Here is a 230,686-nt window from a genome sequence, read left to right as displayed (position 1 = left end):
GGTGGGTGCCGCCGGACGGCCCGAGGCGTGGATACGACCTGCCGATCAGCGGCCTGGACCGCACGGCTCCGATGGTGTTGGAAAGCATCGAATACCGCGCTGTCGTCAGCGAATCCGGCCGACCGGTCGGTCTGTACGACCGGCTGTCCCTGGTCCCGGAGAACACCGGCTACGGGCCGCTGGTGCTCGGCGCGGTCCGTCCGCCGGTCGATCCGGTCACCCGGTCGGCGGCCTGGCAGCCGCCGGCCCCGATCATGATCGAGGAGCTGCGGACCGACGTCACGGACCTGCGCGGTCTCGACCTGGACCCGACGGCCGAAATCCCTCTCACTGCTGGGCGTTCGGGCCTGTCGACGCTGTCGGTCGACGACTTCGTCGGGCAACCCGTGGCACCCGACGACGGACCGGTAGCGGTCGCGCTGAAACGACGTGGGTTGCGGGCGTTGGAGGACGTGGCCGAGGTCGCCCTCGTTGCTGCGCCCGATGCGCTGGTGCGGCCCGAGCCACCGCGGCCGGCCCCGCCGCCACCGTGCGTCCCGGACCCGTGTCTGGACCGGGCCGACCTGCTCACCACCTACCCGGCGCCCGACGTCGACGCACCGCCGCTGTTCACCGACGAGCAGGTGTATGCCGTCCAGGCCGCGACCGTGGAGCAGTGCGAGCGGTTGCGGTACCGCTTCGCGTTGCTCGACCCGCCGTACCCAGCGGCCACCGACCGGGCCGACGGCCTGCGCGGCGTGCTGGACTGGCGGGCCCGCTTCGACACCGGGTTCGCCGCACTCGCCCACCCGTGGTTGAGCGTGTTGGACCCGCTCGATCCCACCGGCGCGACGACCCGGCTGATCCCGCCGAGCGGCCACCTCGCCGGGGTCTACGCGGCCGGTGATCTGGAGACCGGTGTGCATCGTGCACCCGCGAACCGGCTACTGCAGTGGGCGCTCTCGGCCAGCCTGGAGATCGACGACACCCGGCACGGCGTCCTGAACGACGCCGGTGTCGACGTGATCCGCACGGTCCCCGGTCGGGGGCTGCGCGCGATGGGCGCACGGACGGTCAGCAGCGACCCGGACTGGCAGTACGTCAACGTCCGCCGGATGATGTCGATGGTCGAGAAGGCACTCGACATCGCTTTGCAATGGGTCGTTTTCGAGCCCAACGACGTGCTCACCCGCGCGCGCGTGACGCTGTCGGTGACCAACTTCCTGCTCAGCCTGCACGAGCGCGGCATGTTCGCCGGGTCGACCCCCGACGAGTCGTTCTACGTGTCGTGCGACGACACCAACAACCCGGCTCGCGAGCGCGACCTGGGCCACCTGCTCGTCGAGATCGGCATCGCCCCCGCGGTGCCGTTCGAGTTCGTGGTGGTCCGGGTCGGACGTGTCCAGGACTCGTTGCGGGTGAAGGAGGGTGCGGCGCCATGACTCTGCTCAATCCCCTCGCCTCCGCCACCGGGATCCGGCTGGATCCGCCGCTGAACCACAACTTCGTGGTCACCATGGCCAACACCAGCAGTGTGGGTTCGGCGATCTCGTCGGCTGCGCTCAGCGTCCTCGGCGATGTGCTCTTCGGCGGGTTCAGCGAGGTCAGCGGACTGGACGTGACCCAGGTGGACGAGAAGCGTCACGAGGGCGGCCGCAACGGCACCGAGCTGCGTTTCCCCACCCGGATCACCTGGACCAACCTCACCCTCACCCGCGGGGTGTCCCGGATCAGCCAGAGCGGCTGGGACTGGCTCACCGGCTTCGCCGACGGGAAGGTCAAGCGGATGGACGGGCTGATCATGCTGCTGGACGCCCACCACCTGCCCCACAACGTGTGGACGTTCAAGCGGGCCTTCCCGGTCAAGTTCACCGGTCCGACGATGAACGCGCTCGGCAAGGAGGTCGCGGTCGAGAAGCTCGAGCTGGCGCACGAGGGGTTGTGGCAGCTGTCGGTCCTCAAAGAGGGCGCCTCGTTACTGGGGGTGAATGTGTGATGCCCGGTGAGATCCACATCGACGAACTGCACACCACGTACGACTCGGTGTCGGCAGAGGCGCTGCTGACCCCCGACGTGCTGGCCAGGATCGTCGCGGCGATCCGCGAATGCGAGCGTGCCGACCACGTCGGTCGCGAGGCTCTGCAGGCCGACCTGGACACGCGCTCGGTCGTCGAACAGCAACGCGCAGGACGGCGGTGACTCGGCGTGACCAATCTGACCAAGGCACTGTTCATCGTCGAAAAGCTCGGTGGCGCAACGGAGTCGGCATACGTGCAGTTCAACCCGAACAGCCTGAGCTTCGAGAAGTCGCCGAAGATCGCGGAGATCGCCATACCCGGGCTGGACGCGCCGTTGCGGCAGTTCGTGCGCGGCCAGAGCGAGACGTTGACGGTCGAGCTCTTCTTCGACTCCACCGACTTCGGCACCGGCTCGACCGCTGTCAGCGTCACCACCATCTCCGACAAGTTCTACAGCCTGATCAAGATCGACCCGAAGACCCACGCGACGCCGGTCTGCACGTTCCAGTGGGGCAAACGGTTCCCCGGCGACAGCCTGACGATGGGCACCGAGAAGCAGCGACGGTCCGGCTTCCGCGGGGTGGTGACCAAGGTCAAGCAGGACTATGCGCTGTTCAGCCCGGACGGCATACCGCTGCGCAACGTCATGACGGTCACCATGGAGGAGTACGTCTCCCTGGACGAGCAGCTGAAGCATCTCGGTCTGGAGTCCGCCGACCACACCAAGAGTCACGTCGTCGCCGAGGGCGAGACGATGGCCTCGATCGCCGGACAGTGCCTCGACCAGCCGAGCCAGTGGCGCGCCATCGCCGATGCCAACGGCATCGCCGACCCGCGCCGGCTCACGGTCGGGACCCCACTGGTGGTGCCTCCACTGGAGGTGACCGGCTGATGTCCGTCGTACCCAAGCTGACCACGCTGAGCACCGAGTCCAAGGCCCAGGGCGGGTTCTACGTGCCGCGCTTCGAGGTACGCATCGACGGCGCGAACCTGCCGCAGAACGTGCTCCGCGAGGTCCGCAAGATCACCTACCAGGACTCCGTCGACACGATCGACTCCTTCCAGTTGGAGGTCGACAACTGGGACGAGGTGAACCACGAATTCCGTTACATCGGAGCGGAGACCGCCGATCAGCTGAAACCGGGCAACAAGGCCTACCCGCGGCGCACCTTGTTCGAGCCGTGCGGCAAGGAGGTCGAGGTACGCATGGGGTATGGCGCCAGCGCCCACCTGGTCACCATGCTCAAGGGGCACTTCACCACGATGCAACCGGAGTTCACCGACGGCCCGGCGATCCTGAAGGTGACCGGGCTCAACGTCTTGCACCAGTTGCGCCGCAAGCAGTACACGACGCACTGGGAGAACAAGAAGGACAGCGAGATCGCCCGGAACCTCGCCCAGCTCACCGACGGCGGCAAGAAGCGCTTCCCGCTGCCGATCGTGATCGACGACAACGCGATGGGCAACGAGAAGCCGATGCCGCTGGTCACCCAGAACAACCAGTACGACATCGACTTCCTCTTCCAGCGGGCGCGGGTCCGCGGGTACGTCATCTTCATCCAGGAGGCCGACAGCACGACCGGACGGCCCCGGCAGCTGTACTTCGGACCGTCCCGGGAAGGCATGATCCCCGGGCTGCGGGACGTGGAGTTCCGGCTCACCTGGGGTGCGTCGCTGTCGGAGTTCCGGCCCAAGCTGACCACGGCGAACCAGGTGCGCAAGGTGACAGTGCGCGGCTGGCACCGCACCCGCAAGGAGCCGATCACCCGCACGGTGACCCTGGACGACCCGCGGATCCGGGTCAACGAAGACCTGTATCGCGTTCTCAACGCGTGCGATCCGCACGAGGAGATCGTGGTCGACGAGCCGGTGTTCACCAACTGCCAGGCCCGCGAGCGGGCGATCGCCATCCTGCGCGACCAGACCAAACAGATCGTGACGGCCACCGACGTCAAGGTCGTCGGACTACCCGACCTGCGCTCCGGACAGGTCGTCACGATCGACGGCGTCGGTGCCCGGCTGTCCGGCGAGTACTTCATCACCAAGACGACCCACACCATCGACGACAACGGCTACCTGACGACCTTCGACTGCCGCCGCGAGCAGTACACCGGGAAACGGGGTGCGTCGTGACCGACACGATCGCCGGTCCCGTCATCGGGATCATCACGGATGTCGAGGACCCGCTCGGGCAGGGCCGCGTGCAGATCAAACTGCCCTGGTTGTCGGACATTCCACACGGCTGGGCACCGATCGCGCTACCGATGGCCGGCGAGAAGCGGGGCTACTGGTACATGCCCGAGGTCGGTGACGAGGCATTGGTGACCTTCCTGCAGGGCGACGCCGACCACCCGTTCATCATCGGCTTCCTGCACAACGGCGTCGACACACCGCCGTTCGACAGCATCGACAAGCACGTCCGCCGGGTCCGTTCGGTGACCGGGCACGTCATCGACCTGGACGATCGGTCCGGCCAGGAGAAGGTGCACGTGCACACGAACGGCGGCAACGTGGTCGAACTGCGCGACCCGGACGCGACCATCCAGCTCACCACCAACGGCGGCCAGCAGGTCACGATGCAGGACCAACCGGCACAGATCAAGCTGACGACCGCCACCGGCACGACCGTCACGATGACGGACACGCCCAGCGAGGTGCGGATCAGCACCGCCGGCGGGGTGTCACTGTCCATCTCCGACACCGGCGTCGTGCTGACCGCCGGGACCGCGCCGGTCACCGTCACCGCACCGTCCGCCACGGTGACCACGACCGGTCAACTGACCTGCAAAGCAACGACGCTCACGCTCAGCGGCGCGTCGGTCTCGGTGAACTCCGCGATGACGACGTTCTCCGGTGTGGTCGCGTGTCAGGCGCTGATGGCCACGTCGGTGGTCAGCTCGTCATACAGCCCGGGAGCGGGGAACGTGCTATGACCACGCCCGTCCTGACCGTCCCGGCTCCTGCACTGCAGTTCGCCGGCCAGCCGGTGGCCGGACCGGTCGAAACCACGGCCGTGCTGGAGAAACCCGTCACCGTGACGTTCCCTCCGGTCGCCGGTGCAAGCGGGCCGGTCGCACCGCCCGCACTCGCCGGTTTCGGGTTCGCCGTGGTGCGTCGGCGCACCGCCGGCGCTGCGCCGGAGGTCTGGGACGACAAGGCCAAGCAGTGGCTGCCGGACGCGCCGGCAACGGTCGCCGCTCCGATCGGGCTGTCCTATCGCGACGGCGACCCGGCACCCTGGCAGGGAACGCTGGTCGCCGGTGGCACGACCGACGCAGCCGGCGCACCCGCGTTCGCGAAGGCGGTCGGCGGTTACCCGCAGTACACCGTGCGCGGGGCGTTCACCCCGCTGGGCGGCCAGGCCGTCGCGGGGCCGTCGAGCGCACCGTTCACCATGGTCGGCGCCGCGGACAAGAACCTGATGGTCATCGGTGCCGGTGAGGACGAATCCCCCACGGACGCCACGCAGACCCGGCTGCTGCTGAAGAACACCGCACTGCAGGAGATCGGCGCACTGGTCATCGACCGCGACTCCCCGGGCGCGGTCGTCACGATCCGCAACGCGGCAGGGGCGAGCGTGGTGCTGCGGTCCGACGGCGGCATCGAGGTCCACCCGGCCGCGGGCAAGGAACTGCTGGTCGCGGGCGACCTGGAGGCCGAGCACGTCGTCTACCGGCCGGCCGGCGGCGGACCGAAGCGGGTCCTGACATGAACACCCCACGAAGTTTCTCCCCCGCTTCGCTCCTCCGAATACTTCGCGGGGACCCCGCATGAGCACCCCCATGCCCGCCGTCGGCGGCCGCCCGTTCCTCGGCATCGGCTGGCGATTCCCCCTCCAGGTGTCACCCACCGGGGCCATCGCGACCTCCGATCAGGAACAGAAGATCGAGGAGTCGCTCTACCTGATCCTCGGCACCGCCAAGGGCGAACGGCCGATGCTGCCCGAGTTCGGTTGCGGCATACACGATCTGGTGTTCGCGCCGGGTGACGCGAGCACCATCGCGCAGGTCGTCTCCACCGTGCGTGACGCGCTGCTGACCTACGAACCGCGCATCGACGTGATCACCGTCGACGCCTCCCCCGCTCCGGGCGAGCCCAACGTGCTGCTCATCCGGGTCGACTACCGCATCCGCACCAGCAACGCCCGCGCCAACCTCGTCTATCCGTTCTTCATCACCGAGGGGAGGTGACATCCCGTGCCACTCGACGACGACATACCCGTGCTGGACGATCACACCTACGACTCGATCATCACCGAGATGACCTCCCGGATCGCCCGCTACACCCCGGAGTGGAAGCCGGTGTGGACCGATTACAACGACAGCGACCCGGGCATCACGATGCTGCAGGTCTTCGCCTGGCTCGGCGAGATGCTCGCCTACCGGATGAACCAGGTCCCCGACCTTCTCTACCTGAAGTTCCTGCAGCTGCTCGGTGTCGAACTGCAGCCGGCGCAGCCGGCCCAGGTGCAGATCACCTTCCCGCTGCTCGCCTCCGCCGACACCCTGGCCACCGTGCCGAAGGGGACCCAGGTGATCGCCGAAACCGCAGGCGGCGGAGCGCCGTTGGTGTTCGAGGCCGACCGCGCCCTGGTCTGCCTGAAGGCCACCCCACGAGCAGTCCTGGCGTACGACGGGCACTCCTACGCCGACGTCACGGCCGCGGACAGCGCCGCCCGCAGCTACCAGCCGTTCGGCCCGACCGCGACGGCCGGCTCCGCACTGCTCATCGGGTTCGACGCCACCGACCCCTTCCCCGGCACCGAGATCACCCTCTACGCGTGGGCGGCCGCCGCGTCGGCGAGCGGCTCACCGGTCAGTTGCGGGCTGGCGCCGACCGCGGCGTTCGCGCCGGCCACACTGCGCTGGCAGTACTGGGACGGCTTCGACTGGTCTCCGCTGACCCTGCTGAAGGACGACACGCTCGCCTTCACCCGCAGCGGCGAGATCATCGTCCGCACACCGGACAACGCGCTGGTACCGACGGCGATCGCGCCGGTGACCACCCCGCTGTACTGGCTGCGGGCGCTGGTCGACACCAGCGCCTACGAGCGCCCACCGGCGGTGCTGGCGATTCGGCCCAACACGATGACCCTCACCCAGATGGAGACGGTGTATGCCGAGGTGCTCGGCGGCAGCACCGGCCGGCGCGACCAGACGTTCACCCTGTCCCAGACGCCGGTGCTGGCGGGCAGCCTGACCCTCACCGTCGACCAGGGTGCGGGCGACCAGGTGTGGACGCAGGTCGACGACTTCTACGGCTCGGGACCGGACAGCCTGCACTACGTGCTCAACCGCACGACCGGTGAGGTGCGCTTCGGGGACGGCATCCACGGCGCGATCCCGGTGGCCAACGTCAACAATCCCAGCGCGAACGTCGTCGCCACCGAATACCGTTACGGCGGAGGCACGTCGGGCAATGTGCCGGCCGGCGCGCTGCACGCGTTGCGCAGCGCCGTGCCCGGCATCGACGACGCGCACGTGATCAACGTCCAGCCCAGCTACGGCGGCCAGGACGAGGAGACCCTGGACGCGGCCAAGCAGCGTGCGCCGGCGTCGATCCGCTCGCGGAGCAGGGCGGTCACCACCGACGATTTCGAGTTGTTCGCGATGCAGGCCGCCGACATCGCACGGGCGCGCGCACTCCCGCTCGTGCACCCGGACTTCCCGGGTGCCCAGATCCCCGGTGTGGTCACCGTCGTGGTCGTGCCACGCTCGGACAGCCGCAAGCCGGTGCCCAGCCAGGCGACGCTGCGCACCGTGTGCGCCTACCTGAACGAGCGCCGGCTACTGACCACCGAGGTGTACGTCGCGCCGCCCACCTACCAGCAGGTGAGCATCACGGTGGCGGTCGTCGCGACCGACACCGCCGACCTGGCCCAGGTACAGCGGGATGTCGACGCGGACCTGCTGACCTACTTCGACCCGCAGACCGGCGGTGACGCCGGGACCGGCTGGCCGTTCGGTGGCACGATCGCCTTCTCCCGGGTGTTCCACCGCGTGCTGTCGGTGGCCGGCGTCTCGGCGGTCGAGCAGCTGACGATCACCGTGGACGGCGTGGATGCGCCGCCGTGCCGCGACGTGCCGCTCACCGACGGCGCCCTCGCCTATTCGACGCAGCACCAGGTGTCGGTGGCTTATCAGGACCCGTCATGAGCACCCCGACCATCGCCCCGGTGCGGCGCCCGCCGCACGACCCGACGTCCCTGCTGCTGGACGGCAGGTCGGGCTGGCAGGTCGCCGACACGGCCGGGGTGACCGCGGCACACGGTGTGCTGCGGTTGGCCCGGGACCCGGCCAGTGTGCGGCGACTGACCGAGACCGGCGGCAGTTTCGGCGGTCTGCGACTGCCTGCCGGGATGGCGTGCTGCGACGAAGGCACGATCTGGGCGGTGGACCGCGACCACCGCCGGCTGGTCCGGTTCGACCCGTGCCGGTGTGCGTTCGTGCCCGTCCGGCTGCTGGGGTATGCCGGGGCGATCGCGGCGTGCCGCGACAGGTTGTTCGTGACCGATCCGGCCGGCTGGCTGCACGTGCTCGCCCTGCCGAGCACGGTGACCGGTGGACGGTGGCGGCCGCCGGTGCCGTGGTCGCCGGTCGCTGTGGTGGTCGACGGACACCACCAGGTCCGGGTGCTGGACACCGTCGGCCGGTTGCACACCTTCGCCTGGTCGGGTCGCTATCTCGGCCATCTCACCGGGCTCGGCGGCACCTGCTACCTCGGTGTCGACACCTCCGGGATCGTTTATGCCGCAGGCGATTCCGGCTCCGGCCCGGCGCCGGTGTTTCGCATCGACGGTGACTCGGTCGTCCCGGTCGCCGACGACGCCGCCGACCTGCCGGTGCCGTGGCCGCCGATGCCACCGGTCGATCGTGGCGGTGTCGTGGACATCGGCGGGTGCTGCGTTCCACCGAGGACGGCATACATCGACGCCGACGGCGAGCCTGTCGACCCGCCGGCGAGTGCGGCGCCACCGCCGGCCTGGCTGACCACAGGCACAATTGTGCTCGGGCCGCTGGACAGCCTGATCGGTGGCTGCACCTGGCACCGCGTCCTGATCCACGCGCAACTTCCCGAACTCACCGGCTTCCAGGTGTGGACGCACACCGCCGACACACCGTTGCCGACGCCGCAACTCACCGCGCTGCCCGACACCGCCTGGTCCGGTGGCGCGGTCGCCGACGAGTCTGGTCCGCAGGGCTGGGACACCCTGGTGAACGACGGCTCCGGCCGCTACCTGTGGCTGCGGGTGCGGCTGACCGGCACCGGTGCCGCGACCCCGCGGCTGCGACGGATCGAGGTGGAGTTCCCGCGGATCAGCCTGCGGCGGCACCTGCCCGCGGTGTACGGCGCCGAGCCGGACAGCGCGTCGTTCACCGACCGCTTCCTCGGCCTGTTCGACCGACAGTTGCGTGACATCGAGGACCGGGTGGACGCGTTGCCCGCGCTGCTGACTCCGGAGGCGACGCCGGCACTGGACTGGCTGTCGGACTGGGTGGGTCTGACGCTCGATCCCCGTCTGCCTGAACGCACCCGGCGTCGGCTACTGGCCTCGTCGGCACGGTTGTACGACCTGCGCGGCACCTACACCGGGCTGCGGGAACTGTTGTCGATCGCGCTCGGGATCGACCAGCGCCGCCCCGCAGCACAGCGCCCGCACGAGCCCGGCCGGTGCCGCTGCGCCAGGGAGACCTGTCCCCCGACACCTCTCGTGCCGTCCCCGTGGGCACCGCCGCGGCTCATCCTGGAGCACTTCCGGCTGCGCCGCTGGCTGCGGACCGACGCGAGCCGGGTCGGTGACGAGGCACGGCTGTGGGGGCAGAGCATCGTGAACCGCAGCCAGCTCGGCAACGGGGCACAGGTCGGTGTCACGCAGCTGAAGACCAGCCAGGACCCGTTGCGTGACCCGTTCCACGTATACGCCCACCGCTACACAGTTTTCGTGCCGGCCTCGGCCGGTGCCACACCCACGGCACGGCGGGTGATCCAGCGACTCGTCGACCTCGGCACCCCGGCGCACACGGCCGGCACCGTGCAGTTCGTGCAGCCCCGGATGCGGTTGGGTGTGCAGTCCTGCCTCGGCCTGGACAGCGTCGTCGCCCGCGTCCCGTCCGGCTTCGTGCTCGGCGACGACGGCGACCACGGCCGGCTCGGCGCTGCGACGGTGCTCACCGGCGAACCCGGCGCACCACCACGCCCACCCCAACTCGGCACGACCACGGTCCTCTAGCGCAGCGATCGGAGAGGGATGCGATGTCCACTTTCACCCACGTGACCAACCCGGGCCCGGACGGCGGGACACCCGCCGCCGGGGCACCCGGCCACGGCTGCTGCGACGGCGGCTGTGACCTGCCACCGTTCCAGCGCAACGCCTACTGGTACGGGAAGCTACTGGTGCCACAGGATTTCATCGACGAGCAGTCCTACTTCCGGGAGAAGATCCGCCACCACAACCAGCGACTGCACGGCACGGGCGTGGTGTGCGGCCTGCAGGTGCACCAGGACGACTCCGCAGCCTGCCGGGACCGGTTCGTGGTGGTCGACCCGGGCAGCGCGATCGACTGCTGCGGCAACGAGATCCTGGTGACCGAACGGACCCGGGTCGAGCTGGCCGAGCTGATCAGCATCCCGCCCGGCGACGACGAGCCGCACGAGGTGCGGTTGTGCCTGTGCTACCGCGAGTGCCCGACGGAGCCGGTGCCCGTCCTGTATGACGAGTGCGGCTGCGACGACGACCGGTGCCTGCCCAACCGCATCCTCGAATCCTTCGACATCTGCGCGACACTCGACCCACCGGCCCCGACCACCGGCTGGACCGGCCCGGCGCTGGTGCGTGGCACCGACCTGGCGATCGCCGACGCGTCGCACGTGCGCACCGGTGCCGGCGCGGTGCTCGTGGCCGCCGGTAACAGCGTCTACCGGGTCGACGCAACCACCGCCGCGACCACCGGGTCGCACGACCTCGGCGGCGAGGTGCACGCCCTGGAGTTGTCCGGTGACTCCGCGCACCTGTTCGTGGTCCACGACGATGCGTCGGCGGTGCTGACCCTCACGGTGCTGGCCACCGCCGACCTGTCCGTCACGAGCACGACGGCGGTACCCGACGGCGCGGTCGCACCGGTCAGCACGGCGATCGGCCCAGACGGGCGGCTGTGCCTGCTCAGCCCGACACCCGGTGTGCTGTTGCGCTACGAGGCGGACCTGGACACGGCCACTCCCACGGCACCGACGACCATCACTGTGCCCACCGACCGGGGACTGCTCGCAATCAGCCCCGACGCCGGAACCGCCTACCTGGCAGCAGTATCCGGCTCCGGTGCGACCGAGCCGACCCGGGTCGACGTGGTCGATCTGGCCGCCGGCACGGTCGGCACCGCGATCGACGTGCTGCCCGCGAGCGCCGAACCGACGCTGCTGGACGCCGCCGATGACGCAACGCTGGTCGTCGCCACGTCCGACGGTTCCTGTCACGCGATCGCGGTGCCTGCCGGCACTCTCGGCGGCTCGGTGCCACTGCCCGGGCCGGTCCTGGGCGCCGCCGGCGCGCCCTGGGCGTATCCGATCAGCTCCGACGGCACGACCTCGCAGGTACGTCAGCTGCGGCTGTCCGGCGTCGCCGCCGCGAGCCCCACGGCCGTCGGACCCGGCATCGGCTGGGAGGGCGCAGCCCGGGACGTCGCGGTCGGCGGTGGTCGGGTGTATGTCGCCTACGGCGGCGACCCCGGCGGAGTGGCCGTCTTCGACATCAGCGGGACCGGCGGGTGCCGGGACGGCTGGGACGCACCGCCGGTGTGCCCGTCCTGCGAGGGACACGAATGTGTCCCGATCGCCACCCTGCACGGGTACCGACCCGGATTCACGGTGCTGGATCCCGTTGACCCACCGCCGGATCCGGACACCGACCGGCAGCAGAGCATCGCCCGGATCGACAACAGCGACGGCCGGTCGGTCCTGCGCAGCACCGCACTGCTGAGCCGGACGATCGAGTGTCTGCTCGACTGCTGCGAGGAGATGCACGGCGACGACCCCGGTGGCGGCGGACAGGGACCCGTTGGCCCGCAAGGCCCCGCGGGTCCGCAGGGTCCGGCAGGACCCGCCGGGCCGGCCGGTTCACCGGGAGAGCCCGGCTCACCGGGAGAACCCGGCGCGACCGGTGCACCGGGCCCCGCCGGTCCGGCAGGGCCGGCAGGGCCGGAGGGCCCCGGGCTGGAGAAGGATCTGACCCGCATCGCGGCCCTGAGCTGGAAACACGCTGGTGCCATGCAGATCGGCGACCTGCGGACGGTGATCGTCAACGCCGGTACCCCGGACGAACGTGCCGAGTTCGGCCTCACCATCGCATTCACCGACGAGGTCGACGTGAAGCCGATCGACGCCGTACACGTCTTCACCGTCGACGCGCCCAACACGTTCGCCGACGGCGACGCCCAGAAGCTCTATGCGTGCCGCTGCCCGGTCATCGGGACGATCGAGGCGGTCGACGTGACCATCGACGCCAGTGGCCTGATCGTCAAGGCGGTCGTCACCGGGGCGCCGACGTCGAAGGCGATCTCCTTCGTGCTCGACGACCGGTTCGTCGAGCTGGCGTTGCTCGAGCGAGGAGTGGACGACCTGTTCGTGCACCTGCGTGGCGACTTCGTCATCGATTCGCAGGGCCGGGCCGTCGACGCGGAGTTCACCCGTGCGGAGCTGCCCACCGGTGACCGGCCCGCCGGCAGCGACTTCGGCATCCAGGGCGGGATGTTCGACAGCTGGCTACAACCCGTCCGAGACAACTGAGCGAGGCGATGACGGTGCCCTACAACACGTACACCCAACCGGCGGCCTCGTCGCCGCCCACGACGACGGGGTGCGGCTGCGGTTGCGGCGGCTGCCCCACCTGCCACAGCCTGCAGTGCCTGTGCCGGCCCCGGTTCTTCGCCGGCCAGCTGGTCACCGACGCCGACTTCCGCCGGCTGGACGACTACCTGGTGGGCAAGACCCGGCTGCACAACCGCTACCTGCACGGCACCGGAGTGGTGTGCGGCCTGGAAGTGGTGTGCAACCCGTGCGACGACACCGTGACGGTGCACCCGGGTTACGCGCTCGGCCCGTGCGGTGAGGACATCGTGGTCTGCGCCGACACCCGGGTGCCCGTCGCGGACCTGATCAAGACGTTGCGTCAGTCGCGCAGCCGGGACTGCGCACCGTTCCAGAACCAGCCGGCCGACTGCGAGGCCGCCTCGCAGCGGTGGATCCTCAACATCTGTTACGAGGAGCAACCGGCCCGGGCGGTGACCACCCTGACCCCGGCACGCACCGGCGCCTGCTCGGGCGGGTGTTCCGGAGGCTGCTCCGGCGGCTCTGCTGGCTCCGGCTCGACGTCGACCGGCAGCGGATGCGGTTGCGGCGGCTCGACGTCCAGCTCCGGGTGCGGCTGCGGCTCCTCCACGACCGCGTCCGGCGGCGGCTCGTGCGGGTGCAACTCCGCCTCGCCGTCCACCCCGACGCGCACGCCGGTCGCCTGCGAACCCACGGTGATCTGTGAGGGATTCCGCTTCACCCTCACCAAGGAGCCGGTCGACAAGCCCCGGCTCGGCACCCGCGACGACACGACCGTCACGGGTCCGCTGGCGACCCGGGTCAAGGCGTGCCTGACCTCGCTGACCGACGCGATCTCCAAGGTGCCGCAGGATCCGACGCCCGCGCAGCTGGTCCAGTACTGCTGCCAGCTCAAGGCGGACCTGCGCGCGATCGTCGCGTCGGCGAACGTGCACGACTGCACCCTCGGCAGGAGGCTGGCCGACATCACCTGCCCGGACCCGACCGACCAGGACGCTCCGGCGAAGGCTGCGGCTGCCAGCACCGAGCTGCTGCGGATCGCGGTCGATCTCTACCGCGAGTGCATCTGCTCGGCGCTGCTGCCGCCCTGCCCGGACGACTGCTGCGACGCCTGCGTGCCCCTGGCCACGCTGACCGTCCGCAGCTCCGACCTGCAGGTGCTCGACGTGTGCAACTGGAGTTCCCGCAAGTTCGCGGTCACCCTGCCGATGCTCGGCTACTGGCTCGGCTGGCTGCCGTTCACCCAGACCATCCGGAATGCGATCAGCCGGTTGTGCTGCCCGCCCGAGACCGATGCGACGTTCCGGATGACCCAGAAGCTGACGGTGTCGACGGCGGCGCACGCAGCGAGCGCCGCGAAGACCGCGACAGCGGGGGCCACGGCGACCGCCGGCACGACCACGAAAACCACTGCGAACCAGACCGATCCGGCCGCTTGGCAGGTGGCCGCCCAGTACCTCAGCGGCACCAACCCGTTGTCCGGCCTGCAGGCGTCCGTGCTCGCAGCGCTGGGCGCCACCGGCCCGGGAGGCGACGAGTTGGCCAGCCCGGTCGAGCTGGCGGACCCGTTCGCGGCGCTCGCCTTCGCCCGGGTGGCGGCACCCGCGGCAGGTTCCCTCGCAACCCCGTTCGCGGACCCGGCCTCGGCACTCGTCGACCGGGTGGTCGCCCGTGCGGCACCGGACGAGGACCGGATCGAGGCACTGGAGAAGGCGGTCGCCGCGCTGCAGAAGAAGGTCACCTCGCAGGCCCGCACGATCACCACGCTGCGCAAAGGGCAGCAGAAATGACCGACCAGGTGGCCCGCCCGCGGTTCTACGAGGGCCAGTACCTGTCGGCGGACGACCTCACCGCGGCGGTCGACTACGGACGCACCCAACTGGCCCGCGCGATGCTCGCCACCCATCGGTGGGGCATCGCACTCGGGCTGGACCTCACCGAGACCGCCGGGCCGAACAACACCGTCACCGTGTCGATCGAACCCGGTTGGGCGCTCGACGGATTCGGCCGTCCACTGCTGGTGAGCGAACCGGTACAACTCACCGGCTCGATGTTCGCCGCGTTCGATGCCGGCTTCGTGCCGGCCAACCCGCCACCACCGCCGATCGTCGTCGACGTCTGGCTGGCGTATGACGAGGCGCTGGCCGACCCGCCGCTGCCGGGCTTCCAGACCTGCGACACGTCCGACTCGTTCGGGCGGGTGCAGGAGTCGTTCCGGATCGAGGTGGGGCCGCGCACGACCCTGGCGTCACAGCGCGACCCGGTCGCGATCGCGGGCGTCAGCACGGACGCGGCCCAGGCGCTGAGAGCGTTCGACTCCGCTGCGCCGCCGGTGATCGACGCCGACATACCGCAGCAGAGCCTGCCCGTGGCGACGACGGCGCGCTGGCTGGTGCCGCTGGGCGTCGTGGCCTGGCAGCCGGGCGCGCCGGGTTCGTTCACGAAACGCGATGCGGCGGCGCTCACCCGGCACGCGCGGTCGCGCACGTATGTCGGGACGATCGCACGCAGCATCGAGGCCGAGTCGGGCCACGTCACCGTGCACGACCGGAGCAAGGACTACTCCGCCGACCACACCGACGAGTTGCTGTGGGTGGAGGGCCAGCTGCGCACCGACGACGACATACACGTCTACCGCGGCAGCGTCGGGCTGATCTCCGATCATGCCGAGGACCCGGTGCTGCCGATCGAGTTCGCCCGCACCGACGACCCGGGCACCGGCCACACCGACCTCAACCTGGTCATCGGCGACAAGTCGGCCGGTGCGAACCGGCTCGTGGTCGGCCCGCGCACGGCACCGAACACCTACACCGAGAACCTCGTGGTCACCGACGACGGCAAGGTCGGGGTCGACGTCGGTTCGCCGAAGGCGCCGCTGCACGTGACCGCTGACGGCATACAGCTCGGGGACAGCACCACGCCGACCGACAACTTCTACCTGCAGTCCAACAACGACGGTGGGCGTGGGTTGCGGATCTACAACAAGGACATCGGCGCCGGCGCACACGTCGCGACCTTCACACCGGCCGGCCAGGTCGGCATCGGCACCACCGCGCCGACCGCTCCCCTGCACGTCGACCCGGTGCTCGGCATCCGGCAGGGCAACCTCTACCTGTCCGGTGACAAGAGGTGGAGCAGCCTGACCTTCAACGCGCACCACGACGCGGCCAACGGGACCTGGGTGTTCCCCGACTCGGGGGCCCCGGCGGTCACCGCCGAGATGGATGCGGCCGACGGCGGGCACCCGCGCTTCGAGGTGTTCGCCACCGCACCCGGCAACAACACCAGCTGGATCTCCCGGCTGAAGGTGGCCGGGCACTCCGGCGACGTGCTGATGGGTCTGGCCGGTGGCAACCTGGGTGTCGGCACCGGCTCGCCGGCCGCCCGGTTGGACGTGTCCGGCGACGTCGCGGTCAGCGGAAACGTCCGCCTCGGCACCCTCCTCGCGGCGGGCGCCGAGCAGGCGGTGCGGGTGCTGTGGGGCGTGGTCGAGTCCGGCGGCGGCATCCGCGCCGGCACCGGGTACGCCGTGACCCGCTCCGCGGCCGGGCGCTACCGGATCACCTACACGAATGCCTTCACCGGGACACCGCTGCTGCTCGTCAGCCGGGTGTATGGCGACTCGACGGTCGACGCCGGCGGCGGCGTGAATGCGGCACAGACCGCCGTCGTCGACCAGACACTCGCGGACCACGGCGTCGTCGCGACCGCCAACGAGAACGGCGTCATCACCGACGGCGGCTTCACGTTCGTGGCGATCGGGCCGCGATGACCCTGCTGCACGTGCGTACCCACCACCTGCACCAGCGGGCGATCGGCACCGCCTCCGCGCACGGCGGGCTCGACCTGGCCGCTGCGCTCACGCGCGCCGACCTCCCCGAGCCGGAAGGGCTGTGGTTCATCGACCGGGTCGACACACGCGTCTGTGCCCGGGCCGGCCTCGGCGAGCGAACGAGCGCCGACCTTCTCGCCGGCGGGATCTCCCGCGCGGTGCGCGCGGTGCTCGACGGCGGCGTGGGACAGGACGGCGTGCGGTGGTTCCCGGACCGAACGGCCTACCTGGCGCAGTGGGTGACCGACCTCAGCACCGGGCACGCCCACGGGCGCTGGGAATACGCGCAGCTCGGCACGGGCGACTTCTCGCCGACGCTGCGCGAGCGGGTGGAGGCCGAACCGCGAGCTGTCCTCGCGGCACTGCGCAGCTTGCCCGACACCGAAATCGAACGGTTGGTAACACTTTTGACGCCACCGGATGCAGCGCGGATCGCGCACGCGGTGGCCATCGGGACCGGGCCCGCGGACCGGGTCGACCTGGCCCGCACGGTGGCCGAGCTGTGGCGGAGCGGGCGGCTGCCGCGCGACCCGCGACGGGCGACGGTGGCCGTGCTGCTGCACGCGTCCGCGGTCGGCGAACTGCCCGACCCGGGCTCAGCGGCCGCGGCTCGCGATCTGGTGGGGCTGTGTTCCGCACTGCGACAATGCGATCCGCGCCGACGCACTGCGTTGCTGGCCGCGGCGGGCGCCGCCGACGCCCGCACGCTGGCAGCCTTCGGTCACGGTGACCTCGCCGCGTCGTTGACGTCCTGGCCGGACGATGATCGGAGGGCGGCCGTCGCGGTCCTGGCGGCGGGGGCCGCCCCAGGCACTGCCAGTGGCACCGGGCCGGGTCCGGAGCGGACGCCGTTCGGCGGGCTGTTCCTGCTGCTGCCGCTGCTCGCCGAGCTGCCGCTCGCGGACGCCACAGCCGGCTGGCCGGATGCGTTGCCACCCGATCGGCGGGACGACGCGGGGCGCGGCACACCGGCGGAGCTGACCGGCGCGCTCGCGCTCGGCGCAGTGCTCGGCATCGGTCTCGACGTGCTCAGCGACCCCTGGACCCGGCTCGCGCTGGGCCTACCACCCGACATCTCCCGGCACGTCGTCGGCTGGAGCAACCGGGTGACCACGTCCGGAACCGACCAATTCACAGACCGGTTCGCCGATCTCATCGAACGCCGGAACATCGCCGACACCGGTGACCTGGCCGAGCCGTCCCTGCTGCTCGACCCGCCGCTGGCTCCGCACGTCGCCCGTTCCATGCGGCTGGCGGCCGCCGTGCTCACCCGCGAGCTGTCCCACCGACTGCCGGGACAGGCACGCGCGAGCCTGGACCACCTGCGCCGCAACGTCCTGGCGTGCGGGGCAACCGTGCACGCCGACGACGCGGCGATCGTGGTCGAACTCGACCCACCGCCGCTGGCCGTGCTGCTGTCGTTGACCGGCATGAACCGGCGCCGGTTCACCCTGCCCGCGACCGGGGAACGACCATGGGTGCTGACGCAGGGATCCTGAGTCCGGCGGTGCCGGACACGACGTCGACCACGTGGACCGGTCCGTGGCGGGACTGGCTGGACGCAGCGCTGCACCGCGAGTGTCTGTGGATGCGGGCCCGCCTCCGCAGCCTGCCGGCTTCGCTGTCGACCGATGCGTTCGCCGGCGCGTCCCCGAGCGACATCCAGCTGGAGGCGATGCTGACCGGTGACGCACCGTCACCTGCCCCACTGCCGCGGCCCCCCGTGGGCGGCACACTGGCCGCGGTCCGGTCCGAGTTCGGGCTGGACGAACCGCAGACGACCGCGCTCTTCGTCGCATTGGCACCCGAGCTCGACACCATGTACCGCCCGGTGTTCGCCCACCTCAGCGGCGACGCCCGCCGGCCGCTGCCGAGCCTGGAGCTGTGTGCCCGCCTCACCGGGTGCGGCGCGCTGTTGCGCGGCAACGCACCGCTGTTCGCCGGTGGACTCGCCGAGACGGTGCCCGTCGCTGGCGCCCCGCACTGGAGCGCAACAGGTCTGGTGGTGACCGCGCCCGCGCGCGAGTTCCTGCTCGGGATCGCCGACGCACCGGTCCCGCTGCCGGGCGCGGTGTTCGACCCGGACGAGCACCAGGACCTGCTGCGAGCGGTGCGCACCGGAACGCTGCACGTGGTCGTGATCGAGGCGGCGATTCGCGCCGACGCCGTGGCCGCCGCGCACGGGCTCGCGGCCGCGCTCGGACGTGCCGTGATCGCGCACGAGAGCGGTGGCGAATCGCTCAGCCTGTCGACGGCCCGCGCCCGGCTGCACCGGGCGCTACTGCTGCTGCCGCAACCCGAGCCGACCGAACTCGCACGCGTCACCCGGACGCCTGTCTGCACGGTGGTCATCGCCCACCCCGACCGGCCGTGGCGCAGCGCGTTGGAGGGCATCGACCACGCCGTGATCAGACTGGTCGCGCCGGACGCCACACGCCGTGCCCAGTTGTGGCGCACTCAGCTGCGCGACCGTGGCGTCGACCCGAACTCTCGCGAGCTGGCTTCCGTGGCAGACCTTTTCGCCCTCGGGCCGACGCAGATCGCCAACGCAGCAACCGCCGCCGGACGCGATCGGAGCCGCCCACTGGCCACCCACGCCCGCGAGCAGTCGCAGGCACAGCTACCCGCCCTCGCGCAGGCTCTGGACCCCGGCTACGGGTGGTCCGATCTCGTCCTGCCCGACCCGACTTTGCGGCGACTGCACGAGCTGGCCTCGGCCGTCCGGCATCGGCGCCAGGTCTTCGACGCGTGGGGTTTCCGGCAACGCTCGGGAGGGGTCGCGTCGATCCGCGCACTGTTCTCCGGGGCATCCGGCACCGGTAAGACCATGTCGGCCGCCGTCGTCGCCGCCGACCTCGGCCTGCCGCTGTGCCGCGTGGACCTGTCCGCCGTCGTGAGCAAGTACATCGGTGAGACGGAGAAGAACCTCGAGGAGCTGTTCCGCGCCGCTGAGGCATCCAGTGCAGTGCTGATGTTCGACGAGGCGGACGCGCTGTTCGGCAAACGGTCCGAGGTCACCGACGCCCGCGACCGCTACGCGAACATCGAGGTCGCGTACCTGCTGCAACGGCTGGAGACGTTCGAGGGCGTGCTCATCCTCGCCACCAACCTGGCAGCGAACCTGGACGAGGCGTTCGCCCGCAGACTGCAGGTCGCGATCGAGTTCCCGCTGCCGGATCTCGCCGCCCGCGAGCGCCTCTGGCGGCATGCTCTGCCGTCCGCCACCCCGATCGGGGAGCAGATCGACATACCGATGCTCGCTCGGATGTTCACCCTGTCCGGCGGTGACATCGCGAACATCGCGCTCTCGGCCGCATTCCTCGCGTCATACGAGCACACCCCGATCGGTATGCCGCACGTCGTGCGGGCGATCGCCCGGCACCGGCTGCGGCAGGGCAAGTTGCCCGGCACCGCCGAGTTCGGTCCGTGGCTGCACCTGGCCCGTGCCGAGGGGGCGAGCTGACATGAGCGAACCGACCCGCCTACCCGTGCCGGATGTCGTGCCCGACTCCGGACCGTATGACGCGGGCCCGACGGATGCGGGTGTGGTGCCGGATACCGGTCCGCGCGACGCCGGCGCCGTCGACGCCGGCCCTCAGGTTGCCCGCGTCGCACCGGATCCCGTCGCCGGAGTGGTCGACCGGCCCGATCTCTCCCCGCCCGGTGTTTCCAGCCGGCCGCCCGCACCGGTGGAGGTCAACGGGCAGCAGTTGCCCGACGACGACGCGAGCCTGCTCGTCCTCGTCGAGGGCCTGGTGCAGGGCTCCGGGGTGAGCGGCGTCTACCAGCTCTCCGACGCGCTGCACACGCAGCTCGCCGCGGTCGACCAGGAGATCACCGGGGCGCACCAGTTCGCCGATGCGGTGGCGAACGGTTACCAGCCGGCGGCCGGCGTGCCGTGGAGCGAGCAGATGTTCATCGACCGCGGCGCGGACCGCTCCCGTCTCGCGCGTGTCGCCGACGCGCTGGACCGTCAGCTGCAGGTCGTGCTCGACCGGTACAGCGCCTTCCAGCAGTTGGTGCTCGACGCCGCGGTGCTGCGCCTCGACGGCAACCGCGCCGCGCTGGGGCAGTGGAAGGACTACCTGCGCACCGAGCTCACCCCCGGCCAGCTGCAGCGCCAGGTCCAGGCCGAGCAGCAGCGCTCGACGATCGCGACGGTTGCCGCGGGACCCTCCTCCGGCCTCCAGATGGAGGCCCTCGATCGCCAGGCGACACTCAGCAGTCCGCGGCGACGTGCCGTGGAGGGCCGGGTGGCTCGCGGGCTGATCCACGGCGGCTGCGAGTACTGCCACGAGATGCAGCACGCCATCAACACCGACTACGAACACCCGGAACTCTTCGGCCCCTCGGTCAGCCCGGATCAGCTGTTCCGGCAGTACGCCTCGGCCGAAGGAGGGAACCCCGCGCCACTACCGGGCTTCCTGAGCACCACCCCGGACACGGGTATCGATCCGCAGACCGTCGCACCCTTCCCGCACCTCGCCTCGGAGGTGCAGGCGATCGAACGGATCCGTCCGATCCTGCGCCAGCTCGGGCCCGAAGGGTTCAAGGTCATCGACCTCGACACCGGTTACGCCGGGATGGACTACACGCAGCTGCTCACGACGCTGGACAGCGCGATCGATACGCGGCGCGCCAACTTCGCGCTGCTGCAGGGTGAGATCCGCGCCGGGTCGGTCGACTTCCTCGTGCTGCGGCCGATCGTGCGCGAGCTACTGCCGCTGGCGGACCCGACCGTGCACGCGATGATCGAGCAACGGATCGCGGCCGAACAGAGCGACAGCGAGGCGGAGTCGATCCTGATCGGCATCGCCACGGTGGCCGCGCTGCTGCTGACCATCTTTCCGCCCACCGCGATGTGGGGGCTGGCGCTGGATCTCACCCTCGGCGGGTACGGGATCGCCTCCGGTGTCGAGCAGCTCCAACAGGGCGAACTGCTCTCTCTCGGCATCGGATCCAGCGTGCTCGACGCCGAGCAGCAGGAGGCTGCGCACTCGCTGATGACGATGGGCGCTCTCAGCATCGTGCTCAGCGCGGCGGGCATCGCCATGTCGGGGCTGAGTGCGGTGCGGATGATCCGCAGCGGCACCGGAGCAGCGGCCGTGCTCGAAGGTGCCGAGGCGCAAGCGGGTGGCATGCGGATCACGCTCAGTGAGCTGAACACCAGCAGCCCGCGCGCGCTCGTGGTTGCGGAGGACGGCACCGTGATCGCCGATCAGACGCTCGCGGAGCTGAGCCTCACGCGGCAGGTCTCCGCCGCAGGTCCGTCGTCGAACCTGCCCGCCCTTCCCGCCGACGTGCTCGACGCTGCGATCGACGCCCTGGACGCCGACAACCCGTTCACCTTGGCGATCGGGGAACGGCGTGCGGCGCAGATCCGTTCGGGGGCAAAGGATTTCGCTCTGGATCGACCGGCCGGCTTCGACGTCGACGAACCACTGGCGGTGGGCGGCGACATCTCACGGTCACGGGCGGTCCAGCGGGCGATGGACCCGCACAACCGGCAACTGCTCGACCCCGCCACCAACCAGCTCACCAAATACCTCGGAGTCAGCCCCGAGACGGTCATGCGGTCGCGGATGACGTTGGCCCCGGTCTCGGTGGTGGACAACCCGAATGTCTTGTTCACCAGGCGATTCGACGAGATCACCGAGATGGCCGAGATCTTCGAGGACGCCATGAGCCGCGTGGAGAACATCCGCTCGCTGAGCCCCGGCGCGATCAAGACACGGATCAACGCGAACATCCGGAAGATCATCGGCGAGGGTCTCTCGCCGGCAGGGGTGCGCGTGCGGGACGCGCTGCGCTCCGTCGGCTACGAGTACGTGCCCGGCCGCGGGATCGTCGCCGTCCGGGGACTCACGCCACCCACCCCGCTCACCCCACTGCCATAGCTCGCTTCGGACACCTACGTCAGACCCCGATTCGTGCGGACGATCGAGCGATCGTGCGAGCCACGGATCATCATTAGTACGATATTTGTTGGCTTTCAACCAACTAATTACGTAATATTTGACGATGGCGACTACGTCCACGTCCGCCGTGCCACGCGCACTCGCGGCGCTTCCGATGCGCACCCTCCGCCCGCGCGATGCCCAGGGCGTTTACGCGCAACCACGTGGCGAGGTACGTCGACTCGAACACCGCGGTGCACTACACAAGCTCGCGCACGGTTACTACGTGGTCGTGCCACAGGAGCAGACCGGCACAGGGTGGATGCCAACGCTCGAGGCGGCCGCCGCGGGCATCGCAACGGCGGACTTCGGGCCTGCGAACACCGTATTGATGGGCCTGTCCGCGGCTCGCCTCCACGGCGCCATCCCTCGCGCACTCGGCGCGGCGGTGGTCGCTGTGCCGGCCCAACGAAACACGATCACCCTGGTGGATCGCGCTGCCGCTGTCCGATTCGTCAAACGGGACACGTCGCGCCTCGATGCGGAACGTATGAACACCGAACTCGGTGCGACCCTGGTCACGACGCCGGAGCAGACCGTTCTAGACCTGGCACGTCGCCCCAGCCTTGGCGGAGCGCCCGACGAAGTACCAGGGGCAGTTCGCATCTTGATCGCTCGCGCCGACATGAAGCTGCTCGAGGAACTCGCAGCCTCGCAGCGCGCATGGACATCGCTGCGCCGCGCCTTGGACTGGGCAGGCCGAACATGTCGCGCCGGACACCACGCGCCGTAGCCGGCTTTCGGTAAAACCAGGCCGTCCCGGGCGGCGGTGATGCAGTACCGTGTCGGTCACCGATCGACGGTCGCAGTTGGCGATTTTCGCGATCACAGTCCGCGCGGCCCACGCCTCCGCGACTCCGTGGCGAATGGCGTGAAGCTCTGCCGTACAGGAGGGGCGAGGATGTGAGCGGGTATCCGATCCACACGGCTCGGCTGACGGTGCGCCTGATGCGCAGCAGCGACGTGGACACCCTGTGCGCCCACCGCAACGAGACGGAGGTCGCTGCCACCCAGGATTGGCCGATGCCCTACGTCGCGGGCATGGCCGGGTGGCTGTCCGGTCAGGATCGGCTCGACGACATCACCAGCGGCGGACGTACCCATCTGGCGATCGACGTCGGTGGGGAGCATGTGGGCGAGCTCGCGTTGCTGCTGGACGACAAGGGGCAGCAAGCGAGCATCGACTGCACCCTCAGCAGCCGGTACTGGTCTCGCGGTTACGCCCGGGAGGCGGCGCTGGCGGTGGTGGCCGACCTTGTCGATCGCCTGGGCGTCGTCCGGATCACCGCCACCACGGACCCGGGCAACATCGCAGCGTTACGCCTGCTGGAGGCGATCGGCCTGGTCCATGAGCACGAGGCGCGGCTGGGCGTGGTGCGGCGCGGCGAACGGACCGACGCGACGTGCTACGCCGTCACCGCCGACGAGTGGCGCGCCTGGCGGGACCGTCCGCAAGGCTCGCCGGGCGAGGTTTCGCTGGTGCCGATCGATTCCGACAGCGCGTGGGCCTGGCGCGCGGTCGAGGGGCATTGGTCGCAGCGCCGGTTCGTCGCGAGCGTCAGCGACTCCTACACGGACGCGTTGTTCCCCGACGTATGGCGCGGCGGCCGGCTCGTCCCCGTCCTGCTGGGAGTCATGGCCGACGACGAGCGCGTGGGCTTCCTGATGTATGCCGACCGGTCGCCGTCGATGCTGAGCCCTTACCTGTGGCGGATGCTGGTCGACCGTCGGCACCAGCGGCGCGGTATCGGCCGTCAGGCCTTGCGCCTTCTGGCGCGACGTCTGCTCGCCGAGGGCAACACCCACATGACGACGACGTTCGCGGAGGGCCGAGGCGGCCCGCGGGAGTTCTACCTCGGCCTGGGCGGCCGAGTGACCGGAGAGATCGTCGATGACGAGACCGAGGCCGTCATCGACCTGACCACCCTGGCCGCCGAGCCGGTCGAACCCTGAACCGGCGCACAGGACATGACCGGGTTCGACCACCTCCGGTTCGCGACCTCGACAAGCTCGGCCATCGACTGCTCGACCTCGACAAGCTCGGCCATCGACTGCTCGACCTCGACAAGCTCGGCCATCGACTGCTCGACCTCGACAAGCTCGGCCACCGACTGCTCGGCCATCGACTGCTCGGAGGTCAATTGTCACGTGCCCGGCGCGGTCTGGCCCGCACGTGCGCCTTCTCCCCCTGCTTGCCGAAGAGGCTGAGGTATTCGACCGGGTGCTCGTCGGCCGCGCCGAACCAGTGCGGCGTGCGGGTGTCGAACTCCGCCGCCTCCCCCGCCTTGAGGACCAGGTCGTGTTCGGCCAGCACGAGCCGCAGGTTGCCGGTCAGCACGTAGATCCAGTCGTAGCCCTCGTGGGTCTTCAGCGTCGGCTGCTGCGGCCGCTTGCGCCCCGGTATGACGAACTTGTACGCCTGGATCCCGCCCGGCCGGCTGCTCAGCGGCACCATCGTCTGGCCGTGAATCCTTATCGGACGCAGGTTGATTCGCGGATCCCCGGTCGGCGGGGCATCGACCAGCTCATCCAGACTCACACGGTAGGTCTTCGCCAGCGGCAGCAGCAGCTCGAGGGTCGGGCGGCGTCCGCCGGACTCCAGTCGGGACAACGTGCTCACCGCGATGCCGGTCGTCCTACCCACCTCGGCCAGGGTCAATCCGCGTTGCTCGCGCAGTTGCCGTAACCGTGGTCCGACCGCGGTCAGTGCGCTCTCGAGGTCATCCGTCGCCATACCTGGCAGTTTGCCATATCAGCAACGTCGCTTGCCATTCGCTATCCGCTCGTCGCACGCTCATCGGTATGATGACAGATGAACTCCGGGACGACTACGACGTCGTGGTGATCGGTGGCGGCGCCGCCGGGTTGAGCGGCGCGCTGATGCTGGCACGGTCGCGGCGCTTCGTGGCGGTGATCGACTCCGGCACACCCCGCAACGCGCCGGCCGACGGCATCCACGGACTGCCGGGGTATGACGGCATGCCGCCCGCCGAGTACCTGGCGCGCGGCACAGCGGACGTGCGCCGCTACGGCGGCGTCGTCGCGAGTGGCGAGGTAACCGGAATCGACCGCGACGGCGCGGGATTCGCCATTGTCCTGGGTGATGGCCGACGCACGCATGCGCGCCGCATCCTGCTCGCGACCGGGCTCACCGACGAGCTGCCGGACGTCGACGGCCTCGCCGGGCGCTGGGGCCGCGACGACCTGGTGCATTGCCCCTACTGCCACGGCTGGGAGGTTCGCGACCGGTCGATCGCGGTGTTGGCGCCGGCGCCGTCGGCATTCCACCTCTCGGTGCTGTGGCGGCAGCTGTCCGACCGGATCACCCTGCTGCTCAACGGTGTCGAGCTTCCGGACGAGCAGCTGCAACAGCTGAACGCGCGCGGTGTCGAGATCGTCGACGGACCGGTGCGGTCCGTGGTCGCGGCCGATGACGCGGTCACCGGTGTCGCCCTCGCGGACGGCCGCGTGGTCCCGTGTGAGGTGATCGCGGTCGGCACCCGCATGGTGGCGCGCGGGGGCCACCTACTGACCTCTCTGGGGCTGTCTGCTGTCGAACACCCCTCAGGAATGGGCGTGTACGTGCCCGCCGACGCTACCGGCCGCACCGAGGCGCCCGGCGTCTGGGTGGCCGGGAACGTGACCGACCTGTCCGCTCAGGTCGGCGCCGCGGCGGCCGCCGGGGCAATGGCCGGCGCGCAACTCAACGCCGATCTGGCCATGGCGGAGACCGCCTCGGCCGCGACCGCCGCAGTGGCCGAGCCGGTCAGCTGATCTCGACCTCCGCGTCGATCGCCTCCGGCACGATCATCGGCCGACCGGTGACCGGGTCGGGGACGACGACGCTCGGCAGGTCGAACACGTCGGCCATCAGCTCCGGCGTGAGCACCTCGGCCGGTGCGCCTTCGCTCACGATGGCACCCGCCCGCATCACGACGAGGTGATCGGCGAACCGGGCCGCCTGGTTCAGGTCGTGCAGGATCGCCACCACGGTGCGCCCATCAGCGACGAGTCGCCGCAGCAGCCGCAGCAACTCGTACTGGTGCGCGACGTCGAGGAACGTCGTCGGTTCGTCCAGCAGCAGGTGCGGGGTGTCCTGGGCGAGTGCCATGGCGATCCACACCCGTTGCCGCTGACCGCCGGACAGCGACGCCACGGGTTCGTCCGCGATGTCGGTCACCCGAGCGTCCCCCATGGCCCGGTCGACGGCGGCCGCGTCCTGGATGCTCCACGACGACAACAACCCCTGGTGCGGGAAACGCCCCCGTGCGACCAGGCGCCGCACGATGATGCCCTCGGGAGCGATCGACTCCTGCGGCAGGAAGCCGATCCGCCGCGCCCGCTCCTTCTGCCGCAGCCGTCCGACGTCGCTCCCGTCCAGCTGGACCGCGCCGCCCTCGATCGGCAGCAGGCTCGAGATCGCCCGCAGCAGTGTCGATTTGCCGCACCCATTGGGTCCGACGACGGCGGTCAGCGCACCGGTGGGGAACGCCACCGAGACGTCGTGCAGGACCGTGCGCGCGCCATACCCCACACGCAGGTGCCGCGTCAGTAGTCCCCGCGCAGCTTCAGCGTCGCCCACTTCGCACCTCTCGGATCAGGAACCACAACAAGTAACACCCACCGAACGACGTCGTCATCACCCCGACCGGCAACGACTGCGGCGCGAGCAGCCACTGCGCGCCGATGTCGGCGAAGAGCAGCAGCGCTGCGCCGGTGAGCGCGGCCGGCCACAACGCCACGCCCGACGCGCCGACCAGCCGGCGCCCGATCTGCGGCGCGCAGAGCGCCACGAACGCGATCGGGCCCGCGACCGCGGTCACCGTCGCCGTCAGCGCGACCGTGACGACGAGCAGAACCAGACGCAAGCGGCCGAGGTGGACGCCTGTCGCGGCCGCGACGTCGTCACCCATGGTCGACTGCTGGATGGCGCCCGCCAGCGGCACGAGCACCCCGACGCAGCCGGCGACGATGACGGCCGGCAGCGCGAGATCCGACATACTCACACCGTTGAGCGAGCCGGCGTTCCAGCCGCTCGCCGCACTCGCGACGTCGTGATCCGTGCGCTGCACGATCCACGAATCCAGCGCGGTCAGAATGGCGTTCACCGCGATGCCGACCACGATGAGCCGCCCGCCACGGAATCCCCCACGCGCGGTCACCCCTGCCGCTTCGAGCTGCCGGTAGTCGTCCGCGGATCCGATCGTCATGTTCGTCAGCACGAGGTCCGGTTTGAGGCTCAGCACCGCTTCGGTGTTGAGGTCGACGCCGTCCTTGCTGACAACCGGGAGGTGCCGCAAGGTCTGCTGCGTGTCGGACACTCCGCGACCGACCAACCGGTCCTGCAGCCCGAGACCGATGATGGTGTCGGTCAGCGTGCCGTAGAGGTCCAGCGCGATCACCCGCTCGGCGTGCTGCACCGTGATGGTCCTACCGGTCGAGTCCTTGACGGTTGCGGGCAGCACCGGTGACGCGTTCGTGATGATCGGCTTCATGTCCGGAACGGTCCGTGCCTCGGCCGGTCCGGTCGCGGTCAGCGCGTTGATGGTGTCGGCCGCGGCGGTGGTCGTCGTCCCGGCGGTTGTGGTTCCAGCGGTTGCCGTTCCATCCGAGGAGGCGGCACCGGTCGACGTCGACACCCCCGAGGGCGACGTCGCCGGGCCGCCACCGCCGGACGAGGTCCCGCAGCCGGTGAGCAGCAGGGCCGCCGCGACGAGCGTCGCGGCGGCCGGCCTCAACTGCTTCTTCATTACCGCCGTGCCAGCTGACGCCGGCGCAGCGCCACCATCAGCAGTGCGAGCACCGCGCTACCGGCACCGGCCAGACCGAAGTCCGCGGCGTGACCGGAGCCACCGGCGCCGCTCGGGGTGTAGCCACCGGTGTTCACGCTGGCACCGCCGGCCGCACCACCGGAGCCGCCACCCGGGACGGTCTCGCCGTCGGCGTTCTGGCACACCTGTTTCGTCGATGCGCTGCGCGCACCGGTGAATGACAGCGTCAGCGAATCCATTGCCTCGCCCGCGGTGTAGAAGCCGGCGAACGCGTTGGCACCGGCGGAGGTGAGCGCCACCGACGCGGTGCCACCGCTGGCGGCCGACCCCGAGAACTGCAGGTTCGCGAAGGCAAGGCCCTGCCCGCCGACCCGGTTGCCGTCGAGCCCGAGCGACGACACGTTGGCGAGCAGCACCCCCGTGCGCGAGGGCCGCCAGACACGGCAGGATCTTTCTCCACCACGGAGAGGTATGGACTTCCACGGCTGCGTTTCCTCGTTTCCGGCCATCCGGCCATCCAGTTAGCTAAGGCTTGCCTAATGAAGTGTAGGCTTACCTTAGGCATACACCACACCGGGGTGCCGGGCCGTCGAGTGCATCGCGCCGGGTGGCATTTGAGGAGAGCGGAAGTCGATGAAGTCGCGCGGGGGTTTCGGCATCGCCGCCGGTGTGCTGGCGGCGGTCGCGGCGATCTGTCTGGTGCTCGCCGGTCTGCTGACGGCGCGGGGCGGCAGTTCGGCGCAACCGGCGTCGGTCGCGACGGGGATGAACGGTCGCCCGGCCGCGTTCGATCCGGGCGTCACCCCGATCCCGATCTCCAAGTCACACGCGGTCGACCAGCATGCCGGTCAGCGCTTCGTGGTGCCGTCGGTCGGTCTGAACGTGCCGCTGGGTGCCCTCGACGAGGTCGGCGGTGAGGTCACGCCACCCGGTTCACGTCGGCATACCGGATCCGCAACCTGGCCGTCTCCCCCAAGAATGCCGACCGCGGGACCGCTTACGTGGTGATGCATTCGACCACCGGCGGCGCAACCGCCCCGGGGAACTACCTGACGAACATCTCCCGCGGCACCGCCACCGTCGGCACCGGCGCGGTCGTCAAGGTTGCGGGTGTCTCGTACCGGGTGACGGGATGGCAGGCGGTCCGCAAGAACGAGCTCGCGTCCACCGCGAACGTGTGGAGTTCAGTGAAGGATCGCCTGGTGATCATCACCTGCCTCGAGCGCCCCGAAGGCGGCCCCTCGATCAGCAACATCGTCATCACCGCCCAGCGCCCAGCGGCGACCGAGTAGCCGCGCTAGCCGAGTAAGCAGCGGTGGCCGAGTAGGCAGCGGTGGCCGAGTAAGCAGCGGTGGCCGAGTAGGTCGAGCCGCTAGGCGAGACCGTGATCGAGGCCCCGCACACACCAGCGGCGGCCGAATCATCACCCCGCGCAACCCCTTTCAGCACCGGCCATTTCAGCGCCCGGCCATTCCCGCGGTGGCCGAGTAAGGGCGAGGAACGAGCCCGCATCGAGGTCCCGCGCCCGCGCTGGCCGAGTCATTGCCCCGCGCAACCCATTTCAGCACCGGCCATTTCAGCGGCGTTGATTTCAGCGGTGGCCGAGTAGGTCGAGCCGTTAGGCGAGACCGTGATCGAGGTCCCGCACCGTCCCGGTGGTCAGGCGACTTTGTCGGCGGCCCAGCCGGGCATGGCGCCTTCGGTCAGGTCCCAGGTGACGCCGTCGGCGGTGATGGTGGCGGTGTAGCCGTGGCGGTGCACGATCTGGTGATGTCGCCGACACAGCATGGCAGAGTTGCTCAGAGCAGTGTCGCCGCCGGCCCACCAGGGCAGCACATGGTGCACTTCACAGAAACCCGGAGGTCGGTCGCAGGTGGGGAAGGTGCATCCCATGTCTCGGTGGACGACGGCGGCCCGTATCCCTGTGGTGGCCAACCGTTTTTCACGCCCCACGTCCAGGGGTTGACTCTTGGTGCCGAGGACGACGGGGATCAGGTCCGCATCACACGCCAACCTCCGGGCGGTACCCGCGTCGAGGATCTCCCCGCCGATGGTGATCGCACCGTCCAAGTCTGTGAGGAGCCGGTGCAGGTCCATCGTGACCAACACGGTGGCGCCGGCACCGATGCCCATCCCGTCCCCGCACACGGTCTTGGCGCCCGCGGCGACCAGGTCCATCAGCGCGTCCACCCGCCGTTTACCCGGCGTCCGTTCATCCCGCACCCGCTCGGGCACGGTGCCGGTGCTGGTGCCGCGTGTGCTGGTGGCACCGTTGCTGGTGGCGCCGGAGGCCGCGCCGTCGACGTCACCGTCGCAGTCGTCGTGCTGGACGTCGGGGTGCAGGCCGAACGCGGCACCGGCGTGACCAGTCGTGCCACCAGCGTCACCAGCGTCACCGGTGGTGTCCTGGAGGTCATCGGCAGTGGTGTCCGCGTCGTGGGTGGGCCCGGACTCACTGTCGCCCGCGGCACCACCGGTGGCGCCGGTGGCGCCGGTGGGGTCGCTTTGCTGGCTGGTGGCGGTCTCGCCCGTGGTCTCGGTGGTGCTGGTGTCTTTGTGCTGGGCGGGGTGGGGTGCGGACAATGCGTTGATGGCTTGTTTGAGGATGGCGGCGTTGGCGGGGCACAGGTCGGCGATCAACCGGATCATCCCGGTCGGCAACGTCCGCCAGGTCAATGATTCCACCTTCTCCAGGTGTGCGTCCTCCCCGGAGAGTTTGTCCGCGGCATAGTTGGCGATGATCCGCCGGGTCAGTTCCGTCACGCCTCGGGACCCCAGCGCCGGGTCCAGTTGCAGGAACCAGGATTGGATGTCTTCGCGGGCCGCGGTCGGTAACACTTCGGCGACTTTCGCGGTTTGCCGCAACGCGGTCCGGGCGGTGGCCAGGGTGCAGGACCCGTCGCGGACCGCCGCGGCGATCACGTGGTTGCGCCGGTCCCGGCACGCCTCGGCCACCACCGACACCGTACTGGCGGCCGAGGGTTCGATACTGGTCCCGGCGGCCCGCGCCCGGGCGCGCACCCACCCGGTGGTGTTGGCCGCGTCCGAGGCATCCACCACACCCCGTTCGCACGCGTTCGCCGTCGCCAGCGTGGCGACCTGCCCGGCCCGCTCCTGCACACCCAGCAACACACTGACCAGGTCGGTGAGTTGGTCTTCGCCGAGCTGGTCGAACACGCGAGGGAGCTGGTCCAGCGCGTCGGCCACGGCCCTCACCTGCTCGGCCAGCCGTGGCCCCAGGCCCGGCTCCGGCCGCCGGGCGGGATCGGGCCCGTCCCAGCAAGTCGTATCCGCTTCCACCGGTGCCGGTTGACCGGGGATGCGCAAGGGTGAGTCGATGGCCACGGTGATCGAGTCCCCCTCTCCCCTAGGTGGTTTCGTTGTCATGATTCTATCGGGTGACGTTCAGGAAGTACAGAGGGTGTGCGAACATTTCTTCGATACGTTTGCCCCGAAACGTATCGGCTCGCGGGGTCGGTGACGCACGCGCGGACCTCGATACGGCTCGCCCTTGCGGGCTCGCCTACTCGGCCACCGCAATATCGCGGGCTCGCCTACTCGGCCAGCGCGGGGGGAGCGGGGTCGCCGACTCGACCACCCGGGGGACGCGACCTCGATACGCCGTTCCTCCGCTGCGCTCCCCCACGGCTACTCGGCCGGCGCGGCATGACGGCTACTCGGCCAGCGCGGCATGGCGGCAACTCGGCCAGCGCGGGGGCTACTCGGCCGGCGAGGCGTGACAGCTAACTCGGCCGGCGCGGCGTGACAGCAACTCGGCCAGCGCGGCGGCTACTCGGCCGGCGCGGCGTGACAGCAACTCGGCCAGCGCGGGGGCTACTCGGCCGGCGCGGCATGGCGGGCGCGGCCGGCGCACCTCACTCGCTACTGGACCAGCAGGCAGAACGGATGCCCGGCGGGATCGGCGAGCACGTAGAGCGGCTCGCCCTCGTCGGCCGAACGATCGAACAACTCCCGCGCGCCGAGCTCGATGGCGCGCGCCCGGTGCCGTTTCAACTCGTCCACCGACGGCACTGTGAAGTCCATGTGCAGTTGCATCGGGACGTCCTCGGATGGCCAGGTCGGGGCGGTGGTGTCCGTCTTCTGCTGGATCGTCACGACGCGCTGGCCTGCGTCGTTCAGCAGCACCAGCCAGTCGGCGTCATCCTCCCCGCTACCCGGCGGCTCCTCCCCCGCGCGGTAATGCAGCCCCAGCAACCGCCGGTAGAACTCCGCGAGCGCACGACAGTCCGGGGCGTCGATGACGGTGTGCAGCAGGACAGGGTATGCCGACATCACGTGGTCCCTCGATCGATGGCCCGAGACGGGCTTGCACCGTTCACGCTAACCCGCCCAGGCAAACACCGGGAGACTCAGCGCGGCAACCAGGACTCCGCGTTCTCGCTCAACCGACGCACGTGCGCCGGCAGTTTGCCGGTGAGCACCTGTTGCAGGCTCGTCTCGTCCAGGATGCGTCGCACGTTGGCACGCAACGCGATCCACACCTCGGGAAGGTGCTCCGCGGTGCCTTCGTAGGTCGTCTCGTGCGGACGCAGGCCACGGACCTCCGCGAGCGGGCCGTCGACCGCTCGCATCACCGCCCCGACGGTGATCTGGCTCGCCGGCCGGGTCAGCCCGTAGCCGCCGTCGGCGCCGCGGACACTGCGGACCAGACCGGCACGACGAAGCTCGGACAGGATCGACTCCACGAACTTGCGCGGCAAGTCCTGACTCGCCACGATCGTGTCCGCCTTCACCAGCTCCGGTTCCCGGACCGCCAGCTCCAGCAGCGCCCGCACCGCATATTCACTCTTCGCCGAGATCTGCACGGCAGCATCTTCGCATTGCCGGAGCAATACACCCGCCAGGGCTCAGCGCGGCGGCCGCACCCAGACCAGTCCACCGGGCTCCAGCTCGAGCGCATCAGCCTGCCCCCGGGACAGCTGCGCCCACGACGACCCGTTCGGGATCTGCAGCTCGACGCGGGTCTGGAAGCCGACCCGGTTCAGGCGCTCCACCTTCGCCTGCACCGACCCGTCCAGCTGATGGTCGGACAACTCGAGGTCGTGTGGACGCACCAGCCGACCGTCGAACTCCGTGACCGGGCCGAGGAATCCCATGACGAAGTCGTTCGCCGGGTGATCGTAGAGCTCGTCGGGCGTGCCGACCTGCTCCACCCGCCCGTGGTTGATCACGACGATCTCGTCGGACACCTCGAGCGCCTCGTCCTGATCGTGAGTCACGAAAACCGTTGTCACGTGGACCTGGTCGTGCAGCCTGCGCAGCCAGTCACGTAGCTCCTTGCGCACCTTCGCGTCCAGGGCGCCGAACGGTTCGTCCAGCAGGAGCACCTTCGGCTCGACCGCGAGCGCGCGCGCCAGCGCCATACGCTGCCGTTGACCACCGGACAGTTGCGAGGGCAGCCGATCGGCGAACTGGTCGAGGTGCACCAACTCGAGCAGTTCGTGGACACGTTCGCGGATCTCGGCCTTGGGCCGCTTACGCACTTCGAGCCCGAAGGCGACGTTGCGGTAGACCGACAGATGCTTGAACGCGGCATAGTGCTGGAAGACGAATCCCACGTTGCGCCGCTGCGCCGGCAGATCGGTCGCCTCCACACCGCCGATCCGCACGACCCCGGAGTCGGCGTCCTCGAGTCCGCCGATGATCCGCAGCAGCGTGGACTTTCCGCCACCGCTCGGCCCGAGCAGTGCGGTGAGCTGTCCCGAGGGGACGGTCAGACTGACGTCGTCGAGCGCGACGAAGTCCCCGAACCGTTTGTTGATGCCCAGCGCCTCGATACTCATGTCGTTCCTCTCTTGTCCTTGCGCAGCGAGGCAGTGACGATCGCCGCAACCGTGATCACGACGAGCAACAGCGCGATCTGGTAGGTGCCGCCTTCGAGCTGCTGGTACTTGTCCTGGATCAGCAGGGTCAGCGTCTGGGTCTGCCCGTCACCGCTGATCCCGCCGGACACCACTCGTACCGCACCGAATTCGCCCAGGGAGCGGGCCAGGCTCAGCACGAGACCGTAGACGAGCGCCGGCCGGATCGTGGGCAGCGTGATCCTGACGAACTGCTGCCACGCGCTCGCCCCGAGCACCTTCGCCGCCTGCTCCATCTCGGTCCCCGCCTCCTGCAGCACGGGCACCACCTCGCGCAGCACCAACGGGAACGAGACGAACGTCGTGGCCAGGATCATGCCCGGCAACGCATAGATGACTTGTATGCCGGAGTCGGCCAGCCCGGCACCGAACCAACCGTCGACGGGCCCGTACACGAGCACGAGTGCCAGGCCGGCGATGATCGGCGAGACGGCGACCGGCAGGTCTGCGAGCGCGCTCAACAAGCGACTGCCGGGCACGCGGTAGCGGGTCAACAGGATCCCGAACACGACACCGAAGACCGCGTTGAGCACCACGGCGACGACCGATACCTCGAGCGTCAGCCGGTATGCCGTCACCGCTGTCGGCGACGTGAGCGCATCCACGAGCTCGGTCCAGCCGTCACCGATCACCCGCGCAACGATGACCACCAGGGGTACGGCGACCAGGATGCCGACATACCCGAGCGCGAGCGCCCGCAGCCCGATCCGGCCGCGGCGACCTCGGGTCGCGACCGCGCTAGCCACGGCGCCGCGCCCTTCGTTGCAGCACATCCAGGCTGAGCAGCACGACCAGGCTGACGACCAGCAGAACCGTGGAAACGGCTGCGGCGCCGACGAAGTCGTAGTTCTGGATGCGCCCGTACGCATAGAGCGACGTGACCTGCGTGTGGTTGAGGCCGCCGCTGATCAGCAGCACCGAGCCGTACTCCCCCATCGCGCGGGCGAATCCGAGGCCAGCGCCGGAGGCGATCGCGGGTGTCAGCTGCGGCAGCACGATGCGGCGGAAGGTCGTCAGCCGGCTCGCCCCGAGGCAGGCAGCAGCCTGCTCCACCTCGGGGTCGAGCTCCTCGAGCACCGGTTGCACCGCTCGGGCGACGAACGGCAGCGTCACGAACACGAGCGCGAAGGCCACCGCCAACCGGGTGCCGTAGATGTCCAGGTGGATCGGGCTGGATGGGCCGTAGACGCTGATCAGCACCAGGCCGGCGACGATGGTGGGCAGTGCGAAGGGTATGTCGATGACGATCTCGAGCAGTCGCTTGCCCTTGAACTCGTCGCGCACCAGCACCCATGCGACGACCGTGCCCATCACCGCGTTGATCACGGTGATGATCAACGACGTGGCGACGGTCAATCGCAGTGAGGCCATTGCCTGTTCAGCGGTGACCGCGTCCCAGAAGCCGGACCAGCCACCACCGAAGGCCTTCACGACGACGGCCGCCAGCGGGATGAGCACCAACAGGCTCAGCCAGAGGGTCGAGACACCCAGGGCTGCGCCGGAGGGCAGCCGCAGTCGGGCCCGCTCCTCGCCGTCGTCACCGCGCGACGTGGTCGTCGCGGGTTCTGGTCGTATGTCGAGCGCTGTCACCCATTCCCCTCCTCGATCTTGGTCACGATGCCGGTCTTCTCGTCGAAGAACTTCGTGTCGACCGTCGACCAGCCGCCGAGGTCACTGATGGTCTCCAGCTGCGACACCTTCGGGAAGGGGTTCGTCGGGTTGTTCGCTCCCTCGATCTTCGCCGGCACATCAGCTGCGTTCAGCGGTCGGAAACCCACGCCTGCCAACACCTTTTGGCCCGCGTCGCTCTGCACGAAGGACAGGAACTTCTTTGCTGCCGGGGACGCCGACTTCGTGACGGCGACCGGGTTCTCGATCTTGAAGGTATCCGACGGCACGACGTAGTCGAGCTTCTTGCCGGCCTGACGGGCTGCGATCGCTTCGTTCTCGTAGGAGATCAGCACATCGCCAGTCCCGGCGAGGAACGCGGTGGTGGCGTCCGCGCCGCTGTCCGGCTTGCTCACCACGTGCGCGAAGAACTTCGCGAGGTAGGACTTGGCGGCGGCGGTGCCACCCTTGTGCAGCCCGTGCGAGTAGGCACCCAGGATGTTCCACTTGGCGGAGCCGGAGGTCGCCGGGTTCGGCGTCACGATCTTGACGCCCGGCTTGATCAGGTCGTCCCAGCCCTTGATGTGCAACGGGTTTCCCGGTCGGACGGCGATCACCACGACAGAGGTGGAGCCGATGCCCTTGGTCGCTCCCTTGTTCCAGGAGGCATCCACGAACTTCGGGACGAGCCGGGTCATGTCCGGCTCCAGGGAGAAGCCGACGTAGTCGGCCGGCTGGCCGCTGGCGACCGCCTTGCTCTGCGAGCCGCTCGCGCCGAACGACTCCGAGACGCCGACCCCCTTGCCCGCGGGGGTCTCCTTGAAGGCGGCAGCGAGCGCGTCATACCCGGGCTTCAGCACGGAGAAGCCGACGATCGCGACCTTCTGCGACCCTCCACCGCCGCCACCGCTGCTGCTGCTCGCGGAACATGCCGTGGCACCGAGCGCGAATGCACCGGCCGCCATGATCGCCGCGGCGCGACGTGCTCGTGTTCGGTGTCCGTTCATGTCCAATCTCTTTTCCCTAGTTTATCGGCTTTACCGACGGAATTACTAGAGAATAGGGCAGACCAGATCATGAGGCACTCTGTCTCGGAATTCGGATACCCAAAGCCGGGTCCGTGCAATAAATCCCCCGCCGCGCTGGTCGAGCGGGGCGAGTCATATCGAGACCCCGGCGTCCCTACCGCTGAGTGGCGTCCTCGACCTCACCAACGAGCTCCTCGAGCACGTCTTCCAGGAAGACGACACCGAGCACCGTGTCATTGCCGTCGACGACGCGGGCCAGGTGAGCGCCGCTGCGCTGCATGGTCACGAGCATGTCGTCGACGTCATCGGTCGGTGCCACGGTCGCCAGGAGGCGGATCCGCCGAGGCGGCACCGGCTCGCCGTACGCTTCGTCCGTTGCGTACAGGACGTCCTTCAGGTGCACATACCCCGCGATGACCCCGGAGCGGTCGATGACCGGGAACCGCGAGAACCCGTGCTTGGCGACCAGCCGTTCGATGTCCTCCGGAGTCGCACCCACTCGCACGGTGACCAGCTCGTCGACCGGCACCGCGACGTCGGACGCGACCCGGTCGGTGAACTCCAACGCGCCCTGCACACGTGCCGACTGCTCCTCCTGCAGCAACCCCTCACGCTGCGACTCAGCGACGATGAGCTCAACCTCTTCCGCCGAGAACGCCGACGTGGCCTCGTCTTTCGGCTCGACGCCGAACCTGCGCACGGCCCATTTCGCGATGGCTTCGACTGCGCGGATGATCGGCCCCAGGACCTTGGTGATCCACAGCAGCGCCGGCGCGAGCAGCAGTGCCGCGCGGTCCGGTCCGGCGATCGCGAGGTTCTTCGGCACCATCTCGCCCAGCACGACGTGGCAGTAGGCGACGATCAACAGCGCGAGAAGCAGGGCGACGACGGTCGACACCCCGTCGGGAGCTCCGATGCCGGTGAAGATCGGCTCGATCAGGTGGTGCAGGGCGTCCTCGGCGACGGCACCGAGCAGGACCGAGCACACCGTGATGCCGAGCTGCGCGCAGGCCAGCAACGACGAAACCTTCTCCAACGCTTCGAGACTCAGCTTGGCGCGTTTGGATCCGGCGGCGGCGAGCGGTTCGAGCTGGGAGCGCCGGGCGGCCATCACGGCGAACTCCGCACCGACGAAGAACGCGTTCCCGAGCAGGAATACCAATGACAGGAGGAGATTCATTCGGCAACCTCCTCCGCCGGCTGTATGACGGGCGCTATCCGCACCCGGTCGACGCGTCGTCCGTCCATGGCGACCACCCGCAGTGTCCAGCCGTCGAGTGCGACCTCGTCACCGACCTGCGGTACGCGACCGACCGCCGACATGACGAACCCACCCACGGTCTCGTAGTAGGCACCTTCGGGGATGACCGCCCCGATGCGGTCGTGCACCTCGTCGGGTCGCCACAGGCCGGGCACGGTCCAGGACCCGTCCGGCAGCAGTCGGCTGGCGTCGACGCGCGGGTCGTGCTCGTCGCTCACCTCGCCGACGATCTCCTCGATCACGTCCTCGAGCGTGACAACGCCTGAGGTGCCGCCGTATTCGTCGATGACGATCGCCAGCTGGAAGCCGCCCTCGCGCAGCAACAGCAGCAGCGGGTCCAGCCGCATCGTCTCGGGCACCAGCACCGGCCTGATCATCAGCGCGGTCACCGGGACGTCCTCCCGGCGGTCCTGCGGCACCGCGATGGCCTTCTTGACGTGGACCACGCCGACGACGTCGTCCCAGTCGTTGCCGAGCACCGGGAAGCGCGAATGCCCGGTGTTCCGCGCGAGGTCCACGACGTCGGTGGCAGTCGCGTCGCGTTCGACATACGCACACCGCACGCGGGGGCTCATCACGTCGGCGGCGGTGCGCTCGCCGAAGTCCAGTGACCGGGTGAGCAGCCGGGCGGTGCCCTCCTCCAAGGTCCCGGCCTCGGCGGACCGGCGCACCATCGACGCCAGCTCCTGCGGCGTCCGCGCTGCGCTCAGCTCCTCCTGCGGTTCGATGCCGAGCATCCGCAGCACGGCGTTGGCCGACCCGTTGAGGATGACGATGAGCGGCCTGGTGACCGTGGCGAAGATCCGCACCGGCCGGGCGATGACCTTGGCCACCGGCAGCGGTGCGGAGATGCCGAGGAACTGCGGGATCAGCTCGCCGAAGATCATCGAGAACAGCGACGCGATGACCAACGCCACCAGTGTCGCGACGGCCGCCGACGCCCCCTCGGAGACGCCCATCGATTCCAGCGGACCTTCGAGCAGTGAACCGAGGGACGGTTCGACCAGATAACCGAGCACCAGCGTGGTGATCGTGATGCCGACCTGCGCCGCCGACAACTGGGTCGACAAGCGGCGCAGCGCGGCCAGCACCGGCCCGGCCCGGCCGTCCCCCTCGTCGACCGCACGCTGCACCGTCGGCCGGTCGAGCGCGACCAGACTGAATTCGGCAGCGACGAACAGCGCTGTGCCGACGGTCAGCACAACCCCGGCGAGGACGAGAAGCCATTCCACCAACATGTCGCGGTCATCGTGTCATGAGTGGTCGCGAGTCGAGTAACCCGAGCCGCGGTGGCCCAGCCGCGGTGGCCGAGCCGCGGTGGCCGAGCCGCCCGAGCCGATAGGCGAGGGCGTGTCGAGGTCCCGCGGCTACCGCCCCCGCCCCGACCACAGCCGAGCCGCGGTGGCCGAATACGCAACCCGCGGTGGCCGAGCCGCCCGAGCCACGGTGGCCGAATACGCAACCCGCGGTGGCCGAGCCGCCCGAGCCACGGTGGCCGAATACGCAACCCGCGGTGGCCGAGCCGCCCGAGCCACGGTGGCCGAATACGCAACCCGCGGTGGCCGAGCCGCCCGAGCCGATAGGCGAGGGCGTGTCGAGGTCCCGCGCCCCGCACATACCTCCCCCAGCCTTTGTGCCACGGAGCGCTGACCCCTCAATTTGTCACAGCAAACACATCAGGACGATACGAGTTGGTGGGCGCGCTGGTATGACACGTCGAGTGCCCTGCCGATGTCTCGGACGGTGAGCCCGTCTGCTTTCAGCTCGCGGGCGGCGTCGCGCGATGCTTGGGCTGCTGCGTGGTTGGCTTCAGCGGCCTGTTTGCGGAGTCGTTCCGCGTCGGCCAGGCGTTGGCGGACATGCTCGGGCAGCTCGATCACAATGTCTTCGATTTCGACTTGGTTTTCATTGACTCCGAGCATGAGCGCCGCCAGCTCTGCTGCCATGGGACCGACGTCGGCGAGGGTGCGAGCCTGCGTCCAGCGGTCGACTTCGGGGACGTAGACGAGCCACCATTTGCCGTCACGCTTGGCGTTCGCATGGATCTTCACTTGCGCCACCATCCTTGTCCTAGCTTGCTCTCGCATTCTTTCCAGATGATCTCGGCCATCTGCTCGGTGATTTCGTTGTGTCGCGGGATCGGGATCATCACGCCATCAAGGTCGTACAGGTCGTGACGCTTGCCGTTCTCGCGAAGTTCCCAGGAGACGCCACCGTCCTTGGCCGCCTTCTTGATCTTCTTGATGACGTCTCTGCGATTCACGCATCGTAGTCTATTCCAACCTAGACATACAAGTCAATCTCGGACTAGACATTCTAGACAGAATAGCAATCCTGACCGTACCCGGCCCGAAACTGGTCATACCCCGACCCAGTGGGGACTCCGGTACGCCTTAACCCGGAAATCCCGCACGTACCTCTCCCCTGTGGAGACCTTCGCCCGCGCGGAACCCCGCAACCCGGAACCCCGCCGCAATCCCCGCAACGCGCGTCACCGCAGCCGGTCCACCTGCCGCTGCGCCTCCTGCACGATCCGCAACACCTCGTCACGGACCGCCTCGGTCGTCTTCTTCGCACGGACGATCTTGCGCGTCGTCTCCCGCAACTGGTTGATGGCGCGTTCGAAGTCGTCGTGCCCGCCGCGCGGCGGCGCACTCGACACCGGCCGCGCCGCCCGACGCGCCTCCTGCGCAGCCGCCTTCAACTCCGCACGCAGGTCCGCAGCCTCCCCCTTCACCCGCGAGCGCACCTCATCGGCGAGCTGACTGACCGACCGGTCCAGGTCGACGATGACACTCCCGTCGGAGCGCGAGCTGAGTCCGGTGGACATCTGGGCCAACGTCATCCTCTTCGCGCCGCTCCCTCCTCGCCGCCTGGCGTTCCCAGAAGGTCCAACTCGACATCCACACCGTTGACGTGGACGACGATGCTAGCCGAGTCCGCGCCCGTCGCCGCCAGGTAGCTGCCAAACGTCGACAGGAGCATGTCGTCGCTGCGCTCGGTCCGCGAGACGACGCTCTGACCGACGCCCAGGCGCTCGGCAACGTCGACCTGGGTGCGACCGGCTGCTTTGCGGATATCGGCCAGGCTCTTGGCATAGATGCGGTTCATATCGCGCATCTGACTTCGGATTTCACCCACTCGCTGCGCTGCGCCGGGTCGCTCCCGAAGCCTGGCGAGGCGCTCGTTTCCGCGTAGGAAACCACGGCTGGGGCCGGCTGCGGCAGCCTGCTTGTCACTCATGCCGGTTGCTCCTTCTTACTTCGCGTTTCCATTGATCAATCAGCGGATCGGATCGATCCCCGACGCCGTTGTAGAAGACGTCGCCGATGCGCGCCTTGTCACCGGCGAAGAGCGCGACCACCACAGTGTTTGCATCGGTTGGTGGGAACCAACAAATCAATCTGATGGCCACTCCCACCCGATACGGATGCGAGACTCGCCAGACGAGATACCTCTTCGACTGCCGCACCCACTTCAGGGTCGCCGTCTCGTTGCCCTTTGACGGCGCTTCTTCCAACTCCTCCAGTTCTTCCAGGAGCGCCTGGACAAGGTCGAGCTTCTCAACCGCCTTGTCGTTACCGCCGGATGCTTCGCGCTCCAGCCGCTCAACCCAGTCCCAGAACTCGGCTGGAGCGTCAATGATCATGCACAATTATGTCACGAGAGCCATATTCACTGCAAGTCATAATTGTCCGCCGCCAGCACGCCGAAACCCGGCAAAACCGCACCGGCATCCCACCGGGGAGACGTGCGCTCGCCAACGAGCGCTACTGCACTACCGCAGCCGGTCCACCTGCCGCTGCGCCTCCTGCACGATCCGCAACACCTCGTCACGGACCGCCTCGGTCGTTTTCTTCGCACGCACGACCTTGCGCGTCGTCTCCCGCAACTGGTTGATGGCGCGTTCGAAGTCGTCGTGCCCGCCGCGCGGCGGCGCACTCGACACCGGCCGCGCCGCCCGACGCGCCTCCTGCGCAGCCGCCTTCAGCTCCGCACGCAGGTCCGCAGCCTCCCCCTTCACCCGCGAGCGCACCTCATCGGCGAGCTGGCTGACCGACCGGTCGAGGTCGACCTTGAGGTCGCCCAGGTCGTCCTGCCGCGCCTCCACCTCGGCCCGCCCCGCGTCAGTGAGGGTGTATGTCGCCTTCCGCCCGTCGTCGCTGCGGCGGACCAGCCCCTCCTCCTCCAGCTTCGCCAGTCGCGGATACACCGTGCCGGCGCTGGGCGTGTAGAGCCCGTTGAACCGCTGCTCGAGATCGCGCATGATCTCGTAGCCGTGATGCGGCCCCTCGGCGAGCAGCGCGAGCAGGTAGAGCCGCAGCTGACCGTGCGCAAAAACGGGACTCATGACGGATCCTTGGACAGGTCCGGTCCGGCCGCGGGCGCCGCCCGCAACACCACGACGTCGCCGGACATGGAGTTCGCCGAGATCCGCAACGACTCGTCGCCGTCACGCGCCTCTCCCCCGCGGTGCCACTTACCGCCCAGCTTCATGCCGTCGACGATGGCCGCGCCGGACATCGTCGACACCTTCACCCGGTAGCCGCCGCCCTGCGGCACCCGCACCGTCACGTCACCGGACACCGTGTTGGACTCCACCCGCGTCCGGAAGTCGGTCAGGTCGAGCGTGATGTCACCGGAGACGCCGTTCAGCTCGATCGGGTCGAGGGCGCTGTGATGCACGGTCATCGCCCCGGAGACGGTGTTGGCCTCGAGCCGCCCACGCAGGTTGCGCCCCTCGAACGTGCCTGACACGCCGTTGATCTCGATGCGGCCGTCGAGGTCGTCGGCCGCCACATCACCGCTGACGGTGTTGAGCGAGGAGTTGGCATGTATGCCGCTCACGACCGCTCCGGCATTCACCGTGTTGATGCTGGTCTTGGCGTCGTTCGGGATGGAGACCGACACCCGGGCGCGCACGTGTCCGGAGCCGCTGCCGAGGCCCTTGATCGTCTCCCACATGCTCGATCCCTCGGACTTGACGTGGCTGATCTCGAGCTTGTGCCCGTCCCAGGTGACCTTCAGCGGCGGCCCGACGACCTCTTGAACCTCCACGCTGGCAGCACCTGAGTCGGTGTGGGTGACCACGTCGACGTGCCCCCCGATCAGCGCGACGGTCAGCGCGGCGACACGCTCGCCCTCGCCACCCACGTCGAGCAACTTCGGGTCGCTGATCTCCCACTGCTGCGCCATGTCGTTCTCTCCTCGTCGTCGTTCTGGAGACCGCAGGACTTCGATGCGGGCTCGTGCATTTCGATACGCCGGCTCGTTCCTCGCCGGCTACTCAATGCAACGCCTCACCCTTACTCAGCCACCGCGGTGCACACTTCGCGACATATCGCGTGTTCGTCAAACACGATATGTCGCGATTCGATGCTGGTCAAGCATCGCCTGCGGGCACGGACCGACGGTCACCCACGACATCCACCGGTCTACGGACGACACGCCGGAAAAACCGCGAAAATTCTCCATAGCACACACCGTGGACCAGGTGTGGCGGACCTGCCCCTTCACGTTACGCTGGATCTGTATGCCGACTCCTGTCGTCATACGCCTGAAACCCGCATAGCCGGACATCCTCAGCATGGCCGTGCCGACCTTGACGAAAGAGGCGCATTCGCGTGTCATCCCAGTCGCCTGACCCCCTCGCGACATTCGGACCCAATGAATGGCTCGTTGACGAGCTCTACGAGCAGTACAAACAGGACAAGAACTCCGTCGACAAGGCGTGGTGGAGCTTCTTCGAGGATTACCGGCCCAGCACCACGCCCGTCGGCAACGGCCAGACGACGAGCACCCCCGCCACGGCGGACGCGGCCCCCGCCGCGACACCGGCGGCCCCCGCAGCACAGAGCGCCCCGGCCACCAAGCCTGCGGCCCCCGCCACGCCCGCCGCCCCCGAGCCGCCCAAGGGCGCCGCCCGGCAGGCGCCCAAGGAGGCACCGCGCCCCGACCCCAAGGACTGGGAGCTGTCCGAGGGCAAGGTCATCGCGCGCGACGCGTCCGCACCGAAGGTGCCGGAGGTCGGCCCCGCCGAGGACCAGAGCGTGCCGCTCAAGGGCGTCGCCGCCCGCATCGTCTCCAACATGGAGACCAGCCTCACGGTCCCGACCGCGACCAGCGTGCGCGCGGTCCCGGCCAAGCTGCTGATCGACAACCGCATCGTCATCAACAACCACCTGTCCCGCAGCCGTGGTGGCAAGGTCAGCTTCACCCACATCATCGGTTACGCCATCATCCGGGCGCTCAAGCTGGTGCCGGAGATGAACTACGCGCTCGGCGAGGACGAGAAGGGCAAGCCGACCCTCATCAAGCCCGGCCACGTCGGCTTCGGCCTGGCGATCGACCTGCAGAAGGAAGACGGGTCGCGCACCCTCGTCGTGCCCAGCGTCAAGGGCGCCGAGGAGATGGACTTCGCGCAGTTCTGGGCGGCATACGAGGAGATGGTCCGCAAGGCGCGCAGCAACAAGCTGACCCTCGACGACTACGCCGGCACCACGATCAGCCTCACCAACCCGGGCGGCATCGGCACGGTGCACTCGATCCCGCGCCTGATGAAGGGCGCCGGGGCAATCATCGGCGTCGGCGCGCTCGAATACCCGGCCGAGTGGCAGGGCGCGAGCGTCGACACGCTCAACAAGAACGCCGTCAGCAAGATCATCACGCTGACCTCGACCTACGACCACCGCGTCATCCAGGGCGCCGTCTCGGGCGAGTTCCTGCGCGTGGTGCACCAGTTGCTGCTCGGCGAGGACGGCTTCTACGACGACATCTTCCAGTCGCTGAAGATCCCCTACGAGCCGATCCGCTGGGTGCAGGACATCGAGGCGGGCCACGACGACGACATCAACAAGGTGGCGCGCGTCCAGGAGCTGATCCACGCCTACCGGGTGCGCGGTCACCTGATGGCCGACATCGACCCGCTCGAATACAAGCAGCGGGCGCACACCGACCTCGAGGTCACCACCCACGGCCTGACGCTGTGGGACCTGGACCGCACCTTCCCGACCGGCGGTTTCGGCGGCAAGCCGTTCCTGAAGCTGCGCGAGATCCTCGGGATCCTGCGCGACGCCTACTGCCGCTCGATCGGCATCGAATACATGCACATCCAGGACCCGGAGCAGCGGGCGTGGATCCAGAGCAAGGTCGAGAAGGGCTACGAGAAGCAGTCCAGCGCCGAGCAGCTGCGCATCCTGCGCCGGCTCAACGCCGCTGAGGCGTTCGAGACCTTCCTGCAGACGAAGTATGTCGGGCAGAAGCGTTTCTCGCTGGAGGGCGGCGAGTCGGTCATCGCGATGCTCGACCGCATCATCTCCGAGGCCGCCGACAACGACATGGACGAGGTCTGCATCGGTATGCCGCACCGCGGCCGCCTCAACGTGCTGGCCAACATCGCCGGCAAGTCCTACGGGCAGATCTTCCGGGAGTTCGAGGACAACCCGCGGCCGAAGTCGGTGCAGGGTTCGGGCGACGTGAAGTACCACCTGGGCACGGAGGGCACCTTCACCTCCGACGCGGGCAACAGCACGAGCGTCTACCTCGCCGCCAACCCCTCGCACCTGGAGGCGGTCGACGCGGTGCTCGAGGGCATCGCCCGCGCCAAGCAGGACCGCATCAACCTGGCCGGTGCGGCGTTCACCGTGCTGCCGATCCTGATGCACGGTGACGCGGCGTTCGCCGGCCAGGGCATTGTCGCCGAGACGCTCAACCTGTCCCAGCTGCGCGGTTACCGCACCGGCGGCACGATCCACATCGTGGTCAACAACCAGGTGGGCTTCACCACGGCGCCGTCGCAGAGCCGCAGCTCGACATACAGCACCGACGTCGCGCGGATGGTGCAGGCGCCGATCTTCCACGTCAACGGGGACGACCCGGAGGCGTGCGTCGGTGTCGCGGAGCTGGCATTCGAATACCGCCAGAAGTTCAACCGCGACGTCGTCATCGACATGGTGTGCTACCGCCGCCGTGGCCACAACGAGGGCGACGACCCGTCGATGACGCAGCCGATGATGTACAAGCTAATCGAGTCCAAGCGCAGCGTCCGCAAGCTCTACACCGAGGCCCTTATCGGCCGCGGCGACATCACCCCGGACGAGGCCGAGGCCGCGCTGAAGGACTATCAGGCGCAACTGGAGCGGGTCTTCACCGAGACCAAGGCGGCCAAGCAGGAGGCCTCCGCACCGGCGGCGGACAGCTCAGTCGGCACCGACGCCGAGGGTCACGGCGGCCTGGAGCGCCCGTCGGCGCAGGAGGCGGACGACTCCCGGGCGGACGGCAGCTACCTGGACACCGCGATCAGCAGCGACGAGTTGCTGCGGATCGGCAAGACGTGGGTGAGCCCGCCCGACGGCTTCACCGTCCACCCGAAGCTCGCCAAGCTGATGGAGCGGCGCGCGGACATGACTACCAGCGGCGGCATCGACTGGGCGATGGGCGAGCTGCTCGCGTTCGGTTCGCTGCTGATGGAGGGCACCCCGGTGCGCCTCGCCGGGCAGGACAGCCGCCGCGGCACGTTCGTGCAGCGCCACTCGGTGCTGATCGACCACACCAACGGCAACGAGTGGACGCCGCTGCGTTACCTGTCGCCGGACCAGGCGTGGTTCTGGGTCTACGACTCGTTGCTGAGCGAGTATGCCGCGATGGGCTTCGAGTACGGCTACTCGGTGGAGCGGCCGGACGCGCTGGTGCTGTGGGAGGCGCAGTTCGGCGACTTCGCCGACGGCGCGCAGACGATCATCGACGAGTTCATCAGCTCCGGTGAGCAGAAGTGGGCGCAGCGCTCCTCCGTGGTGCTGCTGCTCCCCCACGGCTACGAGGGCCAGGGCGCCGACCACTCGTCGGCGCGCATCGAGCGCTACCTGCAGTTGTTCGCCGAGGACAACATGACGGTCGCCTACCCGTCGACGCCGGCGTCGTACTTCCACCTGCTGCGTCGCCAGGCAGCGGCTCGCCCGCGCAAGCCGCTGATCGTCTTCACACCGAAGCAACTGCTGCGGGTGAAGGCCGCAACTTCCAGCACGGAGGACTTCACCAGCGGACGCTTCCAGCCGGTGCTCGCCGACCAGGCGCAGCTGAACAACACCGAGGTCACCCGGGTGCTGCTGGCGTCCTCGCGTGTCGTCTACGACCTGGAGGCCGAGCGCACCAAGCGCGGCGACCAGCAGACGGCCATCGTGCGCGTCGAGCAGCTCGCCCCGATCCCGGCGCAGGAGATCGCGACCGAGCTGGCGAAGTACCCGAACGCCGAGGTCGTCTGGGTGCAGGACGAGCCGCGCAACCAGGGTGCCTGGCCGTTCATGGCGCTGAACCTGCCCGAGTTGCTCGCACCGCTGGGCGAGACCCGCCCGCTGCGGCTGGTGTCGCGTGCGGCGTCCGCGGCCCCGGCCACCGGCTCGCACAAGCGCCACGACGAGCAGCGCGAACAACTGCTGAGCGAGTCCTTCAACCGCTGAGACCAGCAACCGTCAGGGCCGCACACCAACTTGGTGTGCGGCCCGTCTCGTCGCCAACGCGAGGAAACCTCAGTAATACCATCGGTGCTACCGTAGGGTCATGGTGAGCAAGCGATCTGTATCACTTGATGACGACGTGGCCCGACGGATCGAAACGGTAGCTGCGGAGGACGGCGTGTCGTTTTCGGCCTGGTTGTCGGCGGCCGCCCAGCGCCAGTTGCGCCTCCGCGAGGGGCTGCAAGGAGTGGCGGAGTGGGAGTCCGAGGCGGGCGCCCTCACCGCTGCAGAGCGCGCCGCCGGCGAAGCCCTTCTGGACGGGCTCCTCGCGAAGCAGACCGGCGGGGCCGCAGCGTCGTGAGCGGACTGACCTACGACACCGGCGCGCTCATCGCCGCCGAAGCGAACGATCGGCTGCTCTGGTCGCTCCACTCCGCGGCGCTGACCCACGGCATCGTGCCGACAGTTCCTGCAGGGGTGCTCGGTGAGGTGTGGCGCGGCGGCCCGCAGCATAATCTGTCACGAGCGCTGAAGGGTTGTCGGATCGAACCACTGGTCGAGTCACGGGCCCGCGCGATCGGCGTATTGGCCGCGAGTTCCGGCCTCGACGACACCGTTGACCTCGCGGTCACCGAGGGCGCCTTGCGACGAGGGGACGCAGTCGTCACCTCCAACCGGAGCGACATCGAGCTGGCGGCAGGTGGGCAGCGAATCGTCATACATGACGTGTGACGCCACGCCCGCGGCCGGCGAGTGGCCCAGCACGATCCGTCCGGCGACTGAAGTGTCGACATAGAAGTCCGTCACCACCCCCCTTCATGTCCTCCAGCAAGTCGTCGACTGAGTCAGCGGTGCGCAGTTCGTGGTGAGCGAAGACTGACGGGTCGACCGGGCCGGTCCTCTTCGGTGGGGTGGCACCCGAGGCGGCTTGGACGGGCTGGATCGTCCCCACTCGGCGACCGTGCAGTGTCAGCGCATACGTCTCTCCCGGCTGACCCATGCCTCCGATCCCGCCGCACCACAGGCCGACCGCGGGACTACATTGCAATCGTGTATTTCACCGACCGAGGCATCGAAGAGCTCGCCGAGCGCCGTGGCGACGAGGAAGTCACCCTTGGCTGGTTGTCCGATCAGTTACGCACCTTCGTCGACCTGAACCCCGACTTCGAGACCCCTGTGGAGCGACTCGCGACCTGGCTTGCCCGTCTCGACGACGAGGATGAGTGAGAATGTCCCACGTGACCAACCACCACGAAGGCAGCGAACCCGAGTTCAGCCCCACCGCTCGCTTTCACGTCGCCGAGGGTGACCGTCGCATCGGCCTGTGCTTCGTGGGCGACTCCTTCGTCGCCGGGTTCGGGGACCCCAAGGCGCTCGGCTGGGTCTCCCGCGTGGTCGCGCGCACCCCGCACTCCGGGATCGACCTGTCCACCTACAACCTCGGCATCCGCGGCCAGAGCTCCACGGACGTGCTGGCTCGCTGGCAGAAGGAGTGCGAGCCCCGTTGGGAGCAGGCGAACGAGCGCCGCCTCGTCGTCGGCGTCGGTCTCAACGACATCGCGCAGGGCCTCACCACGGCGCGCTCCCGGCTCAACCTGGCCAACATCCTCGACGACGCCTCGTCGTCGGCCATCTCGACGTATGTCGTGGGCCCCGCCCCGACCGTCGACACCGAGACCAACGAGCGCCTGGAGATCCTCGTCGACGCGCAGGCCGACGTGTGCTCCCGTCGTGGCATCACGTATGTCGACTGCTTCCGCCCGCTGCTCGGCCACGATCAGTGGCACACGGACCTGGCCGCCGGCGACGGGATGCACCCCGGACAGGCCGGTTACGGCCTGATCGCCTGGCTGGTCCTCAACGGCGGCTGGCAGAGCTGGCTGCAGCTCGACGGCTGACCCGGGTCACCTCTTCGACCAGTCCCCGCTGGTCGTGCCGGTCCAGGTGTTGTTGGCGGCGACGAGCCAGCCGTGATCGCCGGCGAAGGTGAGGTCGACGGCCTTGCTCGCATCCTTGACGCACGTCATCGAGTCAGCCTTGCTGTTCACGATCTTGTCCAGCTCCACGCCGTCGCAGCCGGAGACCGTTCGGGCCACGACCAGTGTGTTGTCCTGCGTGGTGCCGATGCTGATCAGGCCGGCCGCCGTGTACACGGTGCTCGCCTTCCCGGCCGGGGTGACCGTGCGCACGTCTCCGGTGGAGCAGAGCACATCGACGTTGGCGTCGGCGGTGGCCAGGTCGATGACGGTGCCGGATGCACAGGCCTGGTGCTGTTTCCCCTGATAGGTCACGTCAGCGCTCTTGGCACCCTTCGGCGCCCACGAGGTCGGCGTGGAGGTAGCCCATGAGCCATCGGTCGACAGTGACCACGCACCCTGGGTGCAGCCACTCGACGCCTCCCCCCGCAGTTGTATCAGGCCAGATGCATCGAAGCCGAGACCATCGGCAGCGCCGGCCGACACGGTGCCCAGCGTGGTCCAGGTGACCCCGCCGTCCTGGGTGGCCTGCACCTGGACAGAGCCGCCATCGCAACCACCGGAGTTGACCGCACGCCAGGCGCGACTGCCGTCGGCCGCGACGGTGAAGACACCCGGTGACATGACCTTGCCGCCCGCGGCAGCTGAGCTGGACGGACTCGAAGCTGCGGCGACCGAAGGACTGCTGCTTTCGGCGGATGGGGCGGTTGTCCCTGACAGCAACGGATTGGTGGAGCCGCTGGCAGCAGGCGACGCCTCGGCGGTCACCTTGAAATGCTGCTCGACGGCAACGAGCGCCACCGCATTGACGAGCACGAGCCCGCCGATGACAGCGCCTGTCAGCGATGCCTTCATCTGTTCCTACCGCCTCGTAATGTGCGCACATGATGCACGCCACACCTTAAGCCCGTGGCCTTTTTCCGCGGGACTGTCTCATGCGCAATTTCACCTGATCGTGTCAGAACCGGTAGTCTCGCTCTGGCTGTGACACTAGGGAACCTATGTTACGGAATGGACAGTATGTCAAGGGTGGAAGGATCTCATGGACCTGCGTAACTACCTTCGGATCTTTCGCAAACGCTGGAAGACCATCGCGATCACTGCGTTGGTCGTCATCTTGCTTACTCAGGCCTACAGCCTGGCCACGCCGAAGAAGTACTCGTCCAGCCTGCAGTTCTTCGTGTCGACGTCCGACTCTACGGATGCGGCCCAACTTGCTCAGGGCAGCACCTTCAGTCAGGCAAGGGTGACTTCCTACACCAAGCTCGTGAACGCCCCGGTCGTGCTCGACCCGGTTCGCGAGAAACTGGACATCTTGAGCAGCACGCCACTAGCGAGCGAGATCGTCGCGACGGTACCAGTCAATACGGTCCTGATCGACGTCACAGTCACCGACAAGAGTCCGGAACGCGCACAACAGATCGCGGCGGCGGTCGGTCAGCAGTTCCCCAAGACCGTGCAGAGCATCGAGCGCGTCTCGGACAAGACTCCGAGCCCGGTCAAGGTGACCATGACCAAGGACGCCACGATCAACCGTTCGCCGGTCAGCCCGAAGCCGACACGCAACCTCGCGTTGGGTTTGCTCCTGGGACTCCTGCTCGGATTTGGACTCGCGATACTCCGCCACACGCTCGACAGCAAGGTGCGCACCAAAGATGACGTCGAGGAGCTCTCCGACGACCTAACCATCATCGGCGCGATTCCTTTCGACGGTGATGCCCCGAAGCACCCCCTATTGGTCCAGACCGACCCGCATTCGTCGCGCGCTGAAGCCTTCCGCTCCTTGCGTACAAATCTGCGCTTCGTTGACGCGGCAAACCATCCCCGGACCATTGTGATGACCTCGTCCCTAGCTGGGGAGGGCAAGACGACCACGACCGCGAACCTGGCCTTGGTCATCGCCGACACGGGCGCGAGTGTGTGCCTGGTTGAGGGTGACCTGCGGCGCCCCCGATTGCTGGAATACCTCGGCATGGAAGGCGGAGTAGGCCTCACCGACGTACTCATCGACCAGGCGGACCTGACCGACGTGCTACAACCTTTCGGCAAGCGCAAACTTGCAATCCTCGGAGCAGGTGCGCTGCCGCCGAACCCTAGTGAGTTGCTTCAGTCGGATGCCATGCGCTCGACTCTGGAAGAGCTGCATGAGCGTTTCGACTACGTACTCATCGATGCCCCACCGCTGCTACCCGTGACCGACGCTGCCGTGCTGAGCACGGTCGCGGACGGTGCGGTGCTCGTCGTCGGCAGTGGCCTCGTAACACGCGATCAGGTCTTCACCGCACTCGAGTCTCTCGACGCGGTCGGCGCAAAACTGCTAGGCGTGACGCTCAATCGTGTTCCTCGCAGCAACCGCGTGGCCGGCTATTACGACTATGCATACGGCTATCGCACCCGCGACGACGTGCCGCGTCGTACAGGCTCCTCAACCAAAGAGGCGACTACCGCCAAATCTACGGATACAGAAGCCGACCTCCGAGAGCGAGACGCTGTAGACGCGCTGGGCGAAAGGGGCCGCAATGCCCGGCTTAGAACACGCTGAACCGGCGACCGGAGTCCGGAGGGCGTTCGGTGCCTCGGTGCGCGAGCGCACAGTCCAAACCCTTTGGGCCAGTGCGGACGCGCTCCTCGTGGTTGCCGCAACAGCTTGCGCTACCTGGATGAGATACGACTTTGGTCTCTATGTCATCACTAATCTGTCAGTCGTGAAGTTCGCGGTCCTCGCCGCTCTTATCTTCGTCGCCTTCGGGTTCTTGGTCGGCCCGTACCGCATCGACCATGTGCGCGGCTCCTTCGAGGAGACCGTCGCCATCGGCCACGCGGTCCTGCTCACGACAGCCGCGCTGATCGTTTTTGCGCTATCACCCTGGTTTCCGCACCTGCCACGCAGCCTTGCGCTGATGGTGCCAGCCCTCGCTCTGATCGGTATGTTCACCCTGCGCTTCGTGGTGCGTTCCTACCGCTGGGGCCGCACCGCAACCGCCGACGACGTCGAGAAGGTCATCGTCTTCGGTGCCGGGGAGAGTGGCCGTCGGCTGGTTCGCGCACTTCAGCGCGACAATGACTCGCGCTACGCACCAGTCGCGATCCTGGACGACGACCCACGCAAGCGACGGCTGAAGATCGACGGCGTGTCGGTCAAGGGTGGCCGCGAAGGGCTACCCGCAGTGGTGACCCAGAGTGGCGCCACATCCCTGGTCATCGCAACACCCTCGGCAAGCGCGGACTTAATCCGGTCGCTCCGAGAGGATGCGCGCAAGGCCGGCCTCGGCGTGCTGATCATGCCGTCGATCAACGAACTCTTCGGTGAACAGCCCAAGCACCAAGAACTGCGGCGTCTCAACCTCGAGGACCTCCTCGGCCGACGCGCCGTCAACCTGGACGAGACCGCCATCGCGGAGTCGATCTGCGGCAGGACGGTGCTGGTCACCGGCGCGGGCGGATCGATCGGTTCCGAACTCGCGCGCCAGATCTCCCGGTTCGGACCAGAGCGGTTGATATTGCTCGATCGCGACGAGTCAGCTCTCCACGCAGTCCAGATGAGCCTGACCGGGCGCGCGCTCCTCGACGACGGCACCCTGGCTCTCGTAGACATCCGCGATCTGGACGCCCTCCGGCGGGTCTTCACCCGCGAGCAGCCCGACATGGTGTTCCACGCTGCTGCGCTTAAGCATCTGACCCTACTCGAGCAGTTTCCGCTTGAGGCATGGAAGACCAACGTTCTCGGCACGCTCAACGTCCTGCAGGCAGCAACCGAAGTAGGCGTCGGGACACTGGTCAACGTCTCCACCGACAAGGCCGCGCATCCCACCTGCGTGCTGGGCTACAGCAAGCGGCTCGCCGAGCGGCTAACGGCGAGCTTCGCCGAGCGCGCCTCTGGCACCTACGTCAGCGTTCGGTTCGGCAACGTGCTTGGCTCCCGTGGCTCGGTAATCACAGCGTTCACTGCACAGATCGAGCGGGGCGGCCCAATCACGGTTACTCATCCGGAGGTCGAGCGCTATTTCATGCTCATCCCGGAGGCAAGTCAGCTGGTGCTGCAGGCAGCAGCCATCGGCCAGGACGGCCAAGTGATGGTGCTGGAGATGGGGAGCCCGGTAAAGATCGTCGACGTAGCACACACTCTGATCGACCTGTCAGGGAAGAAGAACGTAGACATCGTTTTCACCGGACTTCGGCCTGGCGAGAAGCTCTCCGAGGAACTATTCACGCCCGGAGAAGATATTCATACGTCGAGGCACCCGCTGATCAACTATGTGAGTGTCCCGCCTATCGACTCAGCGGAGATCCTGACAGCGGACCCTCTCGACCACACGGTTGCGCTCCGCAGAATGCGGCAAGAGGCGACGACAGTGTTTCATTCGAGCGAGCGAACATGATATCGGTCGACAGTTCTTGCCGCTCCGGTACCGGCAAAAGAACCGGCCCGAACCATCGAGTTCGCGCTGCCGAGGTCAAAGACTAAGGCTGAGCTGTACTCTGCCACCCCTACTACGAACCGAACTGCATCAGATCTTAACCATTCGCGATTTCGAAACACGCGCCCTACCCGCCTTCCAAAGGCGCGCACAGCGCAGGCAGGACGCTCTTCATCGGATTGTTGAGGATCGTTCGCTCGCCGCGGATTATCTCGTACTGCCGCTCAAGGGATATCGGCGACAATGCGTGATCCACAGTCTTTTAGAGGCGAAGGAAACAACATGAGCACACGCCGAATAATTCTAATTGGAGCCGCGCGATCCGGAACCAAGATCATTCGCGATTCCCTAGCCAACGCCACTGACATCGGGAGCGTACCTTACGATATCAACTTTGTCTGGCGCTATGGGAATGAGAGCATGCCAGACGACACGCTTTCAGATGTGACTGCGTCGGTTGCAACTCGGCGCTTCATCACGAAATATGTCGATCGTTATGCTAACAATGGCGTGGTCCTGGAAAAGACCGTTAGCAATTCACTGAGAATACCGTTCGTACAGCAGATCTTTCCCGATGCCACTTTCATCCATCTCATTCGCGATGGCATCGATGCGATCGGCTCCACACGTAGTCAGTGGCTAGCGCCCACCGACAAGGCATACATGCTGAGGAAATTGCGTCACTTCCCTCCGCGGCTACTACCTAGTTATGGACGCAAATTCGCAATGGGACTACTGGCGCGGCAAAATCGGGAGGCTCCCCGCGCGACATGGGGAGTGCGCTACGCTGGAATCGATGAAGATTTGAAGCGCGACGGCCTCCTTGTCGCCTGTGCGCAACAATGGCGTTATTCGGTGGAAAGCGCGTTAACGGCGCTCGATAATCTGGACCTTAAAGTCATCAATGTTCGATACGAGGAATTGGTTGCACACCCTGGCACAGTACTGGGTAACCTTGCAAAGGACCTTGATTTGAGCGCACACCCATCGGTGCTTGGTGGAGTGGAGTCACGCGTTACCGACGAAAACGTGGGGAAGGGTTCACGCCAACTGAGTCGCGAAGAACTCATAGCAATTGGACCTATTGTGGACCCTACACTTGAGCGTCTTGGCTATAAAAAGGTAGTCGAGCGCATACGAGATGATCACGCGTCCAACGCAATGGATATCCCCTGAACACAGTTCTCAGGTGAATATCGATAAATATCGCCGCCTCGATCTCGGCTGCCGTCGCCGCGGGTCCAGTGGTCCAGAGTGGCGATAGCGCCTGGGCCGACCCAGGGGCGTCCCGACGCAATATACAACCGGGTGCACACCGTGGCGCCCGAACAAGATCGAGTCAGAATGGAAGTCGTAGCCCACATGCGGTTCACGCCATAGACCTGATCACTATGGACTCCCTCAGAGCAGCATTTCGCACCAGACGGTACACCAGATCCGATGGACCTCTCGCCTTCGCCACAGCTCTCGGGGCCGCTACTCCACGTCACCGTCAGGCATGGCGGTCATCGCGATAGAACTGCTCTGGCAATGCCGGAGTACCAAATTCGGGGCCTCTTGATGCTCGTAAGGCATTCCTAGCCCGCAACGCAACCCAAGAAGAAATCAAGAGGCTGCAAAGGCAGGCCAGCAGCGTCGCTAGCGCAAGGCCGTTCGCGCTTCGAGGTATGCCGCCGGGCATGAGCAAAAGTCCACCGATGGAAATGACGAACACGACCTCGGCGAGTGACCCACCGATCGGTTTGTTTGCACCCTTAGCGAACTCGACTAGGACGCGCCGCAGCGCCGTCGCCGCAGAAGCCGCGACCAGGAGAATCGCGGCCACGAAACTGGAACGGAACTCGACCGGGAGCACCCACCGGAAGATAGGCCACATCGCCGCCCCGGCAAGGACTGAGAAGGCTGCAATCAGCAGGCAGTATCGCCAAAGGCGGCGTTCGATCAGAACCACATTCTGAGAACGGGCAGCTACCGAGAGGATCGACACGCCGAAGGCCTGACCCAGGGCTTTGAGCAACCCAGTGAAAGACGAAGCCATTACATAGTTGCCCAGGCCAGCCGTGGAGAGTATAACCATGCCCAGAAGGACATCAACACGCAGAAGCTCAAAAAGAGCAATTGATCCCAAGAATGCGGCGCGCGAATACGAGCGCATGGATAGCAGCAGATTCTTCTCCTCGGGTGTCACGCGCGATCGCGTTCCCGGGCGGACGAACTTCAATGCGTAGCCGATCGGAATCGCCCAGCTCGCGGCCCAAGCCCAAGCCACGGCGCCGGTCGAGACATGACCCCCGATCACAAACTTGACCAGCGCAAGGATGACGATCGGGATCGCGTACGACAGCGAGATTCCGGCCTTCACGATGTTGGCCCAGGTTGCACGGCCCTCCCCTTGGGCGATGCCGACCAGGAATTGCAGAGCAACGACACCCATCGCGCTCGCCGCGGTGCCGACGAGAATCGGCACTGTCGCGTGCCCTAGTTTTCCGAGGAACGGGACCATCCCAATCCCAGCAAGGAGCACCGACACGATCGCGCGCCGTACGACGATTGGTCTGAGCAGGCCAAGCACACGGTCTGACTGTCCCCACTGGCCGGCGACGCCTAATGTAGCCGCAGGCGCCCACCCACCGATGGCGAAGATGCCAGCGACCGAACTGATGGTCGTACCGTACGCCAACTCGCCCCGACCCATGTTGCCGATCAGCCAGGCGCTTCCAATCCCGCTAATGAAGAGGGCACCCTGTTGAAGAAGACTCGACAGCACCGCGCCGTCGCCCCGGAGTGCGAGCCGACGTACGGCAGCGTACGAGAGATGGCGTTCGCGCGGACGGGTCGCGCGGGGCATGCTGATCACAGCGGTAGGACTGCTATGAACCGTCGTCGCGAAGCTCAGAACGGTACGGGACCCCGGAATACCTGGCCTCTTTGCACTGAGCATGCTGGCTGGTTCTCGCCGCAAACGCGTTGCGGCGGTGCGGCGCGAAGACAACCTGTCCGCGCGCCCGCGGGCTGGCGACGTGGTTTGAGATGCCGCTTCCGCGTCCACTGCCCGCTGATGCAGGATGCCGAACGCGAACCACAACATGACGCCGGTGTAGGCTTCAGCAAGAACCAACTGGGTGAGGGCAGCACCGATGAGAGTGGCAATCGCTGCGATCCACAGACCCTCAAGTTCCGGAGCCGAATCGTCTGCGCGCGCAAGAGCGCGCCGAGCCCGCAGAAGGATATTGCCGAAGGCAAGGGCGAGGGCGAGCACGGCGATCGGGCCGGCCTTAAGGCCGAAGTCACCTATTTGGTTCTCCGAGTTTGTCACTCGTGCATAAGCGCTGGTCGTGCCGCCGAGACTCTGATCGGTCGTAGGCTGATACATACGACCGAGCGGGCTGGTAAAGGTCTCGGTGATCGACTCGACCAAGGCTCCTTCTCGCAACGTGCTCGAAGTATTCGCGCTTGCATTCTGGCCCGAGATTCGTGAGAGTGCCGTCGGCCCGTTCTGCAAGTCAGCCGACCCGAGAGCGAACCACAGCATTCCTGCTGCAAGGCAAACGCCCAGCAGAACAGTCAAGCGCTTCAGCCCCCGACCACGCGGATCGAATAGAATGAAGGCGAAAATACCGACTCCGACTATGACCAGACCTGTACGCGAGTGCGATGCCGCCAGGAAGACAGTGCTGGCCACCACGACCGCCGCACGCCCAATCGTAAATCGAACCATGAGCCGAGACCGCGCATACATCACCAACGCGAACGCCATGACAGTCGGAAGGTACCGCTGAGATTGTGGGATCGGAAGCGGTCCGATGTGGTCGCCGACGTCGAGCCATGGGCGCCCACCATGAGACAGCGTCGTCATCGCGACCAAGCCGAAGCAGAGCAACGGCACCCAGGCAAACCTGAACAGGGTGTTCTTCAACCATGCAGTGGGAAACTGGGCGACGCGCCTGGCTGCCACGTAGGCAAGCATCGGGATCAGTGTCTGGACCAAATATGCCCCCGCGAGGGAGGAAACGCCATAGACCAGGCCGCCCACCACAAAAGCGACGAAGTTGACGAACACGAATACGCCGATGCAGAACGATGGAAGGTCGGTGTAGCCAGCACGACGTCGGCGTGATTTGGTCTCAATCAGAAGGATCACAGACAGGGCCAACGACATCGGTGCCGCAATAAGCCCAGCCTGCTGGTTTTCGGCGACGCTCGCGTCAGATGGCAACGAGATGCTTCCCGAGGAAGATGCCTCTAAGAAAAAAGGAACACCAAGAAGCGCAATGTAGAAGCCTACACGGCGTAGAGCCGAGCGGTCAAGCAAGACTCCGTCAGCACGCGCGGTAGTCGACAGTCGCGTCATCATGGAGTTTGTCAACGCGCCACTCCTGGAACGCCTACGATCGTCGAACCCGCGGGTGCGTCCTTGACAACAACCGCGTTTGCGCCGACCTTGCAGTTGTCGCCTATTGTGACGCGGCCGACTATCTTGGCGCCAGACCCAATGTAGACGCCGGACCCGATCTGGGGACTCCAACGGTCGACCGCACCGATCACTACGCCGCCTTCGAGAACGCAATTCGCACCCATCACGGCACGGCCGTTTATCACGACACCCACGGAATGCTGGATGACGAACCCTTGGCCGATCGAGGCGCCTGAGCCAATGGTCACGCCGTTGAAGAGCTTATTAAGCTTCATGAGTAGGAAGGCAAACGGCGCCAACCTCGCACGGCTGAAGATCTGACCGATGCGGAAGAGGATCACTGCCGAGGCCCCATCCGCTGCGACTGCCCTCAGTATTGCCGACGCGCTCGTGGAGCCATACATCAACTCGGCCTTGGCGCGAAAGTCACTCCTGAGGACGGAGAATGACACAGTTGACAGACGAGTCAGAGCCACGGCACCAACGCCTTCAGGCTGCACTGCGCACCATGCGCCTTACAGGATTTCTCAATCTCGATCCCGTCGGTTCGCTTCCGAATGCCCACCTGACTAGCATGGCCCGCTGCTCGCCAGCGGATGACGCCGACGTTCCTCGAATCATGGGGCTGCACCCAAGCCCTTACCCCGCCCTCCGTCGCGCACCGGAGGGGTTCCCGTCGCCATGTAACCTGACGCGCGATTCGGCAATCGGCGACCAGCACGGCGCTGGCATCGGGCCGAGCGCCCGGAACCGAGGTCACGGTCATGATGCCCTGTGCGAAGGCGTGGACCAGACGCGCGCCGACTTCGCGATGCGGGGACCGGCTGACCATTAAGTCGACATCATGGTCACTGGTGGTCAGCACTGGCCGACGGTCCACGTAGAGTGCTGCCAAGGGCGCGCACAGATCGAAGAAGTGACCAATGCTCATGATTTTCCTTTCTCTGCACCGCAAAGCGTGATGTGCGAGGTCGTGACGGCGTCTATAACTTGCTGCACGTCGCCATCGGACATGCTGCTGTAAATCGGGAGCGATAAGCAGTGCTCAAACACGTTCAAAGCGGCTGGAAAATCGTGTGGTTTGTAGCCAAAACTTTCCCTGTAGAATGAATGCAAGTGCAACGGAATGAAGTGCACGCTCGTACCGATCCCGTGCCGAATGCGGAGCATCTCGATGAGCGCGTCACGGTTCTCCTCTCCGAACGATTCGGCGATCCGTAGCTGATACAAGTGCCAAGCGTGCACTCGGTCGACCGGAACCTGTGGGGTCACGTACCCGGGTAACGCGCTGAACGCCTGGTTATACGCAGCCGCTATTTCATTGCGACGTTTTGCCATCTCACGACTGCGCTTAAGTTGGGTGAGCCCCAGCGCCGAGGCGATATCGGTCAAATTGTACTTGTAACCCGGCGCGACGATGTCGTAGCGCCACGTACCGCCAGCGTAGCGATTCCAAGCCTGCTTGCTGAGACCGTGGAGGCTCATCCTACGTATCCGGTCAGCAACTTCAGAGCTTCGGGTCGTAACCATGCCACCCTCCCCTGTGGTGATGGTTTTGGTGGCGTAGAACGAGAAGCAGACGGTGCTGGGGATGTCCTCGGGCGTCCATCCGATACGGTTCTTGCCGTACGTCGACGGAAAGGCGTGGGCTGCGTCCTCAATGACGGCTAGATCGAACTCACGAGCAAGATCCCAGACGTCGTCCATCTCTGCCGCAGCACCAGCGTAATGGACGGGCATGATGGCCTTCGGCCGCGAGACGCCTTCGCGCACGACTCTCTCAACAGCGCCACGCAACGCTACAGGGTCAATGTTGCAGGTAAGAGGGTCCACGTCGACCAGAACAGGGATAGCACCCAAATATCGCACCACTTCGCCAGTCGCTGCGAACGTAAATGTCGGCACGAACACAGAATCACCTGGCCGCACACCCAGCGCCTCAAGACTTAAGTGCAGTGCCGCGGTACAGGAGTTGAGCGCGATCGCATGGTGGGCACTGACCGCTTCGGCAAACTTCGCCTCGAACTGACGAGTCACTGCGCCTGTAGTCAACCACCTGGACCGAAGCACGGCAACGACGCTATCGATGTCGTCTGCGGTGATATCCGGAAGAGCGAATGGGATCTCTTGTCGTACCTCAGAGGCTGTCATGACCTAACTCCTTCACCAGCGCAACAATCTTTCGGACAGCCCCGGCCGCAACCACCGCGAGCAGTTCGGTGCGTGGGCCCGGGACCACAAATATCGCCATGTACTGGAATCGCGTTACCGCTCTATCTAGGGACGGAGTGATTGCGGCGGGCGTTTTGCCGAGTTCGGCCCTCAAGTCAACAGGGCTCTCGGTCGTTGTGGTGACGCAGGCACACCATTGGCGGGCTGAAACCGGGTGAGGATTCCTCTCACGACGCATGTCATCAGCTCTCCCGTTCTCTTTGTATCTGAGTGGCCAGTTCACGTTCATGGTGTGCCCGTCGGGCGAAAATGCGCTCGGCGCCGACAATTCCCAGAGCGGTGCGCAACAACAACTCCGCCTTGTACCGCCTGCTGCGATTGCGCACATACACCAGGTCCAACGCAATTTTCTTCACCAACAGAGAATCGAGGTATACACGTTGTGCCTCCACAGGATCACCGGGAAGGTCTTCCTCCTCTGCGAAGTAGTGCAGGCTTCCTGGGCCAGTGACCCCCGGGCGAACCAACAGAGATTCACGCATGAAATCGTCGTAATGGTGTCGGACGATGTTGAGATCCTCTGGACGCGGACCGACCAGCGCCATGTCACCCTTTACGACGTTGGCGAGTTGCGGAAGCTCATCGATCTTCATCCTGCGCAAGGCCCGCCCCACCAGAAAGACCCGCGGGTCATGAGCTGCTGTGATTGCACCGTTTTGATCTGACCCGACATGCATTGTCCGGAACTTGTACATCACGAATGGCCGACCATCACGCCCCGCTCTCTCCGCGCGATAGAGGACTGGCCCGCGGGACGTGCATCTCACCAGGAAGCCGGCGACCAGCAGGACCGGCGATAGAACCGCGAGCACGAGGACAGAGAATACGCGATCGAAGAGCACCCCCGAGCGGCCGTTCACGATGTTCGAGCGATGTGCGAGGCTACCTTGGCGCCTGCAACCGGCCACCACTCTGCTCCGCCTCCGCGCTCAAGGGCCGGCAAGGTGTACGCGACGCGCAAAAATGACGGCGCCGACGATCCGTGAGGTTGGCGCGGAGGCCGGGAGCGCGTTTGCGTCGTCGGGCGGCGGAACAGTTGCACGTCGGCGTTCCTGTCAGAAGTCAGCATCTCGTCGACGCCCAACGTCGGGGCGCAAGGCGGGGTCGGCGACCCTGAGGCTGCCGGCAGCGCTCGCCGGCGTCTGGACCACACCGTACGCCGCCAAATCATCATCGGGACATCCGCATTCTGAGCGGCTGTGGCCGCTGCGAGACGACAGGGCGACAGCGCCGTGAGGGCTTCAGCGGTATGGACCACCCATGCAGACAGTGAGTTTCTATCAAACCGAAAGAATAACGGGGATGTCTGCGACGACCACGGCCCTAGCCGGGATCGACGCCCAAAGTGAGCGCAACTGTTAGCACTCCTGTGCACGTGGACAATACTGAGCATACAGTTCGCCCATGGACAGGCTTCCCGCACGTGAACAGAGAAGCGAGAGTTCACCGCACACCGACATGTCGTCAAGCCATTTCTCGATCGTCGTCCTGTGGTGACGTACATCGTGTGCAAAATTCTAAGTGCTCCTGCTAGATAGAAACCGGCCCTGACAATGGCAGTACTGCAAGCACCCCGGCGAGGCGGTGGTGTGTCCTCGATCCTCTCATACCTCGCGTCCCACACGGCCGAGGACTGATTGGCATCCGCGACCGGTTCGCCAGTTTCGTCGACAGCGGCTTAGTATCTCGCAGCCGTGCCCGCGATCGCCCAGGAGCGCCTCCTTCGCATGCGGGCGACCTCTGCCGTACAACTCAGGTGCTCGCGGGTAGGCTGCAGGCTCACGCTGTCAGTGCTCAGGATCTATTTGCTCAGCGGCCCGCGCCACCGATGCCGGGACCTCCCAAGCGACCGATCGTGTCCCTCGCCCGCACCCCGCTCCCGGCCGCGAATCACCGGGTGCCACCTCCTCGGTGACCGGATCCAATAACCGATGATCACGCTGCGGTTCGTGCCGACCACGCGGCATGGCATCGAACTGCACCAATGTAGTGTGGCTGGACAAGTCTTGGGATCGGCGCGGATGGCCGTCACACCGAAGTCTTGTTGACGTACCCTGGACCGCCGCCCTGCGGCATGGTGACGATCTGCTCATGTCGAACGGATGATTTGTGAAGCCATTTAGCGGCCTGAAGAACGGGGTGTCTGCACGATGCAGATGTTGGCACGTCGCGAAAGTACCGATTGCGGTTCTGTGCAGTGCCGCGCTGATCGCAGCATGTTCCACTTCCGGTCATGACTCCTCATCGACCATCACCTCGCTTCCCCGAGTTCCTTGGGATGGCGGTCCAGCCTACTGGCGCCACTTCCCGCACGCCGCACGAGCGGGGTGGACAACCTCCGCCTTCTTTCCGATCGCAGTTTGGTATAACCCGATAAGGTCTGACCGCGAGGTTCAGTACGATAAGTCTCTCGGCATCAATACATATATTGGCGCGACAGCGAGTACGCCGTTCAGCCTGCTCGCGAGGAACCGAATGTTTTATGTCGGCACCGCACCAAATCGCTCGTTCACAGACTTGTCTAGCACCTGGGTGGGATATATGCTGGGAGACGAGATCGACCGAAAAGCTCGTACGCCGCTCCAGGGGTTCGCCCTCCTGCGCCGAGCCAGCAAGTCGTCGCCAGCAGGCTTGTTCAAGTTTGCAAACTTCAGTCGTGAAGTGACCGGAAATGATATTCCCGCCTCGTATCGCGGAATTTATGTGAACGGCTTTACCGACGTAACCTCCGCGGACGTCTACTGGTATACGAGTCACGCATGCACTCAAACGAACTTATCGACCAATACAGTGGATCCTCGGCTGCGTAATAGTTGTCGATCCGCATCCAGCTATGGCAAAACCGTTTCGTCAATGCGACAATTAGTTGCGATTGGCAAACGGCCACAACCGGTCTGGAATTTTGTAGAATTGCTGAACGGAGCATCACGCGGAAGCCCATTTGTCGCGGATATCACGCCCGCTCAACTTAAGGGCGCCGTGATGAACTCTCTAATCAATGGCGCCCAAGGAATTGTGTATTTCAATCAGAGTTCATCCGGACCCTGTCGGGGATCGGCGCTTATACGGCAATCACAGTATAATCCCCGATTCTGCGCGACGCCGAACGTAGCGGCCATGGGGCAAATCAATAGACTGATTCGTCAACTCGCACCAGTTCTGAATACTCAATCATATCAGTTCGATTTCGGGACGGGTCTTAACACGATGCTCAAATCCTACAAGGGATCCACATATTTATTTGCGATGATCTCCGGTGGTTCACGACCCGGGAAACGCACCTTCAGCGTTCCGCATGTACTAGACGGCAAGGACGCCACAGTAGTTGACGAGCATCGCACTATTCACATTTCAGCTGACGGAAGTTTTACGGATACTTTCTCGACGGAAGACACATATCACATTTACCGAGTTTCGAGAGGGTGACCTTTCGTGCCGATTTGGCAGCCCTGAGCTAATTAGCGCATTCAAACTCAACTCGCGACCAAACCTCAGTCGTCGACACTAGAGCTCACGCCACCGTTACGGAACATGAAGTCGTCCGGGTCTTCCATTAGTCTGGCCGTCATTGCGTGATGACCAGCGGCGAGGCGCCCTTGCTCCCTTTCACGTCGACTGAGGTACCGCGTGATGGGCAGTCGATAGAGGACACCATCGCCTACTCGATGAACGACGTTCCGGTAGACGCGCGTGGCGTCCACATCGGTCCAGACTGGCCGACTCGCAGCGCCGTGATGATACACGACGTCACCATAAACACCGTAGAGGACGGGATGATCCCCTAGGTCCGCGGACCGCCGCAGCCGAACCCATTCTTGGTCCGCCTTGTTCAGCTGCTGGAGGAATTGGCCACCTACGTCCCTGCGGATATGTCCGTCTTCGACGACCCGAACCGGCCCCTCCGCCCACGTCCCCGCGAGCCTAAGCCATAGCGCAAAGGGTAGAAGGCAGAACAGCGGATGGGGCTGTTCATCGCCGTTATTCTCGGTACGCACAGCCGCGATAGGCTGGTCCTCGGCGCAGGCATATGTAACTAAGTCACGAAGTGGGCGTATGGGAAACGCGTCTTGATCCAGGACCAGCAACAAGTCTTCTGATGCTATCCCGGTCGCAGCGCGTGCTATGACGCCATCGAGATTCTGAGCGTGGCGTCCTTCCACCGTTATCACGTTGAATTCGTCGAACTGATGCCAATTGCGGAGAGCCGGGTCAGTTAACTGGACCCCGCCTCCTATCCCAAGGTGAAGGGAAACCCGGGTTGTATCGAGGTGACGCGCCAACTGTGTTTGCTGCAAACGGACCCAATCGGCTGAGCCCCAGTGGATAGTGACGACATGGACGCGTGGCTGCACATGCACCACGCTACCAAGAACCTATGGCTAGTTCGAACTCTCCGCTGGCCGCACGGGACTGCTGCACGTTTCGGTGACAGTTTGTAGTCACGCAGCCTTGTCGGCTGGCACCGCCTACATCCAACCCCCATCCACCAAGGAGTTCATCCCCTCGTGCGAGTCCTGGTCAGCGGCGGAGCCGGTTTCATCGGATCCAACTTCGTCCACCTGACCCGCGCGACGCACCCGGACATGGCGATCACCGTGCTCGACGCACTCACCTACGCCGGCAGCCTCGCCTCCCTCGATGGCATCCGCGATGACATCACCTTCGTTCGAGGCCCTGTGACGGATGCCGATCTGGTCGACTCACTGGTGGCCGACACCTTGTCGTCCACTTTGCGGCCAAGTCACACAACGACAACTCGCTCGCCGACCCCCGACCATTCCTCGACACCAACATCATCGGCACGTACACACTGCTCGAGGCTGTCCGCCGGCGCAGGGTGCGTTACCACCACGTCTCCACCGACGAGGTCTACGGCGACCTCGAGCTGGACGACCCTACGCGGTTCACCGAACACACGCCCTACAATCCCTTTTCGCCCTACTCATCCACGAAGGGGGCCTCGGACCTGCTGGTGCGCGCGTGGGTGCGCTCCTTCGACGTGCAGGCGACCATCTCCAACTGCTCGAACAACTACGGTCTACGACAACACGTCGAGAAGTTGATTCCCCGGCAGATCACCAACGTCATCGACGGGGTCCGACCCAAGCTCTACGGCGACGGTCGCAACGTGCGGGACTGGATCCACGTCGATGACCACAACAGCGCGGTCTGGGCGATCCTCGACCACGGCTGCATCGGATGCACCTACCTGATCGGTGCTGACGGCGAAAGATCCAACAGGCGGGTCCTCGAGCAGACCCTGCTCGCGATGGGTCAGGAGGCGAACGCCTACGACCGCGCCGGACACGACCGGCGGTACGCGATCGACCCTCTCTGTTGCGTGCCGACACCGGGTGGTCGCCGCGCTACACCAACTTCGCCGACGGGCTGGCGGCGACCATCGACTGGTATCGAACGAACGAAAACTGGTGGCGGCCGATGAAGGACGCCACCGAAGCCCGTTACGCCCACCAGCACGTCACCGGCACCGGTGACGACGACGCAGTGACCGCATGACGACCTGGGCGATCCTCGGCGGCCACGGGATGCTCGGCACCGAGGTGACCGACCTGCTGACCGAGCGCGGTACGACGGTGCGAGCTTTCGGCTCCACGGACGCCGACCTGCGAGACCAGGAGGCCCCGCGTCAGCCCTCGCCGGGGCCGACGTCGTGGTCAACTGCGCCGCATACACTCGGGTCGACGACGCCGAGACCCACGAAGCCGACGCCTTCACGATCAACGCCATCGGGGCACGCAACGCGGCACTGGCTGCACGGGCGACAGGTGCGCGGTTGGTCCAGATCTCGACCGACTACGTCATGGACGGAACCGGCTCCGGGCCCTACCCCGAGGGCGCCGCGCTCGCTCCCCAATCGGCATACGGCCGGACGAAGGCTGCGGGCGAATGGGCCATGCGCGCGACCCATCCCGACACGCTCATCGTCCGCACTGCCTGGCTGTACGGTGCCCAGGGCGGTAACTTCATCGCCACCATGCTGCGCCTTGCGCAGACGCACGACACCCTCGACTGAATCGTCCTTGGTTTGATTGAGGGGAAGCCAGATTTCCTGGAAGGAATCCCATCGATCATGGCGAATGTGAAGTATCCGCTGGAGCTTCGTGAGCGTGCGACCCGGTTAGCGGTGGAGGCCCGTCGTGACCCCGATACGCGTACTGGCGCGATCGCTCGGGTCGCCGAGCAGCTCGGGGTGCACAAGGAGGCGTTGCGGATGTGGGTCCGTAAGGCCGAAGCGGCGGATCTACCGGTCGAGCCGGAAGACTCCGAGGCGCGGATCCGGTTGCTGGAGAAGGAGAACCGGGAACTACGTCGTAGTAACGAGATCCTGAAGTCGGCCGCGGCTTTCTTCGCGGCGGAGTTGTGCGCCACGAGGCGCCGTGTTATCGAGAGGCGGTGGGAGACCGTCTCCGCCGGGTTGTCGTAGCAGCTTGGTGAAGCCTGGGGGCAGCCTGGTGCGGGTGGTGACTCGCGCCGGGTGGCAAGCGGCCCCGACAAGCGCAGGGCGTGCCGGTACTGCCAGACGGTGCGGGCCTGTGAGGCGAGGTCAGAGGGTACAGCGAGAGCGAACCAGTGGTTGACGCCCCGTAATCGCGAAGCCGGCTCGAACCTGGTAGATCTGGGCCGGTGCGCAGCGCACGCTCATCGGGCACCGTGTGGTGACCGGTGGGTGACTTCGAAGCCGTGTAGCTCTGACGGTGGGAAGGCTGCGGTGAAGGGCTACGGCGTAGCCGCAGCGATGCTGCCGGGGTAGAGCTGGGTGCCGGACTGGCTGATCGAGACATGGTGAACGTGGGAACCACCCCGTGGTGCGAGAGCCCGTTGTCCGGGCTCGGGTCGGTCACCACCGGTGCGCCGCGGGGTGGGGCGGAGGCCTGGTAGTAGTCGCGGGCGTGACGACCCGCCGTAGGAGTCCGGGAAAGCCGGGCACAGGGCGAAGCGGGCCAGCAGGTCGAGCAGGTTGTGTCACTGGAAGATCAGGAGGTTCCCGTCCCACATGGGCGGGTGTCGATGGTGAATACCGACGAACTGGAAGCTGCGCTGTTCACGGCGCAGCAGCGGGTACTGAAGATTCAGACCAAACTGCATGGTTGGGCGCTGCGGGATCGTGATCAGCGGTTTCGTGACGTGTTCAACCTCGTTGCCGATCCGGCGTTCCTTTTGGTGGCGTGGGATCGGGTCGCGGGAAATACCGGCGCACGTACTGCCGGGGTCGACGGACGAACTGCCGTCAGTGTTGCGGACGGGATCGGTGTGGACGTGTTCCTGGCCGATCTTCGGGCGGCGTTGCGTGACGGGACGTTTCGGGCCTTACCGGTGCGGCAGCGGATGATTCCGAAGCCGTCCGGTGGGAAGCGACGGTTGGGGATCCCGACCATCGCGGACCGGGTGGTGCAGGCGTCGGTCAAGCTGGTGTTGGAGCCGATCTTCGAGGCGGACTTCCTGCCGTGCTCGTACGGTTTCCGCCCGAACCGCCGCGCGCATGACGCGGTCGCCGAGGTGCGTTACCTGGCCAGCCGCCCACGCTGTTACCAGTGGGTGCTGGAAGGAGACATCAAGGCGTGCTTTGACGAGATCGACCACACGGCCTTGTTGGGGCTGGTGCGTCGTCGCGTCAAGGACAAGCGCGTGATCGCGCTGGTGCGGGCGTTCTTGAAGGCCGGGCTGATGGATGAGGCCAGGGCCTTTGAAGAGACCACCGCGGGTACCCCGCAGGGTGGAGTGCTGTCACCGTTGTTGGCGAACATCGCGTTGTCCGTGCTGGATGAGCACATCGCGGCTCACCCGGGCGGGCCGCGCGCCAGTAAGGACCAGCGACACCGGCGTCGCCGTCACGGGCTGCCGTCGGTGCGGTTGGTCCGGTACGCCGATGACTGGTGTCTGATGGCCAAAGGCACCCAACACGACGCTGCGATGCTCCGTGAGGAGATCGCCGTCGTGCTGGCAACGATCGGGTTACGGCTCTCGCCGGACAAGACGTTGATCACCCACATCGATGAGGGACTGGACTTCCTGGGGTGGTGTTGTCCGTCGCTCATCTTGCGGATGTTGTCGTCATTGATGTTGCCGATGATTGGGTATGAGATTGGCCCCGCCCGGAGGTTTCGGGCGGGGCCTTGCTCGTCATGATGACGGCGTTGTCGGCGCGGTGACGCGGTTAGTCAGTGCCGGTTTCGGTGATCGCGGCCCGGGCTGCTTTCTCGTCGACGAGGGTGTCGTTACGGGCGAACGCGGCGGTCAAGGCGTTGAGGGCGAGGTTGTTGACCGCTCGGGGGTAGCCGCGGGAGGCGTTGTGGATCAGGGTGATCGCGTCGGCGGTGAACAGGGCGTCGGCGCGGCCGGCGATCTTGAGGTGATGGCCGATGTAGTCGACGGTGTCCTCGGGGTTCATCCCGGCCAGGGCGTACCGGACGGCGATGCGTTGATCCAGGGCGGCGAGCACGCCCAGGCGTAGGCGTTGCCGCAGGGTGGGTTGGCCGACCAGGATCGCGGCGAACGGTGCGCCGGAGTCCATGTCGTGGTTGGTCAGCATCCGGATCGCTTCGAGCTGCGGGTTATCCAGTAGGTGGGCTTCGTCGAAGATGATCACGGGGGTGCGGCCGCGTTCGGCGTGTTCGGCGGCCAGGGCGTCGGCGGCTTGCGGGGCCAGCGTCGCGGTGTAGAACGAGGGGACGTGTCCCAGGGTCGCGACGATGTGGTGCAGCATCCCGCGGACCCCGATGGAGGGGTTGGGCAGGTAGATGATGATGTGCCGGGAGCCGTCCAGGGCGGTGGTCGCTGCGCGTACTGCGACGGTTTTCCCGGCGCCGACTTCGCCGGTGACCACCCCGAGGGCGTGCTGGCTGATGCACCAGTCGATCCGGGCCACGGCCTCGGCGTGTCCGGCGTGCCGGTGCAGCATGGACGGGGCCAGGTTCCGCCCGAACGGCATGGTCGTGAATCCCCAATGTGATTGCAATCGTTGAATACTCACTGCTGCTCCTGTGTCGGGTCGTTGCCGTGGTGGCGCCGGTGTTCGGTGTGTGCGTCGTCGTGGTCGGGCGCGTCGATGAAGTCCTCGATGCTGGTTTGCCCCGGGACCTGCTCACGGCCACCGCCGTCACCAGCCAGCCGGGAGTACAACGCGTTGAACCCGATGCCGGGGTCGTCGGCGAGCCCAGCGTGGTGGGCCTGGGTGACCAGGTTCAGGTACGCGATCCCGGTCGATGGTGCTGGTTCGGGCTCGGGCGTTTCGGGTTTCGCCTTGGGGTGAGCGTGCCGGGTGATGACCTGCGGGAGGGCGGGACCGTAGCAGCGGCCGTCGTATCGGACTTGAATGTGTTCCAGGTCGAACGGGGAGAAGACGAGTTCGACCTTGCGGCCGACCAGGGCGGCTTCGACCTGGTAGCTGTTGCCGTGCAACGAGACGGTCGCGGTTTTGGTCACGGTGCGCACCTGTGACCATAGGAACGCCTCGGTCAGGGCGTCGCCGCTGGGTATCGCGGGGGCGGCTCCGATCCGGTCCCACCCGGTGTTCCACCGCTCCAGCGGGGTTTGCCCGGTTTCGGAGTGGACCTGGTGGTGGTAGACCGATTCGACCCATGCGGTGAACTGGGCATTCAACCCCAGTAGCGCCGCCGCAGCTGTGATGCCCTGGCCGGTCAGGTCGGCGGCGCTGGTGTCGGTGACTTCGACGAGGAACTGGTCTCGTACGGTCCTGAAGAATCGTTCGATCTTCCCTTTTCCTTGGGGCCGGTTCGGGGTCGCGTGGGTCAGCCGGATCCCGAGCGTGGCGCACGGAGCTTGTCAAGTTTTCTGTGTAAGGAATCGGTTCGTGTTGTTGGGTTTTCGGTTCTTACAGGTGGGGGTTGATGCGGTCGGGGTAGGCGATCGCGAGTTGTGCGAGGGCTTGTTTCCAGTTGGTGACGACTTGTCCTTCGACCAGGCGTCCGGGTGCTTTACGTTGGGTGGCGGGTTTGCCCTTCTCCTGGGCGCGTTCGCGGGCTCGCTTGTCCTCAATGTTGCAGATCGCCAGCCACAGCAGCTTGATCACGGCCTCGTCGGAGGGGAAGTGACCGCGGTTCTTGGTGACCTTGCGCAGCTGGTAGTTCAGCGACTCGATCGAGTTGGTGGTGTAGATGACCCGGCGCAACTTGTCAAGTCCCGGGTTTGGTTGAGGCTCAGCGGGTTTGATTTTCTTATGCTGCGGTGGTCGCGTGTTGCGTCCAGTACGCTGCTTCGACCTCGACCGGAGGTTGATAGTTGAGCATGGAGTGGATCCGGTGGTGGTTGAACCAAGCAACCCAGTCCGCGGTCGCGGTCTCGACGTCGTCGATGCCGTCCCAGGGGCCGTCGAGGTGGATCAGTTCGGCCTTGTACAAGGAGTTCAGCGCTTCGGCCATCGCGTTGTCGTAGGAGTCCCCACGGGACCCGACGGACGCGACCGCGTCGGCCTCCTCCAGCCGGTGGGCGTACCGCAATGCCCGGTACTGCACGCCCCGATCACTGTGGTGCACAAGGCCGTTGACGTCATGCCCGTCACGGCGACGGGCGAACAGGCCCATGTTCAGGGCGTCCAACGCCAGGTCGGTGTACATCCGGGTGGAGGCCTGCCAGCCCACGATCATCCGGGAGAACACGTCCAGCACGAACGCGACGTACACCCAGCCGGCGTCGGTGCGCACGTAGGTGATGTCCGCGACCCACAGCTTGTTCGGGGCGGCCGCGACGAACTGCCGGTCGACCAGGTCCTTGGGCCGGCCGGTCTCTGGTGCCGGGCGCGTGGTGCGGGGGAACTTTCCCCGTACCGTGCCGCGGATACCCAGCTGCTTGCACAGTCGCTCCACGGTGCACCGGGCCACGTCGATCCCGTCGCGGTTCAGCTGCGCGTGGATCTTGCGGATCCCGTAGACCCGCATCCGCCGGTCGGCGTGGATGCGCATGATCTCCTCCTTCAACTCGGCATCGCGGCGGGCGCGTGCCGAGGGCGGTCGCTTCTTGTGGGCGTAGTACGTGCCGGGGGCGATCTTGACGTCCAGTTCGGTGGAAAGGACGCGGCAGATCGGTTCGACACCCCAGCGGTGCCGGTGCTCGTCGATGAACGCGACGACTACCTGGATGGGCGGTCGAACTCCGCCGCGAAGAAAGCCGCGGCCGACTTCAGGATCTCGTTACTACGACGTAGTTCCCGGTTCTCCTTCTCCAGCAACCGGATCCGCGCCTCGGAGTCCTCCGGCTCGACCGGTAGATCCGCCGCTTCGGCCTTACGGACCCACATCCGCAACGCCTCCTTGTGCACCCCCAGTTGCTCGGCGACCCGAGCGATCGCGCCGGTACGCGTATCGGGGTCACGACGGGCCTCCACGGCCAACCGGGTCGCACGCTCACGCAACTCCAGCGGATACTTCACATTCGCCATGATCGATGGGATTCCTTCCAGGAAATCTGGCTTCCCCTCAATCAAACCAAGGACGATTCAACTCGGGCGGGAACGCCAGGAACGGGATGAACCGGTCCCAGGCGGAGAACCACGTCTTGTACGTGTGGGGGTACTTCTGTCCCCACGGGCCGTCCGCGAAGTCGTCCAGGGCGTCCTTGGCCGCCCGTTCGTCGACGGCGGTGTAGACCGGTTTCAACGCCGCGGCGACCTTCTTACGGTCCTGGTAGCCCACGAACCGCATCGAGGCCCGGATCAGGTGCACCACGCAGGTTTGCACGGTGGCCTGCGGCCAGGTCGCCTCGATCGCGTCGGGCAGCCCGGTCAGCCCGTCACAGCACACGATCAGCACGTCCCGGATCCCGCGATTCGACAAGTCCGCGCACACCCCGGCCCAGAACTTGGCGCCCTCGGCGTGCTGCAGCCAGATGCCCAGCACGTGCTTGATGCCATCCATGTCGACGCCCACGGCGATGTGCGCGGCCTTGTTCCGCACGTGCGCACCGTCGCGGACCTTGACCACGATCGCGTCCAGGTAGATCACCGGGTACAACGCATCCAGCGGGCGGGCCTGCCAGGCCAGGATCTCCTCGGTGACGGCGTCGGTGATGTTGCTGACCGTCTCGTGCGACAGGTCCGTGCCCAACGTGGCTTGCAAGTGGTCGGCGATGTCACGCACCGTCATCCCGCCCGCGTACAGGCTGATGATCATGTCGTCCAGGCCGCCCAACCGGCGGGTGCCCTTGGGCACCAGCCGCGGGGTGAACGTGCCGTCCCGGTCTCGGGGTACGGCCAGGTCCACGTCGCCGGCAGTGGTCGCGATCGTTTTCGGGGTCGTCCCGTTGCGCGAGTTGGGGAAGTCGGCGGCGTCCGGGTCGCCCTTGGCGTATCCGAGGTGATCGGTCAGTTCGACGTGCAGGCCGCGTTCCAGGGACGCCTTGAGCAGCTCGCCGACGAACCCGCCGTCGCCGGTCAGGTCCAGCTCACCGGCTTCGATCTTGGCGAACAGCCCATCCAATGCGCCCGATTCGGCCAACTCGCCCACGGCGGCCCGCGCCGGCGACCCGGCCCGGATCGCACGCCGCTCGGCCAGCCGGCTCGGCCGCTTCGCGGCAGGCTTATCGCTCACGTCAGTCCCAGAAGTCTCGTCAGTCACACCAGACATCGTGTCGGTCATCATGGTCCTTTCCGGACCGACCCCTTACACAGACCATCTGACACCCTCGGCGCACGCCCGCAGCAACCACGAATCCACATAGGCGGCGCCGTTGTCGACGTAGCAGCAGCCGGGGATCCCGCGGGAAGACAACGCGGGTTTGAGGGCGGCTGCTAACCGGACGGTGTCTTCGGCGAACCCGAACCGGTAGCCGACCAGCAGCCGGGTGTGGTCGTCCAAGAACGCGAACAAGTACACCTTCCGCCCGCCGATCTTCGGGCCGTGTAACGCGTCGCCGACCCACCGCTGGTTGGGCGCGTCGGCCTCGTACCGGCTGAACACTTCACCGGTCCCGGGTGCGTCGAGCATCAACTGCCGTCGGTGGAACAGGCGCAGCAGTGTCGATTCCGAGGGGGACCAGCCCGAGGAGGCGGCCAGGATCCGGGCGACCTGCGCGGCGGTCCGGTCCGGGTTCTCCTTCTTCAACGCGACCGCGAGTTCGAGCACGTTCACATCGATGCGTGAACCTGCCTGCCGCAGTGAGGGTTTCAGCCCTTCGAACCCGTCGGCCCGGTAGCGGCGGATCCACCGGTCCAGGGTGTCGCGGGAATACCGGTGCGTCCCGCCGAACGGTCCCTGATGGTCACGCGCGGCGATCGCGCGCACGATCCGCCCCCGCGCCCTGGTCGACAACGCCGGGTCCAACGCGGGACAAATCACCTGGTACCGGAACAGCGCGACCTGCTGTGCCCGTTCCTGTCGTTTCACGCTCTCGTGGGCAGCCTCGGCCATGAATACCTCTATTCGACAACGAATCCCAGCCCACACGTACAGGCCGAGAAGGGATGCCCGCGAGGATTCCAGGCCGACCCGCCACCGGTCAGGGGCAACTGGTGTTGCCCGCCCTCACACCGCCACCGCCGGCCATCCCGGCGCGAGAAGCCGACCAGCCGAGCACGCGGCAGCAACCTGCCACGCCGTCACCGGACCGAGAACACCCCGCGGGCCGAAACGAGCCGTGATCGCAGCCATCGCCGCGCCGAGCGCGGCCAGCACGTCCCGCCACTGACAGCCCAACCCGTCCGGGACCGGCACGTCGACCCCCGCCCGCCGGGCAACGCCCAGCAGCGCGACACGCGCGGCAGCCAGCCGACCAGTCATGACTCGTAGCCAGCCCCGGACAGTGGACTCGGGCACCCCAAGACGCACGCTGATCGGCCGGAACCCCCGCCCCTTCGCGCGCGCCGCCAACGCGGACCCGATGACCTCCACCCCATACGCTCGACGCAGCAACACCGTCACCGGCAACAGCACATGAGTGACCAGGCATCCCGGGCACCGAGCACGCCGCGGCCGCAAGACGCCCGCGATCCCGTGGATTCGTCGAGGCCGCGCCCACCCCCACGGGCGTAACGCTTCCCGGCACGCCGGGCAGTCGATCCCGCCCGCGGCCAACCGTGACTCGACCCGACCATGATCAGCCTCTACTGTCACCACAGGGTGCCTCCGTGCATCCGGCACGGTCCTCCCGCGACAGGTCCTCCACGACGAGAAGCGGGAGGGCCGTGGTCATCGATTGATCAGGAAATCCTGCCCGAGACCGGCACACTGACGATGCCGATCACCACGAACACGCCCCGGCACCCCCACCACGACACTCATCGGCAAACCCGATGACGACACCCACCTGCCACACCGTCATCCAGAGTGACGCTCAACAGGGTGGCATCTTCAACGCCACCGTAAGAGGGGAACCAGCCGGTACTACGTCTACACCTACCCCTCACGCGCTGCGGTGCGGCGCGTGACCAGGAAGGTCAAGTCGCTGTCCCGGCAGGTCGGCACGAGCCAACCACTGGCCGAGCTGCTGCGACGCGTGAACAACGCGGTCCGTGGCTGGTGCGGCTACTTCCGGCACGGGGTGTCGTCGCGCGTGTTTTCCTACCTCAACCACGTCGTGTGGTCGCGGGTGTGGAACTGGATGCGGCGCAAGCACCGTCACGCCACGTGGAAGGACCTACGCCGCCGGTACTGCGGCGGCAGGTGGTGGCCCGCGGACGACCGGGTCGTCTTGTACGACCCGGCCAAGGTCCGCACGAACTGGTACCGATACCGCGGAACACTCATCCCCAGCCCCTGGCCACAACCGGCCCAGGGGCAGGCTGCCTGAGCAGACCTGTGGAGAGCCCGGGAAGCGGCCCGGGGAAACGGAATCCGCCCCTGCGGCGGACACCGCGCCCCGGGCCGACTTTCACCGACCGCCCATCCAGGTAGTCGTCGCGTTCATCGACGAGCACCGGCACCGCTGGGGTGTCGAACCGATCTGCCGCGTCCTTTCCACCGAACTGGACGTCAAGATCGCCCCCGGCACGTACTACGCCCACAAGAAGCGACCGCCCTCGGCGCGCGCCCGCCGCGATGCCGAGTTGAAGGAGGAGATCATGCGCATCCACGCCGACCGGCGGATGCGGGTCTACGGGATCCGTAAGATCCACGCGCAGCTGAACCGCGACGGGATCGACGTGGCCCGGTGCACCGTGGAGCGGCTCTGCAAGCAGCTGGGTATCCGCGGCACGGTACGGGGAAAGTTCCCTCGCACCACCCGCCCGGCACCAGAGACCGGCCGGCCCAAGGACCTGGTCGATCGGCAGTTCGTCGCGGCCGCCCCGAACAAATTGTGGGTCGCGGACATCACCTACGTGCGCACCGAGACCGGCTGGGTGTACGTGGCGTTCGTGCTGGACGTGTTCTCCCGGATGATCGTGGGCTGGCAGGCCTCCACCCGGATGTACACCGACCTGGCGTTGGACGCGTTGAATATGGGCCTGTTCGCCCGCCGCCGTGACGGCCATGACGTCAACGGCCTTGTGCACCACAGTGATCGGGGCGTGCAGTACCGGGCGTTGCGGTACGCCCACCGGCTGGAGGACGCCGACGCGGTCGCGTCCGTCGGGTCCCGTGGGGACTCCTACGACAACGCGATGGCCGAAGCGCTGAACTCCTTGTACAAGGCCGAACTCATCCACCTCGACGGCCCCTGGGACGGCATCGACGACGTCGAGACCGCGACCGCGGACTGGGTTGCTTGGTTCAACCACCACCGGATCCACTCCATGCTCAACTATCAACCTCCGGTCGAGGTCGAAGCAGCATACTGGGCGCAACACGCGACCAGCGCAGCATAAGAAAATCAAACCCGCTGAGCCTCAACCAAACCCGGGACTTGACAACCGCCAGCAACACCGCACCGACCAGGGCCGAGCCGGTGAGCAGCTGCAACACCGGCGTGATCAGGTAGTACGCCATGTCCACCCGCGCTGCAGATGACACTTTCGCTCTGCCGCTCCCGCCGATCAGCCCGACCGCTTCCCACGCGCCCTGTGCCCACCGGGTTCGCTGCCGGTAGAGGCGACGCAGTGACGAGACACCCTGCTGCTCCACAGTGGCATTCATCTCCTGTGCCCCGCGCCAGCCGGCCTGCAGCAGCCGCACGCCGATGTCCTGGTCCTCGGTCAGCCGGTGCCGCCATGGGCCTTCGTCGACCGCCACGTCGTCAAGGGCGGCCAGCCGGTTCGCCTGGCCGTTGCCGCCCATGTTCGCGGTCCCCCATGCGGTGCGCCCGAGCTGGTAAACCCCACCGAACACGGCGAATTCGACATCCTGCGCCCACGTTAGCCAACCCCTGCGGTTGTAGATGCGCACCCGGGACTGCACGCCCGCCATCCGCTCGTCGACGAAGTGACGTGCGAAATGCTGGGGTGCGTCGACCGAGAGCCGTCCGTCCGCGTCCACGACGACAATCACCACCCGATCGGTCGTCCACGTGCGCGCGCCCTGTGCCAACACCACGTCATGGGTATGCCGCCAGGCGGCATTCAGCGCCGCTGCCTTACCGCGACGAGCTTCCGGGAGGTCCCGGCGCAGCACGCTCAGGTCCGGACCGGCAAGACCCTGCAACACCTCCGGGGTCCTGTCGTCGGAGCCGTCGTCGATCACCAGGATCACCTTGTGCGTCGCCTGCACCGCACGCAGTCGCGCGACACTGTCGGCGATCGTGACCTCTTCGTTGAGCGCGGGCACCATGAAAACCCAGAGGAATTCGGACTCGTCCGCCTCAGGCATCGAGCGCCGGCGGACCCGCCCTGCGTTGATCCGCAACACCGCCACCGACAGCAGGGAGCTGGCCGTGATCGCCAGGATGCACCAGAACAGGACTTCCACCACCGCGGGCAGTCCGGCATACGGCTCGTACCACGCAGGGCTCTTCACCGAAGAGCCACTTCTTCGATCGGGTCCTGCCCGGAAGGCTCGGCGATGCCTCGACCAGGTGCCGGGCGAGTGATCGCCGATGGGTCGTGGTCCCAACCGGCTGCGCGCAGCACCTCGATACGGTTGAAACCACTCTGGTAGGAATCCGGCGACTGCTTGCCGAACGCGATGTGTCGCATCGCGCTTACGATCCGTGCCGCAGTGTGGCCGTCGCCGTACGGGTTCTCCACCGACTGCATGCTTTCGCGCGCGCCGGGGTCGTCCAGCAATTCGCTGGCCGCCGCAACAATGCGTTCGGTGTTGGTGCCCACTAGTTTCAACGTTCCGGCGTCCACCCCCTCCTGGCGCTCGGTCGTCTCCCGCACGACCAGCACCGGTGTCCCCAATGACGGCGCCTCCTCCTGCACCCCGCCGGAGTCGCTGATCGCGAAGCACGCGCGACCGAGGAGGCGCGCGAACCCGAGGTAGTTCATCGGCTCCACCAGCGACACATTCGGTTTCGCCTCCAGCATCGGCCGCAGGGTTTGCGCGACCCGCGGGTTCGGGTGCAGCGGCAGCACGAAACGCACCTGCGGATAGCTGGTGCTCAAGGTGACGATGGCAGCAGCTATCCGTCGCAAACCCTCGCCCCAGTTCTCCCGGCGATGCGTGGTGACAACCACAACACGTGTCGTCTCGTCATCCTCCAGGTCGGCCAGCTCGGGAGCGCCATACGGAACCTTCATCGCCGCTGCCCACTGCAACGCATCGATGGCGGTGTTGCCGCACACGAAGATCCGCCCGGTCGGAATCCCCTCGCGGATCAGTCGCTCCTTGTTGACGTGCGTCGGAGCCGCATGGAACGTTGCGATGCGGGAGATCATCTGCCGGTTCAGCTCTTCGGGGAAGGGCGACAGCGTGTTCGACGTGCGCAGCCCGGCCTCGACGTGGATCACCGGGATCTGCAGATGGAAGGCCGACAAGGCCGCAGCCGCGGCGGTGCTCGTGTCGCCGTGTACCACGCAGGCCGCGGGATATGCGTTGTAGTCGCGCTCCCCCACCTTCTTGTCGGCCGGCCCGAACTGGTCGATGCAGAAGCCCTGCAGCCCGACCAGCACCCGCGCAAAGAGCTCGTTGAGGGTGATGCCCGGTCGACCGACACCCAGGTTGGCGTGCGGGGCGAGACCATCCAGGGCCAGGACCGACTCAACGATCCCCGAATGCTGCCCGGTCGCAATCACGAACGGCTCGATCAGCCGGTCGCTGGTCATCGCCCGGATCAGTGGCAGCAGCTTGGTCGCCTCCGGTCGGGTGCCCACCACAACCAGCACCTTGCGCTTGGCAAACCTCGCCGATGGTCCTGCCCCTGCCGCCAGTTCAGCGTCCATCAACTCACCATAGGACCGTCCGGACGGCATCGTGGTCAACGACTTCGGGCAACCTCATGTGCGGCCTGCACGATCTTCGGCAGCACCGCGCCGACCTGCTGCGCCATCGTGTCGAATACCTCGTCCGACTGCCGGAAAGGATCCACGATGCCGGAGGCGTCTGCCAGTCGCGCGGCCACCTCGCCACGCGCGGACTGTGCCCTGATCGCCAGCTTGGCGACCAGAGAAGCGGCGGCCGGCTCGAGGAACGACTCGTGCTGCAGCTCTGCGGCCGCCACCAGATCACTGAAGTCATCGACTGCGTGCACGTAGCGCAATGCCTTGGGTTCCAGTTGCGCCACCTCTCTCCGGTGCTCGCGGGTCGCCGTCAGCACGAGATCGACTTCACGCAGCATCGCAGCCGTGAGCTGCCGGGCGACGAAGCCGTCGGCACTGATGCCTGCCTCCTGCAACAAACGCGCCGACCCCGGCTCCATCGGTCGACCGGTAAGCGCGTGCGTACCCGCGCTGGACACCTCGACATCCAGGTCGCGCAACCCATCCGCCAGCAGCCGCTCGATATACGGTGAACGGCACACGTTGCCCGTGCAGACCACCAAGATTCGTCCTGCTGAGCCCAACGCCCTACCTGTCCACGAGATCGGTTCAGTCCATCGGATCGTGCACCGTCACTGTAGCCGCGCCCCACGAAACCGCTGACCCCCACCCGGCCGGAATTCATGACCCTTCGGTAACCAGGACAAGAACTCCGACGCAAAGCAATCTCCTTGCCAACTGCAGACGGAAACCTTACGATTCCTTTACCCTTCGCGTACACGATGGCGCCGAGGTGCACATGCGTTTCTTTGCAGCCAGGTTGAAGGGCACAGTATTCAATGACCGGGACAGACAGCCCGCCGCGGCCGACGGCCGCCGATTCGGAATGCCTCGTGCCTGCCTTCGGCCTGCGCGTCGGAACGGATGTCCAAGTCATTGCCGACATCGAGGCGTCGGTCCGTCGACACGGGCGCCGCTACCTCGACCGGGTCTTCACCACGCAGGAGGTCGTGGCATGTGGCGGGTATGACGCGGAGCCCAATCTGATCGCTCCCGGCCTGGCAGCCCGCTTCAGCGCGAAAGAGGCGCTGCTCAAGGCGCTCCGGCCGACGGCGATCATCCCGGAGTGGCGCGACATCGAGATCGTCAGCATGCCCGGGGGGTGGCTGAGCGTGCAGTTGACCGGCGCCGCCAAGGAGATCGCCGATGAGAGCGCCTTGATCGACCTTCAAGTGTCCGTCTCCCACGACGGACCCGTGGCGGTCGCTACGGTCGTCGGCATCGAGCGCCGACGAACTGCATCCTGAACAAATGGTGTGAATATTGCTCACGCTCGGCAGTTTCCGAAAATTCGACCCGACGGCGACACCGATCGCCATACGATTGACGCGGATTCACTCGACCAGAGGTGCGCCGTGCGAATATCCAACACCCAGCACATTTAGACCAGGGAGGACATAGTTATGGAAGAGCGGATCAAGGAGGTACTGGCCGCCTACGGACGACTACCCAATCCGGTAGAAAGCCTCGGCCCCAACGACGACCTCTACCGCGCAGGTCTCACGTCGCACGCCAGCGTCAACGTCATGCTCGGCCTCGAAGACGAGTTCGACATCGAGTTCCCCGATTCGATGCTGCGCAAGAGCACCTTCGAATCAATCGCAGCGATCGAGGCTGCACTGCAAACCCTCAGCGACCCGTCACAACTGCCTGCATGAGTTCAGGAGACGCCATGTCCAGCACCCTCGACGCAGTGACCCACGAGTCACCGGCGCAGTCGCCGGCCGACATCGCGGCGACCATTGCCTCAACTGTCGCCGCACCGACGGCGGAGTCAGTTGATCAGGAATCCCGCTTCCCGAGTGAAGTGATCGATGCGTTGCGGGAGGCCGGCATGCTCGCCGCGCTCATCCCGACCGAGGATGGTGGGCTGGGTTGGTCACTCGAGGACGTCGCGCGGTCGGTGACCGAACTCGCCAAAGGCTGCTCCTCCGCCGCCATGGTCTACGCGATGCATCAGATCCAGGTGGCCTGCCTGGTCCGTCACGGTGACAACGACACGCTGCGAGAGTTCACCCGCCGGATCGCGTCCGAAGGCTTGCTCCTCGCCTCTGCGACAACTGAAGTCGGCATCGGCGGAAACGTCCGAAACAGCAGTTGCGCCGTCGAGACAGACGGCGACCGGTTCTCGCTGACCAAGCAGGCGCCGGTGATCTCCTATGGACAGTACGCCGACGCCATCCTCGCGACCGCTCGCCGCACGCCGAGCAGCCCCCCGAACGACCAGGCGCTCGTCCTGTGCCGTAAGGAAAACTTCACTCTCGAGCCGAAGTCCGGATGGGACGCACTCGGGTTCCGAGGCACCTGCAGCCTCGGGTTCGTGCTGACCGTGAGCGGTGACGCCGCCGACGTGCTCCCGGTCGCCTACGGCGACATTTCCTCCCAGACAATGCTCCCGGTGTCACACATCCTGTGGTCGTCGCTGTGGTTCGGGATCGCGAGCGCAGCCAGCGACAAGGCGCGGCGGTTCGTGCAGGCCGCGGCGCGCAAGAACCCCGACGTGACACCGCCGAACGCGCTACGGCTGGCCGAGCTGACGAACGTGCTCCAGCAGTTCCAGGACCTGGTGATCGCGGCGCGCGACCGGTACATGGCAATATCCAACGATCCGTCGCGGACCACCTCCATCGGGTTTGCGATCAACATGAATTCCCTGAAGGTCTCGGCGTCCACCCTCGTGGTCGACGTGGTCCAGCGGGCCCTGTTGATCTGCGGTATGGCGGGCTACGCGAACCACAGCCCATTCACCCTGGGGCGGCTGCTGCGAGACGCCTACGGCGCCCAGCTGATGGTCAACAACGACCGGATCAACGCCAACAACGCCCAACTGCTGCTCGTTTCACGGGGGTGAGCCATGACCGATCCAAGTGTTGTCACGGATGATCGCGTCGTCGCGCAGGAGGCATTCCGCTCCGACTTGGTCGAGGCAGGGATCCTGGTCCGCACCTCGGTGGACGGTCTCTATCAGCGTTCCGCCGTGTTCGAGTCGATCGTGCGTGGTATCGAGCGACTGGTCGGTGCCGCCGGGGCCGGCCGCTACGAGCCACTACTGTTCTTCCCGCCGGTGTTGCCGCGAGACGTCTTCGTGCGCAGCGACTATCTGCGCTCATTCCCCGACCTGACCGGTTCCGTCGACACCTTCGTGGGCAACGACCGCGATCACGCTGACCTGCTCCGCGCACTGGACGAGGGCGAGGACTGGACCCAGTACCTCACACCCGCCGAAGTGATGCTGTGCTCGGCGGCGTGCCACCCGCTCTATCCGAGTCTCACCGGGACCCTGCCCGAGGGTGGGAGGCGGATGGAGGTACAAGGCTTCTGTTTCCGCCACGAGCCGAGCGTCGACCCTGCCAGGATGCAGATCTTCCGCCAGCACGAGTTCGTCGCCGTCGGTGCACCGGACGACTGCATCGCGCACCGCGAGGAGTGGTTGGCGACCGCCTTGTCGATCCTCAGCACACTCGGTCTGCCGGTCACGAAGGTCGTTGCGAACGATCCCTTCTTCGGACGGGCCGGCCGGATCCTGGCGGTGAACCAGCGCGAGACCGCGCTGAAGTTCGAGATCGTCTGCCCGGTCACGTCCGAGGAGTTCCCCACCGCGATCGCCTCCGGCAACTACCACATGGACCACTTCGGTGTGCCGTTCGAGATCCGGACGGCTGACGGCGAGACAGCCCACTCGGCCTGTATCGGCTTCGGATTGGAACGGATCACCCTGGCGTTGCTGAAGACCCACGGCCTCGATGTGCAGACCTGGTCCGCAGACGTTCGATCTCAGTTGGGTATATGACCACCAGACTGCTGCCGCTGACGGGCGATGGTTATCAGACACACCCGTTGCACTCGACCGAGCGGATCTGGACCGAAACCAACTGCTACGTCGACGTGTGGCTGGAACTGCTGCACAGTCTCGGACTCGACCCGATGGTTGCGGGGGCGTTCGCGATCAGCACGGACTTCGAAGGCGACCAGTGGACGTTCTTCAAGTATCCGGAGGCGGACCTGAGACGGGCCTACGGCATCGACGTCCACGAGATGAACCCGTGGCGCGGTGTGCTGGAGCACGTGGTCGAGCAACTCGAGCTCGGCCGCCTGATGACGGTCGAGGCGGACTCCTTCTACCTACCGGACACCCATGGGGTCTCCTACCAAATAGAGCACGTGAAATCCACGATCGTGCCCAATGCCGTTGACGTGCAGGGCCGCTTCCTCGGCTACTTCCACAACGCCGGCTACTTCGAGTTGACCGGTGATGACTTCGACGGGATCTTCCGCCGCGGAGCCCACGCCGAACCGGCGCTACCGCCATACACCGAAATCATCCGGCTCGACTCGGTGCATCACCTCACCGACGACGACGCAGTGGACATGGCGCACACACTCCTGGCCGAGCACGTGGCAAAACGGCCCGGCGACAACCCGATCACCCGAATGGCTGAGCGCACAGTGCGTGACCTGCGATGGTTGCGCGATCAGCCCCCGGAGAAGTTCCACCTCTGGGCGTTCGGCACCGTCAGGCAATGCGGTGCGTGCGCGGAAACCGCAGCTTCCTTCCTGTCCTGGCTCACCGATCATGGGGGCGCAGCCGAGGCCAAAGAAGCATCGCGACACTGGACAAATCTGGCCGAACAGGCCAAGGCGCTGCAATTCGCTCTTGCTCGCGCCGCGAGGGGGCGGCAGATCGACCTCTCGCCGATCATGCAACAGATGGCAGAGGAGTGGGACAGCGCGCAGTCGCTCACCAGCGCATTGGCCGGGCCGTGAACGCCGCGCCCGACCTGCTCGCCGAGGTCTCCTGGGAGTGTGCCCGAGCCGGCGCAGGCTCCACCCAAGCCCCTGAACTCGGCTGGGTGATCGCACCGGTCCCCGGCACCGCAGCACAGGCGCTGAGAGATATCGGTGACCCCGGTGCTCTCAATCGGACCTACGATGCTGACGACTGGTGGTGGCATTGCGAATTCACCGTCGAGTCGGCTGGCCAACACGCCCTGTCCATCGGCGGTGTCGCCACCTTCTACGAGGTCCTGGTCGACGACGACGTCGTCCTCGACGAGTGCAACATGTTCATCGCACACAACCTCGACCTGCACCTGACGAAGGGTCGGCACACGCTGCTGGTGCACTGCCGGTCGCTGCAACCACTGCTCGCGCGGCGCCGCCCGAGGCCACGCTGGAAGAGCCCCGATCTGGTGCATCAGAACCTCCGCTGGGTCCGCACCTCACTCCTCGGCCGCCAGATCGGGGGCGTGCAGTCCCCCGCACCCGTCGGTCCGTGGCGACCGATCACCTTGCGGCACTGCGGTCACCCGCAACTACGGTCCAGCCGACTACGTACCGAATGCGCCGACGACGGGTCCGGGACGGTGCAGGTCGTCGTCGAGCTGCTCGGCATCGACCGGTCCGCCGACGTGACCGTCCAGGTCGGCGACGCGGAGGCACCGCTGGACGTCGCCGGACACCAGGGCACGGTGACGGCGACCGGAAGCATCACCCTCCCCCGCGTCGAGCGCTGGTGGCCGCACACCCACGGCACTCAGCCGTTGTATGACGTGATCGTCACGGCTGGAAGCGCCGAATTCCACATCGGCCGCGTGGGCTTCCGCACCGTCGCAGTGGACCGCTCCGACGGCGCATTCACGTTGCGTGTCAACGATATTCCGATCTTCGCGCGCGGCGCCTGCTGGTCACCGACCGACCCGGTGTCGTTGTGTGACGGTGATCTGCGTAGGCACCTGGAGACGGTGCGCGACGGCAACCACAACGTGATCCGAGTCAGCGGCACCGGCGTTTACCCGAGCGCCGGATTCCTCGATCTGTGCGACGAACTGGGTCTGTTGATCTGGCAGGACTGCATGTTCGCCTTCTTCGACGCTCCCGATGAGGACGACTTCAATGCCACGCTGGCTGAAGAGGTGCGTCAGCTGCTCGAGTCGTTCGGGGGTCGACCCAGCCTTGCCGTGGTGTGCGGCAGCAGCGACGCCGAGGAGCAGGCTGCCTATCTGGGGTTGCCGCCGGAGAAGTGGGTTGCGCCGGTCGCCGCCACTCTCATCCCGAGACTCGTCGCTGAACACGCACCAGGGACGCCCTACGTGAGCAGTTCACCCAGTGGAAGCCCGTTGCCGAGCATGGTCAACGCAGGTCCGTCCCACTACTACGGCGTCGGCGCCTATCTGCAGCCGACGACCGACGCTCGCCGTGCCGGAGTGCGCTTCGCGTCTGAATGCCTCTGCATGGCCTGCCCCGCAGAGCCGATGGACAGCATCGAAGGTGTCGTCGCACAGCGCCGTCTCGGCCACCATCCGGCATGGAAAGCCTTGATTCACAGGGATGCCCAATCATCATGGGATCTGGAGGACATCCGGGAGTGGTATACCAGGCACCTGTTCGGCCTTGACCCGATCGAGTTGCGACGCGCCGACGGTAGCCATGCAGCAGCTGTGGCGCGTGCGACAGTGGCGACTGTCTTCGAGGACGTCTTGTCCGAGTGGCGACGTCCCGATTCCTCGTGCGCCGGCTCAATCGTGTTCGAGGGCCACGACGTGGGATTCGGTGGTGGCATCGGCATCGTCGACGGACATGGACGCCCGAAGGCGCCGTGGTACGTCATGCGACGGCTGATGGAGCCGGTTGCGGTCATGCTCACCAACGAGGGCGTCAACGGCCTCGCCATACACATCGCGAACGACGGGCCGCGTTCATGGGAGGGTCAGCTGCGGGTCGACCTGGTGAGCGACGGCGGACACATCGGCGAATCGCTCACGCTGCCTGTGCAGGCGCCCGTTCCAGGCACGACGGTCGACCTGATGACCGCGCTCGGCGAGTTTCGTGACATCAGCTACATCCACCGTTTCGGGCCCCCGGCGTACGACGTCGTCGCGGTCACCCTGGTTGCGCCGGACGGATCTGAGGTGTCGCAGGCCAGCTTCCTGGCCGGACCGCGGCTGCGGCCGGTGGACGCGCATCTGGGGCTGGACGCCACCGCGCGACAGGAGGAGGGAGACTGCTGGCTGCTCGATGTCTCCACCGATCGCTTCGCGCAGTGGGTGCACGTGAACGTCGACGGGTGGCAACCCGATGACAGCTGGTTCCACTTGCTGCCCGGCGCTACTCGGACGGTGCGCCTCCAGCCCAGACCCGACGTCCTGCCCGGCCCGCCGCGTGGCGAGGTCATGGCGCTGAACGCTGCCCGCTCAACGCGGATCGCGGTGGCACCATGATCGACACGCCCACCTGGTTCGGCCCGGCCGAGCGATCGCTGTTCGGCTGGTTCTGCACACCGGACAGCGGAGCCGCGAGCTACGCGGTGCTGCTGTGCCCACCGATCGGAGAGGAGGAGCACAATGCGCACGAGACCATCCGACGCACCGCGTGGGGCCTGGCCGAGCAGGGCATCGCCTCGCTGCGTTTCGACTTTCACGGCACCGGGGACTCGATGGGCCACTGGTCCGATCCGGGTCGTGTGCCCGCCTGGCTGACCAGCGTCCAGGATGCGTATGACGCACTTGTCGCCACCGGAGTCCCCACCATAGGTGGCATCGGAATGCGGCTGGGCGCAACACTTCTCGGGACCGCTGCGGCCAGAGGGGTCATCGACTTGGACATGCTTGTCCTCTGGGACCCGTGCAGCGGAAAGAGCATGCTGCGCGAGGGTTACGCCCGGAGACCCGGCACAGCCGAATACGAAGACGGCTCGATCGAGACCCCCGGGTACCTGTACGGGCCTGAAACAGTAGCGGACCTGCAGTCCGTCGATCCTGCAACGATTGTCGGAAACATCAGTAGTCGCGTAGTGCTCGTGCTGGCCCGCGACGACCGTCCCCCGGCACGCGGGCTCAAGAAACGACTCCCGCCGGCGGACATGGTCGAATGGCAGACCTGCGCCGGCATGTCCGACATGCTCGACGTGCCGATGGATCTGAACAACGTGCCGATTGACGCGGTCGAGCAATTGGTGAAATGGGTTGCGCAACACGAGGTTTCGAGCGGCGCGGTGCAGCTGGACATCCCACACCGGTCCCTGACATTGCGGCCGACGCGCAGAGAGCCGATCCGGGAGTCGACCGTCCGGCTCGGCGACCAAGGACTGTTCGGGATCGTGACCGAGCCCGCCCGTCGCACCCGGTCCGCCATCGTGACCTTCGTCAACGTGGCCAACGACCGGCAGACCGGACCCGGCCGACACTGGGTCGACATGGCTCGAGACCTGGCTTCGGAAGGTTTCCGGTGTGTCCGGTTGAGCCAGTCCGGCACCGGTGACAGCCCCACGCTTCCGGGTCAGACATTCGGTGAGCTCTACTGCACGCAGTGGCTCACCGATCTGCCAAATGCTTTGTCGGACAGCACCTTCGACGACGGCGACATCGCACTCGTATCCCTGTGCTCTGGCGCCTACAGCTCCCTGGAGGCGGCAATGCGGGTCCGGGTGGCCGCGGTCTATCCGATCAACGTCATCCTGACGATTCGAGACACGAGTCGTGGGCAACGCCTGCACAGCACCGATCGTCGGGTTGCCCGACCCGCGAATCCCGCGTTCCTTCCCCGTTCGCCGGCGTCAGCCCAGCGACGGTATGTCGCGTGGCGCGTCTACCGACAGCTCGCGGTCTGGCACGCACCGCTGTCCGCGGTGCACGCCCTGGTGCGCCGCGGGACTGCGGTCGTGCTCGTCATGAGCCCGGACGACGGCCGGCACTTCTGGGAGTCCGCGTTCTGGTCCGGGCTGTTCTCCTGGCGATGGAGACGGGCCGGGGCATTTCGACTTCACATCGATGAGCGGATCGACCATCCGCTCATGACGCAGGACGGCCAACAGGCCGCAATCAACCTCATCCACCGGGACCTCGTCGACCGCTTCCCCAGCGGCTGAGTCGGTCCCCGGGCTCAAGGAGCCACCATGATTGATCGCCCGGACCACGAACAACAACAAACGGCACACATGCCGGCGGACACGAACGGTTCCACCTGGACACACACCGCCCCTGTCTACAGTGAGCACTTCAACTGGAACGATGCCGGTGAGCGGATCGCGATCCAGCAAGTGGCCGACGAGGTCCGAGACACTCGCATCCTGGACGTGGGAGTGGGGGCCGGCCGCACGAGCTGGCTGGTCGGCCTCCTCACCCATGACTACGTCGGCATCGACTACGCGCCCGCGATGGTCGAAGCCGCTCGGAAGAACTGCCCCTGGGCCGACATACAACTCGGTGATGCACGCGCGCTCACGTTCGCGGACGATTCATTCGACATGATCTTCTTCAGCAACGCGGGGATCGACTCGCTCAACCACGACGACCGGTCACGAGCGCTGGACGAGTTCGCGCGCGTGCTACGACCGGGCGGACGGCTCATCTACTCGACCCTCAACCGATGCGGGCCGTTCTACGGCGCACACGCAGGACCGACCCATGCCCCAGGAAAACTGCCGACCCCGTACCGAGCGGTGCGTTTCGCGGCCCGGGCCGCGCTGCGGCCGGGTGAGCACTTGGCGGGATTCCGGAACGTGCACCACAATTCGGCGGTGTTCGAGGACCACGGTGACTGGGCGATCGACACTATGCCGACGCACAGCTGGTCCCTGATCGTCCACTACATCACCCCCGATGCGGCGCGCACCGAGGTGGCCGACCACGGATTCGATTCGGCGACGGTGTTGGACTTCGACGGGCAACTGCTCGACGACGCGAGCTTGGTCGCGCGCTCACCTTGGTTCTACGTCCTCGCCAGACGCCACAGCGACTCGGGCGTCCAACCGGCCTGACCGGATGGAGTCAGGTGGCACCGTGTGGCGTTGCCACACGGTGCCATCGCGTGCTGACCCTCAAGTACCTACTCAGGTCTCCGGAGCGATCAGTTCGGAGGCTGCCCGGCGGACGGACATGGTCGTGTGGGACTTGGCCGAGATCATCATCGCGATGTCGTCCGGCCGGCGCTTGCTCACAAACTCGTCCACCTCGGCATGCTCCATCGCAACGGAGCCCCAGTACTCGTGGCACAGTGAGCTGTCGCGGTGCCGTTCTGGATTGTCGCGCCAGCCGAGCACCTCATCGGCGAAAACGCCGTACAAGGTCCATTCCGAGAAGTTCAGCTGGCGCGCGATGACCTGCTGCCACGACGTGCCGTGCTGCCGCTCCAAATGGGCACGAAGCTGACGCACCACCGCCGTGTCGAGGGCGATGAACGCACTGATGTAGTCGTGGTACGGCGGCTCTGCCACCGGAAGGCCCAAGAGTGCGCGCGCCGACTTGTGCCACCGGACGTGGTCCGGCAACGCGTCAGTTACGGCATTGTCACGGCGATAGAGGACAGTGTGGCCGTCGTTCTGGAACACCAGGGAGTCCAGTGGGCGGATGAGCTCGACGTCCGAGTCCGCAACAAGAACAGTGGCCACCGGAAGCCGGTCGGCAGCCGCGAGCTTCAGCACCTGCTGCAGGATCCACCCTCTGATCGGAGGGAATGGGTGCCGGGGTTCAATGGCCACGACACGTGCTGATGCCGGAATGCGCGGCAGGCGGTCGCTCAACCGGGAGAGCCGTGGCGTCAGTCGGATCGCGGGGACCAGCAGTTCCCGAGCCGGCCAGACAACGCAGTCCGGTCCGCTGAACGGCGAGAAGAGTGGGACATCCTCTTGTGGGACGATCAAATAATGCATCGACCCAGCCGGGGCGAACCGCTGCACGGACCGCCGGAGCTCGGCGAAGACGCCGTAGTCCACCGAGTACGTCGGCGTGACGATCGCAAGAGCCTGTGACTCCGCCGCTCGACCGTCAGGCATTCCATCTCCCTGGGCCCCGCTATCCATCGGCATCCTCTCGCTCTGACCTGCTGTTTTCGGTACTCAACTCGGCCGAAGCGGGCTGGCCGTCGATCGGTGTCTCTGGAACTCCGGGTGGCTGCACATCGGGCTCGAGTTCGGTGGACTTCTCGGCCTTTATCCGCGCAAGCACGCCGATCAGTCCGATCACCAGGAACAGCAGGCTCGGCACCATGGGAAACCCCAGGGCATCGAAGGTGGCAAAGCTCGAGAATGCCGCAAGGACGGCCGCCACCAACGCCCGGGCCAATGAATCCGACCAACTACCTCGGGCCGAGGTACGAATGATGCGTATGCCCGTGACAACCGCGCCGCGTGCGAACCAGCCAGTGAGCACGAAACCGACGACGCCGCCTCCGATCAGAATCCCGAGAAGCATGTCGTCCAGGATGCGATATTGCGGAAGGAACGTTCCATAGCCTCGGCCGAAGATCGGCCATCGTTCGATGAACATGAATGCGTAGGAGTAGCTGTCCGTCCGTGACTTGGCGCTCCCGTCGGTGCTGATCCCCGTAAACATGTTCGTCAGCGTCCCGACCATCCCGGGGACGAGTTCGTAAAAGACGGCCAGAACGCAGATCGTGGCCAGGTACATCACGCGTCTCTTGTGCCGCGGCCACGCAGCGACCACGATGGGAAGGCCGACGACGAGGCAAACGATCGTCGTGCGAGAGATGCTGACAGGGCAGGCCATCGCAATCGCCGCCACCGGCCACCATCGCCGAAGGAGCGACCGCCCCGGTCGACCATGCATCGCATCGTGGATCGCGATCGGCAGGCACATGGCAATGATGACGCCGAACTCGATGGGATGGGTCGCAGTACTGGCCGGACGATCGAACCCGCTGCGACTCACCGCTTCGAGATCGGAGTTGAAGCTCAACCCCGGGATCTGGATGAGGTCGACCCACTGGCGTTTCGTCGCGAACTGCACTAGACCGAGTGCGGCAACCACCCCACCTGCCACGGCAATTCGGTGCACGAGAAGCTCGAGCCGGTCTCGGCTGGCGATACCGTCGATGCTGATCAACAAGACACCACACCATGCCGTGAGGCTGATCAACGAGCGGTCGGAACCGTTGATCTCCAATGCCGCGATCGGGCGGGTCGCCGCCGCAACGTAGCTCGCAGTCATTCCCCACGCATACAGAGTCAGCGCGAACCGAATCGTGGCTCCGTGACGATGTGCCTGCTCACCGCGCCGCAGCCTCTCGGAGTACCACCAGAGGAACGTGAGGATACCCAGCATCTGTGCGGGCGTACCTGCAGCACCGAGCGGAGCAAAGACAAGGACCGACGGGATGAACGCAAACATCCACACGTACAGCGACAGCACCGCGGTGACATCGAACCGCCAAATACCCCAATCCGCCGGCCCCCTTCCAGGGCGGGCACTCACGACCTGGTCGTCCGGATTCCGATCAACGTCGAGAGTCGTCATGCTTGCCCTTGATCCGCCTCGGCGGCGTCACGAGCGTCGGCTGAGGTGGGATGAAGCGTGCACGTCGAGCTCGGACTCATCGCTATCAGTATTGGGCTCTACCGACTCGGGGAGCGAGTCATCGGGGGCCGATTGTTGCGCGTCGCGCTGGCTTTGCTCCTCGGCTTCGGTGGAGGCATCGGAGGACCTGCGTCGCCCGGTGCGGTGATTGGCGGCGCGTCTGCTTCGACGACGTGCCACGAGACCATCGACGAAGGACGCGCCCAGCACGGTGGCTGCAAGGCCGAGTGCCAGCGCGAGCAATCCCGCCCGCTGTTGACTCTTATGGCTGACGATGGGTTTCGTGTCTTCTGCCACGAGATCCGTGGTGATCCGACCCGAAGCTGGAGTGTTCGCTGCTACCTGCAGTTGATCCAGACGCTGAGGCGCCAGCGTCGTCAACGTCTTCAGGACCTTGGACGCTCCGGCGGAGGTGCTGTCCGTCACGTCGACAACCAGCACCGCGCCACTGGTCGCGGGATCCGGTGCAACCGTGTAAGTGGCGGTCGGGCTGACGTCTTTGACCGTCAGCGCTGTCTGCTGACTCAGCATCGAATCAGACAGCACACCGACCACTGGCTGCATGCTGCCCAGGTTGAGGTAGGGGTTTCCCGCCTTGGGCACCGTCGCCCCCGGCGGCAGGAGCAACAGCATGGCCTTCGCCTCATAAGTGACCCCCGAGGCGCGCAATGCCCCGAAGCACAACAACGGGGTCAAAAGCAGGCCGACCAGCACGACGTACCACCTGCGTCGTAACGCACCGGCGAGATCTACCTTCACCGGGGTTCCCCCTCAACTCGAATTCCGGCGACTCTTCTCGGTTCACCGATCGCCTAGTGTTACTTTAGTATGCAATATCGGGCGGGAAAGCAGGTCCTCGATGATGCCGCAAGGCTCTCACGACACAGTTGGACGCCGCCGCAATATCATTGGCTTATTGCAGACACGCGGTCTAGTCCTCATTATGCTGCTCGGCCTGTGTGGAGGCTGGGTGTGGGCGTTGCAGACGCATGGGGCCTACCAGGGCACGGTCCGCGTCACCTTCGCCGCACCGAACTCCGCGGAGGCCAGCGATCCATTCACCCGGGCACTCAACCCGCTGTCTTCCGAGTCACGATACAGCTTGATCAAACTCGCGGGCGTCACCGTCCGTTCGGTTGCAGGTCTGCACACACCACCGCAACCGGTGGATGCCAGCGTGACACTGCTCGACAGCGGCGTCTATGACGGCTGGTCGGTGGTCCAGCCCAACGACGGCAGCCAATGGTCGTACTCGTTCAGTGTTGCCGGTATGCAAGTCCAAGCAACAGGACCGAGTGCAGAGTCTGTCACCGCGAAAATCGACAACCTCGTCGGAAAAATCCGCGCAAGTGTCACCGCGAGGGAAGACGCCCACCATGTCGAGTCGAGCCAGCGGGTGAAGATCCTGGTGAGTTCCAGTCCCCCACCGGTCTACTTCGAGTCGGGAAGCAGGATGCGAGCCGTTGCCGGAATGGCGTTACTCTCGGTGCTCACCCTTGTCGCGTTGACGCAATACCTGCACGGCCGTCAGCGACTGGCCTGACCGGAATACCCACCCGGCGAACGACCAGTCCGCGGTGACTCCATGCGAGTTCTGAGTATTCGCCGGATCTGGAGAACGCACGCGAGCATACTGACCGCATGATCGACGTCGACCGTTACGCCGGGGGCATCCTCGTTGTCTCATATGGTGACTGCAAGGATCGGGATCCAGCGTCTGCGCTTCGTGCCGCGGGCATTACGACGCCAACCATCGTGCGGCGTGAGAACACGACAGTCGCCACGTGGGGGGCGCTCGTCGCCGAGCAGGCCAGCGGATCGCCGGTGGTCATCAGCGGGCTTGCTCGCGGGCCGCGTGCAGCGATTCCACCCGCTGCAATTGACCTTGCTACCGCTACGGCCGGCGACGAGACGATCTGGGATCTGATGCCCCCGTTCGCCGCTCTGCAGATCGACGATCGGAGCACCGTGCGCGCCGCGACCGACATGCTCGGATTCCGGCACGTCTATCATCGCCGAGGAGATGGGTGGAGCGCCGTCTCCACATCCAGTCTGGTTCTTGCCCACCTTGACGACGCGCGGATCGACCGGCAGGGCGTTGCCGTCCAAGCCATGCTTGGCTGGCAACTGGGCGACCGAACCCTCATCCACGGTGTGCGCAAGCTACGCGAGCGCCAGCGGATAACCCTCCACGACGGCGAGCTGACGATCGACGAATACGCGCCCGCTTCGCCCCACAGCCGGATACCCATCGACACGGCAGTCTCCGAGGCATCCACGATGTTGAGCGACTACATGGTCGACTATCTGGACGAGAACCCCGACGCCATCCTCCAGCTGACTGGTGGGCTGGACTCCCGCATCCTGCTGGCCGCCATTCCGCGTTCTCGTCGTAAGGGCCTCCGCGTCCTGACCTTGTCAAGTGGTCCGGACTCCGAGGACGTCCGGATCGCAGCCCAACTCGCCGAGCGCTATGGGATGGTGCATCTGGTGCAGGGCCTGTCCGAGCTCAGCGACCTCGACCCTAGCGAGGCGCACGCGCTCGTCATGTTCAGCGCGCGCCAACTCAACGGCATGGCGGACCCGGTCGCACATGCGGCATTGCTCGTGGTCGAGTCAGCCTTCCCCCAAGGCGCCCGCATCTCTGGTCTCGGTGGTGAGGTTGCGCGCGGCTTCTATTACGTGGGCCCGGTCATCGGTTACCCGGTAGCACGTCCACTCACGCGACTCCTCGTGGACTGGCGCATGTTCGCCAACGATTCGGTGGCGACGGGAGCTCTGAATGCTGAATTCGGCGAGTGGGCGCGTCCATTCGCCACCGATGAGGTCCACCAGGTCTTACTGAACACCGGGTTGCCATGGCCTGACGCGACCGATCGGATGTATTTGTACGAGCGCATGCAGCGTTGGTCAGGCGTCGTTGACAGCGCGGTCTGCCTGGGACGCGCAACCGTCAATCCAATGCTGGATCCGCGGTTCATCGATATCGCGAATTCGCTTGCGCCCGTGGACAAGGCGCACGCCCGCTTCCTCGCACAGCTGGTGTGCCGCCTGGATCCAGAGCTCGCAGAGATCCCACTCGAGGGTCGACGGGCGCCGTTGGCCTATGCGGCACCTGGCCTGGGCCAACGGCTCACCAACGGAGTACCGGTCGCACAGAAGGCAGGCCGCAAGATTGCCCAGCGCCTTCGCAACACCCGGCGGCCGCCGGCCGGCGGTGACACGCTCACCACGCTCCTGACCGAGCACTGGCGACGCAACCCGAGCCTACTCGACCCCGTTCGGAAGACGAGGGTGTTCGACGACCAATGGCTCGATGGGATGCTCGCAGGCGCGGCTGCGGACCCATCGACGACGGCTCTCCTGGCCAGCATGGTTGCACTTTCGCCGTCCTGAGCTGATCGACGTCGACAGCGGCAGCTGTCAGTCGCGAGAGACCGCTCCTGCCGGTCGCCGTAGTCGGCTGTAGAGCGGGTAGCGAGCCCACTCATCAAGTCGCACTCGACCAAGCAGCCGCATGACCTTGCCCGGTAGGTACTGCCCCATGACCGGCAGACCGAGGGTCAGGTAGACCGCCCCGCCAACCACGAGTCCGATTGCGAGCCGTCCACCTGCGACATCTGACACTTGCTTGGCCGCCCAGGCGGCGAGGGCGCTGACGACCGTCAGGGCAAGGGCCGGACAGGTGGAGGCGAGCAGAGTCCTGGAGAGATCATCGACGAACCGCCTGGTCAGCACGAAGTAGGCCGGTAGAACGACCACAACGATGACCACGACATGGGCAAACGCGGCACCGCGCATACCGTCCGCTTCAACACCCAGGAACATTGCGGGTACGAGAACGACAAGCCAGATGATCTGCACGATCAGGTTGGGCGTCGGATATCCCATACCCACCAGTAGATTGCTGAGTAGCAACGACCCAACGTAGAGGCTGCCATAGACGCCAAGCACCACAATCACCGGAGCTGCGGCGATCCACCGATGACCGTAGAGCGTGTCGACAATCTCACCTGACAACACCACGGTGAACCCCGATATCGGAAAGGCGACCAGGCAGATCAGGCTGAGTGAACTGCGCAGCGCTCGACCCAATCGCTGCGGATCACTCTTGGCGTGACTGAACATCGGCATCGCGACGTTGAGCACCATCGAGCTGAGCGTTGCCGTTGCCCAGGAGCTGACGTTGAAGGCAAGTGTGTAGATGCCGAGACGTACGGGGCCAAGCACCTTGCTGACGAACAGGTAGTCCGCATTCAGGAGCATGAATCCGACCAGGTTTGCGGCAGCGATCGGCACTCCGAAGCGCAGCACGCGTCGCACCTGGCTTCGGTCGAGGTGGGGCCGGTAGAACTTCTTCGCGAACCAGATGAGCACACACCCGGTCACCAACTGACCGAACACCCTGGACCATGCGAATGCGATGTCGCCAGGCCCGTTCAGCGCAAGAAGAATCATCAGGACATTGCCTGGCAGGAAGGCCGCTGCCACTCCGAAGAACATTGCATCCTGGCGGAACTCCCGCGCGAGGATGCCGCACGGAATCGTGAACAGACCGACCATTGCGATACAGAGCGCGAGGATCCGCAACGCGCCCGCACTGTCGGGGGCCCCGAGCAGCACCGCCAGGAACGGAGCCAGAATGAGCATCGCGACCGCGAGCCCCACGCCGATCACAATCGACAGGAAGGAGACAGTCGGACCGATCTCCTCCGGATCCATGTCAGCCTGGGCCATGCATGCCGTCAGCCCGAGTTCCGAGAATGAACTGACGACAGTGAAGACCGCTAGTGCGACGGCGTAGTTACCGAACTCTGCCGGCGTCACGATCCGCAGCATGATCATCGTGACGACCATCCCGACCAGCCGCATCGCAACGGTGTTGATGCCGCTCCACATCGCTGCCCGGGTCACACGACCCGCAAGCGACTCAGCCACGACGATCCCCACGAATCTTCAGCAGGCGGCCGACCGCCCGTGCTGCGGCACGGGAGATGACGGCGACAATCGTTTCCAGCGGGCCTTTGAGCCGAAGAAGGGCGAACACCGCTCCGGCAATCACCACGACGGCAACTTCCGGCAACAGGCGTCGAGGACCGTGGTCCGGCCAGGTCTGCGGGAGAACCATGACGATGTGCAAGCTGTAGAGGGTGAGTGTCATCGCGCCGGCGCCGAAGACAATCTGCCAGAGTCTCGGCACGACGCGCGTGGCGAGTAGCGCTGCACCGATGACGGCGAGAGCGGTGGCTGTCGTCTGGAGCAGGTCCGGCCCCGAGCCGGAATGTGGCGCATCGATCGCGAGCCACCACCAGCTGTGAGTGGGCGTGATGCCCTGCAGTCCGACTTCCAGCTCAGGTTGCAGCGCAGCCCACGAGTGCACGGTCGTGCCGTCCCATGTGGCGACAAGTCGCTCGTGGACGCCTGGCAGGGAGGTGACCAGGTGGGACACGACGGCCGCGAGGCCCGCTGCGAGAGCACCGCCACAGAGCAGCGCGAGAGCACGATCTGCTCGCCGCAGATCTAGTCGGCCGACCGCCATCCCGCAGAAGAGATACGCAATCCAGGTGAAGGCCGGATACTGGCCCGTGAGGAACAGCCGCAAGAAAATCCCGCCGACACCTAGCCCGCTGAAGCCGCCGGCGGTCGACGTGGGGTGAGCCAGTCGCACCACTTGCGATACCACCGGCGCAACAACCATCCAGGCGACGCCGAGTGCGAACAACTGTGCCGGACGTAACCACAAGAATGGAATGGCCAATGCGAACAGCACGCCGTAGTAGGGCAGGATCACGGCGATGCCCGCTGGATGCAGTTGCTCCAGGGCGAGTCCAAAGATAACGATCACGACGGCGCGCACCAGCACGGCGCTGGAGTCCTCGACGCGCCGGCGTCCCGTGTGGGGCACCCGCCCTCCGGTGATCAACGCCAGCGAAGCTCCCGCGAGCACCGCGAACAGGGCAGCTGAGTTGCCGGTGACCATGCGTTGTGACAGCGGAACGTGACCGCGTACGGTCTTCGGGAGGATGTGGGCGATCATCATGCCCACCAGCGCAACGGCGCGTGCCACGTCCAACCCGACGAACCGCTGCGACGGGCCGACGCTCCATGGCCCGGCGCGCCACCGCGTACCCCGCACCGGCCTCGGCGTGATGGTCATCATGCGAGCCGCTCGCGACCCGATGTCATGATCACGACCAACTCTTGCGAAACTGCTTGAGCGTGGAGTAGACCCTTCGGTGTGTCTCCAGCGCTGTCGCGACAGCAGTCGTCAGAGATTCCGGCGTCGTCCCCTTCTGCACACTGAATCGCGCCTGGCGCCAAGAGTTCGCGCCCGTGGTCTGCCTGTCACTGGTGAACAGCGTCGAGTATCCAGCGTGTCGTGCTGCCTTCAGCACGGCTCGGTTGTATTGGCCCAGCGGCAGGGCCGCAGTCGTGACCGGTGCACCGGTGATCTCGGCGATTAGGTCACGAGCGTCAATGACCTCGCGATCGAGTTCGACTCCGTCGAGCCGGGTCCAGGGAGTGTGCGTCCAGCCGTGACTTCCGACCGTCATCCCGGCTTCGACCAGTTCTTGCACGTCCCCCGTCGTCAGGCTGCCAGGTTGATCCAGTCGACCGGCCAGCACGAAGAACGTTGCGGTCATACCGCGCTCTACCAAGGCGGGCAACACGATCTCGACGTCGGAAACGTTGCCATCGTCAAAACTCAGCGAAAGCGCGTCCCACGTCGCGAATGCGTCTGCCAGACGCAAGAACTCGTCATGGCTGACCCAGTATTTGTTTTCGCCGTGTTCCAGTGCTCGCCGCGGACGATCGACGCCATGGAAGCACACATTCACCCGGCGCCCAGCAGGGAGCGCAAGAGCGGAACTCATCGGATGACCGCCGCCTCTGCATCGCTCGTCGACCGGTCTGCGCCCCAACCGTCACCGCCCCACCGAGATTGCACCTCAGCCGCGATGGTGATCGCGGCATAGACGAGAGCCCCCGGAATGATCCGCGGATCGGTGCGCGCAGCCGCAACCAACCAGCCGGGGCCCATCGCCCGCCGCACTTGACCCGTTGCGTCGGCCGCGCGCAATTGCGCATTCCCGCGACGTACCCTTGCGAGCCGGCGAACGAGGTCGCGGGTGGAGCGCACCGCGCGCACAACGCTCACCACATTGTCGACCTCGGCCGTTTCTCCCGGGCCGAACAGCGAGTCGAGGAACAGGTCGTCTGCGATGATCTCAGGAAATTCGGTGAACCGCCGTCGACCGTCTTCGGAGAGAGCGATCGCGCCTCGCCCGAAGAGGCCCGTCTGGTATGCCGGATGTCGTGCGTTCACGGCGTAATACATCCGAACCAACACAGTGCTCCCCGACGCATCGACGCGGCGCGCCGGCACCGTCGCGAGAACAGCCGGCTGCGAGCTGTCGTCGTCGACCGAACGCAGCGCCCTCGTAAGCTGCTCGACAGCACTTCGGGTGAGGTTCACGTCAGCGTCGAGGTAGACACGTGGATATCCGATCAGCCCGTGCTCGGCAGCGTTCAGCGCAGCGGCCTTACCGGGCTCGGCCACTTCCACGACCTCCACATGCCGTCGCCGCGCGACGGCCGCGGTGTCGTCGGTGCAGCCATTCGCGGCCACGACAACCCGGATGGAAGAATCCCCGCCCTCGTTGAGCAGACCATCGAGGGTACGTCCGATGATGCCCGCCTCGTTGTGTGCGGCGATCAACACGGTCGTCATCAGCGTTCCCGACGGCCCGTCAGTTCGTCGAAGACATTGACGTACCCGGTGCGCTGATGCTGCCACGCGAGTTCACGTTCGATCCGCTCGCGACCTTTCTTGCCCATGATCGCCCGAGTCTCAGCATCATCCAGCAGGCCAACGATTTCCTTGGCGAAGAGCTCGACATCGTTTGCGGGGACGTAGCGTGCAGCGTCAGCGGCCGAGACGCGGGTCTCACGCAGATCGAACGCAACAACCGGCATCGCGAATGCCATGTACTCCATCGTCTTGTTCATCGTGGAGACGTCGTTCAACGGATTCTTTGGGTCTGGAGACAGCCCGAGGTCCGCAGATGACAGCACCGAGATGACGTATTCGTCCGGGACCCGACCCGGCATCTCGACATAGTCCTGGAGACCCAGCCTGTCCCGCTGTGCGACCAAATCGTCCCAGGAGTCACCCCCGCCGATGAGGGTGAACGACACATCCGTTCGACCAAGCTGATTGACAACGATGTTCGCCGCCTCCAGCGCGAGGTCGACGCCGTCTTGTGGTCCCATGACTCCTATGTACGCAACGAGGTAACGCCTGCCGCGACGACGGTCCGGGTCCGCCTCGGCGGGCTTCAGCCGGTCCGGATCTGGGCCAGTGCGCACAACGGTGACCCGGCTGGCGTCCTTGCCGCCGCGGCTGCGAGCGATGGCGGCATACGACTCGTTGGTCGAGGTGACACGATCGGCTGTACGGAAGGTGGCCCGCTCCAGCGCATACAGCCCCCGCAAGGGGAGCCTCGCACCTTCCGGGAATCGCGAACGATACAGCTCTGGTGACAGATCGTGGTGATCAAACACGAACCGGGTGCCGTCCACTCGCCGCAGCAGTTTGGCGAGCGGCCAGAAGATGTCCGGCGGGTTGCAGGCCTGCATAACCTGGAATCGGCCAGCCCTGCGAACTCGCGCCAGCTGATAGGCGGTCGCTGTGAATGAGTATGCGTACTCGGCGACGTAACTCAGCGCGCTCCCACCGGGTGCATATGGCGGATAAGCGCGGATCGTGATGCCATCGATCACCTGAAATGCGCCAGTCCCGCGGCCCTGCGGGCAGATGACCGTGACGTCGTAGCCCACATCGCGCAATGCCAGGCACTCCAACCAAACCCGCCGGTCAAACGGCACTGGCAGGTTTTGCACGATGATGAGAACGCGGGGCGCGTCAGCAGCAGTCACCAGCCCACTCCCTGATAGCCGGGCACATCCTCCACATCGCTGCCGAGGCGACCGCTGAGATCGATCAGGAGTCCTGGTGAGTTGTGCTGTAACGCCTCGACCACCTCGGTGCCAGTCGAGGTGACGAGCGCCACATCAGCCTCGTCAAGAGCCTCCTCGGGAGAGTTCGTCAACAGCCGGTCCAAGTGCGGGAGACGGGCCATGATGTGCGCGCGGTTCGTGCCGATCAACCGCTCGGGGTTGATGATCGGATCGTAGATCCGAACATCGAAGCCCTTACCCACGAGCCGCTCCGCCAGCTCGACGTTCGGACTCTCACGCAGGTCATCGGTGTCCGACTTGAAGCTCAGACCCAACAATGCGACCCGGCGGCCATCCGCGGCGACGACACGATCGACCACCTCGCGGACGGAGATCTCATTGCTCGTGGTCGTGCCGACAAGCAGTGGAGCCTCCACACCGCTCGTCCTGGCCAAGTGCTGCAGTGACCGGAGGTCCTTCGGCAGACAGGAACCCCCGAAGGCAAAACCTGGGCGGAGGTACGTCGGTGAAATGTTCAGCTTTGTGTCCTCGCAGAAGATCCTCATGACCTCGCGGGAGTCGACGCCATATGGGCGGAACACCCGTGCAATCTCGTTGGCGAACGCGACCTTGGTTGCGTGGAAAGCATTGCAGGCGTACTTCAGCGCTTCCGCCGTCTCCACGGTGACGTGGTGAAGGGGGATTTCCAGGAACGCGAACAATTCGTCAAGCGAGCGATGCGTCTCGGCGTCGGTCGTGCCGACGACGACGAACGGCGGGTCGAAGAAGTCCGCGACTCCAGCGCCCTCCCTCAGGAATTCCGGACACATCGCAGTTCCGACGCTCCAGCCGGCGGGGAGTTTGTCGGAGAAGACGGGCGCGACGACGTCACGGCCGGTGCCGGGAGGAACGGTGCTGCGGACCACCACGCTGTGGTGGCCGGTCCGCGGCGGCGAGACGACCGTCATCGCGTCTCGAATGTCCCGGACAGCCCGGCTGATGAAGGTGAGATCCGTGGCGCCCCGCGATGTGGATGGTGTGCCGACACAAAGCAGCGAAACGTCGGCACCGTCGAGGGCAACGCGCGCGTCCTGTGACGCGGAGAGCCGGCCCGAAGCAACGCCCTCGCGCATCAGATCATCAATCCCCGGCTCGACCACTGGACTCTGGCCGTGCGCTATCAGATCGACCTTGTGCGTGTCGACATCGACACCGACGACGCGATGCCCTCGAGCTGCAAGGCCGGCAGCCGTCACTGCCCCGACATAGCCAAGACCGAATACCGCGACCTTCATGTGGGCCCCCAAGGAATGGACTCTGGCACGCACAAGCGTTGTGCATGCACGAATGGATGAGCCTCGGTCTGCCCGAGACGAGTTGCGACCGTTTCACCGTCGAACGGGAGACATCATATCCACGCGTTTCGTCATTCGACCCTCGTTTCGTGGTAATGACACCCAAGAAGCCCGCACCTGCAAAAATTACGATGCATTGGCTCCTTGGACACCGGTGCATACGTCGATAGCCGATCTCGGCAGCGACCGACCGTGGAACCGGCCGCCAGCGCCCCTACCGCGGATGCCCTTGACTTTCAAGCCGATTGGATATCTCATAACGTCTCGCGGAACGCCGTTGTCACACGTCCGCGTGCCTGGCAGCATACTGATCGTCGTCAACAGCATCGACGGCTGGCGCGTGTGCGCAGCATCACCGCGGCGGTGCTTGGAGTCGAGGGTCGATCGAACGAGGAAGCGAGAGTCGCCGTGACGAAAGCTGAGCACATCGCGCTCATCGTTGTCACCTACAACAGCGCCGATCTGCTCGTTGGGCTGGGCCAATCGCTCTCCAGTGGGCTGGATCCGATTCCCTACTCCGTCGTCGTCGTCGACAACAACTCAACTGATGACAGCGCTGATTTGGCGCGTCAGCTTCCAAACGTGCGCGTTGTTCAAACCGGACGAAATGGCGGGTACTCGGCCGGAATCAACGCTGGGATCGCGGCGGCCGACCCGGCAGCGACGGCCTACCTGATCCTCAACCCAGACGTGCGACTGGAGAGCGGGTGCGGGCAACATCTCCTGCAGGCCCTCCGGACACCCGGTGTCGGGATCGCGGTTCCGCGTCTGTCGGATGGAAACGGCAACCTCATCTATTCGATGCGCCGCGAGCCGTCCTTGCGGTCAGCGTTTCTCGAGACGGCGATCGGCTCACGTCGCCTCGCACGCGTCCGGGATATCGGCGAGACCGTCTACGACCCGAGCAAGTACGAGACATCGACACGCACCGATTGGGCGGAAGGTTCCACACAACTGATCAGCCGCGAGTGCATCGAAGCAACTGGACCTTGGGACGAGAGCTTTTTTCTGTTCTCAGAGGAGACGGAGTTCGCGCTCCGCGCCAGCGACATCGGCTTTGCCACAGTGTTCGTCCCTGCTGCGAGCGCTACCCATCTCGAAGGCTCACGCGGTGACCCGGTCCGGTCGGCCCTCGCCTGCCGAAACCGGGTTGTGCTGTACAGCCGTAGGCACGCGGTCCCAGCCGCGGCAACCTTCTACCTCTGCTCTGTTGTCGGTGAATTACTCAGAGCGACCTCTGGGCGGGCGGAAAGCAAGGCCGCGGTGCGCGTCCTGCTCAGCAGACGACGTATGCGGGCCATGCCCGGCCCTGACTGGCTCCGATCCTTGTGAGCCGCTTCATCGACGCGTTCTGAGGGCCCGTCGAACTCGTGGCGCAAGGCCCGACCTCCGCACCGCACCCCGAGCGACGTCATTCGCCGCTCGAGCCAAGCGGACAGTCCGCGAGGTGGAGATAGTAGCTTTACCGACAAAGACTTCCCCCGTCTTGGCGCGACGCTTGTACTCGTCATCGCCACGTCCAAGATCGATGCGGTCGACGCCGAGACTCGGTGCTGCGGAGATGAGTTCGCGTAGCAGGATCCATCCCGGGCTGAATCGAGCGACTTCCGGCTCATACACGGGGAACCACCAGTGCAGAACACCGTTCGCACGCAAACCGAAGTGGGCCGCCAGCAACGTGTCGCCGCAGTGGACCGCGGACAGCACACCGGCGAAATTTTCGCTGCTCGACAGGAACAGGTGCTCCAGTAACTCGCGATGGCCACTCTCAGCGAAAAAATCTCCCGACCCGGTGGCGGCGTACTGACGTCGCTTGAGCCGGATGAGTTCGCCCAGTAGCGCGAATGACGTTGACTCAGGGGTAAATCGAAGCTCACCCAACTCTGCCGATGCCTTGCGAGCCCGCCGTCGTGCCTGTGACAGGTTGTCTCGGCCACTGCGGCTCGCCCTGCCGAGGTAGCCATCCAATCCCCCCGTGACATCCAAGTAGGGAGAAGGTCGCCAGGTATGAACCACCTGCTCGGGCACACCCAGACCGCGCAGGAGGTGGTCAAAGAACAGGGTGCGGGCGCCGATCGCCGTGAGCATCTCGGTCGGGTCCACCGTGGAGCGGCACAGCGGACCTTGGAAGTCAGCACCCGGCCAGCCGACTGGGATGACGCGCGCCCCCCGTCGGTGAACTGGCCAGATCGTGGAAATTTCCCCGTTCTTCTCCTGGCCGATCAGCAGCGTCACCGGCCCAACCGTTTCATGGACCGCACGAACGAAAGCCGGGTCGAAGAACGGTCCGTGCAAAGCAGGAACCAGCTGGCGAATCTCGGTCCACGCATCGAGCATCGTGTTGTCCATCGATCCGAACGGGACTTCCCGCCAAGTCGTCATCGCTTCTTGTCCCCACTCTCTCTTGCAATGCCGTTGAAGACGTGTTCATCGCATCAATTCACTCGACTCGCCAGGTGGGCGACGATACCGCTGTGGTCAGAGCCGCGAACATGCACGGTCGTGAACCGTGACGCAGCAAGTTGAGCAGACGTGAGGATATGGTCGATCGTGACGAGCCTCGGTACGGGAACGCCGAAATAGCGCCGCGCCGACGAGTCCGGCCAGGTGGGTTGAAACCCCCCGCGCGTGTCGGTCAGGGCGTCCGTGAAGCCCAAGTCCAGAAGATGGCGGAACGGCACGTTGTCGGTCGTCGCATTGAAGTCGCCCGCGATGACAGTCGGTTGTGATGCGGGCTGCGGTACCGCGACGCGCAGATACGCGGTCAGCGCGCGGTAGTCGATACGCCATCGTGCCGTATATGGCGGCTGCGGGTGGACAGCGACAAGAGTGACCTCGCCAAGCGAGGGAGTGTGCAGCCGCACGGTGTCCGCATGCGTCGAATGCGACCCACTTCCCAAGTGGTCCATCGGGAAACGGCTGAAGATGACCGATGAGATCGTCTGATCGGGTCTGGTTCCGATGGAGTAGGGCAGGAGGCTTGGTATGTCGGTCTTCAGGACCTCCGCGATCCGCTCGCTACCGATGTCGGTGAGGACAAGCACATCGACGTGTTGTGCGCGCACCAATTGCGCCAAGTCGGTTACGTCACCATATTCGAAGTTCTGGCTGAAGACTGTGAGCCCGTCGCCGGTTGTCACCGGCCGGTGTCCAACGTAAAGCGGTGCCAGCCACCACACATGAAGGGCGAGGATCGCCGCAACTGCCGTTGTGAGCCCAGACGCCGCCACCCGCCGGGATCGGTCTGCGACAAGAAGAAGGACCGCGAGGAGCAGTGAGACCAACGCGAAGGGAGTCCCGAGCGGAGTGAAGGACGCTAGTTCGATCAGTCGCGGCGCCGGTACATCGATCCAATGCATCGGCGTCAAGATGACCGCAAGCACGGCACACCAGATCGCTGCCAACCACAGCAACGCACGCAGCGCGGGTGCACGCGAGATTGCTGACATCACAGGTCCGTGCCAGTCCCACTACCACCAAGTGAATCGGGCCCGACAGGGGCTTCCATTCCCGTCACAGGAACACTCGTGATCGGGACACGTCTCCGGCGACGAAGTTTCTTTCGGAGTTTCATCCCGGGCCGCTCGACCAACCGCCACGAGAGCCAGGCAAACGGAAGGGTAAGGACGAACGCCACGACGATGAAGACCAGCTCACCGGCACGTTGAAGATTCTGAGTGGCGAGCAGTTGTTGAATAGGGAACGCGTATATGTATACCCCGTAGCTCACATCATTCCGCGCACCGATCCGCGTAGGCAAAGTGCCACCGAGGTAGAGCAGCGCATAGGCGAAAGGCAGCGCAACTAGCAAGTTGGGCAGACCCGCGAGTCCGATGCCGAGAAGGAGGGCGAGGGAGAGAATGAACAACCGTGGCGAGGCCGGCAACCGATCCTTCAGGGAGTAAAGCAGAACGCCTGCAACAAACGACGCACCGAGACGGGATCCATTCAGCACATACCCGGAAGTGATGTGCATGGCCTCCGCGAGATAGTACGCGGAGGTCGTAAGAATCAGAAGCGCTGCAAAACACGTCGCCATCCGGCGTCGGAAAATCGCAAGTCCCAACAGTCCGCCAACCACGAGATATGCACTGAATTCCCAGAACAGCGTCCACAAACTATCATCCCACGTCAGCGGGTATGGGTTGCCGTGGATCGTACTGCCGACGTTGTACTCGTGGATATTGAGATAGATATTGACGACGACAAAACGAACGCCGTCCACGGGTGACCAGGAACCCGGAGCACCCAAGACACGAGAAAGTGGTGCGAATCCGAACGCAATCACGATGAGACACACCCAGAAACCAGGGAAAATCCGCAAGGCACGGCGAGATAGGTAGTCCCAGAACCGCGACCTCAGGCGCGACCCCGCGATCAGGTAGCCGCTGATGCTGAAAAAGCCCGCCACGGCCCAGGTTCCGCTGCTCATACCAGCGAATGCGGGTGCGGTGCCGAACCCACCCACCGGCCACGTGTGCGCGACGATCACTGCGCTCGCCAGCACGAGACGAAGAAAGTTGAGTGCGTTGTCCGCCCCGGACAGTCTGCTGCCGATCGGTACCGTCGCATATCTCGTGGTCGTCAACCCGGCATGTGGTCGCATGGCCCCCCTCTTTCGCGGCGGCTGCCTCGTGGTTCGGAGTATTCACCTTACGGGCCCGTCCGTCGCGTTGCGGAGAAATTGCAATCAGACGGGTTGAATGCCACAAACACAACCAGGGATCGCGAGTTTCCGGCCCCTGAACCACGATCAGTCGACGTTCGCCGACACTCTATTCCGCGCTCAGGGTAGGCTGAGTTTCATGGTGCGGCCGCCGGTCACGGAGGGATGGCTTTCCGAGCCACCCCCCTCAGACGACTATCCGGAGGATGCCGTGGCCACCTACGTCGACGCGGCGACGGTGGCCCTGCGGTTCGCGTCGACCGCCGTCGACGCGAGTGGCGCCCCGGAGTCGCGCCAAGCCGAGCCGGTGACACCTCGCTCCCTCCGTGACGCGATGGGATGTCTAGCAACCGGTGTCTGCGTGATCACCACCCTTGCGGATGGCAACGACGTCGCGATGACTGCGAACTCGGTGACCTCGGTATCCCTGGAGCCGCCACTCATCCTTGTCTGCATCGCCAAAACGGCACGCTTTCGCGAGGCCATCATCGAGTCGGGTCGATGGGGTGTCAGCATTCTCGACGCTTCCTCACACGAGCTGTCAACCGAACTGGCACGGGCCGGACGGGACCGCGCCGGACAGCTCGAGCGAGTGTTGTTCGAGCGCGGCCGCGAAACAGGCGTTGCGCTCATTTCGAGCTCCGTGGCCCACTTGGAGTGTGTGACTACCGCTGTGCACACTGCAGGCGACCACGACATCGTGATCGGTGCGGTGAAGTCACTCGCCCAGGCTGGCGCCGGCAAACACCCCCTCTTGTTCCACCGTGGCCGCTACCGCTGGCTGCTCTGAACCGCCAGGTAACCGCCGAGGGCGGTGCGCCAGTCCCGCATGGCCGAGTTTCCAGCGAGCACACTGTATGCCGGACGGGGCGCCGGCCGCGGGAACTCGCTCGTGCTGCACGGAAGCACGCGGTCAGGATCAAGTCCAGCAAGCCGGAAGATCTCCTGTGCGAAACCACACCACGTCGTCTGCCCTGAGGCGGTGCCGTGATGGTAGCCACCCCGTGCGCCGTCCGCGAGCAGGCGCAAGACCAGATCCGCAAGATCGCGGGTCCAAGTGGGCTGACCCATTTGGTCGTCCACTACCGTCAAAGTCTCTCGCTCACCCGCGAGGCGCAGCATCGTCTTGACGAAGTTGGGGCCGTGCTCGCCATACAGCCATGCCGTGCGGATGATCAGGGCATCCGGGTTGGCGGCTCGCACTGCCCACTCCCCCGCTGCCTTCGTGCGGCCGTAGGCGGACCGTGGATCTTGAGGGTGCTCCGGGCCATACGGGGTGGTAGCCGCGCCGTCGAAGACATAGTCGGTCGAAATGTGCACCATACGGGTACCGCTCTCGACCGCAGCCGCCGCGACATTCCGGGCCCCGGTGGCATTGATCGAGAAAGCCTCGGCCTCATGAGCTTCCGCGTCATCGACCGCGGTCCAGGCAGCAGCGTTCACGACGACATCAATGTCGCGCATCGCTGCACGAACGGCATCCAGTGACCGGACGTCGCAACTCGACGAACCAACGGCGACGACTCCTTCACCGCGTGCCTGCAACAGCAGCGCCAGATCGGTGCCGAACATCCCTCGTCCACCTGTGATCAGCCAGCGCATCAGAAATCCCCGACGACGACGTCCTGGTGCTTATAACGCTGTTCCGCGGCGGCCTTCTGCGGACGCCACCAGGACTCGTTCGCGCGGTACCAGTCGATCGTGTCCATCAATCCCTTGTCGAAGTCGCCGAACCACGGGCGCCATCCGAGCTCGTGACGAAGTTTGGCGGAGTCGATCGCGTACCGCCTGTCGTGACCAGCTCTATCCGTCACGTGATCGTAGTCGGCCGCATCCTTGCCCATCGCGACAAGGATCCGCTCCACGACATCCTTGTTGTTGCGCTCGCCGTCCGCCCCGATCAGGTACGTCTCGCCGATCCGGCCGTGCTCGAGGATCGACCACACTGCCCTGTTGTGGTCGTCCACGTGGATCCAGTCACGCACGTTGAGCCCATCGCCGTAGAGCTTGGGCCGGACGCCGTCGATGATATTGGTGATCTGCCGTGGAATGAACTTCTCGACATGCTGGCGAGGACCGTAGTTGTTGGAGCAGTTGCTGATCGTCGCGCGCACACCGAACGAGCGGACCCATGCACGCACCAGCAGATCACTGCCGGCCTTGGTCGACGAGTAGGGGCTACTCGGGTTGTACGGCGTGGTCTCACTGAACCGCGCCGGGTCGTCGAGCGCCAGATCGCCGTACACCTCGTCGGTGGAGACATGGTGGTAACGCACGTCGTGACGGCGGACTGCTTCGAGCAGTGTAAATGTGCCCACCAGGTTGGTGTGTACGAAGGGCCACGGCTCCGCCAAGGAGTTGTCGTTGTGGGACTCGGCTGCGAAATGGACCACGGCGTCGCTCCGCCCGACCAGTCGATCGACCGTCGCAGGGTCGGTAACGTCGCCGTCGACGATATGGACCGAGCTTTGCAGCCCGGCAAGCGACGCACGTTCGCCCGCGTATGTGAACGCATCCAGCACCGTCACCTCGACACCCGGATTCGTCGCCATGATCAGGTGAACGAAGTTGCTTCCGATGAATCCGGCTCCCCCGGTGACAAGAATGCGCACCCGCACAGGCTATCGAGTGACTTCGAGGCGCGTCATCAACCCACAAGGTGCAGGACGTTGGTGTGAGCCTGCTCCCCCTGGGCGTCGTCCCTTTGCGCAGCGCCGATGGGGAGCCGCGCGTCCCTGTCAGTGATGGCGGAGCCGACCCGCCGCCACCACTGCGCGCACTGCTGCGCATCGCCACCGGCGCTGTCCGGACTGTTCGCGAACAGTCGCAGGTTGGAGTGCCCACTCAAGCCGGCGGCGTAGACCACGTCGTGCACCTGCTCCGGGTCGTCGGCGTACGTCGTCAGGTCGACGCCGTCCGGCACCCCTCCCGAGCGAGCGAGGGCGAGGAGCGAGGAGCCGCGACGGCGCGGCTCGGTCACCAGTAGCTCAATCAACTTCCTGCGCTGGCCGGCACCGGCCAGATAGACCAGGCAGCTGCTCGCGGAGTCACCGACAAAGGGCTCGTTCGCGCTGCTCACCAGGTCGACCGCGACGTTCGCCAACACCTCCCGGTAGGGACTGGCGGCCAAAACCAACGACGAATGGTGCCGCCGCTCCACAAAATCGGGTGAGAGCGCCTCCCGGAGCAGACGCTCCACCATCGGGTCGTCCAATCGCGACTCCTGCAGGGCGGCAGAGCTGTAGGCGCTCAAGCCCGCAGGACTCTGAACACGCGCACCGGATCCGGTCGGAGCCGGGTAGCAGCCGAGGCGCGAGACGGCTTGCCGCATCAAACTCGCGGACAATCGCTGCGCAATCATGAACGCCGGCCGGCCTCGATCCAAGCCCTCGGACGCCGCGTCGAGCACGGCGCGAGAGATGGCCGGGACCAGATCTCCCGGTAGCGTGCCCCGGCAGATCGGGCTGAGCAGAGCATATGCCGCGCCCCACTGATGTTCGCCGGTGGACTGCTCGAAGTGATCGACCAGCCACTGCAGCACGAACCGGTCCTGGCTGCTGCCGAGCACAGCAAGCACGTTGCTGACGGCTTGTGCTCCCGGAGCACCGGTGACTTCGTCGATGGACTCAAGCACTATGCGGCTGATGCCAGGCTCAGTGAGCAACAGCCCGAGAGCGTGGATCCGGGTCGTGAAGGCTTCGTGCACCGACCGCATGGTCTCGGTCACCAGTCGAGACACCCAGTTATGAACCACGGACGGCGGCAGGACCGGGCCGCTCGGCTTGCTGAGCAGCTCGGCGAGATTGACCCAGTCGACGCCACGCATCGAACAGTTCTCGATCTGCGTCTCCCACTGCCCGAGCACGCGGAGGAGATCAACACGCGGAAGCGGCGACGCGGTCGCCTCCACGGCGAGGGCTCCCCCGAACATGCGATCTAGTCCGGCACAGACACCGACGAGCTGGCCAGCGGGGAGTTTCAGGGCAAGTTCGTACGCCCTCACCACCGACATCGGGACCGGCTCGGTCCCTGTCTCGTAGCGACACAATGTGCTCGTGCCGACGATGCAATCGTGCGCGCGAAGCTTTTCCACGAACGCGGAGGCCGGCCCTGGCGAGCCCGCCAGCCGGTTGACGCGTAGCAACCACGCGACACGAGCCCGCGCATCGATGCGGCTGCCACGTAACGGGGTGTAGTCGTTGGGCATGGCGACCGGTCGACCACGCCCGGGAGCCCAGCTCATCGCTGCCCCCTCGCGTGCCGGAGACTACTTCCTCCCGTGCCACCACCACCGTCGGTCAAACGCTCAGTCAGGTTTCCGTGCTGCGCGTGGCTCTCCAGCACCACGTCGACCAGCTCCGGCACCAAGGGACTGTGCGGGCCGAATCCGGCCGTCACATCCAGCACGATCGGCGTGCCGTCGGAACTGCTGCGGAGCATGACCTCCGCCGGTCCGGTGAGGCCGAGAGCTCGGACCGTCGCCTGAGCCACTCGTTCCACTTCCTCAACACGCCTGTCCCCCGCGACACGGGAGGTGACGACTTCGCCGTCAGCTCGGATCGTCTTCTCCAGCACCACCGTCAACCGACGGCCGCCATTCGGTGGTCGGTGCACGATGACTGCATACGCCGCCCCTGCAACGAACTGCTGGACCAACGAGTTGTCATCGAGCGTCGACCAGTCGAGGTCGCCGGAGGTCCGCACCAGCGTTGCCGTGCGGCGATCGGTCACGAAGCGCGCGCGCAGGACGAACTCTCCGGCCATCAGTCGCAGGGCGGCATCCACATCAGGCAGGTCGCTGGGCACCGCAAAATTGGGGATGGTCACGCCATGTGACCACAGCTTTGCAGAGACCAGCAGACGGTCGTGCATGATCGCTGCCGGGCCGGCGCCCGGGACAACCACGTCGACATCTGTGCCCAGCAAGGATCGACCTGCCGAAACTTGCTGGAGCGCAACGGTGTTCAGCGGGATAACGATGTCTATGAGGTGTCGGCGCACGAGCCGCGCGATCGCCGGCAGGAAGCCGGGGTCGGTTGCGTCCGGAACGACATGATTGGCGACCGACCGAACCCGTAGAGCGCGAGCGTCAGCGCTGTGCACACGGATCCCTCGGGCGATCAGTTGCTCAGCAAGCTCGCGGCCGACCGGTGAACCTCCCCCGCCCAGCAACGCGACGCGCTGACCGGCGCCGGCATCACGCAAGCGACTCGGATACGACCGATCACTGGCTGTAGGCATCGAGCCCCCCGTATCTAGCACAGAAAAACGACGAGGCCGCAGGCCCATAGCGCTGGGGGCGGACGACATGGTGATGCTACTTGCGAGTAGCATCCTGGTGAGAGCACCGACCGGACAGGTGTCTGGGTTCGACGCAGACCCCCGAAGGGGCCTTGCGAGACAACGTACGCCTATACCGTTTCTATATCAAGGCTTTACGCAATCTTTAGAGTCGAACTTCAATATTTGTGTCCGCAGACGCGTCAACTCCGGTGCCATACCTGGTCCTATCAGCAACCCCGCGCACTCGCCCGTTAATTGCGGAGCCAGACGGCATCTGCAAAAAGACCTGACAGCTGTCAGTACGCGCCGGCTCCTCCAAGGACGGCCCGCGTGGTCCTCCAGAGGATCTGGAGATCGAGCAGCATCGACCAGTTGTCGACGTATCGCAGATCCAGACGGAGGGACTCGTCCCAGGAGAGGTCGCTGCGGCCGCTCACCTGCCAGAGACCGGTGAGCCCGGGCTTGACTCGGAGCCGCCGGACCGCGTCAGACCCGTACTCGTCAACCTCCGAGCGGAGCGGCGGTCGGGGACCGACGATCGACATATCGCCACGGATCACATTGATCAGTTGCGGCAGCTCATCCAGCGAGTAACGACGCAGTACCTTGCCGATCGCAGTGACCCGTGGGTCGTCTCGGAGCTTGAAGAGCACCCCGTTCCCGTCGTCGGCGTCCGCCCGGAGCTCAGCCAAACGAGCCTCAGCGTTCGGCACCATCGACCGGAACTTCAGCATGGTGAAGTCCTGGCCGTCAATCCCGACGCGCGTCTGCCGGAAGAAGACCGCGCCGCCGTCACGGCACTTGATCAACAGTGCGACGACGAGGAGTACGGGCGTCAGCCCCAGAATCAGCAGACCAGCCACGAGCCGATCGAACACTGTCTTCGTCAGCGCGTGCAGACCCCGCAGCGCGGGTCGCTCGATGTGCAGCAACGACAGGTTTGCCGCTGGCCGAACGGACATTCGCGGGCCTGTTACCTCGACAACCCCCGGTGACACGATGAGCTCGATGCCCAAGTCGTCCAACTCCCAGGAGAGCCGGCGCAACGCAATCCCATCAAGGTCAGACGGGCTCGCGACGACCACCACATCCGCGGCACAGCGCCGTGCCACCTCGACGGCATCGCGCACGGAACCCTCGCGCCGGACCCCGCCGACATGATCCAGCGCCTCGGTGCACACGGCCACCGCGCTCAACCCGTGTGCACTGTCCCTGTGCAGGTCGTTGATCAAATCCTCGACAGCATGATCTCGGCCGACGACCACTGCCCGATGGCACGCGACACCACGTGCCCTGGCGCGGTGCAGGCGCTTGCGCAGGACATACCTCGCCAGCAGCGCAGCCCCCAGCAAGGCTGGGAAGTAGACGAGCACGAAGAAGCGGGACAAGTAGGGGCGCCCCGTGTAGAGCGCGTACGAGACGAACGCCGACAATGCCAGCAGCCGGACCGCCGCCGAGACCAGGGCGCGATACTCCTCCGCGCCAACACCGAGGAAGCGACGCTCATACCCATGGCATGCGGCAACCATCGCGACCCATGCGAACGGACTGAGTAAAAGAATCACCAAGTACGGCACCGGGAACTGATGATGCAGCGGTGCAGCACCAGACACCACGACCGCGACCGCACCGCACATCAGAGCGCACATCGCATCGCTGATGACGGCGGCGAAAACGTAGGACCGGGTCCAGTCGCTCGTCCGGCCCGCGAGGGGCCATGCCGAGTCGACGGACCGCGCGAGGCCCACTTCGGGCTGCCACACGCCCACGTCACCCTGCCGTGTGGCGACCTGCACGAGACTCGCGTCCACGTTGCTCGTCATGTTCCCTCCCGACGCCGACTGCGCTGGCCGAACTTGCGCCCCAAACCTTCAAGATTTGGTCAAGTTCGCGAGAACTATCCCACGAAGCGACACGGAAGGGCCGATCTCTGCTACCATGCCGCACCCTCTGCAATAAATCCGCCTTTTCATAGCCTCAATAGGACCCGTGTGGTTTAATGCCGCGCGCATTAGACAGGTGTCTGCATGGGTTATTTCTCGGGTCCGTATCAGCCGTGCGTGACGTCACCGTTCGTTGCACCGCTAGGGTCTGATGTGTGAAGGGGATCATCTTGGCCGGCGGGTCCGGCACGCGGCTGCATCCGATCACCCGGGGCATCAGCAAGCAGTTGATGCCGGTCTACGACAAGCCGATGATCTACTACCCGCTGTCCACGCTGCTCATGTCGGGCATCTGCGAGGTGCTGGTCATCACGACACCCCACGACGCGGAGCAGTTCCGCCGACTGCTCGGCGACGGCAGCCAGTGGGGGATCTCGATCAGCTACGCCGTACAGCCCTCACCGGACGGCCTGGCCCAGGCCTTTGTCATCGGGGCTGACTTCATCGGCGACGACACCGTCGCCCTGGTCCTCGGCGACAACATCTTCTACGGCACCGGCCTCGGCACTGATCTGCGCCGACTGACGAGTTCACTGCTCGGTGGACACATCTTCGCCTACCACGTGACCGACCCCTCTGCATACGGCGTCGTGGAGTTCGATGGCGACGGCACCGTCATCTCGGTCGAGGAGAAGCCTGCGCAGCCGAAGTCACGGTATGCCGTGCCCGGCCTCTACTTCTACGACAACGATGTCATCGAGATCGCCCGCAACCTCACCCCGAGCGCACGCGGCGAGCTGGAGATCACCGGCGTGAACGACGCCTACCTCGCCCGCGGCGACCTCACCGTCACCGTGCTGCCGCGCGGCACCGCGTGGTTCGACACGGGCACCTTCGAGGGGCTGATGGGCGCCGCCCACTTCGTGCAGGTCATCGAGGAGCGCCAGGGACTCAAGATCGGCTGCGTCGAGGAGATCGCCTGGCGGGCCGGCTGGCTGGACGACGAAGGCCTCGCACGGCACGCCGATGCGCTGGCCAAGAGCGGGTATGGCGCCTACCTCACCCGACTACTCGAAGAAGAAGACCTATGAAGATCGAATCCCTCGATATCCCAGGTGCTTTCGTGGTCACTCCGCGACAGTTCCCCGACGACCGCGGCGTCTTCATGGAAGGTTTCCGCGGTGACAAGCTGGCCGAACACATCGGGCACCGGCTGGACGTCATCCAGACCAACATCTCCGTCTCGTGCAAGGGTGCCGTGCGTGGCATCCACTACGCGGACGTCCCGCCCAGCCAGGCGAAGTACGTCACCGCGGTCAGCGGCTCGTTCGTCGACTACGTGATCGACATCCGGGTCGGGTCGCCGACGTTCGGGCAATGGCGCAGCGTCGAGCTGGACACTGAGACCCGCCGAGCCGTCTACCTGTCCGAGGGGCTCGGACACTGCCTCGCCTCCCGCGAGGACGACTCCACCGCGGTCTACCTGTGCTCGGCGGCGTACAACCCCGAGCGCGAGCACGGCATCAACCCCCTCGACCTGGACGTCGCACTCACCTTCCCGGACGGCATCGAGCCGGTGCTGTCCCCCAAGGACACCGCCGCGCCGACGCTTGCCGAGGCGCAGCGCGACGGGCTGCTGCCGTCATACGACGCCTGCCGGGAGTTCTTCGTGATGTAGTCTTACATCATGTTGCGGACCCAGATTTCGCTGACCGTCGAGGAGCGCCGGCTGCTGGATGAGGAGGCTGCGCGCACCGGACGGTCGATCTCCGCGCTGATCCGGGATGCCGTGACGGCGGCATACGGCCGGAGCAGTGACGCCGCCGAAGATCAGAAGGCGATCGCAAGTGCGGTAGGAGCGTGGACAGAGCGCGGGGCCGACGGTGCGGAGTATGTCGAGCACATCCGTTCCGGCCGTCGACTGCATGACTCCGCCGGATGACGATCGTGGTCGACACGTCGATCATCATCGACGTGCTCCGGGGAGACTCGGCTGCAGCGACAACGCTCTCCGATGCGCGGGAAGACGGCCCGTTACATGCCAGCGAGGTGGTCCGGCTGGAGGTACTCGCTGGCATGCGTCCGGCCGAAGAGGCCGCGACCCGGGCACTCCTGGATGTGTTCACCTGGCATCCGCTGGACGCTGAGATCGCGGAGATCGCAGGTGAACTCGGCCGACAGTGGCTACCGCGCAATCGCGGTATCGACAGCGCAGATCTCGCGATCGCCGCAACTGCAATCAGCCTTGCGGCACAGCTACTCACCAGGAACGTCAAGCACTTCCCGATGTTCGAGGGGCTGACCGCGCCCTACTGAGCCAGACTGAGGCCGTCTCGCATGCGAGACGCTTTCCCTGCCGCGTGACCCACGACACAGCCGTCGCCGCTGGGAGGATGAGGCGCATCACGTCCACATCTCGAAAGGACACTTCATGTCGAGACGGTTAGGTAACAGGTCGGGGGCTTCGATACGCGCTCGCTCCTCGCGCTACTCAGCCACCCGGCGCGGCTGGCCGATGGTGCTCGCCGGTGGACTGGTCGCCTCACTCCTCGCGGGGTGTGGCGCGACGTCGCTCGGGCTCGGCACGAGCGAGCAGCAGTCCGCCACGACCGGTTGTTCCTCCGGCGGAGTGCAGAGCGCACTCCCGTCCACCGTCCAGCCCGGTTCGACGATCACCGTCGCGTCCGACGCGTCATACGAACCCAACGAGTTCCTCGCCCCCGACGGCCAGACGATCATCGGCATGGACATCGACCTGTTGCGCGGTGCCCTGCAGTGCCTCGGGCTGAAGGTGAAGTTCCAGAACGCCAAGTTCGACAACATCCTGCCGGGCATCGTCGGCGGGAAGTACGACATGGGCGCCTCGTCGTTCACCATCACCGCTGCCCGGCTACGGCAGGTGACGATGGTCAGCTACTTCTCCGCGGGCACCCAGTGGATCACACAGAAGGGCAACCCCAAGAAGTTCAACCCCACCAAACCGTGCGGCCACTCGGTCGGCGTCCAGACCGGCACCACCCAGGCCGACGAGATCGCCGCGATCAACAAGGGCGTCTGCAAGAGCGACCACGTCAAGCCCGTCGTCGAGGACCTGCAGTCCAAGGTCACCACCGACCTGCTCGCCGGCAAGGTCGACGCCATGGCCGCCGACTCCCCCGTCGCGCTGTATGCCGTGAAGAAGACCGGCGACAAGTTGCAGGCCGTCGGCGACATCACCGGTTCGGCGCCGTACGGCATCGTCCTGCCGAAGAGTCAGGACAAGTTCGGTGTGGCGATCGCCAAGGCGTTCGCGGCGATGGCGACCAACGGCAGCTATCAGAAGATCCTGGCCAAGTGGGGACAGCAGAGCGGAGCGGTGGAGATGTTCGCAGCGAACCCGGCGGTGCCGAATGACTGACACGACAACGCTTCCCGAGAAGCCGGCCGCCACCGAGCGACCCGGCAAGATCGACGCCCGTCCGGTGCCGCACCCGTGGCAATGGGTCGGCGTGGTCGTCATCGCGGTCCTGACCGCGATGCTGATCAACTCCTTCGTCACCAACTCCAAGTGGGACTGGCACTTCGTCTGGCGGGTCATGGAATACCGCCCGGTGCTCGAAGGCCTGGTGAAGGGCACCATCATCTGCACCGTCGGAGCGATGGTCCTGGGCATCGTGCTCGGCGTGATCCTCGCCGTCATGCGGCTGTCCACCAACCCGGTGCTGCGCTTCGTGTCGTTCGTCTTCACCTGGTTCTTCCGGGCGGTGCCGCGCTACGTGCTGCTCGTCGTGCTCGGCGTCGGGGTGCTGTACCTCTACCCGAAGCTCGACTTCGGAATCCCTTTCACCAGCGTGCATTTCTACACGCTGGACGTGAAGTCGGTCAGCAACGGCATCCTCGTCGGTATCCTCGGCCTCGGGTTGTCGGAGGCGGCATACATGGCCGAAATCGCCCGCGCCGGACTGCTTTCCGTCGACAACGGGCAGCACGAGGCGGCCTGCGCCATCGGGATGAGCCGCGGCAAGGCGATGCGGCGGATCATCCTGCCGCAGGCCATGCGGGTGATCGTGCCGCCCACCGGCAACGAGACCATCGCGATGGTCAAGGACACCTCGCTGCTGTCGGCCGTGCCGGTGACGACCGAGCTCTTCTTCCAGGCGAATGCCGTTGCGAACTCGACCTATCGGGTGATGCCGGCGCTCGTCGCCGCCGTCATCTGGTACCTCATCGTCTGCTCCATCCTGATGGTCGGCCAGACGATGATGGAGCGGCACTTCGGACGCGGTTTCGGGGTGCGCACCGGCGGCTCCAAGCAGACCTTCCGGTCACGAATGCTGTCCCTGCGCGGCGGCGGAGGTGGAATGTGAACGCGTCAACGGCTTTGGTCGAATCGGTCAACCTGCACAAGGACTTCCACGGTGTCGAGGTGCTCAAGGGCATCGACATGTTGGTCGCCGAGGGTGAGGTCGTGTGTCTGCTCGGTCCCTCCGGCTCCGGCAAGACGACCTTCCTGCGCTGCATCAACCAGCTCGAGGTCTTCAACGGCGGACGACTGTATGTCGACGGCGAACTGCTCGGCCTGCGGGACGCCGGTGGGACGCTGCATCGCTTGCCGGACAAGCAGATTGCGCGGCAGCGCCGGCAGATCGGCATGGTCTTCCAGCGGTTCAACCTCTTCCCGCACAAGACCGCCCTGGAGAACGTCATCGAGGGCCCGGTGCAGGTCGGCGGCGTCCGCAAGAAGGAAGCCGTCGCCGAGGCGAAGGTGCTGCTGGAGCGTGTCGGCCTGGCCGAGCGCGCCGACCACTACCCGTCTCAGCTGTCCGGTGGGCAGCAGCAGCGGGTCGCCATCGCGCGGGCGCTGGCGATGAAGCCGAAGCTGATGCTCTTCGACGAGCCGACCTCCGCGCTCGACCCCGAACTGGTCGGCGAGGTGCTCGCGGTCATGCGCGAACTCGCCGACGACGGGATGACGATGATCGTCGTGACGCACGAGATCGCGTTCGCCCGCGATGTCGCGGACCGGGTCGTGTTCATGGACGGCGGTGTCGTGGTCGAGGAGGGGCCGCCGTCGGAGGTCATCCGCGCCCCGAAGCACGAGCGGACCAAGACCTTCCTCTCCCGGATCCTGGCCGAACAACACGAGCACCTCACTCCTGCCGGCGAAGTCGTCCCGGACTCCTCGGGCGACGCCACCACGTGAAGCTCGGTTTCGCGATCGTCCGCGGGCGGTCGATGGAGCCGACCTATGTGGACGGCGATCGCCTCCTGGTGCTGTATGGCGTGCGCCCGCGTGTCGGGCGGGCGCACGTCGTCCGGCTCCCCGACGGCCCGGACGGCCCCCGGCCGGTCGCGGTCAAGCGGGTCACGCGGGCCGAGGAGGACGGTTGGTGGGTAGAGCGCGACAACCCGGCCGAGGGCGTGGACTCGTGGCTGGTCGGCGCCATACCTACACGGGATGTGCTGGGGGTCGTGCTGTTGCGCCTGCCCCGCTGACGGCATACCTCACCGTTGACGGCCGAAACGCCCGTTGACCCCGCAATTTCGGGGTCAGCGGGTGTTTCGAGCGTCAATGGGCGATGCACCGGCCATCGTGAAGCTGACGTGAGTGACGGGTGACATGAACTCGTACTTGTGTCACAATTAAGTCATGCGGCTGAAGTTCACGCAGTCGTCTCGGAGACATCGCATCGCGAAAGGTCGAGCACTGTACGTCATCCGGAATACCACGCCGGTACAAACGGTCGAGGACGACGGCACGATCAACCAAAGAGAATCGTCCTCGTCAAGCACGTGTTTCCAACGGCGCTCAACTCCAAGGAAGGTGGCTGAAATGGACCCCAAGGATCTGGAGGACCTGGAATTCATCGACGACGGAGACATCGACCTCGACCACGACGAGCATGGCTTCACCAACCCCGACGGGTCGCGAATGACCGAAGCAGATTTGGCCGCCACCGATGAGGAGCTAGCCGAACGAACACGGCGGATCAAGGCCGTGATGGGTAGGCCCTCGCTGTCCGCACCTGGCACCGTATCGCCGACGGTGAATGCCCGAGTTCCCGCAAAGGTGAAAGCCGCCCTCATAGAGCGGGCGAAATCGGAGGGCGTCGGCGAAGCCGCAGTGGTGCGTCGCGCACTCGAGGAGTACCTGCACACCACCTGACTCCGGGCCAGTCGTGCATGCGGCGGGCGTCGTGCTCTGCCGCTCCCCGCTGACGGCATACCTCACCATTGACGGCCGACACTCCCCTGCTGTCGCCGGTCGCTGGTTGACTGTCCGCATGGAACCACGGGTCACGTTCATCACGCTCGCCGTCGCCGACATCGGTCGCACGCGCGGCTTTTACGTCGACGGGCTCGGCTGGCAGCCGGCGTTCGAGGACGGCCACGAGGTCATCATGATCCAGGTGGGCGAGCGCCTCGTGCTGTCGCTGTGGCAGGCCGACGCGTTCGCCGAGGAGGTCGGCGGGCGGCCGGCGGCCGGCATACCCCCGGTGACGCTGGCGCACAACGTGGTCGACCGGGCCGCCGTCGACGCCGTGCTGGCCGAGGCCGAGACGGCGGGCGCCGAGGTTACGCCCGCCGAGGATCGGGTATGGGGAGGCTACTCGGGCTATTTCGCCGATCCCGACGGCTTCCGGTGGGAGGTCTGCTGGAACCCCGGCGAGATCGGCAGGATCGTCGTGCCGGATGTTTCCGAGGCCGGCTGAGAGGACCCGGCAGCACACCTGCGACGGTCTCGCAATGTGGTGGGCGGGTTCGATCGCCGCGCCGCACCCGAGTAGGTTCAGATGCAAGGAGTGAAAGCCCGGTCGCCCGGCCTGGCACCCGTTGACCTCAAGCCCGCTTGAGGTGACAAGCTCCCGTCATACGTCCGATGCAACCGACGGAAGGACAACACATGCTTCGCCGAATCTTCGCCCCCACGATCGAGGTCAGCGCACACTGCGACCTGCCGTGCGGCGTCTACGACCCCGCCCAGGCTCGCATCGAGGCCGAGTCGGTCAAGGCCATCCTGCAGAAGGTCGCCGACAAGCCCGACGACATCGACTTCAAGATCCGCGCGGCGATCATCAAGGAGCAGCGCTCCGAGCTGGTCAAGCACCACCTGTGGGTGCTGTGGACCGACTACTTCAAGCCACCGCACTTCGAGAAGTACCCGCAGCTGCACACCCTGGTCAACGAGGCCACCAAGCTCGCCGGCGCCGGCGGCACCAAGGCCTCGTGGGACGTCGCGACCGCGGACGAGCTGCTGGCCAAGATCGACGAGATCGCCAAGATCTTCTGGGAGACCAAGAAGGCCTGAGCCTCGTCTTCACGCCTGACGAAGGCGCCGGACCCCGGGTGGGGTTCGGCGCCTTTCGCCTTTCGAATGTCGAGGCGGTGGTGGCCGAGCCTGTCGAGGTGACATCGCGTTTCGACGAGCTCAACGATCGACTGGGCTCAACGATCGTCCGGTAGCCCAACGAGCGACCGGTCGGCCCAACACCCTTCCACAGCCCACCCAACTCGGCCACTCAGTCCACAGCCCGCCAACGCAGCCAGCAGCAACATAGGTCGGTCGTTGCAGCATCTCCCGAATGGACGGGAGAGCGCCGCGATGACTTGGATCCACCTTGGAATTGTCTTCTCCGGAGCACTTGTCGGATCTGGTATCCCAGCGCTCGTGGCATTGCGGGCGCTACGCCAGAACGGACGAAGCGAGTGGAGAGAGCGGTTGACAGTCGCAGTCGGACTGCTCCAGAGCGTGGATCCCACTCAATGGCGAATCGGCGAAGACTTACTGGCAAGTCTCGTCGAATCCGACCTCGGCAGCCAAGAAGACCGGATACTTGCGCGTCGCATCCTTACGCACCGCGTTCAGGGTGTTGCGGGGAGCCTGCCGGCCGAGAACGAAACGCTCGCTGTGGACGTCGAGAATGATCCCGACGATACTGGAAGCACCCAACAATCGGAGGGCGATCAATGACCATACCTGCAGAACGGAAACCGTTCGTGGTGCATGCCAGCGAAATTCGGATGGCACGGGCTCTGGTGAAAGATCTCGAACGCACCCACGAGCCGGTCGATCCTGCTGTGCGCCGCCTGGCCGAGTTGCACATACCGGGTGAGGTCGACAAGCAAGAACCACGTCGAGCAAGCTAGGCCGTCGGTGGCCGAGCCCTAGGCGCTGGCTGCCGCCGTCAGCAACGTCGAAGGTGGCATCGTCCCAACAACGTGATGCCGATCGCGTGATATACGCCGCGATCGGCATACCGGAGACTCAGTAGAACCGACCCTGGTTGCCGTAACCACCGGCCGCACCGGCCGCGGATGGCGACGCGGTCACCTTCACTCCTTTCGCGGTCAGCGCCCACCAAATACCTTGGCTTCCCTGACCGTTCACGTCTCCGGCAGCACCGTCACCGGCGTAGTAGTAGAGCGGCCAGCCGCCGAGGGTGACCTGCTTCTTGCCATCGGCAGTGGTGATCGTGCCGACCGTGCCGCTGATGCCGGACGTCTTCGGTGTGCCGGTCGCGGTGACCGGTGGCCAGGCGGTCAGGCACGGACCGGTGCAGGAGCTCTTGCCGGATCCTTTGGTGTCCTTGTCGTACATGTAGACGGTGCGCCCGTCCGGTCCGGCCACCACGGACCCCAGCGACGTCTTGACCAGGCTGAGGGTCGCAGCGCCGGCCCCTGGCGTCGCAGCGCCGGACGACGCGGCGGGGGTCTCGCCACCCGACGACCCACTCGAACCACAGGCCGTCAGCGCAGCCACCAGGACCGCCGCACCGACCCCAGCGAGGCTTCGTGTCGAACGCATCATTGTTGCCTCTCTCCGATTCCGTGTCTGTAGTGACGACACGAAAATCGTTGGCGGATGGTTCAATCCGGGTTGGCGGTCAGCAGGATCTTGCCTGCGGCGGTGCGGACCTGCAGGTGCGCGATCTGCGCCCTGGGTACGGCGGTCGCCGCGGTCAGCTCGGACGTCGAGCCCGGAGCCGCCGCCCAGGTCGAGACGGACGTCGCCCGGCCGGCGTCGTCGACGACATACAACGCATAGACCTCGCGGCCGCCCCACCCTGCCGACGACGTGTAGGTGCACTTCATCTCGATCTCGGTCCCCCATGCCCGGTCCTGCAGGTGAATGCTGGCACGCAGTGGGTTCGCCTCGACCTGGTGCATCACGACGGCGACGCCGGGTGCGGTGTCGCGCTGGGACCACAGGACCGCGCCGACGCCGAGCCCGCCGATCAGCAGGACGACCGACGCCGCCACGGCCACCAGCGACACGAGCCGCCGGTGCCGGCGACGCAGCTGCGTGACCTCGCCCTGCGCCGCCTGCCGGGTGCGCGCCAGCAGGTCGGCGGGCAGCGGATCGACCGCCTCGCCGGGCACGTCCTCCGGCGGCACCTTCCCGAGCAGGCCCGGTATGACGGCCAACCCGCGCACCGCCTGCGCACATTCGGGGCAACCGTTCAGGTGCTGCTCGTAGGCAGCCCGGTCGGCGGTCGACAGCGCACCGAGTACGTATGCCGCATCCCAGTCGGCGAACTCGTCGTGTGTGTCGTTCATCGCGTCACCCCTCTCTCCTGCAGCGCCAACCGCAGCGCGCGCATCCCGTAGTGCATGCGCGATTTCACGGTTCCCGGCGGCACGCCGAGGTCCTCGGCGATCTCGGTGACCGTCGCGCGGCCGTAATAGGCACGGACGACGACCTCGCGGTGCGACGGGCTCAAGGACGCGAGTGCGTCGACGATCATCGCGGCGTCGAAGACGGCGTCCACCTGGTCACCGGTCCGCTGCTCGGGCAACTCGTCCGCGATCACCTCCCGGCGATGCCGCGCGGACCGCGACTCGTCGATCACCAATCGTCGCGCGACGGTGAACAGCCACGCCCGGGCCGACGTCGCGTGGGTGTCCGTCTCGTCGGTGATCCCCTCACGCCACGCGCGCAGCATCGTCTCCTGCACGACGTCCTGCGCGAACGTGCGATCGCCGGTCAGCCGGACGACATACGCCCACAACGCATTCGCGTGATCGCGGTGCAGCTGGTCGAGCACGCCCGGGTCCGTGACCATCACCACCTCCGTCCGCTGACACGCAACAGCGGCGCAAACGGTTCAATCGAACCGTCGAAGCCCGCACACCGTGTCACCGGCATGCACACTGCCTACGAGATCGGCGGCCTGCCCGCGCACCCACTGCTGGTGCACGCGGCTGTCGTCCTGCTGCCGCTCGCTGCCATCTGCACCATCCTCCACTCGGTCTGGCCCGCTGCGCGAGCCCGGCTCGGGATCGTGCCGACGTTGCTGGCCGCATTGTGCACCGCACTCGTGCCCGTCACCGTGGCCGCCGGGCACGCCCTCGCGGACCAACTCGGTGGGACTGCAGGGAATCCGCTGCTGCAACGCCACGAACAGCTCGCCGACCAGATCCTCCCGTGGAGCATCGCGCTGACCGTCGTGGCACTGGGTAACTGGGTATGGCGCAGGTACGGCGCCACCCTCAGCGCCCGCTGGGCGCGCCTCGGCATACCGGCGGTCACGATCGTCGCCGTGGTGCGTGCCGGTGACGCCGGCGCACACGCGACGTGGGGCTGACCTGCCGGCGGCGGGGGTTTCGACACGCCTCCTCCGCTTCGCTCCCCCGGCGGCTCAACCACCGCACCTGCGGCGGCCGAATCACGACGCACACTGCGGTGTCCTAGTCCCGACCCATACTGCGGCGGGGGTTTCGACTCGCCTCCTCCGCTTCGCTCCCCCGGCGGCTCAACCACCGCACCTGCGGTGGCCGAGTAGCGGATGGAGGAGCGAAGCGGGGGAATCCGCGTATCGAGGTCGCGCGCGAACCACGGGCTTGCTCCCCATCCCACCGAACTGCTGCGCGTCGTCCACATCCACGGCATCCGCTCATCGCCAACCACTCGGACGCGGACACATGCTCGCCCGATGGCTTGGACATACATCCTGCGCTGCAATGACGGCACCTACTACGTCGGCAGCACGCGCGACCTCGATCTCCGTATGACGCAGCACTACTCGGGTCTCGGATCGGCATACACCAAGCGTCGAATGCCGGTCGAACTCGTGTGGTGCCTCGAATCATCCGACATCCAAACGGCATACGCACTCGAGCGCAAGCTCCACGGGTGGAGCCATGCCAAACGTGAAGCGTTGATCGACGGGAGATTCGAGCTGTCGCCGGGGTTGGCGAAGAAGCGACGGAAGTAGCGGGTGCGGGGACCTCGATACGGTCCTCCTCCGCTTCGCTCCCCCGGACCTACTCGGCCACCGCCCAGTCGGACCTACCCTTCGATTCGCGCGCTCGTACCTCGCACGCTACTCAGGGCGGCGCTCGGCCACCGCCCAGTCCCCCGAACCTACCCTTCGATAGGCGCGCTCGTACCTCGCACGCTACTCAGGGCGGCGCTCGGCCACCGCCCAGTCCCCCGGGACCTACCCTTCGACACGCGCTCGTACCTCGCACGCTACTCAGGGCAGCGCTCGGCCACCGTGCGCGGACGCGCCGCCTCTCGGCGTTTCGTGCGTGAAAATCTCACATGTGCGGACACCGCGGCGATAGCGTTTCCCGGTTAGCATCCGTCACCCCCTGAGAACGAGGTCGCACTCGATGGCTCAACACAAATACCCTGACAAGGCCCCACCGGCGGATCGCCGCCTGCAGGTCCTCGCCGGCATCTGTCTTCTCCTGCCGATGATCGCGCTTGTTCCCGTCGGTTGGTACGCCAAGACCAGCCCGCGACTCGGCGCCTTCCCGTTCTTCATCTGGTACCAGATGGCGCTGGTCTTCTTCTGCGTCATCTGCACGTCGATCGCCTACGTGCTGGTGCAGAAGGCTCGCCCGCACGTGCCGTTCCAGGCAGCCGACGACACCACCGGAGGCGATGACGCATGACGAACTTCCTTCCCGCGTCGGCGAACCCGTCGCACCCAGGTGGCGGCCTGAACGTCGCGGCAACCATCGTGCTGATCGTCATCTTCCTGCTCGTCACCGTCATGGGCTTCATGGCGTCCCGCTGGCGCCGGGGCAAGGACCTGGAGTCGCTGGACGAGTGGGGGCTCGGCGGCCGCAGCTTCGGCACCTGGATCACCTGGTTCCTCCTGGGCGGCGACCTCTACACGGCATACACGTTCGTCGCGGTCCCGGCAGCGATGTTCAGCGCCGGTGCGGTCAGCGGCTTCTTCGCAGTGCCCTACACGATCGTGCTCTACCCGATCATCTTCTTCTTCATGTCGCGCATGTGGTCGGTCAGCCACCGGCACGGCTACGTCACCGCCGGTGACTTCGTCCGCGGTCGCTACGGGTCCCGCGAACTGTCGCTGGCGATCTCCGTCACCGGATTCGTCGCGACACTCCCCTACATCGCGTTGCAACTGGTGGGCATTCAGGCGGTGCTCGAGGTCGCCGGCATCGGCGGCAAGGGCAACTGGTTCGCCAACGACGCGCCGCTGTTCGTCGCGTTCGTCGTGCTCGCCGCCTACACCTACACCAGCGGACTGCGCGCACCGGCGATCATCGCCTTCGTCAAGGACATCCTGATCTACCTGGTGATCATCATCGCGGTGATCTACCTGCCCACCAAGATCGGCGGCTGGCACCACATCTTCGACACGGTGCACGCCAAGTCCGCGTCGACGGCACCGGCCGACGCGACCTTCTCCGACACGGTGGCACCGAAGGCCCAATGGGCGTACGTGACACTGGCATTCGGCTCCGCGATGGCGCTGTTCATGTACCCGCACTCGATCACGGCGGTGCTGTCCTCCAAGAGCCGCAACACGATCCGCAAGAACGCGTCGATGCTGCCGGCATACTCCTTCGTGCTGGCACTGCTGGCCCTGCTCGGCTGGGTCGCCATCGCGGCCGGAACGAAGCCGATCGGCCTGAACGGCAAGGCCAACCCGCAGTTGGTCGTCCCGCAGCTGTTCGAGGACCAGTTCCCGAGCTGGTTCGCGGGAGTCGCGTTCGCAGCCATCGCGATCGGCGCCCTGGTGCCGGCCGCGATCATGTCGATCGCCGCGGCCAACACGTTCACCCGCAACATCTACAAGGAATGGATCCGGCCGAACGCGACCGTCAAGGAAGAGGCCAAGGTCTCGAAGCTGACGTCGCTGGTGGTCAAGGTGTTCGCGCTCGTCTTCGTCCTGGCGATGGACAAGCAGAACGCCATCAACCTGCAGTTGCTCGGCGGCATCTGGATCCTGCAGACCTTCCCGGCGATCGTGATCGGCCTCTACACCCGGTGGATGCACCGCTGGGCGCTGCTCGCCGGCTGGGCAGTCGCGATGGTCTACGGCACCTGGCGGGCGTACGAGGTCGCCAGCCCGGCCACCAAGCACTTCGGTGGCTCGCTGTCGAACATCCCCGTCATCGGCGAGCTCGGCTACATCGCGTTCACCGCCGTCATCATCAACGTCCTGGTCGGCGTCGTGCTGACGATCGTGTTCAACGCGATGAAACTGCCCGCCGGGACGGACGAGACGGTCGTCGCCGACTACTTCGTCGAGGCCGGTGACCCTCGCGTCGACGCGGACTACGACCCGACGGACCTCGACACCGGCGAGCCCTCGGGCCCGGCGATCGCGAAGCCCGACCCCGCCTGAACCGCACCACCCCGTGACGGCTTCCCCGTCGACCGACCCCGGGTTCTCGGGGTCCGGTCGGTGAGGGAGCCGTCACTGGCGTTCAGGGGGTATGCCGTCCGCGGCGCGTGCCGGATCCGGCATACCGGGAACGGGAGCGTGGTCTCAGACCAGGGCCAGCAGCACGTACGCGTTGAGCGCGATGATCAGCACCGTCGCGGCGCCCGCGACCCACGTCGTGAGCGGCCGGTTGACCAGGTCGCCCATCACGGCGCGCCGCCGGGTGAACAACACCAGCGGGATGAGGCTGGTGGGCGCCGCGAAGGACAGCACCACCTGGCTGAGCACCAGGGCCTGGGTCGCGTTCAGTCCGAGCGCCAGCAACACCAGCGGCGGCGCGAGCGAGACGACCCGGCGCACCCACACCGTGTAGGACCGGCGCAGGAACCCCTGCATCACGACCTGGCCGGTGTAGGCACCGACGACCGTGGACGCGAGACCGGACGCGAGCAGTGCCAGCGCGAACAGCACGGCCGCACCGTGCCCTGCGACGTCACCGAACGCGGCGTACGCCGCCGCGAGATCGCCGGACGCCGACTCCGGCAGCACTGCCGCCGCCAGCACGATCGCCACGTTGGCGAGCCCCACGACGGACATCGCGATCACCACGCTGCGCCGCAGGTCCCGGGCGATCGAGGCAGACCCGCCGTCGCGACCGACCCCCTTGCCGTGCGCACCGGCCGCCGTGACCACCGGCACCGGACGGCACACCGCCGACTGGAAGTGCAGGGCGTGCGGCATCACCGTCGCGCCGACGATCCCGGCAGCGAGCAGCGCCGCCGACGGCTCCATCGGCCCGGGAGCGATCTCGGTGGCGAGCCGGTCCAGGTCCACCCCAGCGATGACCGTCTGCCACAGGACCGCGATGACCACCATCGCCAGCAGTGCCAGGACGAGCACCTCGAACCCTTCATGACCGCGCACCCGGATCGCGAGGACCACGAAGCTGACGGCACCCACGATCACGGCACCGACGAGCAACGGCACGCCGAAGAGGATGTTGAGCGCGAACGCGCCGCCGACCAGTTCGGCGAGATCGGTCATGATCACGACGAGTTCGGTGACCAGCCACAACTGCACCCGCACGGGCCCGGAGCACCGCTCCCGGCAGTTCTCGGCCAGGCTGAGACCGGTGGCTGCCCCCAGTTTGGCCGCGAGGTACTGCACCACCATGCCGACGATGCTTGCTGCGATGACGACCCACGCGAGCGCGTAACCGTAGCTGGCGCCCGACTCGACATTGACCCCGAAGTTGCCCGGGTCGATGTAGGCGACCGCTGCCATGCAGGCGGGCACCAGGGTGCGAACCCCGGTGGGATTCCTCACCTTCTGGTGCATGGGCGCCTACCTTCGCGGTGTCGCTGCCAGGACGATCAGGAGATCGCTGGCGGTGAACGGGTTCAGTGCGGACAGTCGATGCTATTGCTCAGACCGCCCCGTCCTCCGTCTCAATCTGAGATGCGGACGACCTCCCGGCAGGGCAGCCGTGCACATGATCCGGGGTCGACCGAAAGGTCCACTCCGCCAGGCAGATCCGGCACAACCGCACGCCGGCACCGCGCGCCGGTGCCGCGATCACCGGGTCTCCGAGCGCGAGCGCGTTCTGCGCGAACGTGAAGATGGTGAACTCGTCCTCGGTCATGTCCGCGCGCGGCTTGTCGACGAGGCGGTGGATCCGCAGCAACGCATAACGCATCCACTCCGCCTCGCCGACCTCTTCCGCATCACGCACCGAAGCGCTCTTCTCAGGACTCGCGGCTGATGATGACCTTGATCGCGTGCTCGTCCGCGGCGCGCGCGAACGTGTCGTACGCCTCGAGCATCTGGTCGAAGGTGAACCGGTGCGTGACGAACTTGCCCGGGTCGATCCGCCCGGCCGTGATCTCACCCAGCAGCTCGGGTGCCGTGGTCGCGTTGACCAGACCCGTGGTGATCGTCAGGTTGTTGATCCAGTCCCGCTCGATCGGCAGGGTCACCGGCTCGCCGTGCACGCCGACATTGGCGACGTGCCCGCCGGGTCGCACCGAGTCCAGCGCGGTCGCGAACGTGGCTGGTATGCCGACCGCCTCGATCGCGACATCGACGCCGAGTCCGTCGCGGCTGAGCTTCTTCAGCTCCTCGACCACGTCGCCGCCCGCACCGACGTCCACCGTGTCCGTCGCCCCGAAGTCACGCGACTCCTCCAACCGGAACTTGTTGCCGTCGACGGCGATGACCTTGGCGGCACCACGCGATGCTGCCGTCATGATCGCCGCCAGCCCGACCGGGCCGGCACCGATCACCGCGACGACATCGCCCTCGGTAACAGCGCCGTTGAGAACGCCGATCTCGAAGCCGGTTGGCAGTATGTCGCTGAGCATCGCGCCCTGCTCCGCGCTGACACCGTCCGGCAACGGGATCAGGCCGTTGTCGGCATACGGGACCCGGACCAGCTCGGCCTGGGTGCCGTCGATCAGGTGCCCGAAGATCCAGCCGATGCCGCCGAGGGTCTGGCAGTGCGAGGTCAGACCGCGCTTGCAGTAGTCACAGCTCATGCACTTGCTGATGCAGGAGATGATCACCCGGTCGCCGACCGCGACGTTCCGGCACTCGGGGCCGACCTCGGTGACCACGCCGACGCCCTCGTGCCCGAGGATCCGGCCGTCGGTGACCGCCGGCACGTCGCCCTTGAGGATGTGCAGGTCGGTGCCGCAGATCGTGGTCGTCTCGACCCGCACGATCGCGTCGGTCGGGTCCTGCAACACCGGCTCGGGCACGTCCTCCCACGCCTTGTTCCCCGGACCGTGATAGACGAGCGCTTTCATGAGTTGCCTTTCCTTGATATCGAATGAGCCGTCGACGTCCGAGCCGACGAGCCACAGGGGTGTCAGATCCAGGCACGCACCCGCACCAGGGTCAGTCGACGGCGAGTTCGCCCAACCGTGACCAGTCGGTGCCCTCGACCTCGAAGTTGACGATCCGAGGGGTTTCGACCAGGTATGGCGGCAGGTCGCGCTGCGCCGCCTTGAAGTGGTCGGAGTTCACATGTGCGCCACCGGCGTCCCCGTCACGGAACGCCTCGACCAGCACGTACTCGGTCGAGTCGTCGAGGCTGCGCGACCAGTCGAACCACAGGCAGCCGGGCTCGGCCCTCGTAGCGCTGGTGAATTCGCGTGCGATGTCCGGCCAGTCGTCGGCGTCCTCGGGCTTCACCTTGAACTTCGCGGTGATGAAGATCATCGTTCGTCCTCCTTGGGTTGTCGTGAATTACGCGATGAGGATCAGCATCACACCGAGGAGGGTGGCCGCGAGCGCCGGCGTCGTGGCCAGCCGGCACAGGTGCTCACGGCGCTGTTCACGGACGCGCACCCAGCGCGGCAGGTAGCACTGCGGCACATGCTGCAGTGCGTACCGCCGGGCCAGCAGCATCACGGTCAACAACGCACCCGCTTCAACCAGGAACGCCCCGAACGCCGGCGCTGTCATCACGACCACCCACTCGGATCAGTAGATGTTCGAGGGCCGGACCATGCCCTCGGCGAGGTCCCCGAATCCGGGTGCGATGATCGCCCCGGGGTTCACCATGACCTCTTCCACGATCGCGGTCTCGGTGGTGATCAGCAGCGCCGCGATGGACGCAGCACTCTCCAGGGCGGTCCGGGTCACCTTCAGCGCGTCGAGCACGCCGGAGTCGGCCAGGCGGGTGTAACTGCCGTTGAGCGCGTTGAAGCCCTCACCGACCGCGGAGGTCGCAACGCGTTGCAGCACCTCGTCCCCGTCATACCCCGCATTGATCGCGATCCACCGCAGCGGTTCACCGAGCGCGCGTCGCACCACCTCGCGGCCCACGGCGGCGTCGCCGGTCAGTTCGACCTGGTCCACCGAACCGGCGGCCTGGGCCAGCGCGGTCCCGCCGCCTGCAACGACACCCTCCTCGAGGGCGGCCTTCGCCGCCGCGAGCGAGTCCTCGGTGCGCAGCATGCGCTCCTTCTGCTCGACGCTGGTCGCACCGCCCACCCGCACGACGGCGATCCGTCCGGCGAGCCGAGCGATCCGCAACCGCAGGCTGTCCTGGTCGTGCTCGATGCGGGCCCGCTCGAGTTGCTTCTCCAGCTGGCCGATCCGGGCGGTCACGGACTGTCCCTCACCCTTGCCGCCCAGGATGGTCGTGCTCTCCTCGGTGACCGTGATGTGCGCGCACTGGCCGAGGTCGCGCTCGGTGACCTCCGGGAGGGAGACGCCCGAGTCGTCGCTGACGACACGGCCACCGAGCACGACGGCGAGGTCCTCCAACTCGGCGACCCGACGGTGCCCGAACCCGGGCGCGCGCACCACGACGGACTGGAAGGTCTTGTGCACGTTGCCGCTGACGATCATCTGCAGCGCCGGGCCCTCGACGTTCTCGGCCAGGATCAGCAGTGGCCGGTCGACCCTGCGGGCCGCCTCCACGGTGGGCATGAGGTCCTGCACCTGCGAGATCGTCTTGTTGGTGAGCAACACGACCGGGTTGTCGAGACTCGCCTCCATCCGGTCCTGGTCGGTCACCATGTACGGCGAGATGAACCCGTGGTCCAGTTCCACCCCGTCGACGATGTCCACGTGCAGTCCGGCGTCGTCCGAGTCCTCGATCTCGACCACGCCGTCGCTTCCGACGGTGGTCAGCGCCTCGGCGATGACGCGGCCGATGCGCTCGTCGTCGTTCGCGGCCAGGGTGGCGATCCGTTCCAGATCCTCCGGGCCGGACACCGGGGTCGCGCGCTGGCGCAGGGTCTCCACCACGGCCGCGACGGTGTCCTCAATCCCGCGTCGCACGCGCATCGGGTTCGCGCCCTGGTCAACGGATTTCAGACCTTCGCGGACCATGGCCTGGGCCAGGACGGTCGCGGTCGTGGTGCCGTCACCGACCGCACCGTTGGTCTTCATCGCGACTTCCTTGACGAGTTGCGCGCCCATGTTGGCGAACGGCTCGCTGACCTGGATCTCGCGGGCGATCGTCACGCCGTCGTTGGTGATCGTCGGGGGCCCGGTGAGCTTCTCCAGCACCGCGTTGCGGCCCTTCGGTCCGAGCGTCACCTTCACGGCGTCCGCCAGGACGTTGACCCCGAGCTCGAGCTGCTTCCGGGCGTCCACGTTGAATCTGAGTTGTTTGGCCATCGCGACCTACTCCCTTGGTATTGCTATTGATTCGTGATGATGGTGATTGGCAGGGTCACGGGATGAGGATCGCGCGACCACGGACCTTTCCGGCGTCGAGGTCGTCGATCGCCTGTTGGAAGTCGTCGAGCTTGTACTGCGCGGTGTGGAGCTTGACCTTGCCCTGCGCGGCAAGGGTCATCAGGTCCTGCAGGTCGGTGTACGAACCGACCAGGTTGCCGATGAAGTTGATCTCGGTGGAGATGACGTCGATCGTCGGGACGTCGATGTTCTCGCCGTACCCGATGACGTAGTAGTTGCCCGCGTTGCGCAACATCGCGACACCCTCGGCGGTCGCACCGCCTTCACCGACGAAGTCGAGCACCGCCGCGACGCCGGCGCCGCCGCTGAACTCACGCACCGCCTCGACGTGGTTGCCGTCGGCGAGCACCGTGTGGTCGGCGCCGATCTCCTTGGCGAGCGCGAGCGCCTCCGGGTTGCGGTCGACGACGACGAGCGTCGCCGACGACATCGCCTTCATGCACTGGATCCCGATGTGGCCCAGGCCGCCGGCGCCGATGACGGCGCACACGTCGCCCGGCCGCAGCAGCCGGGCCGCCTTGGCACAGGCGTGCTGCGCGGTCAGTCCCGCGTCGGCGAGCGCCGCGACGTCGGCCGGCTCCAGCGAGTCGTCCAGTTTCACGCAGCTGCGCGCGCTGGTCCGCAGGTATTCGGCATACCCGCCGTCGGTGTTGATGCCCGGGAACTGGTTGTTCTCGCAGTGCACGTCGTCGCCGAGGCGACAGGCGCGACACAGTCCGCAGGTGACCAGCGGGTGCAGGATCACCTTGTCGCCGACGGCCACGTTGGTGACCGCGTCGCCGACCGCGTGCACCCAGCCGGCGTTCTCGTGACCGATCGTGTAGGGCAGCTGCACGCCGCTCTTGGCCTCCCACTGGCCCTCGAGGATGTGCAGATCGGTGCGGCACACGCCGGCCGCGCCGATCTTCACGATCACGTCGAGCGGACCCTGGACCGTCGGTTCGTCGATCTCGACCATCTGCAGGTCCTGGTGATAGCCGACAACCCGTACTGCTCTCATGCTCCGCTCCTCAGGTCGGTGATGACCGGTCCGGTGATCGCGTCGATCTCCTGGGATCCGGCGTACCGCGTGGCCAGCAGCCCGCGGCAGAAGTGCGCGTTGCCCTCGATCGAGCGCCGCGTGGTTGCCGCCATCCGCAGCCGGAGCGGCACGTCCCGCTCGGGTATGGCGACGCCGTCGCCGTCCACCAGCACCCGTGAGTCGGGCGCGGTGGGCAACCCGATCGCGGCGCGGCGACGTACCAGCGACTTCGTCTTCGCGCAGTCGGGCAGGTCCCGCAGCTCCAGCAGCGGCAACTCCTCGAGGGTCCACGTCCCCCGCTGCAGCATCTGCATGCAGGAGCGCTCCATCGAGGCGATGTGTGCCTTGCGCTTGAAGGTCGCGCGCAGCTCCTCCAGGTCCTCGTGCGCCTCGTTGCCGAAGGTGCCGCGGTAGCCGGCGTCGGTGGCGAGACCGAGGTTGATCTTGTCGGAGTCGTGGTGGTCGTCCAGCATCACCCGGACCACGCCACCGCCGGGCATCAGCCGCAGCGCGTCCATCGCGTCCGATGCCATCAGGTAGGCGAAGTTGGGCGAGCAGAACGACGTCGGGAGCCGCAGGTGCACCTCGACACCGAGGTCGTCGAGGATGATCGACCGCACGAAACCGAGGTCGGTGATCGGCTCGTCCAGCTCCGGGTCGACGACCGTGGACAGGGCGGACATCACCTCGGCGTCGAGGGATGTCATTTGCGCGGTCATGGCTGCAGCACGGGCTCGGCGGCGGACAGCTGGAACTGCTCCGGGACGGTGATCGTCTTCGGGTAGAGCTTGGCGACGTTGAGCCCGAGGATCTTCTTCTTCACGTCGGTGGTCAGCTCCGGATACTCGGTCTGGTCCGGGAAGTAGTTGAAGTCGACGAACTTCTCGATCAGCCACTTGGGCTGCCACAGCGCGTAGTCGGAGGAGAAGATGAGGCGGTCCTCGTCCAGCCAGTAGAGCAGCTCGCCGATGACGTCACCGAAGTAGTGCGGCCGGGTGTGGATGAACGGCATCACCACCGAGAGGCCGGCGTAGACGTTGGCCTCCTGGGTGGCGATCCAGCAGAAGTCCTCCAGCCGCGGCAGACCGCAGTGCTCGACAATGAAGTTGAGGTCCTGGAAGTCGGTGGCGCAGTGGTCGATGTCGGAGACGTCGAACGCGTCCTTGTCCAGCGGCGTCAGGGTGGGGCCCTTGTGCACGTGGATGTTCTTGATGCCCAGCTCCTGACACTTCTCCAGGTAGCGGTAGGCCTCCGGGTCGCTCATCTTGAAGCCGCGCGAGTCGCCCTTCCACGCGGCGGTGTAGATCTTCACGCCCTGCAGGTCGAACCGCTTGGCGTCGGCCTCCAGTTGTTTGATCCCCTCGTCACCGTCCCGCGCGTCCCAGGTGCCGTTCATGGTGATCTTGCCGCCGGCGTTCTGGGTGAGCGCCCACGCGTCGGCCTCCCGGTCGAAGCCGTGGTGGAAGAAGTCCCACAGGTGGACGCTGTTCAGAATCGCGTGATCGGCATACCCGATCTCGAAGACGTCGTGCATGACGTCTGCCTCGGTGTACTTCTGGTATTTCTTGTAGTCCCAGAGGTATTCGGGCGGTGTCAGGGCACTGCTGTAACCGTAGAAACACTCGATGAACTGGTGGCCATACTTGTTCTTGCAGTTCTCGTCCGAGCCGTCCCAGAAGTGGATGTGACCGTCCACCACGAAGTACTTCTCGCCATCCTTCTCGTACATGATGTTCCTCGATTCAGCAGAGTTTCATTTGGTGCGACAGGGCAGGGTGGTGCTCCCCGGGGGCGGCCCTGCCGTCCACCCCCGGGGAGAGTTGAGTCAGCCGGCTGCGGTCAGGTCGAAGCCGATGTACTCGGCCGCGTCCTCCGGGCTGGCGAACAGCAGCGTCCGGTCGTCGAGGTGCACCATCCGCCCGTAGTGGGTGGAGCTGATCTCCTCGAAGATCGATCCGTCGAACTCCTCACCGAGGGCGTCGGTCAGCTCCTCGTAGTCGAAGTCGAGCACCTTGGTGCCGTCGACCCGGATCATCGACGGGTACTCGACGAGTTCGACCCCGTCCTTGCCGCCCATGACCTGCGCGACGACGCGGCCGATCGGGGTGTTCATCAGGGTGACGCCACACATGTTGGAGAACGAGGCCTCCGAACCGAACTGCATACTCACTTGTTCAACTCCTTGGGTATGTCGAGGCCGATCTCCTCGAGCAGCTGACTGAACTTCTCCTTGGCCGCGTCCAGCGACTCGGCGAACGTGCGCACCTTGTCGGCCGGCTGTGACCAGATGGGTTGCAGGGCGGTGGCGGCGTCCAGGCACTTGGGGACCCAGACGGCGAGCCAGCCGTTGAACAGCTCCTTGTTGGCCGCGCCGTTCTCCTCGTCCCGCACCAGCATCTGGAACAGCGCGCGGGTGTAGGCGGAGTCGCGGTTGTAGTCGTTCTCGCCCGTCCCGACGATGGTGGGCGTGATGTAGTCACCGTTCTTCGCCGCGATCTGCATGACCAGTTCGCTGCGGAACAGCTGCCCGACGAGTTGCTCGAACACGACGTTGGTGGCGAACAGCAACTCGGCCCAGTCACCGGTCGCGGTGAGTTCCTCGACCACCTTGCGCGTCGGCTGCCACTCGGCGGCGTTCTGCCAGACCTCGCGGTGCGCGTCACCGTCGAAGTCCAGCTCCGACTCGGACAGGTCGAGGTTGAACAACGCCAGGTCCTGGGCGAAGCGCATCTTGTGGGCCGCGTTCACCGCGACGGCGTTGTTGATCATGTTGGTCGGGCAGGACCGCTGGATCGAGGTGAAGACGTGCAGCGCCATACCGTTCTCGGCGTGCATCCAGGCCCCGAGGTTGCGCGCGATGAAGTTGCTCCACGGGTGGTTCCAGTGGTTGTACGCGCCCGCACGCTTGGCGTTCTCCAGACAGAGGGACACTTGACGGACGACCGCCGAGTTGTTGCGGTAGATCGTCTGCTCCCACTCCTCGTTGGGGTCGAGGAACTGGTGCCAGTTGGACGATTTCGCGGCCGTCCAGTCGTGCGGGTAGCCGCCGGGGCCGTTGCCGAATCCGTAGATCCAGCCCTGCGTCAGGTAGCGGGCGGGGTCCGGCTGGACGTCGACGGTCACGTCTTCGTACATCGTGGCCCGCAGCTTGGCCGGCTTGAAGTAGTTGTAGGTCCGGCTCTTCGAGCTGGGGAAGGTCAGGGCTCCGGCCTCCGAGTCGGTGAACTCGATCTTCGGAAAGCTCCGTTCCTTCTGGTCGGTGATGTCCGCCATAATCTGTCAACTCCATCTGTTGTGGGTTTTCGGGCTCACGCCCAGCGCAATCCGTTGCGGCGCCTGATCATTCGGCGCTGATCGGGCTCTCGAACTTGTCGAAGAAGATCTGGTCGCCCGGGACGGCCTGCTGCGCCGCGAGTTCGAGTGCCGCGTCGACCATCGGCGGCGGACCGCACAGGTAGACCTCGGTCTTGCGCAACTCGGGCTCCCGCGCCTCGACCACCGTGGTGACCATGCCGCTCTCGGCGATGACTCCGAGCTCGTCGGCGCCATCGGTCGATTCGGAGAGTGCGACGACGAATTCGAAGTCCGCCAGCCGCTCCCCGAGTGCCTTGATCTCCTCCAGGTAGAACAGGTCCTGGACCGTGCGCGCCCCGTAGTAGAAGCGCACTCGCCGGGTGTCCTCGGTCTCGCTCATGTGCCGCAACAGCGCCAGGACCGGCGCCATACCCGCGCCACCACCGATCAGCACGATCGGCAGGACATGCCCGTTCTTGAGGGTGAAGTTCCCGTAGGGGCCCTTCAGCTGAATCTTGTCGCCGACCGTGATCCCGTCGTCCAGCAACGTCGAGAACTTGCCGCCCGGGTACTTCTTGATGAGGAACTCGACGTGGTCGGCGTTGGTCGGCGTCGTCGCCATCGAGAACGACCGGTGCTCGTCCGTGCCCGGGATCATCAGGTCGGAGTACTGGCCCGACTTGAAGTCGTACGTGGCCGGCGACACCGCGCGCAGTTTGAGCCCGACGATGTCATGGGTGTGTTCGGTCAACTCCACGACCTCGGTCTCCACGTCCTGCAGCGGCGCCGAGTTGAGCAGCTCGTCCTCGTCGAAGTTGAGCAGCTCGATGGTGCAGTCGCTGAACGCGTGCGCCCGGCACAGCAGTACGTAGCCCTCCTCGACCTCGGCGTCGTTGCACGCGAAGGTCGAATAGCGCTCCATCTGGATGTCGCCGTCGAGGATGTAGGACTTGCACGCGGAGCACTGCCCCTCGCGACAGCCGTGCATCAGGTGAATGCCCTGACGGAATGCTGCATCCAGGATCTTCTCGTCCTCGCCGACCTCCATCTCGATGTCGACGGGCTCGAAGTTGATGCGGTGAGTGTCGGCCACGGCCGTTCTCCTGCCTCGGGATGTGATGGGTGCCGGGGTGGTGCGTCCCGCTGCGCACGGGACGCACCACCACCTGCAGGTGGATCAGAAGCTGACGTTGTCGTTGGCGCGGTATGCCGCGGCCCACTCCTCGCGCTCCTGGTCGGACATCTGGTTGAGCGTCACGTTGGGGCTCATGAACCGGATGCCCTTGAAGTCGTCCAGCGTCCACAACTTCTTCGGGTCGTCCAGGTCCAGGTGCGGCTGGCCGATGATCGTCTTGCCGTCGTCCCGCACGTAGCCCAGGTCCTGGACGATCTCCGCCAGGTCCTTGTCGTGGTGCAGCGTCTCCCACTCCCGGTGGCCGGTCAGCCGGCCCATGTTCGGGGTGTCGCGGCCCTCGTACTCCGACCGGAACGCGACCTTGTCGGTCCACGCGCAGGTCTCGGAGCAGTAGGTGCGCCACTGGTCGTCGACCTTGTCGACCACCATGTCCTCACGGATGAGGCACGGCACCATGCAGGTCCAGCAACGGTGCGGGTACTCGTAACCCACGTTCTCGAACGCGATCGGCTTGTTCTTGCCCGGGTACTTCAGCCGGTTGTAGTTCTCCCACCACTTGCCGAACCGCGAGTACCAGCCGGGGTACTTCTCCTCGAACCACTCGAAGTCCTTGTCGGTCATCGGGTCGATCCGCCAGTAGTTCACCGGCCAGCCGGTCGCGAAGAAGCGGGCCACCTCGTGGACGTAGAACTTGTTGGTGATCCGGTTCCACGCCTCCTCCACCAGGTCGTGCGGTATGACGAGGCCGTACTTCTCCAGCGGCAGCAGGTAGCTGCGGTAGTAGTCGTCGTAGATCCAGCGGCGCCACATCTCGGCATACGACTCGCGGTCCTTGCGCCGGTCCTTGGTGCCGTACTCGATGAACGTGCCGATGGCGGCGTCGACCACGCAGTGGTTGTTCCACCACGCGTAGCGCAGGTCGCGCTCGAGCAGCGGACGGTTGCGCTCGTCGGCCAACGCCATCAGCAGGATCGAGTAACCGTTGCTGATGTGCCGCGACTCGTCCGACTGGACCGAGTGGAAGACCGTCGGCAGCAGGTAGTCGCCGTTGGCCGCCGCCTCGTCGGGCATGGCCACGAAAAGCGTGTTGGTGAAAGCGGTTTCGGCGACAACCGTCAGGTAGATGTTTGCCGCGGTGATCGCGTCACCGGTGATGAAGCCCTCACCGAACTGCCGGCCGATGGTGCCCGCGTAGTTGTTCGCGAACGCCTTCTCGGTCATGTCGAAACCGGCCGGGTCGATGTAGTTGTTCATGTACAGCTTCTTGAGGTTCATCTGGATCGTCGAGTGACGCACCTCGTCGATCATCTGGACCGCAAGACCGTTGTGGATCTCCGGGTTCGGGACCGCGTCGATGGCCATCGGCATCGCGCGGGCCGCGGAGATCTCCGGGAACGGAATGATGGACAGGAACAGCTTCTGCCACTCCAGCCAGCGCTGCTGGACCTGGCGGAACATGTTGCCGCGGATGGCGCCGTCCATGGCGCCGAAGACGCGGTTGTCCTTCTCCTCCTCCATGGGGAAGTAGGACCGCATGATCTGCTTCAGCGGGTCCTTCTTGGGTGCCTTCTCGAAGGTGTAGTCGGTGCCGAACCGGGTGGCGGGAGTCGCGAATGTCGGCTCCCAGGTCAGCTCCGAAATCTTTGCGTGGGCCTTGGTCAGGCTCTGTCTGCTCATTGGCTCTGGTGCCTCCTTGGAATGCGGCCGACCGGTCGGCGGCCGGCCCTGCGGGAGTTGGGCTCTGCCCGTGGCGTAGATACAACTGCCGATCCGGGGCGGTGGGCGTCTCAATGTGAGATTGGCCACGTTTCCGCCGGAATCGCGTCTACCCTTGACGAAGGCGTAGAGCACCGCCGCCGCGGCCGTCCGGACCGCGGTGTCTCAGCAATGGAGAGAAGGTATGACCTCTCGATCCTCGTCGGGCCGGACATTGATGAAGGCCCGCGAACGCTTCCTCGAGGGAGGCTCCGCCGACGGGATCGGCGTGCGGGACGAGATCCGAGCGTCCTGGGTTCGGTCGCGGCAACTCGCTGTCGCCGCCGACCGGGTGGAGCCCGCGCAGGTGGAGCGCCCCCACGCGCAGAGCCTGCTGCTGGACTGTGCCCGGCCCGTGCTCCAGGACGTCGCGGCCGAGCTCGCCGACGAGCCGGTCGCGCTGCTGCTGACCGGCCCGCAGGGCGTGGTGCTGGATCGCATCTGCGGCGACAACTCGCTGGTCCGCCGCCTCGACACCCGCCGGCTCGCCCCGGGGTTCACCTACGCCGAGTCGTCCGTGGGCACCAACGGCATCGGCACCGCACTGGAGACCCGCAGGCCCACCCTGGTGCTCGGCGGTGAGCACTTCGCGGGCGACCTGTGCGTGTTCGGCTGCGCCGGCGCGCCGATCATCCACCCGCTGACGTCGGCGCTGATGGGGGTCGTCGACCTGACGTCGTGGGCGGGTGACGCCAACACGTTGCTGCTGAGCTTCGCCCGCTCGGTCGCGGGCCGGATCCAGGACCGCCTGCTGGAGCGGGTCAGCAAGCGCGAGGTCGCGCTGATGCACGACTACCTGCTCGCCTGTCAGCACAACACCGGACCGGTGCTGGCGCTCAGCAATGAGCTGACGATCATGAACGCACACACCCAGCAGTCGTTCGACGCGGTGGACCAGTCCGCGCTGCTGGCCCGGGTCGGCGATGCGGCAGGCTCGGCCGAGCCGCTGACCCTGCTCGCCGACCTGCCGAGCGGCCAGGTCGTCCGGTTGGCCTACGAGCCGGCGTTCACCGACACCTCGGTGCACGCCGGCGGCGTCGTACGAGTGCAGACCCAGGTGCCCGTCGCCGGGCGGCGCGAGGCGAAAGTGGCACCGCCGGTGCGCCTTCCCGGAGTCGTCGGCTCCAGCGCTCCCTGGCAGCGCGTCTGCCGCGGCGCCCTGGACAGCCGCCGCCGTGGGGAATGGCTCGTCCTGGAGGGCGAGCCCGGAGTCGGCAAACTCGCCGTGTTGACCGGCGTGCATCTCGCGGTCAGCCCGACCGAGCACATCCGGGTGATGGACCCGGCGTCGTCATCCGAGGTGGACGCCTGGTTGGAGTCCGTCGCCGACGAACTGGACAACCCCGGCCCCGGCACGCTCATCCTGCGGCGGGCCCACGAACTACCCGACGAAGCGGTCAGCGGCCTGTCCGAGTTGCTGATGTCCCATCTGAGCCGAGCCGGCGCACCGGCGCCCGTCTGGGTCGCCGTCACCATGGACTCCGGCGCTCGCAGCGCCGCCCTCGAGGCCGAGCTGCTCCCGCACTTCCCGCACACGCTCGAAGTGCCACCGCTGCGGCGTCGCCTGGACGACCTGGCGCCGCTGGCCGATCACTTCGCGAGGCGCTTCTCCCGCGACCAGGAGCTGACCATCTCGGACGCCGCCATGAACATGCTGCGGCGAATGCCGTGGCAGGGCAACGTCGAGCAGCTGCGGCGGGTGCTCTCGCGGGCGGTGCGGCAGCGGCGCACCGGCGTCATCGACGTCGACCAACTGCCGCCCGAGTGCCGGTCGGTGCGCCGGCGCCGCTTCACCGTGATGGAGTCGCTCGAACGGGATGCGATCGTCGAGGCGCTCGACACGCACGACGGCAACAAGGAGCTCGCCGCGATCGCGTTGGGTATGTCGCGCGCGACGATCTACCGGAAGATCAAGGGGTACGGAATCCACCTGGACGCGTCGTAGCCCGCGACCGGCGAGCCAACGGTCCCGCTCAGCCCAGGTGTTTTGCGCCGGGCGCGGTGACCTTGATCAGCAGGTCGAGCACCGTCGGGTCGTATTCGTAACCGATGCCGAGGGTCAGCCGCTCGATCGCAGCCTCCCGCAGGGCGGAGTCGCCGCGGGTCAGGTCCTCGAAAGCGTTGCAAACCTTGATGATCCGGCCGCTGAGCGGGACAAGTTCGCCGTGCTCCTGCACCTGTTTGAACTGCACCACCTGCGACTCGATGATGTCCGCGACACCGTCGAGCACCTCGGTTCGCCGCACGATGCGGGCGCCCTCGTCGGCGATCCCGCGCTGGTCGGCCGGCGCCACGTCGATCGTCGCCCCACCCGGGATCGGCGCAGCAAGCGACACCTGCCCGATGTCGTGCAGGCGTGCCGCATCCTCCAACTCGTCGAGCTCCCGGTCGGTCAGGTGCAGCTCCCGGCCGATCCGCCGCGACAGTCGCGCAACCCGGACCGAGTGCCCGGGCGGTGTGTAACCGGCGATGTCGGTCAGCTGCGCCAGCGCGGCGATCGTCTGCCGCCTGGTGGCGATCACCGCGGCCTGCTGCTGCAGCGCGAATCGCAGCAACACCAAGGGTGCTGACATCAGCGGTATGGCGAGCACGCCCAGGGCCGACATGCCGAGAGCGATCGCGATCGAGGTCGACACGACCGCGGCATTGAGGGCTGCCTGGATCCGCGCGACCTCGGCGAACTCGGCCCGGAACGAGCGACCACCGCGATGGACATACACCGAGATGACCAGCATCACGACCCCGGCAACGAGCCCCGCCACCGCCATCGCTGCTGCAGAGCGCCAGCGGTGCGAGCCCCACGCGCCGTACATGTCCAGGGCGGAGACCCCGGAGAAGAACGGCACGTCGCGGTAGAGCAGGGCCGCCACCACCACGGCGATCAACGGACCGAGGCGTGACAGTGGCGTGGGTCGATCGGAGAGGAGCCACCAACTGAGCAACGCACCCAACGCGCGTCCGATAACTGCTGTCGCCAGCACCTCCCAGGTGGAGTCGGGTGCCCGTCCGCCGGTGCTGAAGGGTTGGGGGCCCGACAACGCCAGGCTGAGACCGATCGCGGCGGCCACCGGGGTGCCGACGCGGCCACCCAGCAGGGTGAGCCGCAACAGCGAGGTACAGCCGATCGCGATCGCGAAACAGCTCAGTACCAGGAACTTCGAGTGCTCCGGGTATCGCGCCTGCAACACCGCGACCCCGACACAAACCACGACGAGCACAGCCGCCCAGAGAACGATCGGCACGCGGACAATGCCGGATGACCACTTCACCGCGGGGCGCTCTCGGCGGCCAGCAGGTCGGAGACATCGGGCAGGTCGTGGTCCAGCCACCGGGACTCCATCAATCCGGGCTCGCCCGCCTGATCCGCGAGTTCGTGATCGACCTGGGCCAACGGAGCAACTGATTCGGCGAGCTCGCACACAGCGGCGACGCAGGCCGGGTCGAACTGCTCCCCGCTACGGCGGCGCAGCGTCTCGACAGCCGCCTCCGCACCAATACGGGGTACGAGAGCGCAGAACGCATCGGCGACCGCCAGCACCCGTGCCAACAACGGAATGGCCGATCCGGCCAGGCGGTCCGGGTAACCACGCCCGTCCCAGCGCTCATGGTGGTGCCGGATGGCGGTGATCGAGTCACCGAGGAACTCGATGGAGCGCAGCATCTCGACACCTCGGGTCGGATGCCGTCGGATCCGCTCCAGGTCGGCCTGCCGCATGTCTGCACCGGCGTGCCGGCCCTTGACTGGTGCGACCATACCCACGTCGTGCAGCAGCGCCGCGAAATGCAGCGCATCCGCCTGGGCCGGCGACAGCCGCAGTTCATTGCCGATCGCCTCGCTGACGTTGGCCACCCGCACATTACGGCCGCGCATGATCGGGTCCCGTGCGTCGACCGCGGCGACCAGGCTGGAGACCGTGCGCTCGTGGGCGACCGACTCGGCATGCTGCTGGGCGTAGGACCACTGCGCCAACACCAGGGGTGTGACCATGACCAGGACCGTTGCCGGCCCGAGTCCAACTGGACCCCACAGCACAGCGAACAAGAAGCCAACGACACCGAAGCCGAGATACGTTCGGCCGACCTGCCGCACCACACGCCGCCAGGTGATCAAGGCCGGAGGACCACCGTTGACCTGGATCATGAGACTCACACAACCGGTATTGAGCAGAAGCATCACGACCGTCGCGCACGCCAACGGAAGAAGTTGTGAAGTGACGATGCCGAGCGGTTCCAGGGTCGGCATCGCGCCGAAGACGCCGCCAAACGCGATGTAGCAGAGGCCCCCAAGTACCCCAACCAGGCTATTCATGGAGGCGTTGAACGTCCTCACGAGGAGGGGCCGGCGTCGAGCGGGATCGAGAGCTGAGACAAACCCTACGAGGGCGGCCCCGAGCGGGCCAGCCAGCGGAATCGCCGCTCCGAGCAGAATCGACGTCAACGAGACGCTTGCTCCGCCTCCCGAGAGCCTCGTCAACGTAGCGGAGGCTACTAGTGTCAGAGCTGCCAGAACGAGGACCGCGGAGAGCGGGATGTTACGCGCCTCGGGCCACCATAGGAGCCCTCCGCAAAGCAAGGCGAGAAGCGAGGATGTGGCTACCGTGACACGCCAAGCGCCAGACATACCCAGGGGTCAACGGTTCTGAAGTGCGAGCACTTCAAAGCCGTCGAGGTCGAGTTGGTGGATCAGCGGGAGACTGGATCCCAGATCACGGTGAGGGGATTCACACTGCTCGAGCCCGCGAGGGACGCGAGCAGCGCCTGCAAAGCTGCTTGATCCATGACCAGATCCTTTCCGCGTTCGTTGTCCAGGGTAAGACGGCACGCAGATTATTGATGAAACTCCCGTGGGCCCATAGTCGCCCACAGCCATCATTCCATGAATTGACCCAAATCTGCCAACCCATGACTAGTCGGACGCCCGTTCTTGACGAAATCTTTAACGACCTCGGTGTGAGAGGATGGCCCGGGCCGCGCACGCGGCAACCGACCATCTGCCAAGGAGTTTCACCATGAGCAAGCGCGCTCGTAAGCGTCGCAGCCGCAAGGGCAAGGCCGCCAACCACGGCAAGAAGCCGAACGCCTGAGTCGGCCGACAGGACAACGAAGCGGCCCGGCCGCACGCGAGAGATTGCGTGCTGCCGGGCCGCTCTCGTCATACCCGCAGCAGGGTGGTCGGATGACGCGAGGGTCAGCCTTCCTGGATGCGCACCTGGGTCACCCGGACCGTGGTGATGCGCTGCAGGATCTGCGTGCGCAAGGCGTCCGGCGCGTGCTCACAGGCGCACGAGCGCTGGACCAGCGCCTTCAGCAGCCGGTCGAGCTGGTATTCGTCCAGGCACGGCGGGCATTCGTCGAGGTGTGCCTGCAACTGCGCGCGGCCGGCCTCGTCGAGCTCCCCGTCCAGGAGTTGGTAGATCCGCGACAAGTAGTCGCCACATTCGGCGCCCATCAGGAAGACGCCCCTTCCTTGATAAACCCGCGCTCGACCGCATAGTCGGTCAGCAGCTCGCGCAGCTGCCGGCGTCCCCGGTGCAACCGGGACATGACGGTGCCGATCGGCGTATCCATGATCTCGGCAATCTCCTTGTAGGAGAAGCCTTCGACGTCCGCCAGGTAGACGGCCATCCGGAAATCTTCGGGTACCTCCTGCAGCGCACGCTTGACGTCGCTGTCGGGCAGGTGATCCAGCGCCTCGCTCTCGGCCGAACGCAGCCCGCGTGAGGTGTGCGCCTCGGCGCGAGCCAGCTGGTAGTCCTCGATGTCGGACGCGTCCGACTGCTGCGGCTGGCGCTGCTTCTTGCGGTAGGTGTTGATGTAGCTGTTGGTGAGGATCCGGTAGAGCCACGCCTTCAGATTGGTGCCCGGCTTGTACTGGTGGAACGCCGCGAACGCCTTCGCGAACGTCTCCTGCACCAGGTCCTCGGCGTCGGCGGGGTTGCGCGTCGTGCGCAGCGCCGCGCTGTAGAGCTGGTCCAGATAGGGCATCGCGTCACGCTCGAACCGCGCGAGACGGTCGGCTTCCGACTCGTTCGCGACGTCGAGATCGGGATCTTCAGCGGACTTCGGCTCCAAGTCACTGCCGTTCTGAGTCGTCATCGACGACAAGCCTAGACCTCCTCCTCGGGGGGACGCGGTGCCGACGATCGTCGACCCGCCGGCGGAGCCACCCGGCTCCGATAGCGTCAACGGCGCGTGCAACAAGTGGGCACTCCTCACTCACAGGGATAGCTGGTGAACCGCCTGGTGCAACGGCGGGGACATCGCGGACATTCCCGCCGGTCGGCGGCCTAATCAACGGCCGGCGAGCATCGACGGATGGCAACTTTTATCAAAGTTACGTTCCGTTAGGTATATCGCCGCTCGCGCATTTTCCGTAGCGCTATTCGCCCTGGCTATCTGCAGTCCGCTCTTGTTGTTGCGCCTCAGAATTCCGCGCGCAATGCGGGTACGACGTCCTGGCTGAACTGTTCCAGGAAACGTCGCTGATCGTGACCGGGCGCATGCACGACCAGGTGGGTGAAGCCGAGCTCGACATACGGGCGGACACCGTCGATCACCGCCTGCGGGTCCGACGCGACGATCCAGCGTGAGGCGATCTGCTCGATCGGCAACGCGTCGGCGGCCCTCTCCATCTCGATCGGGTCGTCGATGCTGTGCTTCTGCTCCGGCGTCAGCGCCAACGGCGCCCAGAAGCGGGTGTTCTCCAACGCCAGGTCCGGGTCGCGGTCGTAGGAGATCTTCACCTCCAGCAGTTGCTCGACCGCCCCGGCCTCCCGCTTGCCCAGCTCCTCGCCCTCGCGCATCGCCGGGACCAGCTTGTCGGCATACAACCCCATACCCTTGCCGGACGTGACGATCATCCCATCACCCATCCGCCCCGCGTACTTGGCGACCGTCGGGCCACCGGCAGCGACATACACCGGGATCGGCTGCTCCGGCCGGTCATAGATCGTCGCCTCCACCGTCCGGTAGTAATCCCCCTCGAACGTCACCCGCTCCTGGGTCCACAACCGCCGCATCAACCGCACCGACTCACGCAACCGCGCGAACCGCTCCTTGAAATCCGGCCACCCCTGCTGACCCACCGCGATCTCGTTCAGCGCCTCCCCCGAACCGACACCCAGGATCACCCGCCCCGGATAGAGGCAACCCAACGTCGCGAACGTCTGCGCCAGCACCGCCGGGTTGTACCGGAACGTCGGCGTCAGCACCGACGTGCCCAGCACGATCCGCTCGGTGCGCGCACCCGCCGCCGCCAACCAGGTCAACGCATGCGGGGCATGCCCACCCTCGTGCCGCCACGGCTGGAAATGATCCGAGGCGAACGCACTGTCCAACCCGACCCGCTCCGCCTCCACCGCCAGGTCCACCAACTCCCGCGGCGCGAACTGCTCTGCAGACGCTTTATATCCGATCCGAAGGCTCATGTGCCCAACCTATGCGAGCACCGCATCCCAGATCACCGAGAGGCCCAGAAACGCACCCAAACGCGCAGCAAACCGGCCCTCGCAGGGCTACGTAACTGAGCCCGTCGGTCATTTTGTGAGCCTCTCGATCGGGTTGTCCGTCAGCTGAGGGTGGCGAGCCAGGCACGGGCCGCGGCGAGCACCTGGTCGGTGCCACGAGCAAGACTGTGGGTGCCCGGCACACCGGTGATCGTCGGTGCGGCGCCGAGCTCCGCGCGCACGTCCTCGGGGCGCCCGAACGGATCCTTCTCCCCCTGTATGACGGCGAGCGGCAGGCCCGCATCGAGCACGAGCTGCGCCTCGAACGCGCGCGACCGGTCCGGGTTGTTCGGCGGGTGCAGCGGGAAGGAGAGGGCGAGTACGGCGTCCGCGCCCACCTCGACCGCGGTGCGGCAGGCCACCCGCGCGCCGGCTGAGCGGCCACCCACCACCAGGGGCCGGGGCAGTGCCCACCGACCGCCCATCAGGCTCGCGATGATCGGAACCCACGCGGCATCAAGGGTTTTCGGTGGTGTCGCAACCTTCTTGCCGGCCACCCGCCACGGCTGCTCGACGCGCACGTAGGTCCAGCCGTCGTCGACCAGCGCACGCAGCGCCTCCAGGTCGGCGGCGTCGATGCCGCCGCCCGCGCCGTGGCTGACCACGACGGAGCCGCGCGGACCTCGATACGGGCTCGTTCCTCGCCCTACTCGGCCACCGCTTGAGGACTGTGGTGCACGCGCAGCGTTCGTGCCACGCGCTGTTCGGCCACCGCGGCCACCGCTTGTCGGCCGCTCGACGTGCGCGCGCGCCGGGCCGGGCGGGGTGTCGATGGTGCGCGTACGGATCGTCATACTCGGTCCCCTCAGTCGAAGATCTCACCGGTCATGGGGTCGACGACGCCCTGCAGGTCACCGCGCGGAGCGGGCTCGAGCAGGGCCGGCCCGTTGTTGCGGCTGGACCCCACGGCCTTGCCGACCGGCCAGGCCTCGAACCGCCCGTCACCCGGCGACTCCAGCAGCGACCGGACCCGGTCCGGGTCCTGCACCGTCGGGTCGAGCCACTCGGTCCAGCGCTCGCGGTCGAGCACGACCGGCTGACGGTCGTGGATGCGGTCCAGCCCAGGCTCGGCGGCGGTGGTCACGATGGCGTAGCTCACCACCCACGCGGCCGGGTCGTCCTCGGCGGCCGAACGGTCCCGCCAGAACTCGTAGACGCCGGCGAACGCGATGGGTTCGGCATCGGCGCGGTGGATGAAGAACGGTTGCTTGCGCGGCTTGCCCTTCGCGTCCGTCTCCGTCGGGGAGGCCTGCCACTCGTACCAGCCGTCGGCCGGCACCAGGCACCGCCGCGACACCGCGGCCTTGGCGTAGGCGCCCTTCTCCAGCAGCGTCTCGGCACGGGCGTTGATCATCTTCAGCCCGATCTTGGTGTCCTTGGCCCAACTCGGCACCAGCCCCCAGGTCAGCAACCGCAACTGGCGGACCGGATCGGCCCCCTCCTCGCCGCGCGGGCGGCGGGTCAGCACGACCGGCGCCTGCTTGGACGGCGCGACGTTCCAGTCCGGCGCACCGGCCGGCGGGTCCTGCGGTTTCGCCAGCAGCGAGCGACTGCGCTCGTCGCTGTTGTCCTGGTCGATCTCGAAGTCCTGGACGATGTCGTCGGGCGAGAAGCTCGCGGCATACCGGCCACACATGGGGAACAGGGTATGACGTGCCGGTCCCGGCGCCTCGCCCGTTGACGGTCGAGACACCGGTTGACGGCGCAATAGGGGGTCAACGGGCGTTTCGAGCGTCAACGGCGGGCAACGCCGTCAACGGGCGGACGCCCGTCAAGTCCACTCGAAGTCATGGGTTAGGTTTGGCTTACCTAATTTTCCTCCCTGCCCGAACGAAAGGGTTCCCCCGTCATGAAGGTCACCGCTACCCGGCGCGCTCTGTTGCTCGTCTCCGTCCTCGCGCTGCCGCTGTCCGCCTGCGGGTCGGACGCCGGCTCGGGCGAGAGCACCGGCTCCCCGGCCGCGGGATCGGGGGTCGCCGCGAGCCCGGCTGCCGCCGCCAAGTCCGCGTACCCCCGCACCGTCAAGACCTCGCACGGTGCAGTGCGGATCGCGTCGGAGCCGAAGCGGATCGTCGTCCTGGGCGGTGCCCAGATGGCCGAGGCCGTGCTCGCGCTCGGCGGCAAGCCGATCGTCATCGGCGACGGCGGCGCTCCCCTGCCCCCGTGGCTGAAGGGCCGTACCGGCGACGCCGAGGTCGAGACCATCGCCAAGCAGCAGTCGGTGCAGATCGAGAAGATCGCGGCCGCCAAACCGGACCTGATCGTGTCGAGCAACTACATCACCGCCTTCCCCGGCGTCGCACCGAAGCTGAAGGCGCTCGCACCGACCATCGACGTCGACACGACGTCGATCAACCCCGACTGGAACCAGATCCTCACCACCGTCGCCGACGCCCTCGGCAAGCCGGCGCAGGGCACCAGACTCGTGGCGAAGCTGAAGGCGCAGATGGCGGCGGCGGGCAAGGGCGTGCCGGCCGGCACGACATACGACTGGGTCCGGCTGGACAACAGCGGCTGGGGCTTCGGCAACGGCGTGCTGCTGGACTCCTTCGGCCTGAAGCCCGACAAGCACCAGAACAACGACAACCAGTCGTCGTTGTCCCTGGAGCGCAGCAACGAACTCACCGGGGACGCCGTCTTCGTCTGGCCGTACGGCAAGACCAAGGCCGATGTGCTGGCCACACCGGGCGTTTCGAACCTCCCGTCCAGCAAGAACGGCACCCTGCAGGTCGTCGGTCTCAACTTCGCGCTCGCCCTGAACAGCCCGGGCGCCTACTCGATCCCGTGGATCATCAAGGAGATCAAGCCGACGCTGACGAAGCTGGCGAGCGCGAAGTAGTGCCGGCGGGCGCCGGGCCGGCGACCTCGATACGCTCCTTCGTCGCTACTCGGCCAGCGCGATACGCTCCTTCGTCGCTACTCGGCCACCTCGAGGTCACCGGGCTCGGTAACCTTGTCCGCAATGAGTGCAGAACCTCCGCATCCGACCCAGACCGCGACCATCTCGGCGGGCGACTGGCCCGCGCCGCTCGCCGAGCAACCGTTGGACGCGGTCATTCCCGTGCCCGGCAGCAAGTCCCTCACCAACCGCTTCCTGGTGCTGGCCGCGCTCGCGCAGGACACCTCCCGGCTGACCAATCCGCTGCGTTCGCGCGACAGCACGCTGATGTGCGAGGCGCTGCAGGCGCTCGGCACCGGCATCCAGAGCGGGGCCGACGACAGCGAGTGGATCATCGAGCCGAACCCGCTGCGCGGCCCCGCATCGATCGACTGCGGGCTCGCCGGCACCGTCATGCGCTTCCTGCCACCGGTGGCCGCGCTCGCCGAGGGCACCGTCGACTTCGACGGCGACGAAGCCGCGCGGCGCCGCCCCCTCGGGCCGGTGCTGGAGGCGCTGCGCTCGCTCGGTGTGAGCGTGCGGGGCGACGGGCTGCCGTTCGAGCTCACCGGCACCGGACGGGTCTCCGGTGGCACGGTCTACGTGGACGCCTCCGGCTCGTCACAGTTCGTCAGCGCGCTGCTGCTCGCCGGCGCGCGGTATGACGACGGCATCACCGTCATCCACGAGGGCAAACCGGTGCCGTCGCTCCCCCACATCGCGATGACCGTCGAGGTGCTGCGCGACGCCGGGGTGCTGGTGGACGACAGCGAGGCCAACCGCTGGCGGGTCGAACCGTCCCAGATCCACGCCCTCGACGTCGCGGTGGAGCCGGACCTGTCCAACGCGTTCCCGTTCCTCGCCGCCGCCCTGATCGCCGGCGGGCAGGTCACCGTGCCCGACTGGCCGCACTTCACCACCCAGGCGGGCGACCACACCCGCGACATCCTGCAGCAGTTCGGTGCCGAGGTGGAGCTGAGCCGTGCGGGCCTGACCGTCCGCGGCACCGGCCACATCGGTCGCGTCGACCTCGACCTGCACGAGGCCAGCGAGCTGTCCCCCGTCGTCGCGGCCATCGCGACCTTCGCCGACGGACCCAGCCACCTGCGCGGCATCGGGCACATCCGCTTCCACGAGACCGACCGCCTCGCGGCGCTCGCCAGCGAGCTCAATGCGCTCGGCTCGGACGTCACCGAGACCGAGGACGGCCTCGTAATACGGCCGAAACCCATGCAGGGCAACGTCTTCCGGACCTACGGCGACCACCGCATGGTGATGGCCGCCGCGGTCCTCGGCCTGCGCGTGCCCGGCATCGTCGTGCACGACGCCGGCACCGTCGCCAAGACGATGCCGGACTTCACCGCACGCTGGACCCGCATGATCGGGGACTGAAAATAACCCCACGAAGTTTCTCCTCCGCTGCGCACCTGCACCCACCGAAGTTCTCCTCCGCTGCGCTCCCCCGATACTTCGTCGGGGCCCGCAGCCGAATACTTCGCGGGGGCCCCGAATGAGCGGGTCACCCCGCGGACGCCGTTACGACGAGTCCGACGTCCGCGTGCGCCCGAGCCGGCGCGGCAGCCGCCCGCGCACCAAGGAACGCCCCAAGCACGAGGACGCCCGCATCGGGCAGGTCACCACCGTCGACCGGGGCCGCTGGACCTGCCTGGTCGACGGGCACGAAGTCGTCGCCATGCGCGCCCGTGAGCTCGGCCGCACCAGCACCGTCGTCGGCGACCGGGTCGCCCTCGTCGGCGACACCTCCGGTGACCCCGGCACCCTCGCCCGGATCGTCCGCGTCGAGCCGCGCAGCAGCGTGCTGCGCCGCACCGCCGACGACACCGACCCCTACGAGCGCGTCATCGTCGCCAACGCCGAACAGCTCGCGATCGTCACCGCCCTGGCCGACCCCGAACCGCGGTCCCGCATGGTCGACCGGTGCCTCGTCGCGGCATACGACGCCGGTATGACGCCACTGCTCGTGCTGACCAAGGCCGACCTGGCGGACCCCGCCGACTTCCTGGCGAACTACGCCGGGCTCGACATACCCCACGTGGTGACCAGCCGCGTGACCTCGACGGGCTCGGCCAGCGCAGGCGGCTCGGCCACCGCAGGCGGCTCGGCCAGCGCAGGCGGCTCGGCCACCGCAGGCGGCTCGGCCAGCGCAGGCGGCTCGGCCAGCGCAGGCGGCTCGGCCAATGCGGGCGGCATCGACGCCACCGCGGGCGGCATCAGCGGACTGCAGCAGGTCCACGAGGCGCTGCACGGCCGGATGACGGTGCTCGTCGGCCATTCCGGCGTCGGCAAGTCCACCCTGGTCAACGCGCTCGTGCCGGGCGTCGACCGCGCCATCGGCCACGTCAATGCGGTGACCGGCCGCGGGCGACATACCTCGACCTCGGCGATCGCCCTGCCCCTGCCCGACGGCGGCTGGGTGATCGACACCCCCGGCGTACGCTCCTTCGGCCTGGCCCACATCGACCCCGACCACATCATCGAGGCCTTCCCCGACCTGGCCGAGGGCACCGCCGACTGCCCGCGCGGCTGCACCCACGACGAGCCCGACTGCGCCCTGGACCAATGGGTCGCCGACGGGCACGCCGGGGCGTCCGGTGCGTCCCGGCTGGCGTCGCTGCGGCGCCTGCTGCGCAGCCGGTCCGGCGGCGACGAATCCGATCCGCACCAGACCGACCCGGAGTAGCCGATGCGCCTGCAGACCGAGGCCATCAACCGGCAGCTGCTCGCCTTCGCCGAGATCAAGCCGGCACCCGGCCGGTGGAAGTTCGCGCTGCACGTGCTGACGATCGTCATCGTCGCCATCACGCTGATCAGCGTGCTGCTCGGGCCCAGCATGGGCCTGGTCGGCATCACCGGCGCGTTCCTGGGCTTCATCGCACAGTCACGGCCGCTGCGCTCCCGGATCGTGATCCTGGCCTGCCTCAACGTCACCTACATCGTCTGTGTCGCCATCGGCGCCCTGGTCGGCGGCCAGCCGGTGCTGCTGACCATCGTGCTGACCCTGATCGCCCTGGTGACGGTGCTCGGCTACAACAGCCTGGTCGCCGAGCCTCCCGGTGCGATGTTCCTGATCATGGGGCCGGCGATCGCGTCCTACCTGCCGACCGTCGGGATCCCGGCCGGCAAGGTGATCCTCGTCTGCGCGATCGGCTGCGTGAGCGCGTCGCTGACCTCGATCCTGCTGCAACTGGTCACCCGGCACGGGCAGCCGGAGCAGGATGCCGTCGACACCGCCGAGACCGCGGTGCACGCCTACCTGGACGCCGACCGCGCCACCATCCCGCGCCACCAGCTGGCGCGACTGCGCGACCAGGCGTTCATCTCCGTCTTCGGTGCCTCGATGATCCTGGAGGACGCCGTCGGCCGACAGCCGCGGCTGCACGAGTGGCGCCGGATGAACGCCACGCTGCGCCGCCTGCACCTGGCGATCATCCAGCAGGTCGTCAAGGTGCACCTGCCGGGGCGCGAGGTCGTCGTCACCGGCGTGGAACAGCGGCGCTACCTGGGGCGGCCGGACGCGTCATACCTCCTGCGCTGGGGGCTGTCCCGCGCCTCCCTGCCGTGGCTGGCGGCCCGGCGGATGGCGGCCGCGGTGCTGCTGACCTGCGTGGTCTCCTACGGCTGCCACATCGGCCACCCCTACTGGGCCGCCATGACGACCGCTCTGGTGATGTCGGTGACGGCCGACCGGCTCGCGCTCACCCGCCGGGCGCTGCACCGCATCATCGGGACCGTCGTCGGCATCGCGGTGTTCTTCGCGATCCACGCCACTCACCCCAGCGGTTTCGTGCTGCTGGTCGTCGCACTGGTGCTGATCTTCTTCATCCAGATGCTGGCGGTCCGCAACTACGCGCTCGCCGTGATCTTCGTAACACCCATGGCACTGCTGATCAGCTCGGCCGGCAACCCCTACAAACCGGTCGGTGAGATCGCGGGCGAACGGGTGCTGGAGACCCTGGTCGGCGGGGTGTGCTCGGTGCTGGTGATCTGGGCCGCCGGGCGGCGCGCACCCATCGCGCTGGTACGCCGCCAGTTCCGCCGGTCGCTGCGCTCCCTGGAACGGCTGCTGCTGCTCATCGCCGACGGCGAGCAGAGCAGCGAGCGCGGGTATGCCGCCCGGCGCGATCTGTCCTTCGAACAGCTGCAATGCGGCAGCATCCTGCAGATCGCGCAGACCGACCTGCCACGGGACCTGGCCGACTGGAACCTGCTGGAGACCTCGCTCAACGAGGCGTCCTACGTCGTGCTCGCGGCCTGCTGGACCGTCGATCCGCAACACTCCATCGACGCCGAGAAGATGGCCGGTGTGCTGGCCCGGATGATCGCCGCGCTGCCGCCCGTCGGCACCCAGATGGTCGACGCCCGGGTCATCGCCGGTGGCCTGCAACGGATGCTGGACATCGGCAAGCAGCTGAACAGTGCGTGAACAAAGTCGCCGACTTCCGGTCCCGACTTGCATCCGCAGTGCCTCACGGCGTCATACTCAGGCATTGTGAGTGCTGAACTCTTCATCTTGATCCTGCTGGTGATCACCGCAGTGGGATTCGACTTCACCAACGGCTTCCACGACACCGGCAACGCGATGGCCACGTCCATCGCCACCGGTGCCCTGAAGCCCAAGACCGCCGTCGCACTCTCGGCGATCCTGAACCTCGTCGGCGGGTTCCTGTCGGTCGAGGTGGCCGTCACCGTCACCACCTCGGTGCTGAAGATCCAGGACAAGGCCTCCGGCGGGCTGCTGGACGGCATCGACGCCGAGAAGGCGATGTTCATCATCTTCGCCGGGCTGATCGGCGGGATCCTGTGGAACCTGCTCACCTGGCTGTTCGGTCTGCCCAGCAGCTCCTCGCACGCGCTCTTCGGCGGCCTGATCGGCGCCGGCCTGGCCGCGATCGGCACGAGCGGCATCAACTGGGACGGCCTCGTGGTCAAGGTCATCATCCCGGCCGTGCTGTCGCCCTTCATCGCCGGCGCGATCGCCTCCCTCTCCACCTGGGGCATCTACCGGCTGACCCGCAAGGTCGGCGACTCGAAACAGGAGTCCGGCTTCCGGTGGGGCCAGGTGGCCACCGCGTCGCTGGTCTCGCTGGCACACGGCACCGGTGACGCCCAGAAGACGATGGGGGTCATCGCGCTCGCGCTGATCGCCCACGGCAGCCTGTCGGACCAGCAGATCGAGGCGCACGGCCTGCCGATCTGGATCATCGTGCTGTGTGCCGGGGCGATCGCGCTCGGCACCTACATCGGCGGCTGGCGGATCATCCGCACCCTCGGCAAGGGTCTGGTCGAGATCGAGGCCCCGCAGGGTATGGCGGCCCAGGCGTCCGCCGCGGCGATCATCCTCACCTCCAGCAACCTCGGTATGGCGCTGTCCACCACCCACGTCACCACCGGTTCGATCGTCGGCACCGGGGTCGGCAAACCCGGCTCGGTCGTGCGCTGGTCCGTCGCCGGCCGGATGGCCGCAGGGTGGGTCATCACGCTCCCCTGCGCGGCCGTCGGCGGCGCGGTGAGCTACTTCATCGGGCATCTCATCGGCGGTGTGGCCGGTGCGATCGTGATCTTCCTGATCCTGGCCGCGCTCGCGGCATACATCTACTACCGCGCGCAGCAGCAGAAGGTCGGCGCGGACAACGTCAATGCGGACTGGGACGAGGAGACGAACGGCGTCGTGCCGAACGATCCGACGGAGTCCCAGGGAGCGAAGAAGACCAAGGAGCCGGTCGCCTGACGGCGGCCTGGAGGGTATCGAGCAGATGAACATCGACTGGGCCGAGATGGCAACCGGCACCGCGAAAGTCATCGTCGCCGGACTGATCTTCGGCGCCGGGCTCCCGTTGCTCTACACCATGGGCATCCGACTCTGGGACACCGGCGATGAGGACCCGCAGGCGGACGGAACCGCCGTCGTCGGCAGGCAGTTCTCCCGATGGACGGCATACGCGATCTTCGCGGTGGTGCTTGCGGCGGTTATCATCGGCGTTCTGTACATCACCCAGAAGAGCATCGACCATTACCTCGGGATCGAGTTGTTCTGATGACCATGGCGACGAATTTATTGACTTCAGTAGTGGATTGGCTGCGGAAGGGATATCCGGAGGGCATACCGCCCAAGGACTTCCCTCCGCTGCTCGCGCTGCTGCAACGCTCCCTCAGCCCTGAGGAGGCGCAGTCGGTGTGCGCGCAGTTGATCTCCGACAACCCCGACGGCGACATCGCCCGGGAGGCGGTCGCCAACGCGGTCAAGCAGATCAAGGAGGCGCCGCCGAGCGAGGAGGAGATCAGCGAGATCGCCGAGCGGCTCGCCGCGGTGGGCTGGCCGATGTCGTTGTCCGAGGACGACGAGAGCCCCGAGCGCGTCGGCTTCTTCCAGCGGATCCTGGACTGGCTGCGGGCGGGTTACCCGGACGGCGTGCCGCCGACCGACTTCGTCCCGCTCTTCGCCCTGCTGCAGCGCCGGCTGACGAAGAAGGAGATCAAGCAGGTCGCCAAGGAGCTGATCGCCTCCAACAAGGTCCCCGGTGAGCCGAAGACGCCGATCTCCGAGGACGAGGCGCAGGAGCTGATGCAGGAGGTCGCCGGCGTGGTGCCGATCGAGGCGGACGTGGATCGGGTGCGCAAGCGGCTGGCGAAGAAGGGCTGGCCGCTGATCTGAGCGCCGGTGTCGCGGTCACAGGTCACCCCTGGGGCGACCCGCGCACGGTCCCGGGCCGATTCCCGCTCACAGGTCCCCCCAGCGGCGACTCCCGCACGGAGCAATCGGCCGCTGCCGATAGATTCGGTGCCATGCCGACGTATGACGACGACCTGCGCCTTGCGCACGTGCTGGCGGACGCAGTGGAGCCGACCAGCACGTCGCGCTTCCGCGCCGATGACCTGCACGTGACGGCGAAGCCCGACCTCACTCCGGTCACCGACGCCGACCTGGCGGTCGAGGAGATCATCCGCGGCCAGCTGAAGCGCGCGCGGCCACGCGACTCGGTGCAGGGCGAGGAGCACGGCACCGAGGGCAGCGGTCCGCGTCGCTGGATCATCGACCCGATCGACGGGACCAAGAACTTCGTGCGCGGCGTACCCGTCTGGGCGACGTTGATCGCGCTGGTCGACGACGGGCTCCCGGTCGTCGGGCTGGTCGCCGCGCCCGCGCTGGGTCGTCGCTGGTGGGCCGGGCTCGGCACCGGCGCCTGGAGCGGACGGTCCCTGTCGGGCGCGAAACGCATTGGTGTTTCGGGTGTTTCACAGCTCTCCGACGCGTCGGCATCTTTCGCAGGCTGGCACACCTGGGCCGATCTGGACCGTCGGGACGCGCTCGTGGAGCTGATGGACGATGTATGGCGGGTGCGCAGCTACGGCGACTTCTGGTCCCACATGCTGGTGGCCGAAGGCGCGATCGACTTCGCACCCGAGCCGGAGCTAGCGGTCCACGACATGGCGGCGCTCGCGCCGATCGTCACCGAGGCCGGCGGCCGCTTCACCGGGCTGGACGGCACGGACGGCCCGTGGAGCGGCAACGCCCTGTCGAGCAACGGGCTGCTGCACGACGAGGTACTGGCCCGGATCGGCGACGCCGCCTTCACTGAGTGACGCGCCCGCTGAGTTCGTGTGACAGTTCCTGTAGTTCGTCGCCACCGGCCATCTCGCCCGCGAGTTCGTCGACCGTGATCTCTTGCCGTGCCTTGTCCAGCGACACCCGACCCAGTTTCAGGACCACGAAGTGATTGCCGACGAGGTAGGCGTGGTGCGGGTTGTGGGTGATGAACACGACGCCCAGGCCGGCGTCACGCGCCTTCACGATGTACTTCAGGACGACGCCTGCTTGTTTGACCCCGAGCGCCGCCGTCGGCTCGTCCAGAATGATCACCTTCGCGCCGAAGTAGATCGCCCGCGCGATCGCGACGCATTGGCGTTGCCCACCCGACAGGGATCCCACCGGCCGGTCGATGTCCGGGATGTGAATGCCCATCTTGGCGAGCTCGGCGCTCGCGATCTGCCGCATCTGGCCGATGTCCAGACGCCCGAACGGACCGCGCGCGATCTCGTTGCCCAGGAAGAAGTTTCGCCATACGGCCATCAACGGGGCGAGGGCCAGATCCTGGTAGACCGTGGCGATCCCGGCATCCTGCGCCTCGCGTGGCGATGCGAAGTGCCGATGCTCGCCGCCGATGAGCATCTGGCCGGAGTTGTAGTCGTGCAGACCCGCCAGGATCTTGATCAGCGTGGACTTGCCCGCCCCGTTGTCCCCGAGCACACAGGTGACTTCTCCCTGCCGCACCGAAAGGCTCACACCTCGGAGGGCGTGGACGTTGCCGTAGCTCTTGCCGACGTCGGCCAGCTCCACCATGGTCGGCGTCGGCGCGTCGGGTGTCGGCTGCTCATCCGTCGCGGTCATCGCGCGCTCGCCTTCCGTTGGACTGTGGTGTTGACCAGGGTCGCGGCGACCAGCATCACCCCGAGGAAGGTCTTCAGCCAGTCGGGATTCCAGCCGGCATAGGTGATGCCGAGATAGGTCATGCCGTAGATCAGTGACCCGATGGACGCTCCGATCACCGACCCGTACCCGCCGGTGAGCAGGCAGCCACCGACGACCGCGGCGATGATGTAGATGAACTCGTTGCCGACTCCGAGGCTCGCCGTCAGGGTGTTGAAGCTGAAGAGCAGGTGCATCCCGAGCAACCAGCCGCAGAAGCTCACTGTCATGAACAGCCCGATCTTGGTGCCGACGACCGGGACGCCGACGGCACGTGCCGCGGGTGCGTCACCACCCGCCGCCAGGATCCAGTTGCCGATCTTCGTGCGGGTCAGCAGGTAGGCCCCGCACGCCGTCAGCACCAGCCAGAAGAGCACGGTGATGTTCAGCGTGACCGAACCGATCTTCCAGGTCTGCGCGAACATGTGTTTCGCACTGTTGTAACCGGCGATCCGTGAGATGTCCGGTGAAACGACCTGGCCCGAAATGCTCCGGGTCACAGCCAGATTGACGCCCTGGAGGATGAAGAAGGTGCCGAGCGTCACCAGGAAGCTCGGCAACTTCGTCCGGTGCAGCAACCAGCCGTTGAGGAAACCCACGCCCAAGGACAGCGCCAACGACACCACGACGCCGACCCACAGGTTGATCCCGAGGTCCCAGCAGAAGAGCGAGGCGATCAGGCTGGACGTGAGCACGGCGACGCCCGCGGACAGGTCGAACTCTCCGCCGATCATCAACAACGCGACGGGAACTGCCATGATCCCGATCGTCGACGCCTGGTAGAGGATGTTGCCCGTCGTCTCCAGGCTGCGGAAGCTGGATGCCGCGCAGAAGAACAGGATGAAGACGGCGATCGCACCGATGAGCGCCCCGACTTCCGGCTTGCTGAGCACCTGTGCCAGCACGGAACGCTGGTGGACCCGGTCTTCGGACGTTCCGGGCGGACCCGGTGCGTGGTCGACAGCGGTCATGACAACTCCTCGGTCAGCGGGTGCCGTTCGCAGCGTACTTGGCCACCGCGTTGACGTTGGACTTGTCGACGAAGGACGGGCCGGTCAGCGTGGGGCTGCCACCGCCGATGGTGTCGCCGTTGGTGAGGTAGAGCCAGAGCGAGTCGACCGCCAGGTAACCCTGCAGCCACGGCTGCTGGTCGACCGCGAAGTCGACGGTGCCGTCCTGGATGGCCTTGACCACGTCGGCGCTGGTGTCGAAGCTGACGAGTTTGGCCTTGGACCCGGCCTCCTTGATCGACTTCACCGCTGTCGTGGTGACGCCGGCGTTGAGGCTCACGACGTAGTCGATCGACTTGTCCTGCTGCAGTTTGGCGGTGATGCCGGACTGTACCGAGGTCGGGTCCTGCCCGTTGACGTAGATGTTGACCGTGCCCGGCACGTACTTCTTGATGCCGGCGCAGCGTGCCTGGAGACCGATGTTGCCCTGTTCGTGCATCACACACAGTGGGTGCTGCGCGCCGGACGCCTTGAGCTTCTTGCCGACCTCCTCCCCGGCCACCCCGTCGTCCTGCCCGAAGAAGCCGAGCAGGTTGTCCTGAGCCATGTACTGCTGACCCGAGTTGAGTCCGACGACCGGTATGCCGGCCTTCTCCGCGCTGGCGACCGCGGACGCCATCGCCTTGGGGTTGGCCAGGGTCACGGCGATGCCGTTGACCTTCTTGTCGGTGGCGGCCTGCACCAGCGCCGCCTGCTTCGTCGCGTCCGGGTCGGCCGAGTACTGCAGCTTGACGTTGTCCTTCTTCGCTGCGGCCTCCGCGCCCTTGCGGACCATGTCCCAGAAGACGTCACCCGGTGCCGAGTGCGTGACCATGGCGACGGTCACCCGGGGCGTCGATGCGACTCCGGCGTTTCCGGCAGTGTCCGAGGAGGTTCCCTTCGCCTTACCTCCCGAGGAGCACGCGGCCAGTGAGACCGCCGTGAGTATCGCGGCCGAGGTGGCAAGGACCTTGCGGGTGCTGCGGTTCTTCTTCATGGTTGTGCCTTTCACAGGGTCACCGCGTCATTGGGCGGTTCGGGCGGATCTGTCGGTCGAACATAGGGGTGCTGCGCGGTCTTGTGCTGCTCGTAGCGGTTCCTCGCTTCCCGGGTGCTGTCCACCCCGGAGACCTCGCTGACGGGCACGTCCCACCAGGCGGCCGAGTCCGGCGTCGCGACGAACGGGTCGGTGGACACGTGGATCACGACGGGACCGGAACGGTCCGGTGCGGCCTTCGCCGTGCGGATCGCCTCGTGGAGCTCGTCGATCGATGCGGCGACCAGGACGGTCGCCCCGAGGCTACGCGCGTTGGCGGCCAGATCGACCGGGAGGAAGTCACCGGCCAGGTGGCCCGCGCCGTCCCGATAGCGGTAGCTCGTGCCGAAGCGCTGCGATCCCAACGTCTGCGACAGTGAGCCGATGGAACCGAAACCGTGGTTCTGCACCAGGACCACGATGATCTTGATGCGTTCCTGCACGGCGGTCACCAACTCGGTCGGCATCATCAGATAGCCGCCGTCGCCCACCATCGCGAAGACGTCACGTGACGGGTCGGCCAGCCGAACCCCGATCGCGGCCGGGATCTCGTAGCCCATGCAGGAGTAGCCGTACTCCACGTGGTAGCCGTAGGCGTCCCGCACCCGCCACAGCTTGTGCAGATCTCCCGGCATCGAGCCGGCCGCACAGACGACCACGTCCCGCGGGTCGCTCAGACGATTGACGGCCCCGAGGACCGAACCCTGGGTCAGCAGGCCGTCCGGCAGGCCTTCGCGAGTCGCGGCGTCCTCGGCGTAGGCGAGTTCGACCTGGGCATCCCAGTCCCGCCAAAGGCGTTGCTGCTCCTCGCGGTAAGAGCCGGGAACGCTCCATCCGGACAACCTTTTCGTGAGGCCGTCGACGGCATCCCGCGCGTCCGCGACGACCTCGAGTGCGGCGTGTTTGACTGCATCGCTGCGGACGACGTTGAGGTTGATGAAGCGCACATCCGGTGACCGGAAGACGGTGCGTGACGCCGTGCTGAAGTCGGTCCACCGCGTCCCGATCCCGATTACCAGGTCTGCCTTCACGGCAAGGGAATTCGCAGCCGTGGTGCCCGTCGAGCCGACCGCCCCGACCAGGTTCGGGTGACCGTGGAGCAATGCGCCCTTGCCTGCCTGGGTCTCGGCGACAGGGATGCCGGTCCGGGCACTCAGCTCGTCGAGCGCGTCCTCGGCGCCCGAGTAGTGCACCCCACCGCCGGCGACGATCAATGGACGATGTGCGCCGCGGATCAGGTCGGCCGCGGCATCGAGAGCCCCCTGCTCGGCGGGTGCGCGACCGATCCGCCACACCCGCGGGGCGAACAGGCCGGCGGGCCAATCGAACGCCTCGGCCTGCACGTCCTGGGGCAGGTCGAGGGCGACGGCACCGGTCCGCACGGGATCGGTCAGCACAGCCATCGCGGAGAGGAGCACCGATGGCAACTGCTCCGGGCGGCTGACCCGGTCGAAGAAGCGCGTCACCGGGCGGAAGACGTCGTTGACGGAGACGTCACCGGCCATCGGGTGCTCGAGCTCCTGCAGCACCGGACCGCTCGCCCGCGTCGCAAACGTGCCGGACGGCAACAACAGCACAGGGATCCGGTTGATCGTGGCGAGCGCCGCGCCCGTCGCCATGTTGGTCGAGCCGGGCCCGACGGAGGCGGTGCACACCCACGTCTGCAGGCGCCGGCGTTGTTTGGCGAAGCCAACCGCGGTGTGGACCATGGCCTGCTCGTTGCGGGCGAGCACATACGGCAGCCCCGGCTCGTCGTGCTCCTCGCGTTCCATCAGCGCCTGGCCGATGCCCGCGACGTTGCCGTGCCCGAAAATGCCGAGCACACCTGCGAAGAAAGGGTTTTGCTGTCCGTCGCGTTCGCTGAGCTGCGCCGCGAGGAACCGGACAGTGGCCTGCGCGACCGTCAATCTCACCGAGCCGACGGACTGCTCGCTGCGCTCACTCATCGTTCCCCTCCCATGGGCAGCCGCGGGTCCACCGGCAGACCGGCCCAGCCGTCCCTGATCGCGGCGTGCGCGGGGTCGTCACTGATCAGCCAGTTGCGCTCCGGGCCCGGCCCGGCCATCACGTTCAGGTAGTAGAGGTCGGCATCCGGTGCGGCCATCGACGGGCCGTGCCAGCCGTGCGGCACCATGACCGCGTCGCCCGTGCGCACTTCGGCGAGTACATCGATGGGGCGATCCGCGGTGCCGTAGACCCGGTGATAGCCGATCGCGTCGTGGTCACGACCGCCTGTCGCGTGCCGCGCCTCGAAGTAGTAGATCTCCTCCAGTTCGGTCTCGACGCCGTCACGTGCTTCGTCGTGCTTGTGCGGCGGGTAGGACGACCAGTTGCCCGCCGGAGTGATGACCTCGCACACGAGGATCCCCTCTGCGTCGAGGGTTCCCGGCATACCGAGGCCCCGCACCTCTCTCGAGCAGACGCCGGCTCCGCGCAACTCGATCGGCACGTCACTCGCGTCGATCCCGCGTGCCGGAAACGCGTCGTCCGACGATCGGGAGGCCAGGCACAGCGCCACTCGTGCCGGCCCCTCCCCTGCGCTGACCTCGATCGACGTCGCGTCCGGGAGGTAGGCGACGTCGGTGGGTCCGTCGAAGACGGAGTCGCGCCCGGACAGCGCGATGTCCGCGTCGTCACACGTTGCGCGGACTGCTCCATGCAACGGTACGACGACGCATTCTGTTGCAGGAGAGCAAAACTCGTATTGCTCTCCCGGGTCCAACCGCACCACCACCAGGCCCGTGTGCGACCACTGACCGTCGTCCCCGGGCTGTATGACGACCACCTCTCGACCGGTTGCCCGGCCCGGGCGGACCCAACGGTCGTTGTCCGTCCCACCGCTCATCGTGCCTCCTCCGGGTGGACCATCCGCGCCGCCGTCTCGACTGCGGCGCGCACGTCACCGCCGGGTGGATAGAGCAGGGCGCGCCCGACGACGAGCCCGCGAGCCGCAGGCATGCTCAGTGCTGCCCGCCACGAGTCGTAGGTCTCCTCCGGGTCACCCTGGGGGTCGCCACCGAGCAGCACCGTGGGCAAGGTGGTCGCCGACAGGACCCGGTCCATCTGGTCGACGACAGGCACCTTCAACCAGGTGTGCGAGCTGTCGGCGCCGAGACCGGCGCAGATGTTGATCGACAGGATGGTGTTGTCGGGGTCCAGCAGATTCCTGACCCTGCCGCCGTCCTGCACCGAGATGAACGGCTCGAGCATGGTGATCAGCCGGCGCTGGGCGAGTTCGGTGACAACCCGCCCCGTCGCCTCCAAGGTCGCCACGGTGCCGGGGTCGTCGTAGCAGATCCGGGTGAGGGTCTTCCCGCCTTCGAGTCCACGCGCTGCGATCAGCTCCGGCGTGTATCCGGTGAACCGGTCGTCGAACTCGAAACTCGCGCCCTGCAACCCGCCCCGGTTCATCGAGCCGATCGCGATCTTGCCCTCCAGCGCCCCCAGCAGCAGCAGGTCGTCGAGCACGTCGGCGGTCCCGAGCACGCCGTCGACACCTGGGCAGCCCAACGCGGTCACGAGTCGGCGCAGCAGATCGACCCGGTCGGCCATCGCCGAGGCGTCGCCGCGCACACCGAAGGCACCTCGAGCGGGATGGTCCGCCGCCACGAGCAGCATCCGACCGTCCTCGCGCAACAGTGGCCGTCTGCGGCGCGCCGCCCAACGATCGGCGATCATCGTCGGCCGTTCGGCGCGCACCCGGGTCAGGCCGGAGATGTCGACGGCCCACGGCTCACCGGCGGTGTCGCCGGTCGAGACATCGGCTCGCAGCTGCGTCTGGTCCATGCTGTCCGTCATCCCTCCGATCCAAGTGCCTGCTCGACCTCCGCGGCGGTGGGCATCGCTGTCGAGCATTCCAGCCTGCCGGCCACGAGTGCACCTGCGACATTCGCGAATGCAATGACCCGTCGTAGCGACCACCCGCTCAGCAGACCGTGCACGAGTGCGCCGCCGAACGCGTCACCGGCGCCGAGCCCGTTGACCACGTCGACCCGGTGGACCGGCACCTCCACCTGCTCCTCGCGCGTGGCGGCCAGCACGCCTCGCGGGCCCTGCTTGACCACGGCGAGTTGCAAACCACGGTCGAGCAGCGCCGCGGCGGCGCGCTGCGGGTCGCGCTCCCCCACCGCCACGGCGCACTCGTCCTGGTTCCCCACCGCCACCGTCACCAGCTCCAGTGCCGCCGACGCCTGGGCCGCCGCCTCGTCAGCTCCGGCCCAGAACATCGGCCGGTAGTCGAGGTCGAGGACGGTGTGCGGCACTCGGCCGCGTGCCTGCCAGGCAGCGAAGTGTGCCTGCCGGCTCGGCTCCTGTGACAGCCCCGTCAGCGTGGACCAGTAGGCGTTGCTCTCGCGAATGTCCGCCAGCGGCAGTGCTTCCGGTTCGAGCTGCAGGTCCGGCGCCGTCGGGTAACGGTAGAAGTACAGCGGGAAGTCGTCGGGCGGGTGGACGGCGCAGAAGGTGACGGGCGTCGGCGGTCCGTCCTCCTTGCGGGTCAGGATGTATGCCGGATCGACGCCCAGCCGGTTCGCCTCGGACCGGACGTACCGGCCGAACGGGTCATCGGCCACCTGGGTCACCAGCGCGACGTCGTGGCCGAGACGTGCTGCTGCGACGGCGACGTTGGTGGCACTTCCGCCGAGGAACTTCTGGAACGTCCGCACCTCCTCGAGCGGCACCCCGTGGTCGAGCGGGTAGATGTCGACGCCGGTCCGACCGATCGCGACCAGCTCCCGCCCGCTCATGAGGACCTCGCCAGCACGAACTCGAGCGAGGCACGAACGTCCTGCTCCGGTCCGGCTCCGGTCCGGGCGGGGTCCGCCGCCAGGATCGTGTCCTGTTCGAGGACGTACCAACCGTCGTAGTCGTGCGACTCCAGTGCGTCGATGATCGCACCCAGGTCCACGTCGCCCCGACCGAGCGGCACATACATGCCCCTCGACACCGCCTCGGTGTAGCTGATCGTTCCGGTTCGGACAGCTTCGGCCAGCTCGGCCCGCACGTCCTTGAGATGGGTATGACGAATGCGGCTCGTCCAGCTGCGGGCGATCGCGACGGGATCACCGCCACCGACCAGGATGTGACCGGTGTCGAGGCACAGACCGATGCGGGAACCGGCAAGAACCCTCTCGGTCTCCTCCCCCGACTCGACCATCGTGCCTACGTGCGGGTGCAGCGCCGCGCGCAGACCCCGCGCACCGGCACGTTCCTCGATGAGGTCGAGGTGCGAGAGCAAGGTCGACCAGCCGAGGTCGTCGAGCTGCGGCCGTGAGTCGTACCCCTGCGTGCCGGTCGCTGCCGCGATCACAACCGTGTCGGCGCGTGCAGCGAGCAACGCGGTCATCGCCCGCTCGACGGTCGGCAGCGGATCCACGGCGGGATCGTGCAGGACGACGGGCACGAACTGCCCGACAGCCGACAAGCCGTAGCCACGCAGCGTCTCAGCCTTCGCACGCGGGTCGTCCGGGAGGAAGCCCTCCGGGCCGAACTCCGTTGCCACGAGGCCGAGTTCGCGCATCTGGGTGAGGACTGTCGCTGGATCGAGCTGGAAACCCCAGTCGGGGACCTCGCACACGCCCCACGAAATAGGCGCGGCCGCGACTCTCTGCCGGAGCGGACGACTCATCGCAGACCTTCCGGGACCTCGTGGAGTGACACCGATCGTCCCGTCGCGCGCGACAGCTCGCAGGCATCCGCGATCCGGAACGCCTGCAGCGCGTCATACACGGTGCAGGGGCTCGGTCGGCGACCGGCGACGACCTCGCAGAACGCGGACAGTTCCGCCTGGTAGGCGGGCAGGAAGCGCTCCTGGAAGCTGTGCACCCGCGGACCCGCGGGGAACGTCACGCCCGTTTCCGCCGAGGTGAGTGCGAGGCTGTCGTCGAGGCCGACCGCGATCGCGCCCTTCTCACCGAAGACCTCCATGCGTACGTCGTGTCCTGCACCGTTGTACCGCGTGGAATTGACCAGGGCGACCGAATCATCGTCCAGCTTCAGCAGCGCGGCGCCGGTGTCGACATCCCCGGCCGCGGTGAAGAAGTCAGCTCCGCGATTGCCCCCGGTCGCCGCCACCGAGACGACCTCTCGACCGGTGATGAACCGCAGGATGTCGAAATCGTGGACGTTGCAGTCCCGGAAGATGCCACCGCTCGTCGGGATGTATGCCGCCGGCGGCGGTGTCTCGTCCATCGTGTTGGCCCGGATGGTGTGCACGAATCCCAGGCTCCCGGACGCGACCGCCTCGCGAGCCGTCACGTAGCCGGAGTCGAACCGGCGCTGGAAACCGATGTGGATCGGCACACCCGAGGCGCGCTCCAGCTCGGCGAGCTCGATCGTCTCATCCAGGGCGGCCGCGACCGGCTTCTCGCAGAACGTGGGCAGACCTTGTGCGATCGCTCTGCGCAACAGCGGAGCGTGACTCATGGTGTCGGTCGCGATGAGCAGCCCGTCGATCCCTCCCTCGAGCAACGCATCGACGCTGCCGACCGCACGAAGGCCGAGCTCGCGCGCCACCCGGTCGGCCGTCCCGGCCCGGGCGTCGGCGAGGACGACCTCGTCCACCCCGTCGAGGTGCCGCAGGGTCGCCGCATGGAAGGCGCCGATCCGACCAACGCCGGCCAATCCGATGCGCATGGGTGCCAGTCCGATCTGTCGAGGTGTGTCAGGAGTGGATGTCAGGCGCCGTACGCCGGATCACATGGAGACAGTAGCAACCACGAGTTCATTTGTCCTGACATATTGACAACATTACGTCCTGATCTTTGGCGTAACATCGTCATATGTCCGCGCCACCGGTTGCCATCACCATCGACAGGGCATCGCCCGTGCCGCTGTATCACCAACTGGCAGAACAGCTTCGACAGGCGATTGATGACGGTGCGCTGACACCGGGGCAGAGTCTGGAGAACGAGATGGCTCTGGTCGAGCGCCTCCAGTTGTCGAGGCCGACCGTGCGCAGAGCCCTCCAGGACCTGGTCGCCGACGGGCTCATCGTCCGGCGGCGCGGTCTCGGGACCCGGGTCGCGAACCAGCGCATCCACCGCCGCCTGGGCCTGACGAGCCTCTACGACGATCTCGCACGTGCGGGGCGCAGGCCGAGCACTCAGATCATCGACTTCCGGCTGGAGCAGAACGCGCCAGCAGCATCGGCGCTGGCCCTCCCGCATTCCACCTCCCTGCTGTCGATCGTTCGTCTGCGGCTGGCCGATGGATCACCCATCGCACTGCTGCACAACTGGCTGCCGCCGGCGTTCGCCGACATACCCCGCCCGCAACTGGAGGAGGATGGGCTGTATGCCGTCCTGCGCCGGCGCGGAGCCGGGCCGACCGTCGCCCAGCAGAGCATCGGCGCGAGAGCCCCGACCGCCGCCGAACGACGACGCCTCAAGATGGGCGGCGGGGTCCCGTTGCTCACCATGCAACGAGCCGCCTTCAGCATGGCCGGCGATCCGGTGGAGTTCGGCGACCACTGCTATCGCGCCGACAGCTACCAGTTCGACGTCACGGTTGATTGAGCCGCAGAGTCGTCTATAGTTCGAAATCGAAACCCTTTGATCGCCGCGAGTGCGGTGGTCGCCCAGTTCGGAGCAGGAGCACGCCATGACAATCACCACACCGGACGTCGCGCAGCGCCGTGAACTGAAAACCCCCGTCCCCGGTCCTCGGTCGCAGGAGCTCGCCGCACGTCGCGCTGCTGTCGTCGCCGGCGGGGTGTCGTCGACGCTGCCGGTGTATGCCGCCCGCGCGGCCGGCGGCATCATCGAGGATGTCGACGGCAACACGCTGATCGACCTCGGCTCCGGCATCGCGGTCACGACGGTCGGCAACGCCAACCCGCGCGTGGTGGCGAACGTGCAGCAGCAGGTCGCCGACATCACCCACACCTGCTTCATGGTCACCCCCTACGAGGGGTATGTCGCCGTCGCCGAGAAGCTCGCCGAGCTGACGCCCGGGGATCACGCGAAGAAGTCCGCGCTGTTCAACTCCGGCGCCGAGGCGGTCGAGAACGCCGTGAAGATCGCACGGTACGCGACGGGACGGCAGGCGATCGTCGCGGTCGACCACGCCTACCACGGCCGGACCAACCTCACGATGGCGCTCACCGCGAAGGCGATGCCCTACAAGAAGGGGTTTGGCCCCTTCGCCTCGGACATCTACCGGGTGCCCACGTCATACCCCTTCCGCGACCCCGACGGGATGACCGGCGAGGAAGCCGCCCAGCGTGCGATCACCATGGCGGAGAAGGCAGTCGGCGCCGACCAGATCGCGGCGTTCCTCATCGAGCCGATCCAGGGCGAGGGCGGTTTCATCGCGCCGGCACCGGGTTTTCTCGGCGCGATCGCGGAATGGTGCAGCGCCAACGGGATCGTTTTCATCGCCGATGAGGTGCAGAGCGGTTTCGCGCGGACCGGCAACTGGTTCGCCGTCGACCACGAGGGCGTCGTGCCCGATCTGGTCACCACCGCCAAGGGCATCGCCGGCGGCCTGCCGCTCGCAGCGGTCACCGGCCGCGCCGAGATCATGGACTCGGTGCACCCGGGTGGCCTCGGCGGGACGTATGGCGGCAACCCCGTCGCGTGCGCCGCAGCGCTCGGTTCGATCGCGTCGATGGAGCAGGATGGCCTGCTCGACCGCGCGCGGCACATCGAGGACGTCGCGACAGCGAAGTTGCGTGAGATCGCCGCGAAAACCCCTGCTATCGGTGACATTCGCGGCCGCGGCGCGATGCTGGCGGTCGAGATCGTGAAGCCGGGCACGAAGGAGCCGGACGCCGCGCTCACCGCTGCCGTCGCGAAGCGCTGTCACGAGCAGGGTGTCGTCATCCTCACCTGCGGCACCTTCGGCAACGTCATCCGCCTCCTGCCGCCACTGGTCATCAGCGACGACCTGCTGCTCGAGGGCCTCGGCGTCCTCGGTGACGCTTTCGCCGAGCTCGCCTGAGGCACCGCTCGACCCCGACGATCGGTCTCACGGGGAGACCCGTCGCGGGACTCGGACCTCAGAACCCCCTTACCGACAGGCCCACAAAAGCACCGAAAGGCTCAACAAACCCGGCCCACAGCGCCCGGATTTGTGAGCCTTTCGAGCGTTGCTGGGCCTGTCGCGTCAGGCGGTGCCGGCTGCTTCTTGAAATCGCGGAAACTCTTGCGCAGCAACGGCATCAGCGCGACAGCGCCATACCCGATGCCGGCGGCCATGGTGGCCGCGCGCCAGCCGAGCAGGGCCGCGAGCCCGCCACCGAGCAGCCCGCCGAACGGGATCAGCGACCAGCACAACGAGGTCTTCAGCGCGCTCACCCTGCCGACGAGGTGCCGCGGGATGCGCTCGAACGACACCGCGCCGAGGATCGGGTTGCAGAAGCCGGAGACGAAGCCGACAGTCGCGAGGACCACGACCATCAGCCACACGGGAGTGTCGAAGGCGAAGATGGAGAAGCGCGGCAGACCCGCGAGCACGAACCCGATGACGTACACCGGCAGCCGGGGCAGCCTCTCCCCCACCGCCGCCGCGGTCAGCGCACCCACGATCGATGGTCCCGCCATCGCCGCCAGCACCAGCCCGACCGCGCCGGCGCCGTGTCCCGTGGCGTGCGCCCATACCGGCAACAGCACGGCCGTCCACGCCTGGTCGAGCACGTTGGTGAGCGAGACCATCACGGTGATGCCGACGAGCACCGAGTCGCCACGCAGGAAACGCCAGCCCTCGACGAGTTGCTGTGTGTATGACGCCTCAGCGTCATCCGAAACCGTCGAATCATCTTGTGATCCGACGTGTTTCGGGTTCGACAAGCCTCTGGAGATGCAGGCTGCCGCGACACCGAACGTCACGGCGTTGACGAGGAGCGCCTGCGGGGCTCCGATGACAGCGACAACGGCACCCGCAGCGGCGGCACCGACCGTGCCACCGAGGCGCTCGATCGCCCCCATGACGCCGGTGACCCGCTCCAAGGGGATCGCGCCGTGCTCCGCGACGGCGGGCACGAGCGATGACTTCGCACCGTCGGACGGCCCGCGCACCACACCCATCAGTGCCGCGATCGGGATCAGCCACGCGAGGTGCAGCATGCCGAGCGAGTGCAGCAGCGGGATGAGCCCGACGATCAGCACGCTGCACGAGTCAGCAGTGACCGCAACGGATTTCGCACCAACCCGATCAACGACCGGTCCACCGAGTGCCTTGGCGACGACATACGGAAGCATCTCTGCGAAGCCGACCACGCCGGTCCAGACGGCCGAGCCGGTAGTGGTCAGCACCAGCCAGGGCACGGCGATCTGCGACAACCGCGTGCCGGAGATGGAGAACGCCTCGGCGACAGCCAGGGCCGCGAACGGCCTGCGGTCACTCATCATTCGCCATCGCGGTGGGTCAGCGTTCCCGGGCGCGGGAACGTGTGGAACTGGAAGACGAACGGCACGGCATCCGCCGGCGCATCCTGCCGGTCCGGCGAGCTCTCAAGGGTTTCGGTCATGATCGCGTGGACCGCGTCCTTGACGCGGCGCACCTGGTCCTGGGTCAGGTAGAGGTTCCAGTCACTCGCACCGGCCAGGTCAGCCCACTCCTTCGGCAGCTCCGGGGCCTCGGCGGCGGCCTGCACGATCTGTTGCGCGGCCTGTTGTGCGACGACCGCGTGGTAGCCGCCCATCAACACGGCGCGCTCCGCGACGTCATCGATGTCCGAGGGTGCGGTCTCGGTCGACTCGTGCGCTGCCTTCCACCAGCGGTCCCGCTTGTTGCCGCGGCCGTGGTCCTCCACCACGAGGCCGGCCTCGGCGAGTTGGCGCAGGTGATAGCTGGTCGCGCCGGAGTTGAGGCCGAGTTGCGCGGCCAGCGACGACGCGGTCGCCGGACCGTCCAGCCGCAACCGGGTCAGCATCGTGAGGCGGACCGGATGCGCCATCGCCTTCAGCTGGGCCAGGTCCGGTCGGACCCGGTTGATCTCGCGCCGCTTGCTCGTCATACGAACAAGGTACACCGCAAATATCTCTTTGCAAAGATTCCTTTGCGAATTCGCCGACAGGACACCATCAACACCCACAGGACACAAAACTCCGGCCCAACGCGGGCTGGAACAGGCGGGTTTTGTGTCCGCTCGGTGCGTATGGTGTCCGCTCGGCGAGGAGGTGTGTGGGGCGTCGGGTCGATCCGCCACACTGGGCACCGATGACGACCGACGACTCCGATCCCAAGGACGCCTACCCCACGCTCGACCTCGCGCTCCGGGTCGGCGAGCTCCTGCTCTCCTCGGGCGCCGGCGCGGCCGACGTCACCGCGCAGATGCAGAACGTGTGCATCGCCTGCGGGCTGCGCGGCGTCACGACCGGGGTGACGTTCACCGAGTTGCAGCTCACCTATCAGGAGTCGCCGGACCGACCGGCGCTGATCCAGTTCCGCGACGTGCGGCAACGCGAGATCGACTACGAGGACCTCACCCGCGTCGACCTGCTCGTGCGGGCGCTGATCGCCGGCTCCGTCGACCGCGACGAGGCGCGCAGCAGACTCGCCCAGATCGTGTCCTCCGGACACGACCGCCGTCGTTCGATCGTCACACTCGGTTGGGGCGCCATGGGTTTCGGCGTCGGTCTGCTCCTGAACGGCACGCCGGTCGTCGTCGCAGCAGCCGTCGTGGGTGCGATCGGCATCGACGTGCTGCAGCGCTGGCTGACCCGCATGCGTCTGCCGTTCTTCTACCAGCAGGTCACCGGCGGTCTCTTCGCCACCCTGCTCGCGACGTTGGTCGTCGGAGCCGACCTCAGCTCCAGGCCCAGTCAGATCGTCGCCGCCGGCATCATCATGCTGCTGGCGGGGGTGAGTTTCATGGGTGCCGTCCAGGACGCTCTCACCGGTTTCCCGCTTACCGCAGCGGCACGGTGCATGGAGGCGACCCTCGCCACCGCGGGAGCCATCGCCGGAGTCAGCGGCGGGCTGACGATCGCCACGGCGTTCGGCGTCGAAGTCGTCAATCTGACACCCGGGGCCGCGCCGTACGGCTCCCCCGGAGAGATGGCGCTCGGCGGTGCGATCACCGCGAGCGCCTTCGCGTTCGCGTCCTACGCCCCTGTGCGTGCGCTGCTACCGAGCGCGGTGATCGGCGCGGTGTCGACCACCGCGTTCATGGTGAGCCATCGGGCCGGGCTCGGAGTCTCCTGGCCCTCGGCGATCGCCGCGGTCATCGTCGGTCTGATCAGCTTCACGATCGCCTCCCGCGTTCGGGTACCCACCCTCGTCTTCGTCGTCGCCGGCGTCGTACCGCTGCTGCCGGGTCTGTCGATCTACCGTGGCCTGGCGCACCTCTCCGCGGAGGCGCCGGGCGGGCTCATCGAGTTGGTCAACGCGGGCGTCATCCTGCTGGCGCTCGCCGCCGGCGTGATCTTCGGTGAGTATGTCGCCCAGCCGGTCCGCCGCGAAGGGCGCCGGCTGGAGCGCAAGCTGTCCGGGCCGCGCCTGGTCGGGCCGCTCACCGTGCGATCGGTGCGGCGGCGCAGGAAGAAGGCCGTCTGACGGGCGCGGGGACCTCGATCGGCCCTCCGCAGGCTCCGGGCCACTCGGCCACCGCGGCCTCACGACCCGGGTTTGGCTCCGGCCACCGCGGCCTCACCAGCCGACCACCGCGGCTACAGGCCCCGGCCACCGCGGCTCTGGGCCACCGTGGCTACACCACCTCGACGTCGCCGATGCCCAGCGCACGAATCCCGTCCGCGTGCGCCTCGGCATCCCCGACCAGCACGACCGTGCGTGGCTCGTCGGCCCACTTCGCCCACGCCGCATCGAGGTCGCCGGCCGTCAGCGCCGCCAGCTGCGAGAGGTATGACGACACGAATTCGGTGCCCAGTCCGACCGATTCGAGCACGAGTGCCTCATCCGCGACGGCATCCGCGGTCGCGTACCGCGCCGGGGCCGTCTTGCCGATGTAGTCGGTGGCAGCGCGCGTCTCCTCGTCGGTGAACCCCTTCGACGCATCCTGCAGGATCTCCAGCGTCAGCCGGGTCGCCTCCACGGTCACGTCGCTGCGCACCGAGCCCGACACGATGAACGTCCCGCCCACGTCACGCGGCCGGAACCCCGCACGGAAGCCGTAGGTGTAGCCCTTCTCCTCCCGCAGCACCGCGTCCAGCCGGGCGTTCGGCGAGCCACCGACCGCGAAACCCAGGACGGGGTATGGCGCCCACCCGCCGTCCACGGTGCGATCGGGGCCGAACGACCCGAGGTAGAGCTCGGTCTGGACAGCGCCGGGACGGTGCACGAAGCGGACCCGAGCCGGTCCACCAGCGACGATCGCGACCGGCGAATCATCCTGCGGTGCAACGCCGTCCACCCGCCAGGTGCCGAGGGTGGCGTCGAGGTCGCGCAGTGCTTGTGCTTCGTCGAGTTCACCGGCGATCACGACGGTCGCGTCGTCCGGCCGGACCCATTGCGCATGGAACCGCGCACAGTCCTCGGGGGTGATCCGGGCGACCGTCTCGGTCGTGCCGCCGGCCGGACGGGCGGCCCGCGACCGCTGGTCGTAGAACGTCGCAGCCCATTCCTTGGTCGCTCGCGCCTCGGGTGATGCGGCCTCGTGCTCGATCTCGGAGAGCCGCTGGCGGACGTGCCGGGTCACCTCCTGCTCGGGGAACGCGGGTTCACTGAGGCATTCGGTCACCAGCGCCCACCCTTGCGCGGCTCTGCTTGCGGTGGCGTCGGTTTCGAGGGTGAGGCCGCGCGCGCCATACCCTGCGCCGTAGGCGATCCCGCTGAGTTCGAACAGCTCGGCCATCTCGTCGGCGGTGTGGCTGCCGGTGCCCTCGTCCATCGTGCGGGCGACCATCGTGGCGACGCCCTCCAGCTCACGAGGTTCGACGGCCAGCGGCGTCGGCACCAGCAGCCGGGTCGAGGTGATGTGTTGGCCCGGGCGGTTGTAGAGCAGCACCCGGATGCCGTTGCCGAGGCGGTGTTCGGTGGCGGCCGGGAACTGCCACGGGGAAGCGAGCGGCACGGTCGGACGTGGCTGCACCATCACTTCGTCTCCTTCCGGTAGACGACCGTCGCGGCCGACGCAGGGTCCAGGTGGGTCGCAGCGGACTTCGCGATGTCCTCGGCCGTCACTTTCGCCACGTCATCCAGGTAGGTGTTCAGGTGCTCCGGATCGTCGTACAGCAATGTGCTCCCGCTGATCACGTCGGCGCGCTCGCCGGGCTGGGCCAGGCTCTGCAGCCACCAGCGTTCGACGTCGGCGACGACCGCAGCGACTTCGCTCTCGGTCGGAGGCTCGGCGGCCAGCCGTAGCAGTTCTTCGCCGACCGTGTCCTCGACCCGGGAGGTCTCGACCCCGTCGCTCAGGTCCAGGATCAGCGCCCCCATCGAGGTGCCGTCCACCCGGGCGCCGGCGTTGCGCGACACATGGGTCACCAACTGGTCGCGGCGCACCAGCCGCCGGTAGAGCCGCGACGTCGCCAGCCCGGCCAGCACGTCGAAGCCCAGATCGGCGTGCACGAAGTCCTGGGTGCCGCCGACCGGGAGCCGGAAGCCGAGGTAGAGACGATCGGAGGGCACGTCGTCGGTGCGCTCGAAGCGGCCCGGGTCGGTCATCGGCGGCAGCGGGTCCGCGAGCGCCTGGCCCGGGGGCTGCCCCGGGTTGGTGAGCTCGTCGAAATACTTTGCCACCAGGGCGAATCCGTCGTCCGGCTCGATATCGCCCACCAGCGTGACGACGGTGTTGTCGGGCCGGTAGTGCGCGCTGTAGAAGTCCCGCGCGTCGGTGAGCGACGCGGCGTCGAGGTCCTCCATCGACCCGATCGTCGTGTGGTGGTATGGGTGGCCGTCCGGGAACACCAGGGCCGTCAGCTCCGCGAACGCCGTACCGTACGGCACGTTGTCGTAGCGCTGGCGCTTCTCCTCCTTGACCACGTCGCGCTGGTTGTCGAGGTTCTCCTGGGTGAGCGCGGGCAGCAGCCGCCCCTGCCGGTCCGCTTCCAGCCAGAGGGCCAGCTCCAGCGCGCCGGTCGGCACGACCTCGAAGTAGTTCGTCCGATCCACCCAGGTCGTCGCGTTGAGCTGGGCGCCCTGCGCCAGCAACGCGGCGAAGTGCTCGCCCTCCACGACGTTCTCCGAGCCCTGGAACATCAGATGCTCGAAGAGGTGCGCGAGGCCGGTGCGTCCCGGCCGCTCGTGACGCGAGCCGACGCCGACCCAGATATTGACCGCCACGGTGGGCACGGAGTGGTCGGTGGAGACAACCACCCGCAGACCGTTGTCGAGACGGTGCGTCGCTATCGGGTAATGAGGCCGCATGTCGGCTCACGATACGGAACCCGGTCGGCTGTGCACCTGCTGGGATTCACCGGCGGGGTCTTGCCAGCACCCCCGGCACGCGCGACGATCACGAATGGCCCGACCCGCACCCGGGTGGCCAGCAACCGATCCCAACCCTTCGGAGGTAAGCCCATGGCAGTTTCGGTCAATCTCGCCAAGAAGCTCGACAAGGAGTACGAGGACAAGACGCTCAAGGAGATCCTCGACGCGCCGGTCGACGCGCTCGCCGGTCTCACCCCGCGTCACACCGAGGCGCTGAAGGACCTGCTCGGCATCAAGACGGTGCGCGATCTGGGGAGGAACAAGTACTTCGCGACCGCCGGTGTGCTCGTCGCCCTGGAGGGCCACGAGGGCTGATCCCCTGCAGAGACGTCGACGCAGGGCCGCACCGGTGCGGCCCTGCGTCAGTCGGTCACCCTTCGGCGACCTCTGCCTTCGCCTCCGTATGGCGCGCGGGCACCGGCCGCCCGGCACCCATCTCCACCCGGGGTTGGTACTCGGCACCCAGCTTGTCCAACGCACCGCGCGCGAAGAGCTGCTGTTGCGTGGCGGTCCGCTCCCCTCGTGAGCGGCCGAGGAATGACACCGCCCAGTGGAAGAACGTGGTGATCTGGCTCTTGAAGCCGATGATGTACCACAGGTGCACGGCCAGCCACATGACCCAGGCGAGGAAGCCCGACATACGCAGCTTGCCGACGCTGGCCACCGCGCTGAACCGCGAGATCGTGGCCATCGAACCCTTGTCGAAGTAGTGGAACCGCTGATCGGTGGGCTCGCCCTTGAGCCGGTGCAGGATCTGCTTCGCCGCGAACTTCCCACCCTGGATGGCGACCTGCGCCACCCCCGGAAGGTTGTCGAGGCTGATCATGTCGCCCACGACGAACACGTTCGGGTGTCCGGGCAACGTCAGGTCGGGGTTGACCTTGAGCCGACCCGACCGGTCCAGCTCCGTGCCGGTCTGCTCGCTGAGCGTCTTGCCGAGACTGCTCGCCTGGACTCCGGCGGCCCACACCTTGGTCAGCGCGGGCACCCGCTCGGTGCTGCCGTCCTTGGTGCGGTATTCGATGCCGTTGGCGTCGACGTCGGTGACCATCGCTCCGAGGCGGACGTCGATGCCCATCGACTCCAGCCGCCGCTGGGCCTTCTTGCCCAGCCGCGTTCCGAAGCCGCCCAGCACCTGGTCGGCGCCGTCGAGCAGGATGATGTGGGCGTTCTCCGAGGCGATGTGCCGGAAGTCGCGCGGCAGGGTGCGCGCGGACAGTTCGGCGATCTGACCGGCCATCTCGACACCGGTCGGACCGGCTCCGACGACGACGAAGGTCATCAGCCGCGGCAGGTCCTCGGTCCGCCCCGACGCCGCTGCGAGCTCAGCGAGTTCGAAGGCCCCGAAGATGCGGGCGCGCAGCTCGAGTGCGTCGTCGATGCTCTTCATACCGGGCGCGAACTCGGCGAACTCGTCGTGCCCGAAGTAGGACTGACCGGCTCCGGCCGCGACGATCAGCGAGTCGTAGTCGTACGTCGTCTCGATGGTGAGGGTGTTGGCGGTGACGGTCTGCTCGGCCAGGTTGATGTCGTGCACCGTGCCGAACGCCACCTCGACGTTCTTCTGCTTGGCCAGCACTTCACGGGCCGCCGGCGCGATCAGTCCTTCGGACAGGATGCCGGTCGCGACCTGGTAGAGCAGCGGCTGGAAGAGGTGGTAGCCGGTCGACGAGATCAGCGTGACGTCGACGTCCTCACCGTCGAACTTGCGGGCCGCGAAGAGCCCGCCGAAGCCTGAGCCGATGATCACCACTCTCGGGCGCCCGGTGTTCACGTGGCCGTGCGCGGGGTCTTGTGTGGTGGTCGGGGTCGTGGCGGAGTCGGTCATCGGCACCTTCCTGTTGTCGACGGGGTACGACAGTGCCCTCGTGAATGGCTCCTCACTCATCGAGGTTAGTCGATGGTTTCGGGCCGACTTCGCGCGCGGGTTACCCTATTGACGGCGTGCTCTTTTCTCATATCGGAGGCCTTGATGAGCAATCCCTACGACCCCCCGCAGAACCAGCAGCAGTGGGGCCAGCCGGCATACCCCCAGCAGGGGCAGGGGTATGACGCGGGCGCGTCGCAGCAGGGAGGACCCTCCCAGGGTCAGCAGCAGAACCAGCAGCAGTGGGGGCGTCCGGCCCCGCAGGGTGGCGGCCAGTGGGGCAACGACCAGGGTGCGCAGTCCTGGCAGCAGCCGCCGGCGCCCGCAGGGCCGGCGCAGATCGACTGGAACGCCAACCCGCCCCAGCCCGGGCAGGCCGCCTGGCAGGGCCCGGACCCGTACCGCCAGCCCCCGGCCCCGCAGCCCGACGCCCCCTCCGAGCCCGCGCCGGCACAGGACGAGCCCTGGGTCGCCACGGGTTCGGCACAGACCGCGCAGGAGGTCGCCGACCAGTGGCAGTCCGCGCAGCCTCCGGCACCCGCCGCCGAACGCCAGCAACAGCCGACCGCCGACCCCTACCAGCCGCCGCAGCCGCAGCAGCGCCAGGAGCCCGCGCCCGAGCCGCAGCAGTACCAACCACCGACACCCGAGCCGCAGCAGCAACAACCGCCGACACCCGAGCCACAGTCCTACCAGCCGCCGGCACCCGAGCCACAGCAGCAACAACCACAGCAACAGCAGTGGCCGTCGTATGACGCGCCCGGCCAGAGCCCGTCGATCAACGAGGCCGCGACCGTGACGACTCCCGCTGTCGCAGACCCCGCGGCGCAGCAGGAGGAGCCGGAGGCGCTGACGATCGGCCGCGGGCGCGACAACTCCATCGTGCTCGACGACATGCTGGTCTCGCGCCAGCACGTGCGGATCACCGCCGACGCCGACGGTCTCGTCCTGGAAGATCTGGGCAGCCGCAACGGAACCTACGTCAACGGACGGCGCGTCGAACGCACGCACCTCTCGGAGGGAGATCGCATCGGCATCGGCGCGGCAACCTTCGAGGTACGCGACGGGTGGCTGCTCAACGTCTGAGTGACCGGCCCTTTCGCTATGGTGCTGGCAGTCACGGAAGCAGGGAAGGGCCGCAGCGTCGCTGCGCCGCATCGAATTAGCAGGGGGCAGCAGCTATCGCTACCAACTTCGCCGTCAGGGTCACGTGCGAGGGTCGGACCGTCTCACTGGAGACGGGCCAGACCATCGTCGTCGGCCGGGGACTCGACTGTGACCTGGTGATCACCGACGCGCTCGCGTCGCGCCGGCACGCAGAACTGCACCTGGAGGGCACCCAACTCACCGTCACCGACCTGGGCAGCTCCAACGGCACCTACCTCGACGGGGCGCGGATGAGCGCGCCGATGGCGGTGGGTCCGGGCAGCACCCTGCGCATCGGTGGGGCCGCGGGCCCGGAGGTGCGCTTCGAGGCCGCCCCGCGCGGCGCCGCGGTGCGCACCCCGCAGGCCGGGGCAGAGCGCCGGTTGCCGTCCTCGTCACCGGCGTCCGCGTCACAAGCGTCCGCGGCGCCCGCGTCACAGGCGGACAGCAGCGCCGGCCAGCCGGTGTCGGCACACGCCGGCAGCACCAGCCAGCCGCTGCCCACCCGCGCAGCCGGCGTAGGTCAGCCCGCGACGGCGCACGCCGGCACCAGCCAGCCGCTGCCGACCCGCGCCAAGAAGCAGCGGGTGGCGCTGCCCAGTGCGCCCAGCCACACCGGTGTGGTGTTCGACCGCTACTCCCTGCCGAGCGGACCGATCGAACAACGGGCACCTGTTTCCTCCTCCGGACACGCCACCGTGACCGGCTCCGTACCGCAGGTGATGCCGGTCGACACCGGAACCTCCGGGGGCCGGGGTGGCGGGGCGATCACCATCGGCCGCGGCCTGGAGAACCAGATCGTCCTGGACGACCTGCTCGTCTCCCGCCAGCACGCGCGACTGGTCCCGTCGCAGGGCGGCTTCGACGTGCAGGACCTCGGCAGCCGCAACGGCACCTACGTCAACGGCCAACGCGTCACCGGCGCGCACCTCGGCGAGGGCGACCTGCTGGCCGTGGGTCACTCCCGCTTCACCGTCCGCCAGGGCCAACTGGTCGCCAGCGTCGACGAAGGTGACGTCAACTTCGTCGCCAACCACCTCAGCTTCACCCTGCCGGACGGCAAGAAGCTGCTGGACGACGTGTCGTTCGCCCTGGAAGGCTCCAGCCTGCTGGCGATCATCGGCCCGTCCGGCGCCGGCAAGTCGACGATGCTCAAGGCGCTCATCGGTTCGCAGCCGGCCACCGAGGGCGAGGTCTACTACGACGGTCGAGACCTCTACCAGAACTTCCAGGATCTGCGGCACCGCATCGGTGTCGTCCCCCAGGACGACGTCGTGCACCGGCAGCTGACCGTGCAGCAGGCGTTGCGGTTCGCCGCCGAGCTGCGTTTCCCCGACGACCTGCCCGCCGAGCTGCGCAACCGGCGGGTCGACGAGGTCATGGCCGAGCTCGGCCTCACCGAGCACGCACACACCCGGGTCGACAAGCTGTCCGGTGGCCAGCGCAAGCGCACCTCGGTGGCGCTGGAGCTGCTCACCCAGCCGTCCCTGCTGTTCCTGGACGAGCCGACGTCGGGTCTGGACCCGGGCCTGGACAAGCAGGTCATGCAGACGCTGCGGCAGCTGGCCGACGGCGGCCGCACCGTCGGTGTCATCACGCACAGCGTCGCCAACCTGAACGTCTGCGACAAGGTGCTGTTGCTGGCACCGGGCGGCAAGGTCGCCTACTTCGGCCCGCCGAACGAGTTGTTGTCCTTCTTCGGCGCCGGTGACTTCGCCGACGTCTTCACCTCGGTCAGCAACGACCCGGAGGGCGCGCAGCGGCGCTTCAAGGAGTCGCCGCTGGAGGACGAGCAGGTCGAGGGCCCGCTCAGCGCGCCGCGCCGCGAGCCGCCGCCGCTGGAGAAGCCGCCGCGGCAGCAGAGCATCCCGTCGCAGCTGTCGACGCTGGCCCGGCGACACGTGCGCGTCATACTCGCCGACCGCGGCTATTCGATCTTCATGCTGCTGTTGCCGATCGCTCTCGCCCTCGTGGCGATGCTGGTGCCGGGCAGTTACGGCCTCAAGCAACAGCCGCCCATCGGCACCGCCCCCGGCGACGTGCACTTCCACACCACCGAGCCGCTGCAACTGCTGGTGTTCCTGATCATCGGTGCCGTGTTCATGGGCACCGCGGCCACCATCCGGGAGTTGGTCGGCGAACGGGCGATCTACCACAGGGAGAAGGCCGTCGGCCTATCACCGCAGGCTTATCTCGCGGGCAAGCTGACCATCTTCGGCGTGCTCAACCTGCTGCAGTCGATCCTGATGGTGGGCCTGGTCAGCATCCGTAAGCCGATGCCCGACAGCGCCATACTCCTCGGCTCGCCGATGCTCGAGATCATCCTGTGCTGCTGGCTGACCGCGTTCGCCGCGGCGTCCCTCGGCCTGCTGCTGTCCAGCGTCGTGAAGACCTCCGAGCAGGCGATGCCGGCCCTGGTCATCTCGATCATGGCCCAGCTCGCCCTGTGTGGTGGCCTGTTCCCGGTCAACGGCCGGGTCGGGCTGGAGCAGCTGTCCTGGTTGACCCCGGCCCGGTGGGGGTTCGCCGGCACCGCGGCCACCACCGATGTGACGAAAATCCTTGCGTCGCAGACCGATCCGCTGTGGAAGCACTCCGCAGGCGTGTTCATCCTGGAGCTCGTCATGATGCTCGTGCTCGCGGCCCTGTATGCCGCGTTCACGCAGTGGCGACTCACCCGCAAGACGACCGAGGGGTAGACCACCATGTCTTCGCAGCCACCCACGACACCACCCGGTTGGTATGCCGACCCGTCCGACAACCGCATGGTGCGGTGGTGGGACGGTGCCCAGTGGACCGAGCACCAGCAGCCGAATCCGCAGGCGCAGCAAGGACAACAGCCCCAGCAGAGCCAGGGCTACCCGTCCGGGCAGCAGGGCCAGGCGTACCCGTCCGGGCAGCAGGCCCAGCAACAGCAGCCGAATCCGCAGCCGCAACAAGGCAACCGGCACGGTTTCAGCCAGGGGTACGGCGACCAGAGCTTCGGCGGCGCGGTCAACGGTCCCGTGGGCGGGACGGTGAGCGATGCTGGCCGGAACGTCTTCACCGAGAGCGTGCTGGTGGTCAGCCAGAAGCGGAAGCTGATCGAGCTGACCAACGAATACATGGTCTACGGCCAGGACGGGGCCGAGATCGGTGCCGTCGTGGAGGTCGGGCAGAGCACGGCCCGCAAGGCGTTGCGGTTCGTCAGCAACCTCGACCAGTTCCTCACCCACCGGCTGGAGGTCCGCGACACGACGGGCCGTCCGCTGCTGGTGCTGACCCGACCGGGCAAGGTGTTCAAGTCGACCATCGTGGTCTCGGCGCCGAACGGCGCGGAGATCGGCCGGCTGGTGCAGCAGAACGTCTTCGGCAAGATCCGCTTCGGCCTGCAGGCCGGCGGGCAGGACGTCGGCACCCTCAACGCCGAGAACTGGCGGGCCTGGAACTTCGCGCTGCTGGACGGCCAGGGCACCGAGGTCGGCCGGATCACCAAGACCTGGGAAGGGCTGCTGACCACGATGTTCACCACCGCGGACAACTACGTGGTGCACATCCGGCACGACCTGCCCGACCCGCTGCGGTCACTGGCGGTCGCGGCAGCCCTCACGGTCGACACCGCGCTCAAACAGGACGACCGCTGACCCGACCGCGCTCTGACCTCCCGGTTCAACCGTGAGTGAGCCATCGCCTGCCGTGGAAGGCGTCTCATGAGACTTCGCCCGATCCGGAATTACCAATAGTTGGTATGTTTGCCGCATGGCGCAGAACACCTCTATCAGCCTCGACGACCACTTCGCGCGATTTCTGTCCGCGCAGGTCGCATCCGGTCGGTACCGCTCCTCCAGCGAGGTCGTCCGCGCCGGCCTGCGGCTGCTGGAGGAGCACGAGGCGCAACTGGCCGGGTTGCGCGCCGCCCTGGTCGCCGGCGAGAACAGCGGCGAGGCCGTGCCGTTCGACTTCGACACGTTCGTCGCCTCGAAGAAGCAGTGAAGGCCTATCGGCTCACACCGGCGGCCCAGCGCGATCTGTCGGAGATCTGGACTTCACCGAGGGGCGCTGGGACATCGGGCAGGCCGAGAAATACAGCACCGAGATCCGGGCTGCCATCGAACGGATCGCCACCGACCCGGAGCGTGGCCGAACCTGCGACGAGATCCGCGAGGGATACCGGCGCTACGGCATCGGTAGCCACCCGGTGTTCTACGTCGAGACAGCCACCAGCGTCGACATCATCCGCATCCTGCACCAGCGCATGGACCCGACCCGACACCTCTGATGCCGAGGCGCTGGTGGTGGCTGGGCCGAAGGCTTACCGAACAGGCCACAAGCCATCGATGTCGTTTGCGCAGCCACCGGTCGAAGCAGTCGGGTCACAGCCGCTGCAGGAGCGTCCGGCACGGTTCGACGCCACGAAGTCGGATGTTGTCGCGGCGTTGTGCTGCCCACGTGTCCCGGGTCAGTCGCCACCGGTTCATCAGGGCAGGTTCACCGCCTCGTGTTGCCCACTCCACCCCGTTGGACTCGTAACCGAGATCGCGGGAAATAGCGTTGGAGCCGTGGTTGTCGACAAATGCCTCACTGCTCGCCTCGGTGGCGGCGAGCCCGTCGAAGGCCAGTTGTAAGGCGCCAGAACGCATTTCGCGACCGATCCCTCGCCGGCGGTGGTCGGCCGACACCCATGAGAAGGTCGCGACGGTGCCGAAGGTCGTGAAGTTCACGCCGATGATGTCTTGCATGCCGATCGGTTCGTCGTCGACCACGACGACGAAGAAGAGCCGCCACGACTGCGCGTTGAGCATTCCTCGCCCTCGCCAGATCGCTTGCAACCACTTGGCCACTCGCAGGTCCGGGTCCGGCTCGTAGAACGACATCGGGTCGTCATACGGTGCGGGGTCGGCCGATGCCTTGCCGGCACGCACGACGTGAGCAAGTTCTTCCAACAGTTCGTCGGTCGCAGCACGCAACCGCAACATCGGCGTCTCGACACTCACATCGAGGAAGGGATATGTCGTCATCGCGAACGCTCAGGAGAAGATCCCACCGAGGACGAGAAGCGGACCCACCCGGCATCCGGTGCTGAATCCGCCCTCATGACCCGGGGTTCCGATGACCGCACCGAAGCCCACGATCATCGCCTCGTCGAGCGGGTCCAGCGGGCCGGCGACCTCCATCGTGAAGCCGAGGTCGGCGAAGCTGGGGCGGCGACCGTTCCACACGTGCTGCCAGTTCTTGTGCAGGGTCGCGATCTGCTGACCGTCGCGTTCGACGACCGACCGGCGGTCCGAGGTCGGCAGGTAACGGTAGTGCCGGCCGCCGAGCGTGACCTCCCGTCGGGCCGAGACCCGGCGGAACGGTGCGTCCTTCGCCGTCTTGCTCGTGACACTCTCCCCCCATGGTGTCTCGATCAGGCACGGACCGTCGCGCGTGATCCTGCCTTTGCGGTCCGGGTTCCACACGGCCTTGCCACTCGTCGTCGTGTCGGTGATCCGCAGGTGACTCTGCCCCTGCGGGTCGAACACCTCGACCGCACCGTTCACGACAGCGGTGTGCCAGTTACTCCTCGTCCCCATGGCAGGACAGGGTAGCCGCATCCCTCAACTGGTGATGTCCTTGCCGTCGAAGCGCGCCCAGGCCAGCAGCAGGCAGACCACGATGTAGCCGATCGTGACGAGCACGCCGTCGCGCACGGTGCCGAAGTCCGCCGGGTTGCGCATCAGATCGGCGAACCCGTCCCACCGGTCCACCAGCAGCCACGGGTGCAGCCAGGAGATCTGCGGGATCGCGTCCAGCACCCACATCGTCGCGGTGACGATCATCAGCGCGACGGTCGCCGCGATCGGTTGCTCGGTGAGCGTGGAGATGAACAGGCCGAGTGCGCCCAGCGCGCACAGGCCGAAGGCGACATACGCGGCGGAGATCAGCAGCCGCCACAGGCCCGCGCCGAGCGGGATCTGGTCCCCCGACAACGTCGTCAGTGGTCCGGTGCCGAACAGGAGTATGCCGGCCACCGCGCCCGCGACCGCCACTGTGAGGGTTGCGATGAACGAGCCCGCAACGATGCCAAGGTATTTCACGATGAGCACGCGTGTCCGGCCCGCAGGGACGGTCAGCAGGTAACGCAGCGTCCCGGAGTGTGCTTCGCCGGCGATCGCGTCACCGGAAACCATCGCGATGGCGAGCGGGAAGAACAGTGTCAGCTCGAAGGTCAGCGCCGCGAACGCGAGGAAGACGCCGTTGCCGACGATGTCGTCGATGAAGCCCGGCGGGCCGTCTCCGCGCGGGTTGCTCTCGGTGAGGCGGACCGCGACACCCAGGATCACCGGCATCGCGGCGAGCACCACCAGGCCGGCCTGGTTGCGCCGCCGGCCCATGATCAGCCGCAGCTCGGAGCGGAAGAAGCGCATCTAGCCCCGCACCTCGAATCCTTCACCGGTGAGCGAGACGTACAGGTCCTCCAGGCTCGGCCGGTCGATCGCGAAGCGGCGCAGCCGGACCCCCGCGCGAGCCAAGGCGGCCGAGATGTCCTCGGGCAAAACGTCTCCCGGTGCGGCGGTGACGATCTCACCGTCGACGCGCACCTGGTCCAGACCGTGGCGCGTCAGCACATCGGCGGCCGGCCCTGGGTCAGGGGTGTGCACGGTCAGCTGGGCGGTCTGGGTCGATCGGAGCTCCTCGATGCTCCCCTGCGCGACGAGCCGCCCGGCCCGCATCACACCGATGTGCGAGCAGATCTGCTGTATCTCGGCCAGCAGGTGGCTGGAGATGAGGACGGTGATGCCGTCGGCCGCGAGGCTGCCGACCAGGTGGCGCACTTCCCTGGTGCCCTGCGGGTCGAGCCCGTTGGTCGGTTCGTCGAGCACCAGGAGGTCACGGGGTGCGAGTAACGCGGCGGCGATCGCGAGGCGCTGCTTCATCCCGAGCGAATACGCCCGGAAGCGTTTGTTCGCAGCAGGTTTCAACCCAACCCGGTCCAGTGCACTGTCGATCCGCTGCTCGCTGGTGGCGGCGTCGGACCGGGCGTCGGCGGCGTCGAGCCGGCGGAGGTTGGCCAGCCCGGACAGGTGCGCGTGGAAGGCGGGTCCTTCAATCAGGGAGCCGACCCGATGCAGCGCAGTGGTGAGTCCGTCCGGCATGTGGTGGCCCAGCACGTCGTGGTCACCGGCCGTCGGGGTGACCAGCCCCAGCAGCATCCGGATGGTGGTCGTCTTACCAGACCCGTTCGGCCCGAGGAAGCCGTAGACGCTGCCGGTCGGCACCCGCATGTCGAGCCCGTCGACAGCGGACTGGGAGCCGAATACCTTTGTCAAACCGCGCGTTTCGATCGCGTACCGCTCTCTCGGAGCCAGCGCGGGACCTCGATGCGCGGCTCGTCCCTCGCCGCTTACTCGGCCACCGCCACTCGCGGACTCAGCCGAGGCTCGTCCCTCGCCGCTTACTCGGCCACCGCCACTCGCGGACTCAGCCGAGGCTCGTCCCTCGCCGCTTACTCGGCCACCGCCACTCGCGGAATCAGCCGAGGGCGGCATACAGGGTGGTCGGCTGGACGGCACCGACGGCGAAGTGGCCGTCGTCGGTCAGGACCGCGCTGAACAGAGCGGTGTCGAGCAGGTGCCCGCTACCCCATCTCCCGGAGACCTTCGGCAACAGCCGCAACATGCCCTGCAGCGAGTCGTCCTTCGTGTTCGCAGTCGATTTCATCGGCACCTGACCGACGAGCACCGACGACCAGGCGGAGCCGACCACTCGCGGCGCGGCCACCTTCGGGTGCATGGCGCGCGCAGGTGCCTTGTGGTCGTTCATGTTCGGGGTGGTGATCTTCGCGCCCGGCGGCGGCGTGAAGTCGAACCTGCTGGCCGGCGGGGTGCCGAAACTCAGCGACGTGAAGCCGACGTTGATCGCGGCCTTGCTGGCACCGCGGGCGAAAACCTCTGCGCGCAACGGGAGGTGGTGCTCGGCGTCGATGGCGATGCGGACCGAGCCGATCTTGGTGGCGGAGGTCTTCGGGGTCAGCACCAGCTCGTATGCCGCCCGTCCGGCGACGCGGTCGTTGCTGGTGGTGCTGACCTTCGTCGTCGGGTCGAGCATCTGCAGGATCCACTTCGACACACCGTCGGGGCTGCTCAACTGCGCGGGCAGCGAGGCACCGGTCGCCGGCGCCTTCTGGTGGGTCATCGCCTTCCCGGAGGGCGCGGCGAGGTGCAGCACCGACTTGTCCGCGCTCTTCCAGAGCCAGACCCCGTGCGGGCCGGTGATCAGGTCGGTCTCGGCGGAGTCCCCGAGCACCGCGATGCGGGACGAGACCTTGCCGTCATACCAGACCTTGGCGGTGTGGGTGCCGGAGAGCAGGCCGACCGGACTGGTCGGGTCGCCGCCCGCCATACCTTCCGGCAGCTGTGGCAGGCCGAGCGACATCGTCGCGGTGACCGTGCCGGACAGCGCGACGGGTTGCGCCCGCTGCAGATCGGTCAGCAGCTGCGCGGCCGTGCGCGGCGGCAGGTTGGTCGAGGCCTCGGCCGGCCAGTGCGCGGCGACCTGGGAGCCGGCGAGCACCAGCGCGAGCGCGGCTCCGGGTGCGGCCCAGCGGAGCACCGGATGACGACGCAGTGACGCGTTCATCCATCGATCGTAAGTCGGCGGACTGAAAATTGCCGAAGAATAGTCACCGCGACTGGACATGCGCGCGGCGCACCGCACGCGACATCGCCCGCTCGGCCTCGCGGTTGTCCTGCCGCTCCCGCAGTGCCTGTCGCTTGTCGTACTGCCGCTTACCCTTGGCCAGTGCGATCTCGACCTTGACGCGCCCGTCGACGAAGTAGAGCGACAACGGGATGAGCGTGTGGCCCGCCTCCTGCGACTTGCCGAGCAGTTTGTCGATCTCGTGCCGGTGCATGAGCAGCTTGCGGCGACGCCTGGTGGCGTGGTTGGTCCAGTTGCCGTTGATGTATTCGGGGATGTGGACGTTCTCCAGCCAGAGTTCGCCGTGCCGTTCGTCGGCGTAGCCGTCGACCAGGGACGCGCGGCCCATCCGCAGGCTCTTGACCTCTGTGCCGGTCAGCACCAGTCCCGCCTCGATCGTGTCCTCGATCAGGTAGTCGTGGCGCGCCTTGCGGTTGGTGGCCACGACCTTCTTGGTCGGCTCGTCCTTGGTGGACTTCTTCGCTTTCTTGGCCATTCGGACAGTCTACGAAGCGGTCGCAACCGGGTTTTTCGCGCCACCGCGTCGTTCAGTATGCCGATCGCGTCGTATGGCGCGCGCCCGGCATACCCATTAGACACCGCCGCCTCCCCGGTATGCCGATCGCGTCGTATGGCGCGCGCCCGGCATACCCGAAACGTGCGGTGGTCAGGAGATCCAGGGGATGGGGTTGACCCAGCGACCGTTGGCCAGCACACCGAAGTGCATGTGGCAGCCGGTCGAGCGGCCGGTGGTGCCCGAGTAGCCGATCAGCTGGCCGGTGCTGACGTGTTGCCCGGCGTGCACGACCGCCGATCGCTCGAAGTGCGCGTAGTAGCTGGCCAGGTTGACGCCGTCCCGGTAGCCGTGGTCGATCAGCACGAAGTTGCCGCCGGCGCTGTCCCAGCCGGTCTGCACGACGGTGCCCGAACCGGCCGCGTGCACCGGTGTGCCGCACGGGTAGGGGAAGTCGTCGCCGGCGTGCAGCATCCACACGTGCAGGACCGGGTTGAGGCGTTCGCCGAAGCCGGACACGATCGACCCGATCGCACCGGGCGCCACCAACACGCCGCGACTGGTGGCGGTGCTGGAGCCGCCGGAACTGCCACCGCTGCTACTGCCGCTACCGGTGCTGGGTGGTGCGGGTGGTGGTGTGGCCTTGCGGGTGGCGGTCTCCCGGGCGCGCTTGGCCGCCTTCGCCGCGGCGATGTTGCGCTTGCGGATGATCGCCGCCAGCCGCGCGGACTCCTTCTTCTGCGTCTTCAGGCTGGCCAGCTCGATCGTCTTCTGATGGGCGAGCGCCTTCTTGGCCTTGCGTTGCTTCTGCTGCAGCTTCACCACGTTGTCGCGGGCGGTGGTTGCCTTCGTCTTCGCCTTTTTGGCGGCGGTCTGGGCGTTCTGCGCCTTGATGGTCAGCGTCGCGATGCGGCGGCGGGCGGCGCCGAGCCGGTCGTTGGCCGCCGTACCCGCCGCACGCTCACTCGACAACTTGGTGAGCACGCCGCTCTGCTGGCGCATGACCATGTCGGCGACCGACAGCTCGGAGGTGACGTCGCCGTTGCTGGTGAGGATGTTGAGGGTGAGTTGCAGGTTGCCGAGCCCGCCGGACATGTAGCTCTGCCGGGCGATGCCACCGACCATCTTCTTGGACTTGGCCTCGGCGACCTTGTTGGTCCTCAGCGCCGTCTTGTTCTTGGTCTCGTCGGCCTTGGCGATGGCCAGCTGGGAGTTCATGTCACTGAGGTGGTTGTTGGCCGCGGTCAGTGTGGCGTCGGCGCTCTTGAGCTTCTTCTGTGCTGCGGCGACCTTCTTGTTGGTCGACACCAGCTGCTTGTTGACCCTGACCAGCGCCGCCGACGTGTCGTCCAGGTTGCGTTGCGTGCTGGCGATGCTGCCGTCGACCTTCTTCTTCTTGTTGTCGACGCTGTCCGCTGTGGCGGGTCCGGCGATGGCGGTGCACATCACCGCCAGCGCGCAGCCGGCTGCCAGCAGTCGGCCACGACGACGTCCGGTGCGATCGCGAAACGACATACCTGACTCCTCAGACTCGCAGGTAGCGGCGCAGGGTGATCCACGCCGTGGCAAGGGCGATCACGACAGCACCGGCGAACAGCCAGGGCGCGAAGTCCCAGACGTCGGCGGTGCTGATCATGCTGACAAGGGTCCCGGTGGACCCCGAGTCGTTGAACAGGCCCTCGACCCCGTAGTGGACGAGTGCCCAGAGCAGTCCCACCGCGAGCGCGGCACCGATCAACGTGGCGAGCAGGATCTCGATGACGAACGGCAGGTAGATGACGGTCGACGACGCACCGACCAGCCGCATGATGCTGACCTGTCGGCGCCGGGTGTAGGCGACCTGGCGGATCGTGGTGGTGATCAGCAGGATCGCGCAGATGACCATGACGACGGCGAGCGCGACCGCACCGACACTGATGACGTGCAGCAGTTTGAAGAAGGTGGACAGGACGTTGCTCTGGTCGCTCACCGCCTCCACGCCCTGCTGTCCCTCGAAGGACGCGACGATCTCGTTGTACTTGTTCGGGTCGGAGAGTTTCACCCGGTATGACGAGGGCATCGCGTCGGCGGTCACGTCCGAGAGGTAGGGGCTGCCCCGGAACTGCTTCTTGAAGCGGTCGTAGGCCTGCTGCGAGCTCTCGTAGTAGACGTGCTCGACGAGCGGTTCCATGCCGTCCAGCTGGCTCTTGACCTGGTCCTTCTGCGCCTGGGTCGCGGCACCGTCGGTGCACGACTGGACACCGGTGGACTGGTCGGTGCAGAAGAAGATCGAGACCTGGACCTTGTCGTACCAGAACCCCTTGGCGACGCTCACCTCGCGCTGGGCGAGCAGCCCGGCCCCGAGGAAGAAGAGCGAGACCATCGAGACCAGCACGACGGAGATGATCATCGAGGCGTTGCGGCGGAACCCGTTGCCGACCTCGCCGAGCAGGAATGTCAGGCGCACGGGATCAGTCCTCGCCCTGCTCGAGCGCCCGGGCCGCGCGTTCGGCGGCCCGCTCGCGTTCGCGGGTCTCGTCCCGGTTGTAGCCGCCCTCGGCCTCGTCGCGGACGAGTTCGCCGTCCTTCAACTCCAGCACCCGCTTCTTGAAGACGTCGACGATCCCCTGGTCGTGGGTGGCCATCACCACGGTGGTGCCGGTCTTGTTGATCCGGTCGAGGACTTTCACGATCTCCGCACTGGTCTCCGGGTCGAGGTTGCCGGTCGGCTCGTCGGCCAGCAGGATCGGCGGCTTCTTCACCACAGCACGTGCGATCGCCACCCGCTGCTGCTCGCCGCCGGACAGTTCGTGCGGCAACCGGCTCGCCATACCGTCCAGACCCACGAGATCGAGGGTCTCGGGGACCAGTTGCTTGATCTGGTGGCGCTTGCTGCCGAGCACGCGCAACACGAACGCGACGTTCTGGTAGACGGTCTTGCCCTCCAGCAACCGGAAGTCCTGGAAGACGACCCCGATCTCGCGACGCAGCGTCGGGACCTTGCGCTGCGGCATCGGCACCAGCTCGCGGCCGGCGACCAGGACGGAGCCCGCGCTGGGCGTGATCTCGCGGGTGATCAGCCGCATCATGGTCGATTTCCCCGACCCGGACGCGCCGACGACGAAGACGAATTCACCCCGGTCGATGTCACAGCTGACGTCGTCGAGTGCAGCGGCGCCGCCGGAGGCATACCGCTTGGTGACGTGTTCGAGTCGAATCATCTGGGGCAGAAGGCCTTTTCGGGGTCACAGGTCACTGGCCGCACAACGGTATGCCGAGCGTCGTTCACGATCGCTCAGGCGCGCCCACAAGTCTCAAATTCCCCAGGATCCTCAGCGGCCACACGGATGGTCGGGCGGGGGCGGGGGTCATACCTCACCCCAGTGGGGACTCCGGCACGCGTCAGGCCCGGATCCCGGTCATACCTCTCCCCTGGGGCGACCTACGCACGCGTCAGGCCCGAATCCCGGTCATACCTCACCCCAGTGTGGACTCCGGCACGCGCCAGGCCCGGACCCCGGTCATACCTCTCCCCTGGGGCGACCTACGCACGCGCCAGGCCCGGATCCCGGTCATACCTCTCCCCAGTGGGGACTCCGGCACGCGCAAAGCCCCGATCCCGGTCATACCTCACCCCAGTGGGGACTCCGGCACGCGCCAGGCCCGGATCCCGGTCACAGCTCCCCCCTGGGGCGACCTACGCACGCGCCAAGCCCGGATCCCCGGCGAGACGCCACGCTCACTCCGCGTGCGCCTTCTCCTGGCTTCGCTTCCACCGGACGCCTGCCTCGATGAAGTCGTCGATGTCTCCGTCGAACACCGCATCGGTCTTGCCGACCTCGAACTCGGTACGCAGGTCCTTGACCATCTGGTAGGGGTGCAGCACGTAGGAGCGCATCTGGTCACCCCAGCTGGCCTTGATGTCGCCGGCCAATTCCTTCTTCTCCGCTGCTTCCTGCTCCCGGCGAAGCAGCAACAGCCGCGACTGCATGACGCGCAGGGCGGCGGCGCGGTTCTGGATCTGCGACTTCTCGTTCTGCATCGAGACGACGATGCCGGTCGGCAGGTGCGTCATCCGCACGGCCGAGTCGGTCGTGTTGACGCTCTGACCACCCGGACCGGAGGAGCGGAAGACGTCGATCTTCAACTCGTTGTCGGGGATCTCGATGGAGTCGGTCTGCTCGATCAGCGGCACCACCTCGACCGCGGCGAACGACGTCTGCCGCCGCCCCTGGTTGTCGAACGGGCTGATCCGCACCAGCCGGTGCGTACCGGCCTCGACCTGCAGGTTTCCGTAGGCATAGGGCACATTGACCTCGAAGGTCGCGGATTTGAGGCCGGCCTCCTCGGCATACGAGGTATCCATGACCTTGGTCGGGTAGCCGTGCCGCTCCGCCCAGCGCAGGTACATCCGCAGCAGCATCTCGGCGAAGTCGGCCGCGTCGACACCACCGGCGCCCGAGCGGATCGTCACCACGGCCTCGCGCTGGTCGTACTCGCCGCTGAGCAGCGTGCGGACCTCGAGTTCGCCGACCGCCTTCTGAACGCTGGCCAGCTCCTTCTCGGCCTCGGCCAGCGTCTCGGCGTCGTTCTCCTCCTGGCCCATCTCGACCAGGACCTCGAGGTCATCAATCCGGCTGTCCATGGTTTCCACGCGCTCGAGTTCGCTGTTCGCGCGCGAGAGGCTGCTGGTCACCTGCTGGGCGTGCTCGGGGTCGTCCCAGAGGTCTGGTGCGGCGGACTGCTTCTCCAAGTCGGCGATCTTGGTGCGCAGCGAGTCGAGGTCGGTCACCTCACGGACGGAGTCCATGGTGGTGCGCAGTGCCTTGATGTCGGCGGGGAAGTCAGTAGCCACAACCTGACAGCCTACGGCGTCGGAAAATGTATGCCGCAGGCAGCGCGTCGCGGCCCCGGCCGCGCCTGCTGCGCAGACCTCCCTCCTTCGTCGGGAGACCTGCTTCGCCCTGAGCCTGTGGTCGCTCGCTGCGCTCGCTCAGCGGTCGTTCCACTCCTCGTCCTCCGCGTCCCACTTGGCCGTGCGCTCCGCGGCGGTCTTCAGCGCGTTCCGGGCGGCTTCCTCGGTGTCGTAGGGACCCATCAGGTTGCCGTGGAACAGGTGGCTCTTGTCGGACTCGACGACTTCGTCCTTCTCGACGTCGTACCAATAGGCCATGGTGGCTCCTTCGCTCCGTGTGGTCGTGCCGCCCAGCCTATGGGCGATCAGTGCACGTGTGCCTCGGCGCGCGACTGCACGGTGACATGGACGTCGCCGAACAGGCCGGACATCACCCCGCCGAGCAGCGGCGGGTGGACCACCGCCGAGACCCGGACGACCGCGACGCGGGAATCCTGTGCACCGGTGCCGTCGACGACCTGCCAGCCCAGCACATGGGCGGGCAGGTCCTCCCGCGCAAGAGTCGCGCCGGCGACCTGCCGGACGGACGCGTCGGACAGCGTGAGCTGCGACCCCACACCACCGGTGTAGAGACTGCTCTCGTCGGCCGCGTCAGCGGCATTGGCGGCCGCCGCGTCGGCGGCATCGATGACCTGCAGCCGGGCGAGTTGTATGGCGGTGACGTTGATCCCGCCGACGATCAGCATGCCGAGGATCCCGAAGAGCCCGGCGATCAGCAGCACGACGCGACCGCGGTCGTCCGCCCGCCGAGGCAGCCGCGCCAGCAGTGTCGCGAACGGTCTCATGGCGCGCGGTAGTGGTCGACGACTTCGGCGTGCCGCGAGTGGAGGTGGATCGTGGACGGCACGACCCCGCGGAGGAAATCGGGGATCAACGGCAGGTCGACATCCAGGTCGGTGACGCTGTCGATGACCGAGTCCGGACTGAGGCACGGCTGCCTGCTGCAGCCGATGTGCATGCTCCCCCGTCCGGCGAAACCCTGGTCCTCGAAGGACATCGCAGCGGCCGCCTGCGCCCGCGCCTGCCCGGACGCCGTGTCCGGCGCGGTCACGAACATCCTGGACGACTCGCGGGCCGCCGAAGCCACGGCGTAGGCACCGGCCTGCAACCGCGCCAGCGAGATCACCAGGTAGAAGACTGGCAACGTCAACAACAACCCGATGACGATGAATTCGATGAGCGCGCTGCCGGTTTCGGCATCGCGTTCGTGCACGAGACGGCTCAGGCGGCGGACAACGGGCGACCGGCGCAGCCAGGAAACGCTCATGGCTGTGCCTCCTGATAGGCCCGCCCGGACACCGTCAGCGACTGCGCGGGACCGAACGGACCCACGATCGGCAGCGGAGCCCTCACGGTGACCTTCACGACTCGCGCACCGCCTTCGGTCTCGACCGAGGCCGAAACGTGCCCGGCATACCGGCCGGACAGTCCGGTCGTGATGAGGTCGACGGTCCGCTGCGCGCCCATCGCCGGCGTGGCATCGGCGCGAGCGCCGTACCGGGCCCCCTCCGCGGCGTTCTCGATGAGCGTGTTGCGGACGTAGAGCGAGAAGCCGACCTGGAACGCGGCCAGGAAGAACACCACCACCATGGCCCCGACGAGGGCGAATTCAGCTACCGCCGAGCCGGACTCGTCGTCCCGCAGGCGTTGCAGCACCGTCTGCGGGCAACTGGCCCGCACCCGCCTACTTCTTCCCGGTGACGCCGTTGACGGCGCTGCTGAACAAGCTGGTCAGGGCATCCTGCGCGGTCGCCCAGAGCACGGTCACCAGACCCGCGGTCATGATCGTGATCAGCACCCAACCCGGCACATCGCCACGCTCACGGTCGGCGGCTGCGTCCGCGACGCGTTGCTGTGCGGCATACACCGCTCGCCTGGTGCGGGACTGCAACTTTGCGATGACAGTCATGGTTCCTCCTGTGTTTCGATGGGTTGCGACGGGTCAGATGGACATGTTGAGGACGTCCAGTCCGGGGAAGATGGCGAAGAGGACGGTGACCGGGAGCACGAGGAACACGACGGGCACCATCATCATCAGTTCCCGACGGCCGCCCAGCTCGATCAGCTGCTGTTTGCTGGAGTCTCGCGCGTCCTGGGCCTGTGCTCGCATGACGTCGGCCAGGGGTGTCCCTCGCTCGACGGCGATCACGATCCCGTCGACGAACCGCGACAGGCTGGGTATGCCGGTGCGGTCGGCCAGGCCCTGCAGCGCCTCGGGCAACGACGACCCGGACCGGGCGTCGACCAGGCAGCGGGCGAGTTCCCCGGACAGCTCACCCGATGACAGGTTCGCGACGCGCTCGAGCGCAGCGGCTGCTCCTTCCCCGGCTGTGACCGCGAGCGCCAACATCTCTGCGACCGCTGGGAATTCGGCGAGGATCTGTTGTTCTCGTCGCTCCGCAGCGCGGGTCAGCAGCTGGTCGCGCAGCACCACCCCGACGCCGAATGCGATCACCAGGATCAGCACCGCTCGTACCGGCGAGCCGTCGCCGCCGACATAACTCAGCGAGACGTAACAACCACCGACCAGCATGGCGCCGAGTCCCCAGAGCGCCTGCTGGGCGCGGAAGCCCTCGAGGTCCGGCGGCTGCCCCGCGCGCTCCAGTCGCGTCCGCACCGATGTCGCACCGCCGAGCAGCTGGTCGACCACGTGCCCGAGCCGGCGTAGCACCGGGGCCAGCACCTGGTTGACGTCCAGGCGGTCGGTCGGGGTCGACAGCAGCCGTGACGGCAACGGTGCGTCCCGCACATAGGGTTCGATGCGTGCGTTCAGGTCGGGCTTGCGGTGCATCGGCAGACCCACGTAGATCAACACCGCGCCAACCCCGGCGACTGCCCCGAGCAGCGCGCCGAGCCAGGTGTAGGTCGCGATCACCGCAGCACCCTGGCCTCGACCGGCAGGCGTCCGATACGGCGCATGATCCGGTAGGCGACGAACGTGACGGCGGTGCCCACCACAAGGACCACGACACCGCTCGGATCACGGTAGGCCGCTAGCGAGTCCCCACGAGTTGCGAGCATTGCCAACACGATCCACGGCGCAGCAACGGCCAGCCGTGCCGCATTGACCGTCCACGACTGCCGCGCTTCCAGCTCTGCCCTGGTGCGAGCGTCGTCACGCAGAAAGGTCGAGAGCGTGCGCAGCAGCTTGCCGAGATCCGTGCCGCCGACTTCGCGCGCGATGCGAAGCGACTCGATGAGCCGGTCGGCGACCGGATCGCTGAGGCGCGCCTTGAGCGCGTCGAGACATTCGTGGAACCGTCCCGCTGCGCGGTAGTCGTGGGCGAACTCGGCGAACGCCGGCCGCAACTCCTCCGGGCCACGGACCGCCAACTGCGACAGCGACTCGGGCAGCGCCAGCCCCGCACGCACAGCCGAGGCGATGTGGTCGACCACGTCTGGCCACAGGTCCCGCAGTTGGGATCGGCGTCGGCGGGCTTTGCTGCGCACGAAGGCGATCGGCCCGTATGCCGCGAGCCCCGCGAACGCCACCGAGATCGCCGGGACTGCGGTGACCGCCATGACGAACAGCAGCACGACCGCACCGACAGCTCCGGCGATCCACAGCAACCGAGCGGTCGTCAGACCGCCCAGGCCCGATTGGACGACCTCGTCGGACAGGCGCTCACGCAGCGAGGCTCCGGAGCGTTGCCGCGTGGCCTCCTCCCGCGGCCAGAACGACCACCAGATGCACAGCAGCCCCGCACCGAACATCAGCGGGAAGATGACGTTCACCGGTCCCCCAGCAGCTCGGCGACGTCGTAACCGGCACGGTGGAACTGCTCCTCGTGCGTCGGGAAGCCGCTGCCGCGCACCAGGCGCCCCTCGCGGTGGACGTAGATGTCGGCGAGCTCCACCACATCCCCCTCGACCCGGCCGGGGACGGCGACGATCTCGCGGACACGACGGGCACCGTCGCGATCGAGTGCGATGTGCACGACCAGATCGATCGACGCGGCGACCGTCGGCACGACGAACGTGGAGCTGACGTTCGGACCGGCGAGGAGCGGGAGCGTGCACATCTTGACGATCGCTTCGCGCGCGGAGTTCGCGTGCAGTGTCGCCATACCCGGGAGTCCTGAATTCAAGGCGATGAGTAGGTCCAGACTCTCGGCCTGGCGCACCTCGCCGACGATGATGCGCGAGGGCCGCATCCGCAGGGCCTCCTTGACCAGGCGGCGCAGCGGGATCTCACCGGTGCCTTCCAGGCTCGGCTGGCGGCACTGCATGGCGGCCCAGTCACGCAGGCTGAGTTGCAGCTCGAAGACCTCCTCGCACGAGACCACGCGCTCCATCGAGGGGATCGCGCTCGCCAGACAGTTGAGCGTGGTCGTCTTGCCGGACTGAGTTCCCCCACTGACGATCACGTTCAACCCGGAGGCGACGGCGGCGGCCAGGAAGCGCGCCGCGGGGGCCGTGATCGTGCCGAGCCGGACGAGGTCGTCCAGCCGTCGTGCCCGGGCGACGAACTTGCGGATGTTGATCAGCCAGTGGCTGCGGGTGATGTCCGGGATGGCGACGTGCAGTCGGCTACCGTCCGGCAGCGTGGCGTCGACGAAGGGCGAGCTGAGATCTATCCGGCGCCCGCTGGGCTTCAGCATCCGCTCGACCAGCGTCCGGACCTGCTCGGACGTCAGGATCGTGGGTGTCAGCTCGGGCACGCCCTGGCGTGCGACGAACACCCGCTCGGGTTCATTCACCCAGATTTCCTCGATCGACGGATCATCCAGATAGGGCTGCAAGGGGCCGAAACCGAGGACCGCGTCGAGCACGCGCTGGGTGGCCTGCTCCCTGTCGCCCAGCGGCGCCAGACCGCCGTGCAGGCTGCGCTCCTCGTAGTCCTGCACCGCCTCACGCACCAACCCGTGCAGGATGTGCTGATCGTGGGCAGGGTCGAGTCGCTGCCGACGGATCAGCTCGCGGATCTCGTCCTCGATGACCTCTGCGCCGTCCATCGAGCACCTCCCCAGAAACTCGCCCCATATACAGGGCGAACGTGGACATACAACACAGGAAACCCCCAGCATTGGCCAAATAAGACCAAACCTTTACAAAGCCCTTACCTTGCGCGACGGGGCCCGGGCCTCGAGCCGGGGGCGGCCCGGAGCACCCGTCGCGCTCTCAGCATGGCGCAGTCGACACCAGCGAAAACAGTTATCCACAGGGAGATGCCTTCATCCCAGCGCCGCGGACCCGGGCCATCCCAGAATCCGGTTATGCCGACAGACACCACGAACCACCAGGAGCCCACTTCACGCGCCATTCGCCTGCGACTCGTCGCCCTCGACGGAACGGCGGTCACCGCCTGCGTTCGCGCAGGAGAGCGGGCGACCTGGGCCGAGATCCGCCAGGTGATGCGCACCTGCGGACTCACGGTGCCCGATCGGTTGTATGCCGGCAGCGACCTCCTGGACGACTCGACGAACCTGGGTCATCACCCGTTGTACAACGGCGTGCAGCTCTCACCGGCGCCCACCGCCGCGCAGGCGCCGCACCTCCTCGATCTGGTCGTGACCGAAGGACCGGATGTCGGGGCCCGGACCGCACTCAGCGCACAGGTGCAACGGATCGGCCGGGGCCCTTCCAGCTCTCTGGTGTTGAGCGACCCGGGTCTGTCCCGAACGCACCTCGTCGTCGGTGTCGACCAGGGCCGGGCGATGGTGTCCGACGCCGGATCCACCAACGGCAGTCGCATCGACGATCACCGACTGGATCCGGAACGACCCGTTGAGGTGCGTGCCGGACAGCGGCTACGCGTCGGAAACACAACCATCGCGCTGGAGCGCGCATTGCACGTCGCGGAAGCCGTGGCAACGGACGAGTCCTGCCGGATCCGCTTCCAACGAGCCCCACGCGTCCCACTTCGCCTGACCGCCACAACACTCGAACGCCCCACTCCCCCGGTCAAGCCCGAGCGACATCGGGTGCCGTGGCCGCTCATCGTGCTGCCGATGCTTGTGGCGGTCGGCATGGTCCTGCTGCTGCACAACGCGATGTTCCTGATGTTCGCCCTGCTCGGGCCGGTCATGATGATCGGACAACACCTGTCCGACCGGCAGGGCGGAGCGAGCCGCGTCAGGCAGCAGCGCGCCGAATACGCCACGGCACTGACACTGCTCGCCGACACCCGTCGCGGTGTCAGCACCGACGAACTCACGATCCGCCGCAGGATCGCACCGCCGATCAGCGACGCGTTACGCGCCGCGGCGACGCGTGACAGCCGATTGTGGGCGCGGTCCCCGACGCATGACGACTACCTGTCGTGTCGCATCGGTATCGGGACGATCCCGAGCCTGATCCAGGTCTCGGGTGGCGGCGCACCCCCCGAGACGGTGACGCTGCTGGAAGCTCCGATCACCCTCTGCCTGAACGACTCTCGGATCATCGGCCTGACAGGCCAACCCATCGAACGACTGCGTCTGGCGCACGGCCTGCTGCTGCAGCTCGCGGCCTGGCAGTCACCCCGCTTCCTCAGGCTCATCGTCGTGTGCGACTCCGCAGCCTCGAGAGCTCGCTGGGACTGGGCCGCGGACCTCCCGCACGTCACTCCCGGGCCACACGCGCCCAGCACGATCCTGGATCTCGAAACGGACGAAACTTCCTGCCAGAAGCTGCTTTCCGACCTCTCCCCCGAGTGCGACGACAATGCCTCGATCACGGACCGCGACCGGCCCGCAGTCTCGACCGTGCTGGTCCTCGACGGCTGGGACACCCTGGGCAAGCGCGCCGAGGTCACCGAACTCTTGGCGGCAACGAAGCGAGGTGGCATCGCGATCATCGCACTCGGCGACGCCGCCGACCTACCCGCGGAGTGCGCGGCATCGATCGAGGTCCGCAGCAGCATGTCCGTCGTCGTCAGCGGCGCCGTCAATGCCTCTGGCTGTCCCGACCTGCCCCTGCCCGACCTGTCGCATACGTTTGCCCGCCTGCTCGCACAGGTCTGTGATGCGACCCCGGACGTCGATGCCGGCGCTGCGCCCGATCGGGCTGCACTGCTGGATGTATGGCGGGCCGACGGCTGCGACCCCACCGATGCGTCGAACGTCGTCGACCACTGGGTCGCTCAGCGCAGGTCCACCGTGGCTCCCCTGGGCGTCTCCGCAGAGGGCTCACTACTACTGGACCTTGCGGCCGACGGGCCACACGCACTCGTCGCCGGCACCACCGGTGCCGGCAAGTCCGAACTGCTGCAGAGCCTGGTGACGTCACTCGCAGTGGCCAACCGGCCCGACGAGATGTGCTTCGTGCTCGTGGACTACAAGGGCGGCGCCGCCTTCCAGGACTGCGCGAACCTCCCGCACACGCTCGGACTCGTCACGGACCTCGATGCACATCTGACCGCCCGCGCCCTCACGTCCCTGGGCGCGGAGGTACGGCGCCGCGAGCAGCTGCTGGGTCACGCCGGCGCGAAGGACATCGAGGATTACCTCCGGCTTCCCGACCTGCCACCCTTGCCGCGTCTCGTGCTGGTGATCGACGAGTTCCGCGTGTTGGCGGAGGAGATGCCGGACTTCATCTCCGGCCTCGTCCGCCTTGCCGCCGTGGGTCGTTCCCTCGGCATACATCTGGTGCTCGCAACACAACGGCCGGCAGGTGTCATCTCCGCCGACATTCGCGCCAACGTCAACCTGCGCATCGCACTGCGGGTCCGCGACGACGCGGACTCGCAGGACGTGATCGAGACCGGACTCGCAGCCGGGATCTCGTCGGCGTCGCCCGGGCGGGCGATCCTGCGTACCGGGGGCAGTCGACCGCTGACGTTCCAGACCGCACGCATCGGCGGCCGCAGCGTGGGTGAGCGCGCGGACATCGAGGTCTCGAAGGTCGTGTCGGCGGTCAGTGCACCGACGCTGCTGAGCGCTGCCCGGACCGCGGACGGTCCGACAGATCTGCAACGCGTCGTCGCGGCAATTCGTTGCGCCAGTGAGCAACTCGGGGTTACGCCACCGAAGTCGCCGTGGCTGCCGCCCCTGTCGGAAGCTGTCACCACGGCGGACCTCACCGGTCCGGCGCACGGCATCCAGGGTGCGCCGTGCGGAACGGATGCCATCCCCTTCGGATTGCTGGATCTCCCGCACGAGCAGACGACCCGGACGGTCTCCTGGGATCTGGAGGCCGACGGGCATCTCGCCGTCATCGGTGGCCCACGCAGCGGGCGTACCTCGCTGCTGCGCACTCTCGCCGTGCAGGCCGCGCTGACCTGGCCGACCGAGGGGTTTGCGATCTATGTCGTCGACACGGAGTCGGCGCTCGGGGTGCTGACCGGCCTTCCGCAGTGCGGTGCCGTCATCGAACGCGACGACGTGGGGCGGATCACCGCGCTCGTCCAGTGGCTCAGCAACGAAATCCGCTCTCGCCGGCAACAATTCGCCCGGGAGAGCGTTACCGAGTTTTCGGAGCACCTGCGCGGCGGCGGGACGCTGCCCCGGATCCTGCTGCTCGTCGACGGCTGGGAGGCACTGAACGACGTCAGCGAGGAGGCGACGCTCGGCCGGATGACCGACGAGTTGTTGCAGGTCATCCGGGACGGGCCCGCCGTCGGGCTGTATGCCGCCGCCAGCGGTGGCCGTGCCCTCGGCACCGGCCGGGTGGCGAGCGACTTCTCCAGCCGGCTGGTGCTGGACCTCGCGGACCGCAGCGACGTGGTGCTGCTCGGCATGAGGGAAGCCGACCTGCCTGCGGCGATGCCACCGGGCAGGGCGGTGATCTGCCCGGCGGCCTTGGAGCTGCAGGTCGCACTTCCCACCGATGATCCGTCCGGGACCGTTGTCGCCCAGTACATCTCACGGATCAGCGGGAAGATGCGCGGCACACACGTGCGTCGGTTCACGCCCGTGCCGAGCAGCTGCAGACGTGGTGACCTACCGGTCGACACGGACCAGGTCTTGGTCGGCATCGGCGGTGCCCAGGTCACGCCGATGGGCCTACCGCTGGGTGGTTTCGGCGAACTGGCAGCACTCATCGCCGGGCCCGTGCGAAGCGGGCGCACCACCACGTTGGCCACGATCGCCCACCAGCTGCGCGACCGGCCGATCTGCTGGATCGACGGACACGGACAGCCCCCCGACGTCCCCGACGTCCCCGACGGCACCGACGTCCTCGACGCAGCGTCACCGGAGACGTTCGCAGCCTGGCTCAACGCACACCCCGGTGGTGCGGTGCTGGTCGACGACCTCGACGACCTGCTGGGCTCCCCCATCGACGACCTGCTCGCCGACTACCTGCAGCACGGCCGTCGTCACGGCGGGATCGTCTGTGCCACCGGACAAACCGACTCCCTGATGAATGCCTTCCGGGGCGCGGTCGCCGAGCTCCGCCGCCGTCAGACCGGCATCATCCTGCAACCGGGCCGCCGCGACGGCGACCTGCTCGGCGCAACCCTCGCGCCGGCAGGACGGCCGCAGCCGGGCCGCGGCGCTCTCGTCATACGCAGTCGAGCGGTGCCGATCCAGGTGGCCGCGTGAGCACGGACAGTACGCACCGCATGCGCAGTCGTCCGACCGGTCACACTGGGTATCACAGTGATACGGCGTATCATGATGAACATGACGTCCATGATCCACGACCTGGACCGTGTGCTGGCCGACCACCGCGCGTCGATGAGTCCGCAGGAGTTCATGGAGATCCTCATCGAGGCCACCGAGTCGACGGACACCATGACGGCCGCCGAGCGGTCCTTCCTCGTCGAGCACGGCGGTGTTCCGGCCGACGCCGTCGACCCGGCGCACCAGACGGTGGCCCTGGTGCGGAACGCCGCCGATACGGCGGCCGCACAACGCCATGCAGTCGAGCAGGGCTACACCACCGGACAGGTCGCGACCAAGTTCGGCATGAAGCCCGCCAACATCCGCCGTGACGTCAGCAACGGGCGCTTGTACGTCGCCGGGCGCGCCCGGACCGGCGAGCACGTCTTCCCGCGCTGGCAGTTCACCGATGACGGACCACTGCCCGGTCTGCGCGACGTGCTTGCCGCACTGCCGGCCGACCACCACCCGCTGGATGTCGCGGCGTTCATGACCACCCCGCAGCAGAGTCTCAACGGCAGATCACCCGCGGCGTGGCTGGCGACCGGGGGTGCCGTGCATGTCGTTGCCGAGCTCGCGGACGAACTCGGTCGTCAGTGACCGGCAAGAACCCGCTGCGCCCGACCCGGGAGCTGATCAGCCGCCCCGGTGACGTCCTGGAATACGACCGCGCGCTGTGGCGGATCCACCGCACCCAGGGCACGCACCGGCAGCGATGGGACCAGTTGCGCGACTTCGGGCCGCTGCGATCGATGCGCTGGGACCCGCATCCCGAACCGGCCCGCACCCAACCGGACTGGGCCGTCTGCTACGCCAGCCCCGACGTGGAGACCGCGTTCGCCGAGGTCTTTCAGGCGACCCGAGCGATCCACCTCTCCGCTGCCCGGGCATTGGTCGGCTGGCTGCCGTCACGGAAGCTGCACCTGCTGGATCTGACCGGCCAGTGGCTGCTGCGCAACGGCGCCTCCTCGTGGCTGGCCGGTGGCCGCAAGGACGCATGCCGCAACCGGTCCCATGCGATTCGGAGCACCTGGCCCGATCTGGACGGGCTCTACGTGCCCTCGAGCATGAACGGCGAGCCGTCGGTCGTGCTGTACGCACCCGCACGCGACGCCTTCCCGGCGGACCCGCAGGTCGCCCGTCCGCTGAACAGCCCCGCACTTGCCGGAACGATCCGGCACGCCGCGGCGGCGCTGCAGTGGCCGATCCGCTAGCTCGGCACTACACCCGAAGCGCGCCATCCAGACGTCAGTGACCCAGCGACAGCTCCTGGCGACGGCGCTGCACCAGCAGCACCCGCAACCCGTCGTCCCCGGCGGCGAAACCCCGCTCCGCGCCCGCCGGGACGTGCACCAACGCCCCTGGCGTCAAAGCGATCTCACCGACCTCGGTCACCAGTCGACCGCCGCCGGACAGCACCGTCACCAGCACGTCCGAGCCCGGCCCGTGGTGCGGCTCCAGCGCGACACCCGGCTCCACCTCGAGCACGCTCGCGTCCAGGTCGCGGTCGCGACCACCGAGGCGCCATACCGCGCCGTCCGCACCCGGTTGACCACCCAGGTCGTCCGCCTGACCCAGCAGCCGCGGCGTCGGCGCACTCGCCCGCCGGGTGATCCGGATCTGCCAGTCGCGCATCTCCTCGTTGAGGTACTCCCAGTCGTAGCCACCCGGCCACTCCTGGTCGAACTCGTCGTGCAGGTGCTTCGGGTCGTGGTCGTTGACCAGCACGAACGACTCCCCGACACCCAGCTCCTTGAACCGGCCGAAGATCGTCGGGTGCTTCAGGGGCTTGCGCATACCTCGCACGTCGAGGACTGCATCATCGGCAGGGCTGGTCGCGGACACGGTGCCTTCTTTCGCTCGGGACCTTTTCCACATCGGTGAATTGTGTAAATTCTAAGCATGGCAGACACCCCCGCAGCCCTCGGATCCCTCGCCGACGATCTCCTCTCCCGTGCCGCGGAGGCGTCCAGCGGCCGGGCGACCCACGCGTTCCACGCCGCACCGAAAGGCGTGCTCAGCCAGGTCGTGCTGGCCCTCATGGCCGGCCAGCACCTGTCCGAGCACGAGAACCCCGGCGAGGCGTTCCTGCACGTGCTGCGCGGCCGGGTGCGGCTCACCGCGGGCGACGACTCGTGGGAGATGGGCGCCGGAGAGCTGATCGCCATACCGCAGCACCGGCACGCGCTCGAGGCGCTGGAGGACTCGGTCGTGGTGCTCACGATGGCCCGGGTGACCTCGTTGTGACCACGCGGGCGACGGTCCTGCAGATCCTGCGCGACGCCCCCGAGCCCCTGCCGATCGCCGAGGTTGCCGCGCGGGCCGGGGTGCACGTCAACACGGTGCGCTTCCACCTGGAGGCGCTGACCGACAGCGGGCTTGTCGAGCAGCTACGTGCCGAGCCGACGGGCCCGGGGCGGCCGGCGACGCTCGTCCGCGCCGTCGCCGCGATGGACCGCACCGGTCCGCGCACCTACCTCCCGCTGGCCCAGTTGTTGCTCGACGATGTCGCCGCCGGGCCGCGGCCCAAGGAGCACGCGCGGCGGGCCGGGCGGCGCTGGGGACGACGCGTCGCCGAGGAGGTGTATGCCGACCACCCGGAGCCGGTCGACGGCCTGATCGATGCGCTCGGCGAGCTCGAGTTCGCCCCGGAGAGAACGAGTTCCACCGAGCTCGAGCTGCACCACTGCCCGTTCCTCGAGCTCACGACGCCGACCGGCGGCCTCGTGTGCGCCATCCATCTCGGCCTGATGCAGGGTGTCCTCGACGGAGCCGGCAGCGACGTGCGGGTCGAGCGGCTCGATCCGTTCGTGCGTCCGGACCTGTGCTGCGCCAGGCTCAGCGCCGCCAGCTGAGCGACGGATCGCCCTGCAGTCAGTCGCCCGCCACCGCCGCGGCGCTGATGGCTGCCAACGTCTGCCGCATGCCGTCCCGCAGCGTCTCGGTGAACGTCTCCTGGCCACCCAGGTAGGCGTCGGTCAGCTCACGCGACAGGTCCGAGATGCCGTCGGGTGCCTCGCGTCGCTGGGTGAGCACGGTCGTGTCGCGATCGGTGCGCTCCAGGCGGAAGGACCAGATCGCCCAGTTCTCCTCGATCCGGAAGGCGAGCTCGTGCTCCGGCGCGAACCGGACCACGGTGCCGTGGGTCTTCCAGGCGAGTTCACCCTGCCGGTTGGCGTTCGTGAACCGCGCTCCTTGCCCGAGGCCGGCGGCTTCGTCCTTGAGCCGGGTCGACTCGACCTGCGGACTCCATTCGGGCATCCGACGCAGGTCCTGCACCAGACGCCAGACGACGTCGAGGGGCGCGTCGATCTCGACGCTCTCGACGAGGTCGGGCACCTCATTCTTGTCCGCCACACCTTTTCCGATCTCTCGTCCGACGAGCCGACGTGAATCATCCTGCCTCACCCGGCTCGGGCGCCCCGGCGTGGCGGTCGCGGAAGCCGCGCTGAGAGTGCACTTGTGGTCGGTGTGCGGCGTTGGGAACGGCGCGAACTGCACTCTCGGCGAGCGGGTGGCGAGCGCCCGGGTTACAGGTCGGCGCCGCGCAGGCAGTTGCCCAACGAGGTGATGAACCGGTCGATGTCGTCCTGCGTGCTGTATGGCGCCAGCCCGATCCGCAGGCCGCTGTCCACGCCGAGGCGGCGAGCCGGTTCGTAGGCGTAGAACGTGCCCGCCGGCGCGTCGATCCCGTCCGTCTCCAGGTAGTCCGACACCTGCTCCGCCGGGCGGTCGGCGAAGGTCATGAAGAGCGTCGGGGTCCGCCGCGCGGCGCGGGAGTGGACCGTCACTTGGGGCAGCAGCGCCAGGCCGTCCTCCACCCGCTTGCGCAGGGTGTCCTCGTGCTCCTCGAGCACACCCAGCGACGTCCGCAGCCGGTCGCGCCGGGCACCGGTGCCCGGCACCAGGTCGGCGAGGAAGTCGACCGCCGCGGTGACCCCGGCGAGCAATTCGTACGGGAGAGTGCCCAGTTCGAAGCGTTCGGGAGTCTCGTCGGTGGACGGCCGCAGCTTGTCGGGGGTGAGCTCGCGCAGCAGGTCGGCCCGGCCGGTCAGCACACCGCAGTGCGGTCCGAGGAACTTGTACGGCGAGCAGACGTAGAGGTCCGCCCCGAGCGCCGGCACGTCGACGAAGCTGTGCGCGGTGTGGTGCACGCCGTCGACGTAGACCAGTGCCGGGGTGCGGTGGGCCGCCCCCGCCACCGCGGCGATGTCCGGTTGGGTTCCGATGAGATTGGAGGCACCCGTGAGCGCGACCAGCCGGGTCCGGCCCGACAGCTGATCGGCGATGGTCGCGAGATCCAGTTCACCGGTCGCCGGGTCGAAGTCGGCCCACTTGACGTCCACACCGGACCGCTGCGCGGCGAGCAGCCACGGCCCGACGTTCGCGTCGTGGTCGAGTCGGCTGAGGATGATCTCGTCGCCGGACCGCCACCCCTGGGCGAGCGTGCGGGACATCGCGAAGGTCAGCGCGGTGGCACTGCGGCCGAACGCCACGGTGCCCGCGTCGACGCCGAGCAGGTCACCCATTGCGGCGCGGGCGCCTCGAACGAGGTCGTCGGCGTTGCGCTCGGCCTGGGTGCGCCGGCCCCGGTTGGACAGCGGCGCGGCGAGGGCGTCATACACCGCACGCGCGACGGGCTCGGGTGTCTGGGTGCCGCCGGGTGCGTCGAAGTGGGCGCGCCCGCTGCGTAACGAGGGGAACTGCTCGCGCACCGCCGTCACGTCATACCGCTGGGTCGCCGTCTGCTCCATGCCAAGCCTTTCGAAGATGCCGCGCGAGTGTGCCTCTGCAGGATCGCAGACAGGCTCGGCCAACTCCACCGGGACCTCGACAAGCTCGGCCACCTCGACAGGCTCGGCCACCTCGACAAGCTCGGCCAACTCCACCGGGACCTCGACAGGCTCGGCCACCTCGACAGGCTCGCCCACCTCGACAGGCTCGGCCACCTCGACCCTCTCGCCGATGCGGATCGTGCTCGCCCGTCCAATTTCCGGGCACCGACTGCGGCGGCGAATCGGGCGGGCCTATCGTAGAAACCCAACACAAACTTCTACTTAGGAGAGCATCAGGTTATGAGTCGCGCTGACGTCCTCGTCTCGGCAGAGTGGGCCGAGCAGAATCTCAACGCCCCAGGAGTCGTGTTCGTCGAGGTCGACGAGGACGTCTCGGCATACGACAAGGGGCACATCCCCGGCGCGGTCAAACTCGACTGGCGGCTGGACCTGCAGGACCCGGTCCGGCGCGACTTCGTGAACAAGGAGCAGTTCGAGAAGCTGCTGTCCTCGCGCGGCATCGCGGGCGACGACACGGTGATCCTCTACGGCGGCAACAACAACTGGTTCGCGGCGTACGCCTACTGGTACTTCAAGGTCTACGGCCACCGGTCCGTCAAGCTGCTCGACGGCGGGCGCAAGAAGTGGGAGCTGGACGGGCGGACCCTGGACGCCGAGACCGTCACCCGCGACGCCACCACCTACCAGGCCACCGAGCAGGACCGCTCGATCCGCGCGTTCCGCGACGACGTGGTCGCCGCCATCGGCGCCCAGAACCTGGTCGACGTCCGCTCCCCCGACGAGTTCTCCGGCAAGCTGTTCGCCCCCGCGCACCTGCCGCAGGAGCAGCCGTATGTCGCCGGCCACGTGCCCGGTGCGACCAACGTGCCGTGGAGCAAGGCCGCCAACGAGGACGGCACGTTCAAGTCCGACGCCGAGCTCCAGGAGCTGTACGGCGACCTGGACGACGCCAAGGACACCATCGCGTACTGCCGTATCGGCGAGCGTTCCAGCCACACGTGGTTCGTGCTGCGCGAGCTGCTCGGTCTGAAGAACGTGCGGAACTACGACGGCTCGTGGACCGAATACGGCTCGCTGGTGGGCGTGCCGGTCGAGCGGGAGGTCTGACCGTGCAGAGTTGTGCGGATGCCGGGTCCTCGCTGCCGGACGGTGCCGCCCTCCCGGGTCAGACCGTGCTGCAGGGTTCGGTGACCACCGACGGCGCACCGGTCTCGGGCGCGTACGTCCGGTTGCTCGACGCCGGCGACGAGTTCGTCGCCGAGGTGGTCACCCCGGACACCGGCGACTTCCGCTTCTTCGTCGCCCCGGGCGCCTGGACCCTGTCCGCGCTGCACCGCAGCGGCAAGGCCCGCACGACACTGCAGATCGATCAGCCGGGCACCGTCGACGCGGCGCTGTCACTCGCCTGACGCGGCACCGTCGACCCGTGGCTCACAGCCGCGGGTCGACGGGCTCCGACTCCAGAGCCAGCACGGCGAAGACCGACTGGTGAACCTTCCACAGCGGCTCGCGCTCGACGAATGCCTGCAACGCGTCGAGTCCGAGCCCGTGCTCGCGACGCGCCAGGTTGCGCTTCTTACCCAGGTGCCGTCCCCGCAGCACGTCGAGGGAGTCGGTGTAGTCGGGACCGTAGATGATGCGCAGGTATTCGCGCCCGCGCACCTTCAACCCCGGCTGGACGTTGCTGGCCGTGAGGTGCGCCGGCTTCACGACCATGCCCTCTCCACCGGCGGCGGTCAGGTCCAGCCACCACTGCGTGGCGGCGTCCCTCTCCTCGCGCGAGGAGAGGTCGACGAACCGGTGCCGGGTTGGCGTGATCAGCTCATCGCGGAGCCGGGACAGGTGGGCCAAGTGCCAGTCGTGCGGCTCGGCGAGCGCGAGTGCGCGGCCCTCGGCGGCCAGGATCTGGAACGGCGCCAGCGTGACGCCGTCCAGCCCGTCGGTCGGCCGGATGTATGCCGTGTAGGCGTCGCGGAACGCCCGCGCGTGCTCGAGACGCCGCTGCGAATCATCAATCAGCACAGTCACATCCAGCCCACGCTCGTGCGCTTTCCCGAGCACCGACAGCACGTCCGGCAGCGCACCGAGCGCCGCGGCGCCCACCGATGCGTACTGCTCCTTGATCAGCCCGAGCGCCTTGGCCGACCAGGGCAGCAGTTCGCAGTCGAGTGCCAGCCAGTCGGTGTCCAACTCCTCGAACAGCGGCCGGACCGCGTCCTGCAGCCGGTCCACGAGGCCGCTCGGCTCGTCGAAGAACGAGCGTCCGGTGCGCGTGTAGATCGCCCCCGACGTACCGTCATCGATGCCGAACCGCCGCTCGGCAGCGTCGGCGTCATGTGCGACCACTGCGATCGCGCGTGAGCCCATGTGCTTCTCCTCGCACACGACACGCGTGACACCCCAGGCGGCATACTCCTCGAACGCCTGCTCCGGGTGCTCCAGGTAGCCGTCGAGCGTCGAGGTCGCGACCGGTGACATGGTCGGCGGCAGGTAGATCAGCCAGCGCGGGTCGACGGCGAACCGGCTCATGACCTCCAGCGCGGCCGCGGCGTTCTCCTCGGGGATCTTCACCATGCCGGCGTGGATGCCTTCCAGCCACCGGGTTCCGGCGACATCCCCGATCCGCAGCACCGACGACTCGCGCTCGGAGCCCGGGGCGACGAGAGGGCGCGCCGGTTCGTACCACTGCTGTTCCGCCGGGGTCGACACGATCTCCCGTTCCGGATAGCGCAGTGCGGTGAGCGCACCGCCGAAGACCGCACCGGTGTCCAGGCAGATGGTGTTGTTGACCCATTCCGCGGTCGGCACCGGCGTGTGGCCGTAGACCACCATGGCCTTGCCGCGGTAGTCGGTCGCCCAGGGGTAGCGCACCGGCAGGCCGTATTCGTCGGTCTCGCCGGTGGTGTCGCCGTACAGCGCGAAGGCACGCACGCGCCCGGAGGACCGCCCGTGGTAGCTCTCCTTCAGGCCGGCGTGCGCGATCACCAGCTTGCCGCTGTCGAGCACGTAGTGACTGATCAGGCCGTCCATGAACTCCAGTGCGTCGGCTTGGAATTCATCGGGTTGCTGCGAGAGCTGCTCGAGCGACTCGGCGAGGCCGTGCGACACGGTGACCTTGGCGCGCCGCAGCGCTCGCACGAGTTTGGCTTCGTGGTTGCCGGAGACGCTGAGCGCGTTGCCGGACGCGGTCATACCCATGACGAGCCGCAGGACGCCCGGCGTGTCCGGGCCGCGGTCGACCAGGTCGCCGACGAACAACGCCTGGCGTCCTTCGGGGTGTATGGCGTCCACGGCGCGCCCGGCGTCGTCATACCGCAGTTGCCAGCCGAGTTCGCCCAGCAGGGTGCGCAATTCGGCGACGCACCCGTGAACGTCGCCGATGATGTCGAACGGTCCGTGCAGGTCGGTGCGGTCGTTCCAGGGCCGCTCCCGGACGATCTCGACCGCGTCGACCTCCTGCTGCCCGTGCAGCACGTGCACGCGTCGGAACCCTTCCTTCCGCAGCCGGCGCAGCGATCGTTTCAGGTCGCGGTGCTGCCGGGTCACGACGTGCTTGCCGAAGCTCCGGTCGGGTCGCATCTCGTTGCGCTGCACCGCGGTTGCTTCGGGTAGATCGAGCACGATCGCATCCACGAGCACGTCGTGGCTGCGCGCGAGCTTGACCAGCTCCGCGCGGGAGGACTGCTGCACGTTGGTCGCGTCGACGACGGTGAGCAGCCCGCGTCGCAGCCGGGTGCCCGCGATGTAGTGCAGCACGTCGAACGCGTCAGGGGTCGCCGCCTGGTCGTTCTCGTCGTCGGCGACCAGCCCGCGACAGAAGTCGCTGGAGAGCACCTCCGTGGGCCGAAAGTGCCGCGCCGCGAAGGTCGACTTGCCGCTGCCGGAGACACCGATCAGGACGATCATGCCCATCGCCGGGACGCTGAGCTGCCTTGCCTCAGTGGTGGATTCAGTCATCGGTGCCCTCCTCTCGGGTGAAGATCGCCATCTGCGTGGGGGTGCCGTGTGTTTCGTCGAGCTCGCCGATGCCACGCCGCTCGACCCGGTAACCGTGAGCACCGGCTACCCGGTCTGACCATTCGGTGAACTGCCCCCGATCCCATTCGAAACGGTGATCGGGGTGTCGAGCACCGGTGAGTCCTTCGTAGAGACAGTTGTATTCGCGGTTCGGCGTGGTGACGATGACCGTTCCGGGTGTGGCCGCTTCGAACACCACGTGTTCGAGCGCTCGCAACCGCGAGGGGTCGACGTGCTCGATCACCTCCATCAGCACCGCGGCGTCGAAGCCGGCGAACCGCGGATCCTCATAGGTGAGGGCACCCTGGAAGAGCTCGATCCGCTCGGCCTGGCGCTCGCTCAACCGGTCGAGGTGCAGTCGGCGAGCGGCATACTGCAGCGAGCGGGTCGAGACGTCACAGCCCGCGATGCGGGTGAAGGCGGACGTCTTGACCAGGCGCTGGAGGAACTGCCCGGGGCCGCAGCCGAGATCGATCACGGATCGCGCCCCCGCGTCCAGCAGGACCTGGTGGACGGCGTCGTGCCGCTGCCGGTTCAGCGGGACGCGCTTCTCCTCGGTCTGCTGGGCATCCTCGTCCGCGGTCGTCTCCACGGCGGCCTCGACGTCGTCACCCACCTCGGCGAGACGCGCGAGAGCGGTGCGAGTCAGCGCGCTGCTGCGACCCAGGTAGCGACGCGTGATCACTGCCGCGTCCGGGTGCGCGGCGAGCCACCCTTCCCCCGAGTGCAGCAGCTTGTCGATCTCGTCCGGGCCCTGCCAGTAGTGCTTGGACTCGTCCAGCACCGGTAGCAACACGTGCAGTTGGCTGAGCGCGTCGGCGAGCCGGACCACTCCGGTCAGGCGGAGCCGGAGGTACCGGGAGTCGCCCCAGTCGGGCAGTTGCGGGTCGAGCGCGATCGGCTCGGCATACACGCTCCACCCGAGCGGCTCGAAGACCCGTCGGGCGAAGTCGACTCCGCCCCGGCAGGGCAGCACGGGCAGGGCGATCTCGAGCGGGATCGCGCTGTCGGCAAGCTCCTGCCGCGACTTGCAGCGGCCGCTGCGCGCCGTGCTGAAGACGTCGGCCATCGCGACGCCGAGCAACGACGAGGCGGCATACGAACGGTCGTTGACGTATTGCGCGAGCGTGAAGTCCGGCGCGTTCTTCGCCCGTGACCGCGCCAGCCTGATCGGGTCGACCCGGAGCAATAGTGCTGCGGTGCAGCGACTTTCGGTGGCTTCGGGGTAGAAGACCGTTGCCGTGCCGAACGACTGCTGGAAGTCCTGGACCCGGTCAGGGTGTTTGTGCAGCAGGTATCCCAGGTCCGTCGCCGGTTCGTGGGTCGTCGTGATCGTCAGCAGCACCCGCCCAGTCTGCCTGACCAGGCAAATGAGTTTCGCCGGCGACACCGTGCCGGATACCGTGCGTCCTATGTCCGACCAGCCGAACGTCGAGTACGGCGACCGTGACGTGGCTCTCGGCGGTGAGATCCTGCGCTCGGTCGTCGGCAGTGGCGTGCACGGGATCGCGATCCCGGGCACCGACGACCATGACGAGATGGGTGTCTACATCGAGCCCGCGTCATACGTCCTCGGGGTCGAGAAGCGTCGCGCGGATTATGTATGGCGAACCCAGCCCGAAGGCGCACGCAGCGGTCCCGGTGACACCGACCTGGTGCTCTACTCGCTGCGCAAATACCTGAGGCTGGCGATCAAGGGCAACCCGACGGTGATGCTGCCGCTCTACGCTCCCGAAGCCGACCTGATCGTGGTGACACCGCTCGGCGAGGAGCTGCGGGGCTTGCGGTCGTCGTTCCTGTCCAAGCAGGCGGTCGAGCGGTTCCTGGGCTACATGCATTCCCAGCACGAGCGCATGCTCGGCCAGTCGAAACGCAATGTTCCCAATCGCCCTGAGCTGATTGCGAAGTACGGGTGGGACGTGAAGTACGGCAGCCACGCCCTCCGGCTCGCCCACCAGGGGCTGGAGATCGCGAGCACCGGATCGCTGACCCTGCCGATGCCGCAGGAACAACGCGAGCGGGTGCTTGCGGTGAAGCGTGGTGAGGTGCCGCGCGATGAGGTGTCCCAGGAGATCGGTCGCCTGGAGCTCGAGGTCCGGCGCCTGCTCGACGGCGGCCGCACGCCGCTGGCCGACGTCGCTGACTACCAGCGCATCTCGGACTGGGCCGTCGGTGCGCAACGCCGGCACTGGGGCTGGTAGCCGATGACGGACGCCGTGCCGGCACGGGTCGATTCGGTCCACCTCAGCAGGACGCACTCGTTCTCCAAGGCATCCGTGCCCGCCATACAGCTGATCGAAGGTATCGGTGTCGAGGGCGACGCACTCCGGTGTGACGGTGCAGCACCGGAGCCGCGTCGCCGCCGACCCCAGCCAGCCCAACCTGCGGCAGGTGCACCTCATCCACGCCGAACTGTTCGAGCTGCTGGCGTCCTTCGGTCATGCCGTCACAGCGGGTCAGCTCGGCGATAACGTGACCACCACGGGGATCGACCTGTTGTCCTTGCCGGTGGGCACCCGGCTGCGTCTCGGCAGTGCGGAGCTCTCGGTGACCGGGCTGCGCAACCCCTGCCAGCAGATCAACGACTTCCAGTCCGGTCTGCTCAAGCAGGTGCTGCGCAAGGACGCGTCGGGCGCCGTCGAGCGACTGGCCGGCGTCATGGCCGTCGTCACCCGGGGCGGCACGGTGCGTCCCGGTGACGTGATCGCGCAACAGCTGCCGCCGGAACCGCACTTCCCGCTGACCCGGGTGTAGTCACCGGAAGCTGATCCTCGACTGCGCCCACTCCCAGTCGATCCGCTCCTGCTCCAGACGGATCTTCTCGCCGAATGCATCGCTCACGAGGTCCGCGTAAAGGTCCTGCTCCGCCCCGGTCAGCCGGGTCAGCGCCGCACGGGTCGGCCGCTCTTCCCGCACCCACCGATCCCGGTGCGCCAACAACGTCTCACGATCCATCAGCACCGAGCGCGTCTGCGGCAGCCAGGCTCGCAGTTGGTTGAGTATGGCGAAACCGTGCGTGTCCAGATCGCCCCAGTAGGCCACGTCCACGCCGGACAGCCACGGGATCCTGCCCACGTTGTCAACGTCAAAACCTTTGCCCCACAACACGATCCCGTGATCGGGTACGTCGACGCTCAGGTAGGTGATTTCGTTCTCAATCACCAGCGCCCTCGCGGGCTGTATGTCGAGGTCAGCCATTTCCGTTGCACGGACAGCGAGTTCACTCAGCGAGCCGGGAAACCCGAGTCCGGTCGTCACCCGGACACGGACCAGCTCCGGTTTCCCGCGCAACCCCAGCCCGGCGCGGAATCCCGCGGCCGACGACGAAACGCCCAACATGGCGGCCAGGGCGCCACGGTGTCGCTCGGCGAACTTGGTATCGACGCCGGGGGCACTGATCTCGCGCAGATAGCGGCCCTGGTCGCGGTGCTGGTCGAGCCAGACGTACGCTGCGAGCAACGCGGGCCACTCGCCATACAACTCCAGCGCCCGGTGCGGGTGATCAAGCACCCAGGCGAGCACCGCCCGATGCCCCTGCACGAGGGACAGAATCTCGTCGAAACGTCCCACGCCGGCGGTGACTCCGAGCAGCGCCCAGGCCTGGTCGAGCGTGGAAACGACCGCGCGAGAAGGCAACTGGTTGCGGCCGATCTGCCGGCCACCGACCTGCTGCCACTGCAACTCGTAACGCGTGCCGCCCCGGCTGCCGGCCTCGAGCGCGGCGATCCACTCACGGACGGCGTTGAGGTCGTCGCCGATCTGGGACGGTCGTGGCCCGTGCAGTGGCAGGTCGATGGGCTCCGGGGACGCCGCAGAAGCGTGCGAGCGCAGCAACGATCCGTCGTCCCAGCGGCGGCGCACAGCCACCGCGATGTCGGCCGGCGTCGTCCAGCGCCGAGTCACCGCCGGCTGCCGTCGCGGCGGGAGCGATAGTCCTCGATCGTCATCGTTTGCAGGCGGGAGAAGGTGCCGGCCGGGTTGTCGACGAAGCCGATCGCCTTGACGTAAGGCTCGATGACGTGGACCTTCTGCAACGGTGTGACGATCAGCAGTTGCAGGCCCAACTTGGCGAACAGCTCCAGCGCATAGCGAGTCGACGCGTCCGACCCGCGGCCGAACGCCTCATCGATCACGACGAACCGGAAGTCCTTGGACCGCGAGACTCCCCACTCCAGGCCGAACTGATACGCAAGCGACGCCGCCAGGATGGTGTAGGCGAGCTTCTCCTTCTGCCCGCCGGATTTCCCGTCGGAATCGCTGTAGTGCTCCCACTCCTCGTGAGACTCGATGTCACGCTCCGACGCGGAGAAGACGAACCAGTTGCGCACGTCGGTCACCCGCCGCGTCCAGGCCTTGTCCGAGTCGGCGAAACCGTCGCGGCCCCGGAACCGTTCGATGATGCGCTGCACGTCCAGGAAGCGCTGCTCGGAGTACTGGTCGCCGTCGACCACCAGGCTGTCGTTGGTCAGGTTGCGCAGCTCGGACCGGAACTGCAGCACCTCCTGGTTGACCGTGGACTCCTTCTCCAGGCGGATGTAACGGCCCGGGTTGTAGGGCACGGCGCCCAGTGCTTCGTTGATGCGCTCGACGCGCTCGTCGATGGCAGCCGCCTGGCGGCCCAGCCAGTTGTTGAAGCCGGCCAGTTCCTGGATGGCGTTCTTGTTGAGCTGATCCTTGAATTCCTGCTCGAACCGCGGCAGGTCATCACTGGCGACGCGCTCCTGGAAGGCGACGAAGTCGGCGCGGGCCTCGACCGTCGCATCCATGTCGGCACGCAGATCGGGCCACCGGCGCAGCACCTCGCCCATCGCCTGGCCGAGGCTCTGGCCGAAGCCGCCGAGTTCCTTGCCCAGTCGCTCGATCCGCGCCGTCAGCCGATTGGTCAGGTCCGCCTGCACGGCGACGCAGTCCTCGGCCCGGTCCGGCAGTTTCGCGCCCAGCCGCTCCCGCAGCCCGTCGTATGACGCCCGCGCCGTCGACAGCTCATCGGCGGACCGGGATGCGACGAGGTTGTCGTCCCGCTGTTTGCCGCGCTCGGCCTGCTCGGCGGTCTTGCTCGTGGTGGCGAAAACGCCTGTCAGCTCATCGATCCGGGCATCGACCGACGCCGCGTCCTCGGCGTTGCAGTCTAGCGCCGTGGCGATCTCCGCGAGCCGCGACGAGCCGCTGGTGAGGCGTGCCCGCTCGGCGTCGTACTCGTCCGCTCGTGCGATCGCTTCGGCCACATCGAGTTGCTCCCAGCTGCGATAGGTCTCCAGCCGGGCGAGCGCATCCCTGCGGTCCTGGACGTCTTCACGGCTCGCCGCAACCTCCCGCGCCCGTGTCGCCGCGCTCTCGCGTTCGGTCTCCAGCTCCGCCAACTCCGAACGCAGCGCGGCGATCTTGCGCTCGTTGGCCCAGCCCAGCACCCACCGCCGCGGGTCGTCGACGCGGTGTCTGTCGTCCTTCTCGTGCCGGTCACCGGAGCGGACCTGCCCCTGCTCGGTGACCGCCCGGCGCTCGTTGCGGAACTCTTCCAGCGTCGCGGCGCACCGGTGATCCGCCCGCTTGGCCAATTCGCCCGCGAGGTATGCCGCAAACGGCCCCTCCTTGACCTCGAGGCAGTCCGCCAACACCAGCCCAGGACCGGAATCTCGTTGCAACGGAACCCTTCTGGTGGGCACGCGCTCATAGACCAACCGCGCACCGACGGTGCGGCCGCCGCGACCACGAACGCTCAACCGGTTGTCGTTCACCCAGTCCGCCACCGCGCCGTAGTGCTCCTGGGGCACCAACAGCGACAGCGCGAAACCCCGCAGGACCCGCTCCGCTGCGCCGCGCCATGGGGCGTGCTCCTCACGGACGTCGAGCAACTCGCCCGCATACGGCAGGTCATCGGTGGTCAGGCCGAGGTCGTGGCACAGCTGGGCACGCAACTCGACCTGCTCGGACGGCAGGTTGCTCGTGCGCTGCTCAAGGCTGTGCAGCTCCGCAGTGAGCAGCCCACCCCTGCGGTCGAGGTCCTTCTGCGCGGCAAACGCCTCCGCCGCCGCATTGTCCAGCTCACGTTTCTGCTCGGCGAGCAGCGGCCGCTCGGCGGCAACGCGCTCGGCGAGCCGATCGAAACCAGCGCGATCGTCGACAGCCTCCCAGCCGACGCCGGAGACGGCGCGGTCGAACAACTCGCGCGCCTCCTGTCGCTGGGCCGCTTGCGCGCGTGCCTCGCGGGTAAGGCGCTCCAACTCGCCGATCCGGTCGCCGCCGGCACGGGTACGCTCCTCGATCAGCGACTCGCGGTCGCCGGTCAGCCGTTCGCGCTCCTTGCGTGCGGTGCCGAGGTCTCGTTGCAGGCGCTCCAGCTCGGTGCCCAGCTGCGCGATCTCCGCGTCGAAGAGGGCGGACCGTGTCTCGGCGATGAAGAGTTCCACCGCGGAGCGGTCCTGCTCGGTGGCGTCCCGCTCGGTCAGCGCGGCGTCATACTTCGCGGCGGTGGCGACCACCGGCTCCAAGGCGTCGAGCTGCTCACGAGCGCGGCGGACGGCGTCATGCGCCTTGGTGAGGTTCTCGAAGTGTCCGATGATGTCGCGGACCCGAGCCGTGGCGTCGCTCGGCTCGAGCATGTGGTCGCGGACGAAGTCGTTGAGGTTGCCCACCGACTTCATCGAAACCGTCTGATGGAAGAGCTCCAACGCCTGCTCGGAGCGTATGCCGAGCAAGCGGCGCATCGAGGTGCCGTATTTCGGGAAGTCGTCGAAAACTTCCGCGCCGGCTCCCCGCAGCCGCTTGCGCAGATCACGCAGGTCGGAGCCGAAGTCGGCGAAATCGCTTGCCACTGAAAGCGTTTTGGTGGCTGTCACAAAGAAGCGGTAGGGCTGCCCGGTGCTCTCGCGTTGCTGGAAGACCTGGGCGAGCGTGACCGTCTCGTCATACCCCTCGTTGGCGAAGACACCCAACACGACGGAGTAGGTCTTGCTGTTGCTGCGCAGCCCGATCGCGCGTGAGCGGCCGGAGGACTCGGTGCGCTCGGACTTGTAGTGGCCCTCGACATACGACCGCAGCGTGCGCTCCCTGGCGTCGGCGCCGGCCGCCTTGTTGTAGACGATGCGGTGCGCCGGCATGAGCAGCGTGGTGAGGGCGTCCACGAGGGTGGACTTGCCCGAGCCGATGTCGCCGGTCAGCAGGGCGGTGTCGGACCCCGGCGTCAGCCGCCACACCGAACCGTCGAAGGTGCCCCAGTTGAAGACTTCGAGGTGCTGCAGGCGGTATCCGGCTCGGCCATCGCCGGCCACTTCGACGCTGGAGAACAACGCGTCAGTCATCGTTCGATGCCTGTCCGGCGTATTCGCGCAGTTTGCCGGCGAAGTCGTTCAGCGTCTCGGCGTCGACGTACGCCTTGAGGATGCGACGCACCTCCCACTGATCCCGCTCGCCGCGCAACTGGCGCAGGAACCCGAGGTCGGCGGCCTTCTTGATCGTCGTCTCCGCGCTGTCGACGAGCCGGGCGTCGTTGGACGACTCGGCCTGGAAGACGCGCAACATCTCGACGATCTGCTCGGTGCTGAGCACCAACCTGCCCTCACCGCCCATGGTTTCGAATTCCACGAGTCTCTTGCGCAGCAGCACGAGCAGCAGGCTCACCGGGTAGGTCAGCGACCGGCGGCGGACCAGCCGGGGAAGCGCCTCTTCGCCCTCGATCTCGGGCCTGGACCGTAGGAAGGCGTATCCCTCGTCCTCGTCCACCACCACGTCGACGCCGATAGCCGCGAAGTGGTCACGGACTCCTGCTCCGGCTCGCTCCAGCGTCAGCCAGGTGTTTTCGTCGCTCTCCCGGTAGACGACACCTTGCATCAGCCGGATCACCGCACTGGCTTTCGCGTGGGTATCACTCATCGTCGTCTCACCGTGACCTTGGGCAGCCGTGCCCGCTTGGTGGTGTTCGGGTCCGCCGGGTCCGGATAGTCCAGCACGGTTTCGTCCGAGTCGTCCATCTCGACGGTCACCTCGCCGTCATCGAGCGCGAGGTAGCCGACGATCTCCGCCGCGCCCTGCTCAAGGGGATAGAAGGTCACGACATCGGACAGGAGCGCAGCCGAGTGCTCGGGGAGTATGGCGCGCACGTGGTCGAGCAGGCGCGCGGGATCCACGAACGTCTCGGTGAACAACGCGTCGTCGTCGACGTCGTCGGTGGTGGGCGCGATGAGGCTCTCGACCTCCGCGCTGGCCGGTGGCCGATAGAGCGGTCGCTCGAAGGGCAGGGTGATCGCCATCCCCGGCTCGTCCATCTCCAGCCCCAGTGTCGGCGGGTGGTCGCGCACCTCGATCGCCGACGCTTCAACCTCCCGCACCAGGTCCAGGACCCGGCGGTTCTCCAGCCACACCTGGTCGTCCAGGAAGCGACGCAACTGCTCGGAGATCTGCCGCACCGTGCGCTGAGCACGCTCAGCAGCCTCCGACCAGTCGTGGTGGATGTGCCGGGTGCGCGGGTCGACGTCGACGACGTCCAACGCGGACACCCGGCCGAGCAGCTCGGTCAGCTCGTCCTGGCGCTGCTGGGAGAGCAGGAAGTCGTAGAACGCCTGGAAGCTGTGCCCCTGGTCCGAATGCGTGATCTGCGAACGACTTCCGACCAGGTCGGACAGCAACTCACCCTTGGCGCCGTCCCAGGTCGCGATCTTCTCGCGAGCCGCACGATCGAGCCGGCGGAAGTTGTCCTCGACCTCCCGGAAGTCGGACAGCAGCTCCCGTGCGGTGATGCTGAACTGCTGATAGCGGTCGCGAACGCTGGACGGAGTCAGGACAGCGAAACGGCCCTCCTCGACCGCGGCGATCTCCTGGTCGAGCTCGTCGCGGCGGCGATGCAGGTCGACCAGCCGGCTCTCCGGGTCGTCGTCGGTGCCCTGCACGATCTGTCGCAGCAGCTCGACCGCCGTGTGCAGTCTCGACTCGGTGGCGACGAACGGCCGGACCTGCAGCGACTCGACGAAGGAGTACGCCTTCTCGAAGGCCGGGGTCACTTCGTAGTGGACCTCGTCGTCACCCGGCGGATAGAACCGGCGCAGGTAGCCGGCGTCGGTGGCCGACCAGTCCTCCAGGTAGGCGCGCGGTTCCTTGGGGAATCTGAGCTCGCCGTCCGCGGTGTCAATCGTGACGTTCAATGCGTAGAGGTGATCGTCAAGGGCGGCTGCCATCTCACTGGCCGAGCAGGCACCGCGATTGCCCTCGACGAAGAAGTCGCCGAGAAAGGAAAGGATCAGGCTCGCGTTGCCGGCGCGCAGCAACCGCCACGCCTGGTGGCGCTCGCGCAGCGACTCGATCGACTCGTGATCCACCCGGCGATTGTAAGGACCACCGACGACAACCGCGGAGGTGTCTTGCGAGCGCCTTGGCCGCGAGCGGCAGATTCGTCCTGCTCACGTTGCGACGGACATATGACGAAAGCGCCTCGGATCGATGAGATCCGAGGCGCTTTCCGCGACGCCTCGCGTAGTAGCGGGGGCAGGATTTGAACCTGCGACCTCCGGGTTATGAGCCCGGCGAGCTACCGAGCTGCTCCACCCCGCGTCGGTGAACACCACCTTACGCGACCGCCTCCGCAGTACCAAATCGACGCGTTCGATGCCCAAGCCCCGGTCGGGTATGGCGGTGCCGGCGTCAGCTGAGCTCGAGAATGTCCAGCACGTCGTCCGCCTGAAAGAGGTTGGCTCTCTTCAGTTTGCCGCCCGATGCATGAAGCACCCCGGCGTCGACGAGGCTGTTCACACGTATGCGCTGATATTTTCGTGACGCCCAGCTGCTCCTGCAGGAACCCAGCCGTTACGACCGCCTGCTGGATCAGGACGAAATCCAACATCATCAGGCCCACCACCCTGACGGTCGGATTCACGAGTGACGGCCGAATTCGACCGTCAATGGTGAATCGGACCGTCAGAGTCAGCCGTGAACAGTGATTCCGACCGTCAGGGTCGATTCGGCGTGCGGCGCTGCCCGGCAGGAGTATGCCGGGCGCGCGGTATACGCCGCGATCGGCATACCCGAAATGCCAGGAAAGCCCCTAGTTGCCGGTGGACGAGGGAGCCGGCGAGGAGCTGCTGGACGACTGCGGTGCGGTGCCGCCCTCGGCCTCAATGGCCCGCTTGATCGCCGCCTTGAGCTTCTTCTGGTCCTCGCCGTATGCCGCGAAGTCACCCTTCTTCAGGTCCTTCTCGCCCTGCGCGTACCACTGCTCCGCATCCGCGAGCGCCGACCGCAACTCCGGGTTCGCGGCCGGTTTGGTCGACTTCGACGAGGACGACGGGGAGCTGGACGGCGACGACGGCGTACTCGACGGGGGTGACGACTGACCCGAATCGCCCGCGGTGGCACCGGAATCGCCGCCGAACAGCGCATTCAGCGCGCCGTCGAGCGTGGTGTCCCAGGCGAGCTTGTCGCCGAATCCGACCACGACGGCCTTCAGCAGCGGGAACGAGGTGTTGCCCGCCGCGCGCACGTAGATCGGCTCGACATACAACAGACCACCACCGACCGGCAGGGTGAGCAGGTTGCCCTCCTCCACGGTCGAGCCGACCTGTTTGTTGTAGGTCAGGAACTGCGCGAGCGTCTGCTTGGTGGTGGGTGACACCGCCTGCGAGGAGTTGATGTCGTTCTGGAACTGCCCCGGGCCCTTGATGGTGACGTTGCGCGGCATCTCCAGGATGCGGAAGGTGCCGTAGTCGGCGCTCTTCTTGCCCGGCGTCGACCCCGCGTCGGCGTCGACGGTCATGAACGCCGAGAGGTTCTGCCGGTCACCGGTCGGGATGAACGTGGTGGTCAGCGAGAACTTCGGCGACGACTGGTCGGGCATCGCCAGCGACAGGTAGTAGGGCGGCTGCTGCTCCCCGGCCTTCGACGACGACGGGTCGGTCGGCACCTGCCACTGGTCGTTGCCCTGGAAGAACTGCCCCGGGTCGGTGACGTGGTACTTGGTGAGCAGCTCGCGCTGCACCTTGAACAGGTCCTCCGGGTAGCGCAGGTGCGACATCAGGCTGGACGAGATCTGCGACATCGGCTTGACGGTGCCGGGGAAGGCGCTCATCCACGCCTTCAGCAGCGGGTCCGTGTCGTCCCACGCGTAGAGCGTCACCTTGCCGGTGTAGGCGTCGACGGTCGCCTTCACCGAGTTGCGGATGTAGTTGACCCGGCCACCGGCGAGGCTGCGCAGGTTGTTCGACTGGGTGGTCAGCGAGTCGGAGGTCGCGCTGCCCAGCGACTCCAGTTGCGAGTTCGGGTAGTGCGAGGTGGTGGTGTAGCCGTCCACCACCCATTGCACGTGGCCGTCCTCGACGACCGGGTAGGGGTCGCCGTCGACGGTCAGCCACGGGGCGACCTTCTTGACCCGGTCCACCGGGTTGCGGGTGTCCAGGATCCGCGAGTCGGAGTTGATCGAGCCGGAGAAGAGGAAGTTGAGGTCGTGATACTTCACGGCATACGCGAGCTTGCGGTTGAACGAGCCGACCGCGACGCCGCCGCCCCCGGTGTAGGTCGTGCGCTGCTCACCGCCGGACGAGGTGTTGGGGTAGTCCAGCTCCCGCTTCTGCCCGTCCTTGGGGCCTCCGACGATGGAGAAGCGTGGTGAGGACTCCCCGAAGTAGATGCGCGGCTGGAACTTGCCGAGTTTGCCGACCGGCGGGATGTCGGACTCCATGAAGACCGGCTGACCGTCCTCGGTGCGTTCGTTGCCGTAGGCCGCCACGACCCCGAAACCGTGCGTGTAGACCGTGTGGTCGTTGACCCAGTTCCGCTGGGACGTGGGCACACCGGACAGGTCGAGCTCGCGCACACCGACGACCACGTCGTCGGTCTTGCCACCGACCTCGTAGCGGTCGACGTCGAGGGTGTTGCCGAACTGGTAGTAGTTGCGCTGCCCCTGCAGCTGCCGGAAGGTCGGGGACACGATCGACGGGTCGACCAGCCGGATGCCCGGGATCGTCTCCGCGTCCTGCGTCAGCTGCCCGGCCGTGGTCGCCTTGGTCGGCGTGTAGGACCTGACCTTCACCTTGTCGAGGCCGTAGGCCGTCTTGGTCGCCGTCAGGTTGCGGGTGATGTATGGCGACTGCAGCGCCTGCTCGTTCGGACGGACCTTGAAGCGCTGCACCAGTGCCGGGTAGATCGCGCCGAGCACGATGGCGCACACGACCAGCAGTGCGAGGCCGACGACCGGCAGCCGCCAGGTCCGGGTCCAGATCGTCGCGACGAACAGCGCGGCGCAGATGACCGCCGCGCCGGCCAGCATCGCCTTGGCCGGCAGGACGGCGTTCTGCGCGGTGTAGTCGATGCCGGTGAACAGCGAGTTGTCACTGGTCGTCAGGTCGTAGCGGCCCAGCCAGTAGGCGGCGCCGCGCACCAGCACCAGGATCGCGAGCAGCACGGACAGGTGCACACGGGCGGCGCTGGTGGTGTGGACTCCCCTGTCGCGCAAGGAGATCCCGCCATACAGGTAGTGCATCACCACTGCCGCGATGAGCGAGAGGATCAGTGCCATCGTGAGGAAGCCGACGATGACCTGCAGCCAGGGCAGGGTGAAGACGTAGAAGCCGATGTCCTTGTGGAACTCCGGGTCCTTGGTGCCGAAACTCTGCCGGTGCAACCACAGCAGCACGGTCTTCCACTGCCCGATCGCGGCGGACCCGGCGAACAGCCCGAACACGATCGGCACCACCCAGAACGCCGCCCGGCGGAAGGGTTCGATGGCTTCTCGGTAGCGGTCCATGGCGTCCAGGTCGCCGGTCGACGGCGCGTAGATCGGCCGCTGCCGGAACGCGATCCACATGCTGAACCAGATCAGCCCGCCGACGATGAGCGCGCCACCGAGGAACATCAGCGCCTTGGTGAGGTACTCGGTCCGGAACACCGAGGAGAAGCCCAGGCTGTCGAACCACAGCTTGTTGGTCCACACGTTGGCCCAGACCTGCACCAGCACGGCCAGCACGATGATCGCGCCCGCAACCATCAGCGTCCGACGCGCACCCGTCGGCCCGAAGCGCCGCACAGCGCCCGCGTGCTCCGGGTTGCGCCCGTCGCCGCCGGTCGGCTCGTCCGAAGAAGTCACGTCGGCCTCGAAGTTGGGTGTGAGCAATGGGTCAGGTGGGGACACGGTAACCCGCGGGGCTATGTGGCGACCCGAGCAGTCTGGGTTTCACCGGCGTGCGGCAGCATGGGTGTATGCCGTCCGAGGACCCGATTCCCGTCGCCAAGCCCGTGCTCAGCCCGCTCGCGGAGTGCGCGATCGACACCGAGCGGCACGTCGCCGCTGCCGGCTGGGACCAGGCTCCGCGGCTGTTCGCGATCGCCCGGAACGAGGATCTGCTGCAGCGGGAGCCGGGCCTCGCGGGTCAGTTGCGCGGCGCGGACCCGTCGGCATACAGCACCATCGAGCAGGAGGGGCTGCCGCAGACCTCCAACATCGAGAGCCTGCTGCGGCAACTCGCGTGGCCGCCGGAGGTCGACGGTGTCGCGCTGGCCATCGAGCGGATCGTCGTGCCGCCGGAGGCGGAGCAGGGCCTGCCCGACAACCCCACCGAGGCGACCGACGTGCTGGCCGCACACCCCGACCGGGCCGACGTCCGTCTGCTGGTCGCCGTGCTGCGCGACGGCGACTCGATCTGCCTGTTACGCCAGCGCGCCCACGACGCCGACGACAAGGTCGCCGTCGGCAAGGACATCGCGCCGGGCCTGGTGCACGCGCTGCGGGTCACCCTCGAGTAACCCCGCTCTGCTCCTTCGATACATCATGGGGACCCGTGCGGATCCGGAGCTCAGCCACACCCCACGAAGCCGGTGGTCTTGCCGCCGCGGATCTGCTTCAGCGCCTTCAGGGCGTCCTGCAGGGTGTTGATCCTGATGACCGTCAGCCCGCTCGGCACGTGACCCTTGGCCTCCTGGCAGTCGCTGCCCGGGGCGAAGAAGAACTGCGCGTCGGCGCGTTTCGCCGCGATCAGCTTCTGCCGGATGCCGCCGATCGGGCCGACCGAGCCGTCCTCGCTGATGGTGCCGGTGCCGGCCACCTTCTTGCCCCCGGTCAGCGCCCCCGGCGTGAGCATGTCGTACATCGCGAGGGTGAACATCGTGCCCGCCGACGGGCCACCCACCGCACCGACGTTGACCTTCACGTCGTACGGGAACTTGTATGACGGGGAGATCGCGATCCCGAAGACGGCGCCGCCGTCCTCGCCCTTGCCCGTCGGGACCCGCAGCCGGACCTGCTTGCCGGCGCGCTTGACCACGACCGGCACGGTCGCGCCCGGCGTGACCTTCGACATCGTCGTCGAGACCGACTTCAGGTCGGTGACCTTGCTGCCGTTGAGCGACACCAGCACATCCTTGGGCTTGAGTTCGCCCGCGGCGGCCGCGCCCTGCTGCAACTGCACGACCGTGATCGACTCGGGGACGGTGATGCCCGCCGCGCGCATCGCGACCACCTCGGCGGTCTCCTGCGAGTTGGTCATCTCGGAGGTGCTCTGCTGCTCCACCTGCTTGGAGGTGATGCCCTTGGGGAACCACATGCTCTCGGGGTCGATCTCGGCGTCGTTGTCGATGTACTTCGCCTTCAGCCACTCCATCACGCTGACCGGGTACTGCGGCCCACCCGCCATCGAGATGGTGACGAAGTCCAGGTTCCCCGAGGTCGGGTAGGTCTTGACGCCCTTGATCTCGACGACCGGTTTCCCGTCGGTCTCGCCCAGGGTGTTGGTCACCGGCCCGGGCCGCAGGATCACCTTCGGCACGTGGATCAGGTTGAGCGCGGCGACCGCGACCACCAGGACGAGCGCCGTGATCAGCAGGGCGATGTTGGAGCGGCTGAGGCTGCGTGGGGCCTCCCGTTTCTTCGCGCCAACGCTCCCCGAGGACTCGGAACCCCCGCCGGTCGCCCCGTCCAACCTGCCCCGCTCGTTCGTACCTGCCGCCATATCTCCTACAGCCCGACCCATTCGTCGCTTCCGTCACTGAACGCCTGGTGCTTCCAGATCGGCACCCGGTGCTTGAGAGTGTCGATCATCTCCCTGCAAACTGTGAGTGCGGCTCCCCGGTGCGGAGCACTCACCGCAACCACCACGGCCAGGTCCCCCACGTGCAGTCGGCCCACGCGGTGCACCGCCGCCAGCGCGGTGATCTCGTCGGTGACCACCGACTCCGCAACCTCACGCATCACGTCCACTGCCGACGGGTGTGCCGAGTAGTCAAGCAGATCAACAGCTTTCGCGTGATCCTGCTGCCGGACGGTCCCGACGAAGAGCGCCATGCCGCCGGCTGCCGGATCGGTGACGGCGGCCAGCGCCTCGTCGACCGACAGCGGTGTGTCGCGCAGGTCGACCAGGCGTACGCGAGGGTCCGGCTGCGTCATACATTCTCCCGATTGCGCTAAGGGCGAACACGGGCGCCGTCGCGGAACGACGGGGCCGAGTTCGTGGTTGTCTAGTGGACAGCCTATTCACGGTAGGCAGGCGCGCGCCGACCGCGTGTCCCATCCGGGCCAGGAGAAGAGATGTCGAACAACCCACCCGAGCGCCCTGACGACGACGACGCACAGCAGCCGGACCTGTCCGAGTTGCTGCGATCCATCCTCGGCGGCGACTCCGGCAACGATCAGCTGGCGAGCGCGCTGGAACAGATGGGCGTGCAGGACATGAACCCGCAGATGATGCAGATGCTGCAGAGTCAGCTGCAGGCGATGATGTCCGGGCCGGTGGACGGCGCCGTCAACCTGGAGCTCGCGACCGACGTCGCCCGCAAGACCGTCTCCGCCGCCGGTGACGCCAGCGTGGGCGCCGCGGCGACCCGCGACGTCGAACAGGTCGTGCAGGTGGCCAACCTGTGGCTGGACGAAGTCACCGACTTCCCGGCGATCGGCCCGGCGAAGGCGCTCAGCCGCGCCGAGTGGGTCGACCAGACGATGCCCATGTGGCGGCAGCTGGTCGAGCCGGTCGCGGCCGGGGTCAACGGCGCCATCGAGAAGGCCATGGGAGAACAGTTGCGCCGCCTCGACCCGGGCGATGCGGAGCAGCTCGGGCTGCCCGCCGGCATCAACCCGGCCGCGCTGATGGGTCAGATGCAGCCGATGATGGCGCGGATGAGTGCCGGCATGTTCGGCGCGCAGGTCGGCCAGGCGGTCGGCGCCCTGGCCGGCGACCTGGTCAGCGGCAGTGAGGTCGGCCTCCCCCTCACCGACGGCGTGGCGATGCTGCCGGCCAACGTGTCGGAGTTCGCCGACGGACTCGAGGTCGACGCGGGCGAGGTCAACCTCTACCTGGCGGTGCGCGAGGCCGCCCGGGCCCGGCTGTTCGCTGCGGTGCCCTGGCTCGGCCCGGCGCTGATCGCAGCCGTGCAGTCGTATGCCGGGGACATCTCAATCGACACCGACGGCATCGAACGTGCCGTCGCCGACGCCGACCCGAGCGACCCCGCCGCGATGCAGGAGGCGTTGCAGGGCTCGCTGTTCAGCGCCGAGCCGTCCGAGGCGCAGCAGCGGGCGCTCGCCCACCTGGAGACGCTGCTCGCACTCGTCGAGGGCTGGGTGGACGTCGTCACGAACGAGGCGGCGGGCAAGCATCTGCCGCACACCACGCAGCTGTCCGAGGCGGTCCGGCGCCGCCGCGCGACCGGTGGTCCTGCCGAGCGGGTCTTCGCCTCCCTCGTCGGGCTGGAGCTGCGCCCCCGCCGGTTGCGTGACGCCGCGCAGGTGTTCACCCAGCTGGAGGACGCTCTCGGCCAGCAGTCGCGGGACGACGCGTGGAAGCACCCGGACTTCGCGCCGACAGCGGACGACCTGGACGACCCGCAGGGTTACGTGCGCCGCCGCCAGTCCCCCGACACCGAGTCCGCCGCGCCGGACGAGGTCGACGCAGCCCTGGAGGCGTTGCTCGCCCAGGGCACCGCGGAGCTGGACGCCGAGCGGGAGGGCAAGGACACGAAGGACGACGGCTCCGGCGGCGCCCAGGGCGACGAGTGACGCCCGACGGCCTGCCGATCGTGACGGACGAGAGCCGAAAAGCACTGCGGGACAACGCCTTCGAGGTGCTTCGCGCGGCTGCTCCCAGCCCCACCCGGGATGCTTTCGTGGATCACCTCGCGGCATACGACGACGCGCTCTGGCGCGACGGCCCGCCCGAGCACTTCACCGCCGGCGCGGTCGTCTTCTCCCACGACCTGACGCGGGTGCTGCTGGTGCTGCACAAGAAGGCCCGGCTGTGGCTGCAGCCCGGCGGGCACTTCGAGCCGGGCGACCGGACCGTCGCGGGCGCCGCCGTGCGTGAGGCGACCGAGGAGTCCGGCATCGACGGGCTGCGCGCGGTGCCCGGTGCGCTCTTCCTGCACCGGCACGACCTGACCGCGGCCTTCGGCCGGTGCACCGCGCACTGGGACCTGCGGATCGCCGCCGTGGCCCCCGAGGGCGCACGCATCGCGGTCTCGGACGAGTCCGACGACGTGCGCTGGTGGCCCGCACACGCGCTGCCGGAGCCGACCGACCCGGACCTGGCCGACTGCATCGGTTTCCTTCGGGGCCAACTGGTTTCGGCCTGACCGGCCGGCGCATCGGTCACCGCTCGCGTCCCAGACCCGCCTCTCGCGCCCGCACGATCGCGGCCGAGCGATCCGACACCTGCAGTTTGGTGAGAATGGCCGACAGGTGGTTGCGGACGGTCTTGTCGCTGAGCCCGAGCGTGGCCGCGATCGCCGAGTTGCGGCGACCTGCCGCGAGCAGGTCCAGAACCTCGCGTTCGCGCGTGGTCAGCTCGGGGAAGGCCCCTTGCGCGAAGCGGCTCGTGGACTCCAGGTAGAAGCCCACGATGCGGCGCGCGACCGACGGGCCGAAGGCCGTGCCACCCGCAGCAACGGTCCGGATCGTGGCGATCAGTTCGTCCGCGTCGGCGCCCTTGAGCAGATACCCCCTGGCGCCGGCACGCATCGCGCCGAAGACGCTTTCGTCGTCGTCGTGCATCGTCAGCACCAGCACCGGCAGGTCCGGGTTCGTCATACCCAGTTCGCGGGTGACGGCGATGCCGTCCAGGTCCGGCATCCGCAGGTCGGTGACGACGACGTCCGGCCCGGTCCGTTCGACCAGAGCGAGCAACTCCCGCCCGCTCTGCGCCTCGCCGACCAGCTCGACCCGCGGCTCGGAGGCCAGCACCGCCGCCACTCCGTAGCGGTACATCGGGTGGTCGTCCGCCAGGACCACCCGGACGGGCGCGTCGGCGCTCACCGCGGCTCCTGCAGCGGCAGCTCCGCCCGCACGCAGGTGCCGTGCGGCGACCGGTCGCCCAGGGTGAGGGTGCCGCCGACCGACTCGGCCCGCTCACGCATCGATCCCCTGCCGACACCCGGCGTCGACCCGTCCAGCCCGACGCCGTCGTCGGACACCTCCAGCACCAGCGACCGCTCGTCGCAACGCAACGACACGTGCGCCGTGGTGGCGCCGGAGTGCCGCACCACGTTGGTGATCGCCTCCGTGGCGATCCGGTGCGCCGCCACCTCGACCGGGAGGGTGACGGGCGGCAGCGCGTCCACGGCGACGGTCACGTGCACCACGCCCAGCGCGTTGACGGCCGACGCATGTGCCGCCAATGCCTCCGGCAGACGACCGTGCTCCAGCCCGGCAGGGCCGAGATCGTCTATCAGGCAACGAATCTCACGGACGAGCTGCTTGATCTCACCGTGCACCACTGCCAGGATCTCGCGGGTGTCTTCGAGCCGGTCGGTGCGCAACGCGGCCTCGATGCCGAGCGCGGCCCCCGACAGGGACGGGCCGACGCCGTCGTGCAGGTCCGCCCTCAACCTGCTGCGCTCGGCCGCCCGCACCTCGATCACCCGCGCCCGTGACTCCTCCACGTCCCGGGCGAGCCGGGTGGCGTGGACCGCCACGGCGACCGACACCGCGAGCACCTCGACCAGGGCACGTTCCGCGCGCGACGGCGGGTCGGTGGGTGTCCGCCAGCAGACCCGCAGCGTGCCGACCCGGTCGGTGTCCCGGCTCAGGGCGATCTCCTGCGCCGCATGCTGCTGCGGTCGACCGGCGGTCGCCAGCACCTGACCGTCCGCACCCACCACCTCGACGTAGGGCGAGCGCAGCGAGTGGGCCACCGCGGCGACCACCGCGTCCAGGTCGGGTCCGAGCGCGCCCTCCATGCCCGGGCCGAGCCGGCCGAGGGCGCGTGCCGGGTCGGTGCGGTCGCCATACACGAACCGGCCGATCCAGCGGGAGAGGCCGATGTATGCCGGGCGCGCGAGCAGCGCCACCACGGCGGCCGCGAAGAACGTCGGCACCGCGGTGGAGGACGACACGATGCCGGCGGCAGCGACCGCCGCGAAATAGGCACCGGCGGCGAGACCGATGAGCGCGCCGTACAGCAGCCCGCTGCGCAGGATCAGCTTCACGTCGAACAACTCGTACCGCACGATCCCGACCAGCAGCGTCACCGTCGTCAGCAGGGTGACGACGAAGAGGACGACCGGCGGCCCGACCAGGATCGCGACGATGATCGGCAGCACGGAAACCAGCAGCCAGGCCAGCTGTTCGCGCTCGGGGGACGCCGCCCTGGCGAGCCGGCGGATGGTCCAGCGATGG

Annotated in this window: 214 protein-coding genes, 1 tRNA gene, 3 pseudogenes and 1 other annotated feature (1 of these 219 cut by a window edge); of the genes and pseudogenes, 95 read left to right on the top strand and 123 right to left on the bottom strand. The window is 67.2% G+C overall.

Features of this window, described 5'->3' with window-relative positions; translation table 11 throughout:
- From FHU39_RS01085 to FHU39_RS01000, 18 genes are all read left to right on the top strand, one after another.
- Nucleotides 1-1,421 carry the 3' portion of a phage tail sheath family protein gene (locus FHU39_RS01085; protein ID WP_183318179.1) on the top strand. The gene continues 565 nt to the left of window position 1, outside the view, so only the last 1,421 of its 1,986 coding nucleotides appear in the window; its start codon lies off the left edge, out of view; the stop codon is at nt 1,419-1,421.
- Nucleotides 1,418-1,975 carry a phage tail protein gene (locus FHU39_RS01080; protein ID WP_183318177.1) on the top strand — a complete coding sequence of 186 codons (558 nt, stop codon included), beginning with the start codon at nt 1,418-1,420 and terminating at the stop codon, nt 1,973-1,975. The genes FHU39_RS01085 and FHU39_RS01080 overlap by 4 nt, the downstream gene beginning before the upstream one ends.
- Nucleotides 1,975-2,178: a hypothetical protein gene (locus FHU39_RS01075; RefSeq protein WP_183318174.1), complete on the top strand. Its 204-nt coding sequence runs from the start codon at nt 1,975-1,977 to the stop codon at nt 2,176-2,178. The genes FHU39_RS01080 and FHU39_RS01075 overlap by 1 nt, the downstream gene beginning before the upstream one ends.
- A gap of 6 nt (nt 2,179-2,184) precedes the next feature.
- Nucleotides 2,185-2,889, top strand: a complete 705-nt coding sequence (locus FHU39_RS01070; protein WP_183318172.1) for a CIS tube protein — start codon at nt 2,185-2,187, stop codon at nt 2,887-2,889.
- Complete coding sequence (locus tag FHU39_RS01065; protein ID WP_183318170.1) at nt 2,889-4,130, top strand: phage late control D family protein; 1,242 nt, start codon at nt 2,889-2,891, stop codon at nt 4,128-4,130. The genes FHU39_RS01070 and FHU39_RS01065 overlap by 1 nt, the downstream gene beginning before the upstream one ends.
- Nucleotides 4,127-4,930 carry a phage baseplate assembly protein V gene (locus FHU39_RS01060; RefSeq protein WP_183318168.1) on the top strand — a complete coding sequence of 268 codons (804 nt, stop codon included), beginning with the start codon at nt 4,127-4,129 and terminating at the stop codon, nt 4,928-4,930. The genes FHU39_RS01065 and FHU39_RS01060 overlap by 4 nt, the downstream gene beginning before the upstream one ends.
- Nucleotides 4,927-5,709 carry a hypothetical protein gene (locus tag FHU39_RS01055; protein ID WP_183318166.1) on the top strand — a complete coding sequence of 261 codons (783 nt, stop codon included), beginning with the start codon at nt 4,927-4,929 and terminating at the stop codon, nt 5,707-5,709. The genes FHU39_RS01060 and FHU39_RS01055 overlap by 4 nt, the downstream gene beginning before the upstream one ends.
- 58 nt (nt 5,710-5,767) lie before the next feature.
- Entirely contained in the window at nt 5,768-6,187 is a 420-nt protein-coding gene (locus FHU39_RS01050) for a GPW/gp25 family protein (RefSeq protein WP_246336131.1), read from the top strand.
- 6 nt (nt 6,188-6,193) lie between these two features.
- Complete coding sequence (locus FHU39_RS01045) at nt 6,194-8,152, top strand: putative baseplate assembly protein (RefSeq protein ID WP_183318164.1); 1,959 nt, start codon at nt 6,194-6,196, stop codon at nt 8,150-8,152.
- Entirely contained in the window at nt 8,149-10,227 is a 2,079-nt protein-coding gene (locus tag FHU39_RS01040) for a phage tail protein (RefSeq protein WP_183318162.1), read from the top strand. The genes FHU39_RS01045 and FHU39_RS01040 overlap by 4 nt, the downstream gene beginning before the upstream one ends.
- Before the next feature lie 23 nt (nt 10,228-10,250).
- A complete protein-coding gene (locus FHU39_RS01035; RefSeq protein WP_183318160.1) occupies nt 10,251-12,776 on the top strand; it encodes a hypothetical protein in 2,526 nt (841 codons plus the stop codon).
- Between the two features lie 8 nt (nt 12,777-12,784).
- Nucleotides 12,785-14,608 carry a hypothetical protein gene (locus tag FHU39_RS01030; RefSeq protein WP_221185088.1) on the top strand — a complete coding sequence of 608 codons (1,824 nt, stop codon included), beginning with the start codon at nt 12,785-12,787 and terminating at the stop codon, nt 14,606-14,608.
- Nucleotides 14,605-16,590: a hypothetical protein gene (locus FHU39_RS01025; protein WP_183318155.1), complete on the top strand. Its 1,986-nt coding sequence runs from the start codon at nt 14,605-14,607 to the stop codon at nt 16,588-16,590. Before FHU39_RS01030 ends, FHU39_RS01025 begins: the two co-directional genes overlap by 4 nt.
- Nucleotides 16,587-18,149, top strand: coding sequence for a hypothetical protein (locus FHU39_RS01020; RefSeq protein ID WP_183318153.1), 1,563 nt, complete (start codon nt 16,587-16,589; stop codon nt 18,147-18,149). The genes FHU39_RS01025 and FHU39_RS01020 overlap by 4 nt, the downstream gene beginning before the upstream one ends.
- Entirely contained in the window at nt 18,125-20,113 is a 1,989-nt protein-coding gene (locus FHU39_RS01015; RefSeq protein ID WP_183318151.1) for an ATP-binding protein, read from the top strand. Before FHU39_RS01020 ends, FHU39_RS01015 begins: the two co-directional genes overlap by 25 nt.
- A gap of 1 nt (nt 20,114) precedes the next feature.
- Nucleotides 20,115-22,547: a hypothetical protein gene (locus tag FHU39_RS01010; protein WP_183318149.1), complete on the top strand. Its 2,433-nt coding sequence runs from the start codon at nt 20,115-20,117 to the stop codon at nt 22,545-22,547.
- A gap of 175 nt (nt 22,548-22,722) precedes the next feature.
- The gene (locus FHU39_RS01005) at nt 22,723-23,340 is read left to right on the top strand and encodes a type IV toxin-antitoxin system AbiEi family antitoxin domain-containing protein (protein ID WP_221185087.1); all 618 of its coding nucleotides are present in this window, start codon (nt 22,723-22,725) and stop codon (nt 23,338-23,340) included.
- A 170-nt stretch (nt 23,341-23,510) separates the two neighbouring features.
- Entirely contained in the window at nt 23,511-24,560 is a 1,050-nt protein-coding gene (locus FHU39_RS01000; RefSeq protein ID WP_183318145.1) for a GNAT family N-acetyltransferase, read from the top strand.
- 184 nt (nt 24,561-24,744) lie between these two features.
- On the opposite strand, the gene FHU39_RS00995 is transcribed toward FHU39_RS01000, so the two are convergent.
- The gene (locus FHU39_RS00995) at nt 24,745-25,341 is read right to left on the bottom strand and encodes a helix-turn-helix domain-containing protein (protein ID WP_183318142.1); all 597 of its coding nucleotides are present in this window, start codon (nt 25,339-25,341) and stop codon (nt 24,745-24,747) included.
- A 68-nt stretch (nt 25,342-25,409) separates the two neighbouring features.
- Here FHU39_RS00995 and FHU39_RS00990 point away from each other — a divergent pair, with 68 nt between their 5' ends.
- On the top strand, nt 25,410-26,381 hold the full coding sequence (locus FHU39_RS00990; protein WP_246336130.1) for an NAD(P)/FAD-dependent oxidoreductase: 972 nt from the start codon (nt 25,410-25,412) through the stop codon (nt 26,379-26,381).
- Here FHU39_RS00990 and FHU39_RS00985 read toward each other — a convergent pair.
- The 3 genes from FHU39_RS00985 to FHU39_RS00975 are packed head-to-tail and all read right to left on the bottom strand — an operon-like array spanning nt 26,374 to nt 28,887.
- On the bottom strand, nt 26,374-27,189 hold the full coding sequence (locus FHU39_RS00985; RefSeq protein ID WP_343065681.1) for an ABC transporter ATP-binding protein: 816 nt from the start codon (nt 27,187-27,189) through the stop codon (nt 26,374-26,376). The two genes, FHU39_RS00990 and FHU39_RS00985, sit on opposite strands and share 8 nt — an antisense overlap.
- Nucleotides 27,176-28,357 carry an iron chelate uptake ABC transporter family permease subunit gene (locus tag FHU39_RS00980; RefSeq protein WP_221185085.1) on the bottom strand — a complete coding sequence of 394 codons (1,182 nt, stop codon included), beginning with the start codon at nt 28,355-28,357 and terminating at the stop codon, nt 27,176-27,178. Before FHU39_RS00980 ends, FHU39_RS00985 begins: the two co-directional genes overlap by 14 nt.
- Complete coding sequence (locus FHU39_RS00975; protein WP_246336129.1) at nt 28,357-28,887, bottom strand: HtaA domain-containing protein; 531 nt, start codon at nt 28,885-28,887, stop codon at nt 28,357-28,359. The genes FHU39_RS00980 and FHU39_RS00975 overlap by 1 nt, the downstream gene beginning before the upstream one ends.
- Before the next feature lie 124 nt (nt 28,888-29,011).
- Here FHU39_RS00975 and FHU39_RS23920 point away from each other — a divergent pair, with 124 nt between their 5' ends.
- Complete coding sequence (locus tag FHU39_RS23920) at nt 29,012-29,386, top strand: hypothetical protein (protein WP_246336128.1); 375 nt, start codon at nt 29,012-29,014, stop codon at nt 29,384-29,386.
- Nucleotides 29,383-29,670 carry a sortase family protein gene (locus FHU39_RS23915; RefSeq protein ID WP_246336127.1) on the top strand — a complete coding sequence of 96 codons (288 nt, stop codon included), beginning with the start codon at nt 29,383-29,385 and terminating at the stop codon, nt 29,668-29,670. The genes FHU39_RS23920 and FHU39_RS23915 overlap by 4 nt, the downstream gene beginning before the upstream one ends.
- A gap of 367 nt (nt 29,671-30,037) precedes the next feature.
- On the opposite strand, the gene FHU39_RS00965 is transcribed toward FHU39_RS23915, so the two are convergent.
- From FHU39_RS00965 to FHU39_RS00890, 16 genes are all read right to left on the bottom strand, one after another.
- Complete coding sequence (locus FHU39_RS00965; protein WP_183318138.1) at nt 30,038-31,765, bottom strand: HNH endonuclease signature motif containing protein; 1,728 nt, start codon at nt 31,763-31,765, stop codon at nt 30,038-30,040.
- Between the two features lie 495 nt (nt 31,766-32,260).
- Nucleotides 32,261-32,671, bottom strand: a complete 411-nt coding sequence (locus tag FHU39_RS00960) for a VOC family protein (RefSeq protein ID WP_183318136.1) — start codon at nt 32,669-32,671, stop codon at nt 32,261-32,263.
- Between the two features lie 77 nt (nt 32,672-32,748).
- Nucleotides 32,749-33,204, bottom strand: coding sequence for an Rrf2 family transcriptional regulator (locus FHU39_RS00955; protein ID WP_183318134.1), 456 nt, complete (start codon nt 33,202-33,204; stop codon nt 32,749-32,751).
- A 42-nt stretch (nt 33,205-33,246) separates the two neighbouring features.
- Nucleotides 33,247-34,182 carry a sulfate/molybdate ABC transporter ATP-binding protein gene (locus tag FHU39_RS00950; RefSeq protein WP_183318132.1) on the bottom strand — a complete coding sequence of 312 codons (936 nt, stop codon included), beginning with the start codon at nt 34,180-34,182 and terminating at the stop codon, nt 33,247-33,249.
- Nucleotides 34,179-35,006 (bottom strand): sulfate ABC transporter permease subunit, encoded by an 828-nt coding sequence (locus FHU39_RS00945; RefSeq protein WP_343065680.1) that lies wholly within the window; start codon nt 35,004-35,006, stop codon nt 34,179-34,181. Before FHU39_RS00945 ends, FHU39_RS00950 begins: the two co-directional genes overlap by 4 nt.
- The gene (gene cysT / locus FHU39_RS00940; RefSeq protein ID WP_343065679.1) at nt 34,999-35,850 is read right to left on the bottom strand and encodes a sulfate ABC transporter permease subunit CysT; all 852 of its coding nucleotides are present in this window, start codon (nt 35,848-35,850) and stop codon (nt 34,999-35,001) included. The genes FHU39_RS00945 and cysT overlap by 8 nt, the downstream gene beginning before the upstream one ends.
- Nucleotides 35,847-36,875, bottom strand: a complete 1,029-nt coding sequence (locus FHU39_RS00935; protein WP_183318128.1) for an extracellular solute-binding protein — start codon at nt 36,873-36,875, stop codon at nt 35,847-35,849. Before FHU39_RS00935 ends, cysT begins: the two co-directional genes overlap by 4 nt.
- A gap of 175 nt (nt 36,876-37,050) precedes the next feature.
- The gene (locus tag FHU39_RS00930) at nt 37,051-38,076 is read right to left on the bottom strand and encodes a hemolysin family protein (protein WP_183318126.1); all 1,026 of its coding nucleotides are present in this window, start codon (nt 38,074-38,076) and stop codon (nt 37,051-37,053) included.
- A complete protein-coding gene (locus FHU39_RS00925; protein WP_183320804.1) occupies nt 38,073-39,392 on the bottom strand; it encodes a hemolysin family protein in 1,320 nt (439 codons plus the stop codon). The genes FHU39_RS00930 and FHU39_RS00925 overlap by 4 nt, the downstream gene beginning before the upstream one ends.
- Before the next feature lie 441 nt (nt 39,393-39,833).
- Nucleotides 39,834-40,208 carry a hypothetical protein gene (locus tag FHU39_RS00920; protein WP_221185083.1) on the bottom strand — a complete coding sequence of 125 codons (375 nt, stop codon included), beginning with the start codon at nt 40,206-40,208 and terminating at the stop codon, nt 39,834-39,836.
- Nucleotides 40,205-40,420: a hypothetical protein gene (locus FHU39_RS00915; protein WP_183318120.1), complete on the bottom strand. Its 216-nt coding sequence runs from the start codon at nt 40,418-40,420 to the stop codon at nt 40,205-40,207. Before FHU39_RS00915 ends, FHU39_RS00920 begins: the two co-directional genes overlap by 4 nt.
- Nucleotides 40,421-40,648: 228 nt before the next feature.
- A complete protein-coding gene (locus FHU39_RS00910; RefSeq protein WP_183318118.1) occupies nt 40,649-40,987 on the bottom strand; it encodes a hypothetical protein in 339 nt (112 codons plus the stop codon).
- Between the two features lie 11 nt (nt 40,988-40,998).
- Nucleotides 40,999-41,400: a helix-turn-helix domain-containing protein gene (locus FHU39_RS00905; RefSeq protein ID WP_183318116.1), complete on the bottom strand. Its 402-nt coding sequence runs from the start codon at nt 41,398-41,400 to the stop codon at nt 40,999-41,001.
- On the bottom strand, nt 41,393-41,806 hold the full coding sequence (locus FHU39_RS00900; protein ID WP_183318114.1) for a hypothetical protein: 414 nt from the start codon (nt 41,804-41,806) through the stop codon (nt 41,393-41,395). The genes FHU39_RS00905 and FHU39_RS00900 overlap by 8 nt, the downstream gene beginning before the upstream one ends.
- A gap of 129 nt (nt 41,807-41,935) precedes the next feature.
- A complete protein-coding gene (locus tag FHU39_RS00895) occupies nt 41,936-42,508 on the bottom strand; it encodes a PadR family transcriptional regulator (RefSeq protein ID WP_183318112.1) in 573 nt (190 codons plus the stop codon).
- On the bottom strand, nt 42,505-43,353 hold the full coding sequence (locus FHU39_RS00890) for a DUF4097 family beta strand repeat-containing protein (protein ID WP_183318110.1): 849 nt from the start codon (nt 43,351-43,353) through the stop codon (nt 42,505-42,507). Before FHU39_RS00890 ends, FHU39_RS00895 begins: the two co-directional genes overlap by 4 nt.
- A gap of 422 nt (nt 43,354-43,775) precedes the next feature.
- Between FHU39_RS00890 and FHU39_RS00885 the strand changes: the two genes are divergently transcribed.
- The 5 genes from FHU39_RS00885 to FHU39_RS00865 all read left to right on the top strand — a co-directional run bounded on the left by FHU39_RS00885 (nt 43,776) and on the right by FHU39_RS00865 (nt 49,507).
- The gene (locus FHU39_RS00885) at nt 43,776-47,612 is read left to right on the top strand and encodes a multifunctional oxoglutarate decarboxylase/oxoglutarate dehydrogenase thiamine pyrophosphate-binding subunit/dihydrolipoyllysine-residue succinyltransferase subunit (protein WP_183320803.1); all 3,837 of its coding nucleotides are present in this window, start codon (nt 43,776-43,778) and stop codon (nt 47,610-47,612) included.
- A gap of 100 nt (nt 47,613-47,712) precedes the next feature.
- A complete protein-coding gene (locus FHU39_RS00880) occupies nt 47,713-47,970 on the top strand; it encodes a hypothetical protein (protein ID WP_183318109.1) in 258 nt (85 codons plus the stop codon).
- Entirely contained in the window at nt 47,967-48,341 is a 375-nt protein-coding gene (locus FHU39_RS00875; RefSeq protein ID WP_183318106.1) for a twitching motility protein PilT, read from the top strand. Before FHU39_RS00880 ends, FHU39_RS00875 begins: the two co-directional genes overlap by 4 nt.
- A 318-nt stretch (nt 48,342-48,659) precedes the next feature.
- Nucleotides 48,660-48,836, top strand: a complete 177-nt coding sequence (locus FHU39_RS23910; RefSeq protein ID WP_183318104.1) for a DUF6104 family protein — start codon at nt 48,660-48,662, stop codon at nt 48,834-48,836.
- Between the two features lie 2 nt (nt 48,837-48,838).
- The gene (locus FHU39_RS00865) at nt 48,839-49,507 is read left to right on the top strand and encodes a GDSL-type esterase/lipase family protein (protein ID WP_183318102.1); all 669 of its coding nucleotides are present in this window, start codon (nt 48,839-48,841) and stop codon (nt 49,505-49,507) included.
- 6 nt (nt 49,508-49,513) lie between these two features.
- Here FHU39_RS00865 and FHU39_RS00860 read toward each other — a convergent pair whose 3' ends face one another.
- On the bottom strand, nt 49,514-50,440 hold the full coding sequence (locus FHU39_RS00860) for a hypothetical protein (protein ID WP_183318099.1): 927 nt from the start codon (nt 50,438-50,440) through the stop codon (nt 49,514-49,516).
- Between the two features lie 187 nt (nt 50,441-50,627).
- Between FHU39_RS00860 and FHU39_RS00855 the strand changes: the two genes are divergently transcribed.
- The 3 genes from FHU39_RS00855 (at nt 50,628) to FHU39_RS00845 (ending at nt 55,179) form a co-directional block, all read left to right on the top strand.
- Nucleotides 50,628-52,127, top strand: coding sequence for a tyrosine-protein kinase domain-containing protein (locus FHU39_RS00855; RefSeq protein ID WP_183318097.1), 1,500 nt, complete (start codon nt 50,628-50,630; stop codon nt 52,125-52,127).
- A 163-nt stretch (nt 52,128-52,290) separates the two neighbouring features.
- Nucleotides 52,291-53,964, top strand: a complete 1,674-nt coding sequence (locus FHU39_RS00850) for an SDR family NAD(P)-dependent oxidoreductase (protein ID WP_343065678.1) — start codon at nt 52,291-52,293, stop codon at nt 53,962-53,964.
- 321 nt (nt 53,965-54,285) lie between these two features.
- Entirely contained in the window at nt 54,286-55,179 is an 894-nt protein-coding gene (locus FHU39_RS00845) for a sulfotransferase family protein (protein WP_183318093.1), read from the top strand.
- Between the two features lie 316 nt (nt 55,180-55,495).
- On the opposite strand, the gene FHU39_RS00840 is transcribed toward FHU39_RS00845, so the two are convergent.
- From FHU39_RS00840 to FHU39_RS00820, 5 genes are all read right to left on the bottom strand, one after another.
- Nucleotides 55,496-58,357 (bottom strand): polysaccharide biosynthesis protein, encoded by a 2,862-nt coding sequence (locus FHU39_RS00840; protein WP_183318091.1) that lies wholly within the window; start codon nt 58,355-58,357, stop codon nt 55,496-55,498.
- A gap of 8 nt (nt 58,358-58,365) precedes the next feature.
- Nucleotides 58,366-58,869: a serine acetyltransferase gene (locus FHU39_RS24875; RefSeq protein WP_183318089.1), complete on the bottom strand. Its 504-nt coding sequence runs from the start codon at nt 58,867-58,869 to the stop codon at nt 58,366-58,368.
- A 14-nt stretch (nt 58,870-58,883) separates the two neighbouring features.
- On the bottom strand, nt 58,884-59,348 hold the full coding sequence (locus FHU39_RS00830; protein ID WP_183318087.1) for a hypothetical protein: 465 nt from the start codon (nt 59,346-59,348) through the stop codon (nt 58,884-58,886).
- Complete coding sequence (locus FHU39_RS00825) at nt 59,345-60,568, bottom strand: DegT/DnrJ/EryC1/StrS family aminotransferase (protein ID WP_183318085.1); 1,224 nt, start codon at nt 60,566-60,568, stop codon at nt 59,345-59,347. The genes FHU39_RS00830 and FHU39_RS00825 overlap by 4 nt, the downstream gene beginning before the upstream one ends.
- Before the next feature lie 263 nt (nt 60,569-60,831).
- On the bottom strand, nt 60,832-61,491 hold the full coding sequence (locus FHU39_RS00820) for a sugar transferase (protein WP_183320802.1): 660 nt from the start codon (nt 61,489-61,491) through the stop codon (nt 60,832-60,834).
- A gap of 1,699 nt (nt 61,492-63,190) precedes the next feature.
- Here FHU39_RS00820 and FHU39_RS00815 point away from each other — a divergent pair.
- The 5 genes and pseudogenes from FHU39_RS00815 (at nt 63,191) to FHU39_RS00795 (ending at nt 68,797) form a co-directional block, all read left to right on the top strand.
- Complete coding sequence (locus FHU39_RS00815; protein ID WP_183318083.1) at nt 63,191-64,075, top strand: hypothetical protein; 885 nt, start codon at nt 63,191-63,193, stop codon at nt 64,073-64,075.
- Between the two features lie 1,079 nt (nt 64,076-65,154).
- Nucleotides 65,155-66,166 (top strand): annotated as a pseudogene (gene rfbB / locus FHU39_RS00810) (dTDP-glucose 4,6-dehydratase).
- Between the two features lie 154 nt (nt 66,167-66,320).
- Nucleotides 66,321-66,683, top strand: coding sequence for an SDR family oxidoreductase (locus tag FHU39_RS00805; protein ID WP_343065677.1), 363 nt, complete (start codon nt 66,321-66,323; stop codon nt 66,681-66,683).
- Nucleotides 66,684-66,740: 57 nt separating this feature from the next.
- Nucleotides 66,741-67,094 (top strand): transposase, encoded by a 354-nt coding sequence (locus tag FHU39_RS00800; protein ID WP_183318081.1) that lies wholly within the window; start codon nt 66,741-66,743, stop codon nt 67,092-67,094.
- A 584-nt stretch (nt 67,095-67,678) separates the two neighbouring features.
- Complete coding sequence (locus tag FHU39_RS00795; protein WP_246336252.1) at nt 67,679-68,797, top strand: reverse transcriptase domain-containing protein; 1,119 nt, start codon at nt 67,679-67,681, stop codon at nt 68,795-68,797.
- Between the two features lie 28 nt (nt 68,798-68,825).
- On the opposite strand, the gene FHU39_RS00790 is transcribed toward FHU39_RS00795, so the two are convergent.
- The 7 genes and pseudogenes from FHU39_RS00790 to FHU39_RS23725 all read right to left on the bottom strand — a co-directional run bounded on the left by FHU39_RS00790 (nt 68,826) and on the right by FHU39_RS23725 (nt 74,400).
- Nucleotides 68,826-69,599 carry an ExeA family protein gene (locus tag FHU39_RS00790; RefSeq protein WP_221185080.1) on the bottom strand — a complete coding sequence of 258 codons (774 nt, stop codon included), beginning with the start codon at nt 69,597-69,599 and terminating at the stop codon, nt 68,826-68,828.
- A 38-nt stretch (nt 69,600-69,637) separates the two neighbouring features.
- Nucleotides 69,638-70,270 carry a Mu transposase C-terminal domain-containing protein gene (locus FHU39_RS23730; protein WP_281379539.1) on the bottom strand — a complete coding sequence of 211 codons (633 nt, stop codon included), beginning with the start codon at nt 70,268-70,270 and terminating at the stop codon, nt 69,638-69,640.
- 232 nt (nt 70,271-70,502) lie between these two features.
- Nucleotides 70,503-70,802 (bottom strand): annotated as a pseudogene (locus tag FHU39_RS00780) (transposase); the annotation flags it as partial.
- Between the two features lie 43 nt (nt 70,803-70,845).
- A protein-coding gene (locus FHU39_RS00775) for an IS3 family transposase (protein ID WP_246336125.1) occupies nt 70,846-72,065 on the bottom strand; the annotation gives its coding sequence in 2 pieces (ribosomal slippage) (nt 70,846-71,795 and nt 71,795-72,065; 1,221 coding nt in all).
- Nucleotides 71,665-71,796, bottom strand: a sequence feature (AL1L pseudoknot). (Overlaps the previous gene by 132 nt.)
- A 52-nt stretch (nt 72,066-72,117) precedes the next feature.
- A pseudogene (locus tag FHU39_RS00770) lies at nt 72,118-73,158 on the bottom strand (IS256 family transposase); the annotation flags it as partial.
- A 126-nt stretch (nt 73,159-73,284) separates the two neighbouring features.
- On the bottom strand, nt 73,285-74,031 hold the full coding sequence (locus FHU39_RS00765) for a DDE-type integrase/transposase/recombinase (protein WP_221185078.1): 747 nt from the start codon (nt 74,029-74,031) through the stop codon (nt 73,285-73,287).
- Between the two features lie 114 nt (nt 74,032-74,145).
- Nucleotides 74,146-74,400: a hypothetical protein gene (locus FHU39_RS23725; protein WP_221185077.1), complete on the bottom strand. Its 255-nt coding sequence runs from the start codon at nt 74,398-74,400 to the stop codon at nt 74,146-74,148.
- A gap of 643 nt (nt 74,401-75,043) precedes the next feature.
- Here FHU39_RS23725 and FHU39_RS00755 point away from each other — a divergent pair.
- Nucleotides 75,044-75,409 carry a group II intron maturase-specific domain-containing protein gene (locus FHU39_RS00755; protein WP_221185076.1) on the top strand — a complete coding sequence of 122 codons (366 nt, stop codon included), beginning with the start codon at nt 75,044-75,046 and terminating at the stop codon, nt 75,407-75,409.
- On the top strand, nt 75,402-76,424 hold the full coding sequence (locus tag FHU39_RS00750; RefSeq protein WP_246336249.1) for an IS3 family transposase: 1,023 nt from the start codon (nt 75,402-75,404) through the stop codon (nt 76,422-76,424). The genes FHU39_RS00755 and FHU39_RS00750 overlap by 8 nt, the downstream gene beginning before the upstream one ends.
- Here FHU39_RS00750 and FHU39_RS00745 read toward each other — a convergent pair.
- From FHU39_RS00745 to FHU39_RS00735, 3 genes are read right to left on the bottom strand one after another with little or no spacing between them, the layout of a single operon-like run.
- Nucleotides 76,357-77,508 carry a glycosyltransferase gene (locus FHU39_RS00745; protein ID WP_183318073.1) on the bottom strand — a complete coding sequence of 384 codons (1,152 nt, stop codon included), beginning with the start codon at nt 77,506-77,508 and terminating at the stop codon, nt 76,357-76,359. The two genes, FHU39_RS00750 and FHU39_RS00745, sit on opposite strands and share 68 nt — an antisense overlap.
- On the bottom strand, nt 77,505-78,875 hold the full coding sequence (gene wecB / locus FHU39_RS00740; protein ID WP_183318071.1) for a non-hydrolyzing UDP-N-acetylglucosamine 2-epimerase: 1,371 nt from the start codon (nt 78,873-78,875) through the stop codon (nt 77,505-77,507). The genes FHU39_RS00745 and wecB overlap by 4 nt, the downstream gene beginning before the upstream one ends.
- Before the next feature lie 35 nt (nt 78,876-78,910).
- Nucleotides 78,911-79,471, bottom strand: a complete 561-nt coding sequence (locus FHU39_RS00735; protein WP_343065859.1) for an arsenate reductase/protein-tyrosine-phosphatase family protein — start codon at nt 79,469-79,471, stop codon at nt 78,911-78,913.
- 333 nt (nt 79,472-79,804) lie between these two features.
- Here FHU39_RS00735 and FHU39_RS00730 point away from each other — a divergent pair, with 333 nt between their 5' ends.
- From FHU39_RS00730 to FHU39_RS00695, 8 genes are all read left to right on the top strand, one after another.
- The gene (locus FHU39_RS00730) at nt 79,805-80,218 is read left to right on the top strand and encodes a 4'-phosphopantetheinyl transferase superfamily protein (RefSeq protein WP_183318067.1); all 414 of its coding nucleotides are present in this window, start codon (nt 79,805-79,807) and stop codon (nt 80,216-80,218) included.
- Nucleotides 80,219-80,374: 156 nt separating this feature from the next.
- A complete protein-coding gene (locus FHU39_RS00725) occupies nt 80,375-80,629 on the top strand; it encodes an acyl carrier protein (protein ID WP_183318065.1) in 255 nt (84 codons plus the stop codon).
- A gap of 14 nt (nt 80,630-80,643) precedes the next feature.
- On the top strand, nt 80,644-81,822 hold the full coding sequence (locus tag FHU39_RS00720; RefSeq protein ID WP_183318063.1) for an acyl-CoA dehydrogenase family protein: 1,179 nt from the start codon (nt 80,644-80,646) through the stop codon (nt 81,820-81,822).
- 3 nt (nt 81,823-81,825) lie between these two features.
- A complete protein-coding gene (locus FHU39_RS00715) occupies nt 81,826-82,761 on the top strand; it encodes an amino acid--[acyl-carrier-protein] ligase (protein ID WP_183318061.1) in 936 nt (311 codons plus the stop codon).
- Nucleotides 82,758-83,735: a DUF1839 family protein gene (locus FHU39_RS00710; protein ID WP_183318059.1), complete on the top strand. Its 978-nt coding sequence runs from the start codon at nt 82,758-82,760 to the stop codon at nt 83,733-83,735. Before FHU39_RS00715 ends, FHU39_RS00710 begins: the two co-directional genes overlap by 4 nt.
- A complete protein-coding gene (locus tag FHU39_RS00705) occupies nt 83,732-86,188 on the top strand; it encodes a glycosyl hydrolase 2 galactose-binding domain-containing protein (RefSeq protein ID WP_183318057.1) in 2,457 nt (818 codons plus the stop codon). The genes FHU39_RS00710 and FHU39_RS00705 overlap by 4 nt, the downstream gene beginning before the upstream one ends.
- Nucleotides 86,185-87,834 carry an alpha/beta hydrolase family protein gene (locus tag FHU39_RS00700; RefSeq protein ID WP_183318055.1) on the top strand — a complete coding sequence of 550 codons (1,650 nt, stop codon included), beginning with the start codon at nt 86,185-86,187 and terminating at the stop codon, nt 87,832-87,834. Before FHU39_RS00705 ends, FHU39_RS00700 begins: the two co-directional genes overlap by 4 nt.
- Before the next feature lie 27 nt (nt 87,835-87,861).
- Nucleotides 87,862-88,725 carry a class I SAM-dependent methyltransferase gene (locus FHU39_RS00695; RefSeq protein WP_183318053.1) on the top strand — a complete coding sequence of 288 codons (864 nt, stop codon included), beginning with the start codon at nt 87,862-87,864 and terminating at the stop codon, nt 88,723-88,725.
- A gap of 72 nt (nt 88,726-88,797) precedes the next feature.
- Here the strand turns inward: FHU39_RS00695 and FHU39_RS00690 are convergent, their stop codons facing one another.
- The 3 genes from FHU39_RS00690 to FHU39_RS00680 all read right to left on the bottom strand — a co-directional run bounded on the left by FHU39_RS00690 (nt 88,798) and on the right by FHU39_RS00680 (nt 91,993).
- Nucleotides 88,798-89,679, bottom strand: a complete 882-nt coding sequence (locus FHU39_RS00690; RefSeq protein WP_183318051.1) for a DUF6492 family protein — start codon at nt 89,677-89,679, stop codon at nt 88,798-88,800.
- A 79-nt stretch (nt 89,680-89,758) separates the two neighbouring features.
- On the bottom strand, nt 89,759-91,219 hold the full coding sequence (locus FHU39_RS00685) for an O-antigen ligase family protein (RefSeq protein WP_183318049.1): 1,461 nt from the start codon (nt 91,217-91,219) through the stop codon (nt 89,759-89,761).
- Nucleotides 91,220-91,246: 27 nt separating this feature from the next.
- Nucleotides 91,247-91,993, bottom strand: coding sequence for a hypothetical protein (locus tag FHU39_RS00680; RefSeq protein ID WP_183318047.1), 747 nt, complete (start codon nt 91,991-91,993; stop codon nt 91,247-91,249).
- Between the two features lie 145 nt (nt 91,994-92,138).
- Between FHU39_RS00680 and FHU39_RS00675 the strand changes: the two genes are divergently transcribed.
- Both FHU39_RS00675 and FHU39_RS00670 read left to right on the top strand, forming a co-directional pair.
- Complete coding sequence (locus FHU39_RS00675) at nt 92,139-92,822, top strand: hypothetical protein (protein WP_183318044.1); 684 nt, start codon at nt 92,139-92,141, stop codon at nt 92,820-92,822.
- Between the two features lie 98 nt (nt 92,823-92,920).
- On the top strand, nt 92,921-94,675 hold the full coding sequence (locus FHU39_RS00670) for an asparagine synthetase B family protein (protein ID WP_183318042.1): 1,755 nt from the start codon (nt 92,921-92,923) through the stop codon (nt 94,673-94,675).
- A 27-nt stretch (nt 94,676-94,702) separates the two neighbouring features.
- Here the strand turns inward: FHU39_RS00670 and FHU39_RS00665 are convergent, their stop codons facing one another.
- From FHU39_RS00665 to FHU39_RS00640, 6 genes are read right to left on the bottom strand one after another with little or no spacing between them, the layout of a single operon-like run.
- The gene (locus tag FHU39_RS00665; protein WP_183318040.1) at nt 94,703-96,229 is read right to left on the bottom strand and encodes an oligosaccharide flippase family protein; all 1,527 of its coding nucleotides are present in this window, start codon (nt 96,227-96,229) and stop codon (nt 94,703-94,705) included.
- The gene (locus tag FHU39_RS00660; protein WP_183318038.1) at nt 96,210-97,439 is read right to left on the bottom strand and encodes a heparan-alpha-glucosaminide N-acetyltransferase domain-containing protein; all 1,230 of its coding nucleotides are present in this window, start codon (nt 97,437-97,439) and stop codon (nt 96,210-96,212) included. The genes FHU39_RS00665 and FHU39_RS00660 overlap by 20 nt, the downstream gene beginning before the upstream one ends.
- Before the next feature lie 28 nt (nt 97,440-97,467).
- Nucleotides 97,468-98,154 (bottom strand): polysaccharide deacetylase family protein, encoded by a 687-nt coding sequence (locus FHU39_RS00655; protein ID WP_183318036.1) that lies wholly within the window; start codon nt 98,152-98,154, stop codon nt 97,468-97,470.
- Nucleotides 98,151-99,011 (bottom strand): glycosyltransferase family 2 protein, encoded by an 861-nt coding sequence (locus FHU39_RS00650; protein ID WP_183318034.1) that lies wholly within the window; start codon nt 99,009-99,011, stop codon nt 98,151-98,153. Before FHU39_RS00650 ends, FHU39_RS00655 begins: the two co-directional genes overlap by 4 nt.
- A complete protein-coding gene (locus FHU39_RS00645; protein WP_183318032.1) occupies nt 99,011-100,219 on the bottom strand; it encodes a glycosyltransferase in 1,209 nt (402 codons plus the stop codon). Before FHU39_RS00645 ends, FHU39_RS00650 begins: the two co-directional genes overlap by 1 nt.
- A complete protein-coding gene (locus tag FHU39_RS00640; RefSeq protein ID WP_183318030.1) occupies nt 100,216-101,535 on the bottom strand; it encodes a UDP-glucose dehydrogenase family protein in 1,320 nt (439 codons plus the stop codon). Before FHU39_RS00640 ends, FHU39_RS00645 begins: the two co-directional genes overlap by 4 nt.
- Before the next feature lie 402 nt (nt 101,536-101,937).
- On the opposite strand from FHU39_RS00640, the gene FHU39_RS00635 reads away from it, so the two are divergent.
- Nucleotides 101,938-102,927 (top strand): glycosyltransferase, encoded by a 990-nt coding sequence (locus FHU39_RS00635; RefSeq protein WP_221185074.1) that lies wholly within the window; start codon nt 101,938-101,940, stop codon nt 102,925-102,927.
- Between the two features lie 6 nt (nt 102,928-102,933).
- On the opposite strand, the gene FHU39_RS00630 is transcribed toward FHU39_RS00635, so the two are convergent.
- From FHU39_RS00630 to FHU39_RS00620, 3 genes are all read right to left on the bottom strand, one after another.
- Nucleotides 102,934-103,944 (bottom strand): GNAT family N-acetyltransferase, encoded by a 1,011-nt coding sequence (locus tag FHU39_RS00630; protein ID WP_183318028.1) that lies wholly within the window; start codon nt 103,942-103,944, stop codon nt 102,934-102,936.
- An 86-nt stretch (nt 103,945-104,030) separates the two neighbouring features.
- The gene (locus FHU39_RS00625) at nt 104,031-105,044 is read right to left on the bottom strand and encodes an endonuclease/exonuclease/phosphatase family protein (RefSeq protein ID WP_183318026.1); all 1,014 of its coding nucleotides are present in this window, start codon (nt 105,042-105,044) and stop codon (nt 104,031-104,033) included.
- Nucleotides 105,044-106,201, bottom strand: coding sequence for an acyltransferase family protein (locus FHU39_RS00620; protein ID WP_183318024.1), 1,158 nt, complete (start codon nt 106,199-106,201; stop codon nt 105,044-105,046). Before FHU39_RS00620 ends, FHU39_RS00625 begins: the two co-directional genes overlap by 1 nt.
- A 271-nt stretch (nt 106,202-106,472) precedes the next feature.
- Here FHU39_RS00620 and FHU39_RS00615 point away from each other — a divergent pair, with 271 nt between their 5' ends.
- Nucleotides 106,473-107,051 (top strand): flavin reductase family protein, encoded by a 579-nt coding sequence (locus FHU39_RS00615; RefSeq protein WP_343065676.1) that lies wholly within the window; start codon nt 106,473-106,475, stop codon nt 107,049-107,051.
- Here FHU39_RS00615 and rfbD read toward each other — a convergent pair.
- The 5 genes from rfbD to FHU39_RS00590 all read right to left on the bottom strand — a co-directional run bounded on the left by rfbD (nt 107,033) and on the right by FHU39_RS00590 (nt 113,367).
- Nucleotides 107,033-107,863 (bottom strand): dTDP-4-dehydrorhamnose reductase, encoded by an 831-nt coding sequence (gene rfbD, locus FHU39_RS00610; RefSeq protein WP_183318022.1) that lies wholly within the window; start codon nt 107,861-107,863, stop codon nt 107,033-107,035. The genes FHU39_RS00615 and rfbD overlap by 19 nt on opposite strands.
- Complete coding sequence (gene rfbB, locus FHU39_RS00605; protein ID WP_183318019.1) at nt 107,863-108,873, bottom strand: dTDP-glucose 4,6-dehydratase; 1,011 nt, start codon at nt 108,871-108,873, stop codon at nt 107,863-107,865. The genes rfbD and rfbB (FHU39_RS00605) overlap by 1 nt, the downstream gene beginning before the upstream one ends.
- Nucleotides 108,874-108,908: 35 nt before the next feature.
- Complete coding sequence (locus tag FHU39_RS00600) at nt 108,909-110,504, bottom strand: hypothetical protein (RefSeq protein WP_183318017.1); 1,596 nt, start codon at nt 110,502-110,504, stop codon at nt 108,909-108,911.
- Complete coding sequence (locus FHU39_RS00595) at nt 110,501-111,466, bottom strand: hypothetical protein (RefSeq protein WP_183318015.1); 966 nt, start codon at nt 111,464-111,466, stop codon at nt 110,501-110,503. Before FHU39_RS00595 ends, FHU39_RS00600 begins: the two co-directional genes overlap by 4 nt.
- A gap of 374 nt (nt 111,467-111,840) precedes the next feature.
- Entirely contained in the window at nt 111,841-113,367 is a 1,527-nt protein-coding gene (locus tag FHU39_RS00590; protein WP_246336122.1) for a sugar transferase, read from the bottom strand.
- A gap of 275 nt (nt 113,368-113,642) precedes the next feature.
- On the opposite strand from FHU39_RS00590, the gene rfbA reads away from it, so the two are divergent.
- The 12 genes from rfbA (at nt 113,643) to FHU39_RS00530 (ending at nt 121,378) form a co-directional block, all read left to right on the top strand.
- Entirely contained in the window at nt 113,643-114,518 is an 876-nt protein-coding gene (gene rfbA, locus FHU39_RS00585) for a glucose-1-phosphate thymidylyltransferase RfbA (protein ID WP_183318013.1), read from the top strand.
- Entirely contained in the window at nt 114,515-115,105 is a 591-nt protein-coding gene (locus FHU39_RS00580; RefSeq protein ID WP_183318011.1) for a dTDP-4-dehydrorhamnose 3,5-epimerase family protein, read from the top strand. Before rfbA ends, FHU39_RS00580 begins: the two co-directional genes overlap by 4 nt.
- A 9-nt stretch (nt 115,106-115,114) precedes the next feature.
- Nucleotides 115,115-115,369 (top strand): ribbon-helix-helix domain-containing protein, encoded by a 255-nt coding sequence (locus tag FHU39_RS00575; RefSeq protein ID WP_183318009.1) that lies wholly within the window; start codon nt 115,115-115,117, stop codon nt 115,367-115,369.
- On the top strand, nt 115,366-115,743 hold the full coding sequence (locus FHU39_RS00570) for a type II toxin-antitoxin system VapC family toxin (protein WP_183318008.1): 378 nt from the start codon (nt 115,366-115,368) through the stop codon (nt 115,741-115,743). The genes FHU39_RS00575 and FHU39_RS00570 overlap by 4 nt, the downstream gene beginning before the upstream one ends.
- Before the next feature lie 115 nt (nt 115,744-115,858).
- On the top strand, nt 115,859-116,824 hold the full coding sequence (locus FHU39_RS00565) for an ABC transporter substrate-binding protein (RefSeq protein WP_246336121.1): 966 nt from the start codon (nt 115,859-115,861) through the stop codon (nt 116,822-116,824).
- Entirely contained in the window at nt 116,817-117,773 is a 957-nt protein-coding gene (locus tag FHU39_RS00560; RefSeq protein ID WP_183318006.1) for an amino acid ABC transporter permease, read from the top strand. Before FHU39_RS00565 ends, FHU39_RS00560 begins: the two co-directional genes overlap by 8 nt.
- Nucleotides 117,770-118,609 (top strand): amino acid ABC transporter ATP-binding protein, encoded by an 840-nt coding sequence (locus tag FHU39_RS00555; protein ID WP_343065675.1) that lies wholly within the window; start codon nt 117,770-117,772, stop codon nt 118,607-118,609. Before FHU39_RS00560 ends, FHU39_RS00555 begins: the two co-directional genes overlap by 4 nt.
- A gap of 47 nt (nt 118,610-118,656) precedes the next feature.
- The gene (locus FHU39_RS00550) at nt 118,657-118,902 is read left to right on the top strand and encodes a S24/S26 family peptidase (protein WP_343065674.1); all 246 of its coding nucleotides are present in this window, start codon (nt 118,657-118,659) and stop codon (nt 118,900-118,902) included.
- Nucleotides 118,903-119,239: 337 nt separating this feature from the next.
- Nucleotides 119,240-119,572 (top strand): ribbon-helix-helix protein, CopG family, encoded by a 333-nt coding sequence (locus FHU39_RS00545; protein WP_183318004.1) that lies wholly within the window; start codon nt 119,240-119,242, stop codon nt 119,570-119,572.
- Between the two features lie 118 nt (nt 119,573-119,690).
- On the top strand, nt 119,691-120,119 hold the full coding sequence (locus FHU39_RS00540) for a VOC family protein (RefSeq protein ID WP_183318001.1): 429 nt from the start codon (nt 119,691-119,693) through the stop codon (nt 120,117-120,119).
- Between the two features lie 191 nt (nt 120,120-120,310).
- The gene (sodN, locus tag FHU39_RS00535; protein ID WP_183317999.1) at nt 120,311-120,715 is read left to right on the top strand and encodes a superoxide dismutase, Ni; all 405 of its coding nucleotides are present in this window, start codon (nt 120,311-120,313) and stop codon (nt 120,713-120,715) included.
- Nucleotides 120,716-121,126: 411 nt separating this feature from the next.
- On the top strand, nt 121,127-121,378 hold the full coding sequence (locus FHU39_RS00530; RefSeq protein WP_183317997.1) for a hypothetical protein: 252 nt from the start codon (nt 121,127-121,129) through the stop codon (nt 121,376-121,378).
- A 294-nt stretch (nt 121,379-121,672) separates the two neighbouring features.
- Here the strand turns inward: FHU39_RS00530 and FHU39_RS00525 are convergent, their stop codons facing one another.
- The 3 genes from FHU39_RS00525 to FHU39_RS00515 are packed head-to-tail and all read right to left on the bottom strand — an operon-like array spanning nt 121,673 to nt 123,470.
- Nucleotides 121,673-122,215, bottom strand: coding sequence for a COG4315 family predicted lipoprotein (locus FHU39_RS00525; RefSeq protein ID WP_183317995.1), 543 nt, complete (start codon nt 122,213-122,215; stop codon nt 121,673-121,675).
- Between the two features lie 59 nt (nt 122,216-122,274).
- Nucleotides 122,275-122,964 (bottom strand): zf-HC2 domain-containing protein, encoded by a 690-nt coding sequence (locus tag FHU39_RS00520; protein ID WP_183317993.1) that lies wholly within the window; start codon nt 122,962-122,964, stop codon nt 122,275-122,277.
- The gene (locus tag FHU39_RS00515) at nt 122,961-123,470 is read right to left on the bottom strand and encodes a sigma-70 family RNA polymerase sigma factor (RefSeq protein WP_183317992.1); all 510 of its coding nucleotides are present in this window, start codon (nt 123,468-123,470) and stop codon (nt 122,961-122,963) included. The genes FHU39_RS00520 and FHU39_RS00515 overlap by 4 nt, the downstream gene beginning before the upstream one ends.
- A gap of 81 nt (nt 123,471-123,551) precedes the next feature.
- Here FHU39_RS00515 and FHU39_RS00510 point away from each other — a divergent pair, with 81 nt between their 5' ends.
- The 4 genes from FHU39_RS00510 to mctP all read left to right on the top strand — a co-directional run bounded on the left by FHU39_RS00510 (nt 123,552) and on the right by mctP (nt 127,016).
- Entirely contained in the window at nt 123,552-123,992 is a 441-nt protein-coding gene (locus tag FHU39_RS00510; RefSeq protein WP_183317990.1) for a DUF2231 domain-containing protein, read from the top strand.
- A gap of 348 nt (nt 123,993-124,340) precedes the next feature.
- On the top strand, nt 124,341-124,622 hold the full coding sequence (locus FHU39_RS00505; protein ID WP_183317988.1) for a GIY-YIG nuclease family protein: 282 nt from the start codon (nt 124,341-124,343) through the stop codon (nt 124,620-124,622).
- A 400-nt stretch (nt 124,623-125,022) separates the two neighbouring features.
- A complete protein-coding gene (locus FHU39_RS00500; protein WP_183317986.1) occupies nt 125,023-125,307 on the top strand; it encodes a DUF3311 domain-containing protein in 285 nt (94 codons plus the stop codon).
- Nucleotides 125,304-127,016, top strand: a complete 1,713-nt coding sequence (gene mctP / locus FHU39_RS00495; RefSeq protein ID WP_183317984.1) for a monocarboxylate uptake permease MctP — start codon at nt 125,304-125,306, stop codon at nt 127,014-127,016. Before FHU39_RS00500 ends, mctP begins: the two co-directional genes overlap by 4 nt.
- 144 nt (nt 127,017-127,160) lie before the next feature.
- Here the strand turns inward: mctP and FHU39_RS00490 are convergent, their stop codons facing one another.
- From FHU39_RS00490 to FHU39_RS00430, 13 genes are all read right to left on the bottom strand, one after another.
- On the bottom strand, nt 127,161-128,393 hold the full coding sequence (locus FHU39_RS00490) for an Nramp family divalent metal transporter (protein WP_183317982.1): 1,233 nt from the start codon (nt 128,391-128,393) through the stop codon (nt 127,161-127,163).
- A gap of 88 nt (nt 128,394-128,481) precedes the next feature.
- A complete protein-coding gene (locus FHU39_RS00485) occupies nt 128,482-128,787 on the bottom strand; it encodes a hypothetical protein (protein WP_183317980.1) in 306 nt (101 codons plus the stop codon).
- A 13-nt stretch (nt 128,788-128,800) separates the two neighbouring features.
- Nucleotides 128,801-129,859 (bottom strand): zinc-dependent alcohol dehydrogenase family protein, encoded by a 1,059-nt coding sequence (locus FHU39_RS00480; RefSeq protein ID WP_183317978.1) that lies wholly within the window; start codon nt 129,857-129,859, stop codon nt 128,801-128,803.
- Between the two features lie 91 nt (nt 129,860-129,950).
- Nucleotides 129,951-130,274 (bottom strand): putative quinol monooxygenase, encoded by a 324-nt coding sequence (locus FHU39_RS00475; protein WP_183317976.1) that lies wholly within the window; start codon nt 130,272-130,274, stop codon nt 129,951-129,953.
- 27 nt (nt 130,275-130,301) lie between these two features.
- Nucleotides 130,302-130,520 carry a hypothetical protein gene (locus tag FHU39_RS00470; protein ID WP_183317974.1) on the bottom strand — a complete coding sequence of 73 codons (219 nt, stop codon included), beginning with the start codon at nt 130,518-130,520 and terminating at the stop codon, nt 130,302-130,304.
- 18 nt (nt 130,521-130,538) lie between these two features.
- Entirely contained in the window at nt 130,539-132,188 is a 1,650-nt protein-coding gene (groL, locus tag FHU39_RS00465; protein ID WP_183317972.1) for a chaperonin GroEL, read from the bottom strand.
- A 55-nt stretch (nt 132,189-132,243) separates the two neighbouring features.
- A complete protein-coding gene (locus FHU39_RS00460) occupies nt 132,244-133,269 on the bottom strand; it encodes an NAD(P)-dependent alcohol dehydrogenase (protein ID WP_183317970.1) in 1,026 nt (341 codons plus the stop codon).
- On the bottom strand, nt 133,266-134,009 hold the full coding sequence (locus tag FHU39_RS00455) for an iron-sulfur cluster assembly protein (RefSeq protein WP_183317968.1): 744 nt from the start codon (nt 134,007-134,009) through the stop codon (nt 133,266-133,268). The genes FHU39_RS00460 and FHU39_RS00455 overlap by 4 nt, the downstream gene beginning before the upstream one ends.
- On the bottom strand, nt 134,006-135,019 hold the full coding sequence (locus FHU39_RS00450; protein ID WP_183317966.1) for an amidohydrolase family protein: 1,014 nt from the start codon (nt 135,017-135,019) through the stop codon (nt 134,006-134,008). The genes FHU39_RS00455 and FHU39_RS00450 overlap by 4 nt, the downstream gene beginning before the upstream one ends.
- A gap of 96 nt (nt 135,020-135,115) precedes the next feature.
- Nucleotides 135,116-135,454 carry a propane 2-monooxygenase effector subunit MimD gene (mimD, locus tag FHU39_RS00445; protein WP_246336242.1) on the bottom strand — a complete coding sequence of 113 codons (339 nt, stop codon included), beginning with the start codon at nt 135,452-135,454 and terminating at the stop codon, nt 135,116-135,118.
- A gap of 2 nt (nt 135,455-135,456) precedes the next feature.
- A complete protein-coding gene (locus FHU39_RS00440) occupies nt 135,457-136,563 on the bottom strand; it encodes an aromatic/alkene monooxygenase hydroxylase subunit beta (protein WP_183317962.1) in 1,107 nt (368 codons plus the stop codon).
- A gap of 67 nt (nt 136,564-136,630) precedes the next feature.
- Nucleotides 136,631-137,677 carry a 2Fe-2S iron-sulfur cluster-binding protein gene (locus tag FHU39_RS00435; protein ID WP_183317960.1) on the bottom strand — a complete coding sequence of 349 codons (1,047 nt, stop codon included), beginning with the start codon at nt 137,675-137,677 and terminating at the stop codon, nt 136,631-136,633.
- An 84-nt stretch (nt 137,678-137,761) separates the two neighbouring features.
- Entirely contained in the window at nt 137,762-139,396 is a 1,635-nt protein-coding gene (locus FHU39_RS00430) for a ferritin family protein (protein ID WP_183317958.1), read from the bottom strand.
- A gap of 223 nt (nt 139,397-139,619) precedes the next feature.
- On the opposite strand from FHU39_RS00430, the gene FHU39_RS00425 reads away from it, so the two are divergent.
- Nucleotides 139,620-141,419, top strand: a complete 1,800-nt coding sequence (locus FHU39_RS00425) for a sigma-54-dependent Fis family transcriptional regulator (protein ID WP_183317956.1) — start codon at nt 139,620-139,622, stop codon at nt 141,417-141,419.
- Between the two features lie 28 nt (nt 141,420-141,447).
- Here FHU39_RS00425 and FHU39_RS24870 read toward each other — a convergent pair whose 3' ends face one another.
- Together FHU39_RS24870 and FHU39_RS00415 are read right to left on the bottom strand one after the other, a co-directional pair.
- The gene (locus FHU39_RS24870; RefSeq protein WP_183317955.1) at nt 141,448-142,716 is read right to left on the bottom strand and encodes an HD domain-containing phosphohydrolase; all 1,269 of its coding nucleotides are present in this window, start codon (nt 142,714-142,716) and stop codon (nt 141,448-141,450) included.
- 23 nt (nt 142,717-142,739) lie between these two features.
- Nucleotides 142,740-143,462 (bottom strand): HD-GYP domain-containing protein, encoded by a 723-nt coding sequence (locus FHU39_RS00415; RefSeq protein ID WP_183317953.1) that lies wholly within the window; start codon nt 143,460-143,462, stop codon nt 142,740-142,742.
- 1,021 nt (nt 143,463-144,483) lie between these two features.
- Between FHU39_RS00415 and FHU39_RS25160 the strand changes: the two genes are divergently transcribed.
- Nucleotides 144,484-144,558 carry a 50S ribosomal protein bL37 gene (locus tag FHU39_RS25160; RefSeq protein WP_370670776.1) on the top strand — a complete coding sequence of 25 codons (75 nt, stop codon included), beginning with the start codon at nt 144,484-144,486 and terminating at the stop codon, nt 144,556-144,558.
- Between the two features lie 104 nt (nt 144,559-144,662).
- Here FHU39_RS25160 and rsrA read toward each other — a convergent pair whose 3' ends face one another.
- The 5 genes from rsrA to FHU39_RS00390 all read right to left on the bottom strand — a co-directional run bounded on the left by rsrA (nt 144,663) and on the right by FHU39_RS00390 (nt 148,615).
- Nucleotides 144,663-144,923, bottom strand: a complete 261-nt coding sequence (gene rsrA / locus FHU39_RS00410; protein WP_183317951.1) for a mycothiol system anti-sigma-R factor — start codon at nt 144,921-144,923, stop codon at nt 144,663-144,665.
- Nucleotides 144,923-145,570 (bottom strand): sigma-70 family RNA polymerase sigma factor, encoded by a 648-nt coding sequence (locus FHU39_RS00405; protein WP_183317949.1) that lies wholly within the window; start codon nt 145,568-145,570, stop codon nt 144,923-144,925. Before FHU39_RS00405 ends, rsrA begins: the two co-directional genes overlap by 1 nt.
- A 326-nt stretch (nt 145,571-145,896) precedes the next feature.
- On the bottom strand, nt 145,897-146,901 hold the full coding sequence (gene fgd / locus FHU39_RS00400) for a glucose-6-phosphate dehydrogenase (coenzyme-F420) (protein ID WP_183317946.1): 1,005 nt from the start codon (nt 146,899-146,901) through the stop codon (nt 145,897-145,899).
- A 140-nt stretch (nt 146,902-147,041) separates the two neighbouring features.
- A complete protein-coding gene (locus FHU39_RS00395; protein WP_183317944.1) occupies nt 147,042-147,584 on the bottom strand; it encodes an alpha/beta hydrolase family protein in 543 nt (180 codons plus the stop codon).
- A gap of 200 nt (nt 147,585-147,784) precedes the next feature.
- Nucleotides 147,785-148,615 (bottom strand): SOS response-associated peptidase, encoded by an 831-nt coding sequence (locus FHU39_RS00390; protein WP_183317942.1) that lies wholly within the window; start codon nt 148,613-148,615, stop codon nt 147,785-147,787.
- 213 nt (nt 148,616-148,828) lie between these two features.
- On the opposite strand from FHU39_RS00390, the gene FHU39_RS00385 reads away from it, so the two are divergent.
- The 8 genes from FHU39_RS00385 to FHU39_RS00345 all read left to right on the top strand — a co-directional run bounded on the left by FHU39_RS00385 (nt 148,829) and on the right by FHU39_RS00345 (nt 157,459).
- Nucleotides 148,829-149,818, top strand: a complete 990-nt coding sequence (locus FHU39_RS00385) for an ABC transporter substrate-binding protein (RefSeq protein ID WP_183317940.1) — start codon at nt 148,829-148,831, stop codon at nt 149,816-149,818.
- 123 nt (nt 149,819-149,941) lie between these two features.
- Entirely contained in the window at nt 149,942-151,249 is a 1,308-nt protein-coding gene (gene aroA / locus FHU39_RS00380; protein WP_183317938.1) for a 3-phosphoshikimate 1-carboxyvinyltransferase, read from the top strand.
- Nucleotides 151,250-151,367: 118 nt separating this feature from the next.
- Complete coding sequence (rsgA, locus tag FHU39_RS00375; protein WP_183317936.1) at nt 151,368-152,558, top strand: ribosome small subunit-dependent GTPase A; 1,191 nt, start codon at nt 151,368-151,370, stop codon at nt 152,556-152,558.
- A gap of 3 nt (nt 152,559-152,561) precedes the next feature.
- A complete protein-coding gene (locus FHU39_RS00370; protein WP_183317933.1) occupies nt 152,562-154,301 on the top strand; it encodes an FUSC family protein in 1,740 nt (579 codons plus the stop codon).
- A 66-nt stretch (nt 154,302-154,367) separates the two neighbouring features.
- Complete coding sequence (locus tag FHU39_RS00365) at nt 154,368-155,606, top strand: inorganic phosphate transporter (protein ID WP_183317931.1); 1,239 nt, start codon at nt 154,368-154,370, stop codon at nt 155,604-155,606.
- Nucleotides 155,607-155,631: 25 nt separating this feature from the next.
- On the top strand, nt 155,632-155,913 hold the full coding sequence (locus FHU39_RS00360) for a hypothetical protein (RefSeq protein ID WP_246336120.1): 282 nt from the start codon (nt 155,632-155,634) through the stop codon (nt 155,911-155,913).
- Nucleotides 155,805-156,530, top strand: coding sequence for a DUF3349 domain-containing protein (locus tag FHU39_RS23720; protein ID WP_343065673.1), 726 nt, complete (start codon nt 155,805-155,807; stop codon nt 156,528-156,530). The genes FHU39_RS00360 and FHU39_RS23720 overlap by 109 nt, the downstream gene beginning before the upstream one ends.
- Nucleotides 156,531-156,661: 131 nt before the next feature.
- Entirely contained in the window at nt 156,662-157,459 is a 798-nt protein-coding gene (locus FHU39_RS00345; RefSeq protein ID WP_183317929.1) for an inositol monophosphatase family protein, read from the top strand.
- Here FHU39_RS00345 and FHU39_RS00340 read toward each other — a convergent pair.
- From FHU39_RS00340 to FHU39_RS00300, 9 genes are all read right to left on the bottom strand, one after another.
- Nucleotides 157,449-158,264: an ATP-binding cassette domain-containing protein gene (locus FHU39_RS00340; RefSeq protein ID WP_183317926.1), complete on the bottom strand. Its 816-nt coding sequence runs from the start codon at nt 158,262-158,264 to the stop codon at nt 157,449-157,451. The two genes, FHU39_RS00345 and FHU39_RS00340, sit on opposite strands and share 11 nt — an antisense overlap.
- Complete coding sequence (locus tag FHU39_RS00335; RefSeq protein ID WP_183317924.1) at nt 158,261-159,313, bottom strand: ABC transporter permease; 1,053 nt, start codon at nt 159,311-159,313, stop codon at nt 158,261-158,263. Before FHU39_RS00335 ends, FHU39_RS00340 begins: the two co-directional genes overlap by 4 nt.
- 13 nt (nt 159,314-159,326) lie before the next feature.
- Nucleotides 159,327-160,343 (bottom strand): substrate-binding domain-containing protein, encoded by a 1,017-nt coding sequence (locus tag FHU39_RS00330; protein WP_343065672.1) that lies wholly within the window; start codon nt 160,341-160,343, stop codon nt 159,327-159,329.
- Nucleotides 160,340-162,313 carry a 3D-(3,5/4)-trihydroxycyclohexane-1,2-dione acylhydrolase (decyclizing) gene (gene iolD, locus FHU39_RS00325; protein ID WP_183317922.1) on the bottom strand — a complete coding sequence of 658 codons (1,974 nt, stop codon included), beginning with the start codon at nt 162,311-162,313 and terminating at the stop codon, nt 160,340-160,342. Before iolD ends, FHU39_RS00330 begins: the two co-directional genes overlap by 4 nt.
- The gene (iolB, locus tag FHU39_RS00320) at nt 162,310-163,212 is read right to left on the bottom strand and encodes a 5-deoxy-glucuronate isomerase (protein ID WP_183317919.1); all 903 of its coding nucleotides are present in this window, start codon (nt 163,210-163,212) and stop codon (nt 162,310-162,312) included. The genes iolD and iolB overlap by 4 nt, the downstream gene beginning before the upstream one ends.
- Nucleotides 163,209-164,045: a Cgl0159 family (beta/alpha)8-fold protein gene (locus tag FHU39_RS00315; RefSeq protein WP_246336237.1), complete on the bottom strand. Its 837-nt coding sequence runs from the start codon at nt 164,043-164,045 to the stop codon at nt 163,209-163,211. Before FHU39_RS00315 ends, iolB begins: the two co-directional genes overlap by 4 nt.
- Before the next feature lie 116 nt (nt 164,046-164,161).
- Nucleotides 164,162-165,112, bottom strand: coding sequence for a 5-dehydro-2-deoxygluconokinase (gene iolC, locus FHU39_RS00310; RefSeq protein WP_183317917.1), 951 nt, complete (start codon nt 165,110-165,112; stop codon nt 164,162-164,164).
- Entirely contained in the window at nt 165,109-165,993 is an 885-nt protein-coding gene (locus FHU39_RS00305) for a sugar phosphate isomerase/epimerase family protein (RefSeq protein ID WP_183317916.1), read from the bottom strand. Before FHU39_RS00305 ends, iolC begins: the two co-directional genes overlap by 4 nt.
- Nucleotides 165,990-167,000 (bottom strand): Gfo/Idh/MocA family protein, encoded by a 1,011-nt coding sequence (locus FHU39_RS00300; protein ID WP_183317914.1) that lies wholly within the window; start codon nt 166,998-167,000, stop codon nt 165,990-165,992. Before FHU39_RS00300 ends, FHU39_RS00305 begins: the two co-directional genes overlap by 4 nt.
- A 146-nt stretch (nt 167,001-167,146) precedes the next feature.
- On the opposite strand from FHU39_RS00300, the gene FHU39_RS00295 reads away from it, so the two are divergent.
- Both FHU39_RS00295 and gabT read left to right on the top strand, forming a co-directional pair.
- Complete coding sequence (locus tag FHU39_RS00295) at nt 167,147-167,881, top strand: GntR family transcriptional regulator (RefSeq protein ID WP_183317912.1); 735 nt, start codon at nt 167,147-167,149, stop codon at nt 167,879-167,881.
- Nucleotides 167,882-167,966: 85 nt separating this feature from the next.
- Nucleotides 167,967-169,307 carry a 4-aminobutyrate--2-oxoglutarate transaminase gene (gabT, locus tag FHU39_RS00290; protein ID WP_183317910.1) on the top strand — a complete coding sequence of 447 codons (1,341 nt, stop codon included), beginning with the start codon at nt 167,967-167,969 and terminating at the stop codon, nt 169,305-169,307.
- Between the two features lie 101 nt (nt 169,308-169,408).
- Here gabT and FHU39_RS00285 read toward each other — a convergent pair whose 3' ends face one another.
- Both FHU39_RS00285 and FHU39_RS23895 read right to left on the bottom strand, forming a co-directional pair.
- Nucleotides 169,409-170,713 (bottom strand): MFS transporter, encoded by a 1,305-nt coding sequence (locus FHU39_RS00285; protein WP_183317908.1) that lies wholly within the window; start codon nt 170,711-170,713, stop codon nt 169,409-169,411.
- Nucleotides 170,713-171,324: an ArsR/SmtB family transcription factor gene (locus FHU39_RS23895; RefSeq protein WP_183317905.1), complete on the bottom strand. Its 612-nt coding sequence runs from the start codon at nt 171,322-171,324 to the stop codon at nt 170,713-170,715. The genes FHU39_RS00285 and FHU39_RS23895 overlap by 1 nt, the downstream gene beginning before the upstream one ends.
- Before the next feature lie 203 nt (nt 171,325-171,527).
- On the opposite strand from FHU39_RS23895, the gene FHU39_RS00275 reads away from it, so the two are divergent.
- The gene (locus FHU39_RS00275) at nt 171,528-172,865 is read left to right on the top strand and encodes a threonine/serine exporter family protein (protein WP_183317903.1); all 1,338 of its coding nucleotides are present in this window, start codon (nt 171,528-171,530) and stop codon (nt 172,863-172,865) included.
- A 151-nt stretch (nt 172,866-173,016) separates the two neighbouring features.
- Here the strand turns inward: FHU39_RS00275 and FHU39_RS00270 are convergent, their stop codons facing one another.
- Both FHU39_RS00270 and FHU39_RS00265 read right to left on the bottom strand, forming a co-directional pair.
- On the bottom strand, nt 173,017-174,360 hold the full coding sequence (locus FHU39_RS00270) for a M16 family metallopeptidase (protein WP_183317901.1): 1,344 nt from the start codon (nt 174,358-174,360) through the stop codon (nt 173,017-173,019).
- Entirely contained in the window at nt 174,360-175,634 is a 1,275-nt protein-coding gene (locus FHU39_RS00265) for a M16 family metallopeptidase (RefSeq protein WP_183317899.1), read from the bottom strand. Before FHU39_RS00265 ends, FHU39_RS00270 begins: the two co-directional genes overlap by 1 nt.
- 153 nt (nt 175,635-175,787) lie before the next feature.
- On the opposite strand from FHU39_RS00265, the gene FHU39_RS00260 reads away from it, so the two are divergent.
- The gene (locus FHU39_RS00260) at nt 175,788-176,012 is read left to right on the top strand and encodes a hypothetical protein (RefSeq protein ID WP_183317897.1); all 225 of its coding nucleotides are present in this window, start codon (nt 175,788-175,790) and stop codon (nt 176,010-176,012) included.
- Nucleotides 176,013-176,067: 55 nt separating this feature from the next.
- Here FHU39_RS00260 and FHU39_RS00255 read toward each other — a convergent pair whose 3' ends face one another.
- Nucleotides 176,068-177,585, bottom strand: a complete 1,518-nt coding sequence (locus tag FHU39_RS00255; protein ID WP_246336119.1) for an NAD(P)/FAD-dependent oxidoreductase — start codon at nt 177,583-177,585, stop codon at nt 176,068-176,070.
- Between the two features lie 84 nt (nt 177,586-177,669).
- Here FHU39_RS00255 and FHU39_RS00250 point away from each other — a divergent pair, with 84 nt between their 5' ends.
- The 5 genes from FHU39_RS00250 (at nt 177,670) to FHU39_RS00230 (ending at nt 182,968) form a co-directional block, all read left to right on the top strand.
- Nucleotides 177,670-178,650, top strand: a complete 981-nt coding sequence (locus FHU39_RS00250; protein ID WP_183317895.1) for an FHA domain-containing protein — start codon at nt 177,670-177,672, stop codon at nt 178,648-178,650.
- Between the two features lie 95 nt (nt 178,651-178,745).
- Nucleotides 178,746-181,409 carry an FHA domain-containing protein gene (locus FHU39_RS00245; RefSeq protein WP_183320788.1) on the top strand — a complete coding sequence of 888 codons (2,664 nt, stop codon included), beginning with the start codon at nt 178,746-178,748 and terminating at the stop codon, nt 181,407-181,409.
- Nucleotides 181,410-181,415: 6 nt separating this feature from the next.
- Nucleotides 181,416-182,333, top strand: coding sequence for a phospholipid scramblase-related protein (locus tag FHU39_RS00240; RefSeq protein WP_183317893.1), 918 nt, complete (start codon nt 181,416-181,418; stop codon nt 182,331-182,333).
- 115 nt (nt 182,334-182,448) lie between these two features.
- Nucleotides 182,449-182,682 carry a type II toxin-antitoxin system ParD family antitoxin gene (locus FHU39_RS00235; RefSeq protein WP_183317891.1) on the top strand — a complete coding sequence of 78 codons (234 nt, stop codon included), beginning with the start codon at nt 182,449-182,451 and terminating at the stop codon, nt 182,680-182,682.
- A 46-nt stretch (nt 182,683-182,728) separates the two neighbouring features.
- Complete coding sequence (locus FHU39_RS00230; RefSeq protein WP_246336236.1) at nt 182,729-182,968, top strand: type II toxin-antitoxin system RelE/ParE family toxin; 240 nt, start codon at nt 182,729-182,731, stop codon at nt 182,966-182,968.
- Between the two features lie 94 nt (nt 182,969-183,062).
- On the opposite strand, the gene FHU39_RS00225 is transcribed toward FHU39_RS00230, so the two are convergent.
- The 18 genes from FHU39_RS00225 to FHU39_RS00140 form a co-directional block, all read right to left on the bottom strand.
- Nucleotides 183,063-183,707 (bottom strand): GNAT family N-acetyltransferase, encoded by a 645-nt coding sequence (locus tag FHU39_RS00225; protein WP_183317889.1) that lies wholly within the window; start codon nt 183,705-183,707, stop codon nt 183,063-183,065.
- A gap of 9 nt (nt 183,708-183,716) precedes the next feature.
- Nucleotides 183,717-184,262, bottom strand: coding sequence for a hypothetical protein (locus FHU39_RS00220; RefSeq protein ID WP_183317887.1), 546 nt, complete (start codon nt 184,260-184,262; stop codon nt 183,717-183,719).
- A gap of 24 nt (nt 184,263-184,286) precedes the next feature.
- Nucleotides 184,287-185,096, bottom strand: a complete 810-nt coding sequence (locus FHU39_RS00215) for an ABC transporter permease (RefSeq protein WP_183317885.1) — start codon at nt 185,094-185,096, stop codon at nt 184,287-184,289.
- Complete coding sequence (locus tag FHU39_RS00210; protein ID WP_343065670.1) at nt 185,097-185,999, bottom strand: ABC transporter ATP-binding protein; 903 nt, start codon at nt 185,997-185,999, stop codon at nt 185,097-185,099.
- Nucleotides 186,000-186,201: 202 nt separating this feature from the next.
- Nucleotides 186,202-187,308 (bottom strand): LolA-like protein, encoded by a 1,107-nt coding sequence (locus FHU39_RS00205; protein WP_183317881.1) that lies wholly within the window; start codon nt 187,306-187,308, stop codon nt 186,202-186,204.
- A gap of 43 nt (nt 187,309-187,351) precedes the next feature.
- A complete protein-coding gene (gene smpB / locus FHU39_RS00200) occupies nt 187,352-187,864 on the bottom strand; it encodes an SsrA-binding protein SmpB (protein ID WP_183317879.1) in 513 nt (170 codons plus the stop codon).
- Between the two features lie 171 nt (nt 187,865-188,035).
- Nucleotides 188,036-189,397: a M23 family metallopeptidase gene (locus tag FHU39_RS00195; RefSeq protein ID WP_183317878.1), complete on the bottom strand. Its 1,362-nt coding sequence runs from the start codon at nt 189,395-189,397 to the stop codon at nt 188,036-188,038.
- 10 nt (nt 189,398-189,407) lie between these two features.
- A complete protein-coding gene (ftsX, locus tag FHU39_RS00190; RefSeq protein ID WP_183317875.1) occupies nt 189,408-190,328 on the bottom strand; it encodes a permease-like cell division protein FtsX in 921 nt (306 codons plus the stop codon).
- Nucleotides 190,329-190,332: 4 nt separating this feature from the next.
- Nucleotides 190,333-191,082: a cell division ATP-binding protein FtsE gene (ftsE, locus tag FHU39_RS00185; RefSeq protein WP_183317873.1), complete on the bottom strand. Its 750-nt coding sequence runs from the start codon at nt 191,080-191,082 to the stop codon at nt 190,333-190,335.
- 518 nt (nt 191,083-191,600) lie between these two features.
- The gene (gene prfB / locus FHU39_RS00180) at nt 191,601-192,716 is read right to left on the bottom strand and encodes a peptide chain release factor 2 (protein WP_183317871.1); all 1,116 of its coding nucleotides are present in this window, start codon (nt 192,714-192,716) and stop codon (nt 191,601-191,603) included.
- Between the two features lie 138 nt (nt 192,717-192,854).
- Nucleotides 192,855-193,034 carry a methionine aminopeptidase gene (locus tag FHU39_RS00175; RefSeq protein ID WP_183317869.1) on the bottom strand — a complete coding sequence of 60 codons (180 nt, stop codon included), beginning with the start codon at nt 193,032-193,034 and terminating at the stop codon, nt 192,855-192,857.
- A gap of 47 nt (nt 193,035-193,081) precedes the next feature.
- A complete protein-coding gene (locus FHU39_RS00170; protein ID WP_183317867.1) occupies nt 193,082-193,561 on the bottom strand; it encodes a hypothetical protein in 480 nt (159 codons plus the stop codon).
- Nucleotides 193,558-194,043: a pilus assembly protein gene (locus FHU39_RS00165; RefSeq protein WP_246336118.1), complete on the bottom strand. Its 486-nt coding sequence runs from the start codon at nt 194,041-194,043 to the stop codon at nt 193,558-193,560. Before FHU39_RS00165 ends, FHU39_RS00170 begins: the two co-directional genes overlap by 4 nt.
- Entirely contained in the window at nt 194,040-194,456 is a 417-nt protein-coding gene (locus FHU39_RS00160) for a TadE/TadG family type IV pilus assembly protein (RefSeq protein ID WP_343065669.1), read from the bottom strand. Before FHU39_RS00160 ends, FHU39_RS00165 begins: the two co-directional genes overlap by 4 nt.
- A 4-nt stretch (nt 194,457-194,460) precedes the next feature.
- Entirely contained in the window at nt 194,461-194,685 is a 225-nt protein-coding gene (locus FHU39_RS00155) for a hypothetical protein (RefSeq protein WP_246336117.1), read from the bottom strand.
- Nucleotides 194,686-194,718: 33 nt separating this feature from the next.
- On the bottom strand, nt 194,719-195,651 hold the full coding sequence (locus tag FHU39_RS00150) for a type II secretion system F family protein (RefSeq protein WP_343065668.1): 933 nt from the start codon (nt 195,649-195,651) through the stop codon (nt 194,719-194,721).
- Nucleotides 195,648-196,511 (bottom strand): type II secretion system F family protein, encoded by an 864-nt coding sequence (locus tag FHU39_RS00145; protein ID WP_425484745.1) that lies wholly within the window; start codon nt 196,509-196,511, stop codon nt 195,648-195,650. The genes FHU39_RS00150 and FHU39_RS00145 overlap by 4 nt, the downstream gene beginning before the upstream one ends.
- Nucleotides 196,508-197,731 (bottom strand): TadA family conjugal transfer-associated ATPase, encoded by a 1,224-nt coding sequence (locus tag FHU39_RS00140; RefSeq protein WP_183317865.1) that lies wholly within the window; start codon nt 197,729-197,731, stop codon nt 196,508-196,510. Before FHU39_RS00140 ends, FHU39_RS00145 begins: the two co-directional genes overlap by 4 nt.
- Nucleotides 197,732-197,992: 261 nt before the next feature.
- Here FHU39_RS00140 and FHU39_RS00135 point away from each other — a divergent pair, with 261 nt between their 5' ends.
- From FHU39_RS00135 to FHU39_RS00125, 3 genes are all read left to right on the top strand, one after another.
- Nucleotides 197,993-202,240 carry a type VII secretion EssC family protein gene (locus FHU39_RS00135; protein ID WP_183317863.1) on the top strand — a complete coding sequence of 1,416 codons (4,248 nt, stop codon included), beginning with the start codon at nt 197,993-197,995 and terminating at the stop codon, nt 202,238-202,240.
- A gap of 81 nt (nt 202,241-202,321) precedes the next feature.
- The gene (locus FHU39_RS00130; protein WP_183317861.1) at nt 202,322-202,900 is read left to right on the top strand and encodes a hypothetical protein; all 579 of its coding nucleotides are present in this window, start codon (nt 202,322-202,324) and stop codon (nt 202,898-202,900) included.
- Nucleotides 202,897-203,514 carry an RES domain-containing protein gene (locus tag FHU39_RS00125; protein ID WP_183317859.1) on the top strand — a complete coding sequence of 206 codons (618 nt, stop codon included), beginning with the start codon at nt 202,897-202,899 and terminating at the stop codon, nt 203,512-203,514. Before FHU39_RS00130 ends, FHU39_RS00125 begins: the two co-directional genes overlap by 4 nt.
- 34 nt (nt 203,515-203,548) lie before the next feature.
- On the opposite strand, the gene FHU39_RS00120 is transcribed toward FHU39_RS00125, so the two are convergent.
- Nucleotides 203,549-204,145 (bottom strand): DUF2249 domain-containing protein, encoded by a 597-nt coding sequence (locus FHU39_RS00120; protein ID WP_221185072.1) that lies wholly within the window; start codon nt 204,143-204,145, stop codon nt 203,549-203,551.
- Nucleotides 204,146-204,202: 57 nt separating this feature from the next.
- Between FHU39_RS00120 and FHU39_RS00115 the strand changes: the two genes are divergently transcribed.
- Together FHU39_RS00115 and FHU39_RS00110 are read left to right on the top strand one after the other, a co-directional pair.
- Entirely contained in the window at nt 204,203-204,547 is a 345-nt protein-coding gene (locus FHU39_RS00115; RefSeq protein ID WP_183317855.1) for a cupin domain-containing protein, read from the top strand.
- Nucleotides 204,544-205,155: a helix-turn-helix domain-containing protein gene (locus tag FHU39_RS00110; RefSeq protein ID WP_183317853.1), complete on the top strand. Its 612-nt coding sequence runs from the start codon at nt 204,544-204,546 to the stop codon at nt 205,153-205,155. The genes FHU39_RS00115 and FHU39_RS00110 overlap by 4 nt, the downstream gene beginning before the upstream one ends.
- 19 nt (nt 205,156-205,174) lie before the next feature.
- Here the strand turns inward: FHU39_RS00110 and FHU39_RS24545 are convergent, their stop codons facing one another.
- Both FHU39_RS24545 and FHU39_RS00100 read right to left on the bottom strand, forming a co-directional pair.
- On the bottom strand, nt 205,175-205,657 hold the full coding sequence (locus tag FHU39_RS24545; protein WP_221185071.1) for an SRPBCC family protein: 483 nt from the start codon (nt 205,655-205,657) through the stop codon (nt 205,175-205,177).
- A 173-nt stretch (nt 205,658-205,830) separates the two neighbouring features.
- Nucleotides 205,831-207,231 carry a cysteine desulfurase-like protein gene (locus FHU39_RS00100; RefSeq protein ID WP_343065667.1) on the bottom strand — a complete coding sequence of 467 codons (1,401 nt, stop codon included), beginning with the start codon at nt 207,229-207,231 and terminating at the stop codon, nt 205,831-205,833.
- Nucleotides 207,232-207,375: 144 nt separating this feature from the next.
- Here FHU39_RS00100 and FHU39_RS00095 point away from each other — a divergent pair, with 144 nt between their 5' ends.
- Entirely contained in the window at nt 207,376-208,203 is an 828-nt protein-coding gene (locus tag FHU39_RS00095) for a sulfurtransferase (RefSeq protein ID WP_183317851.1), read from the top strand.
- 2 nt (nt 208,204-208,205) lie between these two features.
- Complete coding sequence (locus FHU39_RS00090) at nt 208,206-208,505, top strand: DUF1416 domain-containing protein (protein ID WP_183317849.1); 300 nt, start codon at nt 208,206-208,208, stop codon at nt 208,503-208,505.
- Between the two features lie 22 nt (nt 208,506-208,527).
- Here the strand turns inward: FHU39_RS00090 and FHU39_RS00085 are convergent, their stop codons facing one another.
- Complete coding sequence (locus FHU39_RS00085; protein WP_183317847.1) at nt 208,528-211,053, bottom strand: polynucleotide kinase-phosphatase; 2,526 nt, start codon at nt 211,051-211,053, stop codon at nt 208,528-208,530.
- Complete coding sequence (locus FHU39_RS00080; protein ID WP_183317845.1) at nt 211,046-212,458, bottom strand: 3' terminal RNA ribose 2'-O-methyltransferase Hen1; 1,413 nt, start codon at nt 212,456-212,458, stop codon at nt 211,046-211,048. The genes FHU39_RS00085 and FHU39_RS00080 overlap by 8 nt, the downstream gene beginning before the upstream one ends.
- Before the next feature lie 67 nt (nt 212,459-212,525).
- On the opposite strand from FHU39_RS00080, the gene FHU39_RS00075 reads away from it, so the two are divergent.
- Nucleotides 212,526-213,314, top strand: a complete 789-nt coding sequence (locus tag FHU39_RS00075; protein ID WP_183317843.1) for a nucleotidyltransferase domain-containing protein — start codon at nt 212,526-212,528, stop codon at nt 213,312-213,314.
- Between the two features lie 130 nt (nt 213,315-213,444).
- The gene (locus tag FHU39_RS00070) at nt 213,445-213,867 is read left to right on the top strand and encodes an MOSC domain-containing protein (RefSeq protein WP_425484744.1); all 423 of its coding nucleotides are present in this window, start codon (nt 213,445-213,447) and stop codon (nt 213,865-213,867) included.
- Here the strand turns inward: FHU39_RS00070 and FHU39_RS24865 are convergent, their stop codons facing one another.
- The 6 genes from FHU39_RS24865 to FHU39_RS00040 all read right to left on the bottom strand — a co-directional run bounded on the left by FHU39_RS24865 (nt 213,868) and on the right by FHU39_RS00040 (nt 224,176).
- Nucleotides 213,868-215,016, bottom strand: coding sequence for a Wadjet anti-phage system protein JetD domain-containing protein (locus FHU39_RS24865; protein ID WP_183317841.1), 1,149 nt, complete (start codon nt 215,014-215,016; stop codon nt 213,868-213,870).
- Nucleotides 215,013-218,411: an ATP-binding protein gene (locus tag FHU39_RS00060; protein ID WP_183317839.1), complete on the bottom strand. Its 3,399-nt coding sequence runs from the start codon at nt 218,409-218,411 to the stop codon at nt 215,013-215,015. The genes FHU39_RS24865 and FHU39_RS00060 overlap by 4 nt, the downstream gene beginning before the upstream one ends.
- Nucleotides 218,404-218,982, bottom strand: coding sequence for a DUF4194 domain-containing protein (locus FHU39_RS00055; RefSeq protein WP_183317837.1), 579 nt, complete (start codon nt 218,980-218,982; stop codon nt 218,404-218,406). The genes FHU39_RS00060 and FHU39_RS00055 overlap by 8 nt, the downstream gene beginning before the upstream one ends.
- Nucleotides 218,979-220,421, bottom strand: a complete 1,443-nt coding sequence (locus tag FHU39_RS00050; protein WP_183317835.1) for a DUF3375 family protein — start codon at nt 220,419-220,421, stop codon at nt 218,979-218,981. Before FHU39_RS00050 ends, FHU39_RS00055 begins: the two co-directional genes overlap by 4 nt.
- A gap of 158 nt (nt 220,422-220,579) precedes the next feature.
- Nucleotides 220,580-220,653: transfer RNA gene (locus FHU39_RS00045), tRNA-Met, on the bottom strand.
- A gap of 490 nt (nt 220,654-221,143) precedes the next feature.
- On the bottom strand, nt 221,144-224,176 hold the full coding sequence (locus FHU39_RS00040) for a UPF0182 family membrane protein (RefSeq protein ID WP_343065666.1): 3,033 nt from the start codon (nt 224,174-224,176) through the stop codon (nt 221,144-221,146).
- Between the two features lie 113 nt (nt 224,177-224,289).
- Between FHU39_RS00040 and FHU39_RS00035 the strand changes: the two genes are divergently transcribed.
- Nucleotides 224,290-224,832 carry a PPA1309 family protein gene (locus FHU39_RS00035; RefSeq protein ID WP_183317833.1) on the top strand — a complete coding sequence of 181 codons (543 nt, stop codon included), beginning with the start codon at nt 224,290-224,292 and terminating at the stop codon, nt 224,830-224,832.
- A gap of 50 nt (nt 224,833-224,882) precedes the next feature.
- Here the strand turns inward: FHU39_RS00035 and FHU39_RS00030 are convergent, their stop codons facing one another.
- A complete protein-coding gene (locus FHU39_RS00030; protein ID WP_183317831.1) occupies nt 224,883-226,034 on the bottom strand; it encodes a YlbL family protein in 1,152 nt (383 codons plus the stop codon).
- A 5-nt stretch (nt 226,035-226,039) separates the two neighbouring features.
- A complete protein-coding gene (locus FHU39_RS00025) occupies nt 226,040-226,468 on the bottom strand; it encodes a molybdenum cofactor biosynthesis protein MoaE (RefSeq protein ID WP_183317829.1) in 429 nt (142 codons plus the stop codon).
- Nucleotides 226,469-226,609: 141 nt separating this feature from the next.
- Between FHU39_RS00025 and FHU39_RS00020 the strand changes: the two genes are divergently transcribed.
- Together FHU39_RS00020 and FHU39_RS23890 are read left to right on the top strand one after the other, a co-directional pair.
- A complete protein-coding gene (locus tag FHU39_RS00020; protein ID WP_183317827.1) occupies nt 226,610-228,073 on the top strand; it encodes a zinc-dependent metalloprotease in 1,464 nt (487 codons plus the stop codon).
- Between the two features lie 20 nt (nt 228,074-228,093).
- Complete coding sequence (locus FHU39_RS23890) at nt 228,094-228,645, top strand: NUDIX domain-containing protein (RefSeq protein WP_183317824.1); 552 nt, start codon at nt 228,094-228,096, stop codon at nt 228,643-228,645.
- Between the two features lie 16 nt (nt 228,646-228,661).
- Here the strand turns inward: FHU39_RS23890 and FHU39_RS00010 are convergent, their stop codons facing one another.
- Both FHU39_RS00010 and FHU39_RS00005 read right to left on the bottom strand, forming a co-directional pair.
- A complete protein-coding gene (locus tag FHU39_RS00010) occupies nt 228,662-229,324 on the bottom strand; it encodes a response regulator (RefSeq protein WP_183317822.1) in 663 nt (220 codons plus the stop codon).
- Nucleotides 229,321-230,686, bottom strand: a 1,366-nt coding sequence (locus FHU39_RS00005) for a sensor histidine kinase (protein WP_183317820.1), incomplete at its 5' end; no start/stop codon positions are given. The genes FHU39_RS00005 and FHU39_RS00010, both read right to left, overlap by 4 nt.

The sequence above is a fragment of the Flexivirga oryzae genome (assembly GCF_014190805.1).
GTDB lineage: Bacteria > Actinomycetota > Actinomycetes > Actinomycetales > Dermatophilaceae > Flexivirga > Flexivirga oryzae.
Note: the sequence above shows the minus strand (reverse complement) of the source record. Positions and strands in the feature narration are given on the sequence as shown.

Excerpts from the sequence above, each read along its gene's own strand:
- FHU39_RS00675 (WP_183318044.1), top strand. The coding sequence starts at position 92,139 with ATGATGCCGCAAGGCTCTCACGACACAGTTGGACGCCGCCGCAATATC.
- FHU39_RS00575 (WP_183318009.1), top strand. The coding sequence starts at position 115,115 with ATGTTGCGGACCCAGATTTCGCTGACCGTCGAGGAGCGCCGGCTGCTG.
- FHU39_RS00580 (WP_183318011.1), top strand. The coding sequence starts at position 114,515 with ATGAAGATCGAATCCCTCGATATCCCAGGTGCTTTCGTGGTCACTCCG.
- FHU39_RS00980 (WP_221185085.1), bottom strand. The coding sequence starts at position 28,357 with ATGAAGAAGCAGTTGAGGCCGGCCGCCGCGACGCTCGTCGCGGCGGCC.
- mctP (WP_183317984.1), top strand. The coding sequence starts at position 125,304 with ATGACGAACTTCCTTCCCGCGTCGGCGAACCCGTCGCACCCAGGTGGC.
- FHU39_RS00095 (WP_183317851.1), top strand. The coding sequence starts at position 207,376 with ATGAGTCGCGCTGACGTCCTCGTCTCGGCAGAGTGGGCCGAGCAGAAT.
- FHU39_RS00305 (WP_183317916.1), bottom strand. The coding sequence starts at position 165,993 with ATGAGTCGTCCGCTCCGGCAGAGAGTCGCGGCCGCGCCTATTTCGTGG.
- FHU39_RS00570 (WP_183318008.1), top strand. The coding sequence starts at position 115,366 with ATGACGATCGTGGTCGACACGTCGATCATCATCGACGTGCTCCGGGGA.
- groL (WP_183317972.1), bottom strand. The coding sequence starts at position 132,188 with ATGGCCAAACAACTCAGATTCAACGTGGACGCCCGGAAGCAGCTCGAG.
- FHU39_RS00335 (WP_183317924.1), bottom strand. The coding sequence starts at position 159,313 with ATGACCGCTGTCGACCACGCACCGGGTCCGCCCGGAACGTCCGAAGAC.
- FHU39_RS00510 (WP_183317990.1), top strand. The coding sequence starts at position 123,552 with ATGCACACTGCCTACGAGATCGGCGGCCTGCCCGCGCACCCACTGCTG.
- FHU39_RS00880 (WP_183318109.1), top strand. The coding sequence starts at position 47,713 with ATGGTGAGCAAGCGATCTGTATCACTTGATGACGACGTGGCCCGACGG.
- FHU39_RS00830 (WP_183318087.1), bottom strand. The coding sequence starts at position 59,348 with ATGAGCATTGGTCACTTCTTCGATCTGTGCGCGCCCTTGGCAGCACTC.
- FHU39_RS00500 (WP_183317986.1), top strand. The coding sequence starts at position 125,023 with ATGGCTCAACACAAATACCCTGACAAGGCCCCACCGGCGGATCGCCGC.
- FHU39_RS00075 (WP_183317843.1), top strand. The coding sequence starts at position 212,526 with ATGTCCGACCAGCCGAACGTCGAGTACGGCGACCGTGACGTGGCTCTC.
- FHU39_RS00545 (WP_183318004.1), top strand. The coding sequence starts at position 119,240 with ATGGACCCCAAGGATCTGGAGGACCTGGAATTCATCGACGACGGAGAC.
- FHU39_RS01005 (WP_221185087.1), top strand. The coding sequence starts at position 22,723 with ATGCGCACCCTCCGCCCGCGCGATGCCCAGGGCGTTTACGCGCAACCA.
- FHU39_RS00345 (WP_183317929.1), top strand. The coding sequence starts at position 156,662 with ATGCCGACGTATGACGACGACCTGCGCCTTGCGCACGTGCTGGCGGAC.
- FHU39_RS00515 (WP_183317992.1), bottom strand. The coding sequence starts at position 123,470 with ATGGTCACGGACCCGGGCGTGCTCGACCAGCTGCACCGCGATCACGCG.
- FHU39_RS01030 (WP_221185088.1), top strand. The coding sequence starts at position 12,785 with ATGACGGTGCCCTACAACACGTACACCCAACCGGCGGCCTCGTCGCCG.
- FHU39_RS00600 (WP_183318017.1), bottom strand. The coding sequence starts at position 110,504 with ATGAGCTGGGCTCCCGGGCGTGGTCGACCGGTCGCCATGCCCAACGAC.
- FHU39_RS00135 (WP_183317863.1), top strand. The coding sequence starts at position 197,993 with ATGCCGACAGACACCACGAACCACCAGGAGCCCACTTCACGCGCCATT.
- FHU39_RS01075 (WP_183318174.1), top strand. The coding sequence starts at position 1,975 with ATGCCCGGTGAGATCCACATCGACGAACTGCACACCACGTACGACTCG.
- FHU39_RS00800 (WP_183318081.1), top strand. The coding sequence starts at position 66,741 with ATGGCGAATGTGAAGTATCCGCTGGAGCTTCGTGAGCGTGCGACCCGG.
- FHU39_RS00460 (WP_183317970.1), bottom strand. The coding sequence starts at position 133,269 with ATGAGAGCAGTACGGGTTGTCGGCTATCACCAGGACCTGCAGATGGTC.
- FHU39_RS00865 (WP_183318102.1), top strand. The coding sequence starts at position 48,839 with ATGTCCCACGTGACCAACCACCACGAAGGCAGCGAACCCGAGTTCAGC.
- FHU39_RS00520 (WP_183317993.1), bottom strand. The coding sequence starts at position 122,964 with ATGAACGACACACACGACGAGTTCGCCGACTGGGATGCGGCATACGTA.
- ftsE (WP_183317873.1), bottom strand. The coding sequence starts at position 191,082 with ATGATTCGACTCGAACACGTCACCAAGCGGTATGCCTCCGGCGGCGCC.
- FHU39_RS00845 (WP_183318093.1), top strand. The coding sequence starts at position 54,286 with ATGAGCACACGCCGAATAATTCTAATTGGAGCCGCGCGATCCGGAACC.
- FHU39_RS00840 (WP_183318091.1), bottom strand. The coding sequence starts at position 58,357 with ATGATGACGCGACTGTCGACTACCGCGCGTGCTGACGGAGTCTTGCTT.
- FHU39_RS00700 (WP_183318055.1), top strand. The coding sequence starts at position 86,185 with ATGATCGACACGCCCACCTGGTTCGGCCCGGCCGAGCGATCGCTGTTC.
- FHU39_RS00260 (WP_183317897.1), top strand. The coding sequence starts at position 175,788 with ATGGCAGTTTCGGTCAATCTCGCCAAGAAGCTCGACAAGGAGTACGAG.
- FHU39_RS00540 (WP_183318001.1), top strand. The coding sequence starts at position 119,691 with ATGGAACCACGGGTCACGTTCATCACGCTCGCCGTCGCCGACATCGGT.
- FHU39_RS01015 (WP_183318151.1), top strand. The coding sequence starts at position 18,125 with ATGGGTGCTGACGCAGGGATCCTGAGTCCGGCGGTGCCGGACACGACG.
- iolC (WP_183317917.1), bottom strand. The coding sequence starts at position 165,112 with ATGAGCGGGCGGGAGCTGGTCGCGATCGGTCGGACCGGCGTCGACATC.
- FHU39_RS00490 (WP_183317982.1), bottom strand. The coding sequence starts at position 128,393 with ATGCACCAGAAGGTGAGGAATCCCACCGGGGTTCGCACCCTGGTGCCC.
- FHU39_RS00715 (WP_183318061.1), top strand. The coding sequence starts at position 81,826 with ATGACCGATCCAAGTGTTGTCACGGATGATCGCGTCGTCGCGCAGGAG.
- FHU39_RS01035 (WP_183318160.1), top strand. The coding sequence starts at position 10,251 with ATGTCCACTTTCACCCACGTGACCAACCCGGGCCCGGACGGCGGGACA.
- FHU39_RS00855 (WP_183318097.1), top strand. The coding sequence starts at position 50,628 with ATGGACCTGCGTAACTACCTTCGGATCTTTCGCAAACGCTGGAAGACC.
- FHU39_RS00565 (WP_246336121.1), top strand. The coding sequence starts at position 115,859 with ATGTCGAGACGGTTAGGTAACAGGTCGGGGGCTTCGATACGCGCTCGC.
- FHU39_RS00475 (WP_183317976.1), bottom strand. The coding sequence starts at position 130,274 with ATGATCTTCATCACCGCGAAGTTCAAGGTGAAGCCCGAGGACGCCGAC.
- FHU39_RS00990 (WP_246336130.1), top strand. The coding sequence starts at position 25,410 with ATGATGACAGATGAACTCCGGGACGACTACGACGTCGTGGTGATCGGT.
- FHU39_RS00285 (WP_183317908.1), bottom strand. The coding sequence starts at position 170,713 with ATGAGTGACCGCAGGCCGTTCGCGGCCCTGGCTGTCGCCGAGGCGTTC.
- FHU39_RS00240 (WP_183317893.1), top strand. The coding sequence starts at position 181,416 with ATGTCTTCGCAGCCACCCACGACACCACCCGGTTGGTATGCCGACCCG.
- FHU39_RS00155 (WP_246336117.1), bottom strand. The coding sequence starts at position 194,685 with ATGACTGTCATCGCAAAGTTGCAGTCCCGCACCAGGCGAGCGGTGTAT.
- FHU39_RS00140 (WP_183317865.1), bottom strand. The coding sequence starts at position 197,731 with ATGGACGGCGCAGAGGTCATCGAGGACGAGATCCGCGAGCTGATCCGT.
- FHU39_RS00625 (WP_183318026.1), bottom strand. The coding sequence starts at position 105,044 with ATGTCAGCAATCTCGCGTGCACCCGCGCTGCGTGCGTTGCTGTGGTTG.
- smpB (WP_183317879.1), bottom strand. The coding sequence starts at position 187,864 with ATGGCCAAGAAAGCGAAGAAGTCCACCAAGGACGAGCCGACCAAGAAG.
- FHU39_RS00055 (WP_183317837.1), bottom strand. The coding sequence starts at position 218,982 with ATGAGTGATACCCACGCGAAAGCCAGTGCGGTGATCCGGCTGATGCAA.
- FHU39_RS00620 (WP_183318024.1), bottom strand. The coding sequence starts at position 106,201 with ATGCGACCACATGCCGGGTTGACGACCACGAGATATGCGACGGTACCG.
- FHU39_RS00030 (WP_183317831.1), bottom strand. The coding sequence starts at position 226,034 with ATGGCGGCAGGTACGAACGAGCGGGGCAGGTTGGACGGGGCGACCGGC.
- FHU39_RS01020 (WP_183318153.1), top strand. The coding sequence starts at position 16,587 with ATGACCCTGCTGCACGTGCGTACCCACCACCTGCACCAGCGGGCGATC.
- FHU39_RS00235 (WP_183317891.1), top strand. The coding sequence starts at position 182,449 with ATGGCGCAGAACACCTCTATCAGCCTCGACGACCACTTCGCGCGATTT.
- FHU39_RS00950 (WP_183318132.1), bottom strand. The coding sequence starts at position 34,182 with ATGAGTATCGAGGCGCTGGGCATCAACAAACGGTTCGGGGACTTCGTC.
- mimD (WP_246336242.1), bottom strand. The coding sequence starts at position 135,454 with ATGCAGTTCGGTTCGGAGGCCTCGTTCTCCAACATGTGTGGCGTCACC.
- FHU39_RS00295 (WP_183317912.1), top strand. The coding sequence starts at position 167,147 with ATGTCCGCGCCACCGGTTGCCATCACCATCGACAGGGCATCGCCCGTG.
- FHU39_RS00450 (WP_183317966.1), bottom strand. The coding sequence starts at position 135,019 with ATGTACGAGAAGGATGGCGAGAAGTACTTCGTGGTGGACGGTCACATC.
- FHU39_RS00660 (WP_183318038.1), bottom strand. The coding sequence starts at position 97,439 with ATGATGACCATCACGCCGAGGCCGGTGCGGGGTACGCGGTGGCGCGCC.
- FHU39_RS00815 (WP_183318083.1), top strand. The coding sequence starts at position 63,191 with ATGCTGGGAGACGAGATCGACCGAAAAGCTCGTACGCCGCTCCAGGGG.
- FHU39_RS00900 (WP_183318114.1), bottom strand. The coding sequence starts at position 41,806 with ATGATCATTGACGCTCCAGCCGAGTTCTGGGACTGGGTTGAGCGGCTG.
- FHU39_RS00250 (WP_183317895.1), top strand. The coding sequence starts at position 177,670 with ATGAGCAATCCCTACGACCCCCCGCAGAACCAGCAGCAGTGGGGCCAG.
- FHU39_RS01025 (WP_183318155.1), top strand. The coding sequence starts at position 14,605 with ATGACCGACCAGGTGGCCCGCCCGCGGTTCTACGAGGGCCAGTACCTG.
- FHU39_RS00265 (WP_183317899.1), bottom strand. The coding sequence starts at position 175,634 with ATGCGGCCTCATTACCCGATAGCGACGCACCGTCTCGACAACGGTCTG.
- rsrA (WP_183317951.1), bottom strand. The coding sequence starts at position 144,923 with ATGGGCGCCGAATGTGGCGACTACTTGTCGCGGATCTACCAACTCCTG.
- FHU39_RS00685 (WP_183318049.1), bottom strand. The coding sequence starts at position 91,219 with ATGACGACTCTCGACGTTGATCGGAATCCGGACGACCAGGTCGTGAGT.
- FHU39_RS01055 (WP_183318166.1), top strand. The coding sequence starts at position 4,927 with ATGACCACGCCCGTCCTGACCGTCCCGGCTCCTGCACTGCAGTTCGCC.
- FHU39_RS00255 (WP_246336119.1), bottom strand. The coding sequence starts at position 177,585 with ATGAGTGAGGAGCCATTCACGAGGGCACTGTCGTACCCCGTCGACAAC.
- FHU39_RS00415 (WP_183317953.1), bottom strand. The coding sequence starts at position 143,462 with ATGGTCACACCCCTGGTGTTGGCGCAGTGGTCCTACGCCCAGCAGCAT.
- FHU39_RS00275 (WP_183317903.1), top strand. The coding sequence starts at position 171,528 with ATGACGACCGACGACTCCGATCCCAAGGACGCCTACCCCACGCTCGAC.
- FHU39_RS00315 (WP_246336237.1), bottom strand. The coding sequence starts at position 164,045 with ATGATCGCCGATCGTTGGGCGGCGCGCCGCAGACGGCCACTGTTGCGC.
- FHU39_RS01065 (WP_183318170.1), top strand. The coding sequence starts at position 2,889 with ATGTCCGTCGTACCCAAGCTGACCACGCTGAGCACCGAGTCCAAGGCC.
- FHU39_RS00930 (WP_183318126.1), bottom strand. The coding sequence starts at position 38,076 with ATGAATCTCCTCCTGTCATTGGTATTCCTGCTCGGGAACGCGTTCTTC.
- FHU39_RS00195 (WP_183317878.1), bottom strand. The coding sequence starts at position 189,397 with ATGTCGTTTCGCGATCGCACCGGACGTCGTCGTGGCCGACTGCTGGCA.
- FHU39_RS23720 (WP_343065673.1), top strand. The coding sequence starts at position 155,805 with ATGGACGGCATACGCGATCTTCGCGGTGGTGCTTGCGGCGGTTATCAT.
- FHU39_RS01050 (WP_246336131.1), top strand. The coding sequence starts at position 5,768 with ATGAGCACCCCCATGCCCGCCGTCGGCGGCCGCCCGTTCCTCGGCATC.
- FHU39_RS00455 (WP_183317968.1), bottom strand. The coding sequence starts at position 134,009 with ATGACCGCGCAAATGACATCCCTCGACGCCGAGGTGATGTCCGCCCTG.
- FHU39_RS00370 (WP_183317933.1), top strand. The coding sequence starts at position 152,562 with ATGCGCCTGCAGACCGAGGCCATCAACCGGCAGCTGCTCGCCTTCGCC.
- FHU39_RS23920 (WP_246336128.1), top strand. The coding sequence starts at position 29,012 with ATGAAGTCGCGCGGGGGTTTCGGCATCGCCGCCGGTGTGCTGGCGGCG.
- FHU39_RS00470 (WP_183317974.1), bottom strand. The coding sequence starts at position 130,520 with ATGACAGCGCCGGCGTTCGGGGCGTTCCTGGTTGAAGCGGGTGCGTTG.
- FHU39_RS00220 (WP_183317887.1), bottom strand. The coding sequence starts at position 184,262 with ATGGGGACGAGGAGTAACTGGCACACCGCTGTCGTGAACGGTGCGGTC.
- FHU39_RS00390 (WP_183317942.1), bottom strand. The coding sequence starts at position 148,615 with ATGTGTGGCCGGTATGCCGCGAGCTTCTCGCCCGACGACATCGTCCAG.
- FHU39_RS00270 (WP_183317901.1), bottom strand. The coding sequence starts at position 174,360 with ATGGTGCAGCCACGTCCGACCGTGCCGCTCGCTTCCCCGTGGCAGTTC.
- FHU39_RS23895 (WP_183317905.1), bottom strand. The coding sequence starts at position 171,324 with ATGACGAGCAAGCGGCGCGAGATCAACCGGGTCCGACCGGACCTGGCC.
- FHU39_RS00020 (WP_183317827.1), top strand. The coding sequence starts at position 226,610 with ATGTCGAACAACCCACCCGAGCGCCCTGACGACGACGACGCACAGCAG.
- FHU39_RS00035 (WP_183317833.1), top strand. The coding sequence starts at position 224,290 with ATGCCGTCCGAGGACCCGATTCCCGTCGCCAAGCCCGTGCTCAGCCCG.
- wecB (WP_183318071.1), bottom strand. The coding sequence starts at position 78,875 with ATGGACGCTGAACTGGCGGCAGGGGCAGGACCATCGGCGAGGTTTGCC.
- FHU39_RS01010 (WP_183318149.1), top strand. The coding sequence starts at position 20,115 with ATGAGCGAACCGACCCGCCTACCCGTGCCGGATGTCGTGCCCGACTCC.
- FHU39_RS00480 (WP_183317978.1), bottom strand. The coding sequence starts at position 129,859 with ATGAAAGCGCTCGTCTATCACGGTCCGGGGAACAAGGCGTGGGAGGAC.
- FHU39_RS00025 (WP_183317829.1), bottom strand. The coding sequence starts at position 226,468 with ATGACGCAGCCGGACCCTCGCGTACGCCTGGTCGACCTGCGCGACACA.
- gabT (WP_183317910.1), top strand. The coding sequence starts at position 167,967 with ATGACAATCACCACACCGGACGTCGCGCAGCGCCGTGAACTGAAAACC.
- FHU39_RS00085 (WP_183317847.1), bottom strand. The coding sequence starts at position 211,053 with ATGACTGAATCCACCACTGAGGCAAGGCAGCTCAGCGTCCCGGCGATG.
- FHU39_RS00765 (WP_221185078.1), bottom strand. The coding sequence starts at position 74,031 with ATGGCCGAGGCTGCCCACGAGAGCGTGAAACGACAGGAACGGGCACAG.
- FHU39_RS00425 (WP_183317956.1), top strand. The coding sequence starts at position 139,620 with ATGACCTCTCGATCCTCGTCGGGCCGGACATTGATGAAGGCCCGCGAA.
- FHU39_RS00935 (WP_183318128.1), bottom strand. The coding sequence starts at position 36,875 with ATGAACGGACACCGAACACGAGCACGTCGCGCCGCGGCGATCATGGCG.
- rsgA (WP_183317936.1), top strand. The coding sequence starts at position 151,368 with ATGAGCGGGTCACCCCGCGGACGCCGTTACGACGAGTCCGACGTCCGC.
- FHU39_RS00525 (WP_183317995.1), bottom strand. The coding sequence starts at position 122,215 with ATGATGCGTTCGACACGAAGCCTCGCTGGGGTCGGTGCGGCGGTCCTG.
- FHU39_RS00720 (WP_183318063.1), top strand. The coding sequence starts at position 80,644 with ATGTCCAGCACCCTCGACGCAGTGACCCACGAGTCACCGGCGCAGTCG.
- FHU39_RS00890 (WP_183318110.1), bottom strand. The coding sequence starts at position 43,353 with ATGGCGCAGCAGTGGGAGATCAGCGACCCGAAGTTGCTCGACGTGGGT.
- FHU39_RS23725 (WP_221185077.1), bottom strand. The coding sequence starts at position 74,400 with ATGACTGGTCGGCTGGCTGCCGCGCGTGTCGCGCTGCTGGGCGTTGCC.
- FHU39_RS00060 (WP_183317839.1), bottom strand. The coding sequence starts at position 218,411 with ATGACTGACGCGTTGTTCTCCAGCGTCGAAGTGGCCGGCGATGGCCGA.
- FHU39_RS00115 (WP_183317855.1), top strand. The coding sequence starts at position 204,203 with ATGGCAGACACCCCCGCAGCCCTCGGATCCCTCGCCGACGATCTCCTC.
- FHU39_RS00340 (WP_183317926.1), bottom strand. The coding sequence starts at position 158,264 with ATGACCGCGACGGATGAGCAGCCGACACCCGACGCGCCGACGCCGACC.
- FHU39_RS01040 (WP_183318162.1), top strand. The coding sequence starts at position 8,149 with ATGAGCACCCCGACCATCGCCCCGGTGCGGCGCCCGCCGCACGACCCG.
- FHU39_RS00905 (WP_183318116.1), bottom strand. The coding sequence starts at position 41,400 with ATGAGTGACAAGCAGGCTGCCGCAGCCGGCCCCAGCCGTGGTTTCCTA.
- FHU39_RS00430 (WP_183317958.1), bottom strand. The coding sequence starts at position 139,396 with ATGAGCAGACAGAGCCTGACCAAGGCCCACGCAAAGATTTCGGAGCTG.
- FHU39_RS00710 (WP_183318059.1), top strand. The coding sequence starts at position 82,758 with ATGACCACCAGACTGCTGCCGCTGACGGGCGATGGTTATCAGACACAC.
- FHU39_RS00725 (WP_183318065.1), top strand. The coding sequence starts at position 80,375 with ATGGAAGAGCGGATCAAGGAGGTACTGGCCGCCTACGGACGACTACCC.
- FHU39_RS00175 (WP_183317869.1), bottom strand. The coding sequence starts at position 193,034 with ATGGCCTATTGGTACGACGTCGAGAAGGACGAAGTCGTCGAGTCCGAC.
- FHU39_RS00405 (WP_183317949.1), bottom strand. The coding sequence starts at position 145,570 with ATGACGACTCAGAACGGCAGTGACTTGGAGCCGAAGTCCGCTGAAGAT.
- FHU39_RS00225 (WP_183317889.1), bottom strand. The coding sequence starts at position 183,707 with ATGACGACATATCCCTTCCTCGATGTGAGTGTCGAGACGCCGATGTTG.
- aroA (WP_183317938.1), top strand. The coding sequence starts at position 149,942 with ATGAGTGCAGAACCTCCGCATCCGACCCAGACCGCGACCATCTCGGCG.
- FHU39_RS00860 (WP_183318099.1), bottom strand. The coding sequence starts at position 50,440 with ATGAAGGCATCGCTGACAGGCGCTGTCATCGGCGGGCTCGTGCTCGTC.
- FHU39_RS00960 (WP_183318136.1), bottom strand. The coding sequence starts at position 32,671 with ATGTCGGCATACCCTGTCCTGCTGCACACCGTCATCGACGCCCCGGAC.
- FHU39_RS00790 (WP_221185080.1), bottom strand. The coding sequence starts at position 69,599 with ATGCCGTTCGGGCGGAACCTGGCCCCGTCCATGCTGCACCGGCACGCC.
- FHU39_RS00640 (WP_183318030.1), bottom strand. The coding sequence starts at position 101,535 with ATGAAGGTCGCGGTATTCGGTCTTGGCTATGTCGGGGCAGTGACGGCT.
- FHU39_RS00385 (WP_183317940.1), top strand. The coding sequence starts at position 148,829 with ATGAAGGTCACCGCTACCCGGCGCGCTCTGTTGCTCGTCTCCGTCCTC.
- fgd (WP_183317946.1), bottom strand. The coding sequence starts at position 146,901 with ATGAGCCTTCGGATCGGATATAAAGCGTCTGCAGAGCAGTTCGCGCCG.
- FHU39_RS00965 (WP_183318138.1), bottom strand. The coding sequence starts at position 31,765 with ATGACAACGAAACCACCTAGGGGAGAGGGGGACTCGATCACCGTGGCC.
- iolD (WP_183317922.1), bottom strand. The coding sequence starts at position 162,313 with ATGAGTGAGCGCAGCGAGCAGTCCGTCGGCTCGGTGAGATTGACGGTC.
- FHU39_RS00795 (WP_246336252.1), top strand. The coding sequence starts at position 67,679 with ATGGTGAATACCGACGAACTGGAAGCTGCGCTGTTCACGGCGCAGCAG.
- FHU39_RS00975 (WP_246336129.1), bottom strand. The coding sequence starts at position 28,887 with ATGGCCGGAAACGAGGAAACGCAGCCGTGGAAGTCCATACCTCTCCGT.
- FHU39_RS00995 (WP_183318142.1), bottom strand. The coding sequence starts at position 25,341 with ATGGCGACGGATGACCTCGAGAGCGCACTGACCGCGGTCGGACCACGG.
- FHU39_RS00215 (WP_183317885.1), bottom strand. The coding sequence starts at position 185,096 with ATGCGCTTCTTCCGCTCCGAGCTGCGGCTGATCATGGGCCGGCGGCGC.
- FHU39_RS00130 (WP_183317861.1), top strand. The coding sequence starts at position 202,322 with ATGACGTCCATGATCCACGACCTGGACCGTGTGCTGGCCGACCACCGC.
- FHU39_RS00165 (WP_246336118.1), bottom strand. The coding sequence starts at position 194,043 with ATGAGCGTTTCCTGGCTGCGCCGGTCGCCCGTTGTCCGCCGCCTGAGC.
- FHU39_RS00360 (WP_246336120.1), top strand. The coding sequence starts at position 155,632 with ATGAACATCGACTGGGCCGAGATGGCAACCGGCACCGCGAAAGTCATC.
- rfbD (WP_183318022.1), bottom strand. The coding sequence starts at position 107,863 with ATGCGCTGGCTGATCACAGGTGGACGAGGGATGTTCGGCACCGATCTG.
- FHU39_RS00655 (WP_183318036.1), bottom strand. The coding sequence starts at position 98,154 with ATGAGTTCCGCTCTTGCGCTCCCTGCTGGGCGCCGGGTGAATGTGTGC.
- FHU39_RS00205 (WP_183317881.1), bottom strand. The coding sequence starts at position 187,308 with ATGAACGCGTCACTGCGTCGTCATCCGGTGCTCCGCTGGGCCGCACCC.
- FHU39_RS00630 (WP_183318028.1), bottom strand. The coding sequence starts at position 103,944 with ATGGACAACACGATGCTCGATGCGTGGACCGAGATTCGCCAGCTGGTT.
- FHU39_RS00695 (WP_183318053.1), top strand. The coding sequence starts at position 87,862 with ATGATTGATCGCCCGGACCACGAACAACAACAAACGGCACACATGCCG.
- FHU39_RS00825 (WP_183318085.1), bottom strand. The coding sequence starts at position 60,568 with ATGACAGCCTCTGAGGTACGACAAGAGATCCCATTCGCTCTTCCGGAT.
- FHU39_RS00300 (WP_183317914.1), bottom strand. The coding sequence starts at position 167,000 with ATGCGCATCGGATTGGCCGGCGTTGGTCGGATCGGCGCCTTCCATGCG.
- iolB (WP_183317919.1), bottom strand. The coding sequence starts at position 163,212 with ATGAGCGGTGGGACGGACAACGACCGTTGGGTCCGCCCGGGCCGGGCA.
- FHU39_RS01080 (WP_183318177.1), top strand. The coding sequence starts at position 1,418 with ATGACTCTGCTCAATCCCCTCGCCTCCGCCACCGGGATCCGGCTGGAT.
- FHU39_RS00440 (WP_183317962.1), bottom strand. The coding sequence starts at position 136,563 with ATGGCGGACATCACCGACCAGAAGGAACGGAGCTTTCCGAAGATCGAG.
- FHU39_RS00505 (WP_183317988.1), top strand. The coding sequence starts at position 124,341 with ATGGCTTGGACATACATCCTGCGCTGCAATGACGGCACCTACTACGTC.
- FHU39_RS00670 (WP_183318042.1), top strand. The coding sequence starts at position 92,921 with ATGATCGACGTCGACCGTTACGCCGGGGGCATCCTCGTTGTCTCATAT.
- FHU39_RS00590 (WP_246336122.1), bottom strand. The coding sequence starts at position 113,367 with ATGACGAGCAACGTGGACGCGAGTCTCGTGCAGGTCGCCACACGGCAG.
- FHU39_RS00650 (WP_183318034.1), bottom strand. The coding sequence starts at position 99,011 with ATGACGACCGTGTTGATCGCCGCACACAACGAGGCGGGCATCATCGGA.
- sodN (WP_183317999.1), top strand. The coding sequence starts at position 120,311 with ATGCTTCGCCGAATCTTCGCCCCCACGATCGAGGTCAGCGCACACTGC.
- FHU39_RS00170 (WP_183317867.1), bottom strand. The coding sequence starts at position 193,561 with ATGAGACCGTTCGCGACACTGCTGGCGCGGCTGCCTCGGCGGGCGGAC.
- FHU39_RS00895 (WP_183318112.1), bottom strand. The coding sequence starts at position 42,508 with ATGAGTCCCGTTTTTGCGCACGGTCAGCTGCGGCTCTACCTGCTCGCG.
- FHU39_RS00910 (WP_183318118.1), bottom strand. The coding sequence starts at position 40,987 with ATGTCCACCGGACTCAGCTCGCGCTCCGACGGGAGTGTCATCGTCGAC.
- FHU39_RS00560 (WP_183318006.1), top strand. The coding sequence starts at position 116,817 with ATGACTGACACGACAACGCTTCCCGAGAAGCCGGCCGCCACCGAGCGA.